This window comes from Undibacterium paludis, assembly GCF_022568815.1.
Taxonomy (GTDB): domain Bacteria; phylum Pseudomonadota; class Gammaproteobacteria; order Burkholderiales; family Burkholderiaceae_D; genus Undibacterium.
Genome location: NZ_JAKZHX010000002.1, coordinates 229,348 through 449,466, shown reverse-complemented (window position 1 = coordinate 449,466; position 220,119 = coordinate 229,348). Strand labels below are relative to the sequence as shown.

Genomic DNA, 220,119 nt, shown 5'->3' with positions numbered 1-220,119 from the left:
GGGTATGCCGGCGAAACAGACACAAACCAGTGCCATGGGTATGTCAGTCGCAGCAGCCAACCCGTATGCGACGGCAGTGAGCCCGGCGACACCGGTAACGATGACGAATAGCAAGACCTCAAACTTAACAGTGACGCCTATGCAGGCAACGTCAGGTAGTAGTGCGATTGTGGTACCGAAAGGGACGGCTACAGCTGCAAGTAGTGGGGCTGCTAGTACCAGTAACGCAAGCAACACCAGCAGTACGACAACAGCGGCAGACAGTGATCTGGCGATGGCGACTTTGCTCGATAGTTTGGGGAGTTCGTTGGGGAGTGCTTTGCAGGTGCAGATGGATAGGGCTTTGTTGCAGAAGTAAATATTTAACAAAAGAGATGTGGAGATTAGTTCTTGACTAATTTCCCTTCTATATAATTAAGTATGTGAAAGTAAAAGGCTTACATTTGGAACTAAAGAGTAGCTTGTGCTTATGTCATTCGTAAGCTTAAAAATTATTTTTAATGCAATGTTTAAGGATTGGAATATATGCCTAGAGTTATTAACGAGATAGATGGGGTTAGGCTATTTGCAGAAAGTCGCTTGCCATTTGGTGACGATTTGCCACTACTCTCTGATTCAATTGACTTATTAAAAACATTAAAAAATAAAAAAATTACAGATGTATTTAGATTTTTTGATGTTGAAGCGCATGAATATTTAAATTATCCCTTCGAAGTGCCTGCATCAGAGATATTTACATCAGTATCTGGGGTTTTGTTTTTTCTATTGGATACAAAAGAATGCATAGGGTTTTGCCAATCTACATTAAATTTATCAATACTCGTTTGGCAAGAAAAGTTGCCGATGGAATATGATGCTCTAGCGGGGAAATTCCGTTCTTCTCCAACCAAAGAGTTTAAAGGTTCGCTGATCAATTATAAAAATGAGAAATTTGGAGAAAATAAATGTGCAAATATTATCGGTAAAAAAATAGAACATTTAACTATTTATAAAGTTAATGAACCAGGAGGAAGAAGCGCACGAAACGAGCGCGGGTTGCTAATCGCACTGGAAGGCGATACTGAGTTTTTAATATCGATGCGCATGCAAGAAAATTGCTCATTCGCTTTTTTACGTGAAGAGAAAATTAAAGAGTCACTGAGAGACCAAATTTATGCAATCGAAGTTTGATAATCAGATGAGTTGAATTTTTATCTTTTTATTTTATTTGCACAGAAGAGTGAAATATAGACAATTGGATCATTCATCAAACTCAAATTGACACTTTTTCGCATCATCTGTAACATACAGTAACATCGCTTTGCAAGAAATAATTTTTCGACAATTAATTTCTCTGCGGCAATGCAACAAATTTTTGCTTGTTAGATTGCTGCTCAATTTTGGATTGCCACTTTCAGGTTCTTTCATATGCAAGAAGCAGTTTGCTGCTGGTAAGTTTGGGATTGGGTAATGGGATCTGATGTTGCGTTGCATTTGATGGAGCAACTGTTATGGGGGGCGCTGTTAATCTGTGCGCCTATTCTCATTTGTACCTTGCTTGTTGGCCTTATCGTCAGTGTTTTGCAGGTGGTGACGCAGATACAGGATATGTCGCTGACGTTTATCCCCAAGCTGGTGGCGACGATATTGGCGCTGACGGTGTTTGGTTCTTGGATGTTGCGCAAGCTTTTGATTTTTGCGCGTGAGCTCATCACAAATATCCCTAATTATTTTTAGTTACCCATGATTTTTACTGCTACTGTGAGCTGGGTAACTGCTGTTTTGTTGTGTTCAATGCGCCTGTCTGCCTTGTTGTTGATGACGCCTTTATGGCAGGCCTTGGGCTTGCCGGTGCGCATACGTGTTATTTTGATTGCGATGCTGGCGTTTTCGCTGGTGTCTGGCATGCAGCTGGTGCCGGCGCATGTGCCAACTGATTTGTTCGGCCTGGTGATGTCTGGCTTGGGCGAGGTGGTGCTGGGTGCCTTGATGGCGTTTGGTATTTTTGTTGCTTTTGCTGCATTCTCATTGGCGGGTAATTTGTTGGACCTGCAAATTGGTTTTAATATCGCGAATATTTTTGATCCGACTACGCGCAGTCATTCGCCTTTGATTGCTGCCTTGTTTGGCATGGTGGCGCTGGCGCTGTTTTTTACTATGGATGTACACCACACTTTGTTGCGTGGTCTGGCTTTTTCTTTTGAAAAAATCCCCCTTGGTCAAATGCTGGAATTGCCGCAGCCTATGTTGCTGGCGCGGCAGTTTGGTACGGTGTTCAGCTATGGTTTGATGCTGGCTGCACCGGCTTTTTTTTGTTTGTTTTTAGTTGAGATTTGTCTTGCTGTTGTGTCGCGCAATTTGCCGCAACTGAATATTTTTATGTTGAGTGTACCGATCAAGATTGTGGTTGGCCTGTCTGTGCTGGCGTATTTCAGCGGCCATTTTGCGTCTGTCGCTACCAAGGTGTTTGGTGCCATGTTTGGCTATTGGGAGGACATTCTGTAAATGTCTGAAGATACCGACAAAAGCCAGGAAGCCACGCCCCATAAGCTGCGCGAAGCGCAAAAGAAGGGGCAGGTTGCGAAGAGTACAGACGCCAATTTTGCTGCGATTTTAGCGGTGCTGGTCGGTATTTTTTTTGCTGCCGGGCCAGGTATGGCCAGGCAGGAGCTGGGCATAGCGCAGCAAATCATGCGCGATGCGGGGCGCAGTGATTGGTCTAGTGTTGGTACTTTGCAGTGGCTGACTCAGGCAGTCATGGATAGCATGGCAGTGATCGCACCTTTGTTGATTGCTATTTGCATTGTGGCCATATTGGTCAACGTGAGCCAGGTGGGTGGTATTTTCAGTTTTGACCCGGTAACACCTGACTTTACCAAGCTTAACCCGGCAACTGGTTTGCAACGTCTGTTTTCCAAGCGTTTGATTTATGATGCTTTGCGCAGTCTGCTGAAGTTGTTGATACTGGGTTGTGTGGCCTGGGGGGCGCTGACGCATCTGATGCCTGAACTGGTAAAGCTGGGTTATATCAATGCGCGCGGCCATGCGGCGATTGCGCTTGGTGCGATCGGGCCTTTGTTGTTTAAATTGTTTATGGCAATTCTGGTGATTGCCTTGATTGACTTGCTGTATACGCGCTGGGAATTTGCCAAGAAAATGCGCATGAGTCATAAAGACATCAGTGACGAGCATAAGCAAAGGGAAGGCGATCCACGTATACGTCAAAGGATTAAGCAATTGCGGGCAGAATTGTTGAAGCAATCGCAGTCGGTTGGTAAATTGCCAGAAGCGGATGTGTTGATCACTAATCCTACCCATATTGCAGTTGCTATTTCTTACCGCCATGGCGAGATGCCTGCACCGAAGTTGCTGGTCAAGGGCAAGGGCGAACTGGCGGCCAGAATGCGTGCTGCAGCGAGGCAGCACAATATTCCCGTGGTTGAAAACCCGCCTTTGGCGCGTGAGTTGTACAAGCGTTTGAACTCGGATCAGTTTGTACCTGAGGATATGTATCCCAAGGTGGCAAAGATTTTGATCTGGGTATATGCCATGCGTAAGAACCGTCAGCCTGGCAAAGCCGGCACGGTACGTGGGGCATTTGCATGAATGCATTGAGGCAGGTTTTACATAAGAACACGGACATCGCCATGGTGTTGTTGGTGGTGGGCGTGTTGTTTATGTTGTTTGCGCCTATACCACCAGAGATGCTGGATTTTTTGATACTGACAAATTTCAGTTTCGCATTGCTGATTTTGCTGTTGACGTTTTACATGGCAAAGCCGGTGGAGTTTTCTACTTTTCCATCGATGTTGCTGGTGGCAACCTTGTTCCGGCTGGCCCTGAATATTTCTGCCACGCGCCTTATTTTGCGCGATGCTGACGCTGGCAGGGTGATCGGCGCGATTGGTTCTTATGTGGTAGGCGGCAATTATGTGATTGGCCTGATCGTTTTTTTGATCCTGGTCGTCGTTCAATATGTCGTGGTAACGAATGGTGCGCAGCGGGTGTCGGAAGTGGCCGCGCGCTTTACACTGGATAGTATGCCAGGTCAGCAAATGAGTATCGATGCTGATTTGAACATGGGTTTCATCGACCAGGAAGAAGCCCAGCGCCGTCGCAAGAATATCAGTAAAGAGGCCGCCTTTTATGGTGCCATGGATGGTGCCAGCAAGTTTGTCAAGGGTGACGCCATTGCGGGTATCATCATCATGCTGATCAATTGTGTGGGTGGCCTGGTGATTGGTGTGATGCAAATGGGCATGCGCTGGGATCAGGCTTTAAAGAGTTATACCTTGCTGACGATTGGTGACGGTATAGTGACGCAAGTGCCTGCCTTGATTATTTCTGTAGGCACAGGTTTGATCGTGACGCGCTCTTCATCTGACACCAATCTGGGTGTGGAGGCGTTTCAGCAAATCACCTCATTCACCAAAACCTTGTGGCTGGTGGCGGCAGCATTGCTGGGGCTGATGTTTTTGCCGGGCATCCCGGCATGGCCGGTGTTGGTGCTGGTTTGTTTTTATCTGGCATTGATTGCTTTTCGCCGCGGTGACACCAATCAGGGTGAAGGCAGTGAGCTGCAGGGCGATGATGCCGAAGCGGCGCCTGGTACTGGTGCCAAGTCTTCAGACAAAGAGCAGGATGCCTATGGTTTATTGCCTATGGAGGCAGCCGAGGTATTGCTGGGCGTCGACTTGATCCCCATGCTGGAGAGTGAGCGCATTATTTTTACCGAGCGTATCGCAGCTTTTCGTAAGCAATATGCTTTGGAGTCTGGCCTGGTGGTGCCAAATATCCGCTTCCGTGAAGGTGCCAGGCTTGCGGCCAATGCCTATGAGATTGTGATTTTTGGTGTGACTATCGCCGGTGGCAGCCTGATGCTGGACAAATTGCTGGCAATTAAACCGGCAACTGAAACTATCAAATTGCAAGGTCTGGAAACCAAGGAGCCCAGCTATGGCTTGCCTGCGCTGTGGATAGATGACATGCAGAGGGATGAGGCAAGAGCTGGCAAGTACACTCTGGTAGAACCACCAACAGTCTTCATGACACATTTATGTGAGGTATTGCGACAGCAGTCTGCCACTTTGCTGACGCGCCAGGAAACTGAACGCTTGTTAAAACGCGTGCGTGAGTCGCAACCTGGCCTGGTGGAAGAGGTCGTGCCGACGGTGCTGGGTGTAGGTGAAATACAAAAAGTCTTGCAGAATTTATTGAAAGAAAAAGTTTCTATCCGCAATCTGGATGCCGTAATAGAAACCATTGTTGATACTGCCAAGATTAACAAAGATACTGCTTATCTGACTGAAATGGTCAGGCAGCGTCTGGGTGCATTGATTTGTCAGTCATTGACACAGGGCACGAATGTATTGCAAGTATTGACGCTGGATCCGACGATAGAACACAATCTGATGCAGAGCATACGGGCGGTGGAAAACGGTGCTGCCATGGTGGTGGAACCTAAATTTGCCGAGCAAGTGATCACTGGCGTTGCCAAGCATGCAGAAAAAATGATGAAGAGCAACCTGTTGCCCGTTTTGTTGTGCGCGCCTGAATTAAGACGACATATGCGGGTTTTGTCAGAGCGCATGGTGCCGCAATTGCGGGTATTGTCGCTGGCAGAAGTACCCAACACGCTGGAGTTGCGTGCGTTTGCGACCTTGTCTTTGTAAGTGTTTAGTAAATTTTAGTAAGTTGTTGAAGTCCGGTTGTTTGGGTTGTTGAGATTGATTAGATAGGCTGATTGAGCGCTATGGCAAATGCATTAATTACCGCTGTACAGAGCATGCAAAATGATCTGCAGTATATGGACATCGTGAGCCAGAATATGGTGAATGTGGCTACGCCTGGCTATAAGCGCGCGATACCGACATCCAAACCGCTGTCCAGGCTTTTTGACGAAGTCATGAAGGAGTCAGAACAAGTTGCTAATGTGAGCCAGACAGAAAAATCAAATGCACTGGGTAGCGTGCTTGACCTGTCAACTGGAGCGATCAAGCAAACCGGCAAGCCCTGGGACTTGGCAATCGCCAGCGATGGTTATTTTGAGCTGATGACGCCTGAAGGGCTGGCCTATAGCAGGGCCGGGAATTTTCATGTGGATGGCACTGGTCGCCTGGTGTCGGCACAGGGCTATGCGGTGCAGGGTTTGGGGGGCGACATACAGGTGCGTGGCAATGATGTCAGTATCGATCATGCCGGTCGTATCATGCAGGGTGAAACCCAGGTTGCCCAACTGAAAATCATGCAATTTGCAGATGCAAAGAATGTGGTAAAAACGGTGAATGGCTTATTGCAGGCAGCAAATGCAGACAATAAGGCGGTAGAAAGCAAATCGGAAATACAGGTGGGGTTTTTGGAAAGCTCGAATGTGACGCCCATGCGTGAAATGGTGGCGATGATGGAAACGACTCGTCATTTTGAATCAGCGCAAAAATTGTTTCAGGGCTATGATGAGATGTTGAATACGGCGATACAAAAATTGGGTGAGTTTTAAGCTTTTCTGTTGGTTACTCTCCTAATTGATTTGGAAAATAAATACTTATGAATAATTCCCTCTATATTGCTGCGACTGGCATGCAGGCTCAGCAGTTGAGCATCGATACCATTGCCAATAATCTGGCGAATGTGAATACCTCCGGCTTCAAGAAGGGCCGTGTGAATTTTCAAGAAATGATGCATGTCGATGGTAGCGCCTCGGCGCAGAATCCTTCGGCCACGCTCAATCCGGTTGGCCTGGGTATAGGTATCGAAAATGTGTCCAGAGATTTTGTAGCTGGCGCCCTGACACAAACCAATTCACCCATGGATATCGCCATCAATGGCAGTGGTTTTATCGAGGTGACGCTGGCAGATGGTAGTCGCGGTTATACACGCGGCGGCACTTTGCAAGTCAATCAGGATTCTTATCTGGCAACCAGTAGTGGGCAGATACTGAGGCCTGGCATTCATATGCCACAAAATGTGACGGCTATTACGATAGGCACTGACGGCAAAATCATGGTGCAGACAGGAGATCAGACTCAGGTATCCGAAGTGGGGCAAATTGAACTGGTGAACTTTTCAAATCCTGCAGGTCTGAAAATGGTCGCCAGCGGTATTTACCAGCCAAGTGCAAACTCGGGCGATGCCACTTATGGCAAACCGGGTGCGGCAGGCTTTGGTGCGATTGCGCAAAATACGCTGGAAGGGTCGAATGTCTCATTGGTAGACGAAATGGTGACCTTGATGATAGCTCAGCGTGCATATGAAATGAGCTCCAAGATAGTCCAGGCATCCGATGAGATGATGTCTTTGACAAATAATCTGCGCCGCTAACGCGATACTCATGATGCGCTGGTTTGCCTTTTTCTTCTTTGCTCTTGGATTGTCTGCCATGCCTGCGATGGCAGGTGTGGTGATGTCCTTGAAAACTGATGCGGTGGTGAACGCCGCAAGAGTCAAGCTGTCGGACCTCGTCGATATTGATGCAGAGAGCCATCAACAGGATGAACCTCTGATTAAGACCATGGCCGCAGTTGACATGGGTAATGCACCGCTGCCCGGCTATAGTTTGCGCTTTAGCCGTAAAGAGATTGAACGCATTATCAGGGCAAGCGGGCAGGTAAAAGCGATAGAGTGGCGCGGAGCAGAGGCAGTGAAAGTCGAGCGCCTGGCAAAAGTTTTTGACAGCACGCAACTTGCTATTGCTGCTGAAAGCTATCTGAAGCAAGTATTAGGCAACGGGCAAAACCAGGTAGTGGTAGAAACGGCGGAGCGTCTGCCAGAACTGTTGCTGGCAGATGGCAAGGTCGATATCAAGGCGCGCAATTTGAGCAGGGCCGAAGCAATGCATGCCAGGGTTACGGTGTGGCTGGATGTTACTGTCGCTGGCATGTTTAGCCGCTCGGTACGCGTGCCTATGAAAGTCAAGGTGATGGAGCAGACTTTGGTCGCCAAACGGGATTTGCTCAAGGGAGTTACACCAGCATGTGAAGATTTGCTGGTTTTGGAAATGGACATCGCGAGTCTCGATGGTGCTGCCTTGCCAGCAGACTGCTCCAAACTGAAGGGGAGCCTGAAAAGGAATATTCCTTCGGGTACTGCGTTGACGCAGAATTATCTACAGCTTTCAAATGCAATTAGTCATGGTGACACCGTCAATCTGTTGTTTAGTTCTGGTGCCTTGCTGCTTGAATCCAAGGCTCTTGCCTTGGCTAACGGTGAGGTGGGCCAGCGCATACAGGTACGCCCGGCTGCTGCGACAGAAACGATTGCTGCCATTGTGGTAGCGCCAGGTGTCGCGAAAGTGATCGGAAATTAAGAATGAAGAAGAATTTGTATCTTGCCTTGTTTTTGTTGTGCACGCTGTCGCAGACAGTGCTGGCCGACAATTTATACAATGAAAATAATTACAGATCTCTGGCATCTGACAAGCGGGCGCATTTGCCCGGCGATGTATTGACTGTCCTGATCTACGAAAATTCCAGTGCGTCCTCTAATGCCGATACCAATTTAAAAAGAAAAACGGATATTGGTGCGCAGGCGAGCGTCAATCAAAAAAGTAATAAGGCGGGCATTTCCATCAACAATGATTTTGATGGTGGCGGCAGCGTGCAGCGCAGCGGTAAATTATTGGCCCAGATGAGCGTCACCGTCACTAGTATTGAAGATAATGGCGACCTCGTGGTCAGGGGACAGCAACTCCTGGAAATTAATGCTGACCAGCAAAGAATTACTGTAGAAGGACGGGTAAGGCCGCTCGATATAGCAGATAACAATACAGTATTGTCTACCCGTTTGGCCGACGCCAAAATTAGTTATGCTGGCTATGGTGATCTGGCGAATCATCAACGTCCCGGATTTTGGTCCAAATTGTTTACCTGGGTAGGATTTTGATGTTTTTAATGAATTCAAAATTGCGCGCCTCAGTGTTTGCCACGATTCTCCTTGCGTTGAGTAGTAGTGTCATGGCTGTAGAAACTGTCAGGCTGAAAGACATTGGTAAATTTGCCGGTTGGCGTGAAAATGCCCTGGTGGGTTACGGTCTGGTTACTGGGCTGGCGAATACAGGTGATTCCCCTAACAACAAGGCAACCCGCCAATCCATTGCCAATGTATTGGCGCAATTTGATGTTGCGGTGCAGCCTGAGCTGGTCTTGAGCCGTAATGTTGCTGCAGTCATGGTCACTGCCAAATTACCACCCGTAGCGCGGCAGGGCGACAGCATAGATGTGACGGTGACATCCATAGGCGATGCCCGCAGCCTGGTGGGGGGGACTTTGCTGACAGCTCCAATGAAAGCGCCAAACGGCAAGGTCTATGCGCTCGCGCAGGGGGCTTTGTTTGTTGGTGGCTACAAATACGACATGAATGGCAATGTGGCACAAAAAAATCATCCCACTGTAGGTTCTATTCCTGCTGGGGCCATAGTTGAAGTGGGCGTACAGGCCAAGATCATGAGTAATGAAAACATCATGACTTTCACCCTGACTGATGCAGATTTCACGACCTCATCAAGAATTGCTGCCGCCATCAATACTGCCTTTGGTGAGCCATTGGCAAAAGCACTTGATGCCGAAGGTGTGGAAATTCGTGTACCGGCAGCAGACCGGGAATATCTGGTTGATTTTGTGACCCGCATAGAAAAACTCAGCATAGAACCTGATACCAGGGCGCGCGTAGTGGTCGATGAGAGAACCGGTACCATCGTCTCTGGCGGAGATGTGAAAATTGCGAAGGTAGTTGTATCTCATGGTGATCTTAAGTTATCCATCATCACGGACAATTCGGTTTCACAGCCTATACTGGTCAGAAACACTGCCGCAGAAGTGCGGACTGAAACAGTGTCCAATTCACGCATCAATGTTTCAGAAAAAAATGAGTCAGGTTTTGTGAGTGCTTCAAATAATACAGTCGCAGATCTGATACAGGCATTGACCCGTATCAAGACTAGCACCAGGGATATTATTTCTATCTTGCGTGCAGTCAAAGCCTCTGGCGCTTTAAGGGCTGACTTGATTATCCAGTAGGCTGATGAGTGCAAAAGATTTATACCGATTAACCGAATTTGGAAATGTCAGATGTTTGGAAAAGCTGAAGCAGTAACGATGGATATGCTGAGAACAGCGCTGGATGCTGCCAGCCTCCGGCACCAGGCTATCGCAAATAATATTGCCAACGTCAATACGGCTGGTTACCGTCCGGCCAGCGTTAATTTTGAACAGCAAATGGATGCAGTTCGCTCTACGCTGGCTCAGGGCAAAACTGTGCAGCCGGATATGCTGCGTGGAGTCCAACCCTTTATTGAAAGACTGGCACCGGTCACTGATGCTGACCGTACAGCTCTTCTGGACACCGAGGTCGGCAATATGGCGCAAAACACGGTGCAGTATGAGGCGCTCTTGAAGGCGATGGGCAAACATATGTCTATTCTCAGTTCAGCCATCGCAGAAGGGAAACGTTGATGGATTACCGTAACGCATTTGCGATCAGTGCAACGGGCATGAATGTAGAAAAGCTACGTCTTGATACCACGGCCAATAATATTGCGAACTTGCATAGCACCAGGGGTGCAGATGGAAAATTGTACCGTCCTTTGCATGTCAAAGTGGTAGAGGCCAATGATAATTTTGCCCTTGATTTTGAACGGTTGTCAGGTGCCAATCTGCGCGGTGTGCAGGTCGCCAAGGTAGAAGAGCTGGACGTTGCGCCGCGCAAGGTTTATGAGCCAGGCAACCCTGATGCTGACGATAAAGGCTATGTGTCCATGCCTGGTATTAATCATGTGACGGAAATGGTGAACATATCCACTGCCTTGCGTGCTTATGAAGCAAACGTGGTGGCTATGAATGCTGCAAAACGCATGGCCCTGAAAGCACTGGAATTAGGAGGATCATGATGACAGTCGAAGCAATCAATTTTTTGCCCGCGATTTCCATGCCCGAGTTAAATACCTCAGCTTCGTTATCATCGACAAACGCCCAGGCTATGACGACACCTCCGGCCGCGCAGTTTTTCAATTGGTTCTCTGATCAATTGTCACAGGTGAACGATCAATTGCTGGCCGCTGATAAGGGTGTGCAACAACTGGCTGCTGGGGATGCGAGCAATTTGCATCAGGTCATGATTAATCTGGAACAGGCAAAACTGTCCATGCAGCTTGTCATGCAGGTCAGGAATCATGTGCTTGATGCCTACCGTGAAATTTTACAGATGCAAGTTTAAGGCAATAGTACGTGAACGATTTTTATGAATTTTGGCGACGCATGGATCGTCGTGCCCGTTTCGGGCTGATTTTTGGTGTCTTGCTCATTGTGGTCGCCGTTGTGGCCTTTGGGTCTATGACTTTGCGCACAGACTATCAGGTGCTGTTTGCTGAGTTGGCACCACAAGATGCTTCGACCATGGTAGCTGAACTGGATCAGATGAAGGTCCCATATCGTCTGGTTGGCAGTGGCAACACGATTTTGGTACCGGCTGATCTGGTGTATAAAACTCGCCTGAAGCTGGCTGGTAAAGAATTACCTTTGCGTGGTGCGGTAGGGTTTGAGCTATTTAACAATAGCGAAGTCGGCATGACTGAGTTTGCGCAAAAAATCAATTATCAGCGTGCCTTGCAAGGTGAATTGACGCGCACTATTTCTGCATTGGATGAAGTGCAGTCAGTACGCGTTCATCTGGTGCTGGCTGAACAAGCCTTGTTCAAAAAAACGGGCACTCAGCCCAAGGCATCTATCACGATTGTGGTCAAGCCCGGGAAAAACCTTGACTCGGCACAGATACAAGGCATACAGCGCCTGGTCGGTGCTGCCGTGCCAGATATTAAACCCAATGATGTCACCATCTTGGACCAGCATGGCATTGCGCTGACCAAGAAGAGTTCGGAAGCTGGGCAGGAGATGATTTCCTCATCCAGCGGCCTGGATGAGAAACGCGCGATCGAAGCGTATTTGAACAAAAAAGTACTTGAAGTGCTGGACAAGACTTTTGGTGCCGGACAAGGCATTGCGAGCATTGATGTAACGCTCAATCATGAACAAAAGAAGACGACGACAGAAAGCCCCTTGGCCGCTGACTCCAAGTACGAAGGTCAGCCCACAGGTGTCATCGTCAAGGACAAGCAGACTGCCAATGAAACCAGTCGCGGCAACAAATCTGAGACAACGAATAATCCCGTTTCTGGAGATGTGACGCAAAGCAGCCGCGAGGTGGAGTACCAGGTTGGGCGCAAAGTGGAGCAAGTCATCTCGTCCGCTGGTGCTGTCAATCATGTCAATATCGCTGTCGTTGTGCGACATGTCATGCAACCAGCCCAACTGGAAAAACTGAAAGAATTATTGGCTGCTGCCGTGGGCATCGACAAGTCTCGCGGAGATGTGATCGCTGTATATACGGTTGAGCAGATTTCCAATACTGCTTCAGCCCCAGCCACTGGTGATGTAGTTCCTGCTGGCAGGGAATTACTGATCGAAGAGCGAATTGCAAATCCGTCGGGTAAAGCTGTTGAGGATGTGGCTGGCCACGGTTTTGTTTTTAAAAATGACTATGTAATTTTGATTTTGGCCGGACTGGCAGGATTTTTCCTGTTTGTCCTGGTTATTCGTTTGACTCGTCGCCCGGTTCAGGTAAAAAACTTGAGTGACGATGATAGAAGGCGACTTTTGGCACAGGTAAGAGACTGGCTGGAAAATGCCAGGACAAGCCCCTTGGAGCGCAATTGATGTCAGCTTACAGGCAATCTGCCTTGCTCTTGCATGGTCTGAATGAAGCGGATCAGCGCTGGATACTTGAGCAATTGAATGTCGATGATAGATCGCAATTGCGGGACCATCTTGCTGAGTTGCGTGAGTTGGGTATCCCGGCAGATAGAAATATACTGACCAGTTTGGGCATATCTGAAACGGGTGAGCGACTTGACGATTTGCAGGCGGCGTCTGCGAGCGAGATGCAAATGGTGCTGAGGGATGAACCGCTTTGGATGCTCAAGCAAGTTTTAGCCTTGGAAAGCTGGCCCTGGAAAGAACAATTTCTTGATACCTTGCATGAAACACAGGTAGCAAAGATACTGCAGATGCAATTACCAGAAACTGGTTTCCAGGTAAGACAAGCGATGAGAGTACATTTGCATGAAGAGCTAAAGAATGTCCGTCGCAATTCTCTGGATTTTTCGGGAAATGCCCACGAGAAAAAATCCTGGAAACAGCGCATGTTAGGAGTTATTGGACTGTGATGGTGATGCAGAAAAAGTATGGTGTCAGACAGATTCGGCTGCTTGAGGCCTCTGCACATCCGTGCTTACTGCAAAAGGCCAGGGTTTGATCATGCAGCACATACTCGACGCAGTCAGGGCGGCTGATTTTGTAAAGAAAATGGGACATGTGCGTCAGCTGACTGGTTTGAGTATTGAGTCAACTGGACCCGATGTGCTTGTTGGCGAGATTTGTGAAATCCGTACTCGTTACGGAGACCATAAAATAAAAGCGGAAGTAGTTGGTTTGCGTGATGGCCGGGTGATGCTGATGCCTTATAGTGAAATTCATGGCATAGGTGTTGGAAGTGAGGTTTTGGCAACCGGCCAATTACCCCGCATTGCAGTTGGTGAGCATCTGCTCGGTCGTGTCATTGATGCCTTTGGTGATCCTTTGGATGGAAAACCTTTGATGCAGGCATCAGAATACCGGCCATTGAAGGCGATGCCGCTGAATCCTCTGTCCAGACCACGTATCAAAGAGATACTGGAAACGGGAGTGCGCTGCATTGATGGCATGCTCACTATAGGCAAAGGACAACGCGTAGGCATATTTGCTGGTAGTGGTGTAGGGAAGAGTACTTTATTAGGCATGATTTCGCGCCATACCGTTGCTGATGTGAATGTGATTGCCTTGATTGGTGAACGTGGTCGTGAAGTACGCGAGTTCATAGAAAAGCATTTGGGCGCAGAAGGGATCAAGCGTTCTGTTGTGATCGTTGCGACTTCTGATCAGCCAGCCTTGGCCCGTGCCAGGGCAGCCTACGCAGCTACTGCGATTGCTGAGTATTTTCGGGACAATGGCAAGCAAGTCATGCTGACGATGGATTCTGTGACGCGTTTTGCCATGGCAAAGCGCGAGATTGGTTTGTCGGTAGGTGAGCCACCAACGGCTCGCGGTTATACGCCCTCTGTTTTTGCTGAAATTCCGGAGTTGTGTGAACGCTGCGGTACCGCTTCGTCTGGTGGTGCGATTACTGCCCTGTACACGGTGCTGGTCGAGGGGGACGACTTTAACGAGCCAGTTTCCGACATGTTGAGAGCAACTTTGGATGGACACATCATGTTGTCCCGTCGTCTCGCACAACAGGGTCATTATCCGGCTATTGATGTTTTGCATAGTGTAAGTCGCTTGTTGGGGGATTTAATCTCTTCTGAAGATCAGGCCTTGGTGCATGAAGCTCTGGAAAATATGGCCAGCTATGAGCGCAACCGACAGTTAATAGACATGGGTGCATATCGCGCTGGCAGCAGTGCCGAGATTGATCAGGCAATCCAACTATGGCCTCATTTGACCAGATTTTTGCGTCAGCGTGATGAAGATGTACTTGGGCGCGAGCAGGTTGTTGCGCAATTGCGCGATATCTTGAGCAATGCAGGGAAGCAAGAAACGCAAAGTGACGGAGTACTGCAATGACCAAGGACAGAAGGGGATTTCAATACGGGCTGGAGCCTGTCTTGAAGCTGAAGGAATGGGAAGTCAATGACCTCTATCAGGAGCTGGCAGGACATAATGCAACTGTAAAAGAACAACAAGCAAAAGTTGATAGTCTTGCCCAGGCCATAGCATCTGCCCGTACCGAGTTAATGAAGCAAAGGCAGAATAAGGCCCTTATTAATATTGATGCACAGCGCATGGCCCATATGTACATGTTGCAAATGCAGAACCAGCAACAACAAGAGAGTATACAGTTACAGGAAATGTTGCAGGTGCGCGATGATGCGCAGAGGCGATTGAACGAAGTCAGGAAATTTGTAGATAACCTGGAAAAAAACAAAGAGGCTGTGGCCCATGAATTTGATCAGGAAGCTGCAAAAAAGGAATATCAATTGTCTGACGACAATTGGTTGCAACGTATGCACTGGATAAAGATAACATGACAAAAATTAGTTCATTCATGCAATTGCATCCTGATGCCGCAACACGTGAAGCGCAGAATGGGAAGAGTGACATGAGCAGCCAGCATGAGAACTGGATGCGGCAAATGGAACTGTCCATGATGAAAGATGCAAACCTGCATGGCAGTTTTAACGCAACTGCAATCCAGACGCAAAAATCTGCTGTCAAATCCGCTATACCTTCTCAGGATAATTTACCGGAAAGCGCCACATCACGCGAAAAGCAAGCTACGGTAAAAAGAAGTGTTTATCCTGTTTCTCCTGCGGCAAAAAAAGTCGCCAGTGTCGAAAATCATGTCATCAGCACGGATAATATTGCTACAGTAGCACAAACAGTTTCAGACAGCGCAAATGCTCCAGAACTCTCGCAAACAAGGACAGCAGGTGAGCAACAAGCACAGCTTGAAAAACAAAGTGCAGGCATGGAAGCAATAGCGCCTGATGTGAAAGCGAATGCGAGTGCTGGATCGACGCTGCCTTTCACATCGGGTGTTATTTTTACTCAGAAAATCACAGGCGAAGTGTCAGTTAATAAAAATAGTTCCATGGAAATTTCCCAGTCGCTGACAGCTTCTCCGCGTGCAGCAGGCTTGTCCCGCAATACCTTGCCAGGCCAAACCCAGGATCAAAGCGAAGTTCATGCTGAGGGCCAGGAACCTGCTGACGAGGCGAAAGCTGCGGTAGGGGAGCGAGAGTTCGATAAGCAGATTTGGCAAAAACGCATGATGCATATCACTACCGAAGATCAGAACGTCAATGTCTGGATCAGGGACCAGGAAATCAATGCTGAGCAGACACCTCAACTGATCAGACAATTAACCAGGGAAATGACAGAGTCAGGCTTGCGTTTGAATGGCGCTACGATTAACGGCAAGCTTGTTTTTAAATATGAAAACACTGATGAAGATAGTGAAGTAAGGTTATTTCAAGGTGACGAAGCCGTACTGCTTTCAGATGATGCAAGTGCTCGCAATATTCCGCTCAGTTATGTAAAGAAAGGCCGCTAATATGGCACTCAACAGTGTAAGTCCAGTCAGTTCTGCGACCAGTGGTCAGGCTCATATTAATCAGCAGGATTTTTTAAAAATTCTGTTGACGCAACTGAATGCACAAGACCCATTGAAACCTATGGACAATACCGCATTCGTTGCTCAACTTGCGCAATTTTCCCAATTGGCACAGACGCAGGAACTGACCGCCAGCGTCAACCAGTTGTTGGCTGTGCAAACAGCGGTGCAATCAGTTGGTTTGCTTGGTCATGTTGTGAGTGTTGTTAATGGTGGTGGTACCGCAACTGGCACGGTGACTGATATCTCAGTCAGTGGAAATTCACCGGTATTGACCATTCATCCGACGACTGGCCAGGATATTTCTGGCGTCGCCCTCAAACAAGTTTTTGATATTCGCTAACGCGATCCAGGTAAGGAAATACTATGCTGACCTCAATAAAAATCGCGACGACTGGATTGACTGGTTTTTCCAAAGAGTTGCAGACTATCAGTAATAACGTTGCCAACCTGAACACCCCAGGCTTCAAAGGTTCGAATGCGAAATTCAGCAGTTTTTTTTCGCATGAAGGCGATAGCGCCAGTGGCGGTCATCAGGGCGCATCATCAGGAGCGGGCCTGGCCACATTGCCCAGCGTCGTTAATTTTGCTCAGGGGCAAATAAATCAGACGGGAAATGATCTGGACGTAGCTGTTGACGGTAACGGTTTTTTTGTCTTGCGCGATAGTAAAGGACAGACATTTTATACACGCGATGGATCGTTTAAATTTGACAGCAAAGGTTTTCTGGTGGATGCCGACGGTAATCACGTGCAGGCACTGTCAAATCAGGGTGTCTTGCAAGATATCAGCTTGGATGGTTTGAAAACCAATCCGGCGTCCGCATCCAAAGCCATACAATTATCCGGCCGTTTATCAACGGCTGACACTGACAAAGCGGTCGGCGGCGTAATCGTCATTGATGCAGTTGGTGGTTCACATACGCTGGCCGTTAATTTTAAAAATAATAATGCAGTAAGCCCTGGTAGTTGGTTGGTGACGATCAAGGATGGCAATGACACGGTAACTATAGGTGAAATCAAATTTGTGAGTGGTGCACTGGACTCCGCACATAATTCACTGTCATTTACCTACTCACCAGCCGGTGTCGCTGCGATGCCACTTACTTTGACGCTGGACGCGAATACAACCAGTGCTGCAACTGGTGCGTCAACGCTGGCCGTTTCCAATATTGATGGATACGCTCAGGGTGATATGTCCAAGACCAGTTTTGATGGAGAAGGTAAGCTGGTTGTCAGCTATACCAATGGACAAACATCCAAGAACCAGACACTGGCACTTGCCAATTTCAGTTCAACGGATCATCTGGTTGCCATCAGCGGAAATAAATTCAAGAGTACGCGCCAGCAAGACGTTACCCTCGGCGTCGCGAGTAGCAATCTGAGTACCATCGATGGCGGTGCGCTTGAAGGTTCCAATGTGGATTTGTCCAAAGAATTCAGCGCCATTATTATTACTCAACGCGGCTATCAGGCATCCTCTGAGCTGATCAGTACTGCCAATCAAATGCTTGACACCTTATTGCATATGAAAGGCTGAGTGAGATAGTGAACGTATCTCCGTATTTGTTGCTGAAAAATAGTATTGCCAAAGCGATTTCCAGGCAAGCTGGAGACTGCTATGCGAAATGGGCAGCATCCTGGAAAATTGATTTGGAGGGGGCTCAGGTTTGTGCTCCTGCGACGCCGGCCATGGCAGAATTTTTCTTATCTGATTTGTCTGATAGTAGCAATCAGCGACATTTGCAGAATGGTAGTACGGCGTGGTTCCACATACCTGACGCATTAAAAAAAGAACTGGAACAATCCATATTTGGATTAAGTAATGCCGATGCAACTACAGAAAAAGGGAGGCATTCTGCTCTTGCCGGCAAGGTACTTACAGAGTCTCTGGACGAATTGATTAATGCTGTTATTGGCAGTATTTGCCAGCTTGAAGTTTTACCAGAGACAGCAATTTTCCCTCCCCCGGCTCACTTGTTCAGGCCTGGTTCCGGCGCGCTTGTTTGTGAACTCAGTGTTGGTCATCATACCTTGCGTATCTTGTTACCCGCTGCGGCAGTCTCGCATTGGAGAAAACCGCTGCCAGCGAGCCCCAAACCTGGGTTGATGCCCTTGAAGGCGGCACTAAAAAATACCCCGGTTAGCCTGCATGTTGAAGTCAGTGATGCAGAGCTGACATTGGGGTATCTCGCTACACTGGCAATCGGCGATGTTTTGAAGTTGCCCAACAAGCTGGATCATACTTTAAGAGTGTTGACTGACGATAATGTTGCTGTATGCAATGCCCATCTGGGAAGTTGTTCAGGTGCACTCGCGATAGAGCTTGTAAAGTCCAATTAGATCTTGCTGGAATTTGAGTTTTAACAAATACCGCGTTCAGCAATGTAAGAGTAAACAGGAAATAAAATGAATTCATCCACACATGCCATCGAGCTATCTGAATTAAGCACACATGAGCCTGGTCAATCCTTATTGAATGGCAATCTGGGCGTGGTGCAGGGCGTGAAGGTCAAGCTCTCGATCAGAGTCGGCGAAACAGAAGTCAGTATTGGTGATCTGATGAATATGCGTGAAAATCATATTCTGAAATTGAATACTGCCGTGGATACGCCTGTTGATGTCCTACTGGAGGGCAATGTTGTTGCCCGAGGGATTTTAGTCGCCGTGGATGATAATTTCGGCGTGCAAATCTCTGAGTTGCCACAGGTGGAAAAAAACTGATGTTTCACAAGCAGCTACACCGCTGGTGTTTGAAGTTTTGCCTGACATCTTTGTTTTTTTTAAGTGCGGGTGAAATTTTTGCTCAGGCATCAGCTTCCATGCCTCATGCGCCCATCCCTTTCAAGCAAGACAGGCAAGGGAGTGAGTCCATGGCGTATCAAAGCATCGCAGCATTGCTGCTTGCCTCTTGCGCCGCCTATGGCATTGTGTTCGCGCTCAAGAGATACCGTGACAAACTTGGCGCTTCCGGCAAAAGCTCCCGCCGCCTCAGAACGGTGGAAGCAACGCGTCTGGGCAAAACAAGCATGCTTTACGTTGTTGAATATAATGGGCAAGAATTACTTATTGCTGAAAGTTCGCAAGGCGTGCAGTTGATGATGAGCAGCCCTTTGTTGTTGAAAGAAGAAAGTGCGACAAAAGATGCATAATTTCGGGCGCACAGGTTTTCTGAAAGTGCTTTTAATCCTGCTGGCTTTGTTCTCGGCATCGCAATGCCTGGCCGCTAATGGAGACGTGCTTTCCATGCCTGGTATAGGCGTGCAGATTACCAATGATGTCGCACAAACGACTCAGGTATCAGCAGCCCTCAAAGTGTTGTTGGGTTTGACTTTATTGAGCCTGGCACCTGCTTTGCTGGTATCTGTCACATCATTCATCCGTATCATTGTCGTGCTTTCCATGCTGCGGCACGCTATTGGGATGCCGGAAACACCTCCAAATACAGTGCTCATCAGTCTGGCCTTATTCCTGACTTTGTTTACGATGTCACCAGTGCTGACTCAGGTCAATCAAACTGCTTTTCAACCCTTTATGGACGGAAAGATGGCTGCCGGACCAGCATTTGAGAATGGATTAAAGCCAATTCGAGAATTCATGGTACGTCAAACCAGGGAACAGGATCTTCAACTGATGGTAGAAATTGCCAAGAGCCCGGAACCAAAAACCATCGATGATATTTCAACCGTTCAATTGATACCGGCATTCATGTTATCTGAATTGCGTTCGGCTTTTCAGATAGGGTTTGTCATCTTCCTTCCGTTTGTATTGATTGACTTGATCGTCTCAACCATTCTCATGTCACTGGGCATGATGATGGTGCCTCCCGTTTCTATCTCACTGCCTTTGAAGATACTTATGTTTGTATTGATTGACGGCTGGAATATCGTGACACGTGCCTTACTAGGTACTTTCCAATAGTTTGCAAGTAACGTGCCAAAAACAGACGCATTGCTACCGGATGACCTGGCCCTGCAATCAGCTGAATTGAGTTTGTGGAAAAACTTGCGGCTTGGGGATGAGTTGGCACGTCAACAATTAATTGAAAGCTATTTGCCATTCGCACGCATGCTGGCGGCCAAGCTGTTCGCAAAACGCATTGATAGCGACCTGGAGTTCGAAGAATACATGCAGTTTGCCAGTTTGGGGCTTATACAAGCGGTGGATCATTTCGATCATACAAGGCAAATACAGTTTTCCACTTTCGCGGCACACCGCATTAAAGGATCGGTATTAAACGGCCTGGAGCACATGAGCGAAAAGCGCGAGCAAATCTCAACTCGCAGGCAACTCAGGGAAGAACGTAATCTGTCTATAAAGGCTGTTCTGTCAGAACCCGAAGTCGATACCTTCCAGCAATTGGCAGAGATTGCCATCAGTTTTGCGTTTGGCTACATCCTGGAAAACCCCGTTACCTATCATCATGAAGATGCCATTTCAGAGGATAGTGTTTATGCAGGCCTGGAGTTAAAACAATTGCGTGAAAAAGTGAGATATCTGGTTAATCGCCTGCCACACAAAGAAAGGATCATCATAAAATCTCACTATCTGAACCACCTGCCTTTCAATACCATTGCAGATACTTTACAGTTGAGTAAAGGCAGGATTGCGCAATTACATAAAAATGCGCTGAGCTTGCTGCATCAGGCTCTTGGGTCATCAGAATCTTGCGATGCAATATTCTGATAATGCAGGCACCAATAGCCTTCAAAACAAAGGAAGACCAATGTCAGGGATAAATAGCGTAAGCCAAATAGTCGCTCTGATGCGCACGCAGATGGTAAAAAAAGTCCGTCCAGCAAGCAAGCCTACAGGTACGCTGAAAAGCCAGGGGCTAAAAAAGGAAAGCAAGCAAAAAGCACTTGAGGCGCCAGGCAAAATTGAAGAATTAATCTCCTTGAGAGGGGCGGCCGGGATTACGTTTTTTTTCGCCAAAACATACGTAAGATGATGATTTATAAGGAAAAATCGATCTTATAGTTTATAGGCTCCACTTCCCGGTCGAGATCCAGTGGATACTCTCCAAACCGGTTGATATGCTCACGCCTGTATGGCGCCGTCCCCCGAAGAATTTCCTCTGTGAGTACATATCCTTTTGTCTGAAGATTTTTTAGAATGCGTGACATTCCATGGACGTTATGCAAGATGACCATGTTGGCCACTAGCTGGTTGTATTTTACGACCTTGCGTTGCTCATGTTTGATATTTTCCGCAATGATCCCATCTCCACCAAAGAACAACCATTTCACAAAGTCGTTAAATTCCTCACTCTTGTTAGTTGCAGCATGGATCGTTTTCCTGAGTTCAGCATCGTTGATGTACTTCAATAGAAACTGGGTGCGAACTACCCTGCCCAACTCCCTGAATGCATAGTAAAGTCTGTTTTTACGGCTAGCGGTACCCAGGCGACGCAGAATTGTCGATGGTGCAATTTTACCTGTTTTGATGGAGATAACGACGCGCAGCATATCCTTCAAATGCCTAGCAATCAGATCCCAGTCAATCGATCCTCGAAACAAACTGTCAATGTGTTCGTAGTGATCCCCCTTATCTGCCCTATAGAATGTCAAGTCTTTGATATTGCGAATACGCGGCATAAGGTTAATGCCAAGCAAATGCGCTAACCCAAAAACCGGTGTACTTTGCGCCTGAGTATCTCCATGCAGAGTGTCTGGCTGTATATCGGATTGATTTTTAAGCAGACCATCTAGAATATAGACTGCTTCGTAGACGCCACATGGAATGAAATGACTGAACAACGCGATATATGTGTCGGACACATGGTAATAGCCAATACCTCCATACCCACCGTAGCGGATATGGTATTCCGACAGCAGATTCTGCTCGTACATATTCCACTTGGTGCCGTCAGCAGATGCGCTTTTCCCACTGCCCCAATATCTTGGTAAAGCAAAACGGTTGTAGGCGTTGATAACCTTGGTGATCGCTTTATCCAGGCGCTGTTCGGTGACATGCTTCAGATTCAACCAGGCGACCTGCTTCCGGCTTAGTCCTTTGACTGATCTTGCAGTTTGAGTCGGTCCCAGGTTACAGCCGTAGCAGAATAAGGTTGTGATGAATCGTTTACGGGGATCATCAACCTTCGATTCGAATCCAGATAGTGGGCCGAACAAGCGATGCAAATCCAGCCATTTCTCTGTTTCGGTTAACACATCCAAAATGCTGGCGTCGCTCATTTGTGTCCGGATGGCCTCGTCCACAATTGCTAGTTCAGCTGGTGGCTTTTGTCGCTCACCTCGGCGTATGACTAACCCTGTCTCATCAATATCAACATGCCCATTCTCAGGAAAACGTTCATCGACTTGTTTTGTCAGTGCCTGCATCTGCGTTCGCAATTGCGCTACAAACTCCTGGGGTTCTACCGGAAGGCCCACCATTTCGCTATAGGCGTGCACTTCTCGCTCATATTCCTCCCAGGAAACCAGGTGATTGCGGTAATCATCGTAGTCACCACTATGCTCGACAAACAAATCACCTGACTTCAATTCATCCATGACCGCAGAAAATACCGCCAGTTCGAAGTATTTCCGGTGGTAATGGGTAGGTGGTGCACTGAGCCTCTTACCGAACACCAGAGTTCGCCACTTCTCTGGCATCCAGTCCAATGCCAGCATATCGATCTGGCTCTCAGCGATAGACAGATGCTCTTTATGGCTGGATCGGCATTTTTGTGTCAGTGCAATCATTGCCAGCAAGCTCTCGTCTTGTGAGCTTGAGCGTAGCGTCAATGCTTCCAGGCATTTGAACAACAGGCTTCGTTTTCCGGTATAGATTGCCAGCATGAACGGAAAATAATTGTTTCCCGCATACGCCATATGCTCATCGCATTCTCTTATCCAGCTTGCCAGATCTCCGTCAAGCGAACTTTCGACGCGTGCAACACGCTGTTCGCTTGGCCCGTCTTCACTGAAAACGGTCAACACTTCTCGAAATTGACCTATCAAACGCTCAACCTGATCGGCATGCTGGAGGTGATATTGGCGTAGCCGCTCTTCTGCCACATTATGCAAGTTTCGAATGGTCTTGATAAAAATTTCAGCGACATCGTCCATCGCATTTTGTAGCTGGGTCTGAATCAAGAGCACTGCCAGGGTGTAGCGCTTCAAGGGTTTTAATGCGCGCATTTCTGCCATATCAAGGGCACGCGCTTCAAGAACAAGTTGCTCGCGCTTGGTGGCAGCTATATGTCCAGTGTCTGGCAGATCGCTCGCCAATTTGGTCATGCCATCAATATGCTGCAAGAAATCTGTAACTTCCCGGACATTGGGTTGTTTAGGCTCCCGTTTCAGACTGTCCCAGGCACTTCTGCCAGCAACCGATTTCAGCAGGCCATCAATCCTTGTCGTAATTGATTCGGACAATGTGCCCGCGACGGTTTTGTAAATGCGGTCATTGATTGTTACCCTGGCATTTCGTGCCAGTCTAAACAGATATGTAAATCCGGGCAATTCAAAGCGGCGCTGTATTAGTTCTTCAATAAGAACATTGATAATGTCAGGTAACTCCTGTTTGGTCTGCGCAGCCTGGAGAGCCTGTTCTGCCAGCCACTTTTCAGTGGCATCCGTCATTTCCTGAATACCAACGAATTCCCGCAAAATTGTCTGTTGGCGGTGCTTGGTACCAGATTTGTCATACTTGGCCAAGGCATCTTTGGATGGTTTTCGTACTTGTGCCCGGCTGCAGATGTGCTCAATGATCGCTGCGGGGACACTGCTTAACGCTACAAAATAACCTAACCTCTGCAGGAGTTTTAATTGCAGCAAAAGCAGAGTTTGTTGAGAAATTTGGCGGTATCTAGCAGCAACAAATTTGAGTTCGGTGGGTGTTGGCGTGTAAATGGCAATCAGCTCTTGTTCTGTGAACTCAAGCTTCAGACGGGGATAGGCGGTTTCATGTACGCTGCTCATCTGCTTAATTAACCAAATGACTTATGTTTATTTTAAAACAATGAAAAACATAGTTTTTTTGTCGGACATCCTTGCGGGATATCTTCAGCTTTTAAGAGCCCTTGCAAACCTTTACTCTGGGCACAATTTGTTCGGAAATCTGCGTTCACAAATCTCTCTCGAAATTGCCATTTTGAAATTTCGATGAGTTAATGCACGGACAATATCTGAACTTTGTCTGCCGGGCAAGAAAAAAATAAATCAGTCCTTGACTTTTTGTGCGACTTTAAAGTCAAAGAATTCATCGTTGCTGTTTTTTGAATGTTTGAATGAAATTCGTGTTTGCTACGTGAATTTCGCATGCTGATATGGGCATGAATTGATGTGCCAGATACGCAGACCTGGCAAGATGATGGTGCGTTGTAACTCAGATTTTAAGCTCTGATCCCTGAAGTACGGTTTTAACTGCATCCGCCATTTTTACCAAATTCGGATAATCTGCCTTACTTGCTGTTCGCATCAGGAAATCACGTAACTCCTCGGCGGAGGGCTTGTCGTCAAAGTTGAAGAAATCTTTCAAATCCACATCTAACTCGACACGAATTCTCTCCAGTGTTTCTAGAGATGGGTAATGCTGGCCGCGCTCCAGCCTGCTCAACGATTTTGTATCGATATCAATTCGGCCAGCCAGCTCTTCCTGCGATAGTTGTTTGCGCTTTCGCAGAATTTGAACGCGCTGACCGACCAAATGCCGAACATCCTCCATGTAAACCTCCAAAGTTGACTACCTTCAGTAAATCAACATTGAGGGCTTCTTAAAACTTCCTATTACGCTTATAATTTTGCAAAATCTACCTTTTACGTTTACTTTTTGATTTTTCTATCAAAAAAACGATTTGCCACTTCATAAAACCAAGTTAATTTGGACACATCATCATGGGATTAGCAAAAGGCCTCGGCTTAGCAGTACTTGCAACGCTTGCGGTTCCTGTCGCAGGTTTATCCGGCATTGGAGCCATTGGTGCGCTACTTGGCATGCTGCTTTCCCGCGACAACAGGACAACCGGTGTTTTCACTTTCTTCGTGGCGGCAGTAGTCATCTGTTTTTTGTCTATCCGACTACTAGCAGGAATGCACAAAAGAGCCAAGGATCTGGTGGAGAGTATCAACCGGCAGTCCAATCTGAATTTCAACGCTGGGAATCTGTTGGGCTATCCCAGCCCAGCATTCCTGACTTTTGACAAACAAAACCGGAAACTGGCTTTTTGTAATAGCAGCACCGGCGATTTCAAAATACATGAACTTTCGTACTTGCTGGCCTGGCGCTACGAATGGAAGATTAAGGAAAGTATGGAGCTATCAGGTCCAGGCCGACAAGTTGGTACGACGAATATGCAAATGCCTTCATTTGAACGTGTACAGCGTGTCGGTGACTTTGCCCTGATCTTGGAAGTTGCCGATGAGAGCAATCCAGTCATCAAATTTTACATGAGCGAGAGAGCGGCCAAAGAATGGTGCGCAAAACTGAATGCCGTCGTGAACGGTTAGCATGCCTGATGTGTGAGCATTGCACTCAATAGTAAATCAATATTCATTTATATCCTGTTGTCTTCAAGACTAGGATTCGACCTAAAGAAAATATGTATTCGGTTCAAGAATTACAGCATGGCGCAATTATGCTGCGCACACAATGCCTAGAAACAGTCACTCAGTTCGCTTCAAACAATCCAGGCATTCCTGCCCAGGCCGTTGCCATTGGCCTGGGTGAGCTGCTTATACAGTTCTCCGTCTCACAACTGGGACAGGAACATACGCATCATCTACTGTCGTCGCTGCAGGAAGCTGTGCTCCTGTTCGGTGATAAAATTATGGAGCAGCATTGAGCAGTCCAGCGGTAGCTGCCCAACAATCTGCACGAACAACGCAACTACACGATGAATAGCCAAACCAAGGTCAAAGGGATAATCGCCCTAGATGCAGATGGCGTGCTTCTTGACTATCATGCTTCCTATGCGATGGCATGGCAGAAGGCATTTGGAACCCTGCCAGCGATCAAAGATCCGTTGGCCTACTGGCCCATAGATCGATGGGATGTTCAGATATTGACTGGAAACGAACTGGAACGGTTTCGCCAGTGCTTTGATGAAGAATTCTGGTCCACCATACCAGCATTGCCAGGTGCACTGGAAGCTTGCCATCTGCTCAAGGATGCCGGTTATCACCTGGTGTGTGTAAGCGCACTGAAAGAGGTGTACCGGCTCTCCCGGCTAAAGAATATCCGTGACCATGGATTTCCAATTGCCGACGTGATCGCAACTGAACAAAACGATACCGGCGTTAGTCCAAAGTCCAAGGCTCTTAATTACTTGCAACCTGTTGCCTTTGTTGACGACTATTTGCCTTACTTCCGTGGTGTGCCAGCCGATATACACATGGCACTCATTACGAGAGAGCCAAATGGAACTCCAAATACTGGAGACGAACTGAGCAATGTGTCTTCGTCGCACTTGAACTTGCTGGAGTTTGCAAAATGGTGGATACATTGTGCGCCGGATATAAAATGACCTGCTTGTCTTTAACTGGAGGTCAAAATGCAAGTGGTACACATCAGTGAACCATTCGTACTTCAAGGTCTCCAAAGGGAAGCTTACACCTGCGAGTTCCAGAGCACACGGCGAGATTACGTGTCATTTAAGGAGGTTGTTTCATGAGCACGGCAGCCGATACCTTTGTCATCGGGGATTTCCCCCAGCTCCGACTGATCGCATGGAATCGTGATCCCCATGATGTAATCACCGGTGAGGAGGCATTTGGTCTCTACGAGCAAAATTGGCGTTTTGTTGATGAAAAAGCTCTTCTTCCACACGAGTGTGATTTGATTGATAGACTGACACGTGAATATGGTCGTGGCATCCTACATATTTGACAGCCCTCATCATCACGCATTATCGAGTTTTCGCCCTTTTCAGCGCAGATTTTCTCGCCTTGGATTGACTAGACATTCAATGACTTCAAGCTCTATACCCGTGTTACGTATCAGCGACATGGTATTGCGCGAGGTGCCGCAGCGGGGATTGTGACAAATGAGAATGATCATAGGTGTCTATCCGAAATGATTATTTTCTTACAAAGTCGGCCAAGATCAAAGATTTTTCATTGGAGCCTTTTCTATGTTCATCCAGTTTTATTAAAGCATTAACGATTTTTTTCAAAATCTCCTTGACTCTGTACCTGCTACAGGGTGTCTAATGCCAAAATAAACACATAATCAAAGGAAACATGATGAGTGAGCAAGAGTCGGGTTGTTGTGGATGCAACTCCAAATCTGCTGGTAACGATAAGACTCCTTCCGTTTCGGTAGTTGCGTCACCAAATGACAATGCCGAAAAGGTATTGAATTTACTTATTGAGCAGATGGATTGCCCTACCGAAGAGGCCTTACTTCGCCATGCCTTAGAAAAAATGCCTGGAGTAAATAGCCTTGACTTCAATCTCATAAATCGACGTCTCAGTATCAAGCACACCATCACAAACACCTCTGTACTTATTGACACCATAACTGCATTAGGCATGTCTCCAGTGCAAGAAAATGTCCAACCACCAAACAGCGTCTCAATGGTGGTGTATTCCATAGAAAATATGGATTGCCCCACAGAAGAAGGTTTGATACGCGACAAGCTTGGCCCTATGCCAGGAATAGCGCAGCTTGATTTTAATCTCATGCAACGCAAATTGACGGTCAGCCATACACTGGCAAACCACGATGTAATTCAAGCCGTGTTGACTTCCATCGGCATGAAGGCCGTGTTGTTAAGCGAAGATGGCAAAATCAGTCCGGATGCAACCGAAATTCCACCAGCAAACACGTCTCGCAAATGGCGGCTACTGGGCGCAGCTGTGACATCGGCAATCCTTGCTGAGGCTTTTGCCTACATTGGCGGCTCAGAAAAAGCCTGGCCAGTCATGGTTTTATCTGCGTTTGCGATACTGCTTAGTGGTACTGGTACCTATAAAAAGGGTTGGATAGCACTCAAAAATTTGAATCTGAACATCAATGCCCTGATGGCAATTGCTGTGACGGGTGCACTGATCATTGGGCAATGGCCTGAGGCTGCTATGGTCATGGTCTTGTTCAGTCTGTCAGAAGCCATAGAAGCGATGTCGCTTGACCGCGCACGTAATGCTATACGTGGCCTGATGGCGATGACGCCGGAAACTGCCAGTGTCTTACAGGCCGATGGTAGTTGGCTGGAAATTGCGGCCAAGGCTATTGCCGTAGGTGCGACCGTACGTGTCTCCCCTGGTGAACGCATTCCGCTTGATGGTGAACTCAGCAAGGGACAGTCGTCAGTGAATCAGGCCCCCATCACGGGAGAAAGTATGCCGGTTGCCAAGACTGTTGGTGACAGGATATTTGCTGGCACCATTAATGAAACCGGCTCTTTCGAATACCGCGTAACCGCTTTGCAAACTGATTCCACTCTGTCTCGCATCATCCATGCCGTCGAAGAAGCCCAAGGCAGCCGCGCACCAACACAACGTTTTGTCGACAGTTTCGCTAAAGTGTATACACCGATAGTCTTTGTGTTGGCACTGGGCGTCATGCTCATTCCCCCGCTGTTACTAGGCTCGCCATGGTTGGATTGGGTGTACAAGGCACTGGTGTTGCTGGTAATTGCGTGTCCTTGTGCGTTGGTCGTCTCTACGCCTGTGACTGTGGTGAGCGGGCTGGCTGCGGCAGCAAAGGCTGGCATCCTCATCAAAGGTGGCGTGTATCTGGAAGAAGGTCGAAAGCTGAAGTCACTGGCGCTGGATAAAACCGGCACCATTACCCAAGGCAAGCCAGTTGTCACTGATGTAAGGCCACTCGGCGATGACCAGGCAAAAGCATTGCAGCTGGCAGCCAGTCTGGCTGGCCGCTCTGATCACCCGGTATCAGGTGCAGTGACAGCGTATTGGAAAACTCAAGGAAATGAGAAACCAGCATTAGAGGTCAGCGACTTCGCCGCCATCGCGGGCCGAGGTGTAAAAGGCCAGATTGCTGGTAAATGGTATTACCTCGGCAATCACCGTCTGATAGAAGAACTCGGCATTTGCAGTGCGGACACTGAAGCCGCTTTGCAAGTGCTAGAAGCCGATGGCAAAACAGCCGTGATCATTGCTGACGAGCAGAGACCTCTTGCCGTAATTGGTGTGGCAGATACCGTGCGTGAGAGTAGCCGTGAGGCAATTGCGGAACTGCACGCTCTGGGAATCCGCACCGTAATGCTGACTGGTGACAATGAAATGACCGCAAAAGCCATTGCAAAAAGTGTAGGCATTGATGATGCACGTGGCAATTTGCTCCCAGAAGACAAACTGGCCGCCATTAACGATGAGCTGGCAAATCACGGCAACGTAGGCATGGTCGGCGACGGTATCAACGATGCGCCCGCATTAGCCAAGTCCAGCATAGGCTTTGCCATGGGTGCGGCCGGTACGGATACCGCCTTGGAAACTGCTGACGTTGCCTTAATGGATGATGACTTGCGCAAAATCCCGCAATTCATTCGTTTAAGCCAACGCACTGCCGCCATCCTGAAACAGAATATCGCGCTGGCACTGAGTATCAAGTTAGCCTTCCTGATCATGGCAGTCATGGGCGTAGCGACTTTGTGGATGGCGGTCTTTGCCGATATGGGGGCAAGCCTACTGGTGATTTTTAATGGCTTGCGCCTGGTTCGTAGAATGAAATAACGTATTAATCCAACACTTTGCATTCAATTTAAGAATTTCCGGCCTATAATTCGTCTCATGTTAAAGAAACTCATTTTCATGCTTGCTCTTGTTTTCACTGTCCAGGTTAGCTGGGCGGTGGCGAGTAGCTATTGCATGCATGAAACGGGAATTGAAGCACAACACTTTGGTCATCATGACCATCAACATAAAGCTGATACAGATACGCCACAATCAGCTAAAACCAAACTTGGAATGTGTGACAGCGATTGCGATTTTTGTCACCATTCCTATGCAAATATTGTTTCTGTCCAAATTTCAAACTTTGTACTCCCGATTGTAAATGGTGTGACAGATTCACCACCCAGCGTCTACCAATCACATATTCCTGAAGGCTTGATCAAGCCAAATTGGCGTCTCCAAGGTTAATCCTGGCGAGAGCATTTCCTTATTACTAGCGCAGCATTGGCTGCGGCGATCTTTCGCCAAATATCCCCATGTTTTCTTTGGAGAATTTGATGCGCCCCTTGATTTTGCCCCTTACTATAGCGGCATTATTGGCTGCGCCTGCCTTTTGCCGGGCCGGTGACACCACAAAAAATATAATTCCTGTTTCTTCTCCCACTACGGTTGCGGTTGAAACACCTTCCACTACGCCGCTTACGTTAGAGCTGGCATGGCAATTTGCCGAGAATGGAAATTCCGTTCTGCGCCAGGCGAAAGCACAACTTGCTGCCATTGAGGCTGATGCGGCTGATGCACGCTCACTGTTGTGGAATAATCCCAAATTGACTGGCGAGCGCGTCAGTCGAGAAGTACCGCAATCTGGCATGCCCACTGACAAGAGACGGGAATGGTCAACCGGTATAGAACAAACATTTGAGATCGCTGGTCAACAAAGCTATCGCCGCAAAGCTACGCAATTGCAATTACAAGCACTTGAGGCTTCTATTGAAGACACGCGACGCGCTGTCAGGTCAGAGGTCGAACGGCGGTTTGTCCAGGTACTTTCCCTTCAAGAACGGATTGTGACCGAGCGTCAATCACTCAAAATTATTGAGGATACGGCTACCTCAGTCAAAAAACGTGTCGCAGCAGGAGAAGATAGTCGGCTTGATGGCAATCTGGCTCAAGTCGAAGCCGTCAGGGCCAAAAACCAGATCGGTGTATTGGAAGAGCAACTGATTCAAGCCCGAGCCGACCTGGCAAGTACCCTGCAACTACCTAGCGGCTTGCTTCCAGTGGCTTCGGGAACATTGGGAACAGCCTCGCCAATCTATACATTGGAGGCATTGCTATCCAATTCCCTTAACCGTCCGTTACTGCGTTCACTCGATTACCGGGAGCAGTCAGCCAAAAACCGACTAGCGTTGGAGCGAGCCTCACGCTATCCAGATTTGACGGTTGGCTTGTCAACTGGGCGTGAGGGGCCAGCGAATGCCAGAGAGCGTTTAACTACACTGACGTTTTCTATCCCGCTACCTTTATTCCGTAACAATGCTAGTGGCATTGGACGAGCATCTACTGAACTAAGTCAGGTGCAAATTGAACGGGAATCTTCTGTACGTGACACAGGCAGCAACATTAATGCAATGTGGAAAAAACTACAAAGCCTGACAGCACGGGTCAATGCCTTGCAACAAAACATTCTTCCTGCATTAGAAGAAAATCAGCGCCTTTCAGTCAAATCCTTACAAGCAGGGGAAATTGGCTTATTTCAGTTGCTTGTGGTTACCCGCCAGGTACTGGATGGAAGACGTGATTTGATCGATGCGCAAACTGAATTGCGGCTCACCCGGATTGCCTTGCATGAGACTGCCGGCTGGAACGAACCCGCAGCCCCTCAGTAATAGTGTGTCAATGCACGTCACCTTACTTTGAAAACATTTATACGGAATCAAACTTATGACACTCATTCAATCGCGCGTCAGAAATGCGCTGATCCTGTCACTGATCGCTCTTGCTGGTTGTAGCAAGGAAGATCCGTCCAAGAAAGAGTCGATGTCCAGGGAAAGTGCATCCGCTTCAGTCCCAAATACTACGGCATCTGCTAAAGATGGAAAAGCAACTCTTGCACACGCCAAAGAAGCTGGAATTCAGGCAAGCAAGGAGGAAATTGCTGCTGCGGGAATTCAGGTGGTCACCTTGCAGGAACGAGAAGTCAACGAACAACTGAGTGTCACTGCGACAATCCAGGCAAATCAGGACAAGTTGGCGACAGTTGCGCCGCGCGTTGCTGGCAGGATAACCAAAGTCATGGTCAGCCTTGGCGAAAAGGTCAAGCAAGGTCAGACCTTGGCTTTGGTTGACAGCGTCGAAGTTGGAGAAGCTCAGTCTGCTTATGCTCAAGCCGTCAGTGAGCATGCTTTAGCTAAATCGGGGATGGAGCGAGCTGAGAAATTGTTTGCCGACCAGATCATTCCACAAAAAGACTACCTACGCGTGCGCGCCGATTTCGAAAAAGCAAAAGCTGTACTACGTGCCGCCAGTGAAAAACGTCAAATCCTGGGAATTCCGAGTAATCATGACAAAACTGGTACTTCTGTCTATGCCGTATCGGCACCGTTTACAGGAACGGTGATCGCAAAAAAAGCCGTTCTTGGTGAATTAGCTCAATCAGACAAAGAAATGTTCAGCGTTGCAGATTTGTCTACTGTCTGGATTGAGACCAACTTGTATGAAAAGGACGTTGGCAAAGTCAAAGTCGGGGCTGATGCGCAAATTACGACTGCAGCCTATCCTGGCGACACTTTCAAGGGCAAGATCACTTATATCAGTAGCACCATGGACAAAGAGTCACGTACCGTCAGGGCACGTGTCGAAGTTCCTAATACTGATGGCAGGTTGAAGCTGGAGATGTTTGCCAGCGCGGCTATTGCGACCGCCAGCACAAGCAAAGCATTGTTGTTACCTGAGCAGGCAGTACTTCTGATTCAGGGCCAACCCACTGTCTTCATACAGGATAGTGACGGATTTGAGCCACGCGCAGTGGAGCTTGGTGAAAAACTGCAAGGCCAGGTTGTCCTTAAATCAGGCATTACTCCAGGTGAAAAAGTAGTCGTCAGTGGTGCCTATGCACTCAAAGCGAAGATGTTGAAGTCGCAAATCAGTGCCGACTAAGGGAAATCACCATGTTAAATAAAATAGTGGATCTATCCCTCAGATACAAAGTGCTGGTCATCGTGCTTTTTGTATTGGTTATCCTGCTGGGTGCCAAAGCTTGGCGAGAATTACCAGTTGATGCCTTCCCCGACGTGACGCCAGTACAGGTGAATATTTATACTGAATCACCTGGGCTAGCTGCGGAGGACGTTGAAAAATTGCTCACCGCGCCGGTGGAAACCTCAATGGCTGGCTTGGCAGGTGTTGAAGCGATACGTTCAGTGTCCTTGTTCGGTCTGTCCTATGTCAGCGTTAACTTCAAGGATAACGTTGACATTTACTTTGCCCGACGTCTCGTTGGTGAAAAACTTCTCGAAGCCAAGGAACGCATTCCCCAGGGCTACGGCGAACCTGCCGTTGGCCCGAACAGCTCCGGCTTAGGGCAGGTTTTCTGGTACACGATTGAGTCTGCGGACAAGAAAATGTCGACCATGGACCTGCGTACCTTGCAGGACTGGAATGTCCGTCTCAAACTACGCACCGCACCTGGCGTAGACGATGTCACATCTTGGGGCGGTGATGAAAAACAATACCAGGTACTGATCAATCCCAACCAATTGATCAAATACGGCCTCAGCCTTAAAACGGTCATGGAAACCTTGACAGCGAACAATCGCCAGGTAGGTGGTCAATACTTGAACATTGGACAAGAACAATATCTGGTGCGGGGTTTGGGCCTGGTAGCTGATGCAAAGGATATAGGCAATGTCGTCCTTGCTACCCGTGACGGTACGCCGGTATACGTGCGGGATGTTGCTGAAGTCAAAGAAGCACCTTCGTTGCGCTTCGGCGCTGTCACCAAGGACGGCAAAGAAGTGGTACTAGGCATGGCGCTGCAGCGTATCGGCGAAAACGCCAAGGGGGTAGTAGAGGCGGTCAAACAAAAGATCCGGGTGGCCCAACAAGCGCTTCCAAAAGGTGTCACGATTAACCCTGTCTATGATCGTACCGACCTGGTCGATAAAGCGGTCAAGACCGCAGAAAGTGCGCTGGTAGAAGGTTCGGTATTGGTCGCCATTATTCTGTTCCTGTTCCTTGGCGAAATCCGCTCCGCAATCGTTGTAATCGTAGCATTGCCGCTCGCCATGCTGATCAGTTTCATGCTGATGCAGCAATGGGGTTTGTCGGCCAACCTCATGTCCTTGGCCGGGCTAGCGGTTGGTATAGGTATGATGGTCGATGGCGCGGTGGTGATGGTTGAGAACGGTTTCCGGCTACTGTCACACCAGGCTGGCAAGAAAGTCAACAAAACCCACGTTATCCTGGAAGCTGCACGAGAAGTGATGAATCCGGTCGCCTTTGCGATTCTGATTATTATCGTCGTATTCCTGCCATTGTTTTCCTTGACTGGTCTGGAAGGCAAAATGTTCAAGCCTATGGCGCTGACCATTACCTTTGCGATGGTAGGTTCCTTGTTGTTGACTATGACGCTGGTGCCAGTACTGTCTGCGTTAATCCTGAAACCCAAAGAAGAAAAAGACACTTTCATCGTACGCTGGGCGAAAAAGCTCTACCTTCCCTTATTGGACTGGGCCTTGGACAGCAAGAAGAAGGTCATAACGGGCGCTATCGTCTCCCTGATTGCGGCATTGGCATTGATTCCTTTCCTCGGTAAGGAATTCATGCCCACTTTGCAAGAAGGCGGCATTTTGTTCAGGGTGACGAGTATTCCATCGACCTCGCTCGAAGAATCAATCCGTATTTCCCAGCAATTGGAAAATACCTTGAAACAATTTCCACAATCGACATCTTCTATCGCGATGATAGGTCGTGCAGAAAAAGGTGAAACTGCAGACGTCAATTACATGGAATTATTGGTCAATTTGAAGCCGCAAAGTGAGTGGCCGAAAAAGATCGCAGTTCCCGATCTTGCAAAGGAAATGCAGGAAAAACTTGAGACCGTAGTGCCAACTGCTGTGATCGCTGCCTCCCAACCTATTCAGAGCCGCATTGAAGAGTTGATATCTGGAGTACGCGCCACCTTGGCATTGAAGCTTTACGGTGAAGACCTGAACACTTTGGATCGTCTGTCTGGACAAATTAAAGGTGTGTTGGGGAAAGTGGATGGCGTTGCCGATTTGTCGCTGGAGGCAAATAAAGGTAAGCCTCAACTGGTGATCAAGGTCAACCGCGACGCCGCAGCACGTTACGGTATCAATGCGGATGAAATCCTGGAAGTAGTCCAAACCGGTATTGGCGGCAAAGCAGTATCGACCTTAATCGACGGCACCAAGCGTTTCGATATACAGGCATGGTTGGCACCGGAGTTCCGCAACAATGTGCAATCTATCGGCAACATTCCGATTCGCACTCAAAACGGTGCACTGGTACCACTCAGCAATGTGGCAAGCATTGAGCTTGATGAGGGATATTCGTTCATCAGACGCGAGGAGTTGCAGCGCTATGCTGTTATCCAGATGGATGTAAAAGGCCGTGACATTGACGGATTCGTCAAAGAGGCAGAAGAGAAAATCCGCCAACAGGTGAAATTACCGGAAGGCTACGTCATTGAGTGGGGCGGTGCCTTTGAGAATCAGCAACGTGCGATGACCAAGTTGGCCATTATTGTTCCATTGACGATAGCACTCATCTTTATTCTGCTCTATACAGCCTTCAATTCGCTGACCTACGCGACGTTAATTATCGCCAACGTTCCGTTTGCCACTATAGGTGGTGTCGTCGGGCTTTTCATCACTGGACAGTACCTCTCCGTACCTTCTGCAATCGGCTTCATTGCGGTATTTGGAGTGGCAATGTTGAACGGGATCGTACTGGTGACGTTCCTCAATGAACAGCGAGAACGCGGGATGTCGGTGCGTGAAGCGGTAAGGCAAGGCGCAGCCCTGCGCTTGCGTCCCGTTTTGATGACTGCGTCTATCGCTATTTTTGGACTGGTTCCGATGTTGTTATCAAGTGGAGTTGGTGCGGAAACGCAAAGGCCACTTGCGACGGTGGTAGTCGGTGGCTTGTTTACGTCCACTGCGTTGACCTTGCTCTTACTCCCTCTGTTGTACGAATGGGTGGAAGAGCGCAAGGAACGTAAGGCAAAAGCAAAACTGACTGACTAATCAATGCGCCGGTCAAGGCGACCGGCGCATCTCTTTCCGAGGAGATTCTCATGAAACAAATCAAGGCATTCATCCATCCTCACCGCATCAACTTAGTGACGGAAGCACTGCGCAATTCAGGTTATTGCGATATCAGCAATGGGACGCGTTGCTACAACCTAACCGTTTCTACGGTACAGAGACTCTTCACAAGCGCTGACCCAGCCCTGCAACGTTATTCGCTCGACCTGGCAGAACCAGTGGTGGCAGAGTCAAAGTTGGAATTAATCTGTGAGGATGACCTGGCTGACCAGATCGTCGCATTAATAGCCGACGCAGGTAAGCCAGGTCCTGGCTGGGTATTTACGACCGACATTCAGTCGGCTGTAAAAGTCAGTTAAGTTTTAAATAACCATGGGCGAAGAGTAGTAATCAATATGACATGCATCAGAGAGGTCTAAACATGGGATTTTTAGAAAAACTGCTAGGTGGTGGACATGACAGCCACCGCAGTAACAAACATGGTCGTGGTCATGGCAGTTCACACGGAGGGCATCATGGCGAGCCGCAGTATCGCCAGGATCTGTCTCGCACATTGGACAGTGGCTGGGGAACATCTGGAGCAGCATCACCGACGGTAGCCGTAGCACTGGTGACCTGCACTAATTGCAACGCGCCCAACGACAAGACAGCACGCTTTTGCCAGCAATGTGGGCAATCGCTGCTGATAATGAAATGTGCTGGATGCAACTCCACGTTAAAGCCCGAAGCGAAATTTTGTGATCAATGTGGAGTTGCTCGTTAGCAATTTTTGAAGTGTGACCATTCACCGTGGCGTTGCCACGATAGCTTCCAATCAATCGGCAAAGGATATTTATGAGCGCAGGGCACTCTCACGCATTACCTGCGACACAGAATCAAAAGAATCTGTTGATCGCGTTAGCCTTAACGTCGACATTCCTGATAGCTGAAGTGATCGGCGGCATCGTCACGGGTAGTCTGGCTTTGCTGTCAGACGCAGCCCATATGCTGACCGACGCCAGTGCCTTGGCGATTTCCATTGCAGCGATCCATATCGCCAAGCGTCCGGCAGACACCAGGCGTACCTATGGCTACCATCGCTTCGAAATTCTTGCAGCGGCATTCAACGCGATCATGCTTTTCCTGGTTGCCCTATACATCCTCTACGAAGCCTATCAGCGCCTGAAATCACCGGCAGAAATTCAGTCAACCGGAATGTTGGTGGTTGCCATCGTTGGTTTGACGGTCAACCTGATCAGCATGAAACTGCTGGCATCCGGCAAAGACGCTAGCCTGAATGTTAAAGGTGCCTATCTGGAAGTATGGAGCGACATGTTGGGTTCAATTGGTGTGATAGCCGGAGCGATCATTATCCGTTTTACAGGTTGGACCTGGGTTGACTCCGTGATCGCGGTCGCCATTGGCTTATGGGTTTTGCCCAGAACCTGGGGGCTGCTGAAAGAGAGTTTAAATATCTTGCTGGAAGGTGTACCGGAAGGCGTGAATATAGACGAAGTAAAAGCGGCCATGATGACGGTACCGGGAGTCCTTGGTATGCATGACTTTCATCTATGGGCACTGACAAGCGGCAAGTCCAGTATGACCGCGCATATCGTGTATGACCCGGCTTACACACCCGAGCAGCAACTCTTGCCAGCCTTGAAAACTATATTGGCAAGCAAATTTTCTGTCTATCACACGACACTGCAATTTGAAACGGTCCCGTGTGCACATACAGATGATGGTTGCAATTACATTCCTATCGTTGATGAACATGATGGAGTCGGGCAGATTGAACCCAAAAATCTATCTACGTAAGCATGACACGATGTTGATTGTTGAAAGCGAAGCTGCCTGAGGCAGTCGCTATTTTTATTTAGGAACAAGTGGAGTTTCCTATGACTACAACTAACTTACCAGTGATTTCATCGTTGCCACTCCAATCTGCTGAAGCAGGTTTAGTGGCGGCATCCAAAAGTACACATCCCAATGGCGTTTCATTTGCCGCGTCCCTGGCTCGACTGCAAGAAAAAGTGGCAATGACTATCTCCAAGCCCGTCGCGATGGGCCGCAACATCGTCGACGAGAAAGTGCCCGCCAATTCATCACTCGTGGCAGTGCGCTCAGAGAATTCAGGTTCATCAGTCGAAGTGGAAGAAAATATTCTTCATGAGCGTGCGCTTGCATTGCGCGCCTTCCGTCAGCAATTGCTTGCCTCAAATATCGCCAATGCCGACACTCCTGGTTACAAGGCCGTTGACTTTGATATTCAAGAAGCCATACGCGCGGGCAAAACAATCGCTAACGTCCAGATTAAATATGTCGTTTCAGGCCAAAGCAATATCGATGGCAACACAGTTGAAACTGATCGTGAAATGGCGAAATTTACAGAAAATGCCTTGATGTATCAATATCAGGTAGACAGGGTCAGGTCACACTACAAAGATATGGAGGAGCTGCTCAAAAACACCCCTTATTGAGAATTCCTCGTCACAGTGCTTAGCTTATGGAAAAATCCACTTTCCATGACAGTTAAACTGAAATTTCTTCCTATGTAGGGGCAGTTTTTAAGAATGCAGATTTCTAGACCAATTCATACGGTGTGCCATGGATAGCGATTTTATTCTGAATCATCCTGAAGATATTTATACGGTTCTATTGGAAACATCCATTATGTGCCTGGTTATATTTGGAGTACTGCTGTATCTAGAAAAATCAGGGGAGAAAAACAAACCTCCCTTAAAGAAGAACGCAGGGCATCCCAGAAAGCGTAGCCGCAACAAACGTAGGTGATCAGGTTATCCAGCTTCCTGCCACCAGGATCGTTGCTTGCCCCGATTTTCCTGGTAAGGGAATCGGATGCCCCCCATTTGCAATCACGCCCTAACGAATCGATGAGGCGCCAATTAATCGATACAAGTCAACTTCAGTCTCGGTAGCTCGATCCATGCTGAATTTTTTGCCCCAGTTCATTATTACCTGATCGATTGGTCGTGGAAGCGAACAGGCAGATCACACCCAGAAAAATGGCAACATCAGCCAGGTTGAAAGACGGCCAATGCGCAGCTTGCCAATAAAAATCGAGGAAGTCGACCACTGCGCCGCGCACAATGCGATCCACTACATTTCCGAGTGCTCCTCCGAGAATCAGACTAAAACCCGCCGCCTCAAGGGGAGGTAATCGCTGGCGGAGTTTTTGCACCATCCAGATGGAAGCTCCGAGCGCCAGTAGTATGAAAACATAACGCTGCCAGCCTCCGGCATTCGCCAACAGGCTGAACGCAGCACCATCGTTCGTGATATGCACAAGATTGAAAAACGAAGTGACCCGAATTTGTTCGCCAAATGTAAAGGTATATGCCACGGCAGATTTAGTAGATTGATCTACTAACAGCACAACGCTTGCCAAGACATACCAAACATGACCCGGCATGGCCTTAATTATATTGCTAATTGCAGGGAACGCTGCCAAAAGCCGCTTTGTCATAGCTACCCCGCTAAATCCAATGACCCAACCAGCAAGAACATCAGCTGGAAAGTGCATGGCAAGAGCGATGCGTGACCAGCCAACCAGAATTACATATAGACCAAGCGCGAATCGACAGCGTATACCCACCAGTGGCCACAGTACACCCGCGACCAAAGCAGCGTAAGTTGAATGACCGCTTGGCAAACTGTAATGCCAATCGGTGGAGTCGCCTTGCAACAAATTTCCAAATACTGCTGCCGGTCGCGGAAAGTCGCAGAGCAATTTCAGAGTGGTAGCAATGGCTAATGAAAGTCCAAAGGCGAGCGCAAACTGAGAGATCTGGTGCCGGATCGTGAGGACATGGCTATTGTCTTGAACCTGTCTTGATGATATCCATAGGCCAAGTATCACCAGCGGAGCCCCCCAATAGTTTCCCAGTAAGTTGCTAAAAATCCAGGCCAAGGGCATTAAAATTGATGGCGTATTGTGATGGATGACCTCAAATAAAACACCGTTCAATCCTCCCCAATCATACAGAAAAAACTTTGTCATCATGGTTTTAGAAAACGCAAGCCTTTGACCACCATCACCATGTATGGTGGTTTAAGCACGGCTTTGACTCCCAAGGCGCTGATTGCATACGAAACTGACAATAATAATTGCAAGGATAATGACTTGCGCCAAAATGCTTTGGGTTGATGGATAGATGCCTAATAAATCAATACGGGGCATTGCAATCGGCGTGACATTAATTACACCTGCTTCTTGCAATGCAGTGATACCTTTACCTACCAAGACGAACGCCAAAATTGCCACCAGCGCCGAGCTGACCGCAAAAAATTGGCTGATTGGCAATCTGGCTGTCGTTTTGAGCAGGACAACCGCAATTGCTGCCAAAATTACAATGCCCACCAGCAATCCCGTCAATAAATAACCACCGTTACCGTCACCCCACAAAGCTGCGTAAAACAATACGGTTTCAAACACTTCACGGTAGACTGTGACAAACGAAAGCAGGAATAGCATCATCGCCGAGCGCTTGTTCAGTGCGGAAGACAATTTATCTTTGACATATTGCTGCCAGCGCCCAGCCAGACTCTTTTGGTGCATCCAGATGCCGACGCTGAGCAATACCACTGCCGCAAACAATGATGAATAACCGGCAGTCATTTCCCGACTGGCACCGCTAAACGTCACCAAGTAAGTCGCTGCCACCCAGGTCAGGCCACCAGCAGCCAAAGCGGCGATCCAACCCGCATGCACATACGGCAAGACATCCTTGCGTTCGGCGCGTTTCAGGAAGGCGATCATCGCGACCACCACCAAAAGCGCTTCGATCCCTTCACGCAACAGGATAGTTAAGGCGCTGATTAGCGTGCTGATAGGATCGCTATTACTTGACTGCAATACTATTTGCGTTTGATTAAGCTGCGCCTCCAGTTGTTGTTCGATGGTACGCGCTTCGTCACCGTTACCAGCAGTCACAGCTGCCCGGAAAGCGCCCATGTTTTTTTCGATGCTATTGAATAACACCTTATCCTTGGTCGCTAGCGCCGGTTCAACTGGCTCGAAACCGTCCAGATAAGCAGAAATGGCTAAACGGGATGCTTCAGGGATATCCCCCTTATCCAGTGCTACCAAACTTTCCTTCAAGCGGGATTTTGATAATGCCAGGCTGTCGAACTTGTCTTGCTCCAAAATCTGCGGATTGCTCTTCAGGTATGCCATTACTTGCCCAGCCTGCCCATCTGGCAAGGTCTTGGTCAGCATGGCCTCAGACGTCTGGCTTAATATACTTAGCGAAGGTACGGACGCATGCACTGAGGTATCTGCTACCCACAATTTCTTGCCAGCCTCACGATCAGCGTCGCTGTAAGGTAAGCTTGCAGCAAAAAAAGCTAAAGCCCAGCGCTCATCGTCGGACAACTGAGCAAAAGCAGGCATTGAGGTGCCCTTAACACCTTGGGTGATAATTTGATGCAAAGAAAACAAACTTCTTTCCTTGGCCCTATCGTGGCCAGTCAGGGCGATAGGCGGAGGATTCAAACTAGCAGCCAAGGGGCCGTCGCCGCGTCCCAGACTACCGTGGCAACTGGCACATTGCGCCTGAAACAACTTCGCACCCAGCTTTAAATCTGGTGCCTTACTCGGTGATACGGGTACAGGATAAGCAGCCAGCAAGGCACCTGCCAAGTCGCGTGCTTTGGTTGACACGGTTGCTGCCACAGATTTTTCTGCGATCAAACTGCGCAATTGGGCCGCTTGTTGCTGTAAGCCTTTTTGAGCGGCGTTGGCTGGCAACTCCCCCAACTGGCGCTCTGCTGACAGCGCAAATTCCTGCATTTCCGCATATTCCGAGTCGCTGGCAACCTTACCATCTTTAACTGCGGCACCATAATCGACGGCCAAGTAATCCAGCAATTGCCAAATTTGCTTCGCCTTGTCTTGCCCTGAAGTTGTTTGGGCAATCACGGGCGACGCTGTGTACAGGAAACCAATTAATAGAATCAGGAGTATGCGAAGGGATGACATAGGGTTTGGGATGCGACGGTGCATAGCATTTATGTAGGAAATGAGAATCATTATACTTTTCTTTTGCGATGGGAATGTCTTTAAAACTGATGCACATCCAAACCATGTACCGGACAACAAGGCAGTTAGAATTTTGCTGCAAAGAGTTTACATGCTAAAGTGACTTGAGGATCAAGCATTATTTAGAGATATAGCCATGCAGACAAGACAATATTCCATCGGCGAACTAGCTTCTCTTGCCTGTTGCAACGTCCCTACCATCCGGTATTACGAGCAAATTGGTCTTATACCAGTCGCAGAACGATCTATGAATGGCCGCAGGCACTATCAGGAAACCGACCTGAAGCGCTTGACCTTCATCAAACGGTGTCGTAATTTTGGTTTTCCGGTCGAGCAAATCAAAAGTCTTTTGGTTGTATTTGATGATGGTGATCGCTCCTGCAATGTAGTGGTCGATATGGCGCAAGCACATTTGGACAGTGTTCGAACCAAACTTGAAGAATTACAGCAGTTGGAAGCAAATCTTGCTGCCTTAGTTCACAAAGCACGGTCCAACTGTGATTACCACTCAGCTAGAGATTGTAAGCTCATTAAAGACCTGTCTCTAGTCCACTCCATGCATCATGGAGTGCCAAATGACTAGTGAGGAATTTGCGGACAGCAAGAGTAAGTATGTTTTTCAAGCCGTGAACCTGATTGAGCTTTGCAATTACTTTCATCTGTCATGACTGAAAACAAAGACATGGCGATCAAGAAATCGATGGAAGGAATGCAACAAAAATTGTCTTCCATGAGCATGTCCGGTAATACCGACCAGGATTTCGTCATGATAATGAAAGAACATCATCAAGGAGCGATTGAAATGGCCGAAGTCGAGCTCAAGCAAGGGAAAGATCCGCAGTTGCAAAAAATGGCGTCTAAAATCATCGTCGCCCAAAAGAAGGAAATGGCTGAATTCGATACCTGGCGCAAAAAACATGAGGCCAACATAAGTTCCAGTCAGTTTGGTAAATAACCGATTCAAACCCATGTACGTGCTCCCCATTTTGATGGGGAGTAGCATGTAGAAAAATTTGCGCTATAATTCTCCACATGAAAAAGCTGTTCCGACTCTTTTTGCTGTGCATCATGTTTGTGGCGATACCCTTCCAAGGCTTTGCTGCTGCGGCTATGGTAGGCTGCAACACGGAACATCACCATGCATTACCAGGTGAGCCGCATGATCATGACAATGCGCAAGCTAGACAACACGATCATCAGCACATTGATGCTGATAAAGTCTCTGACCATGTAGTGGCTAAAGTGTCGCCCACCGCCAAGTCTATGAAAGACAAGTGTAGCGCTTGCGCTTCATGCTGTGTCGGTGCGGCTCTGGTCACTGACTCTACCGTCCCTCCCGTTTCCGCTCTTTCATCAGAAAAAATCAGTCTGGTTTTTTCTTCTCATTTCGGCCATATCAGTGATGGCCTCGAACGACCTCCCCGCGCTTAACTTCCACCTGCAACGCCAGTAGCTATTTTGAAGCTATAAAGGCGCTGATCGTCTGTTCAATCAGCTTGGCCTTAGCTCTGCGTTGATATCCGCCATTGCGTTGCCGCGTTTATATCTGCACGGCTCGTCTTGGTCACATTTCCTATTATTCACTGAGGATTTCATGAATCCATCTATTTTTCCGTCAAGGCTACGGTTGGGTCTGCCTATGCTCGCCTTGTTTATCATGGTGCAGAACGTCCTTGCCCAGGAAGCAAGCCGTAGCCAACGACCAAATCCCGCAGACGCCCGTGCGATCGTGCCGCCGGTGGTCTACCTCTCCACTTTACAAAACTATCGTCCCTTTACCGATCAGGAGGTTGGCTCCTGGAAGGAGTTGAACGACACAACGGCGCGTATAGGCGGATGGCGAGCTTATGCCAAACAGGCCAGAGAGCCAGACACCACCGACACCAAGCCTGCCGCGAAAGAAAAAGAGACGCCCACAACGGACAAGGCCAAATCGATGGATCACAGCAGTCATACAAAATGAAGGAAACCACCGTGCGAACAACCTCAAATGGCAAGTTTTTCCACCGGCCGAGCAAGCTCGCCGCCCTGATCAGTCTCCCATTGATACTGGGCGGCTGCGCCAGTTTTAGTGCCGATGGAGGATTTTCAACGGTAGAGCAAGTAGCCAAAGAGCGTCTTGGCAAGGAAGTTACCTGGCAGCGTTCTGAGAAAGCGACTGATAGCGCAGCACAAAGGGTAAAAGAATTACTTGCATCCCCCTTGACTGTCGATGATGCCGTACAAATCGCCTTGCTCAATAATCGCGGATTACAGGCCTCGTTCTATGAACTGGGCATTTCCGAGTCTGATTTTGTGCAGGCCGGTCGTTTAGCCAATCCCGGGTTTTCATTCAGCCGTACACGGCAAGGTAGTGAAATTGAAATCGACCGCAGCCTGACTTTTAATATTGCCCACCTGTTGACCATGCCTTTAACCAGGCAGATGGAACAAAGTCGCTTCGAGCAAACCAAGCGTGAAGTGACTTTGCAAATGCTGTCTTTGGCTGCGGAAACGCGCAAAGCCTATTACATGGCCGTGGCTGCAGACCAGACCATGCTGTACATGCAACAGGTCAAAAAAGCTGCTGACGCAGGCGCAGAGTTGGCGGGACGGCTAGCACAGGCGGGTAACTACAACAAACTGCAACAGGCCCGTGAACAAGGTTTTTTTGCTGAAGCTACCCTCAATCTGGCACGTGCCGAGCAAGCTCAGACCCGTAGCAAAGAGAAGTTGACGCGTCTGATGGGATTATGGGGGCCTCAAACAGCCTTTACTTTGCCGCTTAGATTGCCTGATTTACCCAAGAAACCAGATGACATGGCGAATGTCGAGCAACTGGCGATGACGCAACGCCTGGACGTCCAGGTCGCTCGTCTGAGTACAGAGCAATTGGCTAAAAATCTGGGACTGAGCAAGGCCACTCGTTTCATCAATGTGCTTGAAGTAGGTGCAATTCGTAATACGTTCAATGATCAAGCTGTTCAGAAAGGCTACTCGGTAACACTGGAGTTGCCACTGTTTGACTGGAGCGGTGCCAGAGTAGCGAAAGCGGAAGCACTGTATATGCAATCAATTAATCGCACGGCGGAAATTGCCATCAATGCGCGCTCTGAAGTCAGGGAAGCCTACCTGGGTTATCGCTCCAGCTATGACATCGCCATGCATTATCAGAATGAAATTGTGCCTTTGAAGAAGCGTGTGTCTGAAGAAAACCAATTGCGTTACAACGGCATGCTGATCGGCGTGTTTGACCTACTGGCCGATGCACGCTCCCAAATCGCCAGTGTTAACAGCGCAATTGAGGCCAGTCGCGATTTCTGGATTGCGCAGGCTGATCTGGAAATGAGTTTATTGGGACGCCCAAGCATGAGCTCCGCACCGATGGCTGGTATGAGTGGCAGCGATACGCCAGTTGGTGGCCATTGATGACATTGCGAATTCGCAAAATAAAGGAAATAAAATGAGTTCAAGAAGAAGTTTTTTAAACGGCCTAGGAGCGATCACTGCTGCGGCTTCCGCTGCGTCAGTCAGCAAAGTCGCCATGGCGGCATTGCCGGAACCAGTTACCCAAACCTCACCGGATACGATGGCACCACTGACGCCAAATACGGGACGTCCGTATAACCCGGTGGTCACCCTCAATGGCTGGACCTTACCATGGCGGATGAACAATGGTGTGAAGGAATTTCATCTGGTGGCTGAACCTGTTGTGCGTGAAATGGCTCCCGGTATGAAGGCGCATTTGTGGGGCTATAACGGTCAATCACCTGGGCCTACCATCGAAGTGGTAGAAGGTGATCGTGTCCGTATCTTTGTGACCAACAAGCTGCCGGAACATACCAGCGTGCACTGGCATGGACAACGCTTGCCAAGCGGTATGGACGGAGTATCAGGCTTGACCCAAAAGTCGATACAGCCTGGTAAGACATTCATGTATGAGTTTGTCGCACGCAGGCCTGGCACCTTCATGTATCACCCGCATGCAGATGAAATGACACAAATGGCGATGGGCATGATGGGTTTTTGGGTAACGCATCCCAAGGCCAGGCATCCGCAGATTGCTGAGGTGGATCGAGATTTCGTATTCCTGCTCAATGCCTACGATATTGACCCTGGTGCTTTCACCCCCAAGACTTCGACCATGCTGGACTTCAATCTATGGAGCTGGAATAGCCGCGTCTTCCCTGGTATTGACCCGTTTGTCGTGCGCAAGAATGACAAGGTTCGTATCCGTATTGGTAATCTGACGATGACGAATCATCCTATCCATATTCACGGCCACGAATTCCAGGTCACAGGCACGGATGGCGGCCCGGTTCCTCATTCTGCGCGCTGGCCAGAAGTTACGACAGATATCGCGGTGGGCCAGATGCGTCAGATTGAGTTTCTGGCAGATGAAGAAGGTGACTGGGCCTTCCATTGCCACAAGTCGCACCACACCATGAATGCAATGGGCCACGACACGCCTAACCTGATTGGCGTTGATCACACCGGCGTTGCCAAGAAAATCACCAGCCTCATCCCTGAATACATGGCCATGGGTGAACGTGGCATGGCTGATATGGGAGAGATGGAAATGCCCCTTCCTGACAATACCTTGCCGATGATGACGGGTGAAGGCCCATTTGGTGGGGTTGAGATGGGCGGTATGTTTAGCGTCCTGAAAGTCAGGAAAGACCAGAAGCCAGGCGACTACAAGGATCACGGTTGGTACAAGCACCCTCCGGGTACAGTCGCTCAGGAATGGACTGGCAACATCGCAGAACCTGCTCGGGCAACAACCGTAGGCGGTAAATCCATGCCCTTGAAACAGAAAAATCAGCAACAAATAGAAGTACAAGTCCGCAAACCAGTTGGCAAGATGGAACATTAATTTTTAACACTGAAAGGATCACCCCATGAAAACTCGTCTTACTACCATCGCAGTCACTTTGACCCTCGCTTTCGCCGGTCAGGCCAGTTTCGCGCATGATGACCACGCACATGGTCATGATAGCGAAGCCATCGGCAAGCCAGGCACCGCCACGGTAACCACCCGTACGGTCAACGTCAATATGACTGACAACATGCGTTTTACACCGTCCAATATCGTCGCCAAGCAAGGTGAAACCATTCGTTTTGTGATTAAGAATTCTGGCGGCATTAAGCATGAATTTGTCTTGGGAACAGAAAAGGAACTGAAAGAACACTACGAAGTCATGAAGAAAAACCCGGAAATGGAACACAGCGATCCCAACATGATCACTCTGGCTGGGGGGCAGACTGGTGAAGTTGTCTGGCAATTCACCAAGGCAGGAAAGATTGATTTCGCATGCCTGCAACCTGGGCATTATGACGCTGGCATGAAGGGAAAAGTTGCCGTCGCAAAAGACAAGACTGTTGCCGCAGCTAGTGCCAGTGCCGCATCTGATGCTCACGGACACAAACACTAATGATGCAGACCGTGTACTCAATTGATTACATGGTAATTTGATTTATTCACTTAAAGATAGGAAACATCATGACCATTATTAAATCTCTGACCCTGGGGGTCCTTACTGCCGTCACATTTCATACGGCCCTGGCTTCCGATCACTCCATGTCTGCAAAAGCATCCGCTTCCATGAGTAGTGCCAGTAGCGACATGACGGATGGTGAAGTCAAAAAAATCGATAAGAGTACCAACAAGATTACGCTGAAACACGGCGAAATCAAAAATCTGGATATGCCCGGCATGACCATGGTGTTCAAGATCAAAGACCCTGCAGCACTTGAGACACTGAAGGCCGGCGACAAGGTGAAATTCAGAGCAGAAAAAGCGGATGGTGCGATCGTGGTAACAGAAATACAAGTCGCGAAGTAAACGTAGCGCGCTGCGTATGTCAGTCAGCACGTTAGGCTGGCTGACACACGCACGCAATTTAATAAGAAAAAGGAGAACACGACGATGATGAAATTACTGACATTTCTGGCATTGAGCATGCTGACAAGTCTTACTTATGCCAGTGAGCCTAAAGATGCGCTTGCGGCCTTCTATGCGGCCTTGGCAGCCGGTGATAAAGCGAAAGCCACCGAACTGCTTACACCTGATGTCACGATTTATGAGTCTGGTTATGTCGAACGTTCACGTGCAGATTATGCAGGACATCATCTGCCGGAAGATATGGCTTTTGCCACGACATCGACACGTACGGTAATGCAACAAAGCCAGCGAATTGACGGCAATCTGGCTGTGATTTGGGCAGAAACAGAGACCAAAGCCAAGGTCAAGGGTAAGGACGTACAAATCTTTGGGACAGAAACTGCCTTACTACAAAAAACCGGCGACGACTGGCACATCGTGCATGTGCATTGGTCTTCCCGAAAAGCGAAATGAAAATGATCAGATCCAAGTCTTAATAACGTCAGCACTCTGCAACTTTGGCCACTTAGAGTGGTAGCAGACCTGGCAAGTGGAGAAAGCGATATGAAAAGTATCTCAGAATCTTTAGTGCCTCTGGTCACCACCGATATCACGTCTGCTACACCAACACAAGTAAAACCAGTCCCTTCGAATCAGGTATCTTTTGCAGAAGCCTTGGCGCGCGTAAAAGATAAAGTGACACCAACCGGCACCGAAAAACGATCGACATATGGCACCAACCGATTTTTGGAAACAGGATCAATATCATCCTCTTTGTCCAACCTCATCCCCACCCATTTGCCTTTGCCTGGTATAAACAATAAAGCCTTGGAAGAAGGCTTAAATGAACGCGCCCTGGACTTACGGGTTTATCGCCAGATGTTATTGGCTTCAAATATCGCCAATGCTGACACGCCTGGATATAAGGCCATGGACATTGATATTGAAGCGGCATTGCGTGAAGGTAAAACTTCAAAAACAGTAACACCTCACTATGTAACGCCTAGCCAGGGCGCGATTGACGGCAATACGGTGGAAATGGATGTTGAGCGGGTCAAGTTTACACAGAATGCATTGATGTACGAATATCACGTCGATCGGGTGCGGGGTCACTACAAAGACATGGAGGAGTTACTCAAAAACACGCCTTACTAAGAATCGGGGGAGCATAAAACAATCTTCACACTTCTATTGTCGTTTTGATCGACTGTTTTGATACTGAGTCGGCAGGTGCTTGACCTAGATCAAACAGCCTGTAATCCGCATGAATGATGATTGACACCGTACCCGGGTACAGCGCCTATTCTAAGAGACATGACCATGCAGGACGTGATTGAAGACATGGTGCAAACGATGATGGACAGCATGTCCATCTCTACAGCTGTTGCTAAATAAGGAGGTGTGTCATGAAACACGAACACGAAAGTCATTCCGGACCGGGTAGTTTCTGGCGCTCCAGATACGCTCTGGGATATCTTGCCATTGGTGCAGTTGCTGCCTACTTTCTATTGACGGAACATTTGGCCCACGTGATCGGCGCATTACCATTTTTGTTGTTGCTGGCCTGTCCGCTGATGCACGTCTTCATGCATCACGGACATGGACATCATAACCATCATCAAGATCCAGAGTCGCCAAGTGACGAAGGCAAGGATGCCAGCGCGAATAAGGAGAATCGCCATGAGCCACGGTGAAAACGCCTATGGCCTATGGTCACTGGTGATCCTCAATTCGGCCATTTTCATCATGTTTGGGTTCAGCTTCTTTAAACCGCAGAAAGCGCGTGACTGGCGTAGCTTCAGCGCATTTTCTGCATTCATCATCGCCCTGTTCGTAGAGATGTATGGCTTCCCGCTCACCATTTACCTGATGTCAGGCTGGTTGCAGACGCGTTATCCCAATCTGGACATTTTGTCGCACAACGCAGGCCACTTATGGTCCACCTTGCTTGGAGAAAAAGGCGACCCGCATTTTGGAGTACTGCACATCGCCAGTTATCTATTCTTGGGGTTCGGCTTTTACCTGTTATCCAGTGCCTGGAATGTGCTTTACCATGCTCAAAGAAGGCACACGCTGGCCACAGCTGGACCTTATTCCAAAATACGTCATCCGCAATATGTCGCTTTTGTCTTAATTCTCCTGGGATTCTTATTGCAATGGCCTACCATATTGACTTTGCTCATGTTCCCTATATTGCTGGTCATGTATGGTCGCCTGGCTATGACAGAAGAGAAAGAGATGCAGGCGCAATTTGGTGATGAATTCGCCCGATACACAAAGCAGACTCCACGATTTTTTCCACACTTGTCTGCCAGGCCCGCTTGTCATTGAATCCCCCATCATCCGAGGAAACAACCATGAGTGATACTGTGACTGCACCAATTTCTGTGAAAGACACGGACTTAAAAGATCCTGTATGCGGCATGACCGTCACCGAACAGTCCGAACATAAAGAGCTACGTGACTCAAAAATGTATTATTTTTGCAGTAGCAAGTGCCATAGCAAATTTAATGCAGAGCCTGGCAAATATATTTTGCCTAAAACTACTTCAGTCACCGTGGAAGACCGGCCTCCCGGAACCATCTACACTTGTCCCATGCACCCTGAAATACGACAAGATCATCCGGGCAATTGTCCTAAGTGTGGCATGACCCTGGAGCCACTGATCCCGGAACTTGAAGCAGATGAGAATCCTGAATTAAAGGGTTTTCAGCACCGGTTCTGGTGGACTCTACCTCTGACGGTGGTTGTTTTTATTCTTGCCATGTTTGGAGAATCACTTCACTTGATGCAGATGTCTGCGCAGAGCTGGGTGGAAATGGCTATTGCATCACCCATCGTCTTGTGGGCAGGATGGCCTTTCTTCACTCGAGGTTGGCAATCTGTGTTGCACCGTAGCCCAAATATGTGGACGTTGATCAGCTTGGGAACCGGTGCGGCTTTCATCTATAGTGTGGTCGCGACACTCATCCCACAAGTATTTCCTGAGTCGTTTATCTCCATGGGACGTGTCGCCGTGTATTTTGAAGCGGCAGCAGTGATTATTTCGTTGACTTTACTGGGGCAAGTACTGGAATTGAAAGCCCGCTCGCAGACTTCGGCAGCGATCAAATCCTTGCTAGGTCTTTCTCCCAAGACTGCACGACGCATCAATGCGGATGGAAACGACGAAGACATACCTCTTGCTAATGTTCATGTCGGAGATTTATTGCGTATTCGCCCTGGCGAAAAAGTTCCGGTCGATGGTAGCGTGACAGAGGGAAGTAGCGCCGTTGACGAATCCATGCTTACTGGAGAACCTGTCCCTGTGACTAAACGGGTTGGCGATAAAGTCATTGGTGCCACCTTAAATACCAATGGTGCCTTGGTCATGCGTTCTGAACGGGTAGGCTCTGCCACCATGCTGGCACAAATTGTTCAGATGGTTGCTCAGGCACAGCGCTCAAAAGCGCCGATGCAGAGAATGGCAGATGTTGTTGCCGGATACTTCGTGATGACAGTGATTGCCATTGCCATCTTGACTTTCTTTGCCTGGGGACTGTGGGGGCCAGAGCCGCGCTGGGTTTTTGGACTAATCAATGCTGTTTCAGTATTGATCATTGCGTGCCCCTGCGCCTTGGGTCTGGCGACACCAATGTCCATTATGGTCGCAACTGGTCGTGGTGCCACGCAAGGTGTGTTATTCCGGGATGCGGCAGCGATAGAAAACTTACGCAAGATCGATACACTTATTGTTGACAAGACCGGTACCCTGACAGAGGGGCGTCCAGCATTTGATAAAGCGATTCCGTTTTCTGGGTACCAGGAGGAAGAAGTGTTGCGTTTGGCGGCTAGCCTTGATCAGGGTAGCGAGCATCCCTTGGCAGATGCCATAGTCCGGGCTGCACGTGAACGTGGATTAATACTGGATAAACCAGGAAATTTTGAATCCGGCTCCGGTATTGGTGTGCGTGGAACGATCAACAGTCGTGAGATCGCGTTGGGGAACACTACACTCATGGAACAATTGGGTGTGCAAGTGCAAGGCTTGATGACGCAGGCTGAAGATCTTCGTGCTGAGGGTGCAAGCGTCATGTATCTGGCTGTAGACAATCAATTGGCAGGACTGCTTGCGGTGTCAGACACGATCAAGAAGAGTACTCCTGAAGCACTGACAGCGCTTAAAGCATCAGGCGTACGCATCATGATGGCAACGGGTGACGGTCTGACCACGGCTAAAGCTGTTGGTAGCCATCTTGGCCTAGATGAAGTTTTTGGTGAGGTAAAACCACAAGACAAACTATTGCTGGTTGAACGTCTGCAAAAGGAAGGCCGCATCGTTGCCATGGCTGGAGACGGGATTAACGACGCGCCAGCACTGGCCAAGGCCAATGTCGGCATTGCCATGGGAACTGGTACTGATGTAGCGATGAACAGTGCCCAAGTTACCTTGGTCAAAGGTGATTTGCGCGGTATTTCTATTGCGCGTTTATTGTCGGATGCGACCGTTGGCAATATGAAGCAAAATTTATTATTTGCCTTCCTATATAACGGTTTGGGTATTCCTGTTGCAGCCGGTGTCTTGTACCCGATGACTGGCTGGTTACTCTCACCACTGATAGCTGCTATAGCGATGAGTTTGAGCTCGGCTTCTGTTATAGGCAACGCGCTGCGGCTGAGAACACGTGATGTAGATGCTTAACTATTTGAGAATGATCAAGGAAATATATAGCAAAGGCAACTATAATAAGGTTAGGAAATTGGTTTTGTTCACTCATTTCCTGATTCATTTTGTTTTTTTTATATTAATTGAATGCAATAATTACGTGAAATTATCCCGGCCACATCGCTTGTTCACTGCGTTGATCGCACTCTTCAGCATGCTGTTCATGCAGCTTGCCGTAGCGTCATACGTATGTCCAGGTCATGCGATGGGTAGTGCAACGCCCGGTTTATCAGGAGATAGCGGCGCTGCTGCAATGGCTGACTGTGCTGGCATGGACAAAGAGCAACCAGCATTGTGCCATGTGCATGCTGAAGAACCCTATGCGAAACAATCGTTAGATAAGCCGCAAGTGCCTGATGTCCAACCCTTCGTACTGACCGGGTTGACGCTAACGCTTCAACAGATAGATATTGATGCTTTTCTGCAAGATCAGCAAGCCTTTCCCTTGTACCTGACGCGAGCCACAGCACCACCTATTGCTATTCGCAACTGCTGTCTCCGCATTTAACCTCTTCCGATTCGCTTAATCTGTCACTTTTACGTCGCATTGACGGAAGTGCCGTTTCTTGCTATCTGGAGGCTCCATGTCTTTTTCAATCCATGCGCCCATATTTGTGCGCAGTAAAACAAAACTTGATTTCCTGCCCCTAGTCGCAGTTGTTGTAGCGACTGTCTTTGGGGTAACGCCACACTTTGCCCTCGCTAGAGAGTCCCCGCTGACTTTGAACTATGCCCAACAATTAGCAGTTGCCCGTTCTCGTCAATTGATCGCACAGGACATGGCAGTGACTGCTTCCCGCGAAATGGCAGTCGCTGCCGGTCAGTTGCCTGATCCAATAGTGAAAGCCGGAATCGATAACCTGCCAGTCAGCGGTCCTGACCGTGGCAGCCTGACCAGCGATTTCATGACCATGCGCCGCATCGGCGTCATGCAAGAGTTGACCAGAAATGATAAACGCCAATTACGGACGGAGCGCTATGACCGCCTGGCCGACAAGTCCCAGGCGGAGAAAATCAGTGCGATTGCCGCTATCCAGCGCGATACTGCTATCTCGTGGCTTGATCGGTATTACGCCGAGCGTATGGCTGCTGTAGTCGCAGAACAATCCAGCCAGGCCAAACTTGAAATTGAGGCAGCCGAGAGTAATTACCGAGCTGGTCGAGGTAGTCAGGCAGATATCTTCGTCGCCCGTAGCGCGTTAAGCATGGTGGATGATCGTTACAGTGAAATCCAGCGCAAAGTGCGTACTGCCAAGACGATGTTAAACCGTTGGACTGGGGGGGATTCAGAACTTCCATTGGCGGGTGAGCCCAGTATCGAGAATATCCGGCTGGATTTATCAGCACTGGACAAGTCGCTTGCCCACCACCCTCAAATTTCAGTATTAACCAGGCAAACGGAAATTGCTGAAACTGAGGCGAAGTTAGCTGAAGCCAACAAAAAGCCCGACTGGAGCATTGAAGTCGCTTTCCAACAGAGAGGGCCAGCTTATTCAAACATGGTATCGATTGGCATATCTGTACCTTTTCAGTGGGATCAAAAGAATCGCCAGGATCGTGAGTTGTCCTCCAAGCTGGCGATGCTCGAACAGGCCAAGGCTGAACGCGACGAAATATTGCGTGCCCATGTCGCCGAAACCAGGGCGATGATAGAGGAATGGCAAAGTAATCTGGAGCGCAGCGCTCGCTATATGCGCGAATTGATACCGCTCGCAAAAGAGCGCACTCAAGTCACTTTGGGAGCCTATCGCGGCGGCAAGTCCAGCCTGAGTGATGTGTTGGTGGCACGCCGTAACGAAACTGATGTACGACTGCAAGCCTTGCAGCTACAAGCAGATACAGCCCGTTTATGGGCACAACTCAATTTCCTGCTTCCCGTCGACGTGCAAGCAACTTATCCAACCCTATCTACCAACAAGGATCTGCCATGAACAATAAAAAAATCCTCATTGCTCTGGTTACTGCTGGCGTGCTTACTGGTAGTGGCTATGGTTTTTATCGCCTCGGTCTCAGCCAGGGAATACAAGTATCTGACAAGTCGCAAGCGAGTGTATCAACAACAAGTTCGGATGCGGATGCAAAAAAAGCGCTGTATTGGCATGACCCTATGGTTCCTGGTCAAAAATTTGATAAACCGGGTAAATCTCCTTTTATGGACATGCAATTGGTACCTGTTTATGCCGATGGCGGCGATGAAGGTTCGGTCAACGTTAGTCCTCGTGTACAACAAAACCTTGGTATACGCATTGCTGAAGTGACACGCAGTAACCTAACATCGGCTGTTGTGGCGGTCGGTAGTGTGGCTTATAACGAACGCGATGTCGCTCTGGTTCAGGCACGCAGCAATGGTTTTGTCGAAAAACTCCACGTACGCGCTCCTCTCGATACAGTCAAGAAAGGACAGGCACTGGCTGAGCTATATGTGCCAGATTGGGTTGCTGCTCAGGAAGAATACCTGACGGTGAAACGCATGCAGGTCAGCGGCATTGCTGGCTTAACGGACGGGGCAAAGCAACGCATGCGTCTGGTGGGGATGAGTGATGATCAAATACGTACAGTCGAGGCCAGTGGCAAGGTACATTCACGCATCACTATTACGGCTCCGGTCAGCGGAGTAGTCGCAGAGTTGTCTGTACGCGAAGGTATGACCGTCATGACAGGTGCCCCCTTATTTCGTATCAATGGTCTTGGCACCGTCTGGGTCAATGCCGACATCCCAGAAAATCTAGCCGCCCAGGTACGCACAGGCAATGCCGTTGAAGCGCGCACTCCGTCCTTGCCAGGCATTATTTTCAAAGGCAAGGTCAGTGCCATTCTTCCCCAGATCGACGTCGCTACCCGTACTCTGAAAGCACGTATCGAATTGGCGAATCCATCCGGTCAACTGGTACCAGGCATGTTTGCCAATTTGAGATTCAGTTCTGAGGCCCGCAAAGATATCTTGCAAGTACCCACCGAGGCTGTCATCCAGACTGGCACTCGCGCCGTGGTGATGGTCGCACAAGGCGATGGTAAATTCATGGCCGTTGATGTCGAAACCGGTACAGAGGCAAATGGACAAACTGAAATCATTAAAGGCCTGGAAGCCGGACAAAAAGTCGTGGTATCCGGGCAATTTCTGATCGACTCCGAGGCTAGCCTGAAAGGTACAGGGACGCGCATGGGGGATGCGCCAGCGGTCAATGCCGACAAAGCTACCGCAGCGACACACCACGGTAGTGGCAAAGTCGAAAACATAGATAAGAGCGAAATCACACTATCTCATGATCCTATACCGTCCCTGAAATGGGGAGCGATGACGATGGGCTTCAAGCTACCATCGAATGGTTTGCCTGCAAACGTCAGCGTTGGCGACAGGGTAATTTTTGACATACGCCAAACCAAGGACGGTATGTACCAGATTACCTCTATTTCACCAACGGCTGAAACACCTAAGACCAATCCATCGTCTAATGCGATGAACGACACGATGAATATGCCCTCGTCGTCTGCAGGAGAAAAAAAATGATGGCCAAACTAATACGCTGGTCAATTGCCAACCGCTTTTTGGTGCTGCTGGCTACGCTGATGATGACGGCCTGGGGTATCTGGTCTTTGTCGCGTACACCGCTTGATGCGATTCCTGATCTATCGGATGTACAAGTCATCATCCGTACAAGTTACCCCGGCCAGGCACCACAAATTGTCGAAAACCAGATCACCTATCCTTTGACGACGACCATGCTGTCCGTACCGGGTGCCAAGACGGTGCGCGGTTATTCATTCTTTGGGGATTCTTTCGTTTACGTATTGTTTGAAGATGGCACTGATATGTACTGGGCACGTTCCCGCGTACTGGAATATCTCAATCAGGTACAGTCTCGCTTGCCGCCACAGGCAAAAGCTTCACTCGGCCCGGATGCTACCGGTGTCGGCTGGGTGTACGAATATGCCCTGGTGGACCGCAGTGGCAAGATGGATTTATCGCAATTACGGGCATTCCAGGACTGGTTCCTGAAGTACGAACTGAAATCAGTGCCGAATGTGTCTGAGGTAGCCAGCATAGGCGGCATGGTACGCCAGTATCAGATACAGCTCGATCCGGACAAGATGCGCGCCTACAACATCCCGCATGGAAAAATCATTGAGGCTGTGCAGAAAGCCAATCAGGAAACCGGTGGCTCAGTACTGGAACTGGGCGAAGCTGAGTACATGGTGCGTGCATCTGGCTACCTGAAATCTTTGGATGATTTCCGTAAAATACCATTGATGACCACAGATGCCGGTGTATCAGTGCGTTTGGGCGACGTGGCCAGAATACAGATCGGGCCTGAAATGCGGCGCGGTATCGCTGACCTGAACGGTGAAGGGGAAGTCGCTGGCGGCGTAATTGTCATGCGATCCGGCAAGAACGCTTTGGAAACCATCGATGCAGTCAAGGTCAAACTGGCAAAGCTCAAAGCCAGTCTTCCCGCAGGTGTGGAGATCGTCACTACCTATGACCGATCCAATCTAATCAATCGTGCCGTCAAGAACCTGCAAGAAAAATTAATAGAAGAATTTATTGTTGTCGCCATTGTCTGCGCCATCTTCCTGTTCCATCTGCGCTCAGCGTTAGTCGCCATCGTTACTTTGCCAATTGGCATACTGATGGCCTTCATCGTCATGTATTACCAAGGCGTGAATGCCAATATCATGTCGCTGGGCGGGATTGCCATTGCAGTAGGTGCAATGGTTGATGCGGCAGTGGTCATGATAGAGAATGCCCACAAGCACATTGAGGCGTGGAACCATACGCATCCCGGTGAAAAACTTCAGGGAGAAACACATTGGCGGGTAATCGGCGATGCTGCTGCTGAGGTGGGGCCTGCCCTGTTTTTCTCATTACTCATCATTGTCTTGTCGTTTATTCCTGTCTTTACCCTGGAGGCTCAAGAAGGACGCTTGTTTTCTCCGCTGGCCTTTACCAAGACTTATGCCATGGCGGCTGCTGCTGGCCTAGCAGTGACCCTGATACCGGTATTAATGGGCTACCTGATACGGGGCAAGATACCGGATGAACAAAAGAATCCCCTGAATCGCTTCCTGATAGCGATATACCGGCCTTTACTCAACGTGGTGCTACGTTTCCCGAAAACCGCTTTGCTGGTCGCAGGGTTGATTGCTGTAGTAACTGTGTGGCCAATGGCACGACTTGGTGGTGAATTCATGCCGCCACTGGATGAAGGTGATTTGCTCTATATGCCGTCAGCGCTACCAGGCATCGGTGCAGGTAAAGTTTCAGAATTACTCCAGCAGACCGACAGGTTAATCAAGACTGTCCCCGAGGTGAAAAGTGTATTTGGTAAGGCAGGTCGTGCTGAAAGTGCGACTGATCCGGCCCCCCTGGAAATGTTCGAGACCACAATACAATTCAAACCACGTGACCAATGGCGGCCTGGGATGACGACCGACAAGCTGGTAGAGGAACTGGATCGCATCGTCAAAGTTCCTGGTCTATCTAATATCTGGGTGCCGCCTATCCGAAATCGCATCGATATGCTGGCAACCGGTATCAAGAGTCCTGTGGGCGTAAAAGTAGCGGGTACTAGCTTGAAAGAAATAGACCGGATTACCGGTGATATTGAGCGTGCGGTCAAAAAGGTGACAGGTGTATCTTCAGCTTTGGCAGAAAGACTCAATGGCGGACGCTATATCGACGTTGATATCAACAGGGATGTCGCGGCTCGTTACGGTCTCAATATCGCGGATGTACAAAGTATTGTGTCCGCTGCAATTGGTGGCGATAACATCGGTGAAACCATAGAGGGCTTACAACGCTTCCCCATCAACGTCCGCTATCCCCGCGAAGTACGTGATTCTGTTGAGAAACTGAGACAACTGCCGGTACTGACAGAGCGTGGCGCACAAATCCGCCTGGGTGATGTCGCTGAAATACGCGTCAATGATGGCCCCCCCATGCTCAAGAGTGAAAATGCGCGCCTGTCTGGATGGGTGTACGTCGATATCCGTGATCGTGATCTCAGTTCAACGGTACGAGAAATGCAGGAAGTCGTTACCAGGGAGGTCAAGTTGCCAGCCGGTTATTCGATTGCTTGGTCTGGTCAATTCGAGTATCTGGAGCGTGCGGCAGCCAAATTGAAAATCGTTGTACCGGCTACTTTGCTGATCATCTTCGTGCTGTTGTACATGACCTTCAAGCGTGTTGATGAAGCTGCATTAATCATGGCGACCCTTCCATTTGCATTGGCTGGTGGGATATGGTTGCTGTGGGCATTGAGCCACAATCTCTCTGTCGCAAGCGGTGTAGGTTTTATTGCATTAGCCGGAGTTTCCGCGGAATTCGGCGTCATCATGCTCTTGTACCTGAAGCATGCTTGGGAAGAGCGCGTCGTCCATGGAAAAAACAGCGAGCAAGATTTATTTGATGCCATTTGTGAAGGGGCTGTGTTACGGGTCCGGCCAAAGGCGATGACGGTCGCTGTCATCATTGCCGGCCTGATTCCCATCATGCTCGGGACGGGTACTGGTTCGGAAGTCATGAAACGTATTGCTGCGCCTATGGTGGGAGGCATGATCACTGCACCTTTGCTGTCGATGTTTGTTGTGCCAGCAGTGTATTTGTTGTTGCGTAGAAGGCAATTACGCAATAAACCCCAGGAAGTTCCAACATCCGAAAAGAATGCAAATGAACCAGTCTAATCAAAATCTGACCGGCTCCAGCCAATTTGTCGCCATCTTGCGATGGTTAATTTTGGCTGCGACATTGTTTCAAGGCAGCGCATTCGCGCAACCGATCCAGATTGCAATGAAGGCAGAGGTGACGCAGCCCCAGCGATTGGGAGCAGATTGCTTGCCATGTCCTGCTTGCTACGTTATCACGGCACCAGACAAAATGAAATTGATCGAACTGTCTGGTTCCAACTTGCTGTTCCTGATCAAAGAGGAAGAGCAACTTCAGATTACTAGACTCTGGAATTTGAGAATACAGGACTGGAAAGGCATTGCACTGAGATTGAGGTTTTGTTGTTGGCGGAATTAGAAATTTGAATGACCGATACACAGCAATAACATTCTCGTTTTAGGCATATAGAGGGACATTATCATGAAACATTTATTTAAAGCGCTGATCAGCGGCGCAATTATCGCGACCTCGCTATCAGCCGTCGCAGGCCCTGATTTCCAGATGCTTGAACTGGCGCGCAAAGCAAGGGCACTACGCTTAAGTCATCAGGCGTCTACTCTGGTGAATCAACCTGTTACCAGTAGCAATCCTACACAGACAGAGGCAGATGCGAAGGAAAAACAAATGATGAAAGACTGTGACGAAATGAAGAAAAAATCGAAAAACTGAGTGAAACTTGTCAGCGGCTTGTCACACATCGTGCAAGTCGCTGCTAATTTGGCTACTACTGCCTTTCTCCGACAATGTGAGGCTATCTGAATAAAAGATAGTCGTTCCTTCAACCTTATCCCTTCACTTCAAGGGATGTTGCTATCAGCAAGCCTATGTACAATTCGCTGGTGACAAGTTGCCGCGATTTTTTCCGTCTGGTTTATTTGGTTTGTTCGATTCAGATTCAGCGTGGAGGTAATCAAATTATTCACGCTGAGATAACATGCATTCCATTCAGAAGCTAAATTGTGCCAGCTTCTTCAGAATAAAATGATTTTCCCCCAACAGGCACATGGCATCACAATGTTGCCTCAGAATGTCAAATGGTAAATATCCCAAAGACAAATCAGCTGAGTCTCCACGAAAGGCTGGGCGGTTGATTTGCGCCATGACTTCCTGCTGACGCTTATTTGGTGCTACTAGATAGTAGTGGCAATCATCTGATGGGATTGAGTGAGCCAAATCCTTCATCCTCAGGATACCAGAATAAATTGAAGTACTTTTTTCCACTTCAAAAGCACACGCGATCTTGGAGGTTTTGGGGTCTATCCACAAAACGTCAATGAGGCTAATGGTATCCATCACCTCTGATGGGACCTCCAATGGAGGCAATTGCTCAATCGTGAGTTGAGAAAATGCCTCACCGTGACAAGAGCGATGACGGTCATTACGTGCCACAAATACCTGGTATTTCAAAGCCCGGCCTATTTTGATTAGCATATGCTGCACTTGCGTATGTTCGGATTCTTCCTTGTGTTCCTCTACAACCTGGCTATGGCGACGAGCCGCAGCTTTCTCCGCTTTTTCTTGTAGATCCTTCAGAACATTGTCAACATTATTTTCAATGATCAATCTGCCGCTACCAAGTTCGAACAGCAATCCGGCGAATGCACCCAAGTCCTTGGACAGCAAGCTCCGATGGGTAGCGTTGGCTTGCACTATTGTCTCACGCATCGACAAATAGCTTTGCCAGGAGCCTAATTTCTGCTTGGCGTCGAATAATGCATTAAAACCGTTCACGATAGCTGTATTGAACGGCGGCACCAGTGTCGGATGTAAAAAATAGACGATGGTCGCTACCGAAGGGCCTAAACCTTTAATGTTTGCATCTGCCAAGAGACTCATCTCATCCAAAACCTGATCTTCACGCGTTGCATTTAGGCAGGCGTTCAAGAAAGCGCCAAATTTTTGCTGATTCTGCGTATTTTCGTAAATATCCGGGATACGCAGCTTGGGTTTCCAGTAAAAAGGGTGGGCAGCTCCTTCAAATACCTGCTTTTGCTCGGTAATGGCGGCCAAGACGATTTCTAAGGGAGAGCCCTTAAAATCATTGCCAAAGCTACCGGCTGCAATGGCATCAACAGTATCTTTCACCCCCCGGCGTATTGCCCGGAACGCCTTCATCCTTTGTTCGCCGCCAATGAACCAGGTGTTGTAGACTGATTCGGGGTCTGTTTTATAGCGAGCGATCAGATTTGCAGTCACAAGAAAATTCCAAAAGGTGTGGCTTGCAGAGCGTGTAATTTGTCTGCCAAGCGTTGTTAAAGTCAAAAGCCACCTTACGGTGGCTTTTGACTCTTTTACCAAGATGGCATCACCGGCTTAGGTTCCTCGAAGGGAGCGGGAGTGGGATCACTTTGGGCTACAACTCTAGAATATCTTCTTGACCAGAAATGAGCAATTACTTTTTTAAAATGAACAAGCATTCCTGATGGCTAGGCCGCATTATTGGAAGAGCGAACTACTTTGAAGTGAAACTCAAGCTTTGCCGTAGTCGATTTTCAGCTTCTTCATCAAACCCAATCAAAGAATTCGTTTTGATCAGATTCTTCAAAAAAGGCCTAAAAAGATATGATTTATCGTCAATGGCTAACCAGGGGAACCAAGGTTTTCCTGATCGTCTTAGCCAGCCTTCAATCTCTGCATGTCGTTGATATCCCATAGTATCAACAATTTCAGGGATATCCTGCCAGGCTGGCGTGACGTCGATAATTCTGACCGCTATGTCTACAGAGAAAAAGGTCCTGAGTTCGGAAAGAGAGTATTTATCTCTCCAGGTGCTGGAGATCACGACTTGTACCGCTGGAAAATCCCGTAAGACATTTTCTAGGCGAGGCAAGCGAGAAAAAAGCTGCCCGTCGTCGTAGCAAGGCTCTGGGTGCAAAACCCCATCAAAGTCCAAAAACAAGATCATCGCTGATTGAGTTCGCTATAAAAATTTGATCCGGTAGATATTTTCAGAATTGTACGTCATTCAGAGCCCAATTTGTTTTCAATCTTTGGCGCTTCTAGAGGTGCTGTTGGCAGGCCAGATGCAATTCTGTATCGCGCAAATGGATCAACGGCATCAACATAGCGTATAGCGCTTTGCACACTTTTCCAGCCTACATACTCCATTAATGTTTTCAGATCCCAGCCATTTCCGGTTGCCCAGTTCGCGAATCCGCGTCTCAAGGAGTGAGCTGAGTAGTTATCAGAGTCAATGACACTGGCATCTTTAAATATTGTACGTAGCAAGGGAATTAAGCTATCCATATGAAGCCCCTGATCCCCAATTTGCCCCCAGCGGTTGACTGACCTAAATACTGGCCCGGATTCAAGTTCGGCCAATTGCTTCCAAGCTACATATGCAGCAACCGGGCAGAACTGATTCAGTGCAGGAGCTTTAAATGTCACGCCTCTATTCTGGCGATCACCTTTTGTATGTGGCAAGAAAAAACTCATGCCCTGACCAGGAGTGACTTCGATGTATTCCACCTGAAGACGGGTCAGCTCATCACCCCGGAATCCCCTCCAAAAGCCAAGCAGCAACAGGGCGCGATTCCGGGTATGTCTTAATTTTGCGGCGCGGTCGCCCGATGCATCTGCAGTGTTAATCGCCTGCTCTAGCCAGCGGTCAACGATGCCAAGCTGCTCAAGCTGAAATGGCTTGGCCTGTTTTTCCTGGGCTGGATGCTCTCGTTGGATGCCGCGCAGGACTTTCTTGACCAAGGGGGATTTTGTTGGATCAGGGAATCCCTGGTCTATGTGCCATCGCGCCAATGCTGCGAGGCGTTGACGCAATGTGTTGACAGCTAGCTTTTCGGCATGGTCTACCAGGTACTGGGCAATGTTTTCGGTTGTGGCAGGTAAGAAGCCACCCCATTCAATTTCGTAGTGCCTCACGGCCGATTGATAGGCAGCGCGGGTATTGTCTCGCGTGCCGGCATGGAGGTAGTGATCGATTTTGCTCATGCTGTTTATCCCGCAGATTTTGAGATCACAGGGTAAATTGGATCCGTATCAAATATTGTGTTGATTTTACCGTCTTTTTGGTTATAACACTGGATAAGACTTACTTATCCGGCATTTAAATATAAGAAATTATTTCTTGAATTTAAAGATTATTTAGTATGTAATTACATGGTACGTAATACATTATTATATTTGATGGAGTAAATGATGGCCAGAACCGGGTTGTATAAGTCGGAAGTCGAAAAAGCGCGCAATAGCCTGCTGGCACAGGGGCGCCATCCCTCTGTCGATGCTGTGAGAATAGCCCTGGGCAATACTGGCTCCAAGACCACTATTCACAAGTACCTGAAGGAACTCGAAGAAGAAAATGGCGGTAACGTTGACCGGAAAACTTCCATCAGCGAAGCATTGCAGGACCTGGTGGCACGACTGGCAGTGCAACTGGAAGTAGAGGCAAGCAATCGCATTGCCGAACTGGAGGCGCGGCATAGCGAGAAAGATCACCTGCATGAGTCAGAAATTGCAGCACTGATGGCAAAAAACGCTGCCATTCAAGAAAAACTTGACCTCACCATCGCCGCGATCAAGCAAGAAATCCAATCCCACGAGCAAACCAGGGAAGCAATGCAGAGTGAATCCATCGCCAGACATACTTTGGCGCAGCAAGTGACGGATCTGAAGGACCGCTTGGTGGAGAATGAAACACATAGGCAATCCTTGGAAGAAAAGCACAATCATGCGCGGGATGCCCTGGAGCACTACAGATCATCCGTCAAAGAGCAACGTGATCAGGATATCCGGCGCCATGAGCAACAAGTTCAGCAACTGCAGGCTGAACTGCGTCATTTGCAACAGAGCCTGGTGCTGAAGCAGAGTGAAGTGACACAACTCAACCAGGATGGAGCAAGGCTGGTTGCAGAGCTTTCCCAAGCGCAGAAGTCGTTATATGAAGAGAAAAATCAAAGTCGCAAGGCGCAGAATGACCTGGATGCCCAACGCTCGATCGCACAACGTGCCACCCAGTTGGAAGCCCAAATAACAGAGAAGACTGCACTGATCACTGACTTACAGAAACAGCATGCTGACTCCTTGGCTCAAAATAAGGCATTGGATACGCACGTAAGCAGTTTGCAATTGGAGTTGGCCACGGCCAGTGCCAAGCTTGATGCTCAGCAACGCATGATGGATGAATTTAAAACTTTCTTGAATGCGAAACCGCACTAAATTAATTACCCGTACGTTGGCCGCACGACCAAAGAGCTGCAGGCTGCATAATTTGCGCCACGACGCGCAGCAGAACAGTTAGCAAGCAACTTGCCAAGTACCACGCAACCGCGAGACTTGCCTCTTGTAATTGGTGTGATGACCAAGTGCAGTACGCGGCTCGATGATTGAAATGTAAAAGGCGTTCCAGGCTAATTCTACATTTGAGGGAAGAATAAGCAAATTTAATTTAACCAATTTCTATTTTAAATCAATGAGTTAAACATCTTTTGGCGAAAAAAACCGCAATCCCGGCCAACCCTCCTTGAGAGTCAAAAAAATTAAGCCTGATGATCCCAAAAAAGGGAAAAAAGCTTTCAGAATTTTTTTGGAATCTGTGCTGTTAAGTGAGCTGGGAGAAAACCTGATCAACGATCCGGCATTTTATCAAATGGTCAGTGATATCCAGGATACGATGGAAGCAGACCCACAAATTTTGGCAGTTATAGATAAGGCCGTTGCTGATTTGCTGGAGGGGAGCGCAGACCCAGAAATATTGTAGAAGTAAAATTGAGCTTGTAAATTTTAAAAAATGCTTATCTTCGCGAAGACAACAGAGTCAAACGCAAATTTTCTAATTGAGTCTCAAGTCTTGCATCAAGATCACCAACCGGGGTTTCAATAATACAGCCACCTAGTTCAATATCTGTGTCTGCCTTCCAGCTTACCTGCTCCATAGATTGATTTGGCGGAGAGACTTCGAAAACACCACCGCTCTCAAGAATTTTGAAGTCAGAAGGGTGAAGTCTCACAATGAGTTTTTCCTTGGCACTTACTCTTTGAGCCACTTGTCGCACCAATCCTTGCACTCCCTCCAAAGTAACAACAGTATTCCCAAGGATTTTACATATGGATTCAAATGCTATGGCTACTGCCAGATCTTCGATCCCTTTAATTCCAGTTTCAATAGCTATTGGCAATTTGTCTGTAATTGACTTGATACGATTAAATTCAGCAACAAATTCAGCTTTTGCAGCCTCCAGACCTGCCTGATGCCCTTCACGCATTCCACGTTGACGTCCAAGTTCTCGAGCTGCCTCAGCTTCATCTTTGATCTGTGCGAGTATGGAAAGGCGCGCCTGCTCAACAAGATCAGCTACGTTATTTGCTGAACTGGCATTTGGTGGGGATTCTGGCTCAGACGAGGGGGTGGGCACTTTGACTGCAGGCAGCATATCACTATTGGCGGTTGCTTTGACTTTGGACGCTCGCGTAGCCAATGTGCGCTTATGGCCAGACAGAGTTGCGGAACGAATTATTGATGCCATGGTGTTGCCTATTAAATTCTATATTCAAATAATACGCTTGCTGTGCATTTGGCGCAAATTTCAAAACTCATTCACGGCCAAGTTGCTGATTCAACGATGTGTTGAAAGTGCGAATTTTGCCAGCCTAATAAATAATATTCTAGCAATCCATTCTCCGGCGGGTGTCGAGTCAATGAGTCTTTATGCAATATCTGATTAAGTAAACGAACCAAACCACTGAAACAAGGATTTTCAACCCATTTGAACCATTCCAGATGAGCTTCCAAGAAAATCCGCCCAAGCATGTATTAAGGGGCGGTGTTGCTCTAATAAATCAGTTCTGTGATCTGTATTGAGTGGTTTTTTTCGCCTCATCTATACGCCTGTACACGTTTTCTGTGATCTGTTTATCATTATGACCAAGTAGTTTACTGGCATCTTACAAATTAGATATCTCGCCGGCCGCTTTGGAGCGGATGTCCCTAAACTGAAACTCTTCAATTCTTGTAGCAAGATTTGCATTGCCGCTGCTCCTGGGCTTCTCGGCCGCAGATGACCTGGCTCTTTCAAAACGTGTGCGCAAGGTCCATTTGTTCAATGGCTGATCTTGCTCTGTTGTCACAATATAAGATTTATTGATTCGGTGTGGCCTGGCAAGTATCTTGTCGATGGCAATACCCAGCTAAGAGCGCACACCGGCATTGTCCAGCATGATACGGAAAAATTTCTGGATCTTCCCCTGTTTCACGTGCAGAGCGCCGTCATGTATATCCTCCTCAATCATCTTCAGCACATCACCTGGCCGCTGGCCAGTCAAATCGAAACTAATACACCTGATCAGCCTTGAGAGGCTATTTATAGACACCGCAGGCAAACATGATGTCGTCGACGACTTCGTTGTACATTGATTTTGGTGTCAGGTTTTTTGTGATGGGGTGTGGCCATTTGTAATTAACCCAGCCGCCGTTTTTGCCTTTGCCTGCCAGCAGTTGTTCTTTCATGACCATGACGCCATCGACATCTTGCATGTCAATGATGTTTTTGCCGACAAGTTTTTTGTTGGCGCCATGTGCCAGTACTGAGCCATTCAAGTCATACGCGACGACATATAAATCCCTTTCATTGAATGGGCCTGCTGTGTCGTTGACGGCGGCCAGGGCTTTTTCCTTGCCATTGGTTTTGTAGTAGGCGATCGCTTTTTTTACCATGGCTTGCGCTTGCTCGGGCGTGCTGTTTTCAGTGGCTGCATGTGCCGGCAGGCTGATTGCCAGTATTGCGAAAAACACGAAGGAAAATAATTTTCTCATGATGTGCTCCTGTAGGCATTACTGTTCTGGAAGTACTTCAAATCACTCGTTAGTCAGTGGTTGAAGGTAGAGATGAGTATATCGCCTGTGAAAGAATCTTCCAGGTGTTCTCAGCAATTCATGCTTCATGTGCTGTTTTTTAGTCACTCACGGGTACTTTTCAGTTATCTGGCTGTTCAATTGCTGATGTTGCTTGCCTGAGAGGTTCATTTTTTTAGGTATCAAGACATAAGCTCAATTACTGATTTGTATCAGGTTCAATTACTCTGGTTTTTCGGTTGTCCAAATCAGTGATGAATGTCGTTGCGGCGTCTTGTATCGATTTTTGCGGATTGTTTCGACAGAATTTATCCAGATCCAGTTTGAAAGTATACGGCTTCGGTGGAACAAATATGTCGGACGTGCCAGAGTTGTTGTATTCGAAGATGTATCCGTATACTTGTTCCAAAGCAGCGTTCGCTTGCCTGTTGTTCGCTTTTAAATAGCTACGGCAAGAAAGGGCAGCTGCTACCGGTGATTTATAGGCTTGCTGCGCAAATGCCATAGAGCAGGGCAGGGCAAAAGCCATGAATGCAAGTTTGAGTTTCATCTTTCAGGCTTCGTTATTATAGAGGCGACAGGTGATTGTCAAAAATCGGGGGCTCCACTGCGCCTCTTTAAATCAAAATCAGCTTCACTGTGAAAGGGCTGTCGTTGAGCAACTGACAGGACTGGCATTGAGCAACGACAGATAATTGCTTTGTATATGCTGCGCTGCAATCTGGTCAAACCATTGGTCTATCAGTGGTTTGCTGGTGTCGACGGTATGGAGTGCTTTTGTCGTGTTCAGGGCTATGCTGCCAGTTGTTTGATTGGTCTGCGTGTAATACGAGTTGTAGTGTTTTTCCCTGAGTGCGATTGCAGCAGCGATGGCTGCGATGGCTTCTGCCAGGGTGACAGGCAGGTGGTTGACGGTGGTTTCTATGCTGCTGGCTTCTGGCGCTGGTGAATAGAGCAGGGCGGCAAAGAGCAGCGAATTGGACGCCATCGGCACCAGGTCAATTTCATTGTAGTAGCGCCATGAATTTGGGAAGCTGTTGTCGTAGGCATCGGCGAAGGCCTGGTTGCCAGCGGTGGGGGCGGCGAAAGTCAGCACAGGGAATGATGCGGGAGGGGTGATCTTATTTTGCTGGAGCTGGTACAGCAGCCACGGCGCATAAACACTGGCCAGGTTGCCGCCCAGGCTATGGCCGACTACACCGATGGAAATGTCGGTGCCAATGGCGTTTGCTGTCAGGTATTGATACATGGTTTGTCCGTTGATATCGACGAGCTGGATCAGGTCGTTCAAGCCATCGGAAGAGCCCTTTGAGATCATCGGCAAGGCTGCACTGTTTGGATAGTTCCAGGCAGTCTGGTCGTAGACATTGAGGTCTTGCTTGAACCAGTTATCGAAAGCCTGCCAGCTGAAGTTCAGGAGCGAGCCACGTATGGCGACTACATATTGTGAACCGCCATTGCAGGCGATAAAGGCGATGTTGCCGTTGATGTCGGTACTGGCTACCCAGACCGCACTCCAGCCATTATCCATGTCGGCCAGCGTGGTTGCCGGGTCGCTGCAGTACGCTACGGTGGCAAGTGTCATCGCCAACCCAGGGTTGGGATCGGATGCATTGCCTATCGTTGTACCCATGTGATTCTCCCGATTTTTGTGTTTGCCCGTGACCGGTCAGTCAGATTTGATTTTCAATTTGTCAATATAAGCGATGGTAAAGAAAAAGACAATATTGGGTCGGCATCTTTACACCGTACGTAGACGCATTGTATTGATTGGGGGAATATTTTTAAAATGATTAACAAGCATCCCGATGCCCAGTCAGTTGCGCCTGGTAACTGGTCAAACACCAAGCCTGGTTATACGGTACAGGTACTGGCAAATAAAAACATTACAAATAGTTGCCTGTGACATATTGTAAATGTAAGGCACCTGTGCGCTTTTTTATCTCGTTCTCATGCAACAATGCGCACAAATAGAAATGTCTGCAACAAATGCTTGTCGGCAAATTAGTGGCAAATTAGTAGTCAGTTCTCATGCTGCTGTTGGTCCTTTGCCAGCGCTATCCTGCATGCGCTACGGACATTGACTGAATCCGATTTGACGTTGAGGGTAAGTGCAATGGCATCAAAATTGATGACGCGTAAGACGGCAGTAATCGTGTTGATCCTGGCTGTGGCAGGGGCAGGTGTGGCCTGGTGGTATACGCATCGTGCGCCAGTGGACGGTGCCTCGGCCAGTGCCAGCACCGGTGGCGCCAGGCAGGGGGGCGGTCGTAATGGCGCCAATCCCAACCGGGTGCAGCCGGTGACGGTTGTGGCTGCGCAAAAGCGTGATATACGCCTTATCGTCAATGCCATTGGCAATATTGCTGCTGTCAACACGGCGATTGTGCGGACTAAGGCTGACGGAGAGTTGAAGGCCATTTACTTTAAAGAAGGCCAACCAGTGCAGGCGGGGCAGGTGCTGGCGCAGATAGACCCGCGGTCTTTCCAGATTGCCTTGTCGCAGGCGCAGGGTACTCTGGCACGTGACCAGGCACAACTGAAAAACGCAGAAATAGATTTGCAACGCTATCGCGACCTGGTTGAAAAACAGGCTGCGCCTAAACAGCAAATGGATACGCAAGAGGCCCTGGTGCAGCAATTGCACGGTACGGTCTTGTCAGATCAGGCGGCGGTGGATAATGCGAAACTGCAGCTCAGCTATACCCGTGTGGTGGCGCCAATTGCCGGGCTGGCTGGTCTGAAACAGGCTGATCTTGGTAATATTGTGCACAGTTCAGACACGAATGGTCTGGTGACAATTACCCAGACCCAACCGGCTGCGATAGTGTTTGCCGTCCCTGATGCACGTCTGGATAAATTGCGTCAGCAATTGAAAAATGCCGTACCACTGCGCGTTGAAGCCTGGGACAGGGAACAAAAAAGCATGCTGGCTGAAGGCAGTGTCGCCAACACCGATAACACTATTGATGTGACCACCGGCACCATACGTGTCAAGGCCTTGTTTGCCAATAAGGATAATGCTCTTTTCCCGAATCAGTTTGTCAATGTGCGCCTGCAGCTTGATACCATGAAAGACGCCCTGGCCGTGCCAACAGCGGCTGTCCAGCGTGGTGCCATGGGTAATTTTGTGTATGTGGTGGGTGAGGGTGGTGTGGTTGCTCTGAGACCGGTAACGACGCTGGCGACGGATGGCGACTGGGTAGGTGTAAAAGGAGAATTGAAACCCGGTGAGCAACTGGTCACCGATGGTGCAGACCGTTTGCGCGACGGTGGCAAGGTGGAAGTCATTGCCGCCAGTGCCAGGCCAGGTGCAGGTGATGAGCCGCGTAGTGGCCGGCGACATAAAGGTGGTGGTGCTTCCGGCTCTGCTTCTGCAGCGGGGGCGGCATCCGTGCCTGGATCTGCTTCTGCGTCCGCGTCGGTACCGGCTCAAGCGTCGGCTGCCGAAGCCAGAAAATAAAGGCAGGCCAAGGCGCTTAAATCATGAACACCCTGAATCCTTCGCGTTTATTTATCGAACGACCTGTGGCGACGTCGCTGATGATGTTGGCCATTTTGTTGGCCGGCTTGCTGGCCTATCGCCTGCTGCCGATTGCGGCCTTGCCTGAAGTCGATTATCCGACGATACAGGTCACTACCCTGTATCCCGGCGCCAGCCCGGATGTCATGACATCGTCAGTCACGGCGCCTTTGGAGCGGCAATTCGGGCAGATGCCGGGTCTGGCACAAATGTCATCCAGCAGTTCTGGCGGCGCTTCAGTGATCACGCTGCGGTTTGACCTGAGCCTGTCGCTTGATGTGGCTGAGCAGGAAGTGCAGGCCGCCATCAATGCAGGCAGCAATCTGTTGCCCAATGATTTACCCATGCCACCCGTGTATAGCAAGGTGAACCCGGCTGATGCGCCGGTGCTGACGATCGCCGTGTCGTCCTCAACTTTGCCGGTAATACGCCTGCACGATCTGGTTGAGAGCCGCCTTGCACAAAAAATATCGCAGGTACGTGGTGTGGGCCTGGTCAGTATCGCTGGCGGGCGACGCCCTGCGGTGCGCATACAGGCTAATCCGACTGCCTTGGCCAACCTGGGACTGTCGCTTGATGACGTACGTACCGCCATAGGCAGTGCCAATGTGAATCAGGCCAAGGGGAGTTTTGACGGGCCTTTGCGCGCCTCGACCATTGACGCTAATGACCAGATGAAAAGCGCAGCAGAATATGCCAATCTGATTTTTGCCTACAAAAATGGCAATCCAGTCAGGTTGCGTGATGTAGCCACGCTGGTCGACGATGCAGAAAACCTGCGTCTGGCAGCGTGGGCAGATACTGCACCGGCTGTGATCCTGAATGTGCAGCGCCAGCCTGGCGCCAATGTGATACAGACAGTTGACCGTGTGAAGGCTTTGCTGCCGACTTTGCAGGCAGCCATGCCAGGTTCAGTCGATGTGCGCGTGTTGAGCGACAGGACAACGACAATACGTGCGTCCATAGACGATGTGGAAATCGAACTTTTGCTGGCCATAGGCCTGGTGGTGTTCGTCATTTTCATTTTCCTGCGCAGCGTGCCGGCGACGATTATCCCCAGTGTGGCGGTACCCCTGTCTTTGATCGGTACTTTCGGCGTGATGTACATGGTCGGTTTTTCATTGAATAACCTGACCCTGATGGCGCTGGTGATATCGACCGGCTTTGTCGTCGACGATGCGATTGTCATGATCGAGAATATCGCCCGCTATGTCGAAGAAGGCGATACACCAATGGCAGCGGCGCTGAAAGGCTCTCAACAAATTGGTTTTACCATCATCTCGCTGACGGTGTCCTTGATTGCGGTGCTAATCCCTTTGTTGTTCATGGGCGATGTGGTGGGGCGGTTATTCCATGAATTTGCAATTACCTTGGCAGTCTCCATCCTGATTTCAGCCTTCGTGTCGCTGACGCTGACGCCAATGATGTGTGCCCGCCTTTTGCATCATGAGAGAGAAGAGGACTTTGGCGCCGTCAAGCGCGCTATTGGTCGTATGTTTGATAAAACCATAGAGGGATACGGTCGCATGCTGACCTGGGTGCTGGACAGGCAGGCTGCAACCATGCTGGTGTTTGTGCTGACACTGGCATTGACCGGTTTATTGTATGTTTTTGTTCCCAAAGGATTTTTTCCGGTGCAGGATACCGGGCAGATACAGGCAATCACCGAGGCTGCCCAGTCGACCTCGTTTGCCGCCATGGCCGTGCACCAGCAAGAGCTTGCAGCCGTTATACTGAAAGACCCTGCGGTAGAGAGCGTGTCTTCTTTCATCGGTGTTGATGGCGCCAATACGACCTTGAATTCTGGCCGCATGCTGATCGTGCTCAAGCCTCTGCATGTGCGCACTGCTTCGGCAGCGCAAATAGCGCGACGCCTGACCGAAGCGACCAGCAAGGTCACCGGTATCGCGATTTATTTACAGGCGGTGCAGGATCTGACCATAGAAGACCGTATTGCCAAGACACAGTACCAGTTCATGCTGAGTTCGCCCGACATCAAGGAGCTGTCAAAATGGACGGCAACACTGCTCGAGCGTTTGCGCAAGTTGCCGCAATTGGCTGATGTGGCAAGTGATCAGCAAGAACTTGGTCTGCAAGCCTATGTTGACATAGACAGGGACGCCGCCGGGCGCTTTGGCGTCAGCGTCGCTTCCATAGACAGTGCACTTTACAATGCCTTCGGCCAGCGCCTGATTTCAACGATATTCACGCAAAGCAATCAATATCGCGTGGTTCTGGAGGTTGCACCGCAATACAAACTGGGGCTGGACGCGCTTAACAGCCTGTATGTGCCGGGTAGCAATGGTGTCCAGGTGCCGCTATCTTCCGTCGCCAGAGTGACGGAACGCATTGCACCACTGGCGGTCAATCATGTTGCGCAGTTCCCGGCGGCCACTATTTCTTTCAATCTTGCACCTGGTGCTGCTTTGGGGGATGCGGTAGAAGCAATACGTAAAGAAGAAGCCGGTCTGCAAATGCCGGTCAGCGTGGAAACCAGTTTCCAGGGAGCTGCGCTGGCTTTTCAGGCTTCTTTGTCAAGCACGTTGCTGCTGATACTGGCAGCCATTGTCACGATGTATATCGTGCTGGGTGTCCTGTATGAGAGCTATATACATCCGCTGACCATCTTGTCCACCTTGCCGTCGGCAGGTCTGGGCGCCTTGCTGGCACTGCTGGCGTTCCGTCTGGACCTGGGCATTATTGCGATCATTGGTATTGTGCTGCTGATTGGTATTGTCAAAAAAAATGCCATCATGATGATCGATTTTGCCCTGTATGCGCAGCGGGAGGAGGGGCTGAGACCACGTGAGGCAATCCATAAAGCCTGTTTGTTGCGCTTCCGTCCTATCCTGATGACGACTATGGCGGCCCTGCTGGGGGCCTTGCCGCTGATGCTGGGTACCGGTGTCGGTAGCGAGTTGCGTCATCCGCTGGGTGTGGTGATGGTGGGTGGTTTGATCGTCAGCCAGTTGCTGACCTTGTTTACCACGCCGGTGATCTATCTCGGGTTTACCGCATTGGCAAGCGGGCTGGGTAACAAGCCTGCGGAAACGACGGTGTGAGTCAGGCATGAATCTCTCACGCCCCTTCATAGAACGCCCGGTTGGTACCGCACTGATTACCTTCGGTGTGGCACTGGCGGGCATCATTGCCTATTTCTTGTTGCCTATTGCCCCTTTGCCACAGGTTGAATTTCCGACGATTTCGGTGAATGCGTCCTTGCCAGGCGCCAGTCCGGATACCATGGCGGCCACGGTGGCGACACCGTTGGAGCGGGCGTTGGGCAGCATTGCCGGTGTCAATGAAATCACTTCGTCATCATCGCTGGGTAGCACCCGTGTCACCCTGCAATTTGACCTGAGCCGTGACATCGACGGTGCGGCCCGCGACGTACAGGCAGGCATCAACGCGGCACGCGCCTTGCTGCCGTCCGGCTTGCCCAGCAATCCGACTTACCGCAAAGTCAATCCGGCAGATGCGCCGGTGATGATTATTGCACTGACGTCTGACACACTGACACGCGGGCAGATGTACGATGCGGCATCTACTGTGCTGGCACAGCGTTTGTCGCAGGTCGATGGCATAGGCCAGGTCACGATAGGTGGTGGCGCCTTGCCTGCGGTACGTATAGAAATCGACCCGAACAAACTGGCCGCCAATGGCATTTCCCTGGAAAACGTGCGTGCTACGGTGGTTGCCAGCAACGCCAACCGCCCCAAAGGCTCGCTGGAAGACAATCAGCATTACTGGCAAATCAGTGCTAATGATCAATCTTACAAGGCAGATCAATATGCACCACTGGTACTCAGTTACGTCAACGGTGCAGCCCTGCTCCTGCGCGATGTGGCGCAAGTGGTTGACAGTGTGCAGGACGTGCGCAATTACGGCATGTCAAATGGCAAACCGGCCGTGCTGCTGATACTCAACAAGGCGCCGGGCGCGAACATCATCAAGACGGTTGATACCATACGTGGCCTGCTGCCGCAATTGCGCGCCTCGATTGCACCGGCAATCAATGTCGATGTCGTGATGGACCGCACACCCACTATACGGGCTTCGATCAAGGAAGTGCAGCGTACACTGGCGATCGCCTTTGGTCTGGTGATTGTGGTGGTGTTTGCTTTTTTACGTAATTTCCGCGCGGCGCTGTTACCTGCTGTAGCTGTGCCGGTTTCGCTGGCTGGCACTTTTGGCGTCATGTATCTGCTCGGTTACAGTATAGATAATTTGTCATTGATGGCGATGACGGTGGCAACCGGGTTTGTGGTGGATGATGCGATCGTGGTGCTGGAGAATATCTCACGACACATAGAGCGCGGCAAGGCACCGCTTGAAGCGGCATTGCTGGGGGCACGTGAGATCGGCTTTACTGTCGTGTCCATCAGCCTGTCCCTGATTGCGGCGTTTATCCCCATTCTGGCGATGGGGGGTATTGTTGGCCGCTTGTTCCGCGAGTTTGCAGTTGTCCTGTCGGTATCGATACTGGTATCCATGCTGGTGTCGTTGACGACTACGCCAATGATGGCGGCCACCTTGCTCAAGCCGGTTGAAAAGACCAGGCCCCCAGGACGCGTGATGCGTATTCTTGGCCGTTTGCAGCGGTGGCTGATGCGCGGTTACCGGCGCAGCCTGCGCTGGACATTGCGTCATCAACCCCTGACCCTGCTGGTATTGCTGGGTGTCATTGCATTGAATGTATCGCTGTACATCACCATTTCCAAGGGTTTTTTTCCGCAGCAGGATACAGGATTGATGATGGGGGGCGTGCAGGCAGATCAGGCTAGCTCTTTTACGGCCATGCAGGCGAAACTGATTGCATTCAGCGACATCGTGCGTGCCGATCCAGCGGTGGCAACCACGACAGGTTTCACAGGTGGCGGCCAGCGTAATAGTGCAAACATGTTTATCTCGCTCAAGCCACGGCCGGAAAGAACTGAAAGCGTCGATCAGGTGATGAATCGCCTGCGTGGCAAACTCGCACACTTGCCAGGCGCAAATCTGTTTTTGTCACCAGTACAGGATATCCGCGTTGGCGGTCGGCAAAGTAATGCGGCCTGGCAATATGCTCTGCAAGCCGATGACCTGGCTGATTTACGTACTTGGGAGCCACGCATACGCAAGGCCCTTACGCAAGTGCCCGAGTTGGTTGATGTCAATAGTGACCAGCAGGATAAGGGCATACAGACTTCGCTGGTGATAGACCGTGATGCGGTGGCGCGCCTGGGGCTGACCATCAGTGCCATTGACAGCACCTTGAACGATGCCTTCGGCCAACGCCAGATCGGTGTGATCTATAACCCGCTTAATCAGTACCGTGTCGTCATGGAACTGGCACCGGCCTACCTGCAAAGTCCGGAGATGCTGAAAAGTATCTACGTGACGACCTCCAAGGGAGTGCGCATCCCGCTGACCAGTGTCGCCAAGGTGGAAACTACCAGTACACCGCTGGCTGTCAATCACCAAAGCGGTTCACCGGCGAGCACCATCAGCTTCAATCTGGCACCGAATGTGGCTCTGTCCCAGGCGGTAGAGGCGATCAATACCACCATCAGCCAGCTTGGCGTGCCAATATCGGTGCATGGCAGCTTCCAGGGAACGGCGCAGGCCTTTCAATCTTCGCTCAGCAGTCAACCCTTGCTGATACTGGCGGCTATCGTCACGATATACCTGGTGCTAGGCATATTGTATGAAAGCCTGATACATCCGCTGACCATCTTGTCCACCTTGCCGTCGGCAGGCATAGGCGCCTTGCTGGCACTGATGCTTTTCAATACCGATTTCAGCATTATTGCCCTGATAGGTGTGGTGCTGTTGATTGGTATCGTCAAGAAAAACGCCATCATGATGATCGATTTTGCCATCTCTGCCCAGCATGCAGCTGCCAGTCGTGGCAATACTGTCAGTGCCGGTACGGCAATTTACCGCGCCAGCATGTTGCGCTTGCGCCCGATTCTGATGACAACACTGGCTGCCATTTTTGGCGCAATACCTCTGGCGCTTGGCACTGGTGACGGTGCCGAATTGCGGCAGCCTTTGGGAATCGCTATTGTTGGCGGTTTGCTATTAAGCCAGTTACTGACGCTGTATACCACACCGGTAGTATTTGTCTGCATGGACAGGCTGCGCCGCAAAAAAAGACCTGCCGGTAAAAAAGAGAGTGCAACAGCGCTGAATATCGCATGAAAACGATGATGAAAAAATACCCTGATCAAGAACTGCGCCGCCAACCGCTGACCACTTGCCTTGGCGAAGCATCACGCCTGTCCATTATTGCTTTGGCTTGCCTGTTACCTGCATGTGCAGTGAATAGTCCACAGGCACCGGGACCCATGGCCGTCAGCGCCGGGTTCAAGGAGGCTGGCCTGTGGAAGTCGGCGCGGGCCACGCAGCCAGGTGCCGTACCTGACGTGTCAGAATCCTGGTGGGAAATATTCCATGATCCGGTTTTAAATGGTTTGCAACAGAAACTGCTGACCGGGAATGAAAACCTGAAATCGGCAGCGACACAGGTCGCCAGCGCCAAGGCTGTGCTCAAGGCCAGCCAGACTGCGCTGTGGCCGACTTTATCTGCCACAGCAGGTGCCACGCGCAGCAGCAACCCGGGGGCAGGGCAGAACGCCCGGACCACCAGTAACAGTTACTCGGCAGGCTTGGAAACCTCATGGGAAATTGATTTGTGGGGCAGGCTGTCTAAAGCCAGCGAAGCTGCCAATGCCAGTTTGCAGGCAAGCCGTGACGACTTCGATGCAGTGCGCTTGTCTGCCCAGGCCACGCTGACGCAGACGTATTTCGCCATGCGCGCGGCCGAAGCGCAGCAAAGCATCTTGCAGCGTACTACTGCATCCAATCAGCGCAGCCTGGAGCTGACGCAGGCCAGATTCAATTCCGGTGTTGCCGGACAGAGCGATGTATTGCAGGCAAAAATACAATTGACGACTACCCAGGTTCAGTTGAAAGATGCAGAAGCACAAAGGGCGCAGCTCGAACATGCAATCGCCGTGCTATTGGGCATGGCACCGGCCGGGTTCAGCCTGGAAAAAACAGCCTCTTTGCCAGATGTGCCGCCTGTGCCAGAATTTGTGCCTTCGACCTTGCTCGAACGCAGGCCAGACATTGCTGCCGCAGAGCGCAAGGTTGCTGCTGCCTATGCCCAGATTGGTGTCAAGGATGCAGCTTTCTTCCCTGACTTCAGTCTGTCGGCCAATGCCGGTTATCGTAGTTCTTCATTGAGTAATTTGTTCGATTCTTCCACTCTGTTGTGGTCTTTGGGATCATCCATGGCCGCTTCCATTTTTGATGGTGGCGCGAAACGCCTGGCTAGTGACCAGGCGCGTGCATCGGCTGATGCAGCCGTTGCTGCTTACCGGCAAACTGTGCTGACCTCTTTGCAAGAGGTTGAAGATAATCTGGTCGTACTGGATCAGTTGCAGGGAGAGTCGCAATTGCAGGCAGAAGCAGTGCAAGCGGCTCAGCGCAATCTTGATATCACACAAGCGCAGTATAAGGCAGGTACCGTCAGTTACCTGAACGTCGTCATTTCACAGAATGCGGCCTTGTCCAGTGAATCAAATCTGCTGTCGATACGCAATCGCCAGCTTGCTGCGGTCAATGTGCTGTTGAAGAACATAGGCGGGCGCTGGCAAAAAACCTGAGTGAACGCCATCGTGTTGGTGTCGTTACTGTCATACTTTACTCAACACGATATGTTCGCAAATGAAATCGACAAAGACTCGCAATTTGGGCGACAGATGGCGACTTGACGGCCATAACACTGAAAATACGCCGCCTGCCTGTATGTATTCGTCCAGCACGGCCTGCAGCTGTCTAGATACAAGCTTTTCCCGTATGACAAAGTCCGGCAGATAGGCAAGTCCCAAACCCTGATTGGCGGCGAGGATCAGGGCCTCTATGTTATTGCAGACCAGGTCAGCAGGCAGGCCCGCTAAAACGCCCTCATCAGATGTGATGGCCCATTCCTGTAATTTGCCAGTGCTGGGGAATTTATAGTGCAGGCATTTGTGTTTTTGCAGATCGGCCGGGCTCAGCGGTATCCCATGTTGAGCAAAATAGTCGGGTGAACCCACAATATGAAAGCGGAAAGGCCCCAGAGTCCTGGCTGTCAGGCGTGAATCCCGCAGGTCGCCGCTCCGGATAGCAATATCCACGCCTTCATCAATGACATCAACCAACCTGTCACTGAAATCAAGGTCAAGTTTGACTTCAGGGTATAGCGTCGTAAAGGCAGGCAATACTGGCAGCAACATTCTATAGGCGATGACGGGCAGACTGACGCGCAACTTACCACGTGGCTTGGATGACATGCTGATGACCTCTGCCTGCGCGTCATCGATGTCGTCGAGTATGCGCTGGCACCGCTCGTAAAATAGCCTTCCCTCCGCAGTCAGGCTGATGCGACGGGTGCTGCGGTGTAGCAGGCGCACCCCCAGTTTTTCTTCCAGTCGCATCACACTTTTACCTATGGCGGAAGCGGATACACCGAGCACTCGTCCTGCTGCGACGTAGCTGCGTAATTCTGCTGCATGGGTAAATGCACTCAATTCAATAAGGCTGTCGGCATTTTTCATTGGAATTGCGGAATAAAATTCTTTTAAGTGAGGATTTTAAGCCTGTTTTTCATCAATTGCAGATTGAATATCATCAAAGCCTTAATGGCGGTCTTTGCTGCCAGAATTTTTGAAGGTAATCAATCTCATGAGTACAACATCTGCCGTTGCATCTGGTATCACCCGTCAGCACTCTGAAAAATTGTTAATTCTGGGGGCAGTTTGCCTGGCTGCACTCAGTATGCCAGTGAGTTTTACCGGACCGGCGGTCGCTCTGTCGGCCATACAAAGGGAGCTGGGTGGCTCACCATTTGCCCTGAGTTGGGTGACCAATGCCTTCATGCTCAGTTTTGGCAGTGCTCTGCTGGCGTCAGGCTCCATGGCTGACCAATATGGTCGCAAGCGGGTTTTTATGATGGGAATGGCCATTTTCTTGCTGACTTCCCTGGCCTTGGTGGGTGTGCAAAGCTTGCTGTGGTTTGATGTATTGCGCGCAGGTCAGGGCTTGGGGGCTGCAGCGGCATTTTCCAGTGGCCTGGCTGCGCAGGCGCAGGAGTTCGAAGACCAACAAAGAACCCGCGTATTCAGCTTCATCGGCACGACTTTTGGTGTGGGGCTGGCATTTGGTCCTTTGCTGTGCGGCGTACTTGTCAAGTTTGGGGGCTGGCGTGCGGTTTTTATGGCGATGAGCTTGATGGCAGCCCTGGCGCTGCTGGCCGCCTGGCTGTATATGCGTGACTCAAAAGACCCGCAGGCTGCAGCGCCGGATGTTGGCGGGACAGTGAGCTTTACTGCGGCCTTGAGTGCATTCACGTTTGCCTTGCTGCTGGCACCTGCCAGGGGTTGGCATGATCTTGCCGTTCTTGGTTTGCTGCTGACAGCTATATTATTGCTGGCAATGTTTGTGATGATAGAACGACGACAACCGAGACCCATGCTGGATTTGTCGCTGTTTCGTTATCCGCGCTTTGTCGGCGCACAATTTTTGGCTGCTGCACCGGCTTATTCTTTTGTGGTGTTATTGATTCTGCTGCCTGGCCGTTTTATCGGCATAGAAAATCTTGGTGAAATTGGCACTGGCTGGCTGATGCTTGCTCTGTCCAGTCCCATGCTGTGTGTTCCCATGTTGGCTGCATGGCTGACACGCTGGATTTCGGTGGGAGCGATTTGCGGTACGGGCTTGTTGATTGCGGCGCTGGGCCTGCTTTGCCTGAGCATGGTCGAACCAGGACAAGCACCTTCACAATTCATCGCTTCCTTGATGATCATAGGTCTGGGGACTGCGTTGCCCTGGGGCCTGATGGATGGACTGGCAGTCAGTGTGGTACCGAAGGAGCGTGCCGGCATGGCAGCAGGTATATTCAGTACCACCCGTGTGGCTGGTGAAGGTATTGCCCTGGCGTTGGTCAGCGCTATTCTGGCGGGTTTGATACAACAGGCTGTGCCTGTAAGTCAGGCAGTGAACCTGCCGGAGTTTGCACAAAGGCTGGCAGCTGGTGATCTCGCCAATGCGCAGACGATTTTGCCCGGCCTGACACGGACAGCCTTGCAGCTTGTCTATGGGAATGCATTCCAGATATTGCTACGCATATTGGCATCAATCACGTTGCTGACCGGACTGCTGACCTGGATCTTGTTGGGTAAAGAGGCTGAATCTGGTCAGATATCGGGGGATGTTCAGATATAAAAAAGCGAAGATTCGCATCTTGCGTGAACCTTCGCTTTTCTTGTGAGTGTCTGCATTGGCTTTATGCGGCAATTTTATGTTCGGCATAGTGATAGTCGATAGCCGCACTAGGTATGCCTACCGAGTTGTTATTCTCGGATGACATATTAATGTGACGTATGTATTCACCTGCTGCTTGCCTTTGTCTCAGGCTGTCAGCGAATTTCAGGGCGGCCATCATGTCGCCTGATTGAAATTCCCTGCAATGAGACATTTTGATTTGCTTGTGGATTTCTATCCAGAATACAGCAAACATATTGACCCCCTTCCTTAGGAATAAAAAATACTGCAGGCTGCGGGACCATTCCCGCAGCGTTGTCGGTACCGTTCCGGGTACCCGTTTGTTCAACATAATTGTGCTGCTCGTTGACGGTAGCCGATATCATCATATCGGTACCGATGTTTCCACTGTCTGCACATTTGCGATTTGCTGACGGCGACCGCGTGTGCGGGTTCTGTTTCTTAAAATTTCTTAAATACTGCTTCAGGTTGTTTCCATGGCTGCATCTGAACCACGACCGTTTGCACGGGTTTGACTTCTGCTCTGCACAAAATGCAGTGCCATGTTCCCATAACGTGTATGTCCGTTACGACCGCTGCTGCGGGTTTGACTGCATGGTCTTGATATATCAACACCAATGTTTCCGTGCTCATTGACTGAACACGACCGCTTGCACGGGTTTTACTGCTGAGTCTGCTCATACCAGCATGGCTGCATACAGGCCACAAAACAAAAAACCCGGAGCTTTTAAGGGCATCCGGGCTTTTCAGCTTTGGGGCAGAGGGAGCTTGTTTAGTTTGCTCCAGCTACCTGAAGGTCTGACCTTCGGATGCGACTGACAGGTTTTATATAATCTTTAAACTTACTTGCTACGGACTGCTTGTAATTTGTCTGCGTATTGGTATTCGCTGCTGTGCGATCAATTGCAGTATGTCCAATAATGCTGTTATTCGGTGCGGATGTTGTGGTACTTGTTGCCAGAGCTGGTACTGTGCGCTCGGCCAGCACGCCGACTGCTGACGCCTGGGAAGTCCACACTGATGCCAAGCCCTGTGCTGTTAAGCACATGCCTTTAATCAGTTGTAGGAGCCAGGTAGTTTTCACGAATAATCCTAAAAAAATGGGTTGCAAAAATTCATGAATTCATCTTGCCACAGCTTTATAAAAAAATCCAGCATGGCGTGAAGAAAATTAAATGCTTTATGTTGTTTTTTAGCGGCGTCCGCAAAAAAACCGTATATCCTGTATCATCGCAGCCGTCGAAGTGAGGTTCGATCATGCTCAACACAACTACAGTAACAACATCTTCTCCCATGTCCGGACATAAAATAAAAGCAGAACTCAGAATTCGTGAACTCATGGTGGAAAACAAAATTCGTTCAGTTTCTGCCTTGCATCGCCTGCTCATAGGCAGACGTGTGACCGTTTCACATTCGCAATTATTGCGTATTGTCGATAATAAGGCCGAACATTGGAAGGTCGAGTTTATCGAGGCATTTGCCGAACTCTTCAATTGCTCCGTACAGCAGTTATTTCGTTTTGAAACTGTACCGGACGCGGAAGTCGTTACAGACGCAGCAACTTAGCAGCTATTACTTTTGCTAGTAAATGCTAGTAAATAGATGTTATTTGATAAATGTCATGCTGGCTTCACACAGCCGTCACAAAACTAGGTTATGATGTCTCCTAGCTGCTGTACATACAACCGATATGTATGACGGCAGTGAGGTGTGCTTGGTTCGCATTCCAGCGGACAAGCCACCGTCCAGAACTCAGATGCGGGAGCGATTGGTCGCTTCCGCATTGTCATTTGCGCGTCAGGTTTTGTTGACGATACCGCTCACGATATGCGCCAGGACTTAAGCCCGTCCAGTCCTTGAATGCATGATTGAAGGCACTTTGCTCACGGTAACCCAGTAAAAAAGCGATGTCCGCCAGATTGAGATCAGCCTGGCGCAGATAATCCTGCGCCAGTTCTTTTCTGGTCTGGTCGAGAATCTGCTGGAAACTGATGCCAATATCGCTTAGCTTGCGTTGCAGGGTACGCTGGCTGAGCAGCAGGTCTTGTGCAATCAGCGGCAATCTTGCGCGATCCTGCGCCAGTGCGTTGCTGATGGCGGCCCTCACTTGAACGACGATGTTGCCATCGCTGTGGGCACGCTGTTTTTGCAGCAGCATCTGTTCTGCATGCTGCTGCAGTACCGGGTACATGCTGACATCTGCATTGGGTACTTGCCAGCTTAATAGCGCAGTAGGGAAACGGGCGCAATTTATTGGCGCATCAAAATGCACCTCTGGTCCAAAGATGCGATGGTATTCGCTGAGTTCGGCAGGTGCTGCATGCATGAAGTATACCGGCGCATGGGGCAGGGTGGCGCCGGCAAACCAGTTGCCAAACACGCGTATGCCGGCAAAGACGCTGTCCACCAGATGTCTGCTGGCCTGCGGGAAATGGTTGTGCCATTGATATTCAGCAATATCTCCCTCAACCCGTAATTCAGATCGACCCAGATCGTGCGCCAGACCTTCATAACGCATGGTTTGCTGAAAGGCTTGCGCAAAGTCCCGGCAACTCATCAAGATCATGCCATAGACGTTGTAGGCGCCCAGTTTGATTCTTTCTCCAACGTGCAGGCCAAATTGTGCGTCCTGGCACAGTTCTGCACCAGCGTCCAGCAGGCGCAGGTAGTCAGTCGCCGCAATTGTGTCCGGTACCGCCGTCAGCATGTTTTCCGCCATGCCGGCCTGATGGGCAAGCTCATCCAGGTTCAATTTACGCGCCCTGGCTAGATCAAGCAAGGGCTGCAGATAGGCTGCAGCAACCCGGGCATTGGAAAAGGAACTGTTCGTCAGGCTGGGCTTTGGCATATTAAAACAAGAATCCTGTCATGAAAGCGCAATACGTTTTCGAGCCGCTTGATTATGCTGACGACAATTCATCCGGCCTTGTTGCATGCGTGTCGGATTATAGCAAGCTCAATTTGACAGGCTCAATTCAAAATCAGGAACAGAAATGCGACGTTGGAATGGTTGGGGGGATGACAGTATCACATTTGCCTTGAATGAGGATGCATTGGGCTTTCTGCGAGAGCGCATAGGGCAGGGTAAGCCACAGGCTGATGCTGTATTCGAGCGGGTCTGTCAGTCTGTACCAGCCAGCCGTTTGCCTGCTCATGCTCTGATAGACACAACAACTGATGCACGTGTCAGGCATAGCCTGGGCCAGAGTCTGCCCGACTGGCTGAAAATGCGTTACGGAAAAATCACCACTTTCCCTGACGGCGTCGCCTTCCCAGAAAGCAGTGAGGATATTCGCAGTCTGTTGAGTTATGCCAGCGAGCATGGTGTCGCGCTTATCCCTTATGGTGGCGGTACCAGCGTGGTCGGGCATTTGCATGTGGAGGAAAATGCACAGCCCGTGCTGTCTGTCGATATGTCGCGCATGTGCGCGTTGCTTAATCTTGACCGCGAAGCACAACTGGCAACTTTTGGCGCCGGCGTTTTTGGTCCGGACCTGGAAGCACAATTACGTGCCCACGGTTATACGCTGGGGCATTTCCCGCAATCCTTTGAATACTCAACCCTGGGCGGCTGGGTGGTTACCCGCTCTTCAGGGCAGCAGTCTTTGCGCTATGGTCGCATAGAACAATTACTGGCGGGCGCCAGGGTAGAGACGCCAGTGGGACGGCTTGATATCCAGACTTTCCCGGCGTCGGCTGCCGGCCCTGACTTGCGTGAGATGCTGTTGGGGTCAGAAGGGCGTATGGGTATCGTCACTGAAGTGACAGTGCGTATCAGCCCGTTACCTGCTTGTGAAGAGTTTCATGCCGTGTTCTTCCCTGACTGGGAGCAGGCACAAGCAGCAGTCAGGGCAATTGTACAGGCCAGGCCAGGACTATCAATGTTGCGCCTGTCCAATGCAAACGAAACCTTGACCAGCCTGACACTGGCCGGCCACAAAAGCCTGATCAGGCTGCTGGAGACATATTTGCGCCTGCGAGGTTGTGGCAGCGAAAAATGCCTGTTACTGGTTGGTGGCAGTGGCGAGAAAAAACAGGTACGGCATGCCATCAAGTCTGCACTGAAGATCGCGTCCTCGCACAACGGGATTCATGCAGGCAAAACCATGGGCGAGAAATGGAAGCAGGGGCGCTTCAAAAACGTGTATCTGCGTAATACTGCCTGGCAGCATGGCTACGCTATCGATACGGTCGAAACAGCCTGTGACTGGCCAAAGGTCAAGAAAATGATGCAGGCAATGGAACAGGCGGGCAGGGCTGCACTGGCGGCCGACAAGGAACTGGTCCATGCATACACGCACTTGTCCCATCTGTATGCACAAGGCGCCAGTGTGTATTCCACTTTTGTTTATCGCCTCAGCGGTGACTATGAAACTGATCATGCCCGCTGGAAAATGCTCAAGACCCAGGTATCCAGGGCAATCGTTGCCAATGGTGGCACCATCAGCCACCAGCATGGTGTGGGAAGCGATCATGCTGCTTATCTGTTAGCAGAAAAAGGTGAATTGGGCATGGCAAGCCTGCATAATCTGTTCCGGCATTTTGACCCGCAGGGCATCATGAATCCTGGCAAGCTCTTGCCTGCGGAAGATGCAGCACGATGAATCCAATCCACGAAGTGCATAATGCCCGTATAGACATACCCCGCACTCTGGCCAATCAGGGTCAAGATTGGGACGTCATTGTCATCGGCGGTGGTATTACCGGTGCTGGTATTTTGCTGGAAGCGGCAAAGCGTGGCTGGAAAGCTTTGCTGGTAGAACAAAAAGACTTTGCCTGGGGGACATCCAGCCGTTCGTCCAAGTTGGTCCATGGCGGCTTGCGGTATATCAAACAAGGTAAATTTTTTCTGACACGCGACTCTGTCCGTGAACGCCAGCGCCTGATGCAGGCCGCTTCTGGTCTGGTAGAACCGCAAAGTTTTGCCTTTGCTGATTATGCGGGGCGCAAACCGGGGCGCTGGCTGTTTGCCCTGGGACTGGTCATTTATGACTGGATGGCAGGTTTGCGCGGCAAACATTATTTTTCTGTACAAGATTTCTTGATGCTGGCGCCGCATATAGCGCGCCAGGATTTAAGAGGCGGCTCTTGCTATCTTGATGCCAAAACTGATGATGCACGTCTGGTCTTGCGGGTATTGCAAGAAGCCCGCGCAGCGGGAGCAACGGCGATCAATTACCTGGCAGTCGACAGTCTGATCTACAAAGACGGGCGGGCAAGTGCTGTGCTGTTGCGCGATGCCGTGAGCCAGCAGCAATATCAGGTGCAAGCCAGGCTTATCATCAATGCGACAGGCGCCTGGGCTGACGCACTACGCCAGCAGCAGGGTGAAAAAAACAGGCTGCGGCCCTTGCGCGGCAGTCATTTACTGTTCCCCGCGTGGCGCTTGCCGGTGGCGCAGGCAGTCAGCCTGATGCATCCACGTGATGGCCGCCCGGTTTTTGTTTACCCCTGGGAGGGCGTCAGCCTGGTCGGGACCACGGACGTGGACCACCGTGCTGATATGCAGATAGAGGCAGCGATGACGTTAGATGAGCTTACTTATCTGATGGAAGCAATGGAATTCCAGTTTCCCGGATTGAAGCTGACAACCGATGACGTCATAGCGACCTATGCCGGTGTGCGGCCGGTGATCGATACCGGTAAATCTGATCCATCACAGGAAGGGCGAGATCACGCCATCTGGCTGGAAAAAGGCTTGCTGACCGTGACTGGTGGAAAGCTCACTACTTTCCGGCTGATAGCCCAGGATGCGCTCAAGCATGTGGAACATCTTTTCCCCAAGCCAGGAGCAGGTATTGCAACGGGTACTGTATTTGCAGCCACTGCTGAAATTCCCATATTGTCAGGCATGAAGTTAAACCAGGCACAAATAGCACGTCTGCAAGGGCATTTTGGTGCCAATGCAGCCAATGTTGTTGCGACAGCACAGGCTGGTGAACTTGATTATATCCCCGGGACAGCCAGCCTATGGGTGGAATTACGCTGGGCGGCAAGATATGAAAGCGTCGTCCATCTGGAAGACTTGATGTTACGCCGCACCAGGTTAGGCTTATTATTACGCAATGGCGGCCTGGCTTTCATGCAGCGTATACGCAGTATTTGCCAGCCTGAACTGCAATGGGATGACGAGCAATGGGAAAAAGAACAAGCTGCTTACCTGGATTTGTGGCACAGATGCCATGGCTTGCCCGCTTCACCTGCAATCGAGAGTGTGGCCGCATAAAAAAATTAAACTATCACGATAGTCACAATTATTACAATCACCACGACTGGCACACGCGAACTTCATGTACAAACAATACATACTGTCCATAGATAATGGCACACAAAGTGTCAGGGCCATACTGTTTGATTTGCAGGGAAATATTGCTGCCAAATCCCAGGTGCATCTGGAAGCCTATTTTTCAGAATATCCTGGCTGGGCAGAACATCATCCCGAAGACTACTGGCAAGCTGTCTGCACTGCCTGCCAACGACTATGGAATGAATCTGGCATTGCGCCATCAAGTGTACATGGCGTGGCCGTGACCACGCAGCGCGGCACCGTCATCAATCTTGACAAAGCAGGCCAGCCTTTGCGTCCGGCAATTACCTGGCTGGACCAGCGGCGCACTGACATTGTGCCGCCGGTGAATCCGCTATGGTTGACTGCCTTCAAACTGGCCGGGGTCGCCGGTACCATTAATTTTTTTCGTGGCGAGGCAGAAGCTAACTGGATCAAGGCACACCAGCCAGATATCTGGGACAAGACCGATAAATACCTGATGTTGTCCGGCTACCTCAATTACCGTCTGTGCGGTAAATTCATTGACTCCATAGGCTCGCAAGTGGGCTATCTGCCTTTTGATTACAAGAACCTGAAGTGGGCGGGTAAGCTGGACTGGAAATGGCAGGCACTGGCAGTAAAGGCAGAGACCTTGCCGGAGTTGGTGCCGCCGGGCACTGTCATGGGGCACATCAGCAGCGCTGCTGAAGCAGCTACCGGTATATTGGCAGGCACGCCCTTGCTGGCCGCCGCTGCAGACAAGGCCTGTGAGGTAATAGGGGCGGGCTGCCAGCAAGCCAACATAGGTTGCCTCAGCTATGGCACGACCGCAACCATCAATACCACCAGCCAGAAATATCTGGAGGTCACGCCTTTCATCCCGCCTTATCCGGCAGCAATCCCCGGATCCTATAGTACGGAAGTGCAGATATTCCGCGGCTACTGGATGGTGAACTGGTTCAAGGAACAATTTGGTCATCATGAAAAACTGCAAGCGGCAGAACAGGGAGTCTTGCCGGAAGCCTTGTTCGATGAACTGGTCAATGCGGTGCCACCAGGTTCCATGGGGCTGATGCTGCAGCCTTACTGGACCCCGGGCATCAAGGTGCCGGGTGCAGAAGCAAAAGGGGCTATCATCGGTTTTGGTGATGTGCATACCCGTGCCCACATGTACCGTGCGATACTTGAAGGTTTGGCTTACGCCCTGCGCGAAGGTAAAGAACGAATTGAAAAACGTAGTGGCACCCCCATCACGGAATTGCGCATTTCAGGTGGCGGTTCCCAAAGCGACGCTGCCATGCAATTGACTGCGGATATTTTTGGGTTGCCGACTTCACGTCCACATATTTATGAAACATCAGGCCTGGGTGCAGCAATCGATGCAGCCGTGGGTCTGGGTCTGCATGCCAGTTTTGATACAGCCATCAAGGAAATGACACGCATAGGAAAGACCTTCCAGCCCATAGACCATCACCACCAGATTTACAATGAGCTTTATCATCGCGTCTATCAAAAAATGTATGCGCGCTTGCAACCCCTGTACAAGGAAATACAGCAAATTACCGGCTATCCCAAAATGCACTGATGCATGGCATGGGTTTGTGCTGCTAAGATAGAGCTGATGAAGACTATCGTACTCTTGCCTGGCATGGATGGCACTGGCACCTTGTATGGCGATCTGCAAGATGCCCTGGCCGGCAAAGGCAAATTGATCGTCGCCCGCTATCCGCCGGATCAGGTTTTGGACTATGCTGCACTTGAGCAGGTGGCGCGCAGTTACCTGCCGGTTGATGAAGATTATGTCTTGCTGGGTGAATCTTTTTCCGGCCCGATTGCCATTTCCATTGCTGCCAGCAGACCGGAAAGACTCCAAGCCCTGGTATTGTGTGCGACGTTTGCCAGTAATCCTCATTCCATTCTATCAAGGCTAAGATATGTCGTGCCCTATCTGCCAGTCAAACTGGCGCACACGCGTATCGCCAGTTATTTCCTGTTGGGGCGATTTGCGACGCAAGAGCTGGATTCTGATCTGGCAAAAGCGCTCGCTGGCGTAAAGCCTCAGACACTGAAAGCGCGTTTGCAGGCAGTTCTGGCTTGTGACGTCAGGGACAAACTGCAGACCATCAAGGTCCCGACATGCTATCTGCGTGCCAGCGAAGATAAACTGGTGCCGCTGTCAGCTTACACCGATATGCAAAAGCAGATAACAAGCATGCAGTTGCTTGAATTTGAGGCGCCGCATTTTTTGTTGCAAACCAAGGTTGGTGACGTGGTAAACAGGCTATTAAATTTTCTAGAGTGAGCGATCAAATTTCATGATACATCAACACCAAGCTGAATATGCACGACGCTTGAATCGTGTTCTCGATTACATTGATCAGCATCTGGATAGCGCTTTGGAACTGGAGCATCTGGCTGACATTGCTCACTTTTCACGCTTTCATTTTCATCGCGTGTTTGCCGCATGGATGGGGGAGACCCTTGGGGACTATGCACGCAGACGCAGGCTGGAGAGTGCCGCATGGCGGCTATCCTGTGACCAGCAGGCTTCGATACTGGATATTGCGCTCGCATGCGGTTTTGCTTCGGGCGAAGCCTTTGCGCGCGCATTCAAAAGCAGATTCGATTGTACGCCGAGTGAGTGGCGCTCAGGTACTGATGCACGCAGACGGTCGCAGATCGTTGCCGCTTATGAGAACCGTTCGCTGCCAGACAGCAATCTGAATCAGGTACTGAGCAATCCTGATCAGGTCAGAAAGCCTGGGTCTTGCGAAGATGATGATCCCTATCAATCATTTAATGAGAAATACATGGAAGTCAATACCATCAACTTACCTGCTGTGCAAATTGCCTATCAACGCTATATAGGTCCATACGGCCCTGCTGTGACAGAATTCTGGAATAAAAATGTTCTGCCATGGTTGCAATCCCATGATTTGCTATCACAAACCTGTTATGGAATAGGCTATGACGACCCCAGTGTGACAGCTGCTGAGAAATGTCGTTATGATGCTTGCGTCACAGTGCCAGGGGATTTTTTTGCGGGTGCTCAGGTCAATCTCAAGACTTTGCCTGGTGGGCGTTATGCAGTAGCGGATTTCTCCGGGCCGGTCGGCCACGTCAATGATGCCTGGATGTGGCTGTTGCGTGAGTATCTGCCGACCAGTGGCTTGCAGTGTGATGACAGACCTTGCTTTGAGAAATTTATACCAGCCACAGCACTTGATACGCAGACGGGCTTGTTCTCTTGTCAGTTATGCGTGCCAGTAAAGGCCTTATGATACCGCACTCGTAAGCAGGCCTTTGCAATATCAGTCAAGCAGAACCGAACCATCGGGACCCCATTTGACCTTGGTTATACCTGGTTCGGTTTCTTCGAGGCGTTTTGTTTCCTGCTCTTGTGGGGTCATCACGCCACGTTGCACGCGCAGTTCATCCGCCAGTCGGCGGTCTTCCAGCAGTTGCTGGCGACGGGCATTGGCCTGTTGTATTATTTCGAATAATTCATCCTGATCCCAGGGCTTGGCAATATAGCGAAAAACTTCAGCATCATTGATGGCGCCAAGTATGGTCTTGAATTCTGCAGAAGCACTGAGCATCAGACGGACGGCATCTGGTTGCATTTCCTTGGCAATGGAAAGAAACTGTATGCCGTTCATTTCTGGCATATGGTAATCGGAAATAATAAAATCGAAAACGGTATCACTAAGACGTGCGACGGCGTCCTTGGGGGAATTGAATAACTCCATTTTCATGTCCAGGTCTTTTGCCACGCTCTTCAGACTTCTTTGCAGGGCTAGCAAGACATTTTGTTCGTCATCCAGCAATAAGATTCTGTGCATCATTTCCTCCTGTTACTGTACACACGTATTACCAATTTAGCACTTGCAGGATGCTCAAACAATGCCAATTTGCCGATGATATGCTGGTCGAGAACGTAATCTGCAGGTAATAAAAGCATGCCGTCTTTGGATATTACATCAGCAGAAAGTATCATGCCAGGTTCTAGATGCATGATAGAAATTTCTTTATCATCCACATCGTCTGGCAGATTATTGATGATTTGCCTGAAAGCAAGGACTACCTTTTCATCATAACGGTTGCCGGCGCCACGTATGATGATGGCTTGCGCATCTTCAACACTAACACGTTTGGCAACCAGGCTGCCATTCTGCAAGTTGTCGTAGTCACTGGCGAGGGCCAGTATGCGTGCACCGAAAGGGATGTTTTCACCCGTCAGACCATCGGGGAAACCGCGACCATCAAATCGTTCATGTTGGTGACGGATAATTTTGGCTGCTGTCTGTAAATCTTGTAAAGGCATTAACAATTGTTCTGCGCGCAAAGTGTGTTTGTGAAATTGACCTAACTCTTCGCCATTCATCTGACTGACTGGCGTTGCCAATAATTCATCGGAAAAGCCAATTTTTCCAATATCCAACATTAAAGCCGCAACAAAAATCTCCTGCGTCTCACGGCTATCGAGGTTGAGTTTTTTTGCCAATTTTCTGGACAGATCGGCAACCCTCCTGGAATGGCCAACCAGTTTATTGCCACGCATTTCTATGACATTAGAGAATACCTTGATTGATGTCAGGAAATTGCTTTTCAATTTATCGTTGGCAACTAAGAGCGACGCATGTGCTTTTTTGAGATCAGCGGTGCGCTCTTCAACTTTGGCTTCCAGATTAGCATTCAGTGACTTCAATTCTTCGTTTTGTCTGAAAGTCAGTTCTTCGAGCCGTTTCTTTTCGTTTTCCAGATACTTGCGTTCCAGGGCTTGTTTGACGACCAGCACAATGTCATTGTCATTCCAGGGCTTGGTAATATAGCGATAAATTTCGCCACGATTGATGGCATCTATCGTCGATTGTATGTCTGCATAACCTGTGAGCAGCAGACGTATGGTGTTTGGCCATCTGGCCTTGACATTGGTCAGGAATACGGCGCCATCCATGACAGGCATGCGCATATCGGATATGACGAGGTCAACGGTTTCTTTTTCCATGATATCCAGACCTTCCTGACCACTATTTGCGATCAGTATCTTGTAAGAATGTGGTCTGAATAACCTGCGAAGCGAGGAAAGAATGTTCGGCTCATCATCAACGAAGAGCAGCACGGGCATATTTTCAGATGCGGATTCCACACTCATTGGACAGCACCGTCGGTTGCGGGGGATTGATCTTCATGTTTGATGGGAAGGCAAAGAAGGAAACTGGTACCTTTGCCAACTTCGCTGTTGACCGTGATTTTCCCATGGTGCTTCTGGATGATACCGTAAGACAGGGATAGCCCCAGACCTGTCCCTTTTCCTATCGCCTTGGTCGTAAAGAATGGATCGAAAATACGGTTCAGGTTTTCTTTGGGAATGCCGCAGCCATTGTCGGATACTTCTATCAAAACGTGTTGCTCCTCACGTCTGGTACGAATAATGATACGTCCTCGCTCAGACGTAATCGCATGGGATGCATTGACAACCAGATTCATGATGACCTGGTTAATCTGCGAAGACAGACACTCAATATCGGGAATGTCCCCATATTCCTTGATCACATCAGCCTTGTATTTTATTTCGTTGTTGACGATATTCAGGGTCGAATCTATACCCTGGTGTATATTAGCCCATTGCCATTCCTGCTGAGAGTCGATCCTGGAAAAATCTTTCAGGTCCTGGACTATTTTGCGTACTCTTTCTATGCCTTCTCTTGATTGCTGCACAAGTTCCGGGATATCTTCTTTGAGATACGATAATTCCTTGGTTTCCTTGATTTTTACCAGTTCGTTTTTTACGCTGGCTGAGATTATGTGCTGCTCGGAATTTTCGTAGGCATTGATAATGGCAAACAGATCCTTGATGTAATTTTCAAGTGTGGCAAAATTAGAAAAAATGTAGCCTATTGGATTGTTGATTTCATGGGCGACGCCGGCTGCCAGTTGGCCTATTGATGCCAGCTTTTCCGATTGCAGCAACTGCTCTTGCGCCATCGATAATTTGGCATTGAGTTCAGTCAGTTCTGTATTGCGCCGCACCAGTTCGTTTTCTATGGCTTCTCTCTGTTGAATATCAGCTTCGAGTTTGCTATTCGTTTCGGCAAGTTGCAGGGTGCGTTTTTTGACCAGATTTTCCAGATTATCATGCGCCTGGCGCAGCGCGTGCTCGGCATCGCAACGCTCTGTTATATCTTCCAGTGTTTCTATGGCGCCGACAATTTTTCCATCTTTGCCATATAAAGGCGCTGCCGTGAAATGCAACCACAAACCGTGCTCATGCAGATCAGGGAAAAAATCTATGGCTTCATAGGCACCATGTATCAATGGTGAAGGAGAAAATTTATTTTTGTAAAACTTGTGAACCACAATGTCGTCATCACCCGATAGAACCAGATCCGCCAGCACGGGACGATGATCTCGATAGAAGGGTTTCCATTGATTCTTGGTCGATATCATGCTTGCAGCCGAATATCCAAGCACGAATTCACATGCCTTGTTCCAGTGCGTGATAGTGTGATCGGAATCAATTACAAAGGTAGGGACCGGACTGCTATCCAGAAATTGCGCCAGTTCAATCCCCATTCTATTGAGTGGTGGGGTGTCAACCTTTTGATGTGGGCGAGCTGCATGGCCGGTCAGATTCCAGGCTGTGGTATCTGAGGTCATCGACTTGGGCGTACCGCTATCCATTGACAAGGGAAGGTCTTTGTTCATTGCTGCCACCTGACTCCAGGTTGACTATATAAAATTATGTCTTATCTATGCCGGACATGGTGATGCTATTGCTTTGTAGTGAATCTGTCTTTGCAAATTCAACACCGGTGATCTATTAGCATGACGATTTTTCCTGAAGGTTTGGACTGTTCCCCCATGTTTTTCCATTGTGCATCGAATGGCTGTCCATAGACTTCTACAGGAAACCACAAACCTTCTGAAAATTCCCGCATACCGGAGCCGGCTTCGGGGATCAGGTGCTCAATCTGGCATCCCAATTCTATCCTGGAGGCCGGGATGACTTTTTCTGCCGAACTGTTCATGAAGACGACCATATCCTCGTCATCCACAGCAATGATGGGCATGGGGACATATTGTAAGACTTCACGGACTATGCTGAGACTCAGTTCATCGCGACTGATCTGTTTTTGTTTTTGTTTTAGCATTTCGGCCAATTGCTTGTTGGCACTGATGAGTTCCTGATTGGTCGTCTGTACTTGCAAGGTCAGGCGCCGGTTTTCATCTTCCATCTCTTTGTAATGGAAGGCCTCCCTGATGTTTGCCCGTATCAGTTCATCGTCCCAGGGTTTGGTAAGAAATTTATAAATAGCCCCTTCATTGATGGCGTCGGTAATGTATTGCAATTCAGTGTAGCCGGACAAGATGATGCGAACGGTCTCCGGGTAGGATTTTTTTGCATTGCGTAAAAATTCTACACCTGTCATCAAAGGCATCCTTTGATCAGAAATAATGACGTCGACCTGATTTCTTTCAAGAATTTCCAGCCCTTCCTGACCACTATTTGCTATCAGGATGCGATAGTCATCTTTGCGTAACAGACGTTTGAGCGCGTTTAAAATATTGGGTTCATCATCAACCAGCAATAAAGTGCGGTCAGGCTTGCCCATGCGCAGCAGATGTTTGTCCAGGACCGGCCGATCTTTGAGGAGGGCTTGCATCTGCTCGGCATTGATAGGTCTGGAAAAGAAATGACCTTGTATCTGGTCGCACATATTATCGCTGAGGAACTTGCATTGCGCCTCAGTTTCCACACCTTCCGCGATGACCTTGATACCCAGGCTATGGGCCATGGCAATTACTGCCTTGGTGATGGAGACGTCGTCAGGGTTATGTGGTATTTCCTTGATAAAGGATTTGTCTATTTTGACATAATCAAAAGGGAAGTGTTTAAGATAGCTGAGCGCAGAGTAGCCAGTGCCAAAGTCGTCCAGGGCCAGTAGATAGCCTTTTTGCTTGAAATCACTGAAAGCCTTGTCAATATTTTCACTACGATACATTAAAACATTTTCGGTAATTTCAAGCGAAATCTGGTCGGATATCAGATTTTGAGCCTGCAACATGTGTGACAGACGGCTAGTCAGTCCGGGATCTTGCAGTTGTACGGGGGAGATATTGATGGCGACCGAAGGCGGTTTGAGTCCAACTGCCAGCCAATTGACAATATCTGCGCAGACCTGTTGGATAACCCAGTCACCTAAACGTACGATCAGCTCGGAATTTTCTGCTACCGGAATAAATACAGTGGGGGGGATGAGCCCATGTGTGGGATGCTGCCAGCGCAATAAAGCCTCCATACCGACAATTTGGCCGGACTGTAAATCTGCTTTTGGTTGATAATGCAAATGCAAGGTATTGGCACCAATGGCTGCTTGCAATTCAGCTTCAATGTTGATGTGGTTTTGTGCTACCGTACTCATTTTAATTGTCCCGGTATATCTGCCATGATTCCCACGATGCTTTGTTAATGGACAGGGGATTGAAAGTTGTTTTACTTTGCTCAGTTATTCTTTGCTTCTTGTCGCAATGGCAGCCAAACGGTAAAACAAGTCCCTTTGCCAAGTACACTATGCACGTCAATACGACCACCATGGTTTTTGATGATGCCGTAGGACAAGGACAAACCAAGACCGGTACCGCTACCTACAGGTTTGGTCGTAAAAAAGGGCTCAAATATGCGGCTCAGGTTTTCTGCAGGGATGCCCGAACCAGTGTCGAGTACCTTGATCCAGGCCATGTCCTTTTCACAACCGGTCGTGATCTTGATGACGCCATTTTCCTTGATTGCATGAGACGCATTGACCAGCAGGTTCATGATGACCTGGTTAATCTGCGAAATAACACATTTGACCAGCGGTACCTGACCATACTCCTTGATCACGTTCGCCTTGTACTTGATTTCGTTCTTGACGATATTCAAGGTGCTGTCTATACCCTGGTGTATGTCAGCTTCTTGCCACTCTGTTTCACCCACATGAGAAAAATCCTTGAGTGACTGTACGATGTCTTTCACCCGTTTGAGGCCGTCCATGGATTCGCTGACCAGGGCTTGTATATCCTCCTTCAGAAAATCCAGATCAGCCTGCTCTTTGATCTGGTGCATTTTACTGACTATGTCATTGCTGCCCTGTTTTTGTATTGCATCTTCATAGCCACTGATGACGTCGAATAGATTTCCCACATATTTCTGCAAACTGCCGATGTTTGAATTGATAAAGCCTATGGGATTATTGATTTCGTGGGCGATACCGGCGGCAAGTTGACCAACCGACGCCATTTTTTCTGATTGCAGTAATTGTTCATGGGCTTCCTGCAGTTTCTTGATCAGTAGTTGTTGTTCTTCCCCCTTCTTGTATAAAGCTTCTTCCATTTCCTTGCGCTTGGTGATATCGGTCAGGGAGCCGATGACTTCTACCGGATTATTGTCCTGGTCCCGTATCAATCTCAGCATGTCGTGCATCCAGACATATTGCCCGGAACGACTCCTGAAACGGTATTCGTAGGTACGCTCACCCTCGGTGAATAGCTTGGCTATGCTTGAAAAAATCTCAGGGACGTCGTTTGGATGTATGTGGTCAAACCAGAAATTGGGGTCTGCCAGCATTTCTTCAGGATGGTAGCCAAGTACATTCAGAGCGTTGTTGCTGACAAAGGTCATCCTGAAATCACCAGTCGGTACGCTGCTGTATATGATGGCGGGAGTATTGTCGATCAGGTATTGCAGCCTTGTAGATGAAGACAAACTTGCCACAATGCCGGAACCAGAGGGCGAACCTGTGACTGGAGGGAGAATGCTGAATTCGTCAAGTGGGTTCACATGTTCACCAGTTCAAGATAGTCAAAAGTGATTATTTTGAATTTCTTTATGTCTATATATTAGAGCAATAAGTAATTGAATTGCTATTTTTTTTGAAAAATGAATCAAGCATTTGCAGTACTGTGGCAAGATTCACAAGAAATTCAAATAAAGCTATATCTTCTGATAAATTATTTCCTTGTGGCAATGATGTTGTTTAAGCATAGGTTGCGACGGGACAGATTACAAGCGAAAGCTGCGCATTTGCTTTTTTGCACAATTTCGGCGCAGCATTGCACTGAAATGCGGAATGTAGTTTGATCAACTCTCTCATTATCAATACTTACGACCTTCACCAATTTGTCACTTTTGCCACAATTTGAGGCAATCGAACCTCAGCAAATCATTCGTGCTCATCTTTTTTCAAGCTCTTGCGAAAACGAGTCATGTCCGCTCGGCGCGCAGACGCAGACAGTATATTGGGTGCAGGGCTTAAAGTTTGGGAGGTGCCTTAGCGCCGGGTTAAGCCCATAACAGCCACAGGTACATAAGATGTTTGAGTGATTGTCAATGTCTGATTGAGCGGCTCTTATCTGTCTGGTCACTAGCTGGTGGTATGCAGGGAGCAGCTGGCACGTTATCTGCTATCAAGCTTTCTGCAAGTCTAGAGTTTCATTCCCAGTCCTCACTACTACCAGGAGAAAACATGTCACGTCGCACTGTTTTGAAAGCAACTGCTCTTGCAGCAATGACTTTGGCCACCTCAGGCTGGATTTCCCAGGCGCTGGCTGCAGATACCATCAAGGTCGGTATTTTGCATTCTCTGTCTGGCACCATGGCGATTTCCGAGACATCGTTAAAAGATGTGGCCCTGATGACCATTGATGAAATCAACGCCAAGGGTGGGGTGATGGGTAAGAAACTGGAAGCGGTCATCGTTGACCCAGCGTCCAACTGGCCTCTGTTTGCAGAGAAGGCGCGTCAACTGGTCTCACAAGACAAGGTGTCGGTTGTGTTCGGTTGCTGGACTTCAGTCTCGCGCAAGTCTGTTCTGCCAGTATTCAAGGAATTGAACAGTCTGCTGTTTTATCCTGTTCAGTATGAAGGTGAAGAGCTGGAAAAAAATGTTTTCTACACAGGCGCAGCACCCAACCAGCAGGCAATTCCTGCGACTGAATACCTGATGTCAAAAGAAGGTGGGGGCGCCAAACGTTTTGTCCTGCTTGGTACTGACTATGTTTACCCGCGTACCACCAACAAGATCTTGCGCGCCTTCTTGCATAGCAAAGGTGTGAAAGATAGTGATATCGATGAGGTCTATACACCGTTTGGGCACTCTGACTATCAGACTATCGTCGCCAATATCAAGAAGTTTGCCGCCGGTGGCAAAACAGCCGTTATTTCCACAATCAATGGTGATTCCAATGTACCTTTTTATAAGGAGCTTGGTAATGCGGGTCTGAAAGCTACTGACGTTCCCGTCGTCGCTTTCTCTGTCGGTGAAGAAGAGTTGCGTGGAGTTGACAGTAAACCCCTGGTTGGCCATCTCGCAGCCTGGAATTACTTCCAGTCTGTTAAAAATCCCGTGAATACAGAGTTCATCAAGAAATGGAAAGAATACGCAGTCGCCAAAAAACTGCCAAATGCTACTACTGTCGTGACCAATGATCCTATGGAAGCGACCTATGTCGGTATTTATATGTGGAAACAGGCAGTGGAAAAAGCCAAGTCCACTGATACCGATAAAGTTATCGCAGCAATGGGGGGGCAGACATTCAAGGCGCCATCAGGTTTTGAATTGACCATGGATAAAACCAATCATCACTTGCACAAGCCCGTGATGATTGGTGAGATCAAGGCGGATGGTCAGTTCAGTGTAGTCTATAAAACCAAGGCGCCGATCCGGGCGCAGCCATGGAGCCCGTTCATTCCGGGTAATGAAGGTAAACAAAACCTGTGATCAGGCAACTGATTTTTGTTACTCCAGGCGGGTTTAAGTCTAAGATTTTCTGACTTGAACCTAGCTCGCGTAGTACCCGGTTTTTAATCACACTTTCACTGGTTGCTTATGAATTTTCTGAAATTCTGCATGGGTGCAGTCCTGCTTGTGCTCAGCTTGCACGCCCATGCGAGCCTGGACGGGAAATTGCTGGCTGCTTTGGCTGGCGATGACTCCGATGCACGTATTGCAGCGGTCAACGGTATTGCAGCGATAGGTAGTCAGGACGCAGCGGACTTGTTGAATGCCCTGAAAAACGAGCAACTGTTTGTGAAAGATGGCACTGTCTACTTGCAGGCAGATGAACTGAGCAAAAATCTGGCAACAGATAAAGTACAAAAAATGCCGGAAGACGCAGAACCCATCACGATCAATAATCGCCTGCGTGCCGCAATCGACAGCGCTCTGTCAGGCCTGAAGTTATTTTCTGTTGACAGAGCTACGCGGCTGACAGCGGCAATAGCGCTTGAGAAAGAAGCTACGCCAGAACAGCTGCCACTGTTCAATAAAGCTTATTTGAAAGAGAATGACAGCGAAATAAAATCCCGTCTGCAGATGTTGATTGCTACCGCAAATCTTCAGGCAACTGATCCTGTGGTGCGCAAGGCCGCTGTCAAGGCCTTGCTGGACAGCCCGAATCCCAACCTGAAGCCTGTGCTGCAAAAGATGCTGGCACAAAATCCGGATGGTACTTATGGTGAGCCGGATGCCAGTATACGAGTGGAAGCCGTGGCGACATTGAATGCTATTGATGGCCGCCAGGCGCGTATGGAGCTTGTCGGCAATTTATTCTATGGTGTTTCACTGGGCAGTGTTTTATTACTGGCAGCCCTCGGTCTGGCGATCACCTTTGGCTTGATGGGCATCATCAATATGGCTCATGGCGAATTACTGATGATTGGCGCCTACACCACCTATGCATGTCAATCATTGTTTCGCAAATTCATGCCGGGAATGCTCGATGCTTATCTGCTGCTGGCATTGCCAGCCGCGTTTCTGGTTGCTGCCGGGGTTGGTATTTTGCTGGAAAGAACGGTTATTCGCTGGCTGTATGGCAGACCGCTGGAAACCTTGTTATGCACCTGGGGTATCAGCCTGATATTGATGCAGACAGTGCGCTCTCTGTTCGGTGCGCAAAATGTAGAAGTCGCCAATCCATCCTGGATGTCGGGTGGTGTTACGGTCCTTGGTTCACTGGTGTTGTCTTACAACCGCATCATCATCATGTTATTTGCCCTGTTCGTGGTATTTGCCGTCTGGCTGATTCTGAACAAAACCAGGCTGGGACTGTTTGTGCGTGCAGTGACCCAAAATCGACGTATGGCGGATTGTGTTGGTGTTGCGACAGGCAAGATAGACATGCTGACTTTCGGGCTGGGCTCAGGCATAGCCGGTCTTGGGGGAGTGGCCTTGTCGCAACTTGGTAATGTCGGGCCGGACCTGGGGCAGAACTATATCGTTGATTCTTTCATGGTAGTCGTGTTGGGCGGTGTAGGGCAGTTGGCCGGTACGGTCATTGCGGCATTCGGCCTGGGTGAGGTGAATAAATTTCTAGAGCCTGTCGCCGGAGCAGTGATGGCCAAGATAGTGATTCTGGTATTCATCATCGTCTTCATACAGCGCAGACCGCAAGGCTTGTTTGCACTCAAGGGCAGGAGCGTGGAATGAGTATGGCAACAGTGATGAAGATGGATGCAATACGAGACTTGTTTTCAAAACCTGCCTGGGTCGGCATTCTGGTGTGTGCTGCCATTGCGGTTTTGCTGCCTGTATTGAACCTCAGTTTTCCATCGGGGCATGCTCTGCACGTATCGGGTTATACCATCGCTCTGGTCGGTAAATTTATGTGTTATGCGCTGGCGGCGCTGGCATTGGACCTGGTATGGGGATATACCGGCATTCTGTCTCTGGGGCATGGCGTATTTTTTGCCCTTGGTGCCTATGCACATGGCATGTATCTAATGCGGGCAATTGGCCGCGAAGGCGTCTATCAAAGTGATTTGCCAGACTTCATGGTATTCCTTGATTGGAAAACCTATCCCTGGTACTGGTCCATGACGGACAGCTTCTTGTATTGCATGGCATTGGTGGTGTTGGTGCCGGGAGTGCTGGCTTTTGTCTTTGGTTTCTTCGCCTTTCGCTCCCGCATCAAAGGGGTGTATTTTTCTATCATTACCCAGGCCATGACATTTGCCTTCATGTTGCTGTTTTTCCGAAATAACACGGGCTTTGGCGGCAATAATGGCTTCACCGATTTTAAACGCATACTTGGTTATGCCATCACAGCGCCAGCAACCAAGGCGGCTTTGTACCTGATCACTTTACTGTTCTTGCTGGCAAGCTTATTTTTTTGCCGCTGGGTAGTTACATCCAAACTTGGGCGAGTATTGCAAGCGGTGCGTGATTCTGAATCGCGCCTGATGTTTATTGGCTATGACCCTTTATGGTTCAAGCTTTTCGTCTGGACCTTGTCTGCGGTGTTGTGTGGTGTCGCGGGTGCCTTGTACGTACCGCAAGTTGGCATCATTAATCCATCAGAAATGTCGCCCGGGAATTCCATAGAAATGGTGATCTGGGCTGCGGTAGGTGGCCGTGGCACACTGCTTGGTCCCATCATCGGTGCATTTACTGTCAATGGTCTGAAAAGCTGGTTTACTGCAGCTTTCCCGGATTTATGGCTGTATGCGCTGGGTTCGTTATTCATACTGGTGACGCTGTTCATGCAACGGGGTGTGCTTGGTCTTGCTGGCAAGTTCAAGAAGCAGAGGGAGCAGGTATGAGCCCCATGATGAGCGGCGTCCTGCGCCCCGGTCAGCAATATGAGGGGGCAACCGGTGATCAGGGTGTATCGTATGGGCGCATCAAGCCTGAAGGTGTTGATACTACCCACGGTGCCATCTTGTACCTGGAAGACATAGTCGTTTCCTTCGATGGGTTTAAAGCCATCAATCATTTGAATCTCGACATCTCTGTCGGTGAGCTTCGTTGCATCATCGGCCCGAATGGGGCTGGCAAGACCACGATGATGGATGTCATCACCGGCAAGACCAGGCCCACCTCTGGCACGGTATTTTTTGGCCAGACAATGGACCTGACGCGCATGAACGAGGTGGACATTGCCCATGCCGGCATAGGCCGCAAGTTCCAGCGTCCGACCGTGTTTGAGCAGCACAGTGTTTTTGAAAACCTGGAACTGGCCATGAAAATGGACAAGCGCGTCAAGACTACCTTGTTTGCCCGCCTTGATAGCGAACAGAAGGACAAAATAGACAGCATCCTGCAATTGATACGCCTGAATGGGCAAGAGCAGAGGCAGGCGGGCTTGCTGTCACATGGACAAAAACAATGGCTGGAAATCGGTATGTTGCTGATGCAGGAACCGCAACTGATTTTACTGGATGAACCTGTAGCAGGCATGTCCGACGCAGAAACTGCTCGTACCGCAGAATTACTCAATGAATTGCGCGGCAAGCATTCCATCATGGTCGTTGAACATGATATGGGTTTTGTCGCCGAGATTGCACAGCAGGGCATCGTGACTGTATTACATGAGGGATCGGTGCTTGCGCAAGGAACCATGCAACAAGTGCAGGCTGACGAGCGGGTCATCGAAGTCTATCTGGGACGATAAGCATGCTCGAAGTCAAACAATTACATCAATACTATGGTTCCAGCCACACCCTGCGCGGTGTCTCACTGTCATTAAAAAAAGGGGAGTGCATGGCCCTGCTGGGCCGCAATGGTGTAGGCAAGACCAGTTTGTTGAAATGCCTGATGGGTATTTTGCCGGTGGCCGAGGGTTCCGTCTATTTTGAAGGGCGTGACATCAAGCGACTGGCACCACATGAACGTTCCAGAGCAGGTATTGCCTATGTGCCACAGGGGCGCGAAATATTTGCACGCCTGACCGTGGAAGAAAACCTGCTGATGGGCATGGCGAATCTGCCAGCGCGCAAAGCCGGAAAGATCAAACCAGAAGTGTATGAATTGTTTCCCGTGCTAAAAGAAATGCTGCACAGACGTGGTGGCGACTTGTCGGGTGGTCAGCAACAACAGCTTGCAATTGCCCGCGCCCTGCTGGCAGAACCCAGGCTCATTATTCTTGATGAACCGACTGAGGGCATACAGCCATCCATCATCAAGGACATCGGTCGTGTGATACGCTTGCTGCGTGAACGTGGCGATATCGGTATTCTGTTGTGTGAGCAGTACTTTGATTTTGCCCGTGAACTGGCCGACCATTTTGTTGTCTTGTCGCGTGGCGAAGTGGTAGCCTATGGCGGTCAGGACCTCATGGATGGCGATGACGTCAAGCGGCATCTCGCGGTATAGTGCTGTTTTGCCTAATCAATGTTGCTCATGGATGCCAGTCACCAGTCTATACCTATAGTCACATCATGCTCGCATTGGCAGGCAAGTCTGCAACTGGGGTTCAGCAAGGATGCCGATGTCACCCGTCTGACCGGGCGCAAACACAGTGGTCCTTTACGAGTACAAAAACCTTTGTATCCTGAAGGTGCTGAAATTTGTCATGCCATCATCATCCATCCTCCCGGCGGAGTAGTCGGCGGCGATCAGTTGGCAATAGATGTCAATCTGGATGCCGGCGCCCATGCCTTGATCACCACGCCCGGCGCTGCCAAATGGTATCGCAGCAATGCGCATACTTCAGTACAAAAAATTGAACTTGTTCTTGATGATGCAGCCAAGCTGGAGTGGTTGCCGCAAGAGACCATTTTTTTTGATGACGCCTGTGTTGATCTGCACCAGACCATGCACCTGTCGCGTGATGCGCGGCTGATCAGCGGCGATATTTATTGTTTTGGCCGTACCGCATCGGGTGAAACATATACTACCGGCAAGATAAGGCAGCATTGCAGTATCTATAGGGAAGGGCGCATGGTCTGGCATGAACAGGGCAGCCTGGAAGGAGGCAGTCACGCCATGCAAAGCCCGCTTGGTTTGCAGGGCAAGTCAGTGTGTGCGACCTTGCTGGCATCAGGTGGATTGCTTGGCAGCGAGCAATTGCAATCCTTGCGTGAACAGACCAGTGCCTTATTGGCGCAACAAGAACCGGATGCCGTTTGTGGTGTGACACAGATGAAGTCGGTGATCGTTGCGCGCTACCTCGGTAATTCCAGTGAAGTTGCCAGGCACTGGCAACATCTGGTGTGGCAACACTTGCGGCCTGTGGTGATAGGGTGTGAAGCAGTAATACCACGTATCTGGAATACCTGAATTCCTTCTGTTGCTATATTTTTTCCAGCAACCCAGGATACGTATTCGCCAATTCGCGCCATGCGTCAAAGCCACCGGCAAATGGCCTGACATCTTCAAATCCCAATTGTTTCAAGGTATGCGCTGCGTGTACTGCGCCAGCATCACCGGGGCAGGCGCAAATGGTGATGATCATTTCATGTTTGGGCCAGGCTTGAGCAGCAATCCCGACCTGCTTGGTTTCGCTGACGGTTGCTTTTGGAATGACACCGGTCTCTGCAATCAGGGCTGGACTGCGCAAGTCTATAATGCGCGGCATGGCGTTTCTTTGATAGCTGTCTTTCAATTCTGCAGGACTGAAATGCGGTATCGTCGCCAGTTTTTCAAAACGCTTTTTTTGCCAGAATTTCCATGCCAGCCAGACCAGGAGCAGGGCGACAAAGACTGCTACGATACGTATACCATGCTGTGACAATAAGGCCAGGCCAGACTCAATTTGCGCTTGCAGCGCAAAACCTGCCAGCAAGGCCAGCCCGGCCCACAGGCCGGCACCGATGGCTGATGCCAGCATGAATGACACGCGTGACATGCCCAGTGCACCTGCTACGGGTGGCGCCACGGTGGAAAAACCGGGAATGAATTTGCCAACGACCAGGGACCAGACTCCCCAGCGATGAAACCGGGCTTCGGTCTGGTTGACGCAAGAGCCAGGGTTAATGGACATTTTGCACAAAAATTTCAAGACCTTGTAGCCGAATTTTTTACCGGCCTGGTACCAGATCAGATCGGCTGTCAGGGACGCGATGATGGCTGACAGCAGCAGTATCAGTAATTGACTGGTATGCGTTGTCTGGCTGGCGTTGAACATCATGGTGGGAACAGCGGGTACTGGCAAGCCCAGTTGTTGCAGCAAGACGTTGACAAACACCATCAGGCTATTATGTTGATGAAAAAAATCTGCCAACCAGCCATGTTCCATACCGATCCCTAATTCGCTTCCTGATTGAGCCCAGATTGAAAGGGAGGGAGATGTTTTATATTTGGCAACATCCGTAAATCAACATCCGCAAGCCCTCACCTAGTGAAGTATGCATTGTAGGGCATTGCGGGTTTTCATATGTAGATGTCGGCATGCATACGACAAATTTATCAGTTTTTCTTTTGCGTTTTTATCGCGCTGATCCAGCGTTGAACATGTTGCTCCAGCATATCCAGTGGCAATGGGCCAGCATTGAGCAAATTGTCATGGAAGGCGCGCAGGTCAAATTGACTACCCAATGCTGATTCTGCCTTTTTGCGCAATTCCATGATTTTCAACTGCCCGATTTTATAGCCCAGTGCCTGCCCTGGCCAGGCGACGTAACGGTCCACTTCTGACTCAGGCCGTATGCTGACGTGTTTGTCGAAATAGTCGAGGGCTTGTTCACGTGTCCAATGCTTGTAATGAATGCCAGTATCAACCACCAGGCGTATGGCACGGAACAATTCACCGTTCAGACGGCCAAGATCACTGACCGGGTCCTGGAAGAAGCCAACTTCCTTGCCCAGTCTTTCTGAATACAGCGCCCAGCCTTCGACATAGGCAATGTATTCATCGTTCAAGGCGCGATGGAAAGGGTGAATGCCAGCCAGTTCCTGGGCAATGGAGATTTGCATATGGTGGCCCGGTATGCCTTCGTGGTAGGCTGTCGACTCGTTGCCAACCATGCTGCGGTTGGCGAAATTATAGGTGTTGACCCACACCTGACCAGGTCTACTGCCGTCTGCAGTACCTTGCTGGTAATTGGTGGAGGCATCTTTCTCCATGAATTCCGGGATGGCTGCTATTTTTAAACCCGCTTTAGGCAGGATGCCAAACAATTGGGGTAGTTTGGCTTGCATCTGTCTGGTGTAAAACTCATAGTTTTCTACGATCTGTTCGCGTGAAGCCGGTTTTTGCCTGGGGTCAGCTTTTACTGCGGCGCGAAACTCTGCTGTCGTCTGATAGCCAGCTTTTTTTGCCAGTGCTTCGGTTTGTGCTTCCAGTTCTGCCACCTCTTTGAGACCGATGTCGTGAATCTGCTCCGGGCTCAGGTTGGTCGTGGTCTGTGTGTGTACAGCAAAGCGATACATCTCATCGCCATGTGGCAATGCCCAGATGCCAGGTTCGCTCCTGCCTTTGGGCGCATACTCTGTAGCGACAAACTGACCAAGCTCCTGGTAAGCCGGGCGCAGTTTTTCTTCCACTGCTTTTAATATTGCGGCACGTAACTCTGTCTTCTGCTGTTCTGTAAAACTGGCCGGAAAGCGTTTTACAGGGCTGGCGAAAACATTCTCTTCACCTGTCATGGCAGCAATCTCCTGACATTGGACAGCCACTTTTTCAAGAATATATCGTGGCGGTATCAGACCCTGCTTCTGGCCCGTACGCGCCAGTTCTGTCGCCTGAGCAAACAATTGCGGGACCTGGTTCAGGCGTGCAATATAGTCATGGTAATGCTGCTCTGTTTCAAAAGGCGTGACCGTCAGCAGTTGCGCGAGTGAAGTCTGTACGCCACTCATCTGCTCCAGCGGCATCAGGTAGGTCCTTAATTGATAATTGCGCAGACGATCAGTCAGCGTACGTATCAATAGCTGTTGGTCAATTTTTGCAGATGCACTGAGTTTTGTTGCCGGAACTGACTTGATCTTGGCCAACAATGTTTTTGCTTCAATTGCTGCCTTTTCCTGCCTTTTTTCTGAAAGATCACGCAGTCTGGCATTGAGCCTGTATTCACCGTACAGTGTTGCCGCTTCGGGATTCACCTCCTGGAAATAGTCCCAATAGCTGTCAGACAATTGCTTTAACTGGATGTTCGCGGTTGAAGCCGGTTTGGCCTGGGCCGGTGCAGACCATGCACCAACGATAGTCATCACAAGTAAAGATGCTTGAAAAGCAGGGGCAAGTGTAAATTTAGGCATAGATGCAATTTGCAGGGCTGGTAGCAGGCAGTTAGTCAAGTTAGTCAATGAGTGATAAAGCCTGCTTTTGATTAAAGTTGAAAGATAAAGTTTCATTATTCTCTCAATTTTAAATCTCATACGCACATTGCTTCCTGGTCTTGCATGCCTCTGTCCAATAATTCGGCATATCTGGCTGGATCCACGTTCGAACCACAGACTATCAGTGCCACGCGCTTTCCAGCAAGACGTTCACGCAAGGGGCCGAACAGACCGGCGGTTGCAACGGCTGCTGCGGGCTCAGCGACCAGTTTAACGTCATGGTACAGGTCAGCCATGGCGATACAGATTTCTTCATCACTGACACGAACAATGTCATCGACAAAGCGTTGGCAAACACGAAAACTGTAATCCATTGCATAGGGAGCGCAAAGGCTGTCAGCCACGCTGTCTACACTTGGCAGTTTTTCCGGTCGACCGGATTGAAAACTGCGATACATGGCGTCCGCCCCGAAGGGTTCCACCCCATAAACGGCGCAGTGTGGCGCAATTTGCTTGACGGCAGACGCGATGCCGGCACACAGGCCACCACCACCGATTGGGACGATGACTGCATCGAGATGTTCCAGTTGCTGCATCAGTTCCAGTCCTACCGTGGCCGTGCCCAATGCCGTGAGCGGTCCATCATAAGGATGGATCATGGTACGCTGTTCTTCTTCAACAATACGTTGCCCCAGCGCGAAAGCGGCATGCATGTCCGCTTCCAGGATCACTTCTGCACCATCTTGTCTGCAAGCCTTGATTCGGGTGGGGCTGGCATGGCGGGGCAACACCACTTTACATGGCACCCCCGCCAGCCTGGCTGCATAAGCAACCGCCATCGCATGATTGCCAGCGCTGACGGCAACTACACCGCGCGCACGGGCGGTCCCATCAAGTGCAGAAATACAATTCAATGCGCCGCGCAATTTGAATGTGCCGGTTTTTTGAAACAATTCCAGTTTCAACCATACTTCGGTATCAGGTTCAAGCTTGTCCAACACAGCTCCGGTTTGCCAGTGCCAGACGGGGGTATGTAAAACTTGTTGAGATAATTTGGCCGCAGTTTTGCGTATATCAGACAATGACGGATAAGGAAAATTCGTATTCAGTAAGGCAGATGGCAAAGACGCAAGGACGTGCGCAGGCCTGTCTGTGGCGACATGGGACATAAAAACTCCGTAATGAAAATCAGCAAAAAGTCAGACGAACATGAGCGTGACTATGCTCAAGACATCAGAATAGGATGAGCTGAAGGGCCGCCAGGCACCGGCATACGCCGTAGCTTAACGACCCTGGATAATTCGAATAATGGAAATGTCGCAGGTGGGAGCAGCAGGCAGCGCAATCGCGTGCACGACAGCAGATGCGGCATGAATAGCGCATAAGTTCGTGTTCGACAAGGGAGGGATAATTGCGTGCATGGAAAAACTATAACCAATCCCGGGAGCATTGGCAAGCAAACTTTAAAAAAGAGTGGCAGGGCAGGTTGGGAATCCTGGCCCTTGCCACTCACAAGCCCTGCAAAAAACGGCCCGGCAGGCCAGAGGGGATCAGGGTTTCTTTTCTTCGCGTTTTTCGATAACGATTTTTTGTGCGAGATTGACATCTCTGACCGTGTAGCCTTCAGGGACAGTGAACAGGTTTGCGGCTGGCTCCGCACGTTTCAGGTTGTTCAGGCGGTAACTCCATTCACCAGTACGCGGATCGCTTTGTTTGATGAGAACGGTGAGCTGCAAGTCGGGGGAGTACCAGGTTTCAGAACTGACGGTAATCGGATTTTTGTTGCCAATCTCCCCGGCAGGGATTTGATAGGATCGCATTTTTCCCTCTGCGCGGACACCATCGAAATCTTTTGTACCCATATCTTTGGTGCTCGTTTTGCTACTCCAGCGGGTGTCCGTGAACGCTGTCGGAAGTGGTGAAGTTCTGATGATGTTGATCAGATTGTCGGTCGCGTTGATGAAGGCAGTATGAGGCCCTGGTACAAAAGTGGCAGATTTTGCATTGATGACCTTGATTTCTTCTCGTGCTTCTTTGCTGCCCTCAGTTTTGTCATCGCTTTTCTTTTTCAATGTCTTGATAATGATTTCATCATCATTTGTTTGCACATACACACGGCTTGCATTGCCTTCCTGTTTTTCTTTTGTAGTCGCGACTTTCCTGTCCAAAGTTTTTGGCAGACTCACTTTGGTGACCATTTTCCTATCGGGGATGATTACATAGCGTGAATTTTCCACCGGGTCAGTGATAAGGATTTGCGACACATTTCCCTTGTTGTCGCGTACTTCATAGCGAGTACGGCCGGCATTATCACGGTAGACCAGGCTGGACATCTTATTGCTGATCTGATTTCCATCTGCCAGGGTCTGGGTTTTTTCGGTAATGATCTCTGCGCTGTATGCAGCATTTTTTATTGGATTAAAACTTTGCATGTCTTGCATGCCAGAGAAAACTGCATGCATGGCATCGGCGGCATTTCTTGCTGCACTCATGGCATCTGAAACGGTCTTGTTGATAGTGCTTGTCTCTGGCAATTCAGCCAATGCCGCCAAGGCAGGCATGGGAGATATTGGAGGAAAAGGAGGCAAGGGGGTAAGCGGTGCTGCCTGATGGATTTCGAGATGCAGACGTGCCTGTCTTTCTTCCGGTGCAACCGGAGCTGGATTGTCAATGATGGCATTGGCTTGTGCCATAGTCCACGCATAGCTCAGAAAAAACAGTACTGGAAGTTTGATAGTCATGATGTGTCCTCCGTGTTCATGGTGAGAGATGATCAGGAAGATCAATCTCGACATTAAAGATTCTGTTTAAAACAGGTGTATCAGTTTTTGAGCAGGCGCATGGCTAAAGGTGATCCTTCTGCATCCACCAGCATTTGCGCCTGCACCATCTCGCCTGCAATTTCCGGACTGACGGGCATGCCCAGGCTGGCCAGCCAGGCAGCCGGTACTTCCGTCTCCATCATGTGAGGTGTACCTTCGTCCAGGCGTTCCAGGGGGACCAGGGCGATAAAAGGGGGCGGGTTGACCGCTGCCGTATGATGTATTTCTGCTGGTAATTTTGCCGGACTCATTGGCAAAATGACGTTAAACATGAACAACCCCAGGCTCCCGCCCAGGGTAAGCAAACCAGCCAGCCACGGCTGCCAGCGAGGCTTCCTGGCTTGGTCTGTCTTGTCTTGTTTGTCGTATTGCGCAGCAAAGGCGTGCATCAAGGCCCGCTCGGTTTCTGGCGGTGCATCAAGTTGCTGCAAGTCTGCACGTAGGAGGTGCAGGTGCTCATCAAGAGCGTTTTCCATTTCGTCGGCATATTGCCGTGACGAGTCATTGATATTCATACTTCTGTTCCAGTTTTGATTCTTATAGCCTCAGATTCGGGATTCCAGTCCAGTTTCTTGCAATAGTCCAGCATGGCAGCCCGCGCCCTGGACAGGCGTGACCTGACCGTGCCTATGTCTATACTACAAATCACTGCTATTTCTGCATAAGACAATTCCTGTAATTCGTACAAGATGACGACATCGCGATAGTGTGGACGGAGCATGGCGATTGCTTGTTGGACCTGTTTTGTCCGTTGTTGGCTAAAGACGGCTTCGGAGAGGTCACTTGCTTCGCATTGCAAAACTTCTTCCTCTTCTTCCTCGCCATTGGCTGGCAAGGGCAGGTGTCGGCTTTCTGCATATTCCTGTTTGAGTAAAAGATTTCTTGCTACACCAAACAGGAAGTTTTGCAGGCTTCCCAGGCTGGCGTTGTAGTTGAACGACTTGCTCAACAAACCCATGAATACATCTTGAACCACGTCGGCTGCCAAAGCAGTGCGTCCGCAACGCATCAGGGCATACCGGTAAATGGCGCCTTGATGACGTTTGTACAGAAGCTGAAAGGCGCTCACCTTGCCTTCTCGCATCTGCCGCATTAAATCGTTGTCGGTGTCCTTGGTATCCACATGTATTCGATTGTGTTTTTATGTATTACTGTTTGACGCCGGAAAAGTTCCAATTATTTCTACAGGGATGTTAAAGAAGATGTGTTGCACATGTTTGGTGCAAAAAGGCATTTCTTGGTGCAAACTGGTTCGTGATTGGGACCTCTTCGCTGGACCAAAACTTGCAGTGTTGCTTTTTATAATGTTTTTGTCGGTTTGCCTGACAGTGTTGCTGGAGGTACTTGTTATTTTGAAAATCAGGCGAAATAATGAAATCGATCGACAGAAAAGACAATTAAAAGAGTGAGCGTGGATATGGATCTGACACCGAGGGAAAAAGACAAATTGCTGATTTTTACAGCGGCCTTGCTGGCCGAACGTCGCAAGGCGCGGGGTTTAAAACTGAACTACCCCGAAGCCGTTGCCCTGATCACGGCTGCAATCATGGAAGGTGCGCGTGATGGTAAGTCAGTGGCAGAGCTGATGTCTGAAGGGACACAGATACTGAGTCGCGCTGACGTCATGGATGGTGTGCCGGAAATGATACCCGACATACAGGTTGAAGCGACTTTCCCTGACGGCAGCAAGCTTGTCACCGTCCATCACCCCATTCCTTAGGAGTCAATGATGATACCAGGTGAATTTCTGATAGAAGACGGGGATCTGGAATTGAACGTCGGCCGTGTGACCGTCAGCATCACGGTAGCAAACAGTGGTGACAGGCCGATACAGGTAGGTTCTCATTTTCATTTTTTTGAAACCAATCCTGCCTTGCAGTTTGACAGGCAACTGGCTTATGGCATGCGTTTGAATATCGCTGCAGGTACAGCCATACGCTTTGAGCCAGGACAGCAGCGCAGCGTAGAGCTGGTGGCGCTGGCGGGAGAAAGAAAAGTGTATGGCTTCAGTGGCAAAGTCATGGGGGCGCTATGAAGATTTCCCGTCATGCCTATGCCGAGATGTTTGGCCCGACCGTCGGTGATCGTATCCGTCTTGCTGACACGAGTCTTTTTATAGAGATAGAGAAAGATTTCGCCATTTACGGTGAAGAAGTCAAGTTTGGTGGTGGCAAGGTGATACGTGATGGCATGGGCCAGTCACAGAGGGCGCACGCAGATGTCATGGATACGGTCATCACCAATGCCGTGATTCTTGATCACTGGGGCATAGTCAAGGCGGATATCGGTTTGAAAAATGGCCTGATTGCCTGCATAGGCAAAGCTGGCAATCCCGACATACAGCCAGGAGTTGACATGGCCATAGGCGGTGCAACCGAAATCATTGCCGGAGAAGGGGTGATAGTGACTGCCGGAGGTATTGATTCACACATCCATTTCATTTGCCCGCAACAAATAGAAGAAGCACTCATGAGTGGTGTCACAACCATGCTTGGCGGTGGTACGGGCCCGGCAGTGGGCACTGCTGCAACGACTTGCACACCTGGTCCCTGGCATTTGCACTCCATGCTGATGGCGGCCGATGCTTTTCCCATGAACCTGGGTTTCCTGGGCAAGGGCAATGTCAGCCTGCCTTTGCCGCTGGAAGAGCAGATACGTGCCGGCGCCATCGGTTTGAAACTGCATGAAGACTGGGGGACGACGCCGCAGGCCATAGATAATTGCCTGAGCGTTGCCGAAAAAATGGATGTACAGGTCGCTATCCATAGCGATACGCTGAACGAAGGGGGCTTTCTTGAACACACCCTGGCGGCATTCAAGGACCGGACCATTCATACCTTCCATACCGAAGGTGCCGGTGGCGGCCATGCACCCGATATTATCGCCGCAGTAGGCGAGTCCAATGTCTTGCCGTCATCGACCAATCCCACCCGCCCATATACGGTAAATACGCTGGATGAGCATCTCGATATGCTGATGGTTTGCCATCATCTTGATCCGGCAATTGCGGAAGACATCGCCTTTGCCGAATCACGCATACGTCGTGAAACCATTGCCGCCGAAGATATCCTGCATGACATAGGCGCCATTTCCATGATGTCTTCTGACTCGCAAGCCATGGGCAGGGTAGGGGAAGTGATTATGCGCACCTGGCAGACGGCGGACAAGATGAAGCAGCAGCGCGGTCCTTTGCCCGAAGACAGTGCACGCAATGACAATTTGCGCGCCAAACGCTATATCGCCAAGTACACCATCAACCCGGCGCTCACGCACGGTATTGCACACGCCGTCGGATCACTGGAAGTTGGCAAGATTGCCGACATCGTCTTGTGGAAGCCGGCTTTTTTCGGTGTCAAACCATCGATGATACTGAAAGGGGGAATGATCGCCGCCGCCCAGATGGGCGACCCGAATGCTTCCATACCGACACCGCAGCCAGTGCACTATCGCATGATGTTTGGCGCTTTTGGCGGCGGCTTGAAAAAATCTTTCACCTTTGTGTCGCAGGCCGGGCTGGAAGCCGGTCTGGTCGAACAATTGAAATTGAACAAGACCCTGATTGCCGTCAAAAACACCAGGCAGTTACGTAAAAAGGACATGATACACAACAGCCTGACGCCCAGGATGGAAGTCGATCCTGAAACCTATGAAGTGCGAGCCAATGGCGAATTGCTGGTATGTGAGCCAGCCAAGGTCTTACCCATGGCGCAGCGTTATTTCTTATTCTGATCAAGCATGCTGACACTACATACAAAAATTGAAAAGGCAGAACACATCGCCGGTGAACTGGTCTTGCCGTATGAGCTGCGTGAAAAAAGTCGTTTGCGTGCCACCCTGGTCAATGGCGAAGACGTCGCCGTATTTACCGTGCGTGGTACGGTCATGCGGCATGGCGACCTGATGCTGGGCAATGATGGCCGTGTCATAAAAATCCTGGCAGCGACTGAACCCACCTACAAGGTCGAATGTGAGACGACATTCGATTTGCTACGTTGCGCCTTCCATCTTGGTAATCGCCATACGCAGGCGCAGGTTGGCGAAGGTTTTTTACGCATACGAAAAGATACTGTCCTGAAAGAGATGTTGCAGGGACTGGGGGCGAGTGTGACCGAAGAGCTGGCCAGCTTCGAGCCTGAATCTGGCGCTTACGGTGGCGGCCATCATCATGGCGGGGACGATATGCATCCACACAATCCGCTGGCGCCCATCCCTTTGCGGCAACGTATACATCGTCCTTCTGACAGCAAGGACTGATCATGCAGTCTGCTGCCTTGCTACATCTGCTGCAACTGGCGAGCCCCTCTCTGCCGATAGGGGCATACAGTTATTCGCAAGGGATGGAGGCTGCCATAGAGAAAGGCCTGGTGTGTAATGAAACCAGTGCACGCGAATGGATAGTCAACTGCCTGCATGAAGTGGTCGCATATTTTGAAGCGCCCATACTGTGGCGTCTGTTGCAGGCTTTTTCGGCCAGGGATGCCGATAGGGTGCGGTATTGGACAGAATTGTTTGTGGCCGCACGTGATACGGCAGAATTCCGCGCGGAGACGATACAGATGGGCTATTCGTTGGGTAAGCTGATAGGCGATTTGAAGATTGCTGATTCGGGCCTGCTGGCGATTTTACAGGCTCAGAATGATATTCCCTTGCCGACAGCTTTGGCATGTGCAGCAGTCAGTTTGGAAGTCCCGGCAGAATCAGTCCTGCTGGCAGCCCTGTTTGCCTGGGCGGAGAACCAGGTGCTGGTCGGTGTGAAATCCATTCCTTTAGGGCAGGTTGCAGGTCAGCGCCTGTTGCTGTCGCTTAGGTCTGAGCTGGAAAAAGCGGCAACAACCGCACAGGGGCTGGAGGACCACGAATTGTCAAACTGGGTGCCTGGATTATCGCTATTGTCAATGCAACACGAAGTGCAGTACAGCCGCCTGTACCGCTCCTGAAACCAAATTAATCTTAAAACCCGGATACATTCCATGAACACGCAATTATCGCATTCCACCGAACCCAATCCTTTGCGAGTAGGCATTGGCGGCCCTGTAGGCTCAGGCAAGACAGCACTGTGTGAAATGCTGTGCAAGCGCATGCGCGATCACTATGAGATGGCAGTCATTACCAACGACATCTACACCAAGGAAGATATGGAAATTCTGTTGCGGGCCGATGCCTTGCCTGCGGAGCGCCTGATGGGAGTTGAAACTGGCGGTTGCCCGCATACGGCAATACGCGAAGATGCCTCTATCAACCTGGAAGCAATCGCCCGCATGAGCGCCGACTTCCCTGACCTGGATTTGATACTGGTGGAGTCTGGCGGTGACAACCTGGCGGCAACCTTCAGTCCGGAATTATCGGACCTTACTATCTACGTCATCGATGTGGCTGGCGGTGAAAAAATCCCGAGAAAAGGTGGTCCCGGCATCACCCGTTCAGATTTACTCATCATTAATAAAACCGACCTGGCGCCACATGTAGGTGCCGATCTTGACATCATGGCCCGGGACGCCAAACGCATGCGTGGCGAGCGTCCCTTTGTGTTTACAAATTTGCGTACTGGCGATGGCCTGGAAGAGGTGGTTGCCTTCATACGCAAGCAGGGCTTGCTGGACGACTAGGGCGTGTTTCGTGGACTTGCAGATATCCATTTATATTCAAATTTCCAGAGGAAAATATGAAGAAAAAAATCAAGATCAGTTTTATGCAGGCATCTGTGCTGCTTTGTCTGGCGATGGCGGTTGGTCCGGCAGCTGCGCATATTAGCCCGATGCATAGTGTCAATGGCTTTCAGGCTGGTTTTTTGCATCCCTTGATGGGGCTTGATCATTTGCTGGCCATGCTGGCTGTTGGTATCTGGGCCGCGCAACATCAGCGTCCCGCGATCTGGTTGTTGCCCGTTGCATTCCCGGTCATGATGGTGGCTGGCGCTTTGCTTGGTGTCAGTGGTGTATTGATACCGGGTGTCGAGGCAGGTATTGCTGCTTCTGTGTTGATACTGGGCTTGCTGATTGCCACATCGGTAAAACTGGCCCTGCCATTTTCAGTCAGCCTGATAGCTGTCTTTGCAATGATGCATGGTTATGCACATGGCGTAGAGCTGCCGCTGGGGGCAGGGGCTGTTTCTTTTGGTCTGGGTTTTGTTTTGTCCACCATTTTGCTGCATGCAATTGGGTTTGGTTTGACGATGGTGACCAGTCGTTTGATGAATGGTCGATTTATTCGATATGCCGGCACATCAATTGCGATGATGGGTCTTTTCTTTGTTTCGGCAATGACCTGATTTTGCCGCCTTTCCAGAAAAATGCCGCAATCAATATTGCGGCATTTTTTCATGAGATCAAGAATTTCATCGGCGGCATATTGCAAGGAACAATATGCCGTGTGACGATCATCAGAACTTGTACGTTGCGCCGATATTGAAGAAGCGGCCAACAGCACCAGCCTGATGCAAGGCCGGGTTGTAATATGTACCTACAGAACTGCCATAAGTCTGGAAGTCCAGCGGAGGTTGCTTGTCAAGTACGTTCTGTACCGAGACATGGAACAACCAGTTTTTGCCATATTTGTAGCTGGCATACAAATCCAGGGTAGTGAAACTGTCGACCTTGCAATACTGCGCGGGTACAACGCCACGGAAGGCACCACTACCGCCGTGAATCGCGTCGTCACAGGTCAGCAATTGTTGATTGGTCGGATCAGTCACACCGAAACTGCTGATCCAGTTGACTGTTCCTGTTACTTTCACCGGACCATTTTCCCAGGAGCCGATCAACTGCGCGCGATCTTTGGGGTTGCCAGTATTGCCTGAGATACCGGATGGTCCATGCGTGCCTTCAAGACGCACTGGTTTTGCACCAGCCGTGCCTTGCTCATACTTGAACGTATGGGTAAAGGTCAGGTCAGTCGTGAACTTGCCGGATGATTTCAGATCCAGGGTCCAGCGAGCGTTGATGTCTACACCAGATACTTCACTATATTGCGCATTTTCATAAGGATACGGTGAGTACAGTGCATTACCGATAGGTGGTGTCTTGGTGCCTATGGTGCCGTCTGGCAGTACATATGGCTGTGGCACAGGCGTGCCACGCACGATATATGGTTCTGGGTCATAGCTTGGATCATTCAAGGCAGAGATGATCTGGTTATCGATACGTATTTTGTAGAAATCGGTAGTCAGACTGAAAGCCGGGCTAGGTTCGAATATCAGGCCCAGGGTATAAGACTTGGATTTTTCAGGTTGCAGATTCTTGCCTGGTAATTGAACACCGGTCAATGGTACAGCGCACTGTGCCGGGTAATTGCCTGGCACCGCAGTTGGATCATCCCCTGCATTGCCACACAGCTTGGGATCAACATAGGTGTTGGAGAAGAATGACTGTCCAGCCTTGCCCGATTCTGCCGGGTTTGGCGCCCTGAAACCCTGAGCATAGGTTCCACGTACCGTTAATTCATTGACAGGAGCGTATTTGAATCCAAGTTTTGGTGTTGTTGCACTGGCGCCGCCAGCGTTCTTGTCATAACGAACGGCCGCATCAAGTTCCAGGTTTTTCAATACAGGCGCAACCAGTTCCATATACAAGGCAGAGACGTTTTGGTTGCCGATTGCAAAGGAATTGTTAACCAATTGTGAACCGTCAAGTGCTGCGGCCGGAGCCGGGGCATTCAGTTCGCGATGCGTGAATTCGCCACCAAGGCCAATCGAGAGCTGACCACCGGCCAGAGGCATCAGTTCGCGGCTGCCGCGCAGGCTCACATATTCCAGAATGTCGGTAGCCTTTGTGCTCGCGACAGGTGCAATAAATGCGTCCTGAGCGGCGCTATTGCTTCCTGCAGCCAAACCGACTCGGTAAGGGTTTTTAGGGTCGTTCAGAGCAGCTTGCAGGTTGGCGAGGTGCAGGGCATTGTAAATCGTTTGCTTGACCGTATTCTTTGAGTAACCGGCCGACGCAGTCACATCCCAACTGCCGATGCTGCCGGTTACATCAGCTGCAAGGCGCACGGTATCTGCATCGATGGTGGTACGCTGTGGACCAAGATTGATAAAGTTATATTGCAACCATTGTGGCGCCCCCGTGGTATTGCCCGGGTAATTTGCAGGCACAGTAAAGAAGTAAGGACCATTTACAGAAGGCAGCTGGTTTGGGCCATAGGCAATTTGTGTCTGGCCGCCATTACCGTTGTTCATGTTGGTGCCAGCGTAATTGTTAACCTGGTTTGCTTTGGAGTTGAACAGGGAGCCTTTCAAATTCAATTGCCAGTCGCCAGCCAGTTTTTGCACATAAGAAGCGATCAAATTGATGTTCTCTGTTTCAGGTTGCAACTGTTGTGGTGCTTTATAAGTGCATTTTCCTGCCGCCATTGATGCCGCGTCACAACCTGGCAGGAAGCCACTGATCTCACCAGTGTTGGGGTCAATCAAATATCCGGTACTGCTGCGTGGCTGATAACCTGGGCGACGTACAAAACCGTCTGTCTGGTTGATGCCGCCTACGCTTGTCCAGTCGGTGTTGGTAAAGTCGGCTTTGCGGTCAGCAACCATGATCTTGTTTTGCTTGCGATATTCAGCAGACAGATAGGCATTGTGACCGTCCTTGTCCAGGTCACCCCAGCCATATATGCCCGAAGCATGCACTGTCGTACCGTCACGGCGTGAACTGGTGCCGGTTTCTACGGACATTTCTGTGCCAACAAATTTCTTTTTCAGGATAACGTTGACCACACCGGCAATTGCGTCTGAACCATAGACTGAGGATGCGCCGTCTTTCAGGATTTCAATTTTTTCTATGGCGTCAAATGGTATCTGGCTAATATCGACAAAGCTGCGTTGACCGTCATCAGACAGAGCGTAAGGGGCCATACGGTGGCCATCTATCAGTACCAGGGTCGCTCCCACAGTCAGACCACGAAGCGCGATACCGGAAGCTCCACCGGCAAAAGAGCCGGGATTGGCCTGGCTCAACGTACCCTGACCATTTGCCGTGATATTGCGCAACACACTGGAGACGTCGGTGTAACCGCTAGCCTTCATGTCCTGCAAGGTCAGAACCTGTACCGGGCTAGGTGTTTCTTTTTCAGTACGACGGATATTGGAACCGGTGATTTCGACGCGCTGTACCTTGTCAGCATTTTCAGTTTGCTGTGCCATCACGGGTGTTGCTATGACGCCCAGACCCGCGGCCAGGCTGCCTGAAAAAAGAATATGCAAAGAGCGCGATAAGACTGTTTTTTTCAACATTGAAAAGTTTCCCCAAAAATTAGCTATATTTATTGTGGCTTTATTAAACCAGTTGCTTGGTTTATTAAAGCAGCCAGATATGAAAACATTTTTAACATTGTTGCGTCAACAATAAGCAAACGTTTTTTTAATATTGCTGCCAGATGTGTATGATTTTTGATAATTGTGCTGGAATTTATTTGAATCTGTTGTCGATAATGAATCGAATTGATGTTGCAGATGACGGCTAAAAGATCTTTACTCAGCTTTTGAAGAGTGCTCGTCATACTGCTGAAGCAAAGGAACTTGCATTGCTTTATGGTAAATATTTAACTACTTTGCAATATTTGCACTATGCCGATTTCGTCTTGCAAAGTGCATACAAACATCAAGACTGCGGCAGGCCAGGGATTTACACTTCATTCTGTTCAAACCTGAAGAAGATTCAGAAAAGTGAGTGACAGAGCATGCAGCAACTGGTTGCCAACTTTTTTCTTGAGGGTGAGATGTTTTTTGTATTTTTAGAAAACTGACCGGTGATCACCGGAGAAAGCAAGGCTTACCATGTGGCAAGGTGTAATTCCCGCAGTAACGACAAAATTTAATCAGGACGACACGCTGGATTTCAACGAGATGGAGCGTTGCTTCCGTTACCTGATGAACGCAGGTTGCGATGGCCTGATCGCTTGTGGCTCACTGGGTGAAGGCCCGTTGTTGTCGCATGCAGAACGTATCGATGTTCTGAAGCTGACCAAAGAAGTGACTGCTGATAAGCCAGCCATACTGACGGTTGCCGAGGCAGCTACTCGTGACGCTTGTGCATTGGCTGAAAAAGCAGCAAAAGCCGGAGCCGATGGTTTGATGGTGGTGCCAAGCACGATTTACCATACGAATCATAAAGAAACAGTGGCTACCTTGCGCAGCATTGCTGCCGCAGGTGATCTGCCAATCATGATTTATTCCAATCGTCTCGCCTATCGCGTGGACGTTACGACAGACATGCTGGAAGAGCTTGCCGACGACAAGCGTTTTGTCGCCGTCAAGGAATCGTCCGACGATATACGTCGCACCACGGAAATCATCAATCGCCTGGGTAGCCGCTATGACCTGTTCACCGGCGTCGATAACCTGGCTTTTGAAGCGCTGACCGCAGGTGCAACCGGCTGGGTTGCCGGCCTGGTCGTTGCATTTCCGCATGAGACCGTGGCAATCTATCGCCTGATCAAGGCTGGCCGGTATGCTGAAGCGCTGGATATCTATCGCTGGTTCCGTCCTTTGCTGGATCTTGACGTGTCTACTTACCTGGTGCAGAACATCAAACTGGTTGAAGCCCTGGTGATTGATTCCAATGATCGTGTGCGTGCGCCACGCCTGCCTCTTGACGGCGCCTTGCGCACCAAGGTGGAGCAGGTTGTCAGCGCAGCACTTGCTGTGCGTCCTGTTTTGCCAACATTTGCGGCAGCCTGATTGCCCAAGTGATAATCATGATTAACCAGGTGAAGAGTGTGCGGCGCAGGGAATCAAAGCATGAAGACTAGGCTGGCTGTTGTCGGTGCCGGCATCGTTGGAACGGCTTGCGCCCTGAAATTGCAGGAAGAAGGGTATCAGGTTACGTTGATTGATGCCGCTTCTCCTGGTTGTGGTGTGACAGCAGCAGGAATGGGGCATCTGGTAGCACTTGACGAAACCGATCAGGAGCTTGACCTGTGCCTGCTTTCGCTGCGACTCTGGAATGGTTTTTTCAAGGAGTTCCCGGGCACAGGTGAAGTCAGCCAGTGCGGTACCTTGTGGGTGGCAGAAAACGAAGCGCAATTGCTGGAAGCGCAGCATCGTGCTGCCAGAATGAATACCCATCACTGGCAGGCAGAAGCACTGAGTGGTCAACAGGTGCAAAAACTGGAACCGGCATTACGGCCCGGCCTGGCAGGGGGTGTCAGAGTATTTGGTGACAGTGTAGTGTACCCCCCACAAATTGCGCATTTCATGGCGCAATTGCTGGTAAAGCGTGGCGGTAAGTTGCTCACTGGAAAACGAGTGACTGACATCACCACATCCAGCCTGATGTTCGAAGATGGCAGCAAACTCAATACTGATCTGATCATTGTCGCCGCCGGCCTGGATGTTGCCAGACTATTGCCGGGGGTAGCCGTATTCGGTCGCAAAGGGCACTTGGCGATTACTGATCGCTACCCAGGCCGCCTATCCCATCAGATCGTCAGCATGGACTATGGGCAGGCTGCAGTGACTGCCGACGCACTTGCGGTGGCAGCCAATGTGCAACCAAGGGCAAGCGGACAATGGCTGATAGGCTCGTGCCGTCAGGATCAGCAAACTGATACCAGTATAGATACAAACGCACTGGGAGCCGTCTTGCAGTCAGCGATGAAGTTGCTGCCTTGCCTGGCAGAGATGCAAATCATACGCGCCTGGGCAGGCATGCGTCCGGCATCACCTGATGGTCGTCCCATCATAGGACCACATCCCGAGATTCCCGGGGTCTGGCTGGCAGCCGGCCATGAGGGCCTCGGAGTAACAACCGCGATGGCGACGGCAAGCTTGCTGGCAGATCAGATTGCCGGACGTCCTTGCGCCATCGATCATCAGCACTATTTGCCTGAACGTTTATTCCCCTCGCTGAATCTCAAATATGCCTGAACACGATACGAGCATCGCCAAGATATGGATCAATGGTCACTCTTTCGAGGCCAGTGATGATATGACCGTTGCCGCAGCCTTGATGTGTCACGACAGCATGGGTACACGTCTTTCTGTGTCCGGCCAGACACGCTTTGCCGTTTGCGGCATGGGCGTATGCCAGGAATGCAGGGTACGCATCAATGGACAGCCATACAGACTGGCTTGCCAGGAATACTGCCGTTCCGGCATGGTTATTCAGACGGAAGCAGCCGGAGGCACGCCATGATCTCTGCCATGTTACCTTTTTCAACCGAGATCCTGATCATTGGTGCGGGACCAGCAGGGCTTGCAGCAGCCCTGGCGGCTGCATCGCGGGCTCAGAGTATTACGATTATTGATGAAAACCAGGCGTCGGGCGGCCAGATCTGGCGTGGCGGTCCCAAGCAGTGGCGTGATCAAAGGGCGCATTACATCTGGCGTCAACTGGCCAGTCATTACAATGTCAGAATCGTCTATGGTGTGCGCATTGTCGCTGCCAGCGACAGCCATGAATTTCTGCTGGAAACAACAGAAGGTGCGCAAAAGATCAAATGGGAAAAACTCATCATCTGCACCGGTGCCCGAGAACTGCTGTTACCTTTCCCAGGATGGACTTTGCCAGGTGTGACAGGTGCTGGTGGCCTGCAGGCCCTGATCAAGGGCGGCATGCCTGTGGAAGGCAAGCGGGTTGTCATTGCCGGCAGTGGACCTTTACTGCTGGCAGTTGCCGAAACAGTCAAGCGAGCTGGCGGCGAAGTGATCAGCATCGCCGAAAATAAAGGCAGCATGGTACTGGTGCGTTTTTTTATGGCCCTGATGAGATCGCACAGGGGCAAACTGATGCAAGCCCTGCAATTGTTCTGGACACTCAAAGGCATCCGTTATCGTCATGCGGCCACTGTCATCAAGGCGCATGGCGATCATCGCCTGCGCAGCATCAGTCTGCTGCACAAGGACAAGCAGGTCGAACTGGATTGTGACTTGCTGGCTTGTGGTTTTGGTTTGTTGCCCAATCTGGAAATTGCCAATCTGCTGGGCTGTAACGTCAAAGATGGTAAAGTGCTTATTGACGACAAGCAGGCTTGCAGCCGTCAGAATATATGGGCTGCCGGTGAGGCATGTGGTATAGGCGGGGTAGACAAGGCCTTGACTGAAGGGCATATTGCCGGCCTGTCTGCCAGTGGCCAAAGCGTTGAAGAAAATGACCTGTGGCACCGTGCTGAAGCCAGGCAGTTTGCCGGCCTGCTCAGCAGCAGTTTTGCACCGGATGAAGGTCTGCGTAGTTTATGCAAGCCCGACACCCTTGTGTGCCGGTGCGAAGATGTCAAGGCAAAACAACTGGCCGAGCATACGGACTGGCGTACAGCAAAACTCATGACCAGGGTTGGCATGGGGGCTTGCCAGGGACGTATTTGCGGTGCGGCTTGCCAGTTTTTATATGCCTGGGATGCTCCGGGCATGCGTCAACCGGTTTTTCCAACGAAAACATCAACCCTTGCTGCCATGTGTGCAGCGAGTTACGAGGAAGAGATCAGATGAAACAACTGTATATCAAAGGTAGCTGGTATGAAGGTGCGAATGTGACGACCACGCGCAGTCCTTCGGATTTGAGTGATGTCATTGACGAATATGCCAGCGCCGGTCAGGAGCAGGTTGAACTGGCAATTGCAGCCGCACGTGAAGCGGCAGAAGGCTGGCGCAATTCCGGCGTGCAGCAACGTGCTGATGCCCTGGACAAGATAGGTACGGAAATCAATGAACGTAAAGCTGAACTTGGCAATTTGCTGGCGCGTGAAGAGGGCAAGACCCTGCCTGAGGCAATAGGAGAGGTCGGACGTGCTGCCGCCATCTTCAAATTTTTTGCGCAGGAAGCTTTGCGTATACGCGGCGATAAACTGGCTTCGGTCCGTCCTGGAATTGATGTGGATGTCACGCGTGAACCGGTAGGCGTGGTCGGTATTATCGCTCCCTGGAACTTCCCCATCGCCATTCCGGCCTGGAAGGTGGCACCAGCCCTGGCTTATGGTAACACCGTCATACTCAAACCGGCTGAACTGGTGCCCGGGTGTTCCTGGGCCATGGCGGAAATCATCAGCCGTTCCGGTTTGCCAGCGGGTGTATTCAATCTCTTGTCTGGCCCTGGCCGCATCGTTGGTGAAGCCATGAGCAAGGACAGTCGTGTCGATGCCATCAGCTTTACAGGTTCTGTCGGTACCGGCGCCAGGGTGTTGGCTGCTTGTGCGGCGCGCAGGGCCAAGGTGCAATTGGAAATGGGCGGCAAGAACCCCCTGGTGATCACCGCTGATGCTGACCTTGATGTTGCCGTTAATGCGGCGATACAGGGGTCTTATTTTTCCACTGGCCAGCGCTGCACAGCCTCATCCAGGCTGATCGTGGACGAACAGATTTATTCTGCTTTTGTCTCGGCGATGACGGCAAAACTGAAGTCCCTCAAAGTCGGCCATGCCTTGCATGCAGATGTGGATATAGGGCCGGTCGTTGATCAGTCCCAATTGGACCAGGATTTGCGTTACATACAAATTGCCAGGGATGAAGGCGCCAGACTGGCATTTGGTGGCGAGCGCCTGTCTCGTGATACGGACGGTTATTTCCTCAATCCGGCATTGTTTGTCGATTGTGACCCTGCCATGCAACATACAAGGGAAGAAATCTTTGGCCCAGTGGCTTCGGTGATACCAGCGCGCAATTATGAGCATGCATTGCAACTGGCAAATGATACAGAATTTGGTTTGACTGCGGGTATCTGTACTACATCACTCAAGCATGCAACACACTTCAAGCGACATGCACGGGCTGGCATGGTGATGGTTAATCTTCCTACGGCAGGTGTTGATTACCATGTGCCGTTCGGTGGTACCAAAGCGTCGAGTTATGGCGCCCGCGAACAAGGTAGTGCTGCGGTTGAATTCTTTACCACGATGAAAACCAGTTATACCGGTATTTGATTGCCTGATGGCATCACCCCAAAAAGCAGGCGATTTCGCCTGCTTTTTGCTTTTTTATGGTTTGTACGGGCAGGTTTTCCCTGATTTTCTGCCAGATTGACTGCTTAACCCGTCATTTTTGCATTCTGTCGCATGTCCATGGCGTCCTGGCTGGCATCTTACTAAGATGCTTACATCGAATTGAGGTTAGCAGACTTCAATAAACTCAACCCAGACCCAAACCAGAGGTGCATCATGACAAGCAACAAACGTACAGCCATCCTTGTTCTTTCCCTGTTGATTTTATTGGTAATAGCCATGTCTGCATTCCATGGTGTGGACGTACAGATAGACGGTGAGGAGATCAGTGGTGTCGATGGCTTCTTTGGTTTCATGCTGGCATGCGGCATAGGGGCTCTGGCTGTTGTTTTTGCACTTGGCCTGACCGGGCTGGTATTGACCGGTGTTGCAATTTTGTTGTGTATCGTGTTCGCCATCGTACTTGGCTCGCTGGCCCTGGCCTTGCTACCCTTGTTGTTCCCGGTACTTTTGCTGGTCGGATTGATCGCTTTGTTCACGCGTCGCAAATCCGCATGAAGCAGAAAGGCCGGGTTCATATCGCCCGGCCTATGCCAGTTTGTGCATTTCAGGTTTTGGCGATAGGGGTGCGCAGGATGAATTGCACAGCCTGCTCGGCCAGATCATCAATGCTGATGCCAGAGCCGCGCCTGTACCATTGTGCCGTCCAGTTCAACGTGCCAAACATCAACAATTTGTCGAGTTTGCCTGGCATGGCCCAGTCACCGGATGCATGCAGGGCGATGATCGCTTGTTCCCATACCGCTTCATACCTGTCTTTTAACGCGATGATCCTGGTGCGCGAGACTTTGTCGAGTGAGCGCCATTCGTACAGCAGGACTGCAATGAAATCATGATCGGGTGCCAGCAAGGTGTGCAGATGGACTTTGACCAATTGCTGAAAAGCGACACGCGCCGACATTTCAGTCAGGGCGAGGGATTCAATTTGCTGTAGTGATTTTTGCATGCCCTGTTCCATCACCGCCACCAATATTTCCTGCTTGGTCTTGAAATGATAAAACCAGCTGCCCGACTGTATGCCAACAGCTGCCGCAATATCACGTACAGTCGTGTTGTGATATCCCTGTTTGCGAAAAAGCTGCGCTGACTTGCTGATCAGGTCCTGGCGTATGCTTTCAGACTCATCAAGGACGGGACGTCCGCGTTTTTTCACTGGCAATACACTATGCTGTATCTGCTCTTGTTCTGGAATAGGATGATCATCTGACATTGCAATTGGTAACATTCTTCTAATAGACAAAAAGCCTGTTTCTATTTCTGGTCTTGATGGTAACCTTAAATGCTTCCTGCATCAATCGTGTGAAACTGGGCGATGACAGGCTGACCAAATTAAAAAAATAATATGGAGACCATATGCAAATCAAACCAAGCTGGATGACACCAGAATTGGAAGGCTTCCGCGATTCTGTCCGTCGTTTTGTCGATGCAGAAGTTGCGCCGCATCAGGAACGCTGGAAGCATCAACAGCACGTTGACCGTGATGTCTGGCACAAAGGTGGCGAGATGGGTATCTTGCTAGCGGATATACCTGACGAATATGGTGGTTCAGGTGGCAGTTTTGCACATCAGTCCGTGGTTTTTGAGGAGTTGACATATGCCGGCGACATGGCTTTTGGCATACATGTACATGCCATTGTTGCTCACTACATACTGAACCAGGGGACGCAAGAGCAAAAACTGAACTACCTGCCCAAGCTGGCCAGTGGTGAAATGATTGCGGCTATTGCCATGTCGGAACCCGGGGCCGGTTCTGACCTGAAAGGCATACGCACGACAGCCAGGCGCGAGGGAGATGATTACGTTATCAACGGCTCGAAAATTTTCATCTCCAATGGCTACATGGCTGACCTGGTCGTGGTGGTGGCCAAGACCGACCCGGAAGCCGGTGCCAAAGGTGTGTCATTGATCCTGGTCGAGACCAGGGAACAGCCAGGCTATAGAGTAGGGCGCATACTGGAAAAAATCGGCCAGAAAGGACAGGATACCTGCGAGCTGTTTTTTGATGATGTGCGTGTGCCTGTCGCCAGCGTGCTTGGCGGTGTTGAAGGCAAAGGCTTCACACAATTGATGACAGAGCTGCCTTATGAAAGGACGATTCTTGGTGTGTCCGGTGTGGCAGCGATAGAGCGCGCCTTGCAGCTGACGATAGACTATACCCGTGAGCGCAAGGCTTTTGGGCAAGCGCTGATAGAGATGCAGAATACCCGCTTTGTCCTGGCAGAAATCAAGACTGAAGCTACCATAGCGCGCACCTTCATCGATCGCTGTATTGTCGACATGATGGAAGGGCGTATGAATACCGAGCTGGCATCAATGGCCAAGTATTGGATATCTGACCTGCAATGCAAGGTGATCGACCAATGCTTGCAGCTATTTGGTGGTTACGGCTACATGATGGAATACCCGATCGCGCAAATGTATGTCGATGCCCGGGTACAGCGCATTTATGGCGGCGCCAATGAAATCATGAAGGAAATCATTTCAAGAAATTTGTGATCAGGGAAACAGATGACTGGACCATTAAAAGGAATACGTGTCATAGAGATGGTGGGCCTGGGGCCATGTCCGTTTGCTGCCATGATGCTGGCTGACATGGGAGCAGAGGTAATACGCATAGATCGCAAAGCGGTGCCTGGTAATAAAACCCCCTTTCCCATGCTAGGTACAAAATTTGATGTGATGGCTAGAGGGCGACGCTCACTGGCACTGGACCTGAAGCATCCCGAGGCAAGGAAGGTCTTGCTTGACCTGGTCGGCAAAGCCGATATCTTGCTTGAGGGTTTCCGCCCGGGGGTGATGGAAAGACTGGGTTTGAGCCCTGACGTTTGCATGCAGGAAAATCCTGCTCTGGTATTTGGCAGAATTACCGGTTGGGGACAGGATGGCCCTCTGGCGCAGGCGGCAGGGCATGACATCAATTATGTTGCCCTCAGCGGCATGTTGCATGCCATGGGGCGTGCCGATAGTCCGCCAGCCCCTCCCTTGAATCTGGTCGGAGACTTTGGCGGTGGCGCAATGATGCTGGCCTTTGGGGTTGTCTGTGCCGCCCTGGAAGCACGTAGCTCTGGCAAGGGTCAGGTAGTGGATGCCGCGATGGTAGAGGGTTCTGCCCTGCTGGGGGCGATGATATACGGCTTTCGTGCTTTCGGTGCCTGGACAGAGCAGCGTTCAGCAAATATGCTTGATGGCGGTGCGCATTTTTATGACTGTTATGTCTGCGCAGATGGTAAATACATCTCGATAGGTGCGATAGAGCCGCAATTCTATGCCTTGTTATTGCAGCGTGCAGAAATTGCCGACCCGGCATTTGATGCGCAAATGGACAGTAGCAAATGGCCAGAACTGAAAGAAAAATTCACGACCCTGTTCAAGACCAGAACCCGGCAACAATGGTGTGAATTGATGGAGGGCACGGACATCTGTTTTGCTCCTGTTCTCGACATGCAGGAAGCACCTGCACATCCACACAATCAGGCGCGTAATAGCTTTACCCAGCTTGACGGCATAGTGCAACCTGTGCCTGCGCCACGCTTTAGCCGGACTCACCCAGAAATCAGCATGCCGCCAGCAGCGCCAGGTCAGCATAGCGAAGAGATTTTGAAAGACTGGGGATGTACTGCGGACAGAATTGTCAGTTTAAAAGAAATGCAGGTCATTTAATACCGGGTTGCTGGTCAGTCAGTGTTTTCATTGCCTGACCAGCAGATTGGCGGCGGCATCAAATTCAAACTCATGCATGAATTGTCTCAGTTGTGCCATGTCTGCATAACTCAGTTGACTGGCAATGGCCGATTGCTGCTCTTCAAACAGGGTCTGTGCTTCACCATCGTAGTCCAGTAACAGATTACGTAGTGAGTCCAGGATTGTTTTGGCCTCGGTGGCATTTAATAGGGATTCGGTTTTAATTGGCGAATTCTTTGGTAAATAATCGCCAATTTCATTGAGCACCGCATTTAGCGAAGCATCAAGCTGTTCCAGTAACTGAGGGAGCACGTTTGAGGGGGCATTCGGATAAGCAGCTTCTTTTGATAATGCATATTCGAGCTCACCTGCGATTCTTTGTAATTTTGTTGCGCCTATGCTGCCGGCCAGGCCTTTCAGAGTATGGCTTAATCTTTCAGCATTATGGAAGTCCTTGATGTTTGTCAATCGCCTGAGTTCAGACAGAGAATTGGCCTGACTCTGCTGAAAACGGTCGAGCGTGCTCAGGTAAAAGTCATGGCGCCCACCCATGTAATGCAGGCCCAATACCATATCGAGTTCATCTGACTGTGGTAATCCTGGCGCGGTTTCATCAGCGTCGCTGCTGCCAGGCTGTTCTGTATCCGTTGCCTCATTGGTGATAGCCAGCCAACGCGTCACGATGTTGAACAGAGCTTCTGGTTGCACTGGCTTGGTCAGGTAATCCTGCATGCCTTCGCGCATGCAGCGTTCACGTATATCACCGACGGCATGTGCGGTCAGGGCAATAATAGGGATAGTATCAAAACGCCTGTCTTGCCGTATCTGTGCTGCTGCTTCATGCCCATCCATGACAGGCATTTGTAAATCCATTAGTATCATGGCGTAATATCCTGTCTGTGCCGCCATGATCAGACGTAGTGCTTCTTCACCGTTCTCCGCTATGTCCACATCAATACCGAGCATGCTGAGCAGTTCCAGGGCAATCTGCTGGTTAATGGGATTGTCTTCGGCCAGCAAGACGCGTCGGCCAGCGTGACGTCGTGTTTGCATTCCGCTGTTTGCCATACTGTGCACAAACTGATTTTGCTGGTGATGCCCTACTGTACTGTGATCTATTGCCAATGCCAGTTCGAAAGAAAAGGTTGAACCTTTGGTCTTCATGCTGCTGACCTCGATAGTGCCGCCCATTAATTCAACCAGCCTGCGCGAAATTGATAAGCCCAGCCCGGTCCCGCCATATTTGCGTGTTGTGGAACCATCGGCCTGTGTAAATGGCTGGAACAGATGGCGCTGTTCCTCTTCGGACATTCCTATTCCTGTGTCGCGCACAGAAAAACGGAGGCGCGCGGTAGCGGTTGAATGTTCCAGACAATGAATGCTGACTTCAATTTCACCACCTGCAGGTGTAAATTTGACTGCATTATTGACCAGGTTGATCAATACTTGGCCCAGACGCAGGGGATCACCGTGCAGCTTCGGCGGAACGTCGGGCGCGACATGGAAGATATAGGCAATCTGTTTTTCCATGGCCTTCTGGCCGGTGATGGTTGAAACACTGTTGAGTACATCTGACAAAAGAAATGAAATGTGCTCAACATCTAGCATGCCTGCTTCTATTTTTGAAAAATCCAGGATGTCATTGATGATGCCCAGCAAGGATGCGCCAGCATGATGTATCTTGCTCAGGTAATCGTACTGCTTGGGTGTCAGTCGCGTCTGTAAAGCCAGATGGGCCAGGCCAATGACGGCATTCATGGGTGTGCGGATTTCATGGCTCATATTAGCCAGGAATTCGCTCTTGAGTCGGGTGGCGTCCTCAGCTTTTTTTCGTGCCTGTCTCTCTGTTATGCTGGCAGCTTCCAGTTGTTGCTGGGTCAGTCGCAATTCCCGATAGGCATTGGCATTATCAAGTGCAATCGCCCCATAAGCACACAGACTGCGAAAAATCATGCACTCACGTTCACCATAGGCGCGTTCTCGCGGCGTCTGTATGCTCATTACCCCCAATATACGGTCACCAATACTGAGCGGTGCAAACAACAGGCTCAGTGTTTCCAGGGTATTTTCCACCACCGGGAAGTCATTGTCCGGTTTGAGTTCCAGTTTTATTTCTCGCCGTTCACGCACGCATCTTGCACTTGATGCCCTGGGATCATGCAGGGCAACTTCATGATAGGGATGAGGCAGGTTTTCTTCTATGCCAAAAGCCTGTGTCAGGGTTTGTCCATCTTCAGACAACATGTAAATGATGAAGGTCGTGGCATCAAGCAGGTCCTTTAAATGAAAATGTATGGCTTCAAAAACAGCTTCGGGGTCCAGGTTGGAGGTGATTTGCTGACCAATTTTTCCCAGTCTTTCCAGAGTGGCGCTTGCTTCCTGCAGGCTGGTCGCTCGTCTTGCTTCTGATGCGGCGATCAGGCGATGCTGTTCTGCCTCTGCCCGTATCAATTCAGTTTCATGCCTGACCTGGGCCATGGCAGTGCGGTTGTTTGCCTGCCGTTTGCTCTCCTGTTGCTCAGCCAGTATGGCTTTGCGTGCGTAGTGCAGGGCGATGGCTGTATCGCCGACACCGGCCCAGGCATCACTTAAGGCCATCAGCAATTCTGTACTGGCTTGCCAGCCTTCTGTCATTTCGCCAGTCTGCAGGGATTCTTCCAGATAGTAAATAATGGCGTTCGGGGCGCTCATGTGCTCAGGCAAGGTGACAGTATGACGCGCATGTATCTCTGCCAGAGTCTGGTTTAACGTCACACCCAAAGCAGTAAACTGGTGCTGTTGTATCAGTGTTTTGGCTTCTGCTATGGCTGCCAGCGCGGCCTGCGCATCACCAGCGATCGACAAGGCTCGTGCATAGCGTATCAATGCCTGCGGCAGGTCGTCCATGGAGTGGGCTGCGCGGAACAGGGTGATTGCTTCATTGAAAGCGGATATGGATTTTGCTGTTTCTCCCTGTAAAAGCAGACATTCCGCCAGTTCTGCATAGACGATGGCCTTATTGATGCCACCGGGTGTTTTGGAAAAGCCATTGAGTGCTTCTTCCAGCATCTTTTGGCTGCGGTCAAGCTGACCAAGCTGGCGTAACAGGCTGCCAAGATGTGACATGGCATAGCCGACCAGGGCAGGCCATTCGGTGTCATGCGCCCGTTCGGCAGCCCAGTCAAAGACGCCGGCAGCGCCATCCAGGTCACCAACTGTTTGCATGGATTCGCCAGAATTGCCTGCTGAAATGATTGCCAGCCTGATCATACCGGCCTGACGTGCAAAATCACTGGCTTGCAGGTAATGCACAGATGCACGGGCAGGTTCGCGTCTGCCTTGTACAACCCCCATCGCCGCATATAGATGGGCAGCGACAGCCGGATGATCCATATGCTGTTGAGCATGTGAGTGGGCAAAAGCGGCATGCCTGACTGACGCAGCCATCGGTTCGTAAAAGGCCAGCTCATAAATAGCCCACGAGTCTGCAATGGCAAGGCGCAGACCATCATTGGCCCTGGCATACCATCCCGCTGCCGTTGCACAGGCACGTGCTTCGCGTTGTGCATCGCCATGTTCCAGGGCTAGCGCTGCATCGCTCAGGCTGGCGTCGCCCAGGCCGATAATATCGTTGATGTCGGTGAATATGGCCGTACCCTCAGCCAAAAAATGTTCTGCATTGACAAGATCGCAAAACAGGGCGGCTATTTCAGCCCTGATCAGGCAGAGTCGGGCATAGCATTGCCGCCGCAGGGTTTCTGGTGCATCAAGTTCGGTCAGGTGCGCCAGCGCAGCCATGGTCAATGTTGACGCCCGCCGGCTATCCCTTTGCCTGAGGTGCCAGGCCAATGCCAATTCAGTAAAGAACCTGTCCAGCCCCTGGGCAGACAATAGCCTGTCTTCAAGCTGGCTTACTTCGTCTTCTGTGGCAAATAAATTCATGATTGCAGACAAAATAGGATTGCTCAAATCATACCTGATGAACGGCAGATTCAACGACTATGTCGGGTCGCTTTGTTGCAATTGACGCATTCTGCTCGCCTGTTCCACGCGTACAGTAGCCGGAACTTTTTGTGTCATGACCCGTCTTAGCCCGGGGAGGCTGATATCCTACCGTTCACTGCAAACCTTGACACCTCATCGTGACAGTGAAAATTGCAAATAACATAAAAATCAAGGGAAAAATAAAATGCTTATTTCACGACTAGTGCCGCTGGCATGTGCCGTCATGCTCTGCTTTCCGGCAATGGCCGCCGAACCTGTTACAAAACCGGATGCCGAGAAAAAGAAATGGGATGTTAACCATCCCCCAGGTGAAAGCAAGATCGTTAATATTGACACGTCCAGCGGTACCTGGATGAGTGTGGATGTCAGCCCTGACGGCAAACAGATCGTATTCGACCTGCTCGGTGATTTGTATACCTTGCCTATTGAAGGCGGTGAAGCAAAGGCGCTGACGCATTCTCTTGCCTGGGAAATGCAGGCACGCTTTTCCCCTGATGGTAAACAGATTGCCTATATGTCAGATGCTGGTGGTGGCGACAATATCTGGGTCATGAATGCCGATGGCAGCAATCCCCACGCTGTCAGCAAGGAAGATTTTCGCCTGCTGAACAACCCGGTCTGGCATCCCAATGGTCAATACATTGCTGCCCGCAAGCACTATACCGGTACACGTTCCCTGGGCTCAGGTGAAATCTGGTTGTATCACCAGAGCGGTGGTACCGGTGTGCAATTGAATGAAAAACCAAACTGGCAAAAAGACCTTGGTGAACCGGCGTTTTCGCCAGATGGTCGCTATGTGTACTACTCTCAGGATACGACTCCAGGTACATCCTTTGAATACAATAAGGATAGCAATGGGCAGGTGTACCAGATTTTCCGGCGTGATTTACAGGATGGCAAAGTCAAGTCCATCGTCAGCGGGCCGGGTGGTGCAGTTCGCCCCGTACCATCGCCTGACGGCAAATATCTGGCATTTGTACGCAGAATCCGCAACCAGTCGACCCTGTTCCTGAAAAACCTGCAGACAGGTGAAGAAACGGTTGCCTGGCCAGAATTGGAACGGGACATGCAGGAAGCCTGGGCCATACAGGGTGTGTATCCGGCTTTCACCTGGATGCCGGGCAGCAAGGAAATCGTCGTCTGGGCCAAGGGTAAAATCTGGAGACTGGACCCTTTTGCACAAAAGGCTGTTGATGTTCCGTTTCACGTCAAAGATACGCGTGAAGTGCGGTCCGCCTTGCGTTTTCCACATGAAGTTGCGCCCGACCAGTTTGATGTGCACCAGTTGCGCTGGGTAAATGTGGCACCGCAGGGGGATAAAGTGGTGTATTCGGCCCTGGGCCATGTCTATGTCAAGGATATGCCAAACGGCACGCCACGTCGCTTGACAACGCAAAATACACATTTTGAATTCTTCCCCAGTTTTTCCCGTGACGGAAAGTTTGTGGTATTCAGCAGCTGGAATGATGAAAAACTCGGTGCAGTGAGAATGGTGGAGCTCAGCACTGGCAAGGAAACCATCGTCACCAGGGTCCCGGGCAAATATATGCAGGCAAGGTTTTCACCGGATGGCAGGCAGGTGGCTTACGTGAAAGCAAAGGGGGGATACCTCACCAGCCCCTGGTATAGCATGGATACCGGCGTGTTTTTGGCGAGCGTGGATGGCAGATCCGAACCCAGGTTGTTGACGGAAGAGGGGAGCGCACCACAATTCGGCAAAGATGGGCAGGCAGTCTATGTAACCCGCACGCAGTACACAGGCGAAGTCGACTGGACTACCTCTCTTGTGCGGTTGTCGCTGGACGGCAAGCCTGAGCAGGCAGTTGCCAAGAGTGAATTTGCCGGCGAGTTTGCGATTTCACCTGACGGTGAATGGTTGGCATTTGGTGAGCGCTACCATGCCTTTGTGACGCCTCTGCCTTTGGCAGGCAAGGCTGTCACCATCGGCCAGAAGATGGATGCACTGCCGGTGAAACAACTCGATGTCAATGCAGGGCAATACCTGCACTGGTCAGGCGACAGCAAACGCATATACTTCTCTTTGGGTGATGAACTGTTCAGTCGCGATTTGAAAGATGCTTTTGCTTTTGTGCCCGGTGCGCCGGCAGAATTGCCCAAGGTTGCAGAGCAGGGTGTGAAAATCGGTTTCCGTCAGGCCGCTGACAAACCTGCTGGATATACCGTGATTTCCGGCGCCAGGATCGTCACCATGAAATCTGACGAAGTCATCGAAGACGGTCGCATTGTGGTGAAGGACAATCGCATTGTGGCCGTAGGCAAGGCAAGCGATGTCGCCATACCCGCTGGCGCCACGCTGATTGACGCCAAAGGCAAGACTGTACTACCAGGACTGGTCGACGTACACTGGCACGGCGGAATGGGTGAGGGCGGTATCATCCCCCAGCAAAGCTGGGTCAATTATGCTTCCCTGGCATTTGGCGTGACGACCATTCATGATCCGTCAAATGATACCGGCGAAATATTTACCCAAAGTGAATTGCAGAAAGCCGGCCTGGTAGTCGGTCCGCGCATTTATTCAACCGGCACCATACTCTATGGTGCCAAGGGCAATTTCTCCGCGGTCATCAATAATCTTGATGATGCGCTGACCCACCTCAAGCGTTTGAAGGCAGCCGGCGCCATCTCTGTCAAGAGCTACAACCAGCCTCGTCGCGAACAACGCCAGCAAGTCCTGGAAGCGGCCCGCCAGACTGGCATGATGGTCGTACCTGAAGGTGGCTCTTTGTTCCAGACAAATATGAGCATGGTTGTCGATGGGCATACTGGTGTCGAACATGCCTTGCCTGTGGAGAAAGTCTATGACGACGTCAAACAATTGTGGTCACAGACCCAGGTAGGTTACACACCGACACTGGGTGTGGCTTACGGTGGGCTTGACGGCGAACATTACTGGTATGCCCACATGGATGTCTGGAAGCACCCCTTGTTGTCAAAATACGTGCCACGTTCTGTGCTGGAGCCACGCAGTGTACGCAGGGAGCTGGCGCCAGAAGAAGACTATAACGTCATCAAGGTTGCCAAGGCGGCTACCGAACTGCAACGTGCAGGTGTGCCAGTCAACCTGGGGGCACACGGTCAACGTGAAGGACTGGCCGCCCACTGGGAACTCTGGACCCTGGTCAAAGGCGGCATGACGCCGATGGAAGCCTTGCGCAGCGCCACCATCAACGGTGCACGCTACCTGGGGCTGGATAAAGACATCGGCTCACTGGAAGCGGGCAAGCTGGCTGATTTGATCATCGTTGATGGCGATGTCCTGAAAGATATACGGCAGTCAGATCGTGTCAGTCAGGTGATGTTGAATGGTCGGCTTTACGAATCTGCCAGCATGAATGAAATCGGCAAAGGAGTCAAAGCCCGGAAACCTTTCTTCTTCGAGGGGAAAAGCGGTAACGGCATGCCGGTGGAAGCAGAAACCCATTCTCACGGCCATTGATTGTCGTTTTGCCACTGAATGCCGCCATTGCCCATGCAGTGGCGGCATTTTTTATGTCTCGTGTTGTGGGGATACGGAATTTTGAGGTTGATTTAGGGTTTTATATACAGTTTGTTCTACACACCTAGCAGACCTGTATCTTAAATTTTTGCCCGCATGTGTCACAATAGAGGTTTGACGCATGGGTTTATTGCAATTTGTTTCCTGATTGAAATAATTTGCTGACCATGCTGCTTTGATTTTAAGTCCAACCCATCTGGAGTTCTATCATGTTTCAGCACGTCGAAGCCTATCCTGGCGATCCTATCTTGTCCCTGAACGAGGCTTTTGGTAAAGACCCGCGCACCAACAAGATCAATTTGTCCATTGGTATTTACTTTGATGATGCAGGCAAGATTCCCATGCTGCCTTCCGTACGTGCGGCTGAGCACAAGGTGGTTGCCGAAGCGGGTGCCCGTCCTTACCTGCCAATGGAAGGCGCAGCAAATTTCCGCACGGCTGTGCAGGAACTCCTGTTTGGCGCTGATAATGCTGCCGTCAAGGCAGGTCGTGTCGTGACCATACAATCGGTCGGCTCAAGTGGCGGCCTGAAAGTGGGTGGCGATTTCATCAAACGTTACTTCCCTCAGTCGACCATGCTGGTCAGCGATCCGACCTGGGACAATCACAGGGCAGTATTTGAGGGTTGCGGACTGACAGTCAAGACTTATCTCTACTATGATGCAGCGACTGGTGGTTTGCGTTTTGATGCCATGCTGGAAACCTTGAAATCCGCAGAAAAGAAAAGCATCGTCCTGCTGCATGCCTGCTGCCACAACCCGACTGGTGTCGATCTGACACAGACACAATGGCAGCAACTGGTGCCAGTACTGAAAGAGCGTGAGCTGATTGCCTTCCTGGACCTGGCTTATCAGGGTTATGGTGACGGTATTGTTGAGGATGCTTTTGCTGTACGTTTGCTGGCTGATGAAGGGCTGAGCTTCTTCGTTGCCAATTCCTTCTCCAAGAGCATGAGCCTGTACGGTGAACGTTGTGGCGCACTGAGCGTGGTTTGCCCTGATGCAGCACAGGCAGTCAATGTATTGGGCCAGATGAAGGCGACCATCCGTCGCAATTACTCCAACCCGCCCCTGCACGGTGGTCAATTGGTGGCACGTGTCCTGTCTGACCCGGAACTGCGCCCCATGTGGGAAGCAGAAGTGGTCGCCATGCGTGACCGTATTCAACTGATGCGTCGTAAACTGCATGAGGTACTCAGTGCCAAGTTGCCAGGTCGCGATTTCAGCTACTTCCTGACACAGCGCGGCATGTTCAGCTATACCGGACTGACAGCCGAGCAATGTGACCGTCTGAAAGAGGAGTTTGGTGTATATCTGGTACGTTCTGGCCGTATGTGCGTTGCCGGCCTCAATACCGGTAATGTCGAGGCAACTGCCAGCGCGATAGCGGCAGTCCTGGCTTAACAGTATCAAGTTGTCCCCCCCTCGCTTCTGTCATGGAAGCGAGGGGTTTGTTTTTTGATGGGCAGTTAATGAACCAGACTATACGCAAATTTTTTCTTCTGCTGCCGTTATGCTTATTGAGCGTGGCGGTCAGTGCTGAGACCGTATATCAGACTTACGTCAATAAGCGTTATGGCTATGTTATCGACTATCCTGATTATCTGCTACCTCAGGGCGAGGCGGCGAATGGTGATGGCCAGGTATTCCTGTCGGCAAATGATGACGCCGAATTACGCGTCTATGCGCGTGCCTGCATAGAGGGGTGGGATACTACTGCATCCACGTTTCTGGCAAGAGCAGAAAAGGAAAAAAACAAGGTGGGTGGGCAAGTCAGTTATCGCGCCAAGGGAAAATCGTTTGCCGTTATTTCCGGTACCGTGGGTAACAAGATCTTCTACGACAAGCTGCTGACCGACGGTAACTGGTGCAGCATATTTCACTGGACTTATGCCATAGCAGGTAAGGCCAGATATGATGATGCTACAAAACGCATTGCAGCATCGTTCAAACCATAAAAACGGATACGTAACATAGTGCCCGACACGGTTTTTGCCAGTGACAGGGCAGAAGCCGCCGCTTTAATCCAATCGGCAAGACAGATCACTGCATGTTGTTGACGTTTCGCTTTTGCTGGTTGCAAGATTCTGTTCGTCTTTAATTGTGGATGTGCCCGTGCCGTTGGTGGTCTTTTCTGCCACGAGCTGACCAATGATGTGGCCCAATTTCATGTCATCAATAATGCCAAAATGATGTAGTCGTACTTTTCCATCCCTGTCTATCAGCAGCAGGCTGGGTGTGCCGCGCAGACCAAGTTGCTGCATGCTCAAGGGAACGCCGCTGGCCTGCTGGGGCATGTCTATGCCGACAGGGAAGGTGACCCTATATTCGTGAAGAAAAGCCTGCAAGGCGGTTTTATTCATTGCCTGATGATGTTCAAAGACAGTATGCAGACCAATGACGACTACATCTTGCTTGGGGAACGTGCCTGCCGCGCGCAATGCCTGAGGTAATCCATGCGAGACACAGGCAGGGCAAAGCATTTGGAAGCAATACAAAAAAATGACTTTACCGCGCAAGGATTTCAGACTGACAGAGGTACTGCTATTGAGCCACTCCGAGGTGATGAGCTCGGGGGCAGGAGTATGGTTAGGGTACATGTTTTATCTCACTTTCATGCTACTTTTATCTCATGCATCAACAGGGGGGCAGACACCGCATCCCTGTTGATTCAGGCTGGTCGAAACTAACGGGCTGCAGTGCTTAAGCGGACTTTGGGAAAGTCCACAGGAACATCAAGTGCGACGTTGATATAGTTGGTGTAGAGGTTCAGTGCCACATGAGCCAGTATTTCCACAATGTGCTCATCGCCATATCCGGCCTGCCGCAGGCTATCGATATCATCCTTGCTGACCTGGGCACGCCGGGTGACAACCTTCAATACAAATTTGAGCGCCGCATCAGTTTTTAAATCTGCGGATGACCCATCTTTTGCAGCTGCCATCTCTTCAGCGCTGGCCCCGGCTTTTTGCCCCAAGACCGTGTGCGCTGCCAGGCAATATTCGCATTGGTTCTGGTTTGCTATTGCCACGGCAATCTGTTCTCCCAGTTTTGCCGGAATGCATCCTCCACCAAGGGCGCCAAATGCAGACCACATGCTTTTGAGCGCAGCAGTCGAATTGGCAACTGCACGGAACATGTTTGGTGTCGCGCCAAAGGCGGCATGAATTTCATTCAGGATGGTTTGACGATCATTGCTGGCTTCTTGAGGATTGATCAGTTGAACGTGAGACATATGTTTCCTTTCTTTTAAAATGGACTGCGGGTAGTTTATTGATTGAATTTGCCTGGCAGGCTAAGATTGCCTGAAGCGACTTTGTACACATTTGCTACGCAAAGTAGTGGGGCATGCATGCTGGCATTGACACGCAATACGGCTGTGACACCGTCAAAGCCGGCTGTTTTGATGGTGTCGATATCATCAAAGGGCACACGTACTTCCAGGGTGTTGCCTTTAAAGTGCGGGCTCCAGCCGGGGCTGTCGATCAGAATGGGCAAACCAGGCCAGGTTTTGGGCAGGCGTGGTTTGCTGCCTTCAGGAATATCGACCACCTTCAAAGCGTCTTTGCCACAAGCCTGGTCCGGTTGCAGGACTACCCAATGAGAGTGCCAGACGTCACCATCGTTATTGGGATCGCCGTCACCATTTTCATCAAACAAGGGTGTGTCATCAAAATCCGGATGCGAAGTGACTGCAAAGGCAAGAATGCCACTCTTGGCTTCAAAACCAACGACAGAGGGATCAAGTGTGGTCGGCCAAACGTAAGAAAAAACGGAGCTGCCAGCGAGTTTGCCTGACTTGGATGGCTTGGTTTTCCCTGCCTTGCCTGATACGGCGACGTGAAATATCGCTATATTCTCCTCCGTCGTGATCTTGGTATGGAAAATATCGAAATCGGCCATGATTTTCTTATTTGCCTGACTCTGGATGCCACCTGTATGCGTGTGGTCATGTGCGTGGACGGTTTGCGCCAGACAGGCGAGGGACAGACTAAAGGCCAGGTGCTGTATCTTGCGTTTCATGATCTTCCTTTTTTAAATGTTCGGCTTTGTTGACATTGACCTATTAGCAGATGCCAAAGCCAGGACATCTGCTAGAGCTTAATATAATTAGGAATCCTAATTAAAATAGTTAAAAAAAAAGTGCAAATTATCGCATTTCAATTTTTTTCCAGTTATTGCGTACTGCACTGCCAATAGCTTGCTGGTGTTCGGGACAATCAAGGCGTAACTGCTCTTTTCTCAAAGGTGCGTTGACCAGAGCGCAGTGATGCGGAGCAATGACATCTGCATGATGATTGGCGCGGAAATGCGCGCAAGTGACGCAGGCACGAATCTCCGGAAACTGGTCTGACTGCTGTAATTTACCGATCAGATTGAGCAGGCTGGTAAAGATGGTCTCTTGTGCTTCTGGCGACATCTGTGCAATTGCCGCGCTGGCAAAGCCGGTTGCCCCGGTAATCTTGCCTGCCGTTGCCAGACCCTGATCTGTCAGACGCAGCGCAATGGCGCGACCATCATCAACGGCCCTGGTCTTTTCAAGCAAACCTTTTTGTACCAGTGAACTGACCGAATCGCTGGCGCTGGCTGTGCTGACCCCAAGTTGTTCTGCTATCCATGACAAACGTACCCCTGCCTTGTGGGTGCGCAACATCTCAAGAATGTCGATCTGGGTGGGATTCAAGCCTTCAGCTGTAGCGAATTGCCACGTACCTGATCGCAACACCGCGGCTATCCTGGCAATCGCATCAAGTATACGTTCGCTGGTTGCCGGTGTTTCTGTCCACGGATCGGTATGAGGTTTTTTCATGCAATCATTATTAATCAGAAATCCAATAATGTAAAGGACTCCTAATTAAATATTTGTAGCAAATGCTGGAATTTGGATTTGACTCAAACCAGGCCGGTTGTGCTTGCAATTGTGAACTGATCGTCTGTCAAATTCAAATAATGCCTGCAAGCATCCTGCAGTCTTTTAACTGAGCCGCTTGAATAGGCGATCAACGGCGGCGCTGTCTTCATCTCGCTGGCCAACGCGTGCTTCATTAGCAGACCTTTTAAATGCAAGGCCACGGCGCGACCTGTATCGATCAATTGTATGGCCGGAAGGTTGCCTTTATGTTTTTCTGTAATTTCGGTGATGAAATCTGCGACAAAGGGGTAGTGTGTACATCCCAGTACCAGGGTGTCAACATTGGTCTCAAGCAGGGGAGGAATGTATTCATCCAGTAACTGGCGGATGTGTATTGCCGATGACGGGTCCAGTTTTTCTATCTGATCTACCAGCCCTACGCAGGCTTGGGGAATAAACTGAATACCGGTTTCTGCGCTTAGCTGTGTACTGAGTTGTAAGTATTTTTCACTTTGCAACGTTGAGCGGGTTGCCAGCACGCCGACTTTTCCCGTCTTGCTGATTTGTGTTGCCGGTTTTAATCCAGGTTCCATGCCAATAATGATCAGCTCCGGGTAACGTTCACGCAAATGCTTGATGGCAGAGGCAGTTGCGGTATTGCAGGCGACCACCAATGCCTTAATGCCCTGACTGAGCAGCAATTCGGTGACGGCTATACTGCGTTCCAGTATCAGTGATGCCGGTTTGTCACCATACGGCGTGTAGCCGGCATCGGCCACGTATAACAGCGATTCATGTGGCAGTATCTGGCGTATATGCTGTAGCACGGAGAGGCCGCCGATGCCTGAATCAAATACCCCTACAGGAGCTGAACGATCAGGTGTCATATGGATGTAGGAGTATCTGTTTATTCAATCAGGATGCGCTGACAGGGATGATGCCTATCTTCGCCTGCCATTCTTTGGGGCCGGTATTGTGAACAGACGTGCCGTTTGAATCGACGGCAACTGTCACAGGCATGTCAACCACGTCAAATTCATAGATTGCTTCCATGCCCAGGTCGGCAAAGCCGACGACCGTTGCGGACTTGATTGCCTTCGATACCAGGTAAGCCGCACCACCAACAGCCATCAGATAAGCTGACTGATGTTTCTTGATTGATTCAATCGCTACTGGACCACGCTCAGCCTTGCCTATCATGGAAATCAATCCGGTTTTTTCCAGCATCATGTCTGTGAACTTGTCCATGCGAGTGGCTGTGGTCGGGCCAGCAGGGCCAACGGCTTCGTCGCGTACCGGGTCAACCGGGCCAACATAATAGATAACGCGATTGGTGAAGTCGACAGGCAATTGTTCGCCTTTGGCCAGCATGTCCTGGATACGTTTGTGGGCTGCATCGCGACCTGTCAGCATTTTGCCATTGAGCAGCAAGGTCTGGCCTGGCGTCCAGGAGGCGACTTCTTCTTTGGTCAGGGTGTTGAGGTCGACGCGTTTTGATTTCTCAGTATCAGCAGTCCACTGTACATCTGGCCAGTCAGACAGTTTTGGTGGCTCAATATAGCTGGGGCCTGACCCATCAAGAACGAAATGAGCGTGGCGGGTTGCTGCACAATTGGGGATCATGGCAACTGGTTTGGAGGCGGCATGTGTAGGGTACATATTGATCTTGACGTCAAGCACGGTTGTCAACCCACCCAGGCCTTGTGCGCCGATGCCAAGTGCATTGATCTTGTCGCACAGTTCTATACGCAGTTCTTCAGTCTTGTTTTGCGGGCCGCGCTGCTTCAGTTCATACATGTCGATGTCCTCCATCAAGGACTCTTTTGCCATCAACATGGCTTTTTCTGCCGTACCGCCTATACCTATGCCCAACATGCCTGGCGGGCACCAGCCGGCACCCATGGTGGGCACGGTCTTCATGACCCAGTCAACCAGCGAATCGGATGGGTTAAGCATGACAAACTTGGTCTTGTTCTCGGAACCGCCGCCTTTGGCTGCAATCTTTACATCAACCGTATTGCCTGGCACCAGTTCCATATGCACCACGGCTGGTGTGTTGTCCTTGGTATTTTTACGCTCGAAATGCGGGTCGGCAACAATGGAGGCACGCAGTTTGTTGTCCGGATTGTTATAGCCACGGCGAACACCTTCATTGACGGCATCAATGATGGAGCCGCTAAAACCTTCAAAACGCACACCCATGCCTATGGTCAGGAAGACGTTGACAATGCCGGTGTCCTGGCAGATAGGGCGACGGCCTTCGGCACACATGCGTGAATTGGTCAGGATTTGTGCAATCGCATCTTTGGCAGCCGGGCTTTGCTCGGCCTCGTAGGCGCGTGCCAGATGGGCGATATAGTCGGCCGGGTGATAGAAGCTGATGTATTGCAGCGCGGCGGCTACGGATTCGATCAGATCGTCTTGCTTGATGACTGTCATGATTTGGCTCTGGGCTAAGTGAAAAAAACGGGGTATTGCTTGAAAATGCTTAAAATTTATCTGAAATACAAATTACAGAAATTAAGTGATCAGACCTGCATGCGCTGCATGGCAATATCGGAGGTTGTCATGCAAAGCTTAAAGTGTAGCTGTCAATGCTTACCGGCAGCTTGCGCGGTGTCAGTCATGATGCGGTCACAATGTGCAATAGCCAGGGCGGATAACAAAAACACCAGATGAATGCCAGTCTGGGCAAGTATCACGTCGCCTCCATAGTTGCCGGCATTGATAAAGGTTTTCAACAGATGAATCGACGAGATGCCGATAATCGCCATTGCCAGTTTGACTTTCAATACAGATGCGTTGACGTGGGACAGCCATTCTGGCTGGTCTGGATGCCCATCAAGGCCAAGACGGGACACAAAAGTCTCATAACCGCCAATAATGACCATGATCAACAGGTTGGATATCATGACAACGTCGATCAGGCCAAGCACGACCAGCATGATGGTGGTTTCTGTCAGCTTGCTGGGTCTGCTGCCGCTGGTGGAGACCGCATCCAGGATATGCTTCAGTGCTGATTCATTGCCCATGGCAGCGCCGATCAGATCTGTCAGTTCAACCCAGAAATGAAATACATAAACGCATTGCGCAAGTATCAAACCGAGATAAAGTGGTAGTTGCAACCAGCGGCTGAAAAAAATGAGATTGGCAAGTGGAGACAGTTTTGATGAAGATTCTGGTTTTGACATGGTCGCAATCTTGGGGCAAACAATAGCTGTGTTGAAACGCAAAGCGACATTTTACATGTGCAAGGCCAAATCGTGTACCCGCGCCTGTTTGCTTGGTGCATAGTGGAGATGTAATGGTATCTTTGTGGTATCATTTTCCATAATGGCAACCGTAAGGCTTAAGTAAGCCTCCAAGATTAAGGTTTGCTTGTAAAATTTTCTCGTGGTCTGATTTTTCCACCGGAAAATGTATGAAGATTGGTGCAAAAACAGCTATTTGTTCGGGCACAATCATTTTCGCTTTGTTTAAAACATGGCTTCAATGCCATTAAAGCCTTACCAAAGATTTCAATCAAACGATAACAAGTTGGAGATACACATGTCTGACCTCAATGCCGCGCAAGCCGAAACCAAAACCGAATCGCGTATTTTTAACCCGTCGGCAGCTTTTGCCGCCAACGCAGCCATCCCCAGCATGGAAGCTTATCAGGCCCTGTGCAAGGAGGCAGAACAGGATTACGAAGGCTTCTGGGCCAGGCTGGCGCGTGAAAACCTGCATTGGCATAAAGATTTCAGCAAGATACTGGATGAATCGTCTGCTCCCTTGTACAAATGGTTTGAAGACGGTTTGCTCAATGTGTCCTACAACTGTCTGGACGTCAATCTGCAAAACGGCAATGCTGATAAAGTCGCAGTGGTCTTTGAATCGGACGGGGGCGATGTCACCAAGGTGACCTATAAAGAGTTGCACGAAAAAGTTTGCAAATTCGCCAATGGCTTGAAATCTCTGGGCATTACCAAGGGGGATCGTGTTGTCATTTACATGCCCATGTCGGTAGAGGGTGTGGTCGCCATGCAGGCTTGCGCACGCATAGGCGCAACGCATTCGGTCGTATTTGGTGGTTTTTCTGCCAAGTCACTGCAAGAACGTATCGTTGACGTCGGTGCCGTTGCCGTTATCACTGCCGACGAGCAGGTGCGCGGTGGCAAACATCTGCCTCTCAAGGCCATCGTTGATGAGGCGCTGGGCCTTGGCGATTGCGAAAAGGTGAAAAATGTTGTCGTCTATAAACGCACGGGTGGCAATGTCAATGTCGCCGCTGGCCGTGATTTGTGGATGCATGAGCTGGTCGCGGCGCAGTCTGCCGTATGTGAGCCAGAGTGGGTCAGCGCCGAACACCCGCTGTTTATCCTCTATACGTCAGGTTCGACCGGCAAGCCCAAGGGCGTGCAGCATTCATCCGGCGGCTACTTGTTGTGGGCCATCCTGACCATGAAGTGGACGTTTGACATCAAACCCAGCGATGTGTTCTGGTGTACCGCTGACATAGGCTGGGTCACCGGTCATACTTATATCACTTACGGTCCGCTGGCAGTTGGTGCAACCGAGATTGTGTTTGAAGGCATACCGACTTTCCCGAATGCTGGTCGCTTCTGGAGCATGATAGAAAAACACAAGGCGACCATCTTTTACACAGCGCCGACAGCGATACGTTCCCTGATCAAGGCAGCTGATGGCGACGCCAATATTCACCCGAACAAATATGATCTTTCATCGCTGCGTTTGCTTGGCTCTGTTGGCGAGCCCATCAATCCTGAAGCCTGGATGTGGTACTACAATAACATCGGACGCACCAACTGCCCGATAGTTGACACCTTCTGGCAGACAGAAACCGGCGGTCACATGATGACGCCATTGCCTGGTGCAACGCCTTTGGTGCCTGGTTCATGCACCTTGCCTTTGCCAGGCATCATGTCGGCGATTGTGGATGAAACCGGCCACGATTTGCCTAACGGGCAGGGCGGTATCCTGGTCGTCAAACGGCCATGGCCCTCTATGATACGTACCATCTGGGGTGATCCTGAGCGTTTCAAGAAGAGTTATTTTCCTGAAGAGTTTGGTGGCAAGGTCTATCTGGCAGGGGATGGCGCGATACGCAATAAAGATACTGGCTACTTCACCATCACGGGCCGTATTGATGACGTGCTCAATGTGTCCGGCCATCGTATGGGTACCATGGAAATTGAATCGGCACTGGTCGCCAATCCATTGGTGGCTGAGGCAGCTGTGGTCGGCAAGCCCGATGAAACTACGGGTGAAGCCATCTGTGCCTTCGTTGTCCTGAAGCGTACACGTCCAACCGGTGATGAGGCCAAGCAGATCGCGACGGAATTGCGCAACTGGGTGGCAAAAGAAATTGGCCCTATTGCCAAACCTAAAGAAATCCGCTTTGGCGACAACCTGCCCAAAACACGTTCAGGCAAAATCATGCGCCGCCTGCTGCGTGTTCTGGCAAAAGGGGAAGAAATTACCCAGGATATTTCAACACTGGAAAATCCGGCAATCCTGGAACAACTAAAGCAGGCACAATAAAAGGAAGTAATCAACAGAGGTAAGTAGCCGATTGCCAAATTGGCTCGCATCAGCCGTTATCAATAAAAATGGCGCTGCAAAATGCAGCGCCATTTTCTATTGCACGGTTTTTCAGCGGTTGGTGCGTGACATGAATACCAGGCGTTCAAACAGGTGGACGTCCTGCTCATTTTTCAGTAAAGCTCCATGCAAGGGCGGCACGATAGCCTTATTGTCCTTACTGCGCATGGCTTCTGCCGGAATGTCTTCGGCCAGCAACAGCTTGAGCCAGTCTATGAACTCAGAGGTTGAAGGTTTTTTCTTCAGTCCGGCCACATCACGAATCTCATAAAAGGTCTGCAGTGCCTGGGCCAGCAAATCGGATTTCAGTTTTGGGAAATGGACATCAACGATTTTTTGCATCGTTTCTTTGTCTGGAAACTTAATGTAATGGAAGAAGCAGCGACGCAAAAAGGCGTCAGGTAATTCCTTTTCGTTGTTTGAAGTGATGATAACGAGCGGCCGATGTTTTGCGCGTACCATTTCGCGGGTTTCATAAACATAAAACTCCATGCGGTCGAGTTCGCGCAATAAGTCATTGGGGAATTCTATGTCGGCCTTGTCGATTTCATCAATGAGCAAGACCACCGGTTCGTCAGCTGTAAACGCCTGCCAGAGCACGCCCTTGACGATGTAGTTATGGATATCCTTGACCCGCTCGTCACCCAGTTGCGAATCACGAAGACGTGACACGGCATCATACTCATACAGCCCTTGCTGGGCCTTGGTCGTCGACTTGATATGCCATTGCATCAGCGGCATATTCAGTGCTGCGGCGACTTCTTCGGCCAGCATGGTTTTGCCGGTACCAGGTTCACCCTTGATCAGCAGAGGACGTTGCAGGCTCAGTGCTGCATTCACGGCGAGTTTCAGGTCATCAGTGGCGACATAGTTGTCAGCGCCTTCAAAACGTAGAGTGTTGGGAGTTTGCGTCATAGGTATTTACTGGCAATGGGTTGGTCTTTGCAGACTGTAGTGACTCAGTCGTATCAGTCGGTGAGTATAAGCCAGAAATACGGGGCATGTGAACGGCTGTTCTTTTTTTGTTAGAAGCCGGATGTAAAGTGAGTAAGTTTTATACAGGGCAAACACATCAATGCGGCTTTTTTGCCTTGAGACAGAGTGGATTTGCCAGGTTTTTTACGCAAATCCGGGCGTAATCAGCTAAAATGCTGAGTTATGTCAAAACACTGTATTTATTGATCTGCCAGCTAAATTAATAATCACTAATATGAAAAAATTGTTTGCACTCCTCGCCCTGGCGAGTCTCGCTCAAGCTGCTACTGCAGCAGATCCAGTTGGTAATGCCAAAGATGCCGCTGACAAGAAAATCGCCATGTGCATTGGTTGCCATGCTATCCCAGGCTACAAAGCGACTTTCCCTGAAGTGTACCAGGTGCCTATGATTGGTGGTCAGTCGGCCAAATACATTGAGAATGCCTTGAAAGCCTATCAAAAAGGTGATCGCAAGCACCCGTCCATGCGTGGTATTGCTGGTAGTCTGACTGAACAGGATATCGCTGACCTGGCTGCCTATTATTCTCAACAAAAATAAGAACAGGAGCAAAGTATGAAAAAATCCCTTTTGATCGCAAGCTTGTTATCTGGACTGTCTTTCGCAGCATATGCCGGTGGCGACATTGAAGCTGGTAAAGAAGCAACAAAAAAATTCAATTGCGCATCTTGCCATGGCGAAAACTATTCCAAGCCGATAGATCCAGCCTATCCAAAACTGGCTGGCCAGCATGCTGATTACCTTGCTCAGGCTTTGCGTGCTTATCAGCGTGGCGGTGATGCGGCAAATGGTCGCGCCAATCCAACCATGGCTGCGCAAGCCAAAGCCTTGTCAAACAAGGATATTCAAAATATCGCTGCCTACCTGCATAGTTTGCCAAGTGAGCTGGTATTGAAAAAATAAGCTTTTGTTTGAATATAAAAAAATAAAAAAGCCACGAATTGTCGTGGCTTTTTTTACACCTTTTGTTTGTGGTGTGAGCGTGGCATAAACAGCTCGCCAGCTTAGGGGGCAATCAGGGCGAAAAAAAACCGACCAATAGGTCGGTTTTTCTTAAGTAATTAAAAATTACTTGGAAGCAGATGCGGAAGCTGCTGCTGGAGCGGAAGCTGCTGCAGATGCTGCAGGAGCTGCGCCAGATGCTGCTGCTGCGTCAGATGCTGCTACTGGAGCTGGAGCGGCTGCTGGGGCTTCTGCTGGAGCAGATGCTGGTGCAGGAGCTGGAGCTGGAGCAGATGCGGAAGCTGCTGGAGCGGATGCTTCAGGAGCTTTTTTCTCGCCGCAAGCAGCCAGAGTCAATGCCAACAGGGAAACGAGCAAGAGTGATTTTTTCATGTTTGTACTTTCAATAAATAGATCAAAAAAGAAGATCAAAACGTTGCGATGAATAATTACCGGTAATTATCGCTCTATAGGTTAATTCGCGAGCTTCTCGCCAAAACGACATTCGGCCCCTACGAAAGTTTCCTAACCCGGAATTATAATGATTTTTCCAATATTGGAATAGGCATAGATGCATTTTTGCACTCAAATCAGTCATTATTTGCCTGAAAGAATGTATTTTTAGTAGTACTTTTCAGGTTTTAAGTGAAAATGGCCTCAGAATTGAAAGAAAAAAAATTTTCAAATTTTTCTTGAAATGTCGCAATGCAACACAAATTAACGTATCTCCAGCCAGCCATCCTCATACCAAAGGCAAAATGCCTCCATTGCATCGGCAGAAACAGCCGCCAGATCACTGCCGTCCAACTGCCTGTCATTGGCTAATTTGTTCAGGCAAATCTTGTCTTCTTTACCCACGGCAAACGACTCGCCATTGATGAAAATATGCTTGCCTTTGTACAGCATCTGAGATTTGCGTGATAATTTGATACCATTTTTTCTTGCGGTTTGCTCGAAACGCTTGGGTGTCAATGGTTTTTCAGGCCCATTGAAAAATACACTCGGCTTGGGTTCGGTCAGGTGTTCACCAAGGAAAATCAGTACATCGTCATCGGTGAACTGGATTTTGGCAATTTCTGCACCTACTTGTTCCAGCATGTCATTGCTGATTTCTGCTGGCCTGGAGCTGGCTGTAAGATCCGGATCAGCATAACGGCCTGGCAAATCGATGGAGTCAGACATAAAATGCAGGAAGGACTCCCCCAATTCCTGGAAGGACGGGGCGCGGAAGCCTATGGAGTAAGTCATGCACTCACCAATGGCAATGCCGTCATGCGCATATTTGGGTGGCAGGTAGAGCATGTCACCGGGTTCCAGAATGAATTCCTGCTCAGCCTTGAAGTTGCGCAATATCTTCAAGGGCATGCCTTCAATCAATGTCAGGTCTTTTTGAGCACCTATGCGCCATTTACGCTGGCCATGTGCCTGTAGCAAAAAAACATCATAGGAGTCGAAATGTGGGCCAACGCCGCCGCCGTCGGTGGCAAAACTGATCATCAGATCATCAAGTCGGCTATCAGGGATAAAGCGGAATTGTCTGAGCAGCGTATCTGCCTGATCGTCATGCAGATTGACGCCTTGTACCAGCAGGGTCCAGTCTTTTTTTTCTTTCAGAGGGAGCTTCTCTTGTGGTCCGGCCTTCATTTCCCAGTGCTGGTTGATAAAGCTGATCAAACGTGATTCCACATCGTCGCGAGCAGCCATGGCGAATAGTTCGGCTTTGGGTATCAAGGGCTGAAAGCCGGGGACGGCCTGACGTATCAGCAAGGGTTTTTTATGCCAGTACTCTTTGAGGAACTGGTCTACGGTAATGCCACCCAGAAGGGGCAGGGGGAGGGTATTTTTTTTCATGCCCGCATTATAGGCTGAGCATGAGGACTCGACTAGGCGGGTATAATCATTGCGCAAACAAATTTTTAAGGAATTGCTATGAAGATAGGCAAAAATTCAGTTGTTACGGCGCACTACACTTTGAAAGATGCGCAGGACAATCTGATAGAAGAAGGTCAGGAGCCTATGGTTTACCTGCATGGCGGGTATGACAATGTGTTTCCAAAAATTGAAGAAGCCCTGGAAGGCAAGGAAAAAGGCTATAGCACGATCATTCAACTGAATCCAGAAGATGCTTTCGGGGACTATGATGCCGAGCTGGTCAAGGTAGAACCACGCGAACGTTTCCCTTCACCACTGGAAGTCGGCATGCAGTTTGAGGGCATGCCTGAAGAGTCGGATGAGACTGAAGATGGCGATGCACATATTTTTACCGTGACAGATATCGCGGACGACAAGGTCGTGCTGGACGGGAATCATCCACTGGCTGGCATAGCCTTGCGCTTTAGCCTGACGGTCGAAGACGTGCGTGCCGCATCAGAAGAAGAAATTGCCCACGGCCATGTACATGGCGCCCATGGGCATCATCATGACGATGATGAAGATGACGACGGCATGGGTGATGAATATCGTAGTCATCCCTTGCATTAGGATGGCAATGACAAAAAGCCCGCATATTGCGGGCTTTTTGCTGACAACATCAAATGCGTGATGAAGTCAGGCCTTGTTGATTAATCCCTTGAGTTCATACAAGGCAGCCAGTGCTTCCCTGGGTGTCATGCTATCCGGGTCCATGCTGTCGAGTGTGTCCATGAGTTCGGTATTGACCGGCTCAGGTTCAGCGATTTCTGGCTCTGCCGCAACCGCTGCGGATGAAAACAGGTCAAACTGTGGTGTGGATTGCAGTGACTGCGCCTCCAGGTCTGCCAGATGCTTGCGGGCCGACTTGATCACAGCCTGTGGTATGCCGGCCAGTTGGGCAACCTGCAAGCCATAGCTTTGTGATGCCGGGCCAGCTTGTACTGCATGCAGGAAAACAATGTTTTCTTTATGTTCAACCGCCGACAAATGTACGTTTTCAGCTGAGGGATGTACATCCGGTAATTGCGTCAGCTCAAAATAATGGGTAGCAAACAGGGTGTAGCTCTTCGATACCTGTATCAAATGCTTGGCGATTGCCCAGGCTAATGCCAGTCCATCAAAGGTCGACGTACCGCGACCGACTTCATCCATCAAGACCAGGGAGTGTTCGGTCGCACCATTCAAGATGGCGGCTGATTCAGTCATCTCCACCATAAAGGTGGAGCGGCCGCCAGCCAGGTCATCGGCTGCACCTATGCGGGTAAAGATGCGATCTATCGGACCTATCGTCACTTCGCTGGCCGGCACATAGCTGCCAATGTAGGCAAGCAAAGTGATCAGGGCAACCTGACGCATGAAGGTCGATTTACCGCCCATATTGGGACCGGTGATCAGCAAGAGCTTGCGCTCGGCAGAAAAATCACAATCATTGGCAATGAAACGTTCAATCTGGTTTTCTACCACCGGGTGGCGGCCCTGTGCGATATGCAGGACGGGCTCACTGACCAATTGCGGTGCACACCAGTTATTTTTCGTTGCATGTTCTGCCAGGCTGACCAGGGTGTCAAGTTGAGCGATCGCATTCGCAACTCTTTGCAGCAGGGGCACTTGTGGCAACAGGTCTTGCAGCAATTTTTCGTACAGCATCTTCTCACGCACCAGGGCGCGTTCCTGTGCTGACAAAGCCTTGTCTTCAAAAGCCTTCAGTTCTGGCGTGATATAACGTTCGGCATTTTTTAAAGTCTGACGGCGACGATAATTATCCGGCACCTTATCGCTTTGTCCGTTGGTGACTTCAATATAGAAGCCATGAACACGGTTGTATTCAACGCGCAGATTGGCAATGCCGGTGCGCTCACGCTCGGAAGCTTCGAGTTCGATCAGAAATTGCCCGGCATTTTCAGACAGCGCACGTAGCTCATCAAGCTCTGCATCAAAGCCTGTGGCGATCACGCCACCGTCACGTACCATGGTTGCAGGCTGCAGCATCAGGCCACGCTCCAGCAAATCCAGGCATTCTGCCGGGGTATCCAGATCAGACAATATCCTGGTCAGCAGGCTGGTCTGATTATCGGCAATGCAAAGACTGACATAATTGCGCAAGCCTGGCAAATGCTGCATTCCATCGCGCAAACCGGACAGATCACGCGGACGCGCCGATTGCAGGGCGATGCGGGTGGTGATGCGCTCTATGTCTGGTATGGACTTCAGCGTCGTCGCCAGACCATCGGTGGAATCTGCCCGTATCAAGGCTCTGATGGCGTCATGACGTGCTTTGGCTACGCTCTGATCGCGTCGCGCATGATGCAGCCAGTGACGCAACAAGCGTGATCCCATGGCAGTACGGCAATGATCGAGCAGTGAAAACAGGGTGGGGGATTCCTGCCCGCGCAGTGTCTCGGTCAATTCCAGGTTGCGACGCGTAGCAGTGTCCAGGCCAATGAACTCGTGTTCGCTTTCGACATTCAGTGTATTGACGTGTTTCAGGCCGCGGCCCTGTGTGCTCTCGGCATAACGTAACAGAGCACCGGCGGCGCCAAGTGCTGCGTTCAGATTTTCTACACCAAAGCCTGTCAGTGAGGCTGTACCCAACTGATCCTGCAAAGCCTTTTGTCCCTGTTTGACATCGAAATGCCAGTCAGGCAGCTCAGAAAATTTACCAGGCAACTGACTATAGTGCTCATCGAGCAAGAGAGTGCCGGCGGACAGCAATACTTCTGCCGGGCTGATACGTTCCAGCTCTTGCTGCAAACGGATCGGCAGGGATTTTTCATCTGTTGACACTTCCATCAGCTTCAGTGCGCCACTAGCCAGTGACAACCAGGCCAGGCCTATGCTGACGGTTTTTCTCTGCTGCAGCATGCATAGAGCCAGCAAAGGACGTTCCGATTTTTCAGGTAAAAGGTCGGTGTCGGTCAGGGTGCCAGGTGTAATCACACGCATGACTTTGCGTTCTACCGGACCCTTGCTGGTGGCGGGGTCGCCAATTTGCTCACAAATCGCCGCAGATTCACCGATCTTGACCAGCTTGGCCAGGTAGGGCTCCAGTGAATGGAAAGGCACCCCAGCCATCTTGATGGGTTCACCGGCAGAACTGCCACGATGGGTAAGGGTGATACCCAGTAAACGCGAAACTTTTTCAGCATCGCCAAAAAATAGTTCGTAGAAGTCGCCCATACGATAGAACACCAGCGTATCGGGGTAATCCGCCTTGATACGAAGATATTGCTGCATCATCGGGGTGTGTTGCGTGTCTTTCGTGCTCATAAATCTCGAACTAATTATTTATCTGATTTTCTTGGGTGTGGCAGGACAAGGCAGGAAGTTCAGCTGTAACTGCCAGGAAGTATTGGTGCCTTAGTGCCAGAGATTCGCTCAATGGCATCTCAAATTCGTTGCGCACCTTATCATAGACGATTGCCGTGGTCTACGGTTAGGACAGGTATTTGTAGGGAAGGACAGGAATGGCTGGGACGGTTGAAAAAAATCCAGGCCAATATTGTTGAATAACTAATTATCTGCGTTGTTTTCTACAAGATGGACTGCAATGATTAGTGGATTCTGATTGATTATTCTAAATCTTCACTCCAAAACGCGGTGCGCTACCAATTTCGTCTAGTCCTACAAGCACGTAACCCTCCGTCCTATATGTTGATATCGCCTGCGGTCATATGATGTATTCATGGCGAAGATGCTCAGCTTGAACAAGCCATTTTTAATAAGTTTCTTTTTTTTGAATCAATGATGATCATGGGATGGGAACTTTTCTTGCTCCATATTATTTGTACAGGAGAATAAAAAATGAATACATTTCTTAAGAAATTGAATGCCTTTTTTCTGGCAGCCCTTGTTGTCAGCTTGTTTGGTTGTGCTTCGACCGCGACCAAAGAAAGTACGGGTGAGTATATTGACGATACCGTTATCACCACAAAGGTAAAGGCTGCAATTGTCAATGATGCGACCTTGAAAGCCACTGAAATCAATGTTGAAACATATAAAGGGGTGGTGCAGTTAAGCGGTTTTGTAGCTGACCCTGCATCTGTAGGCAGAGCTGCCACAGTAGCTAGTGGTGTCAAAGGCGTGAAGTCAGTCAAAAATGATATTCGCATGAAATAAGTCTGGGTAGAGGGCGAGGTGCTGGTATGTCGCCCTCTCTGCAATAGATTCAAGCTTGATCAAAGTAAAGAGCATGTCTGGCATTGATCACAAAAGGGCTTGGTGACGAAACCATAGTGAGTTTTACTTTAAGGGGATTTATATGAATACCTCCATGCATAGACAGATTGCCACACACAAACCTATGGCTTTGCCTTCAACGGCTTTGGGACATTACGACCATCCGGCTACCTGCCCTGATATGGCTGCTGCAGATAGCTTAAGTCAAAACGATATTTTGGCGGCATTACCACAGGAGGAAATTGACTTCCTATTGCCACACCTGGAGCTGGTTCATTTACCCTTCGATAAGGAGCTGTATGAGTATGGCGACAAACTGTCCCATGTTTATTTCCCGACGACGGCTATCGTTGCCTTGCTTTATCTGCTGGCAGATGGCGGCACGACTGAAATCAGTGTAGTTGGTCATGAAGGCATATTGGGTATATCAACCTTAATGGGGGAAAGTGCGCTCGGAACAGCCATGGTGCAAAGTGCCGGTAACGCATACAAACTGAAAGCTTCTGTCTTGAGAGAAGCGTGCGCCAAAGGAGGTCGCTTACAGCAATTGATGATGCGTTACACTCAGGTGCTGTTTACACAAATGGCGCAAAACTCAGTTTGTGGCAGGCATTATTCGATAGATCAGCAATTGTCACGTTGGCTGCTGGAGCGTCTTGATCGCTTGCACAGCAATGAATTAAAGGTCACACAAGAAATGATTTCCAATATGCTTGGAGTGCGCCGCGAAAGTGTCACAGAGGCAGCGGGCAGGTTGCAAAGCCAGGGATTGATTCAAAATAAACGTGGCAATATCACTCTGCTTGACCGCGAAGGTCTTGAGATGCATGCAGGCGAATGTTATCGCGTTGCAAAACAAGAACTGGATCAGATGCTGTCTTTCGCATGATTCGCAGGCAGCAGCCCGCGGCCAAATATGAACGTCAGAATCAGATCACGGCGTGTCTTGCGCCGGTGGCGATGTCGCCGGTTTATTTTGGGTAAATGGAATGAAAGCCTCAACGATGGTGCCACATTGATTGTCGCCTGGCCTGATAGTGAAATTGCCGCCCAGAAGCAGGATCCGCTCACGCATGCCCAGCAAACCATGCGCACGTGGCTTGGTGAGCGCATCTTTTGATATGCCTATGCCATCGTCAAGTATTTGAAGCCACAAACCGGAATTGACGCATTTCAGACTGACTTTGACCTGATTTGCCTTGGCATACTTAATGACATTGTTCAGTGATTCCTGGGTAATGCGAAATAAGGCGATAGACCAGGCAGGATCTATGTTATCAACGTCATCGGCGATGTCCGCGACATATTTCAGGCCGGCGATAGCAGTCGTCTCTTCACAATAATGCTGAACAGATGTCGCCAGACCGAGATTGTCGATCATACTGGGGCGCAAGCCTTCAACAATGCGACGTTTCATGTCGACAGTCTCAAGGACGGCTCGTTTTGCCCGCTGTAATTGACTGGCAAGACCAGGCTCCGTATGTTTTAATTTTTCTATGACGACAGATAAATCCATGCTGATCGCAGTCAGGCTGGAGCCCATCTCGTCGTGCAACTCACGCGCGAGTTTGGCTTTTTCTTCTTCAGCTACATTGAGTAAATGGCGTGACAGGTCTGATAATTGTTCTGTACGCTTGAGAACCGTGCTTTCCAGATTATCGTTTGCTATCTGCAGGGCATGCTCAATGCTGCTTTGCTTGTGGAAACTACGATATATCAGGCGGTAGAATAAAATCAATACCAGTACGGCGATGGCGTTGATGGCTGTGCCAATAAAAAGTGCATCCCTGTACTCGTTATAAAAACGTTGACGCCGGATGGCCAGCGCCTCGTCTTCTTCTTTTTCCATGATGACGTCAAGCAGACGAATCTCGTCCATGATTTCACGGTCTTCACCAATTTTGACAAAGGATAATGTTTCAGACAAGCCGGTTTGCTTGTAGAGCTCTATGCTGGTGTCGAAGACATTTGCTTTTTTATCAAAGAGGGCACGTAATTCTGCCAGATTCTTGACCTGCGCCGGATTATCACGAAGCCTTCGCCCCAGTTCCTTGAAGTCGTCCTGAAGTTTGACTTTTGCACTTTCCCAAGGGCGCAGATAAATTGAATTACCGGACATGAAATAACCGCGAATACTGCTTTCTGAATCCATGATCAGCAGATTGATGTTTTTTAATTTATCCTTGACGTCCCAGGTATGCTCCAGCCAATCATTATTGATTTTCAGCTTTTCCAGATTCTGATAAGCCGAATAGGCATTGCCGATCAAAATAATCAGGCAGGTGGTGAAGAGTATGGTGATATACAGCGGGATAGTAGAGATTTTCTTTTGCATGGGAACTTCCTTGATATTGTCTCCCTCAATGCGCGAAAGACAGATATGGCAAAAACGGTAATTAATTATACTTGGCTACGCCAGTCTTACCCGGATTTGAAAGTTTTCTAAGGGCTTTGGAGATGTTGGAATCAATGTTTGAAAATGCAAAATATTTTGTCACAATCCACAAAATAACTCTCCGGGCAATGCTACTTTGTATAGGTAGGTTTTATCCTACACTTTATTCCGTGAAAGCTTCTTGCCAATAAAAGCCGGTATCCTTAAAATGAAATCGAAGCTGCCCTGTCCATACCTTATTGACCAGCAGGATGGTCAATTCTCACGAACTTATCTGATCGAGTATCGACTCACAAGAGTTTGAACAGATGAACCTAAAGAAGAAATTGAAAGTATTTTTAATCGAGGATGCGCAAAGAATCCGGTCTGTGCTGATTGAAGTTTTGCAGCAAACCGAGAACGTCGAAGTCATTGGTTTTGCTGAAAGTGAAGCTGATGCCTTGAAACAATTGCGATCAATTGAATGGGACATCGTCATAGTCGACATAGGCTTGCGCGAGGGGAGTGGCTTGGCTGTACTGGCGGCTCTCAAGAATGATAATCGAAACTACGGGTCGCGTCTGGTATTTACCAGTGACCCCAGTACGGCTTTAAAGGCACGAACTATTGCATTGGGGGCAGAGGGCTTTTTTGATAAGTCTCGTGAAATGGACAGATTGGTTGATCATATCCAGGCAATGGTACATTGACCGGAAAGTGCCACTATCGTTGTCGGCACCGTCATTTGCGAAGTTCAATCGGTTTATTCAAGCAAATTGTTTTTCATCGCGTAATACGTTAAATCACTATTGGATTGCAAATTCATTTTCTCCATCACCCGTGTTCGGTAGGTGCTGATAGTTTTTACGCTGAGCGACAAGATCACCGCAATGTCTGATACTGATTCACCTTTGGCTAGCCGCAAAAACACTTGGAATTCACGGTCAGACAACTCGGTATGGATGGCGGCGTTTGCATCATGATCGAATCCGCGCGCCAGGATTTCGCCAACTTCGGCACTGACGTAACGGCGACCAGTTGATACCGCGCGTACCGCCTTGATCAGTTCTTCTGCATCACATTCTTTGCTCAGGTAGCCATTTGCCCCCATCTTCAGCACATTGAAGGCATATTGTTGTGCTGGGTAACCACTTAGTATCAGGATGGGCAGATCAGGCTGACCCTGTTTAATCGTGCGCAAGGTATCAATGCCACTTTGGTCCGGCATACTGATATCGAGCAGCATTACGTCGCAGACCTGATTGCGGGCAAGTTCAAGTGCCTCTCGGCCATTTGTCGCTTCAGCAACAACCTCTATGTCAACAATTTCAGAAAATATCTGTTTAAAGCCGGCTCTTACAATTTGATGATCATCACAAATTGCTATACGTATCATACTTCTTCCTTCTATGCACAAAATAGCCTGTTTTCTCGCCAGTGAGGGCGATATTGGTTCTTGGAACTGGCACGTGATTCTTGTGCCCGGAAAGTACAGTAATTTCAAGTTTCATCATAGCAGACGATTGCTGCACTTGCAGCAATCCGGAGATGTATTCATATATTGTGTAACGATAGTCCGGACAGTGTTACTGATGTATGTAGACTGGTTGCACAGCACTGTGCAGACATGATGTTGTTGATCCGGTCAGGTCAGTGCCTGTACAGAATTGCGGACAAACAAGCGTTCCCTGATGATGCCCTGGCAAATTCGCATGGGTATCTGTGCCTGTCTTGTAATCTGATGAGTTTCATCAGATTTTGACGGCCTGATTGCCTGGTTGATTTTTTGTTGCAGGTAGAAGGTTGCCGCCTTCACCTTCCCAGGTACTTAAATCAGATTGATGAAGTTTTTTATCTGCAATTTTTTGTGTTTTTCTTTGTTTGTCAAAAAATGCGAGCGCAGCCCAACCTGTAAGGCTGGCCGCCGCAAATATCAGGTGTTTGTTGGATATCATGTCTGCCCCGTTTTTTGAATGGAGTAGTGGACGATTTCACTGTCAGATTGCTCTATTATGCTGTATCGACACTGTCCCGGTTTGTCGTTTGCTACATTGCCGGATAATTTTTTGAGCATTACCTATTGCAAGCTGGCATTTTGCGTTGGCCAGCATCTGGTGGCCGGTGGCACTTAAATGTTTGCTGCCAATCAGCACGCCTACGCTGATGCGTAGACTGCCACGGAGATAAATTGCCCCACTTTTAACCAGACATGTATTCATTGCTATTGCTCCTTGAAGTCTGGGTATTTCTGATGAGGTACCATCATGAAAACCCGTGATGTCATGAGACTGAGTGCATGATTGATTCTTGGCAACACGCCAAGTCATACTAACATCCGATTTTGGTATGGCGTATAGGATGCGAACGCCTGCCTTTGTAGGACTGGAGGAAGTGACTGCGCTTTGTTGGTAGTGGGGAAGAGGAGGGGGTGAATGCCGGGTCGGACTCGTTCATAAAGTCAGCCTGAAGTGGCTGACTTTATCTGTTCAATTATTAATCAGCCATTGCCACGACTTCCGGATCTGCGCGGTGCTGACTGTTTGACTGCTACTCTTGCTCCTGCCGGGCGCGCGGGGCCTTGGGCAGTTTTGCCTGGAGTCCGCCCTGACGGCTTGCCCTGACCAGAACCCTGGGGGCGCGTACGTCCAGAAGGCTGCCCTCTGCCACCCCGGTGATCCTGGCTGCGCAACTGGATGGGCTGTGCTTTGGCATGTGGATCGGGGATGAAGCCCTCAATGATTTCTTGTGGTATCTGGCGTTTGATCAGTTTTTCTATGTCAGCCAGTAGTTTGAATTCATCAACGCAGACCAGGGATACTGCTTCACCTGTGGCGCCGGCTCGACCGGTGCGACCAATGCGATGCACATAGTCTTCCGGTACGTTTGGCAGATCGTAATTGACAACGTGCGGCAACTGATCAATATCTATGCCACGTGCTGCAATATCGGTGGCAACCAGTACCGTCAGGCTGGCATCCTTGAATTCAGCCAGTGCCTTGGTGCGGGCGGACTGACTCTTGTTGCCATGAATCGCCATGGCGGCGATGCCATCTTTTCCCAATTGCTCAACCAGTTTGTTGGCGCCATGTTTTGTGCGGGTAAATACCAGCACCTGCGACCATTGATTGGTCTTGATCAGGTGCGCCAGCATAGGGTGTTTTTTATCCCGGTCAACCGGGTGCACTTTTTGTGCGATGACTTCAACTGTTGAATTGCGGCGTGCAACTTCTATCATTGCCGGGTTATCGAGCAAGCGGTCAGCCAGTGCCTTGATATCGTCAGAGAAGGTTGCTGAGAACAGCAGGTTCTGGCGCTTTGCAGGCAGGATGGCCAGAACTTTCTTGATGTCGTGAATAAAACCCATGTCCAGCATGCGGTCAGCTTCATCAAGTACCAAGATTTCGATATTGCGTAAATCTATGGTGCCTTGTTGATGATGGTCGAGCAGGCGGCCAGGTGTGGCCACCAGGATGTCAACACCTTGCTTCAATAACTTGATTTGCGGGTTGATACCGACGCCACCAAAGATGACGCCAGAATTCAGGGGCAAGTATTTGCCATAGGTATTGACGCTTTCTTCAACCTGGGCTGCCAGTTCGCGTGTTGGTGTCAGCACCAGCGCTCGAATAGGGCGGCGGCTGGTTTTATCTTTTGGGGCATTGCTTGCAGTCGACAGGCGTTGCAGGATGGGCAAGGTGAAGCCGGCTGTTTTACCAGTGCCGGTCTGCGCACCAGCCAGCAAGTCGCCGCCCTTGATGACAGCGGGAATTGCTTGCTGCTGTATTGGCGTCGGGGATGTATAGCCTTGTTCGCTTACTGCGCGAACAATGTTCTCGGATAAGCCGAGTTCGTTGAATGATGCCATGTGGTTTTACTGTGTTTCTTTATGATAGGGTTGACTTGCATCAACCCGAAGAGAGGGGGGGGCGCGCCAGTTTCCCGGAGCGTAAGAAATTATTTTTTAGGTGCAAACGCCTGCATGATATTGACCATCTGGGAAAATACCTTTGGCGTTCCCGCCAGAACATCACCTTTGTGCAGGTAGTCAGAATCACCGGAGAAATTGCCGACGATGCCACCAGCTTCGGTAATCAGCAAAGAACCTGCTGCGATGTCCCAGGGAGCCAGACCTTTTTCAAAAAAACCATCCAGACGGCCAGTCGCCACGTAAGCCAGGTCCAGTGCTGCGGAACCGGGTCTCCTCAAGCCCTGGCATTTGCTTGTCATGGCTTTGAACATTGCCATGTATTCATCAAGACCGGACAGGTCACGTGAAGGAAAACCTGTGCCTATCAAAGCGTCTGCCAATTTATCGCAGCGGGTAACGCGTATGCGCTTATCGTTCAAGAATGCTCCGGCGCCTTTGCTGGCCGTAAACATTTCATTACGTGTTGGGTCATAAATGACGGATTGCGTGATCACACCACGCTGTTGCAAGGCGATGGAAACGCAGTATTGTGGAAAGCCGTGGATGAAATTGGTCGTACCATCAAGAGGATCAATGATCCAGACATTATCATTTTCGTCGTGCAAATTAGCGGATGCACCTGATTCTTCTGCCAAAACTGCGTGGTCAGGGTAGGCGGAAGTCAGCACTTCAATGATGGCGGCTTCGGCAGCGTGATCGACTTCAGTCACGAAATCATTGAATTGTTTTTCTGTGACTTTGACACGATCAAGGTCAAAAGATGCGCGATTGATAATAGTCGCGCCACGACGAGCGGCTTTTATGGCCGTGTTCAGCATTGGATGCATAAGGTTTCCGATAAAATGATGGCATGCACACGACATCTCATGAAAAAAGAGCCGTTGCGATGCTACACAAAAATGATAAAGAGCGTGCGCAACTGTCATCCGTCTGGCAATGAACCGCACAATCGAATAAAAATTAACGCTTGATACCTCTATTTTAAATGAACTTGCCAAAAACTGACACATCTCTTTTTCAGCGCCTTCGCATCATCCTGGTTGAAACCAGTCACCCGGGCAATGTGGGCGCGGCTGCCAGGGCGATAAAAACCATGGGTTTTCACGAACTGGTACTGGTTAATCCACGGTTTGACGATGTCCTCAGTAATCCGGAAGCGATTGCTTTTGCCAGCGGTGCGCAAGATATATTGAATAACACCCGTATCGTGGCAAGCATCGACGAGGCTTTGCATGGATGTGAATTTGTTGCTGCCGTGAGCGCACGTTTGCGTGAGTTTTCTCCACCAGTCTTGCCACCCCGTGCATTTGCTGAATCAATGGCAGGCAGTCAGCATGCCAGGATAGGCTTGATTTTTGGCAGCGAACGATTTGGTTTGCCGAACGACATTGTGATGAATTGCAATGCTTTGATCAATATCCCTGCGAATCCTCAATATTCCTCCCTGAATCTCGCGCAAGCGATCCAACTTTTGACCTATGAATGCCGGGTAGCCACGGATTCCGCCTTGTCAGGCATTCATCACATAGGTTTCGAAGGTAAGTTGGCATCATCCGATGAGATTGACGGAATGTACAGACATCTGGAGCAGGCCTTGATCGCCATACAGTTCCTGAACCCCGATAATCCAAAAAAACTGATGCCGCGCCTGAAACGCATGTTGGCGCGCGCGCAGTTGGAGGTGGAAGAGGTGAATATCATGCGTGGGATAGCCAAGCATATTCTTGACTTGACGACAAAAAAACAGTGATTTCATGCAATATCGGTATGGTTTGTATCAATTTGGCAAATTTTCAAAAACAATAAGGTTTATGCCCAGCGGCAAGCTTTTGAATAGTTCTCTTTCGAATTTAATCAGCGTATAGTTAAAGCAACATTTGCGCTGCCTGATGGGCACAGCTAATGTTGTTGCAAATGATAAATATGTTGAAATCATTTAACACTGTGACATTTGTTAAATGTTTTCATGTGGTATCGACTTTAAGGATTGTTACAAAGCCAGTAAGATTGCAGTTAATATACATTCAGGAATAACAATTAATTTTCTGAAATAACGCGCTTTTTTCTTTCTGAGGTCATCATTATTTTTGCTCCATTCCGTCGATCAGCGCTTTACATGATATGTCTGGGTGCTTTGGCATCTGGCTTGGCTGGTCATGCGCAGGCATTGGGATTCAGTAATTTAACGGTTCAATCTGGCTTGGGGCAGCAGCTTCGTGCGCAACTGGAGTTGACCGGGAATGATGTTGCCGAGATTGATCAGTCCTGCTTTAAGGCAAGAGTAGAAACTGCAGACGGCACTTTGCTGGCACAAGCCGTCGTCACACTGGTGCAAAAGGGTAGTGCGCGTTACCTGACTGTTGTGACGAGAAAAGATTTGCTGGAACCCGCAGTCAAGATCATGGTAGACATGGGGTGTGAAATTCAATTGCACCGTGAATTCCTGATCTTGCTCGACCCGCCTCTATTCGCACCGGCCCAGGTCGCGTCAACGGCTGGCAGCCAAAGATCTGTCCCAGCCAGGGAACCCAAAGAGATAACAGCAAAAGAGCCGGCTGCTGCCTTGCCTGTAACCAGCGTACGTGTAAAGAAAGAAAAACCTGCTGCCAGACTGAGTGAGGTTGTCAGTTCATCAAACGATCCTGTCATCTCAAAAAAAAAATCGTCAAAATCAAGTGAAAACAAGCGAGGATCAGAAAAACCACTGACGCCCGTACCAGTACGGGATACCTTGAAGCTGTCAGACGATATCCCTATCCTGTCGCAAGGCTTGCGTCTCAGTGACCAACTATCTACAAGTGGCTCCCAGTCCAACATTGAAGAATTGCGCGCTGCCCAGGCTCAGCTAGCCGCTATGCTCCGTGATGAAAAACCCATACAATTTTCTGGCGATAAGCTCAAGAGCGAGCAGCAGAAAATCCTGAGTTTGCAGCAAGAGGCATTACAACTCAAACGCCAGAGTCAATTGGACAAGGCTGCCCTGGAAGAAGCGAGAGAAAACAGTTTTTCACGTAACTGGATGCTGGGCTTATCTCTCTTTGTCCTGGCCGGACTGGTAGTTATTGCGATTCTTCTCCTGTATGTGAGGCGCATGCGTAAAAGATTGCAGGCAACCTGGTGGGAGCAGAAAGAACCTGCGCACGAGCCGGAATCGAAAAAAAATATAGAAGAAATTGTTGACAGCATCCAGGCTTCTTATGGTCCGACAACGACCAGCGCTCTGTATAAGATCATCGATGATGAGAAACCTGCAGCCGTAAGCCGGCCAGTGACTGCCATGTCAAAAAAAGCCTTACCCGATGATTTGGGCAAGCTTGATGGGCCGTCCATTTTTAACAAGGCTTACGTACCGACACTGGAGGACAGTAATAGTAGTACCTTTAATTTCTTTTCCTCGCGCGGCAACTCCGTCAAGGTGGAAGAAATATCTGATGTCACCCAGGAAGCCGAGTTCTGGATATCCGTCAATGACCCGCAGCGGGCAATAGAAATACTGGAGCCGCAGGCAGAGATTGATCATCCAGAATCGCCCGTGCCCTGGTTGTACTTACTGGATTTGTATCGTGTTACAGGGAATAAAGAAAAATACGACACCATGCGTGATAGGTTTGTTGTCTTCTTCAATGCCAATATTCCAGAATTTGAAGTGGATCCGGCGTCTTTACCCGGCCGGCAGCTGGAAGATTTCGAACATCTGATGAGCCGCATCTGTCGGTTGTGGACCAGTAATGAAATCCTGCCTTTCCTGGAAAGTTTGCTGGTTGACGACAGGGACGGTAAACGCATGGGTTTTGAATTGCCAGTTTATCGTGATATTTTATTGCTGATCTCAGTTGCCAATGAACTGGAACGCCTGAATGCCTTTGGCGGTGACAGGGCAGGTGGCTGGGCCAGGGTGCCAGATATCACGGATGACGTGCCAGAAATTAAAACAGAAGAGGATGCAGACTCTAATCTGATTGATTTTGAGGCCATAGATTTTCCCAAAAAAAATGACGCAAACTGAAACTGATTTCAATCAGTCCATAACATGATGGTCCACCGGGCGAATGATCGGTTTTGCTGTGTCAGCCAATACAGGACGGAGACATATGATTAAATTATGTGGTTTTGCGTTAAGCAATTATTACAACAAGGTTAAACTGGTTTTGCTGGAAAAAGCCGTGCCTTTTGAAGAGCAACTGGTATGGACAAATAAAACGCCTGAGCTGCTACAGCATTCACCGCTTGGTAAAATTCCGTATATCGAAACGGAACATGGCTCTCTATGTGAGTCGCAGGCCATTGTCGAATACCTGGAAGCACGTTTCCCTGAGCATCCCCTGATGCCAGCAGACCCCTATGCTGCAGCCAAATTGCGTGAGCTGATCACCTTTCTTGAGTTGCATCTGGAAATACCGGCACGCGAATTATATGCAGAGGCTTTCTTTGGTGGAAAAGTGTCAGACGAGGTCAAAGCCAGGGTGGAAAAACAATTGATTCGCAACATACCGGCCGTACTGTCACTGGCCAAATTTGATCCTTATGTTGGTGGTAAAGAATTTACGCTTGCTGATTGTGCGGCAGTCGTTCATTTTCCACTGGTATCGATGGCAACCAAGATTATTTATGGACGTGACTTTCTGGCGGAGTCACCAACCAGGGACTATGTAAAATTCATCTCTGAACGGACGACTATGCAGAAAGTCAATGCAGATCGCAAGGCCAATCAGGAGATGATGGCAAACAAGCCCAAATAAGCAGGCATTGATGTTGACGTCACCATTGAGCCGGTGACGTCGGTAGGCGACCGAACCAGCCGTTAATCAGACTGCCCGGCGCATTTTCTGCACGGTATAGGTTTTGGCTTCAACCGGTGGATCAACCAGCTTGACAATGGCGAATGTGCAATTGTCACCGCGGCCGTTTGCCCTGTCCCTGGCTTTGCGTATCAGAAACTCAGATGCCTGACGTGGACTATTGGCTGCCACGGCTGCAGACAGCTCATGATCTTCAAAGTAATGCCATAGACCGTCAGAGCATAGCAGAAAGCTGTCGTTCGCTTTCAAAGGGCTATGCTCGCCAAAGCTGACATAGGGAGCGGCAGAACTGGAGCCAAGGACATTGACGAGTATGTTGGATAGACGATGCGTTTTTGCTTCTTCAGCTGAAATCTTGCCTTCGTCGACCAGTTTTTCCACATAAGAGTGGTCTTTTGTTCTTTCGCTGAAATTGGGGCCGGTAAAGCGATACAGGCGGGAATCTCCTACATAAGCCCAGATGGCTTCCTGTTTTGGAGTGATGACCAGGGCGACATAGGTACTGTGAGGTTCTTTTTCTGATGAAACACCGGACAATTTAATGACAGTGTGCGCTTCAGCGACAATATTTTCTAAAAGATTGCGTACATCGTTTCCTGGGTAAAATTCATCAAAAAGTTGTTTTGCTGTGCGTACAACTTGTTCTGCGGCCAGGGCGCCGCCACTCTTGCCGCCCATGCCATCGGCCACAATGGCCATGACATAGCCTGGCGCATGGGGTGCGGCAAAAAGGGCTGCTCGGTCTTGTTGTTCCTGCCTGTCGCCGATATGTTGTCCGGTTCCAGCTTCGATCTTATATTGGCTCATACGTCTTGGTAGATTAAACTAGCGGGATAAACCCAAAAATGGTCTTTCCTTAATTAAACTTTATTTTACTGCAACCAGAAGACTATGAGCCATCCAGAACAAATACTACAACGCATTATTGAGCTAGAAGTTGAACATAGGGACCTGGATGTGGTAATCGAGACCTTGATCAAAGACCCCGCTCACGATGAACTACAGTTGCGACGCCTGAAAAAGCGTAAATTGCAATTGAAAGATCATATAACATTGTTAAGAATGCAGCTTACACCTGATGTGCCTGCCTGATTATCCACTTTTCCACGTCATCTTAGTTAGTTTCTGATTGCCTCATTTTGACTGATTCACTAGCCACACCGAATGCAACAGGCATTCACGATGCTGAAGTAGAACACATATTTGGTTTAACCGGGCCATTAAGTGCTACGGTAAATGGCTATCGTCCCCGTCAGGCACAGACGGAAATGGCCAAGGCGATTGCAGACGCCATTGCTGGCCAAAAAACCTTGCTTGCCGAAGCCGGTACCGGTACGGGTAAAACCTATGCCTACCTGACTCCCGCATTATTGTGGGGGGGCAAGGTAATTGTCTCTACAGGTACAAAAAACCTGCAGGATCAACTCTTTCTGCGTGATATTCCAACCATACGCAAGGTGCTCAAGGCACCGGTGTCGGTGGCCTTGCTCAAAGGCCGGGCAAATTATCTTTGTCATTACCACCTGGAAAGAACCATGCAGAATGGACGCCTCAGCTCACGTGAGGACGTCGGGTATCTGCGAGACATAAGTCGTTTCATTAAAACCACAAGTAGTGGTGACAAGGCAGAACTGACACGTGTGCCAGAAAATGCCTCGGTATGGAATCTGGTGACATCAACCAAGGACACCTGCATGGGGTCAGAGTGTCAGTATTATCAGGACTGCTTCGTCATGAAGGCGCGTAAAGAAGCGCAGCAAGCTGATGTGGTAGTCGTCAACCATCATTTGTTTTTTGCCGATGTCGCCCTGAAGGATACGGGTATCGCCGAATTACTGCCATCTGCCAATACTGTCATTTTTGATGAAGCACACCAATTACCCGAAACGGCTACCTTGTTTTTTGGTGAAACTGTCTCGACTTCACAGGTACTGGAACTTTGTCGCGATGTATTGGCCGAAGGTTTGTCCCATGCCCGTGATGGCGCAGAATGGGCAAAGCTGGTCGCTCCGGTGGAGCGTGCGGCGCGTGATCTGCGCCTGGCTTTTCCACAAGACGTGGTGCGTTACTCCATTGATCAGATTGCGCCTTCCAGCCCGTTTTTCGAGGCATTGGAAACCTTGAAGTCCAGCATGCAGGACATGATTGCAGTATTGGAGAAACAGGCTGAACGTGCAGAAACACTGGAACAATGTCGGGCACGGGCCATTTTACTGGATGAGCAATACCATAAATGGAATGCGGCCGACGATGGCAAGTCTGGTGATTACGTGCTGTGGGTGGAGGCATTTTCGACTTCCCTACAACTACATCGCACACCGTTGTCGATTGCGCCCATCTTCAATAAACAGCGCGAAGGCGTTCCACGTGCCTGGATCTTCACGTCTGCCACGATGGCGGTGAAAAATGATTTCACTCACTATGTGTCGCAAATGGGTTTGTGGAATGAACCGGCGCATACCTGGCCCAGCCCCTTCAATTATCAGGAACAAGGCTACCTTTATGTTCCCAATAGTATGCCCCAGCCCAATTCCTGGGAATACATGGATGCAGTGATCGACGCAGCCTTGCCCGTCATTGAGGCAGCAGGTGGCAAGACCTTCCTGTTATGTACGACCTTGAAGGCAGTTAAACACAGCGCTGAACGTCTGCGTGATGTATTTAAAAAACGCGGTCTCAATTTCCCCCTGTTTGTTCATGGTGATGCAGGTCGAACCGAGTTGCTAGATCGCTTTCGCGCTGCAGGTAACGGCGTACTGATCGGGAGCCAAAGTTTTTGGGAGGGTGTGGACGTCCGTGGTGATGCCTTGTCCCTGGTTGTGATCGACAAACTGCCGTTTGCTCCACCGGATGACCCGGTATTGTCTGCACGTATTGCAGCGATGGAAAAGAAGGGTATGAATGGTTTTGTACATCACCAATTGCCAGAAGCTATCATCAATCTCAAACAGGGGGCAGGTCGCCTGATTCGCGATGAAAGCGACAGGGGGGTGCTGATGATTTGTGATCCAAGACTGATATCCAAACCCTACGGGAAACGCATCTGGCAAAGTTTGCCGCCGTTCTCAAGAACACGTGAATTGGATGATGTGCTCGCTTTCTTCAAGAAATTGAAACCGGGATAGCGTTGGTTAAAAATCGGCATACGTCTATTTCATAGCAAAACAAATGGATAGGGCAAAGAAAAAGCAGCGCCAGAAATGACGCTGCTTTTTTCATGGTCTTGCTTTACACCACCTTGACAGTGGTGATGAGATCATTACCAGATGCTTACGCGTTCGCTAGGAGCCAGGTACATCTTGTCACCTTCCTTGAGTTTGTAGGCATCATAGAAGCCTGGAATATTACGCAAGGTACCATTGGCACGAATTTCACCAGGGGAATGCGGATCAGTTTTCAATTGGACGATCATTGAAGCTTCGCGCATTTTGCCACGCCATACCTGGGCAAAGCCCATGAAGAAGCGTTGGTCGCCAGTCAGGCCACCGATGACAGGGGCAGGTTTGCCACCCAGAGATAATTTGTAAGCCTTGTAAGCGATAGCCAGACCGGAGTTGTCGGCAATGTTTTCACCCAGGGTCAGTTCGCCATTGACGTTATAACCTGGGATGGGGCTGAAAGCGCCGTATTGCTTGACCAGGACAGCGGTCTTGGCGGCAAATTTTTCGTGATCTTCCTTGGTCCACCAGTCACGCAAATTGCCAAGACCGTCATACTGCGCACCTTGGTCATCGAAGCCATGGCTGATTTCATGACCGATCACCGCACCGATACCACCATAATTGACCGCATCATCAGCTTTGGCATTGAAGAAAGGCGGTTGCAAAATGGCTGCCGGGAAGACAATTTCATTCAACTCGGGGTTGTAGTAGGCATTGACTGTCTGTGGCGTCATGCCCCATTCATCGCGGTCCACCGGCTTGCCTAATTTGTTTAGCTCAAACTGAGCTGCATAGATGCGGGCGTTGCGCAAATTGCCTACTGCATCGCCTTTGGTGATGGTCAGACCGGAATAATCACGCCATTTGTTCGGGTAGCCGATCTTGGGCATGAACGTCGCCAGCTTGGCCTGGGCTTCTTTCTTTGTGGCCGGGCTCATCCAGTCGAGTGTATCGACACTTTGTTTGAAGGCCAGCAGCAAATTGCCTACCAGTTTTTCCATCTTTGCCTTGTTTTCAGGAGGGAAATACTTGGCAACGTACATCTTGCCCAGGCTTTCACCCAGGGCAGAATCAGCCAGACGCACACCACGCTTCCAGCGCGCTTCTTGTTCAGGGATGCCACGCAGTGTCGTGGAATTAAAGGCAAAACTTTCTTCGCTGAAATTCTTGGGCAATTGACCGGCTGCAGAGCGCAGTACATGCCATTTGAAATAGGTTTTCAGGTTATCGAGAGAAGTTTCTTGCAAAAGCTTGCTAAAGCCTGCCAGGTAACTTGGCTGGCTGATGATCAGGTAGTCTATCTTACCTTTGACACCAAGATCGCTGAGGTAGGCATTCCAGTCATAGCCTGGTGTCAAGGCATCAAGCTTGCTCAGTTCAATCTTGTTATAAGCTTTAACAGGGTCGCGCAACTCAACCTTGGTCCATTGCACTTTGGCGAGTTCAGTTTCAAAAGCCAGGATATCGGCAGCATGTTTTGCAGCTTCCTTATCACCAGCCATGCCCAGCATTTTTTCTATATGCGCCAGATACTTGGTGCGGAATTCTTTGAGTTTCGCATCATCATTATTCAGGTAATAATCGCGGTCAGGCAAACCCAGGCCGGACTGGCCGATATCGAGCACATATTTTGTCGAGTCTTTATTATCTTGATGAACCTGGAATTCATAAGGGGCGCCTATGCTGGCGCGGTTAAGCCAGGCAATCAGACCGGGGACCTGTTTTTTGTCTGTCAATGCGTCAACCTTGGCAAATTCAGTCTGTACAGGTTTCAGGCCCAGGGAGTCGATATGGGCGGTGTCCATGAAGCTGGCATACATGTCACCAATTTTTTGCGCATCTGTGCCAGGCTTGTTTTTAGCTTTGGCCAGACCTTCAATGATGGCATGCAGACGAGGAATGGTTGCTTCGCGCAAGTCCATGAAGGCGCCTGCTGATGGTTTGTCCGACGGGATTTCAGTATTTTTCAACCAACTGCCATTGACATGGCGGAAAAAATCATCCTGTGCACGTACGGCGACATCATTATGTTTTGCATCGATACCGGACAACAAGACTGACGATGCAGATACTGCTTTCGCTGGTTCGGTGGCTAAGGCAATATTGCTGCCGACTGTGCCGGCGATCATCAGCGCGATAGCGCTAAGTACATGGGCTTTCACTGGTGGGATCTCCTGATAGTGAAGTTCTTGTGGATGTTCTTGAAAATAAGACAGCTCAAAAAGTCAAACGGCTGACCAGAGCTGTCTCCAATGTCATTGGACTGCGTGAGTTTAACGAAGTTCGCCGGTTTTAGTAAAACTTTTAGATAATCTCTTCAACTCTATGGCAGGCGACCTGTCTGTCGGCAAAATCACGCAAAGATGGTGTTTCGCGACGGCATCTTTCGTTTGCATGCGGGCACCGATTGTTAAAAGCACATCCGGGCGGTGGTGCCAGTGGTGAAGGGAGTTCCCCTGGCAACATCATTTTTGACTGTCTTTGTGCGGGATCAATACGTGGTGTGGAGGCGAGCAGAGCCCTGGTATAAGGATGCAAAGGTTGCCTGAAAATAATTTCTTTACTGCCATGTTCCACGGTTTTCCCCAGGTACATGACCAGTACGTCATCGGCAATGTGTTCCACCACGGATAAATTATGCGAAATGAATAGATAGGCAACAGCGTTTTTTTGTTGCAAGTCCATTAGCAAATTCAAGACCTGAGCCTGAATGGAAACGTCCAGTGCCGACACCGGTTCATCGGCCACGATGACTTCCGGGTCCAGCATCAGAGCCCGGGCTATTGCTATTCTTTGTCTTTGCCCGCCAGAAAACATATGCGGGTAACGTGCATAGTGTTCAGGGCGCAAACCGACCTGTGTCATCATCGCCCTTGCTTTATCTTCGCGTTCAGACGGGCTCAATCTGGTATTGATGATCAAGGGTTCTTCCAGCATGGCGCCTACTTTTTTGCGTGGATTCAGGCTGGCATAAGGATTTTGAAATACCATCTGTACCAAAGGCCGGACTTGTTTGAGCGTGATTTTGTCAGCATGCGCAATGTTTTTGCCGCCCATCCACAATTCACCGCCGGTCGGTGTTTCTATCATGGTGATCTGGCGCGCCAGGGTTGACTTGCCGCAACCTGACTCACCAACGACAGCCAGTGTTCTTCCTGCTCGAAGCTGGAAAGACACGCCATCAAGAGCCTTTGCCTGCGTCTTGGGTTTGAAAAAACCTTGTGATACAGGGTAATGTTTGGCGAGATTTTTTGCTTCCAGCAAAACCGGTGTTTGATGTTGTGTATTCTGCATCATGCCGCCTGATGAATTTGAACTGCCTGCCAGTCGTTGCCGGGCTGGCCTTCTGCATTGAGTGGGTAGTGACAACGTACCTGTACATTAATTGGACCTTGCAATTGCGGCCTTTCTGCCTGGCACAGGTTGGTGGCATAGTTGCAACGAGGGGCCAGCAGGCAGCCGGTGGGTCTGTCGTATAAACCAGGCACCACGCCGGGGATGGTTTGCAGGCGCTCCTTGCCCACGTTGTGCTCGGGCAGGGCGGCCAGCAATGCCTGTGTGTAAGGGTGTTTCGGCGCATCAAAAATTTCTGGCACCTTACCTGTTTCCAGCACTTGACCTGCATACATGACCACCACTCTGTGAGCAGTTTGAGCAACCACCGCCAGATCGTGTGTGATCAGCATCAGTGCCATGTTGCGTTCATGCTGCAGCTGTAATAATAATTCCAGCATCTGTGCCTGCACCGTTACATCAAGTGCGGTGGTCGGTTCATCAGCAATCAGCAGGCGGGGATTGCAGGCAATGGCGATGGCTACCATTACCCGCTGACTCATGCCACCTGAAAGCTGGTGTGGATAGGCATCCATGCGTCTTTCCGGGTCTGGAATGTCGACTTGCCTGAGCAGCGCCAGAGCTTTGGCACGCAAATCCTTTTCCTTGCCACCCTGGTGCAGACGCAAGGTTTCCATTAGCTGAAAAGCGACTGTATAGCATGGGTTAAGGCTGGTCATCGGGTCCTGGAATATCATGGCAATATCTTTGCCCAGCAATTGCCGTCTTTCTTTTTCCTTCATCGTCAGCAGATTACGTCCATCGAAATCCATTTGCTCCGCCCGTACCCGGCCAGGGAAATCAATCAGACCCATCAAAGCGAGTGAAGTCACGCTCTTACCTGAACCTGATTCGCCGACGATGCCGACGACTTCGCCTTGCCCTATGGATAAATCCAGTCCATCCACGGCTTTGAAAGGCTGCGCTTCGGAGCCAAATTCGACACGCAGATTTTTGATGTCCAATAGTGGTTTCATAGTGATGTCATGGTCCTGTGATTATTCAGGCAGCACTGGACGCTTCCGTTAGTGCATCAGTTAGTAGTTCAGTCAGCGCTTCAGTTTGGGGTCAAGTGCATCGCGCAGGCCATCCCCCATCAAATTGAATGCGAGTACAGAAATCAATATTGCCAGGCCGGGGAAGGTTACTACCCACCATGCACTTTGTATAAATTCCATTGCGCTTGCCAGCATCGAGCCCCATTCCGGGGTTGGGGGCTGTGCTCCCAGGCCCAGAAAGCCAAGTGCTGCCGCATCAAGAATCGCCGTCGAGAATCCCAGAGTAGCCTGTACGATGATAGGGGCTGCACAATTTGGCAAGACGCAGTTGAACATCAGGCGCAGATTACCGGCACCGGCTATGCGTGATGCATTCACATAATCCTTGTGCAGCTCGCCACTGACGGCAGCCCTGGTCAGCCTGGCGTAAGAGGGCATGAGGACAATGGCAATGGCATACATGGCATTCATCAAGCCTGGTCCCAGGATGGCGACGACAGCAATCGCCAGCAACAGGCTGGGCAGGGCCTGCAAAATATCCATGAGACGGATGATGATGGTTTCCAGCATGCGTGCAAACCGTCCTGTCCAGCTGCGCGAAAAACCGGCAATCAGGCCCAGGGTTACACCTATGCCCATGGACAGGCTGACTGACACCAGTCCAATGATCAGAGACAGGCGGGAACCATGAATCAGCCGCGACAGGATGTCACGACCGACCGGATCAGTACCTAGCAGGAATTTGCTGCTGCCATTGGCTGTCCAGGCAGGGGGAGTCAAAGTGGCGTCGCGGTATTGCTCTATCGGTGAATGTGGTGCTATCCAGTCAGCAAACAGTGCGCACAAACAAAGTACGGCAACCAGCACCAGACCAATAACAGCACCACGGTTTTGCCTGAAATAATGCCAGAATTCAAGCAAGGGATGGGGTGGCAGCATGGTATTGCCAACTTGCAAGGGTGAAGTTTGGTTGCTCATGGTGGTGTCATCACAAATCTGGGTTCGAGGCTGGGAAATGATAGACAAATCGTCTTTGTCAATGACGTATTCGTGGATTGATGATGCCGTACAAGACATCAACGATCAGATTGACTGTAATGACTATAGTAGCAATAAGCAGAATGCCGCCTTGAACGGTAGGGTAATCACGTCTTTGTATGGCTTCGATCAGCCACTTCCCTATGCCGGGCCAGGAAAATATGGTTTCTGTCAGAATTGCCCCAGCCAGCAGAGTGCCAACCTGCATGCCGATGACGGTGATGACAGGTATCAGGGCATTGCGCAAGGCGTGTACCCAGACCACCCGCATCCATGACATGCCTTTGGCACGTGCGGTGCGGACATAGTCTTCTTTCAGCACTTCCAGCATGGCCGAGCGCGTCATGCGGGCAATAACCGCCAGTGGAATGGTACCCAGCGCGACGGCTGGCAGGATCAGGTGCATCACGGCTGACTTGAAAGCACCTTCTTCGCCGGACAGCAGGCTGTCGACCAGCATCAGACCGGTTACCGGCGGCAAGTCAAACAAAATATCAATGCGTCCTGATACCGGAGTCCAGCCCAATGTGACTGAAAACATCAGGATAAGCAGCAGAGCCCACCAGAAGATGGGCATGGAGTAACCAGTCAGCGATGCACCCATGACAGAGTAATCAAGAAAGGTATTGCGCTTCAGTGCCGCTACTATGCCGGCTGGCAAGCCGATGATGACCGCAAACACGATGGCGCACAGGGATAGTTCCAGGGTTGCCGGAAACAGGGTGAAAAATTCTTTACTGACCAATTCTTGTGTAATGATGGAGCGACCAAGGTCACCCTGGAGAACCTTGCCCAGATAAGACAGATATTGCTGATACAGGGGTTGGTTCAGGCCATACAGATGCATCAGGCTGGCATAGCGTTCGGCGTCCATGCCACGCTCACCAGTCATGGCTTCAACGACGTTACCGGGTATCAGGTGAATCAGGGAAAAAACCAATAAGGTGATGCCGATAAAGGTGGGGATGACTACCCCCAGGCGTCTCAGGATAAAACCCAGCATTAATGACCCTTTTAAAACTTTTCAAAAACGGCGATCCTGACGCGAAAGGCAAGATCAAGGTGCAAGTTGGCATGCAAGATAAAGATAGTGGCACCTTATTGCGTGCCTCTTTGCAAAGAAACGCAATCAGGTACCACGCATCCGGCACTTTATTTATCCAGATCTACTTTTTTGAAGTAATGATGCGCTGTGGAATCCATTTTGAAGCCGATCACGTTCTTGCGTACCGGTGTGTAACGCAAAGAATGTGCCAGTAACAGTAATGGTGCTTCTTCGCGCACGATTTCCTGTGCCTGCTCGTACAGCTTCGCCCTTTCCGCCTGTTTGGGAGTCAGTTTGGCTTTCTGAATCAGGCTTTCATAATCCTTGTTGCACCACCTTGGAATATTGCCACCGCCCTTGACAGCTTCGCATCCCAAAATTGGTTCAAAAAAATTATCCGGGTCACCATTGTCCCCGGACCAGCCAAACATCATCGAGTGTTGCTCACCTGTCTTGCTGCGTTTTTTATACTCTGTCCATTCATAAGTGGTCAGCTTGGTCTTGACACCGATCTTTGCCCAGTCTGCCTGTATCAGCTCGGCCATGCGTTTGCCATCTGGGTTGTAAGGACGCGAAACCGGCAAGTACCAGAGTTCAACATCAACACCGTTTGGATAACCTGCCTTGGCCATCAATTCCTTAGCCTTGGCCAGGTCATAAGGGTATTCTTTGACCTTGTCGTTATATGACCACATGGTTGGCGGGATGACATTTTTGGCAATCTGTCCGGTACCTGCATAGACAGATTTGAGTATGGCCGCACGATCTACTGCAAGATTAAGCGCCTGGCGCACCAGCTTGTTGTCGAAAGGTTTTTTCTCTACGTTAAAGCCGACATAGCCAATGTTCAAACCTTGCTGAGAAAGCAGCTTGATATTGGGGTCGCTTTTCATCAACTCGACATCTGCCGGTTTGGGCAGGGCCATGACATGGCATTCGCCAGCCTTCAATTTTGCATAGCGGACAGATGCATCTGGTGTAATGGCATACACAAGATTATCAATTTTGGGACGTCCATCCCAGTAGCCATCATGAGCCTTATAGCGGATGATGGCGTCTTTTTGGTAAGACACAAACTGGAATGCACCTGTGCCGATGATTTCTTTATCGATCAGGTCCGGTGTGCCGGCAGCTTTCATTTTTTCAGCATATTCAGCGGAATGTACTGACATGAAATCCATCGTCAGCGTTGCCAGAAAAGGGGCTTCCTGGCGTTTGAGTTTGAAGCGCACGGTCATGTCATCGACTTTTTCAAGTTTGTCGACAATTTTGGCTATACCCAAATCCTGAAAATAGGCGTAGGTCTGGCCGGGAGTATTCTTGTGAAATGGATGATTTTCATCTGCCATGCGGTAGTAGCTGAACAAGATGTCATCCGCATTCATGTCACGACTGGGTTTGAATCTGGCATTGCTGTGAAACTTGACACCTTTGCGCAGCTTGAAGGTATAGGTCAGGCCATCGGCAGAAATATCCCAGGACTCTGCCAGTGCCGGGGTGATGTTTGTCGTACCGGTTTCCATTTCCACCAGGCGGTTATACATGGGGACCGAACCTGCATCCGCCGTAGTACCCGTGGTAAAAAACTGCGGGTTAAAACCTTCGGGGCTGCCCTCAGAGCAAAATACCAAGGTCTTTGCCGCCATTGCAGCGCCGGCATGTGCGCCGAGGAATGCACCCAAAATTGCCAAAGAACCAGCCTTCAACATCCAGTTACCTTTTTTCATCCAGACTCTCCACAGTGAACAAGTACCAGTAAAAAACGACAAGCCGATTGTGCCACAGCCAATTTGCACAGACTTTTGTATTGTGCAGCAATTCGACAATATTTGTATTATTTTGTTACAAAGCCAAAGAAAATTTTGAAATTAAATTAGCCAATCAAGCCTTGTTGGAAGTGGGGCGGTTTTCTTTCAAAGAAGTTTTGTAGCGTGTTGCGAATATGATGCATGCTATCCATTTCCTTACAGTAATCACCATGGGACATAACTCTCAAATGAGAATTGTCAAGCATGCCTTCCAACAAAAATTCAATCATAGCCAGACATATGAGTTTAATTGTCAATACATCGCCTGACGCAATCAAAAAAATCATAAGAAGCGATGGCAGACAGCTTGAAGTCCTTGTCCAGATTCCGCCGGGCCAGGGACCATATCCGGCATTGATACTGGCCCCGGGCTTGAGATATGACCTGCTTCGTCCGGTCCTTGCTCAGTTGGCGAATTATCTGCTATCACAGGGATTTGCTGTCTACAGATTTAACTGGGCGTTTTATACTACCGATGCACTCCTTGGCGAACCATCACCTGACCTGTCCACAGAGCTTGATGATATCCGCATGGTACTGGACATGGTGAGAGTGGAGGAATGCGTCGACCAGAAAAGGATTTCTGTGGGTGGTAAATCGTTCGGTTCTATTGTTGCCTGGAGATTGTTTTCTGAAGAAACCGACTTGTACCGTTGCATCCTGCTGACACCCTTGTGCAAGGCATCTGCCGGTGCCAATCAGAACGAGATACCAAGCGAGGCGAAGGGGCACTATCCTGATCTGATAAAAGAACGACGACCAGTCCTGATGCTTGCCGGCGACCAGGACCCGTATTGCGACTTACCGACGCTGTATCGCCTTGCTTCTGTGGCTACCGGCAAGCTCAGTATTGTCACCCTTGAGGGTAACCACAGTTTTGAAATGCCTGCATCGGGTCAGATGGAGGGAATCGCGATGGTGAAATTTGAGCGTAATATCAATCTGCTGTCGCGTCATGTGGAGAATTTCCTGATGAGATAAATTTCATCAAGCATCAAGTACTTAACGGCACTTACACGGCACTTAAAAATCTATGTGCTCCACCAGTAATTGCACCTTGGTTACGCCATTATATTCATTGGCATCAAGGCGAAAGGCTACACGTACGTTTTCTGGCAAACTGGCCGTATGACCAAACCAGATGGCATCGTACCTGAGCTTGTTCTTTTCCAGCACCAGTTTCAAATGTCTTTCTTTTAAAATTCTTTGTGAAATCAGTTTGAAATCATCACAGAAAATCGGTGGCGGGAAACCTTGCCCCCACACCTGCGTATCAAGCAGGCGGATAAAGTCGGTCGTGAAATAAGCCTCTTCCAGCGCTCCATCGGTTTCAACGATACGCTCCAGTTGATGCGCCTGCAGCCAGCTCTTGCCGACAGCTTCAAATGCCAGCTGGAATGAGGTGAAATCTTCTGCACGCAAGGTCAGGCCCGCTGCCATCGCATGTCCACCGAATTTCTGTATCAGGTTTGGTGCATGCTTTGATACCAAATCCAGCGCGTCACGCAGATGGAAGCCAGGGATGGAGCGACCAGACCCTTTGATCAGGCCATCGCCACCGGGTGCAAAGGTGATGGTGGGGCGGTAAAATTTATCCTTGAGCCGGGAGGCCACGATGCCTATCACGCCCTGGTGCCAGCTCTCGTCAAATACGGTAATGGTATTGCTGTCCTGCGCCTGGAAATCATCAAGATGCAATAGAGCCACGTCCTGCATTTCGCGTTCTATGTCTTTGCGGTCTGCGTTGATACCGTTAAGGTCCTGGGCAATTTGCCAGGCGCGCCCCTCATCATCGGTAGTCAGGCATTCTATGCCCAGAGACATATCGGCCAGTCGACCAGCGGCATTCAGCCTGGGGCCAAGCGCAAAACCTAGGTCAAAGGGGCTGGCGTTGTGTGGCTCACGCCCGGCCACGCGGAACAGGGCAGCAATACCTGGACACATGCGGCCTGCACGCATACGTTTTAAGCCCTGCGCGACCAGGATGCGGTTGTTGGCATCGAGCTTGACCACGTCAGCGACGGTGCCTAGCGCGACCAGGTCTAGCAAGGTGTCAAGCTTGGGCTGCGATTGCTGATCGAATACGCCACGTTGCCGCAGTTCAGCCCGTAGAGCCAACAGGACATAAAACATGACGCCGACACCAGCCAGGTTTTTGCTGGGGAAGTTGCAGTGCGGCTGGTTGGGATTGACGATGACGGCAGCGTCAGGCAATTGATCGCCGGGCAGGTGGTGATCGGTAACAACAACGGCGATGCCTTGAGTATTGGCTGCGGCGACGCCATCGACACTGGCAATACCGTTGTCGACAGTGACAATGACATCGGGCGACTTCTCTCTTTGCGTCAACGCGACGATTTCGGGTGTCAGGCCATAACCGTACTCGAAACGGTTTGGCACGATGTAATCAACGACAGCTCCGAGCATGCGCAAGCCACGCAGGCCAACTGCGCAGGCGGTTGCTCCGTCACAGTCGTAGTCGGCAACGATCACCAGTTTTTTCCTGGCGGCGATGGCGTCTGCCAGAAATTGTGCTGCACTGTCTATATGTAACAAGCCTGCAGGTGGCAGCATGGCACTGAGTTCTGTACTCAGTTCTTTCTCTGCACTGGCGCCGCGCGACGCATACAGGCGCGCCAGCACAGGATGCAAGCCACTTTGGCGCAACATTTCGGATTCACGGAATGGACAAGGGCGTACGGTAATGCGGGTCATGAAATGGAAAATAAATGGTTTAATGAGGGGCGGAGCCAGAATTTTCGCAAGGACCAGGTACTGAGCTTGAAGCTGACCAGCCTGCAAGCGTCACTTGTCCATATGTCCAGGCTGCTGATCTGCTTGTTCCTCATACTGGCAAGCAAGGGAGCGAAGCATTTTTTTTCAAGCGCGTGCATTTGCTCCAGCCATAAGCCCCAATCATTATTGAGCCCGGCTTCAGACAGGTGATCAAGCAGTATGGTTTGTTGGCTAATTATGCAAGTGTCGTTGCCAAGAAAATTTGTCAGGTCATGTACGACAAGATATTTTCTTGCTGCTGAATTGGGTGCGTTCGCCCCTCTGGATATCCAGACCGAATTGATCGCCTTTTTACCTTGCATTTCACGTCTGGCATTGACGTCGCTGGTAAACCACAACATCTGGATTTCGTTTTGCAGCTTGCGCCAGACTCGCTCAAATTCGCCTTTGGGCATCCAGATGTCAATATTGTGGCCACAGGCGGCGTCAACAGTCGCGGTCTGCAGGCCTGACCATGCGTCAGCACGCAAGAACCAGGTGTGGGCGTCACCATACAATAAGGTCAGACCCATTTCTGCACAGCTTTCTGCGGCAACGGCAAACAGCGCGCGGGCATCGGTTTCGTCGATATGCAAGCGTCTTTGATCTGTCAGGACCAGATGATCCCTGGCGATATGTATGTGTACCGGCTGCAATAGGAACCAATAGCCTGACGATGGTGTCTGAGACGCAGACTGCATCAGATCCCAGCTGTTGGCCGGGCTGTTCGCTGATTTTTCGGGGGGGAACTGGCCAGCAAGCCAGTATTCATGACTCAATGCACGGGAAAATTCATCTATTTCCTGGACTGCGGGCTTACTCGAGCAGGCGAGCAGTTTTGCCAGTGCAGGTGTATGCAACTCTTTTAACAAGTCTTTTGCAAGGCTGGCAGGCGGGATGCCAAACGGGATAATCAATTCTAAATGGCTCATATTGCTGTATTGTAGGGCAAACGTATGGCAAACTGCTGGCTGCTTTCATATAACAAGTGTAAACGCAGTGAAAAATCTATCTTTTGAATGGCTGGTTGGCCTGCGCTATACCAGGGCTGGCCGTCGTAGTGGCCGGAATAGTTTTATTTCTTTTATATCGCTCATTTCCATGGCAGGTATCACCCTGGGGGTGGCCGCCCTGATTATCGTGATTTCTGTCATGAATGGCTTCCAGAAAGAAGTCAGGGACCGCATGTTGTCCGTACTGGCACACGTTGAAGTCTTTGACGCTACCGGCGCCTTGCCAGACTGGAAGAATACGGCGCTGGAAGTGCAAAGAAATCCTGCTGTCAAGGGAACGGCACCCTATGTCGATGGACAAGCCATGATCATTCGCGACGACGTGATGCGCGGCGTGATTTTGCGCGGAATCTTGCCCGACGAAGAAAGCAAGGTTTCGGAAGTGGCAAGCAAGATCAAATATGGCAACTGGGCTGACCTGAAACCAGGCGAGTTCAATATCGTCCTGGGTTCGGCACTGGCTGCCAGCCTGCATGTACGCATAGGAGAAAAAATTACCCTGGCAGCCCCGGAAGGGCAGATGACGCCAGCAGGTATGGTGCCGCGTCTGAAGGCGTTTACCGTTGTTGGTGTCTTTGAGGCCGGACATTATGAATTCGATTCAGGCATGGCCTTCATGCATATCGATGATGCACAAAAGTTTTTTCGTCTCAGTGCGCCATCCGGCTTGCGCCTGCGCATACAGGATATGTTGAAAGCGCCACAAATTGCACGTGAACTGGCACGTTCATTGTCCGGTGACTTGCTCATTCGTGACTGGTCCCAGCAAAATAAGAATTATTTTGCTGCAGTCAAGACAGAAAAAACCATGATGTTTATCATTTTAACAATGATTATCGCTGTCGCTGCATTTAACCTGGTATCGACACTGGTGATGACGGTGACGGATAAACAGGCTGATATAGCCATCCTGCGTACATTGGGCGCTTCACCGGCTTCTATCATGAAGATATTCGTCATACAGGGAGCGACGGTAGGACTGGCCGGTACTGCCATCGGGGTCATCATGGGAATCATCGTTTCATTGAACATCGATGTGATCGTGCCGTTTATAGAACATCTGCTTGGTGTGCAATTTTTACCAAAAGATATTTATGTGATCAGCGCATTGCCTTCGGACTTGCAAGCCGGTGATGTGTCAACTATAGGTCTGGTAGCCGTCACGCTGGCTTTACTGGCGACGATCTACCCAAGCTGGCGTGCTTCACGCGTAAAACCTGCGGAGGCACTGCGTTATGAGTAATCACAATACAATGAAACCGGAAAGTGTTATTTCCTGCAATCAGTTAGGCAAAACTTTTTCTGAAGGGGCTGATGCTGTCCGCGTACTCAATGACATCAATTTCAGTGTCAACAAGGGGGAGCGTATTGCCATTATCGGCGCATCAGGTTGTGGCAAGTCCACGCTCCTGCACTTGCTGGGTGGTCTGGATACGCCAAGCCAGGGGACGGTAAGCCTGCAAGGTCAGGATATGGCACGCTTAAGTGAGACTGCACGCGGTAATCTGCGCAACCAGGCTTTGGGTTTCGTTTACCAGTTCCACCATCTGCTGCCGGAATTCTCTGCAATCGATAATGTCGCCATGCCCTTGATGATACGTCGCATGGCGCGTAGTGAAGCACGCGCAGCAGCGCAGGCAATATTGGAAAAAGTTGGTCTGGGTCACAGGGTAAAGCATGTACCAGGCGAATTGTCAGGAGGCGAACGTCAGCGTGTGGCTTTAGCGCGCGCCCTGGTAACCGGGCCGGCCTGCGTGCTGGCAGATGAGCCTACCGGTAATCTTGATGGCAGTACAGCACAACAGGTGTTCGCCCTGATGCTGGAGTTGTCACGTACACTGGGAACTGCCTTTGTCATCGTTACCCATGATGCTGAACTGGCAGGCCGGTGTGATCGTGTGTATCGTTTATCAGATAGCGGCCTGCAACTGGAAATGACACCTGAAGAAGCTTTTAAAAAGAAAATAAAAGAAATTATATAAAATGAATGGCAAACCAGCCCGTAAAATGCATTGTCGCCATGCACCTGCCAAGTGTCTGCTTGCAGGTGTGGTCGCGCTGACAGGGCAGGTTGGTTGGGGTGCCGATACGACAGAACTGGTCTTGCAACTGGAAACCTCGCTGACCAGCGACAGTAATCCTTTTCGCTTTTATGATCAGGCAGCTACTGGCCAGGTCACTGATGAGCAAGCACCAAACAATCAATTCCGTCATCGTGACACTGTCACGGGTACCGATATACGTGCCGGCGCCATTGTCCCCGTCCTGTCTGAACGTACCCGGTTGATACTCACAGGTTCACTTGGCAATCGGCACTACAAGAATTATAAAGACCTGGACCACCATCTGGTGGCAGGTGATGCCAACCTGGAGTGGGCTGCTGGCAAGTTATTAAATGGCAATGTGACGGCTGGCAAGGAAGACCGTCTGTTTCAATATATTAACGGTAGCCTGACTGACAAGGACGTGTCACATCAAAAACGGGCTGCAGCAAACATCAATTTCAAATTGACTGACGAATGGTCTTTGAATGCCGGATTAGATCGTGCCAGCCTGTATTATGATCTGCCCGTGAATCAGTTGTATAACTTTGAAGAGCGCGGCAGACAATTGAGTGGTCGCTACTATGCGCCGACCGGGTCCAGTGTTGAAATAGGCACTCGCTTGTCAGAGACGAATTTCCCGGACCGGAACGCCCAGGATATCGCAGACCTTGATCAGGCCTACAAAGAATCCGAACTTTATCTTGATGCTGAGTGGCGATATAGCACGAAAACAGTGACCAGTGCCCACATTGGTGTGATACGCCGAAAATACGATGTACTCAACGAGCGCGACACCAATCTGTCAAACATCCTGTGGCGTGGCACTTATCATTACTCCCCCAAGTTGCGGCTGGATTTGCAGTTATGGGACAGGCCCTTTACGATAGTGGATCGTACGGTCGTCTACGTGCTCAGCAAGGCAGCCCGTTTTGATGCGCAATGGAAGTATTCAGATAAAACGCAGATGAATTTTTCCACACTGCTCCAGAATAGTGACAATGTATTGGTGCCACGCCTGGCTGCCTTGGTCGATAGTGCTTCACGCAAAGAAAAATTATTGCGCGTAGGTATGGGGGGCAGTTATGAGTTTGAACGTGGCTTTCGCTTCGTGCTGGACAGTTTCTATGAGAGATTACAGCGCGAATCAGATGGCGTGAATTTGAAGCAGGCTGTCGTTAAAATTGGCCTTGAATATACCTACGAGAATTTACCGGGGAGCACCTACCGCATGGGCTTGAAGCGTTACCAGCATTCTTTGAGTGCTTCAGATAGTTTGCGCTGATCATGAGCCTGGCACAAAGACTCAGCCGTTTTGCAGCGCGTCATATAGGATGTCGCTGGCTGCCATTAAACAAGGCCAGGGGGGTTGTCAGTTTCAGTTTCGACGATGTCCCTGCCAGTGCCTGCCATCAAGGGGCGATGCTGCTGGAGCGTTACCAGGCGCGCGGTACATTTTATGTCTGCGGTGGGTTGACTGACGGGATTGAGCAAAATCAGGTATGCCATAGCGCAGAAGATTTGCAAAGACTGCAGGAAAACGGACATGAAGTCGGTTGCCACACTTATTCTCATACAAACTGTGCAAATGCATCTAACGACATGCTGACGGCGGATTGGGAAAAAAACCAGGCTTTTTTCAAGCAGCATAATATTGCGGATTGCGGTTTTGCCTTTCCTTTCGGTGCTTACGACCTCGGTAGCAAACTGGCTGCGAACAAACGCTTTTCATACAATCGCATTACCGGTGGCGGTACTCAAATTGGCCGGGCTGATTTATCCGCCTTGCGTGCTCAGTCATTGTATTCAGGACGGACCAATATGGATGCCCTGGTTGCTCTGATTGCACATACTGCCAGCCAGGGGGGCTGGCTGATATTGTATTCGCATGAGGTCAGTGAGACGCCAGGTCCCTGGGGGACGACACCAGAGTTGCTGGAGACTGCTTTGCAACTGGCAACGCAGGAGGGCTGCCAGGTTTTGCCTGTGCACAGGGCGATAGATTTTTTTCTTGCTCCATTGTGAACACGAGTTCGCTTGCCCGGTTTTATTGTCGGAAGATGTGCCTGATGCACTTGGGTAAGCTACAATTCTTGCAGTTTTAATCTTGATCTTCAAATAAGCAGATACCATCCATGAGCCAACATAGCCAGTTTACCCTGCTGACACAGCGCCGCTTTGCCCCATTTTTCTGGACGCAATTTCTTGGTGCATTCAATGACAATGTATTTAAAACGGCTTTGCTGACTATTCTGACCTATGATGCCTTGTCATGGACTGACATGGATGTCGGCCTGCTCAATAACTTGATACCTGGCTTGTTTATTCTGCCGTTTGTGTTGTTTTCTGCCACGTCTGGCCAATTGGCTGACAAGTTTGAAAAAGGTGGCATGGCGCGCAAGGTCAAGTTGCTGGAAATTGTCATCATGCTGGTTGCTGCTGTCGGCTGGCAAATGCACCATCTGTGGTTGTTGATTGCAGCTGTTGCCGGCATGGGCATACATTCGACTTTGTTTGGTCCGGTCAAATATGCGTATTTGCCCCAGCATTTGAAAACAGATGAACTGGTGGGGGGCAATGGCCTGATAGAAATGGGAACTTTCGTCGGCATCCTGCTCGGTGAGATATTGGGCGCCATGCTGGTGGTGCACAAGCCCTGGGGCACAGAACTGGTGGCCGGTGGTGCGATTGTCGTTGCCATCATGGGTTACCTGGCATCATTACGTATCCCGGATTCACCGGCGCCTGCTCCCGATCTGAAAATCAACTGGAACCCCGCGACCGAAACGGTCAGGAACATCAGTTTCAGCAAACAGAATCGTCCGGTATTTTTATCTTTGCTGGGTAACTCCTGGTTCTGGTTTTATGGCGCCATCATCCTGGCGCAATTCCCTTTATACGCAAAAAATTACCTGCATGGGGATCACAATGTTTTTGTCCTTTTGTTGACGATTTTCTCTTTCGGTATCGGTGCCGGTTCCCTGTTATGTGAAAAGCTGTCTGGCCACAAGGTGGAGATCGGCCTGGTTCCATTTGGCGCCATAGGCTTGTCTGTGTTTGGTTTTGACCTGTATTTGTCAAGCATCAGCTATACCAATGTTGCTACTGTCGGCGCGATGGAATTTTTAAAGCAGACAGGCAGTGTGCATATCCTGTTTGATATCACAATGATAGGTATTTTTGGTGGCTTATATATCGTGCCTTTGTTTGCGTTAATACAAACGCGTTGCGATCCCAAGCATTTGTCGCGCACGATTGCTGGCATGAATATTCTGAATGCCTTATTCATGGTGGTGGCTTCCTTATCTGCCGTGGCAATGCTGGCAAAAGGTTTTACCATACCGCAGATTTTCATGGCGACAGCCATTCTGAATGCAATCGTGGCGATCTATATTTTCAGCCTGGTCCCGGAATTCCTGATGCGCTTTATCGCCTGGCTGCTGATACATACCATATACAAGGTCAAGAGTATCAATACCGAACGTTTGCCGGATGAAGGGGCAGGGGTGCTGGTCTGCAATCATGTCAGTTACATGGATGCAATCGTCATTATGGCCTCAAGCCCCAGGCCAGTCCGTTTCGTGATGGATCACAGGATTTTCAAAATACCATTTCTGTCCTGGGTCTTCAGGACGGCCAAGGCGATACCAATAGCACCTTCCAAAGAAGATCCGTGGTTGATGGAAAAAGCCTACGTCGATGTTGCCCAGGCCCTGCATGAAGGTGAACTGGTTTGTATTTTCCCGGAAGGGAAGTTGACTTCCACTGGTGAGCTCAATGAATTCAAGGGTGGCGTCATGAAAATACTGGAACGTAGCCCTGTGCCTGTTTATCCTCTTGCCTTGCGCGGCTTGTGGGGAAGTTTCTTCTCGCGTGACAAGCGCAATCCTTTTGAGCGTGCGTTCCGTCGCGGGCCATTTTCCAAATTGGAGTTGGTTGTTGGTGATGTGATGCAAGCAAAAGACGTGACACCCCAGGTACTGCAGGAAAAAGTAAGCCAATTGAGGGGCGACTGGAAATAAGCTTAATTGGTCTTTACGCAAAAACAATGAGAGTAAAATGAAAAAATACATAGCCGGATTTCTTGTGCTCTCATTGATGACAGCATGCGGAGGTGGCAGTGGGGGTGGGGGCAGTAATACTGCTGTTGTTATCCCGACTGCAATAGCCAATACCAAATCAACGACCTTTCTCTCTAAATCAACTGGGGTGCTATACCCCATCAATGTGTTTGTTCCGGCAGACTACGCGACGACCAGTGATGCTTTGCCAGTGTTGTTTACGCTTGATGGCGAATTGAGTGGCGGGCCATTTGATGACATGCGCAGGCGCCTGATGGAAGATGGTACTCGCGCCATCCTGATTGGAGTCGCCACAGCGGGTCACAGGGATTTTGATTATCTGCTCCCGGGCGCCCTGGATTTTTACAAGTTCCTGAGCAATGAACTGATTCCATCACTGGAAACCGAATACCGTATCAACCCCAGGCAGCGAACTCTGGTCGGACATTCTTTCGGTGCTGACTTTGTGCAAACTGCATTGACACTGGACAGGCCCGAGCGCCGGTTTTTTGCCAATTTTGTTGCTGTCGACGGGCCGGTCAGGAACCCGGATGAGAACGCAATTCTGGAAAATGCCATGTTCCAGGCCTCAGCAGGAAAAATGCCGGATACCACCTTTATTTTTGCCAGTGCAGGTGGCGCTGGTTTTGACAAGGATGTTGAGGCTGCGTATCAAAAAATGTTGGGACGAAATTACCAGGGCTTGAATCTGGTACGTTTGCCGACCTATAAAACAGATCACCCCAGCGTGTTTGTGCCAGCCATTACAGACGCCTTGCATTTGCTGTTTAAAAAGTAGCTGTGCCATGACTGCGGCGGACTGCCTGGAAATCGCTGGTACTTCATAAGCTGGATTGGTGCGCAGTCACCATAAAAAATGGCACCCAGGTTTTATCCAGAGTGCCATTTTACAGAGCGGAAAGTACTTACAGAATTTCGCTCGCGTGATCAGCCAGGCGTGAACGCTCGCCACGCGCCAGGGTGACATGACCGCTATGCGCCCAACCTTTGAACCTGTCGACTACATAGGTCAGACCGCTGGAGCCCTCTGTCAGATAAGGTGTATCAATCTGGGCGATATTGCCAAGACAGATGATCTTAGTGCCAGGGCCTGCGCGTGTGACCAGGGTTTTGACTTGTTTTGGCGTCAGGTTCTGTGCCTCATCGATAATCAGGAATTTATTGACGAAAGTGCGGCCACGCATGAAATTGAGGGACTTGATCTTGATCTTGGAGCGGATCAGATCCTGAGTCGCTGCGCGTCCCCAATCACCGGCATCATTATCAGATTTGTTGAGTACTTCCAGATTATCGTCAAACGCCCCCATCCACGGTGACATTTTTTCTTCTTCGGTACCGGGCAGGAAGCCGATATCCTCACCTACAGGTACTGTGACACGGGTGACGATGATCTCATTGTAGGTCTTGGTTTCCAGTACCTGTGCCAGGCCAGCTGCCAGAGCAAGCAAGGTTTTACCGGTACCAGCCTGGCCGAGCAGGGTGACGAAATCGCATTCCGGATCCATCAGCAGATTCAGGGCGAAATTCTGCTCACGATTGCGCGAGGTAATGCCCCAGACACTGTGCTTGATATGGCCATAGTCACGCAAGGTCTGCAACACGGCTGTTTTGCCATTGATTTGTCTGACCTGGCCGTAGAAAGAGGCTTCGCCATTTTTGGGCTCAAGGTAGACAAACTGATTCACCAATAAGGAAGGGATGGTGGGGCCGGTGATGCGATAGAAGGTCGTGCTGAGACCATTGCGATTTTCCTGCCAGGTTTCTATACCCTTGCCATGTTTGTTCCAGAAATCGTCAGGCAATTGCACAATGCCGGAATACAGAAGGTCGGAATCTTCGAGTACATGGTCATTGAAGTAATCTTCTGCAGGCAAGCCCAGGGCGCGCGCCTTGATGCGCATGTTGATGTCTTTGGACACCAGTACAACGGCACGACCTGGCATTTCCTTTTCAAGTGCGGTGACTACACCGAGAATCTGGTTGTCGGCCTTGCCTTTGGGCAGGCCAATAGGCAATTCCCCATTTTGCAGCTTGGTCTGAAAATACAGATGTCCTTTGGCGTCCTTGTTACCGAGTTTGGAAAGCGCTATGCCTTTTTCAATATCGTGATGATCGATGTCACCGACCAGCGCATCCAGTGAACGAGACACCTGGCGTGCATTGCGGGCGACTTCAGACATGCCTTTTTTATGATCATCCAGCTCTTCCAGCGTAATCATGGGCAGGTAGATGTCATGCTCTTCAAACCGGAACAGCGATGAAGGGTCATGCATAAGAACGTTCGTATCAAGTACAAACAATTTGGTTGTGCCTGACTTGTCGGCAGCGCGGCTGGTGCCGGACTTGACGCGACTGTCGTGCGGTTTGGTATTGCTTGGCGCTGCCACTGTGCCTGCTTTTGCACTGACGGGCGCGGTCTTTTCTGCCACTGGTTTGCTGGCGACAGGTTTGCCGAGAACTGGGGCAATCGTGCTTGCGGTTTTCTTTTTTGGTGCAACCTGTGGGGCAGCTGTCGTTTTGATTTTCTCTGGCGTTGCTGATTTTATTGTTTTGGCTGGTTTGCCTTTTTCTGCCTTCGGATAATCCTTGGGCGAAAGCAGCGCTGCTGGCTTGGTCGGCATTTTGGGCAATGGCATGAAAACCTCAATCAAAAAGTGAGAGCTGAAAAGTTAAAAGCCGCTATGGAGATACCAATATTGCTATTGGCTCTGCCACAAACGGCTTTTATCAAGAGTAATTCTGGAGAGTTCAATTAAGTTTGGGCGCTCACAAATTCGAGTACTTCATCAACGTGTCCTGCTACTTTGACTCCACGCCATTCTTTCACTAATTTACCGTTGCCGTCAATCACAAATGTGCTGCGTTCTATGCCGCGCACTTGTTTGCCATACATGTTTTTCATTTTCATGACATTGAACAGATTGCACAACGTCTCATCCGGGTCGGAAATCAGCTCAAAAGGCAAATCCAGTTTATTCTTGAATCCTTCATGGGAGCGCAAGCTATCACGGCTAATGCCAAATACTTTGGTATTAGCCTGTTGAAATTGCGGGTGCAAATCGCGAAAGGCAATGCTTTCTGTTGTGCAACCCGGCGTGTTGTCTTTTGGGTAAAAATAAATAATCAGATTCTTACCGGCATGGTCACTTAAGTGAAACGCTTTGTCGCCAGTCATGGCGGCGGAAAATTCTGGTACCTGACAATTCAGTGCGGAAGGGGTCTCAGCCACTTTCATCTCCTTGGTTAGGGGTGGAGAAATGTTGCTGACGGACTAGATCAGGGCGACCAACTCTCCGGAACGGCCTGGCAAGCTTGCCCATGACAACGGGCGTGTTGGCAAATCATCGTTCTTGATGGATTCATAGTAATCCGCCATGGAAATGCAACGATAACCTTGCTTGCGCCAGCCTGTCAGCAATTCCTCGAATATGGGGGCGAGTTTTTGTCCTTCAAGCTCTGCATGTAAGGTAAATACATGATCTTTTGGACTTGCTGTCAGCTTGAGTATGTTAGCGGCAATATTTGACTCGGTGATGACATTGTCAGCGATGTCGCGCCCCAGCAGCTCATCCAGTGTAGGTAACGTGGTCGGCATCTGTATGCAAGACATGACCGTCGAGCCGACTTGCAGACGATAGGGGCCCGAATCAGCATTCGCAAGGCTGCCATCGTCATTGAGCATTGCCCGGCCATCAGAGGCGTATCGCATGCCGAACTGGTCCAGTTGGGCAAACGCATGATCATTCATTTGCCAGCCAGCTGCACCATGAGTCTTTGGCGCAGCTCCAAATATTTGCTGAAAGCGTTCGTGGGCCTGTTGCATCTGCTTATGCGTCCAATCCTCTCCACGCTGACGTACATTGTCTTGCCAGACCACATGGTCCCAGGTATGTATGCCACATTCAAACCCGGCATTACGCACAGCCTGCATTTCAGCCGTGCAACTGCCGATGTCCGGTGCCGGCAAGAGCACACCATACATCAGGGTCTTGAAGCCATAATGTTCCAAGACGGAGGTACGCGACACCTTCTGGAAAAAACCAGGGCGAAATGCGCGCCGCAAGGCCCAGCCTGTGTGGTCCTTGCCCAGAGAAAACAGAAAGGTCGCACCAGCCTGGTATTTTTGAAGAATGCGCACCAGATTCGGTACGCCTTCCTGAGTGCCACGATAAGTGTCGACGTCGATCTTGAGAACGATAGTAGGCATGTAGTCCGGTATCAGTCCATCAGGGCGCGGGCTTCAGCTACCTGGCTGCGGTAAGCATCGAAAATATTACGCATGGTGTCTGGCATGGTCGTGACAGGTTTCCAGCCCAGTTCTTCGCAGGTGTTGGTGATTTTCGGCACGCGATTCTGCACGTCCTGATAACCCTTGCCGTAGTAGGCCGCAGAAGTAGTTTCAGTCAGTTCTACTTTCTTGGCTGTTTCGGCGTATTCCGGATATTCTGCTGCAAGAGTCAGCATCATGTTCGCCAGTTCACGGATAGAGAAATTATTATTGGGATTACCAATGTTATAAATTTTGCCACTGGCAACACCATTTTTGTTATCGATGATGCGCATCAGGGCATCGATACCGTCATCGATGTAAGTGAAAGCACGTTTTTGTGCACCGCCATCGACCAGGGAAATGTTTTCACCGCGAACGATATGGCCAAAGAACTGGGTCACGACGCGTGAGCTGCCTTCCTTTGGTGTATGAATGTTATCCAAACCGGCGCCGATCCAGTTGAATGGACGGAACAGGGTGAAGTTCAGGCCTTCCATGCCATAACCCCAGATCACACGATCCATCAATTGTTTGGCGCAAGAGTAAATCCAGCGCGGTTTATTGATGGGGCCGCAAATCAGTTCAGATTCTTCAGGGTCAAATTCTTCATCATGGCACATGCCATAGACTTCGGACGTGGACGGGAAGACCAGGTGCTTGCCATACTTGGCTGCTGAACGAACGATAGGCAGGTTGGCTTCAAAATCCAGTTCAAATACGCGCAGCGGCTGTTTAACGTAAGTCGATGGCGTGGCGATCGCAACCAGGGGCAGGATGACGTCGCATTTCTTGACATGGTATTCCACCCATTCTTTATTGATGGTGATGTCACCTTCAAAGAAATGCATGCGCGGGTGATTGAGCAAGTCGCCCAGACGCTCGGTTTGCATGTCCATGCCGTACACTTCCCAGTCTGTAGTTTCCAGTATGCGTTTGGACAAGTGGTGACCGATGAAACCGTTCACGCCGAGGATGAGGACTTTTTTCATAATATATTCTTTTAAAGTAAATGTTGATTGTCAGTTCAGCAAAGCTGTCAGCTCTTGCGCTGTAAGAGTTTTGCCATCCAATAACAATTCAATAATATGCAATGCGCGACAATCGCCACACACGCCAAGGACGTTATTATCTACTACATGTAAGCCTGTCGGCAAATTTGCCGCGTTCCCATGAAATAATCGTGCTTTTCCGATAATGAAACGATGTCCAGCCTGGTCAAAAAATGCACCAGGGTAGGGCGGTGCAACGGCGCGGTGCAGGTTGTACACCTGTTGCGCCGTCTGCTGCCAGTTTATGCGACCATCTTCCGGCTTTCGACCGCCAAAGTAACTGCCTTGTGTCAAATCATTGGGCAAGGTCTTCGCAGTACCGGCGATCAAGGCAGGCAGGGCATTCCATAAACACTGTTCGCCAGCAACTGTCAGTTTGCCAAAGACTTCATATGCCGTGTCATCAGGCAGGATTGGTACTGCCGCCTGTGCGATGATGGCGCCGGCATCGGGTTTAAGCGCCATCTCGTGCAAGGTGGCGCCGGTTTCTGTTTCGCCATGCAATACTGCCCAGTTGACCGGCACACGGCCACGGTATTTGGGCAGCAGGGAGCCGTGCAGGTTATAGGCACCTCGTTTCGCCAGGGCCAATATGTCCAGCGGCAGCATGTGACGATAATAGAAACTGAAGATGAAATCAGGCGCGAGGCTGGTAAGCCGCTGTTTCAAATCAACGGACTTTGGATCATCCGGAGTGATGCAGGGAATGTTCTGTTCCCGGCAGAGGTCAGCAACCGATTCAAACCAGATGGTTTCAGCCGGGTTGTCCGTATGGCTGACCACCAGCTTGATCTGTACGCCACGCGCCAGCAGGGTCTTGATGCAGCGCACACCTACACTGTGATAGGCAAAAACCACCGCCGTGGCGGGGACTTGTGTTGTACTCATCGCTGCTTTCTTAATTGACTTCAGGCAGGTCAGGGCCGGATTGTTCAAGGATAGTCTGCACTACATAACGCGGACGTCCACGCACTTGCTGGTAAATGCGACCCACATATTCACCCAGCAAACCTATGCCGAACAGAATCACGCCCATCAGGAAGAAAGCGATTGCAAACAGCGTGAACAGTCCCTCAGCCTCTGCACCAAGCACAAATCGACGTATCAACAGTAACAGCACCAAACCGCCAGACAGGACGGACAGCACCATGCCCAGCATGGAGAACCATTGCAAAGGCATGATGGAAAAACCGGTCATCAAGTCGAAATTCAGTCGTATCAGGCTATAGATAGAATACTTGGATTCACCGGCCGATCGCTCTTCGTGCTCGACAATGATTTCTGTCGGTTTGCGTGAAAAGGTGTAAGCCAGTGCCGGTACAAAGGTGTTAACTTCACTGCATTGATTAATGAGGTCAATGACATTGCGGCCATAGGCGCGCAGCATATTACCCTGGTCGGTAATCTTGATGCGTGTGATCTTTTCGCGGAAGCGGTTCATCGCCTTGGATGCATAAGTACGCCAGGCAGAGTCCTGGCGCTTGCGACGTATCGAACCGACATAGTCATAGCCTTCACGCATTTTGTCGACCAGGGCACCAATTTCTTCCGGCGGGTTTTGCAGGTCAGCGTCCAGGGTCACGACGATGTCGCCCCGGGTTGCCTCAAAACCGGCTAGTATCGCCATATGCTGGCCGTAGTTGCCATTGAAGAGAACAACACGCGTGACATCGGGGCGCAGACGATATTGATCCGCCAGCAGGGCCGGCGTGTTATCGCGGCTGCCGTCATTAATAAAGACAACTTCATAGCTGACACCACGCGCCGCCAGGGTGTCAAGCGCTGGGTACAGGCGTGCGAACAGCTTGGCCAGGCCAGCTTCTTCGTTGTAAACGGGGATGACAACAGAGAGTTCGGGTTTCATTGGTATGGTTCTGCCGATTTCAGAGAAGGCAGGATTTTACCGCAGAGACGACTCTTTCGACATCTTCTGTATTCATTGCTGGAAATAGTGGCAAAGTAACAATCTGTTTACCCACCCGCTCCGCAATCGGGAACATACCATCAGTAAAGCCGCGAGCACGATATAAACTGAATAAATGAATCGCCCTGTAGTGATAACCCAGGCCAATTTGCCGGTCCAGCATCTGTTGCATGAAGTGAGCACGGTTGATGGACTCCGGCAATACCAGGTGGAACATATGCCAATTGCTGTTTTCAAAATCAGCAACAGGCAATTCAGCGCCAGTTTGTTGCTCAAAGTCACTGCCAAAGCTGCTGAAATAGTGTTTTGCCAACGTGACACGCTTGGCATTGAATTCAGTCAGGTGTTTCATTTGTCCCAGACCTATGGCTGCGGCAATATCAGTCATATTGTATTTACCACCAAGTACATCGACGTCAATACCATCCAAGCCAGTGCGACTGACGCCTTGCAGGCGATATTTCTCGGCCAAGCGCGCCTCTTCTGCATTGTTCAACACCAGGCAACCGCCTTCGCCCGTCATGACGTTCTTGTTAACCTGGAAGCTGAATGATGCAAAGTCCCCAAAAGAACCTATGCGTTTTCCTTTCCAGCTTGAGCCGATTGCCTGTGCGGCATCTTCGATAATGCGTAACTTGTATTTGTCAGCCAGCGCATAGAGTTTATCCATATCGCAAGGCAGGCCACACATGTGGACCGGGATAATCGCCTTGGTGCGTGGTGTGATAACCGCTTCAACCTTGTCAAGATCAATATTGTGGGTCCTGGCGTCAATATCTGCAAAAACCGGCGTGGCACCTGTTTCTATGATGACATTGGCGGTCGCCACCCATGAGTTGGGAGTGGTGATGACCTCATCGCCAGCGCCTATGCCTGCAATACGCAAGGCAATTTCCATGGTGCAGGTACCTGAATTAAAGGTACGTACCGGGCGGCCGCCAAAATATTCTGACAATTGTGCTTCCAGCGCCTGCACCTTTGGGCCGCTGGTCAGCCAGCCTGAGCGCATGACATCGGCAACAGCAGCGATGGTTTCTTCATCTATCGATGGTTTGGTGAACGGCAGGAATGGCAAATTTGACTGGGATGCAGATGTATCACTCATGGTGAGCCTTTCAAGTTTGTATTTTGTTCAGACTGATTTTGATGGCAATGGCATGCTCAGCTTTTGACCAGCAATGCAACGCCGACGATGATGACTGCGATTGCCAGCATCCTTTGCATGGACATGACTTCGCCAAGAAAGTACCAGGCTCCTATCGCATTGACAATATATCCAATGGACAGCAGAGGGTAGGCGATACTGACGTCAACACGCGACAAGCCTATGATCCAGACGACGACTGAAATGACATAACAGGTCAGCCCGCCGATGATGGGGAGCTGGGTTGCCAGTTGCAAGCCGGTAGAAAACCAGTTTTCTGCCGTCAGGTGTATCGCACCGACGGCATTAGTGCCTTTTTTTAGCAATAATTGGGCGCAGGCATTGAGCATGATGCCCGAAAATATAAAAGCAAAAGTATTGAGATTCATATTATTTATTTCTTGTTGACCAGGTTGGCAACGATGACCCTTCTTGGGTCTTTCGCTATGACGCGCATGGGGAAATCAGTCTTTGACAATTCTTCATAGATGTCATTGCGCATGATGGCGACAGCCGGTTCAGACCTTGCCTGATGAGCACGCCATTGCACAATGAAGTCTTCGCGTTTTGGTATCCATAATTGCGGTTCATGTTCAAGACCGAATTGCATTTCATCGGGAAATTCTACCAAGGTAGTCGTGCGTTGCAGATAAAACGGCAAGGCCTGCTCGTAACGGCCGACGGCATATATGGGGGTGTTCGGCTGCACTAATTCTGCCCGTATTGCCGGGATGTATTCGCTGCCGGCTATGTATTTACCCCATGGGTCATGGCCAAGGAAGGCAATTTGCCCGACCAGGTAACCAGATGCAGCCAGACAAATAACAGCCCAGTCTTTACCTGTGCCACCTTTGCGCGCGAGCAACCAGGTCAGCAAGCCGCCGCCGATTGCCAGGATAATGACCCCTGCCAGCCACGGTGCATAATTGAATGCCAGGTTACGGTCTATGCTGTCAACGCCATCAAGTTTGTTGAGGTAAAACGCTACGCCAATGGCGCCTGCCAGGCCGACGATGACAAAAAGAATGCCCGCGATTTTTATCGACCGATTGTTAGTCTGTTCCAGATGACAGGCAATCAGCAGCGCCACGGCAGGGAAGATGGGCAGGATATAGCCAGGCAGTTTGGAGCCAGAGATGCTGAAAAAGACAAACAGGAAAACAGCCCAGATAAGTAGCAGCTTTTTGGGCTGGAAGCCCTCTGCCTTGTCGCGCAGGCCTGACCACAAACCTTGCAGCATGACGCCTATCCAGGGAGTGATGCCCACTATCATCAAGGGAATGAAGTAATGCCAGGGGCCGCCACGCTTGTGTACGTCGCTGGTAAACCTGTCCCAGTGCTCATGGATAAAAAAGAAGTGCGGATGCTCCGGGTTTTTGATGGCAATCAGGATGAACCAGGGGGCTGTGATGGCAAAAAACAGTAGCAACCCCTTGACCATGTGCAGGCGTTTCCACAAACCCAGGTCACGGTTTACTGCCGTATAAATGACCAGTACCGCACCAGGCAACACAAAACCGATCAAACCTTTGGACATGGTTGCCAGAGCCATGCCCGCCCAGCAAACCAGCATGGCATTGCGCTCGGTGGCGCTGTCGGCAGCGGCCATTTGTGCAACCAGCAGGCCACACAATGCCAGGGTCATCATGCCGGACAAACCCATGTCCAGGGAATTGACATGACCCATGCCCGCCCACCAGAAACTTGAGCCCAATACCAGAGCGGCAACAATGCCGACGCGCCGACTGAAGATTTTGTTGCCAGTATAAGCAACCGCAGCTACACCCAGCAAACCGTTCATGCCCGTCCATAAACGTGCCTGCCAGTCACCCAGACCAAATATGGCAAAGGTCAGGGCATTCATCCAGTTTTGCAAAGGCGGTTTTTCAAAATACTTGATGCCGTTCAGGCGCAAGGTAATCCAGTCGCCGCTGGCCAGCATTTCGCGGGCCATTTCTGCATAACGTCCTTCATCGGTGGGTACCAAAGTCCTGGCGCCCAGCATGTAAAACCAGACGACCAGAAAACCTATTGCCAGCGCCCATAGTGTGCGTGGTGATTCGTAAGGTGAGGTGTTCTTCATGCAGTTTCCATGATCAATGCCAGGGCAACCTTGCGTCCTTCGGCCATGAGGATGTTATATGTCCTGCAGGCAGCCTGATTGTCCATGCATTCAACGCCTATTCTTTTTGACGCCAATGCAGCGGTCAGCCTGGGGTGAATAAACCGCTGCCTGTTGCCTGTTCCTACAATGACGACATCAGGTTCTGTCGCTTCGATCTGGGTAAAATCCGCAGCATTCAGCTCTTCAAAACTTGTTGCCGACCATACCTGTGGCCTGGTTTCAGGCAGCACGATGAGGCTGTGCTGGTAGGTGATTGCGTTTATTTCCACACTGTCTTTTTCATAGCCGGTGATGGTCTGGTATTGCTGCGTCGGGGTAGAGTGCAACTTCATCTATGGTGCTCAGAGGTTAGAACTGGAATGAGAGGCGCATTGTAACGGTTTTTGCTGTGCTGTCATGCACATAGCTGGAAAGTCTGCTTTATCACCTGATTCAGGTCTGGTTTGACAGATCATTTTCTTGCCCATGCATCCCAGCCCAACTTTGCAATTTTGGCAATCGTCAATTCCCTTGCTGCGCTGGGTGCCTGGCTATCGGTGACAAAGACGGCAGCAGCCATGTGATGTCCATTGGGTAAAGTGACGATGCCGACATCGTTGGTGGCTGCAGTGATGCTGCCCCGGCTGCCAGATGTGCCTGTTTTGTGCGCAACAGGTGTTCCCGCTGGCAGCAAGCCTTTGATGCGGCCAGGACCGGTCTCGGTTTCCAGCATCCATTTCATCAGTAATGCATGGCTTTTGGCGCTCAAGCCCTTGCCTTGATGAAGTGCCTGCAGCAATGTGATCATGGCCTTGGGTGTGGCAGTATTGCGGTATTGCACTACCCACGACTTGCCCAGGTCTTTTTCAGTATCCATGACCTTGATATCGCGTATGCCCAGTCCTGCCAGGTACTGCATGACGGTGGCCGGCCCGCCCAGCAGGCGCAGCAATACATCGCTGGCTGTCCCATCACTTTCAGATACGGCAAAACGCATGATTTCTTTCAGAGACATCTTGAAATTGCCATCAGGGTGTTCGTCGCGAATCGGGCTGTGCTGCTCTGCGCTGACAAAGTCTTCTTTGGTGATCAGTACTTTTTGTTCAAGCTTGAGCTTGCCCTGATCAACCGCAGCCAGAGCCGCCATGGTGATGGGGAGTTTGTACACGCTTTGCATGGGGGCTGCCACGTCGGGAATAATCCACAGGCTTTGCCCTGTCTCCATGACCAGCAGGCTGGCGCCAACCCGGCCGCCACTATCAAGGGATATTGCTTCCAGTACATTTTGCGCACTGACGCCGACAACAGTGCCCAGGCCCGTACAGGCAAGCAGCAATGATATTAGGAATCTTTTCATGACAGTCATTATGTTGCAGGTTCTGGCTGTTGGACAGGCAAAAAATGCAATCGTTCGCAGTTTGTGAGGCAATCAATATATTCGTTTAAGTCAATTTCAGTATATTTGACTGAATTTTCGTCTTTAAATTTGAAAAATCGGACGAAAATTCGCTTTTCGCTAAGTTTCCATTGATAAAACACGGAGCTTTGTGCAGAATGGAACGTTCGGCAGTGCAGCATTTTCTGTATTGCAGCTTATTGTGTACACTCACTCGCGATTTTCTATAACTGGTAAGTGACTATTGCCAGCCATGGAGACGTTGAGGCAGGCAGACACAAATATTATCAAGGATTGCAGCAGTGCGGCCCATACAAAAATCACAAAAACTAGCAGACGTTTGTTATGACATCCGTGGCCCCGTCATGGAAAAAGCCAAACAGATGGAGGACGAAGGTCACAAGATCATTAAGTTGAATATTGGCAATCTTGCCGTTTTTAACTTTGATCCGCCAGATGAAATTGTGCAGGACATGATACGCAATATGCAGAATGCAGCCGGGTATACCGACTCCAAAGGCATGTTTGCACCGCGCAAGGCCATCATGCATTACACCCAGGAAAAACGTATCCATGGTGTGACGATAGAAGATATTTACATCGGCAATGGCGCCTCTGAACTGATCGTGATGGGCATGAACGCCTTGCTCAATAGTGGTGATGAAGTATTGGTGCCAGCGCCGGACTATCCTTTATGGACGGCCGCTGTCAGCCTGTCAGGCGGCAAGCCCGTGCATTATGTTTGCGATGAAAGCGCTGACTGGATGCCCGATATTGATGACATCAAGAGCAAGATTACGCCCAACACCAAGGCGATCGTCGTCATCAACCCCAATAATCCTACCGGTGCCCTGTATCCGGTAGAAGTCTTGCAGCAAATTGTTGAAGTCGCACGCCAGCATCAACTGATTGTGTTCGCAGACGAAATCTATGACAAGACTTTGTATGACGAGGAAGAGCATACGTCCATCGCCTCGCTGGCAGATGATGTGCTGTTCCTGACCTTGAACGGACTGTCAAAAAATTATCGTTCTTGCGGTTATCGTGCCGGCTGGATGGTAGTATCTGGTGAGAAACGCCATGCCAGGGATTATATCGAAGGCCTGAACATGCTGGCGTCCATGCGCTTGTGCGCCAATGCGCCAGGTCAGTTTGCGATCCAGACTGCACTGGGTGGTTATCAGAGCATTCATGACCTGGTTGGCCCAGGGGGGCGCCTGTTGAAGCAGCGCGACCTTGCGCACAAGCTGTTGACAGAAATACCTGGCGTCAGTTGCGTCAAACCCAAGGCTGCACTGTATATGTTTCCAAAACTGGACCCCTTGATGTACCCGATCAAGGATGACCAGGAATTTATTCACGATCTGCTGACCGAGCAGCGCGTGTTATTGGTACAGGGAACGGGATTTAACTGGATCAATCCCGACCATTTCCGTGTTGTGTTCTTACCTAACACGGATGATTTGACTGAAGCATTCGGACGTATTGCGCATTTCCTCGAAGGGTATCGAAAACGTCACGGCACCAATTAATTTAATTTTTTTGTTTAGAAACCATATGAAACCCATCAAAGTAGGCCTGTTAGGCATAGGCACCGTCGGCTCCGGCACATTCAATGTATTGAAACGCAATCAGTTAGAGATTACGCGTCGCGCAGGTCGCTCGATTGAGATTGCCATGGTGGCAGACCTGAATGTTGAACGGGCACGTGAACTGACCAATGGTGAATGCGAAGTGGTCAATGACGCCAATCTGGTTGTCAACAATCCCGATATCGACATTGTCATCGAACTGATAGGTGGTTATGGTATTGCCAAGGATCTGGTATTAAAAGCCATCGCAAATGGCAAACATGTGGTGACAGCAAACAAGGCTCTACTGGCGATACATGGCAATGAGATTTTTAAGGCAGCGCAGGAAAAATCAGTGATGGTGGCATTTGAAGCTGCCGTTGCTGGCGGCATTCCCATCATCAAGGCTTTGCGTGAAGGTTTGACTGCCAATCGTATCGAGTGGATAGCCGGTATCATCAATGGCACGACAAATTTCATCCTGTCAGAAATGCGTGACAAGGGTCTGGATTTTGCGACCGTGCTGAAACAGGCGCAGGCGTTGGGTTATGCAGAGGCTGACCCGACTTTCGATATTGAAGGTATAGACGCTGCGCACAAGGCTACCATCATGGCATCCATTGCCTATGGTATTCCCATGCAGTTCGATAAGGCCCATGTCGAAGGTATCACCAAGCTCGAAGCCAGTGATATACGTTATGCCGAAGAGCTTGGTTATCGCATCAAATTACTCGGCATTAGCAAGCGTACCGAAGACGGCATAGAATTGCGGGTGCATCCGACGCTAATCCCTGAAAAGCGCCTGATCGCCAATGTGGAAGGGGCGATGAATGCAGTACTGGTACATGGTGATGCCGTTGGTGCAACCTTGTATTATGGCAAAGGAGCCGGTTCCGAACCAACTGCATCGGCAGTGATTGCCGACCTGGTTGACATCACACGTTTGGCAACGGCTGATCCTGAGCATCGCGTACCGCACCTGGCCTTCCAGCCGCATTCTCTCAGTGATTTGCCAGTCTTGCCGATGGCTGAAATCGTCACCAGCTATTATCTGCGCATGCATGTTGCTGACAAGCCGGGCGTATTGGCTGACGTCACACGCATATTGGCCGATTCATCGATTTCCATTGATGCGATGTTGCAGAAAGAACCGGCTGAGGGTGAGACCAGGACAGATATCATCATTCTCACACACCAGACCAAAGAAAAAAATATCGTTGCGGCGATAGAGAAGATGGAAAAACTCGATACGGTGTATGGTGCTGTGACCAAGCTGCGTCTGGAAGAGTTGAGTTAATTCCCAATTACAAACCTGCTAAAGTCTATCAGCAGTAGCTGGTATGCCAGCGAAAAAAGCGCGATCACGAAGGAATGTTTGCGCTTTTTTCATCAAACTTAGGACAATATGTCTCGTTTGACGAACAAGCAGCTCCTGTCTTATGCCATGTTTGGCTTCCCGCTGGCGATGGTGGCCTTGCCTGTTTACGTTTATGTGCCGCAGTTTTATGCTGACCGTTTTGGCATACCCCTGTCCGGGATAGGGGCGGCCCTCCTGCTGACCAGGGTGATGGATGCTTTTATCGACCCCTATGTGGGCACCTTGATTGACAAACGTCCTGAGAAATACAGTTACGCTCCCTATATCATATTGGCCCTGCCGCTCATGATAGCTGGTTTCTTTGGATTGTTTCATCCACCCCACTTGTCGACGACCTTGGTATTTATCTGGCTCTTTTTTTCTTTGATCGTCGTTTATAGTGGCTATAGCCTGGCCAGTATCGCCTTCCAAAGTTGGGGCGCGGCATTGACCCAAGAACCAGGTCAGCGCGTCAGGTTGACTGCTTTTCGTGAGGCCTGTGGTTTAATCGGAGTCATTAGTACTGCGTTGATTATTCAATATGGCAATTTCGATATATTGTCGTTGGCGTTGAGTTTGATGCTGGTGGCAACAGCCTTCCTGCTGATACGTAAGACACGTCGCATCCCTGGAAGTATAGCGCTTTTACGCACTTCCTTATTATTAAGAGATTTGTTTGCCAATCCGCATTTCAAAGCATTGTTTATTGTCTTTGTTGTCAATGGTATTGCTGAGGCAATACCTGCAACATTATTCTTGTTCTTTACCAAAGATCGTTTGCAAATCGGGCACTGGGCCGGCATTTTGTTGCTGATATATTTTTTTGCAGCTGCTTTGTCCATGCCTTTGTGGGATCGTCTGGCGCAAAACCTTGGAGAAGTGAAAACATGGTTGTTGGCGATGCTGCTGTCCGTGTTGAGTTTCGTTGGCGTATTGGGGCTGGGTGCAGGCGATATGTTGGTGTTTTCTATTGTCTGTATCTGTTCCGGCATGAGTCTGGGCGCAGGCCTTGCCATGCCGCCAGCCTTGCTCTCGGCGGTAATACATGCTGCTGGCCATAGCGAAAAAAAAGAGGGCAGCTATTTTGGTGTTTGGAATTGGGCAACCAAAATGAATTTAGCCCTGGCTGCAGGATTGTCACTGCCCGCGCTGGAATTTCTTGGTTATGTTCCAGGGACAACGGATCAGCGTGGATTGCTTGCTTTGAGTCTGGCCTATGCAGGATTGCCATGTGTTTTGAAACTGCTGGCCGCAACCATATTATGGCGGACCAGACTGGAAGAGGTGGGGATGCTACACGCAGACTGCTTGCCTGCCAATGAAGGCTAACGCAAAAGTTTTTCGTGGAATTCAGCAGGGTAGTCTTTATGTACCTTGAGTACGGTCGACACGCGCGTGCCGTAGTTGGGTGAGACTATACATGGGGAAGACAAGAGTCTTTCCATTTCAAATGATACGCCGGTATCCGGCAGGCGGCAATCAGGTGCGGGCGTGGTATTGGCGAGGACTTCAAAGTAAGCGTCGACAGGTGCTCGCTGGCATATCATGCTGGCAAATTCTGCCTTGGTCCTGACTACTTTTGGCCAAGGGGTGTCGAGTGATGCATTCGAAATGCCGTAAATCCCTGGGGGCAAAGGTTTGCCGTTCCGTACATCATCCTGCTGGCGATTGGAAAACCAGATCAGGTCATCTTGGTCGCCTACCAATAAATTGAAACCATTGTAATCTGCTACCGTATCGCGGATGCTGGCAATATAGTCTTGTGCACTGAGATCGCTGTTGAGGTAGTTGGCGACCAGTTCGCCACGGGATGGTGCATCATCCCGTTTTTCTGATGGCGCCCGGATATTCGTGATTGCCGCAAATTTTGTTGTCAGGCTTTCTGCGCCATCTGCGGTCTTCATACCTAGCCAGGTACCACCCGATTGCAAATCACGGCCCGCAAATATGTTGGGATTGTCTTGCCACCAGTCGGCTGCTGTTGCCGGCCTGTCGTAAAATTCATCACGATTGCCAGCAAGGACAAATGGGGTGCATGGTATCAATTTCCAGGCAAAGACGATCAGGCACATAATTTTGCATCCATAAAATATTCTATATGTCGCTCACCGCTTTGCAGCTCGGCCAGGCGGGTCTGGGCATATGCCCTTGCTAAAGCCTGCTCAAATCCGGGCGCCAATTCACGATGAATTTCCATCCAGGTTTGCATGCCATCTTGAGCCTGGGGTCGCTTTTGCAGCCTGTGTTTAGACAAGCCATATTCAAGCATGAATGACAGCAATAACTGTTCCTGCTCAAGAATCGCTGATTCATGAGAGGAGCTCGCTTTAAAGTAAATATAGCAATCCATGTCTAAACTCTTTACCCCTGGCTGTCCTGAAGGTATTTTTTCGCGGTAAATCGATGATCCATTATTGCGTAATATCGGTAATCGCGTAGGGCAGGGGTAATAGTTCGATTGCCGCACCTGAGGCTGAGCCCAGACTGAGCTGACCACTCTCCTGGTCCGCCAGTTTCATTTCTATCAGGGCGATGCTGGTGGTTTCTGAATACTGTTCAGCATTGACTATCATGCCGCAAGGTTGTGTTGCATCATTGCTATTAAATACTTCCATTGCAGCAGACACGTCGACGGCCTGAATCAACACCACTGACATACGGCGTTTGAGCTTGCCTAGATACTGGCTGCGCGCCACGATTTCCTGGCCGGGGTAACAGCCTTTTTTGAAATTCACCCCGCCAATCAATTCGAAATTCACCATTTGCGGAACAAACTGCTCTTGAGTCGAGGCAAGTATGACAGGTATGCCAGCCTGAATCTCGGTCACGCGCCAGGCACTGGTATTGACTACCTGTAGCTGCGCCGACAGTTTGGACCAGGCTTGCTGCGCACTTTCAATTCCTGTTATCCATTGATAACGGGGGGCGCCATTGGCGTCAGCCAGGCGCAATAGCTTGCCGTGCTGGTTCTGGACGTTCGTGTCTGGCCTGGCTGGAAGTTCCGGGAACCATTCGACCAGGGCCGTGGCAGCAGCATGGCCGCCCAGGCCGAGGATGACATATTCTGCGTTGATATCGAATAACTTGGCTTTGGCCCGCAAGACATACATCTGTAAACGCTTTTGTATGCCTGGCTGCAAGGCTTTGGGTAGCTGCAAAATAATATCTTGCCCATCTTTCCAGTACAGCAGGCTGGCCAGCATGCGCCCTTTTGGCGTGCAATAGGCGGCACGACGGACTTCGCTGTCGCCTAAATGCTCAACATCATTGCTCAATTGATTGTGCAGGAAAGAGGTTGCATCGTCGCCAGTCAACCTGATCAGGCCAAGGTCGGTCAGTGGTGCCATGAATCCCGCTTGCAGCGCATTGGATTGCCAATGGGCGGCAAATCCCGTCGTATCCAGGTTTTCAATCACGGCGCCCTGGCTGGATAAATAGTCGTCCCATGTCATCTTGTTATACTCGCTCTCTTTTGCTTATTTGCTTATTCGCTTAATGCCTACGCTGGCTTTACAATACAGCCTGCACCTGTTCAGGCGAATTATAGTAGCGTCCGCAAAATCTCGTCAGAACTCACTCAATTTTAAATAAGCTGGCTACATGGGATTGATTAAAAAACTATTTGTATTACTCATTTTGCTGGGTTTAGGGGCGGGTAGTGGATTGTATTATTGGGTACAGCAACCAATTTTTGAAGATGGTCCCGCCAGGGAATTTACCATCAAGCCCGGCAGTAGCGTGCGTTCTTCAGCACGGCAGATCTATGAAGCAGGAGTGCCTGCACAGCCCTTATTGCTGGAGGCACTGGCGCGCCTTACCGGTAAAGCCAACAGGCTGAAAGCTGGCTCGTATGAGATAGAGGCAGGCAAGACGCCACTGGACTTGCTGACCAAACTGGTCAATGGCGACTTCTCCATGGCCAGCCTGGCAATCATAGAAGGTTGGACATTTCAGCAAATGCGCAAACTGGTTGATGCACATCCATCGCTTAAACATGAAACTTCAGGCTTGAGTGAGGCTGAGCTCATGCATAAGATTACTCCAGACTTTAGTCAGGCTGAAGGCCTGTTTTTTCCAGATACTTATCGTTTTGCTAAAGGCAGTACAGATTTGCAGTTCTATCAGCAGGCGCATGCGCAGCTATTGAAGAAGCTTGATGATGCATGGAAAAAGCGAAGTGCTGACCTGCCATATAAAAACCGCTACGAAGCCCTGATCATGGCCTCCATCATAGAAAAAGAGACCGGCCAGAAGTCTGAACGAAACATGATCGCTGCGGTTTTTGTCAACCGCTTGCGCCAGGGGATGCTGCTGCAGACTGACCCGACGGTGATTTACGGCATGGGCGAACGCTATCAGGGTAAAATCTATAAACGTGATTTGCTGACTGATACCCCCTATAACACATATACACGCAGTGGCTTGCCGCCAACGCCGATTGCCTTGCCCGGCCTGGAGTCTTTGGTCGCAGCTTTGGACCCGGCGCGCAGCGATGCCTTATACTTCGTGGCGCGCGGCAACGGTACGAGCCAATTTTCAGACAATCTGAATGATCATAATCGCGCCGTCAACAAATATCAGCGTAGTAATTAACGCGAAGTAATTAACAGAACAGAAGATGTCATCAGTATGAAGTTAACAGGAAAATTCATCAGCTTTGAAGGCATAGATGGCGCCGGCAAATCCACCCATATCGCCTATGTGGCAGAGCGTTTGCAAAGCAAATTGCAAAGCCATGGTGTCAAGGTGATATGCAGTCGTGAACCAGGCGGTACACCTCTTGGCGAAGCCTTGCGCGAGTTGCTGCTAAAGCAAAGCATGCATCTGGAAACGGAGGCCTTGCTGATGTTTGCTGTCCGTCGCGAACATCTGGCGCAGTTGATAGAGCCAGCTCTGGCGCGGGGTGACTGGGTCATTTCTGATAGATTTACTGACGCCAGCTTTGCTTATCAGGGCGGCGGCAGGAACCTGTCGCTTGACAAATTGAATGCACTGGAACAATGGGTGCACCCGGATTTGCAGCCGGATTTGACATTATTATTTGACGTACCACTGGAAGTGGCGCGTGCCCGGCTCGATGCAACCCGTGAGCTTGACAAGTTCGAGCAGGAGAAAGCTGATTTCTTTGCCGCCACACGCAATGAATATCTGCGCAGGGCAAAGGAATTTCCTAAGCGTTTTCGCATTATCGATTCGACACAAAGCATAGAGGCGATACGCCTGCAACTTGATGCCCTGATCGATGAATTGGTGACCAAGGCAGAATTTGCGCAATGACGAATCCACTTTACAGTTGGCAGCATGAGCCATGGCAGCAAATACAGGCGCTGGGGCACCGCCTGCCGCATGCTTTTCTCTTGTATGGGCCGCAAGGCATAGGCAAAACCGTTTTTGCAGAGCATCTGGCACAGTCACTGCTGTGTGAAAAGCCCGGGCAGGGTGGGCATGCATGTCAGCAGTGCGGGTCATGCGGCTGGTTCCACCAGTATAGCCATCCTGATTATCGTCGGGTAAGGCCAGAATTGCTGGATGAAGAGGATGCGCCTGCGGGTGATGGGGAAGCAGAAGCCGTTGCCAAAACCAGCAAGGCCAGTAAAGCACCGTCTAAAGAAATTGTCATCAATCAGATTCGTGCCTTGTCTGACTTCATGAATATTTCTACACATCGCAGCGGTCGGCGTGTCATCGTACTTTACCCGGCCGAAGCCTTGAACGTGCCGGCAGCAAACGCTTTGCTGAAGTCGCTTGAAGAACCCAATGCCGACACCGTGTTTATCTTGGTATCCAATAGCATAGACAGACTGCTGCCAACCATACTGTCGCGCTGTCACAAATTCGGCTTGGGACAGCCGGACACGGCAATTGCCCTGAACTGGCTGCAACAGCAAGGTATCAAGGATGCTGACATCTGGTTGGCACAACAGGGTGGAGCACCTCTGGCCGCCATGGACATGGCGATGTCAGAACTGCGCACTGATCTTGATGATTTTTTGCGTTATCTGAGCAAGCCAGGTACTGAACTCAGCCTGAAAACCGCCGATAAGATGCAGAAACTGGAAATGCCGGTCGTCGTCGGCTGGCTACAACGATGGTTATACGATATATTTTCCTATAAACAAAGTGGCAGAATCCGGTATCATCCTCGCTATGAAAAAGAGTTGAAGGCGTTGTCCGCACAGGCTGAGCAGTCCACTCTGCAGCAATTCATCCGGAATTGCAATGAAAGGCAGGCCATTGCCAGTCACCCTTTGTCCGCGAAATTATTTTTAGAAGATATGTTGCTTGAATATTCAGCACTATTCGGCACTCATTGATTAAAGACTTGCGAAAGCCAGAACATGTCAGATTTACCAGCAGATCCTAGTGCTCCGCTCAATATGCCTTCACCGAACCGTCCTTCGGTGCTGTCGCTGGCTATTAAAGAAAAAGCAGCCCTGTTTGCTGCCTATATGCCATTCTTGAAAAATGGCGGGATTTTTGTTCCTACCAACAAGACCTATCGTCTTGGTGAAGAAATCTATCTGATCCTGACTTTGCTTGACGACCCGAACAAGTATCCAATCGCAGGAAAAGTTGCCTGGATTACACCTCAAGGCGCTGGTAATAACAAATCGCAGGGCATAGGGGTGCATTTTCCCGATGATGAAAGTGGTACGCGCATACGCCTGCGCGTAGAGGAGTTGCTTGGCGCAGCTGTTCGTTCATCGCGGGCTACCCATACGATTTGAACAGGCAGGCAATAGAACAGTAATGACTACAGAATTTAATCACAGACTGGCAAACTTTGATGACTTGCCGCAGATTGTTGCAATTTACAATTCAACAATAGCTTCACGCGAAGTAACGGCAGATACCGAGCCTGTCACGGTAGAGTCGCGCCATGCCTGGTTCGATGAGCATCATCCGGAATCTCGGCCACTGTGGGTCTGCGAACAGAATGGACAGGTCATAGGCTGGCTATCGTTCTCTAATTTTTACGGCAGGCCCGCGTATTCCGGTACTGCCGAGTTGTCCATCTACCTGCATGAGGCTGCACGTGGCAAAGGCCTGGGGAAATATTTCCTCAATCACGCCATCGCCTATGCTCCCAAGATCAAAGTACATACCTTGCTTGGCTTTATTTTTGGCCATAATGTACCGAGTCTGAAACTGTTTGCCACGTTTGGTTTTGATACCTGGGCAAATATGCCCAGGGTTGCAACTCTTGATGGCATAGAGCGCGATTTGATCATACTGGGCAAGCGAGTCGCCTGAACGCCGATTCGTTTGCTGTCATTTTCCAAGAACTTGTTTGCGATCTGTAGCGAGCCTGCGTCAGTAGGGTGAAGAGTAGCGCAAAATGCGGAATGTACTTGAGTACATACGCATTTTGCGCAAGGCATGAGCCCCGATCACGCAGGCGCAGTAAGATCGCAAACTGGTTCTGACGACTTGCTACCGGAAAACAGCAAGTCGCTTATCTATTATTGAAAGTTTTCATTATGCTTAGCTATCGTCACGGCTTTCATGCCGGCAATCATGCAGACGTACTCAAACACTTTGTCCTGATACAGTTACTTGAATATATGGGGCAAAAAGATACGGCTTACACTTACGTCGACACCCATTCTGGCGCCGGTTTGTATTCCCTGGATAGCGGTTATGCCGTAAAAAATGCTGAATATGAAACTGGCATTGCTCCCTTGTGGGACAGGAAAGACATTCCGGCTGCCCTCGGCAGCTACATGGATTTGATCAAGGGACTCAATCCTAGCGGCAAGATGCGGTACTACCCGGGGTCACCCTATTGTGCGAACATCGTCATGCGTGAGCAGGACAGATTGCGCCTGTTCGAGTTGCATCCAAGTGAAATCAAGATATTGAGCGAAAACTTTCGCAAACTTGATGCGCATGCAGCAGAGCAGGGAAGACGTCCTACAGTCAGGGGCAAGCGCGTCATCATCTCGGACGGTGACGGTTTTGAAGGTTTGAAAGCCCTGTTGCCGCCGCCATCACGTCGCGGCCTGGTATTGATAGATCCACCGTATGAGGTCAAGGATGACTATCGCCGTGTCAAGGTCTGCCTGGAAGATGCCTTGAAGCGCTTCCCTACCGGCACATACGCCATCTGGTATCCGGTGTTGCAACGACCCGAATCACGACAGCTGCCTGATCGCTTAAAACGTTTGCAGGCTAATAGCTGGCTGAACGTCACTCTATCCGTCAGCGGACCGTCGCCTGACGGTTTTGGTCTGCACAGTAGCGGCATGTTCATACTCAATCCGCCCTGGACCCTGGTCAATACCTTGAAAGAGGTCATGCCCTACCTGGTAGCAGTGTTAGGCAAAGACCGTGGTGCAAATTTTGCCTTGGAAACCGGGGAAGCTGCTGCTGTCAAGAAGCGCTAGGCAGAGTCTGGACGCGGCATGCTGGAAAGGCACAAAAATCTCAAAAGCAGGCGCTGTTTTGAGACAAAGTAAATCTGATGGTTGTTGCGATGCGGGAGGCTGGTACTCCCGCATTTTTGTTTATGGGAGATGCAATTAAAACGGCGGCATCAGAACTTCCTTTGTGCATTGCAGAAAAAATACTGATTGACGGATTAGTACGGTCGTACAAAAATCGATAAAGAATAATATTCAGCAAATCTGTTATTTACCAAAGTTATTCGTAACGCTGTACAAATCAGGAGAACAAATGTCGTCTTATGCTATGAGTCCCTTGATGGGACAGATGATGAGCAAACCCATGCTGATCTCTGGTCTCATCGAACATGCTGACCGTTATTTTGGTAATAATGAGATAGTCTCGCGTCGCGTAGAAGGGGATATCCATCGCTATAACTATCGTGAATGTCATCAGCGCGCCAAAAAGCTGGCAAACGCTTTGGCTGGTTTGGGCGTCAAAATGGGTGATCGCATTGCCACCCTTGCCTGGAATGGTTACAGGCACCTTGAAGCTTATTATGCTGTGTCTGGGTCCGGTGCGGTGTTGCATACGATAAATCCGCGTTTGCACCCTGAGCAGATTGCCTACATAGCCAATCATGCCGAAGACCAGTACCTGCTGTTTGACATGACTTTTCTGCCCATCGTGCAGGCGATAGCTGCGCATTGTCCCGGCATCAAGGGCTATATCATGATGTGCGACAGGGATAAGCTGCCTGCCGAGCACAAGATTCCAAACCTGATGGCTTATGAAGATTTGATCGAAGCCAATTCAGCTGACTTCAACTGGCCGGTATTTGATGAAAACAGTGCATCGAGCCTGTGCTATACATCTGGTACGACAGGCAATCCCAAAGGAGCCCTGTATTCGCATCGCTCAACGATTTTGCATTCTTATGCTTCGTCCTTACCTGATGGTTTGAACGTTTCCGCGCGTGATTCTGTCTTGCCGGTGGTACCCATGTTCCACGTCAATGCCTGGGGGCTGCCATATTCAGCGCCTTTGAACGGAGCGAAACTGGTATTCCCTGGACCGCACCTTGATGGCAAATCACTATTTGAATTGTTTGAGCAAGAGAAGGTCACTTTCTCTGCCGGCGTACCGACTGTCTGGTTGGGCCTGCTGACTTATATGGCGCAAAACAATTTGAAGTTTTCCACCTTCAAACGCACGGTGATAGGTGGTTCAGCCTGCCCGCCGGCCATGATGAAAACCTTGCGTCATACCTACGGCGTAGAAGTCGTTCACGCCTGGGGCATGACAGAAATGTCACCACTGGGTACGGCAGCCACACTGATGACCAAGCATCTGGAACTTGACGATGCAGGTCAGCAAGCCATACTGGAGAAGCAGGGACATGTCTTGTACGGTGTAGACATGAAGATCGTCGACGATGCCGGTAAAGAAATTGGCTGGGATGGCAAAACCTATGGCAATTTGCTGGTGAAAGGACCGTGGATCATACAAAGTTACTTCAAGAATGAAGGTGGCGATGTACTGGAAGATGGCTGGTTCCCCACGGGTGACGTAGCAACCATAGATGCTGACGGCTATATGCAGATTACCGATCGCAGCAAGGATGTCATCAAGTCAGGTGGCGAGTGGATAGGTACTATCGACCTGGAGAATGTTGCTGTTTCGCATCCTGCGGTATTGCAGGCAGCCTGCATTGGCGTCTTCCATCCGAAATGGGATGAACGGCCTTTGCTGCTGGTTGTTAAAAAAGCCGGAGCAGAAGTCAGCAAGGAGGAATTATTGCAGTTCTTTGATGGCAAGGTCGCCAAGTGGTGGTTGCCGGATGATGTCGTTTTTATTGAAGGCCTGCCTTTGGGTGCCACAGGCAAGATTTTGAAAAATAAACTGAGGGAGCAATTCAAGGACTATAAATTACCAACCGCATAGAAAGCAGGACCGCCAGAGCCAGTAAATTGGTTCTGGTCAAAGATTAGCGATAAAACGAAAAAAATCTAAAATCAACACTACAAGAATACCGGAGAGAGACAAATGAAATTCCCTTTACGTACCAGCCTTGTTGCAGTCGCTTTTTCTTTTGCCGTACCAGCAGCCATGGCTGATACGATCAAGATCGCCTACATTGATCCGCTTTCTGGTGCGTTTGCGCCGGTTGGGCAGAATATTTTGAATTCCTATCAATATATTGCTGACAAAGCCAATGCCGAAAAATGGGCGGGCGAACACAAATTTGAAGTGGTCGGCTTTGATAACAAGGGTAGTCCGCAGGAATCCCTCAATGTCTTGAAAACGGTCATCGATAAAGGTTTTCGTTACATCACGCAAGGAAACGGCTCTGGCGTGGGGCTGGCATTGCTCGATGCGGTCAACAAACACAATGAACGCAATCCTGGAAAGGAAATTGTCTACCTGAACCATGCTGCCGTTGATCCTGATATGACCAATAGCAAGTGCAGCTTCTGGCATTTCCGTTTCGACTCCAACTCCGACATGAAGATGGAGGCATTGACCACTTTCATGGCGGCAGACAAGAACATCAAAAAAGTCTACATCATCGGTCAGAATTACTCTTTCGGTCACCAGGTAACACGTGCAGCAAAAGAATACCTGGCACGCAAGCGCCCCGACATACAAATCGTCGGGGACGACCTGCATCCTATCGGCCAGGTGAAAGATTTCTCGCCTTATGTTGCGAAAATCAAATCATCAGGTGCTGACACAGTGATTACCGGTAACTGGGGGGCTGATCTGGCCTTACTGATCAAGTCGGCAAAAGATGCGGACCTGAAGGCAAACTTCTATACCTATTATGCGTCAACCACCGGTGTGCCAACTGCAATGGGACCTGCCGGTATTGATCACGTCAAGTATGTAGGCTACTGGAATGCCAATAACGAGACCTTTGCCGGCAAAGATATTGTCGAAGGCTTCAAAGCCAAGTACAAGGATGACTACTATTCCATGGCAACCTATTCTGTGCTTGCCGCCATGTCCCAGGCTGTAAAGCAGTCTAAATCCATCGATCCAGTGAAGGTTGCATTTGCTCTTGAAGGACTGAACTTCAAGAGCCTCAATGGTGACGACAATATGCGCAAAGTTGATCACCAGATCCAGCAACCGCTGTATATCGCGACCTGGGTGAAGACCAATGGCAAGGACGTCAAGTTCGATCAGGAAAACACCGGCCTCGGTTGGAAAACTAATCAAAAGATTGACGCTTTCGTGGCTTCGCAACCATCTTCCTGCCAGATGAAGCGACCAGGTTAATCAAACAAACGGAGGGCCGCGCATGCTGGCTCTCTTTTTTTAACCAAAAATAGTACGATCGTTCAAGAATTTTCTGAAAAGGATCTAAGCTGTGGAATTCACACTGATCACTTTGCTGAACGGTGTCAGTTACGGTTTGCTGTTGTTCATGCTTTCATCCGGACTGACGCTGATTTTCAGCATGATGGGCGTACTCAATTTCGCTCATGCCAGCTTTTATATGCTGGGCGCGTATTTTGCCTATACCATTAGCATCAAGATAGGGTTTTGGCCGGCATTATTCCTTGCGCCGTTACTGGTCGGCTTGTTGGGAGCCATGGTGGAGCGTTATGGTTTGCGTTCGGTCCACAAGTACGGACATATTCCAGAATTGTTATTCACCTTTGGCCTGTCCTACGTGATTGTCGAACTGGTGCAATTGATCTGGGGCAGGTCTACCGTGCCTTACCCAATTCCGGCATCGCTGGATGGCCCTCTGTTCACGCTTTACACAACAACGTTCCCTATCTATCGTGGCTTCATGATGCTGGTGGCCCTGCTCATGCTGGCTTCCATCTACCTGCTGCTGACAAGAACCCGGATAGGTCTGGTGATACAGGCTGCATTGACACATCCCGATACGGTGGAAGCCCTTGGCCATAACGTGCCACGGGTATTCATGCTGGTATTTGGCGGTGGCTGTGCACTCGCAGGCCTGGCCGGTGTTGTAGGCGGTAATGCCTTTGTCACTGAGCCCGGCATGGCTGCAACCCTGGGCAGTATTATTTTTGTGGTTGTCGTCGTGGGCGGCATGGGGTCACTGGCCGGTGCGTTTATCGCCTCGTTGCTGATAGGTGTTGTGCAGACTTTTGCTGTCGCACTTGATTATTCATTCGTCTCATTGTTCGCCAAATTAGGCATGATGATCAGCGCAACTGCACCTGGTTACGCGATATTGAGCCTGACCATAGCCCAGGTGGCGCCTATCTTGCCGTATCTGTTACTGGTACTCATATTGATCTTCAGGCCCAGGGGCTTGCTCGGTACGCGCGAAGGATAACAGAATGAGTCAAACTTTAAATTTCAAACCTATCAATATAGCGCGCTGGTTCATCTGGAGCGGTTTTGCCATCGTGCTTGTCATCGCGCCCATGGTTTTCAATACCGGTGGTTCTTTGTCATTGCTGTCCCAAATGGGGACTTTGATGATATTCGGCCTTTCATACAATATGCTGCTGGGTCAGGGCGGCATGCTGTCATTTGGCCATGCTGTTTATTCAGGCCTTGGCGCCTTTTTTGCCATTCACGCGATGAATATGGTCGCCGGTGGCAGCATGAATTTCCCGATTACCCTGATCCCTTTGATCGGTGGTATTGCAGGCATGTTTTTTGGTGTGCTATTTGGTTATGTCACGACCAAGAAATCTGGGACCACTTTTTCCATGATCACATTGGGGATGGTGGAACTGGTATTCGCCTGTTCACTGATGTTCCCGAATTTTTTTGGTGGTGAAGGCGGCATATCGACCAATCGCGTAATAGGGCAATCCTTCATGGGCATCACTTACGGGCCACAAATTCAGGTCTATTACCTGATTGCGCTCTGGCTTTTTGTCAGTACCGTAGGCATGTACGCATTCACACAAACCCCTTTGGGCCGCATTGTCAATGCTGTTCGCGATAATCCTGAAAGGGTGGAATTTATCGGTTATGACACCCAGTGGGTGCGTTATATGACCTTGATATTGTCCGCTTTTTTTGCTGGTATCGCCGGCGGTCTGTCTGCCATCAATTTTGAAATCGTCACGGCAGAAAATGTCAGCGCCATCCGCTCCGGTGCGGTGTTGCTGTTCACTTTCATCGGAGGAGTCGGTTTCTTTTTTGGGCCCATGATAGGGGCAGTACTGGGCGTATTTCTGACAGTGATGCTGTCAGATCTGACCAAGGCGTGGCAGCTATACCTGGGCGTGTTTTTTATCCTGATTGTCATGTACGCGCCAGGCGGTGTTGCCAGCATCATCATGATGAATTTGCGCGTAGCCAAGTTTGGCTTGTTCAAGCGTGTATGGCCGGCAATGTGGAAACTGGTATTGGCGGCGGCATTTACAGCTGCAGGGGTGATATTGGCTGTGGAGATGTTATATCAGCGTACTCTGGAGGCCACGCAAAGCACCGTCATAGAAATGTTCAGTGTGGCCATTGATACGGCAAGTACTGGCTGGTGGGCACTGACCATTGCGATAATTACTATCGGAATATTTGCCTGTTCCAGGTTAAAGGGGGAATTTGCCCGGCAATGGGGTGAAGTCAATACTGAAATTGAAGAACAAATGCGGAGGGCGCAAGCATGACAGGCTTTTCGCTGGAATTAAAAGAAGTGCGCAAGTCTTTTGGCAGTGCAGAAATCATCAAGGGCGCCAACTTGCAAGTACCCAAGGGCGAGCGATTTGCCATCATAGGACCAAACGGGGCAGGGAAATCAACCCTGTTCAATCTGATTTCAGGACGGTTTCCCATTACCTCCGGCGATATTCTGCTCAACGGAGAAAGCATAACCGGACTGAAACCATATGAAATTAACCGTCGTGGACTGTCACGCAGCTTCCAGATCACCAATATTTTTCATCGTCTGTCTGTCTATGAAAACTTGCGCTGTGCAGTCTTGTGGTCGCTAGGATACAAGTATTCTTTCTGGCATCGCCTGAATGGCCTGAAAGACGCCCATGAAAGAGCCGAGGCAGTACTGGAGCAGATCGGACTCAAACGCAGACGTCATGTCACCGCAGGTTTGCTGACCTATGCCGAGCAAAGGGCGCTGGAAATTGGCATCACCATTGCTGGCGGTGCAGAGGTGATATTGCTTGATGAGCCTACTGCCGGCATGAGCCGGTCGGAATCAGACGCGGCGGTGGAACTGATACGCAAAGTCACCATAGGCAAATCCCTGTTAATGGTGGAACATGATATGAGCGTGGTCTTTGGTCTGGCCGATAAAATTGCTGTCGTTGTTTATGGTGAAGTGATTGCCTGCGATACGCCCACCAATATCCGTAATAATCAAAAGGTCAAGGATGCTTATCTGGGTGGACACGCACCGGTGGAGGTTGAATGAGTTTGCTCACAATTAAAAATCTCAATGCATACTACGGCAAAAGCCATGTCCTGCATGGTGTTGATATGCAAGTTCATGCTGGCGAAATTGTCAGCTTGCTGGGGCGCAATGGTGTTGGTCGTTCAACGACGGTCAAGGCAACAATGGGGCAAGTCAATGCGACTGGCTCCATCTTGTTCAAGGGCGAAGAAATCATAGGCCTGAAAGCATTTCAGATTGCTCATAAGGGGCTGGGTTATGTGCCTGAGAGCCGTGATATCTTCCCCACGCTGACGGTTGAGCAAAATCTGATACTCGGTGAAAAATCCGGTCGCAATAAAACAGGTAAACCGCGCTGGTGTATTGAAGATATGTATCAGATGTTTCCTCGGTTACGTGAAAGGCGCAATACCCAGGCCGGCGTCATGTCAGGTGGCGAACAGCAAATGCTGACCTTGTGTCGCACCTTGATGGGCGACCCTGACCTGATCATGATCGACGAGCCTACCGAAGGACTGGCGCCCAAGATCGTGGAACTGGTGGCTGAATACCTGAAAGAATTGAAAAACCGTGGGATATCCGTCTTGCTGGTTGAGCAGAAACTGGCCATTGCGCTGGAAATTTCCCAGCGTGTATATGTGATGGGCCACGGCAGTATCGTGTTTGAAGGGACACCGGCAGAGCTCAAAGCAAATGAGAATATCCGCAAGGAATGGCTGGAAGTCTGAACGGTCAGCTTCTTCATGGCCTATGTCACTGGCAAGGCTTGAATCCTTGTCAGTGACCGTTCTTCCAGAAATCCGGCTTTTCATCTTTTAATCAGGCGATGAAAGCTTGCCTTGTCGTTATTAATTAAGTCTCAAAATTTTTAATTTAAAATAATACGATCGTTCTATTTTAATGTATAGTAAGTACGGCTTCGCTTTTACATACGGCTTTACAGATACTACACTGGGAAATCCAGACAGCATTTCTACCATAGGAAGAGACATGAGCGCAGAATACCAAGTGAACGGCAATATCGCCGTGATTACCCTCAATAACCCACCCGTAAATGGCCTGGGACACGCTACCCGGTCTGCCATCGTCAATGGCATGAAGCAAGCCCTCAATGATGAGGCGGTCAAGGCTGTCGTGATCACCGGTGCAGGCAAAGCTTTTTCTGGCGGTGCAGATATCAAGGAATTCAATTCGCCCAAGGCATCTGCCGAGCCCAGTCTGCATACTGTCATCAATGTAGTTGAAGGGTCTGAAAAACCTGTGGTGGCAGCAATTCATACCGTCTGCATGGGGGGCGGTCTGGAGCTGGCGCTCGGCTGTCATTACCGCATTGCAGCCAAAGGTGCGCAGATTGCCTTGCCAGAAGTCAAGCTTGGTATCTTGCCAGGTGCCGGCGGCACACAACGTCTGCCACGTGTGCTGGGTCTGGAAATGGCTTTGAACATGATCGTTTCCGGCACACCGGTAGCGTCTGAGAAACTGGCTAAAACAGCGATTTTCAATGAAGTGGTGGAGGGTGATGTTCTGGAAGCTGCATTAGCTTTCGCTGCCAAAGTTGCTGATGTACGTCCTTTGCCACGTGTGCGCGATATCAAGATTGACTATCCGAATTACGAAGCCTACCTGCAATTCTCGCGCAATACCGTGCGCGCTATGGCCGGACCTTTCCCCGCTCCCCTGAAATGTGTCGAGGCTGTCGCCGCAGCCGTTACAAAGAAATTTGATGATGGCATCAAATTTGAACGTGACCTGTTCGTTGATTTGGTGCAGACCACGGAATCCAAGGCTCTACGCCACGCTTTCTTCGGTGAACGTGCAGCCAGCAAATTGCCGGATGTGCCTGAAGATACACCAGTACGCTCCATCAAATCCGTAGCCGTGATCGGGGCCGGTACCATGGGTGGTGGCATTGCGATGAATTTTGCAAATGCTGGCATACCGGTACAAATCCTGGAAATGAAGCAGGAGGCGCTGGACAAGGGTCTCGCAACGATACGCAAGAATTATGAAAACACCCTGAAAAAAGGCAAGTTGACACAAGAAAAATTCGACCAGCGTGTTGGTCTTATTACTGGCACATTGTCCTATGACGACATCGCTCAGGCTGACATCGTCATTGAAGCAGTGTTTGAGGACATGGGCGTCAAGGAGCAGGTCTTCAAGAAACTCGATGAAGTCATGAAACCGGGTGCAATTCTGGCGTCCAATACATCAACGCTGGATGTGGACAAGATCGCCGACTTCACCAAACGTCCTGAAGATGTCATCGGCACCCACTTCTTTAGTCCCGCCAATGTGATGAAGCTGCTTGAAATCGTGCGCGGCAAGAAAACTGCAAAAGATGTGCTGGCAACCGTTCTGGGTCTGTCGAAGAAGATCAAGAAAACCGGTGTCGTATCCGGTGTTTGCGATGGTTTTATCGGTAACCGCATGATAGAACAGTACAGCCGCCAGGCGGGTTTCCTGCTGGAGGAAGGCTGCACACCTGAACAGGTCGACAAGGCAGTAGAAAAACTCGGTTTTGCCATGGGGCCGTTTCGTATGGGTGACCTCGCTGGTAATGATATAGGCTGGTATATACGTAAGCGCCGTTATGTCGAGAAACCACAAATCACTTATTCCAAGACAGCTGATTTGCTGTGTGAAATGGGGCGTTTTGGTCAAAAAACTGGCGCCGGCTGGTATGACTATAAGCCGGGTGACCGTAAAGCTTACCCTTCCCAAGTTGTCAATGACATGATCATTAAACATTCCGCCGACCTGGGTGTAGAGCGTCGCAAGATCTCGGATCAGGAAATTGTAGAGCGGCTGGTGTTCGCCCTGGTGAACGAAGCTGCCTATATCCTGGAAGAAGGCATTGCAACACGTGCATCCGACATCGACATGGTTTACCTGACCGGCTATGGTTTTCCATTGCATACCGGCGGCCCGATGTTCTATGCTGATACGGTTGGTCTGACGAATGTCGTGATGTCCATGGAAAAATATGCCAAAGGTCGCCATGGCGACGCATGGAAACCGGCGCCACTGTTGGCAAAACTGGCGGCCGAAGGCAAGACTTTTAACTAAAATAAAGCAAGCGCAATCACTCTGGCGATTTACCGGCGCTCCAGCCGGTAAATCGCTTTTTTATTTGGTCCGTCGCGATTGCGAATGCATAGCCGACGACGAGACCATCAGTGTTGACATAATTGCTTTTTTATAATCTTAGTTGCTTGGCATGCAAATTGCACATTTTCAGGCGGCATGGCAGTTTCAACGAACATAGCTGGCCCTTGCGGCATCCCTTACTGAGAATTTCTCTATAAATCATAGGCTTGCCAGCAGAGAGCGGGGACTACAATGCTATAATATGAGGTTAATTACTATCTTTATCGCAAAAGGTTTTCTGTGCTTTCTACCGCAAATATCACCATGCAGTTTGGCCCCAAGCCACTGTTTGAAAATATCTCAGTCAAATTTGGCGAGGGTAATCGTTATGGCCTGATCGGGGCCAATGGCTGTGGCAAGTCCACTTTCATGAAGATTCTGGGTGGCGACCTGGAGCAGTCTTCCGGTACTGTCATG

200 protein-coding genes (1 of these 200 only partly in view) are annotated in these 220,119 nt (G+C 49.8%); 133 read left to right on the top strand and 67 right to left on the bottom strand.

What is annotated here, in order from left to right; translation table 11 throughout:
* From LZ463_RS06605 to LZ463_RS06475, 27 genes are all read left to right on the top strand, one after another.
* The coding region (locus tag LZ463_RS06605; protein WP_241454814.1) for a hypothetical protein at nt 1-358 on the top strand (358 nt) is incomplete at its 5' end.
* A gap of 167 nt (nt 359-525) precedes the next feature.
* The gene (locus LZ463_RS06600) at nt 526-1,170 is read left to right on the top strand and encodes a hypothetical protein (RefSeq protein WP_241454813.1); all 645 of its coding nucleotides are present in this window, start codon (nt 526-528) and stop codon (nt 1,168-1,170) included.
* A 279-nt stretch (nt 1,171-1,449) separates the two neighbouring features.
* On the top strand, nt 1,450-1,716 hold the full coding sequence (fliQ, locus tag LZ463_RS06595) for a flagellar biosynthesis protein FliQ (RefSeq protein WP_277623954.1): 267 nt from the start codon (nt 1,450-1,452) through the stop codon (nt 1,714-1,716).
* A 6-nt stretch (nt 1,717-1,722) separates the two neighbouring features.
* Complete coding sequence (locus LZ463_RS06590) at nt 1,723-2,484, top strand: flagellar biosynthetic protein FliR (RefSeq protein ID WP_241454812.1); 762 nt, start codon at nt 1,723-1,725, stop codon at nt 2,482-2,484.
* Nucleotides 2,485-3,585, top strand: a complete 1,101-nt coding sequence (locus LZ463_RS06585; RefSeq protein WP_241454811.1) for an EscU/YscU/HrcU family type III secretion system export apparatus switch protein — start codon at nt 2,485-2,487, stop codon at nt 3,583-3,585. It begins immediately after the preceding gene.
* Nucleotides 3,582-5,651 carry a flagellar biosynthesis protein FlhA gene (locus tag LZ463_RS06580; protein ID WP_241454810.1) on the top strand — a complete coding sequence of 690 codons (2,070 nt, stop codon included), beginning with the start codon at nt 3,582-3,584 and terminating at the stop codon, nt 5,649-5,651. Before LZ463_RS06585 ends, LZ463_RS06580 begins: the two co-directional genes overlap by 4 nt.
* An 80-nt stretch (nt 5,652-5,731) precedes the next feature.
* A complete protein-coding gene (locus tag LZ463_RS06575; RefSeq protein WP_277623953.1) occupies nt 5,732-6,475 on the top strand; it encodes a flagellar hook-basal body protein in 744 nt (247 codons plus the stop codon).
* A gap of 47 nt (nt 6,476-6,522) precedes the next feature.
* Nucleotides 6,523-7,296, top strand: coding sequence for a flagellar basal-body rod protein FlgG (flgG, locus tag LZ463_RS06570; protein ID WP_241454808.1), 774 nt, complete (start codon nt 6,523-6,525; stop codon nt 7,294-7,296).
* Nucleotides 7,297-7,306: 10 nt separating this feature from the next.
* On the top strand, nt 7,307-8,281 hold the full coding sequence (flgA, locus tag LZ463_RS06565) for a flagellar basal body P-ring formation chaperone FlgA (protein WP_241454807.1): 975 nt from the start codon (nt 7,307-7,309) through the stop codon (nt 8,279-8,281).
* 2 nt (nt 8,282-8,283) lie between these two features.
* Nucleotides 8,284-8,856, top strand: coding sequence for a flagellar basal body L-ring protein FlgH (locus tag LZ463_RS06560; protein WP_241454806.1), 573 nt, complete (start codon nt 8,284-8,286; stop codon nt 8,854-8,856).
* 8 nt (nt 8,857-8,864) lie between these two features.
* Nucleotides 8,865-9,989, top strand: a complete 1,125-nt coding sequence (locus LZ463_RS06555) for a flagellar basal body P-ring protein FlgI (protein WP_241454805.1) — start codon at nt 8,865-8,867, stop codon at nt 9,987-9,989.
* A 51-nt stretch (nt 9,990-10,040) separates the two neighbouring features.
* Nucleotides 10,041-10,424, top strand: a complete 384-nt coding sequence (flgB, locus tag LZ463_RS06550; RefSeq protein WP_241454804.1) for a flagellar basal body rod protein FlgB — start codon at nt 10,041-10,043, stop codon at nt 10,422-10,424.
* Nucleotides 10,424-10,858, top strand: a complete 435-nt coding sequence (gene flgC, locus LZ463_RS06545; protein ID WP_241454803.1) for a flagellar basal body rod protein FlgC — start codon at nt 10,424-10,426, stop codon at nt 10,856-10,858. The genes flgB and flgC overlap by 1 nt, the downstream gene beginning before the upstream one ends.
* A complete protein-coding gene (fliE, locus tag LZ463_RS06540) occupies nt 10,855-11,184 on the top strand; it encodes a flagellar hook-basal body complex protein FliE (protein WP_241454802.1) in 330 nt (109 codons plus the stop codon). Before flgC ends, fliE begins: the two co-directional genes overlap by 4 nt.
* 11 nt (nt 11,185-11,195) lie before the next feature.
* Nucleotides 11,196-12,680 carry a flagellar basal-body MS-ring/collar protein FliF gene (gene fliF / locus LZ463_RS06535; RefSeq protein ID WP_347176246.1) on the top strand — a complete coding sequence of 495 codons (1,485 nt, stop codon included), beginning with the start codon at nt 11,196-11,198 and terminating at the stop codon, nt 12,678-12,680.
* Between the two features lie 29 nt (nt 12,681-12,709).
* A complete protein-coding gene (locus LZ463_RS06530) occupies nt 12,710-13,189 on the top strand; it encodes a hypothetical protein (protein WP_241454800.1) in 480 nt (159 codons plus the stop codon).
* A 61-nt stretch (nt 13,190-13,250) separates the two neighbouring features.
* Entirely contained in the window at nt 13,251-14,624 is a 1,374-nt protein-coding gene (locus LZ463_RS06525; RefSeq protein WP_241454799.1) for a FliI/YscN family ATPase, read from the top strand.
* Nucleotides 14,621-15,088 (top strand): hypothetical protein, encoded by a 468-nt coding sequence (locus LZ463_RS06520; RefSeq protein ID WP_241454798.1) that lies wholly within the window; start codon nt 14,621-14,623, stop codon nt 15,086-15,088. The genes LZ463_RS06525 and LZ463_RS06520 overlap by 4 nt, the downstream gene beginning before the upstream one ends.
* A gap of 116 nt (nt 15,089-15,204) precedes the next feature.
* A complete protein-coding gene (locus tag LZ463_RS06515; RefSeq protein ID WP_241454797.1) occupies nt 15,205-16,113 on the top strand; it encodes a hypothetical protein in 909 nt (302 codons plus the stop codon).
* A 1-nt stretch (nt 16,114) separates the two neighbouring features.
* A complete protein-coding gene (locus LZ463_RS06510) occupies nt 16,115-16,516 on the top strand; it encodes a flagellar hook assembly protein FlgD (RefSeq protein ID WP_241454796.1) in 402 nt (133 codons plus the stop codon).
* 23 nt (nt 16,517-16,539) lie between these two features.
* A complete protein-coding gene (gene flgF, locus LZ463_RS06505; protein WP_241454795.1) occupies nt 16,540-17,712 on the top strand; it encodes a flagellar basal-body rod protein FlgF in 1,173 nt (390 codons plus the stop codon).
* A gap of 152 nt (nt 17,713-17,864) precedes the next feature.
* Nucleotides 17,865-18,515 (top strand): FliM/FliN family flagellar motor switch protein, encoded by a 651-nt coding sequence (locus tag LZ463_RS06500; protein WP_241454794.1) that lies wholly within the window; start codon nt 17,865-17,867, stop codon nt 18,513-18,515.
* Between the two features lie 66 nt (nt 18,516-18,581).
* Nucleotides 18,582-18,896: a FliM/FliN family flagellar motor switch protein gene (locus LZ463_RS06495; RefSeq protein WP_241454793.1), complete on the top strand. Its 315-nt coding sequence runs from the start codon at nt 18,582-18,584 to the stop codon at nt 18,894-18,896.
* Nucleotides 18,896-19,324 carry a flagellar biosynthetic protein FliO gene (locus tag LZ463_RS06490; protein ID WP_241454792.1) on the top strand — a complete coding sequence of 143 codons (429 nt, stop codon included), beginning with the start codon at nt 18,896-18,898 and terminating at the stop codon, nt 19,322-19,324. Before LZ463_RS06495 ends, LZ463_RS06490 begins: the two co-directional genes overlap by 1 nt.
* The gene (gene fliP / locus LZ463_RS06485; protein WP_241454791.1) at nt 19,305-20,093 is read left to right on the top strand and encodes a flagellar type III secretion system pore protein FliP; all 789 of its coding nucleotides are present in this window, start codon (nt 19,305-19,307) and stop codon (nt 20,091-20,093) included. Before LZ463_RS06490 ends, fliP begins: the two co-directional genes overlap by 20 nt.
* A gap of 102 nt (nt 20,094-20,195) precedes the next feature.
* Nucleotides 20,196-20,858, top strand: a complete 663-nt coding sequence (locus tag LZ463_RS06480; RefSeq protein WP_241454790.1) for a sigma-70 family RNA polymerase sigma factor — start codon at nt 20,196-20,198, stop codon at nt 20,856-20,858.
* Nucleotides 20,845-21,123 (top strand): hypothetical protein, encoded by a 279-nt coding sequence (locus LZ463_RS06475; protein ID WP_241454789.1) that lies wholly within the window; start codon nt 20,845-20,847, stop codon nt 21,121-21,123. Before LZ463_RS06480 ends, LZ463_RS06475 begins: the two co-directional genes overlap by 14 nt.
* A gap of 4 nt (nt 21,124-21,127) precedes the next feature.
* Here the strand turns inward: LZ463_RS06475 and LZ463_RS06470 are convergent, their stop codons facing one another.
* Together LZ463_RS06470 and LZ463_RS06465 are read right to left on the bottom strand one after the other, a co-directional pair.
* Nucleotides 21,128-24,100, bottom strand: a complete 2,973-nt coding sequence (locus LZ463_RS06470; RefSeq protein WP_241454788.1) for a Tn3 family transposase — start codon at nt 24,098-24,100, stop codon at nt 21,128-21,130.
* A gap of 406 nt (nt 24,101-24,506) precedes the next feature.
* Complete coding sequence (locus LZ463_RS06465) at nt 24,507-24,845, bottom strand: helix-turn-helix domain-containing protein (protein ID WP_241454787.1); 339 nt, start codon at nt 24,843-24,845, stop codon at nt 24,507-24,509.
* 170 nt (nt 24,846-25,015) lie between these two features.
* Between LZ463_RS06465 and LZ463_RS06460 the strand changes: the two genes are divergently transcribed.
* From LZ463_RS06460 to LZ463_RS06400, 13 genes are all read left to right on the top strand, one after another.
* On the top strand, nt 25,016-25,627 hold the full coding sequence (locus LZ463_RS06460; RefSeq protein ID WP_241454786.1) for a hypothetical protein: 612 nt from the start codon (nt 25,016-25,018) through the stop codon (nt 25,625-25,627).
* Between the two features lie 92 nt (nt 25,628-25,719).
* Nucleotides 25,720-25,962 carry a hypothetical protein gene (locus LZ463_RS06455; RefSeq protein WP_241454785.1) on the top strand — a complete coding sequence of 81 codons (243 nt, stop codon included), beginning with the start codon at nt 25,720-25,722 and terminating at the stop codon, nt 25,960-25,962.
* Between the two features lie 51 nt (nt 25,963-26,013).
* A complete protein-coding gene (locus LZ463_RS06450) occupies nt 26,014-26,643 on the top strand; it encodes an HAD family hydrolase (protein ID WP_241454784.1) in 630 nt (209 codons plus the stop codon).
* Between the two features lie 143 nt (nt 26,644-26,786).
* The gene (locus tag LZ463_RS06445) at nt 26,787-27,005 is read left to right on the top strand and encodes a hypothetical protein (RefSeq protein WP_241454783.1); all 219 of its coding nucleotides are present in this window, start codon (nt 26,787-26,789) and stop codon (nt 27,003-27,005) included.
* 356 nt (nt 27,006-27,361) lie between these two features.
* A complete protein-coding gene (locus tag LZ463_RS06435) occupies nt 27,362-29,815 on the top strand; it encodes a heavy metal translocating P-type ATPase (protein WP_241454837.1) in 2,454 nt (817 codons plus the stop codon).
* A gap of 57 nt (nt 29,816-29,872) precedes the next feature.
* On the top strand, nt 29,873-30,223 hold the full coding sequence (locus LZ463_RS06430; RefSeq protein WP_241454782.1) for a hypothetical protein: 351 nt from the start codon (nt 29,873-29,875) through the stop codon (nt 30,221-30,223).
* A 68-nt stretch (nt 30,224-30,291) separates the two neighbouring features.
* Nucleotides 30,292-31,644 carry a TolC family protein gene (locus tag LZ463_RS06425; protein ID WP_241454781.1) on the top strand — a complete coding sequence of 451 codons (1,353 nt, stop codon included), beginning with the start codon at nt 30,292-30,294 and terminating at the stop codon, nt 31,642-31,644.
* A 55-nt stretch (nt 31,645-31,699) separates the two neighbouring features.
* The gene (locus LZ463_RS06420; protein ID WP_241454780.1) at nt 31,700-32,914 is read left to right on the top strand and encodes an efflux RND transporter periplasmic adaptor subunit; all 1,215 of its coding nucleotides are present in this window, start codon (nt 31,700-31,702) and stop codon (nt 32,912-32,914) included.
* A gap of 11 nt (nt 32,915-32,925) precedes the next feature.
* On the top strand, nt 32,926-36,024 hold the full coding sequence (locus LZ463_RS06415; protein ID WP_241454779.1) for an efflux RND transporter permease subunit: 3,099 nt from the start codon (nt 32,926-32,928) through the stop codon (nt 36,022-36,024).
* Between the two features lie 50 nt (nt 36,025-36,074).
* Entirely contained in the window at nt 36,075-36,404 is a 330-nt protein-coding gene (locus LZ463_RS06410; protein ID WP_241454778.1) for a P-II family nitrogen regulator, read from the top strand.
* A 41-nt stretch (nt 36,405-36,445) separates the two neighbouring features.
* Complete coding sequence (locus LZ463_RS29265) at nt 36,446-36,808, top strand: zinc ribbon domain-containing protein (RefSeq protein WP_489686086.1); 363 nt, start codon at nt 36,446-36,448, stop codon at nt 36,806-36,808.
* A 71-nt stretch (nt 36,809-36,879) separates the two neighbouring features.
* Nucleotides 36,880-37,842 carry a cation diffusion facilitator family transporter gene (locus tag LZ463_RS06405; RefSeq protein ID WP_241454777.1) on the top strand — a complete coding sequence of 321 codons (963 nt, stop codon included), beginning with the start codon at nt 36,880-36,882 and terminating at the stop codon, nt 37,840-37,842.
* Nucleotides 37,843-37,922: 80 nt separating this feature from the next.
* Complete coding sequence (locus LZ463_RS06400) at nt 37,923-38,504, top strand: flagellar basal body rod protein FlgB (RefSeq protein WP_241454776.1); 582 nt, start codon at nt 37,923-37,925, stop codon at nt 38,502-38,504.
* A 446-nt stretch (nt 38,505-38,950) separates the two neighbouring features.
* Here the strand turns inward: LZ463_RS06400 and lspA are convergent, their stop codons facing one another.
* Together lspA and LZ463_RS06390 are read right to left on the bottom strand one after the other, a co-directional pair.
* Nucleotides 38,951-40,048, bottom strand: coding sequence for a signal peptidase II (lspA, locus tag LZ463_RS06395; RefSeq protein WP_241454775.1), 1,098 nt, complete (start codon nt 40,046-40,048; stop codon nt 38,951-38,953).
* Between the two features lie 48 nt (nt 40,049-40,096).
* Nucleotides 40,097-42,025: a cytochrome c/FTR1 family iron permease gene (locus LZ463_RS06390; RefSeq protein WP_241454836.1), complete on the bottom strand. Its 1,929-nt coding sequence runs from the start codon at nt 42,023-42,025 to the stop codon at nt 40,097-40,099.
* A 196-nt stretch (nt 42,026-42,221) separates the two neighbouring features.
* Here LZ463_RS06390 and LZ463_RS06385 point away from each other — a divergent pair, with 196 nt between their 5' ends.
* From LZ463_RS06385 to LZ463_RS06295, 19 genes are all read left to right on the top strand, one after another.
* Nucleotides 42,222-42,668, top strand: a complete 447-nt coding sequence (locus tag LZ463_RS06385) for a MerR family transcriptional regulator (protein ID WP_241454774.1) — start codon at nt 42,222-42,224, stop codon at nt 42,666-42,668.
* A 99-nt stretch (nt 42,669-42,767) separates the two neighbouring features.
* On the top strand, nt 42,768-43,040 hold the full coding sequence (locus LZ463_RS06380) for a DUF305 domain-containing protein (RefSeq protein ID WP_241454773.1): 273 nt from the start codon (nt 42,768-42,770) through the stop codon (nt 43,038-43,040).
* 77 nt (nt 43,041-43,117) lie between these two features.
* A complete protein-coding gene (locus LZ463_RS06375) occupies nt 43,118-43,516 on the top strand; it encodes a hypothetical protein (protein WP_241454772.1) in 399 nt (132 codons plus the stop codon).
* A 163-nt stretch (nt 43,517-43,679) separates the two neighbouring features.
* Nucleotides 43,680-44,048, top strand: coding sequence for a hypothetical protein (locus tag LZ463_RS06370; RefSeq protein WP_241454771.1), 369 nt, complete (start codon nt 43,680-43,682; stop codon nt 44,046-44,048).
* An 11-nt stretch (nt 44,049-44,059) separates the two neighbouring features.
* The gene (locus LZ463_RS06365) at nt 44,060-45,493 is read left to right on the top strand and encodes a TolC family protein (RefSeq protein WP_241454770.1); all 1,434 of its coding nucleotides are present in this window, start codon (nt 44,060-44,062) and stop codon (nt 45,491-45,493) included.
* A 34-nt stretch (nt 45,494-45,527) separates the two neighbouring features.
* Nucleotides 45,528-46,940 (top strand): multicopper oxidase family protein, encoded by a 1,413-nt coding sequence (locus LZ463_RS06360; protein ID WP_241454769.1) that lies wholly within the window; start codon nt 45,528-45,530, stop codon nt 46,938-46,940.
* Between the two features lie 25 nt (nt 46,941-46,965).
* Nucleotides 46,966-47,499 (top strand): cupredoxin domain-containing protein, encoded by a 534-nt coding sequence (locus LZ463_RS06355; protein ID WP_241454768.1) that lies wholly within the window; start codon nt 46,966-46,968, stop codon nt 47,497-47,499.
* Between the two features lie 68 nt (nt 47,500-47,567).
* Nucleotides 47,568-47,909, top strand: coding sequence for a copper-binding protein (locus tag LZ463_RS06350; protein WP_241454767.1), 342 nt, complete (start codon nt 47,568-47,570; stop codon nt 47,907-47,909).
* 84 nt (nt 47,910-47,993) lie between these two features.
* Nucleotides 47,994-48,422, top strand: coding sequence for a YybH family protein (locus LZ463_RS06345; RefSeq protein WP_241454766.1), 429 nt, complete (start codon nt 47,994-47,996; stop codon nt 48,420-48,422).
* A 90-nt stretch (nt 48,423-48,512) separates the two neighbouring features.
* Nucleotides 48,513-49,103 carry a flagellar basal body rod protein FlgB gene (locus LZ463_RS06340; protein ID WP_241454765.1) on the top strand — a complete coding sequence of 197 codons (591 nt, stop codon included), beginning with the start codon at nt 48,513-48,515 and terminating at the stop codon, nt 49,101-49,103.
* Nucleotides 49,104-49,354: 251 nt separating this feature from the next.
* A complete protein-coding gene (locus LZ463_RS06335) occupies nt 49,355-49,642 on the top strand; it encodes a DUF2933 domain-containing protein (protein ID WP_241454764.1) in 288 nt (95 codons plus the stop codon).
* Complete coding sequence (locus LZ463_RS06330; protein ID WP_241454763.1) at nt 49,629-50,279, top strand: methyltransferase family protein; 651 nt, start codon at nt 49,629-49,631, stop codon at nt 50,277-50,279. The genes LZ463_RS06335 and LZ463_RS06330 overlap by 14 nt, the downstream gene beginning before the upstream one ends.
* Before the next feature lie 26 nt (nt 50,280-50,305).
* Nucleotides 50,306-52,630 carry a heavy metal translocating P-type ATPase gene (locus tag LZ463_RS06325; protein WP_241454762.1) on the top strand — a complete coding sequence of 775 codons (2,325 nt, stop codon included), beginning with the start codon at nt 50,306-50,308 and terminating at the stop codon, nt 52,628-52,630.
* The gene (locus LZ463_RS06320; RefSeq protein WP_241454761.1) at nt 52,623-53,162 is read left to right on the top strand and encodes a hypothetical protein; all 540 of its coding nucleotides are present in this window, start codon (nt 52,623-52,625) and stop codon (nt 53,160-53,162) included. Before LZ463_RS06325 ends, LZ463_RS06320 begins: the two co-directional genes overlap by 8 nt.
* Nucleotides 53,163-53,238: 76 nt before the next feature.
* Entirely contained in the window at nt 53,239-54,585 is a 1,347-nt protein-coding gene (locus LZ463_RS06315) for a TolC family protein (protein WP_241454760.1), read from the top strand.
* On the top strand, nt 54,582-56,162 hold the full coding sequence (locus tag LZ463_RS06310; RefSeq protein WP_241454759.1) for an efflux RND transporter periplasmic adaptor subunit: 1,581 nt from the start codon (nt 54,582-54,584) through the stop codon (nt 56,160-56,162). Before LZ463_RS06315 ends, LZ463_RS06310 begins: the two co-directional genes overlap by 4 nt.
* Nucleotides 56,159-59,335, top strand: a complete 3,177-nt coding sequence (locus LZ463_RS06305) for an efflux RND transporter permease subunit (RefSeq protein ID WP_241454758.1) — start codon at nt 56,159-56,161, stop codon at nt 59,333-59,335. Before LZ463_RS06310 ends, LZ463_RS06305 begins: the two co-directional genes overlap by 4 nt.
* A complete protein-coding gene (locus LZ463_RS06300) occupies nt 59,322-59,675 on the top strand; it encodes a hypothetical protein (protein WP_241454757.1) in 354 nt (117 codons plus the stop codon). Before LZ463_RS06305 ends, LZ463_RS06300 begins: the two co-directional genes overlap by 14 nt.
* Nucleotides 59,676-59,738: 63 nt before the next feature.
* Nucleotides 59,739-59,987, top strand: a complete 249-nt coding sequence (locus LZ463_RS06295; RefSeq protein WP_241454756.1) for a hypothetical protein — start codon at nt 59,739-59,741, stop codon at nt 59,985-59,987.
* A gap of 276 nt (nt 59,988-60,263) precedes the next feature.
* On the opposite strand, the gene LZ463_RS06290 is transcribed toward LZ463_RS06295, so the two are convergent.
* The 3 genes from LZ463_RS06290 to LZ463_RS06280 all read right to left on the bottom strand — a co-directional run bounded on the left by LZ463_RS06290 (nt 60,264) and on the right by LZ463_RS06280 (nt 63,263).
* Nucleotides 60,264-61,514, bottom strand: a complete 1,251-nt coding sequence (locus tag LZ463_RS06290) for a hypothetical protein (protein ID WP_241454755.1) — start codon at nt 61,512-61,514, stop codon at nt 60,264-60,266.
* A 256-nt stretch (nt 61,515-61,770) separates the two neighbouring features.
* Complete coding sequence (locus LZ463_RS06285) at nt 61,771-62,223, bottom strand: HAD domain-containing protein (RefSeq protein WP_241454754.1); 453 nt, start codon at nt 62,221-62,223, stop codon at nt 61,771-61,773.
* A 56-nt stretch (nt 62,224-62,279) separates the two neighbouring features.
* A complete protein-coding gene (locus LZ463_RS06280) occupies nt 62,280-63,263 on the bottom strand; it encodes a site-specific integrase (RefSeq protein ID WP_241454753.1) in 984 nt (327 codons plus the stop codon).
* A 204-nt stretch (nt 63,264-63,467) separates the two neighbouring features.
* On the opposite strand from LZ463_RS06280, the gene LZ463_RS06275 reads away from it, so the two are divergent.
* Entirely contained in the window at nt 63,468-64,487 is a 1,020-nt protein-coding gene (locus LZ463_RS06275) for a DNA-binding protein (RefSeq protein ID WP_241454752.1), read from the top strand.
* 304 nt (nt 64,488-64,791) lie between these two features.
* Entirely contained in the window at nt 64,792-65,028 is a 237-nt protein-coding gene (locus tag LZ463_RS06270) for a hypothetical protein (protein ID WP_241454751.1), read from the top strand.
* Nucleotides 65,029-65,062: 34 nt separating this feature from the next.
* Here the strand turns inward: LZ463_RS06270 and LZ463_RS06265 are convergent, their stop codons facing one another.
* From LZ463_RS06265 to LZ463_RS06250, 4 genes are all read right to left on the bottom strand, one after another.
* The gene (locus LZ463_RS06265; RefSeq protein WP_241454750.1) at nt 65,063-65,794 is read right to left on the bottom strand and encodes a FliH/SctL family protein; all 732 of its coding nucleotides are present in this window, start codon (nt 65,792-65,794) and stop codon (nt 65,063-65,065) included.
* An 830-nt stretch (nt 65,795-66,624) separates the two neighbouring features.
* Nucleotides 66,625-67,080 carry a cache domain-containing protein gene (locus LZ463_RS06260; protein ID WP_241454749.1) on the bottom strand — a complete coding sequence of 152 codons (456 nt, stop codon included), beginning with the start codon at nt 67,078-67,080 and terminating at the stop codon, nt 66,625-66,627.
* A gap of 238 nt (nt 67,081-67,318) precedes the next feature.
* A complete protein-coding gene (locus LZ463_RS06255) occupies nt 67,319-67,669 on the bottom strand; it encodes a hypothetical protein (protein ID WP_241454748.1) in 351 nt (116 codons plus the stop codon).
* Nucleotides 67,670-67,753: 84 nt separating this feature from the next.
* Nucleotides 67,754-68,752 (bottom strand): lipase family protein, encoded by a 999-nt coding sequence (locus tag LZ463_RS06250; protein WP_241454747.1) that lies wholly within the window; start codon nt 68,750-68,752, stop codon nt 67,754-67,756.
* Nucleotides 68,753-69,235: 483 nt separating this feature from the next.
* Here LZ463_RS06250 and LZ463_RS06245 point away from each other — a divergent pair, with 483 nt between their 5' ends.
* Genes LZ463_RS06245 through LZ463_RS06230 form a run of 4 tightly spaced genes read left to right on the top strand, consistent with a single transcriptional unit; the run spans nt 69,236 to nt 78,294 of the window.
* Complete coding sequence (locus LZ463_RS06245; protein WP_241454746.1) at nt 69,236-70,582, top strand: MdtA/MuxA family multidrug efflux RND transporter periplasmic adaptor subunit; 1,347 nt, start codon at nt 69,236-69,238, stop codon at nt 70,580-70,582.
* Between the two features lie 32 nt (nt 70,583-70,614).
* Nucleotides 70,615-73,704, top strand: a complete 3,090-nt coding sequence (locus LZ463_RS06240) for an MdtB/MuxB family multidrug efflux RND transporter permease subunit (protein ID WP_277623966.1) — start codon at nt 70,615-70,617, stop codon at nt 73,702-73,704.
* 7 nt (nt 73,705-73,711) lie between these two features.
* Nucleotides 73,712-76,825, top strand: coding sequence for a multidrug efflux RND transporter permease subunit (locus LZ463_RS06235; protein WP_241454744.1), 3,114 nt, complete (start codon nt 73,712-73,714; stop codon nt 76,823-76,825).
* Nucleotides 76,822-78,294: an efflux transporter outer membrane subunit gene (locus LZ463_RS06230; protein WP_241454743.1), complete on the top strand. Its 1,473-nt coding sequence runs from the start codon at nt 76,822-76,824 to the stop codon at nt 78,292-78,294. Before LZ463_RS06235 ends, LZ463_RS06230 begins: the two co-directional genes overlap by 4 nt.
* A 30-nt stretch (nt 78,295-78,324) precedes the next feature.
* On the opposite strand, the gene LZ463_RS06225 is transcribed toward LZ463_RS06230, so the two are convergent.
* Nucleotides 78,325-79,227 carry a LysR family transcriptional regulator gene (locus LZ463_RS06225; protein ID WP_241454742.1) on the bottom strand — a complete coding sequence of 301 codons (903 nt, stop codon included), beginning with the start codon at nt 79,225-79,227 and terminating at the stop codon, nt 78,325-78,327.
* Nucleotides 79,228-79,354: 127 nt separating this feature from the next.
* On the opposite strand from LZ463_RS06225, the gene LZ463_RS06220 reads away from it, so the two are divergent.
* The gene (locus LZ463_RS06220) at nt 79,355-80,893 is read left to right on the top strand and encodes an MFS transporter (protein WP_241454741.1); all 1,539 of its coding nucleotides are present in this window, start codon (nt 79,355-79,357) and stop codon (nt 80,891-80,893) included.
* A 61-nt stretch (nt 80,894-80,954) separates the two neighbouring features.
* Here LZ463_RS06220 and LZ463_RS06215 read toward each other — a convergent pair whose 3' ends face one another.
* Nucleotides 80,955-81,188, bottom strand: a complete 234-nt coding sequence (locus LZ463_RS06215) for a hypothetical protein (RefSeq protein WP_241454740.1) — start codon at nt 81,186-81,188, stop codon at nt 80,955-80,957.
* Between the two features lie 537 nt (nt 81,189-81,725).
* On the bottom strand, nt 81,726-82,037 hold the full coding sequence (locus LZ463_RS06210) for a hypothetical protein (protein WP_241454739.1): 312 nt from the start codon (nt 82,035-82,037) through the stop codon (nt 81,726-81,728).
* A 173-nt stretch (nt 82,038-82,210) separates the two neighbouring features.
* Between LZ463_RS06210 and LZ463_RS06205 the strand changes: the two genes are divergently transcribed.
* Nucleotides 82,211-82,519, top strand: coding sequence for a helix-turn-helix domain-containing protein (locus LZ463_RS06205; protein ID WP_241454738.1), 309 nt, complete (start codon nt 82,211-82,213; stop codon nt 82,517-82,519).
* A 220-nt stretch (nt 82,520-82,739) separates the two neighbouring features.
* Here the strand turns inward: LZ463_RS06205 and LZ463_RS06200 are convergent, their stop codons facing one another.
* The gene (locus tag LZ463_RS06200) at nt 82,740-83,801 is read right to left on the bottom strand and encodes an AraC family transcriptional regulator (protein WP_241454737.1); all 1,062 of its coding nucleotides are present in this window, start codon (nt 83,799-83,801) and stop codon (nt 82,740-82,742) included.
* Between the two features lie 145 nt (nt 83,802-83,946).
* Here LZ463_RS06200 and LZ463_RS06195 point away from each other — a divergent pair, with 145 nt between their 5' ends.
* The 5 genes from LZ463_RS06195 (at nt 83,947) to LZ463_RS06175 (ending at nt 90,502) form a co-directional block, all read left to right on the top strand.
* Nucleotides 83,947-85,557 (top strand): FAD-binding oxidoreductase, encoded by a 1,611-nt coding sequence (locus LZ463_RS06195; protein WP_241454736.1) that lies wholly within the window; start codon nt 83,947-83,949, stop codon nt 85,555-85,557.
* Entirely contained in the window at nt 85,554-87,179 is a 1,626-nt protein-coding gene (locus LZ463_RS06190) for a glycerol-3-phosphate dehydrogenase/oxidase (RefSeq protein WP_241454735.1), read from the top strand. The genes LZ463_RS06195 and LZ463_RS06190 overlap by 4 nt, the downstream gene beginning before the upstream one ends.
* 64 nt (nt 87,180-87,243) lie before the next feature.
* Nucleotides 87,244-88,806, top strand: a complete 1,563-nt coding sequence (locus LZ463_RS06185) for an FGGY-family carbohydrate kinase (RefSeq protein WP_241454734.1) — start codon at nt 87,244-87,246, stop codon at nt 88,804-88,806.
* Nucleotides 88,807-88,842: 36 nt separating this feature from the next.
* Nucleotides 88,843-89,523: an alpha/beta fold hydrolase gene (locus LZ463_RS06180; protein WP_241454733.1), complete on the top strand. Its 681-nt coding sequence runs from the start codon at nt 88,843-88,845 to the stop codon at nt 89,521-89,523.
* A gap of 13 nt (nt 89,524-89,536) precedes the next feature.
* Entirely contained in the window at nt 89,537-90,502 is a 966-nt protein-coding gene (locus tag LZ463_RS06175) for an AraC family transcriptional regulator (RefSeq protein ID WP_241454732.1), read from the top strand.
* Nucleotides 90,503-90,532: 30 nt separating this feature from the next.
* Here the strand turns inward: LZ463_RS06175 and LZ463_RS06170 are convergent, their stop codons facing one another.
* From LZ463_RS06170 to LZ463_RS06145, 5 genes are all read right to left on the bottom strand, one after another.
* Nucleotides 90,533-91,066, bottom strand: a complete 534-nt coding sequence (locus LZ463_RS06170; RefSeq protein WP_241454731.1) for a response regulator — start codon at nt 91,064-91,066, stop codon at nt 90,533-90,535.
* Nucleotides 91,063-92,349 (bottom strand): response regulator c-di-GMP phosphodiesterase, NosR family, encoded by a 1,287-nt coding sequence (gene nosR, locus LZ463_RS06165; protein WP_241454835.1) that lies wholly within the window; start codon nt 92,347-92,349, stop codon nt 91,063-91,065. The genes LZ463_RS06170 and nosR overlap by 4 nt, the downstream gene beginning before the upstream one ends.
* A gap of 23 nt (nt 92,350-92,372) precedes the next feature.
* Nucleotides 92,373-93,929, bottom strand: a complete 1,557-nt coding sequence (locus LZ463_RS29025) for an ATP-binding protein (RefSeq protein WP_277623952.1) — start codon at nt 93,927-93,929, stop codon at nt 92,373-92,375.
* 98 nt (nt 93,930-94,027) lie between these two features.
* The gene (locus LZ463_RS06150) at nt 94,028-95,647 is read right to left on the bottom strand and encodes an EAL domain-containing protein (RefSeq protein WP_241454730.1); all 1,620 of its coding nucleotides are present in this window, start codon (nt 95,645-95,647) and stop codon (nt 94,028-94,030) included.
* 80 nt (nt 95,648-95,727) lie between these two features.
* Nucleotides 95,728-97,044 carry an ATP-binding protein gene (locus LZ463_RS06145; RefSeq protein WP_347176245.1) on the bottom strand — a complete coding sequence of 439 codons (1,317 nt, stop codon included), beginning with the start codon at nt 97,042-97,044 and terminating at the stop codon, nt 95,728-95,730.
* Nucleotides 97,045-97,729: 685 nt separating this feature from the next.
* On the opposite strand from LZ463_RS06145, the gene urtA reads away from it, so the two are divergent.
* The 6 genes from urtA (at nt 97,730) to LZ463_RS06115 (ending at nt 104,260) form a co-directional block, all read left to right on the top strand.
* A complete protein-coding gene (gene urtA, locus LZ463_RS06140) occupies nt 97,730-98,983 on the top strand; it encodes an urea ABC transporter substrate-binding protein (RefSeq protein ID WP_241454729.1) in 1,254 nt (417 codons plus the stop codon).
* A gap of 108 nt (nt 98,984-99,091) precedes the next feature.
* Nucleotides 99,092-100,690: an urea ABC transporter permease subunit UrtB gene (urtB, locus tag LZ463_RS06135; RefSeq protein ID WP_241454728.1), complete on the top strand. Its 1,599-nt coding sequence runs from the start codon at nt 99,092-99,094 to the stop codon at nt 100,688-100,690.
* Complete coding sequence (gene urtC, locus LZ463_RS06130; protein ID WP_489686085.1) at nt 100,687-101,802, top strand: urea ABC transporter permease subunit UrtC; 1,116 nt, start codon at nt 100,687-100,689, stop codon at nt 101,800-101,802. The genes urtB and urtC overlap by 4 nt, the downstream gene beginning before the upstream one ends.
* The gene (urtD, locus tag LZ463_RS06125) at nt 101,799-102,653 is read left to right on the top strand and encodes an urea ABC transporter ATP-binding protein UrtD (RefSeq protein ID WP_489686084.1); all 855 of its coding nucleotides are present in this window, start codon (nt 101,799-101,801) and stop codon (nt 102,651-102,653) included. Before urtC ends, urtD begins: the two co-directional genes overlap by 4 nt.
* Nucleotides 102,654-102,655: 2 nt before the next feature.
* Nucleotides 102,656-103,354 (top strand): urea ABC transporter ATP-binding subunit UrtE, encoded by a 699-nt coding sequence (gene urtE, locus LZ463_RS06120; RefSeq protein WP_241454727.1) that lies wholly within the window; start codon nt 102,656-102,658, stop codon nt 103,352-103,354.
* 27 nt (nt 103,355-103,381) lie between these two features.
* Complete coding sequence (locus LZ463_RS06115) at nt 103,382-104,260, top strand: urease accessory protein UreD (RefSeq protein ID WP_241454726.1); 879 nt, start codon at nt 103,382-103,384, stop codon at nt 104,258-104,260.
* A 13-nt stretch (nt 104,261-104,273) separates the two neighbouring features.
* Here the strand turns inward: LZ463_RS06115 and LZ463_RS06110 are convergent, their stop codons facing one another.
* From LZ463_RS06110 to LZ463_RS06085, 6 genes are all read right to left on the bottom strand, one after another.
* A complete protein-coding gene (locus tag LZ463_RS06110; RefSeq protein WP_241454725.1) occupies nt 104,274-105,218 on the bottom strand; it encodes a VTT domain-containing protein in 945 nt (314 codons plus the stop codon).
* 170 nt (nt 105,219-105,388) lie between these two features.
* On the bottom strand, nt 105,389-107,131 hold the full coding sequence (locus LZ463_RS06105; RefSeq protein ID WP_241454830.1) for a DUF885 domain-containing protein: 1,743 nt from the start codon (nt 107,129-107,131) through the stop codon (nt 105,389-105,391).
* Between the two features lie 164 nt (nt 107,132-107,295).
* Complete coding sequence (locus LZ463_RS06100) at nt 107,296-108,369, bottom strand: threonine ammonia-lyase (protein ID WP_489686083.1); 1,074 nt, start codon at nt 108,367-108,369, stop codon at nt 107,296-107,298.
* Nucleotides 108,370-108,750: 381 nt separating this feature from the next.
* Nucleotides 108,751-109,941: a hypothetical protein gene (locus LZ463_RS06095; RefSeq protein ID WP_241454724.1), complete on the bottom strand. Its 1,191-nt coding sequence runs from the start codon at nt 109,939-109,941 to the stop codon at nt 108,751-108,753.
* An 80-nt stretch (nt 109,942-110,021) separates the two neighbouring features.
* The gene (locus LZ463_RS06090; protein WP_241454723.1) at nt 110,022-110,537 is read right to left on the bottom strand and encodes a hypothetical protein; all 516 of its coding nucleotides are present in this window, start codon (nt 110,535-110,537) and stop codon (nt 110,022-110,024) included.
* Entirely contained in the window at nt 110,534-111,091 is a 558-nt protein-coding gene (locus LZ463_RS06085; RefSeq protein ID WP_241454722.1) for an RNA polymerase sigma factor, read from the bottom strand. Before LZ463_RS06085 ends, LZ463_RS06090 begins: the two co-directional genes overlap by 4 nt.
* Nucleotides 111,092-111,439: 348 nt before the next feature.
* Here LZ463_RS06085 and LZ463_RS06080 point away from each other — a divergent pair, with 348 nt between their 5' ends.
* Genes LZ463_RS06080 through LZ463_RS06050 form a run of 7 tightly spaced genes read left to right on the top strand, consistent with a single transcriptional unit; the run spans nt 111,440 to nt 116,290 of the window.
* Nucleotides 111,440-111,742 (top strand): urease subunit gamma, encoded by a 303-nt coding sequence (locus tag LZ463_RS06080; RefSeq protein WP_241454828.1) that lies wholly within the window; start codon nt 111,440-111,442, stop codon nt 111,740-111,742.
* A 9-nt stretch (nt 111,743-111,751) separates the two neighbouring features.
* Nucleotides 111,752-112,057 carry an urease subunit beta gene (locus tag LZ463_RS06075; RefSeq protein ID WP_241454827.1) on the top strand — a complete coding sequence of 102 codons (306 nt, stop codon included), beginning with the start codon at nt 111,752-111,754 and terminating at the stop codon, nt 112,055-112,057.
* A complete protein-coding gene (ureC, locus tag LZ463_RS06070; RefSeq protein WP_241454721.1) occupies nt 112,054-113,751 on the top strand; it encodes an urease subunit alpha in 1,698 nt (565 codons plus the stop codon). The genes LZ463_RS06075 and ureC overlap by 4 nt, the downstream gene beginning before the upstream one ends.
* 6 nt (nt 113,752-113,757) lie before the next feature.
* Complete coding sequence (gene ureE / locus LZ463_RS06065) at nt 113,758-114,276, top strand: urease accessory protein UreE (protein WP_241454720.1); 519 nt, start codon at nt 113,758-113,760, stop codon at nt 114,274-114,276.
* A gap of 2 nt (nt 114,277-114,278) precedes the next feature.
* Nucleotides 114,279-114,959 (top strand): urease accessory protein UreF, encoded by a 681-nt coding sequence (locus tag LZ463_RS06060; protein ID WP_241454719.1) that lies wholly within the window; start codon nt 114,279-114,281, stop codon nt 114,957-114,959.
* A 33-nt stretch (nt 114,960-114,992) separates the two neighbouring features.
* Nucleotides 114,993-115,628: an urease accessory protein UreG gene (gene ureG / locus LZ463_RS06055; RefSeq protein ID WP_241454718.1), complete on the top strand. Its 636-nt coding sequence runs from the start codon at nt 114,993-114,995 to the stop codon at nt 115,626-115,628.
* A gap of 56 nt (nt 115,629-115,684) precedes the next feature.
* Nucleotides 115,685-116,290 carry a HupE/UreJ family protein gene (locus LZ463_RS06050; RefSeq protein ID WP_241454717.1) on the top strand — a complete coding sequence of 202 codons (606 nt, stop codon included), beginning with the start codon at nt 115,685-115,687 and terminating at the stop codon, nt 116,288-116,290.
* A 111-nt stretch (nt 116,291-116,401) separates the two neighbouring features.
* Here the strand turns inward: LZ463_RS06050 and LZ463_RS06045 are convergent, their stop codons facing one another.
* A complete protein-coding gene (locus tag LZ463_RS06045) occupies nt 116,402-119,245 on the bottom strand; it encodes a TonB-dependent receptor (RefSeq protein WP_241454716.1) in 2,844 nt (947 codons plus the stop codon).
* A 543-nt stretch (nt 119,246-119,788) separates the two neighbouring features.
* Here LZ463_RS06045 and LZ463_RS06040 point away from each other — a divergent pair.
* The 6 genes from LZ463_RS06040 to LZ463_RS06015 all read left to right on the top strand — a co-directional run bounded on the left by LZ463_RS06040 (nt 119,789) and on the right by LZ463_RS06015 (nt 125,442).
* The gene (locus LZ463_RS06040) at nt 119,789-120,691 is read left to right on the top strand and encodes a dihydrodipicolinate synthase family protein (RefSeq protein WP_241454715.1); all 903 of its coding nucleotides are present in this window, start codon (nt 119,789-119,791) and stop codon (nt 120,689-120,691) included.
* A gap of 60 nt (nt 120,692-120,751) precedes the next feature.
* A complete protein-coding gene (locus LZ463_RS06035) occupies nt 120,752-121,879 on the top strand; it encodes an NAD(P)/FAD-dependent oxidoreductase (protein WP_241454714.1) in 1,128 nt (375 codons plus the stop codon).
* Complete coding sequence (locus tag LZ463_RS06030; protein WP_241454713.1) at nt 121,872-122,147, top strand: 2Fe-2S iron-sulfur cluster-binding protein; 276 nt, start codon at nt 121,872-121,874, stop codon at nt 122,145-122,147. Before LZ463_RS06035 ends, LZ463_RS06030 begins: the two co-directional genes overlap by 8 nt.
* 8 nt (nt 122,148-122,155) lie before the next feature.
* On the top strand, nt 122,156-123,439 hold the full coding sequence (locus tag LZ463_RS06025) for an NAD(P)/FAD-dependent oxidoreductase (protein WP_241454712.1): 1,284 nt from the start codon (nt 122,156-122,158) through the stop codon (nt 123,437-123,439).
* Entirely contained in the window at nt 123,436-124,866 is a 1,431-nt protein-coding gene (locus LZ463_RS06020; protein WP_241454711.1) for an aldehyde dehydrogenase family protein, read from the top strand. Before LZ463_RS06025 ends, LZ463_RS06020 begins: the two co-directional genes overlap by 4 nt.
* Before the next feature lie 234 nt (nt 124,867-125,100).
* Nucleotides 125,101-125,442 (top strand): hypothetical protein, encoded by a 342-nt coding sequence (locus LZ463_RS06015; RefSeq protein ID WP_241454710.1) that lies wholly within the window; start codon nt 125,101-125,103, stop codon nt 125,440-125,442.
* Between the two features lie 49 nt (nt 125,443-125,491).
* Here LZ463_RS06015 and LZ463_RS06010 read toward each other — a convergent pair whose 3' ends face one another.
* On the bottom strand, nt 125,492-126,154 hold the full coding sequence (locus LZ463_RS06010) for a TetR/AcrR family transcriptional regulator (protein ID WP_241454709.1): 663 nt from the start codon (nt 126,152-126,154) through the stop codon (nt 125,492-125,494).
* 143 nt (nt 126,155-126,297) lie between these two features.
* Between LZ463_RS06010 and LZ463_RS06005 the strand changes: the two genes are divergently transcribed.
* Nucleotides 126,298-127,440: an acyl-CoA dehydrogenase family protein gene (locus LZ463_RS06005; protein ID WP_241454708.1), complete on the top strand. Its 1,143-nt coding sequence runs from the start codon at nt 126,298-126,300 to the stop codon at nt 127,438-127,440.
* 12 nt (nt 127,441-127,452) lie between these two features.
* Nucleotides 127,453-128,604 (top strand): CaiB/BaiF CoA transferase family protein, encoded by a 1,152-nt coding sequence (locus tag LZ463_RS06000; protein WP_241454707.1) that lies wholly within the window; start codon nt 127,453-127,455, stop codon nt 128,602-128,604.
* 27 nt (nt 128,605-128,631) lie between these two features.
* Here the strand turns inward: LZ463_RS06000 and LZ463_RS05995 are convergent, their stop codons facing one another.
* Nucleotides 128,632-132,546 (bottom strand): ATP-binding protein, encoded by a 3,915-nt coding sequence (locus LZ463_RS05995; protein ID WP_241454706.1) that lies wholly within the window; start codon nt 132,544-132,546, stop codon nt 128,632-128,634.
* Nucleotides 132,547-132,793: 247 nt separating this feature from the next.
* Between LZ463_RS05995 and LZ463_RS05990 the strand changes: the two genes are divergently transcribed.
* The 3 genes from LZ463_RS05990 to LZ463_RS05980 all read left to right on the top strand — a co-directional run bounded on the left by LZ463_RS05990 (nt 132,794) and on the right by LZ463_RS05980 (nt 138,083).
* Nucleotides 132,794-136,066: an amidohydrolase family protein gene (locus LZ463_RS05990; protein WP_241454705.1), complete on the top strand. Its 3,273-nt coding sequence runs from the start codon at nt 132,794-132,796 to the stop codon at nt 136,064-136,066.
* Between the two features lie 269 nt (nt 136,067-136,335).
* Nucleotides 136,336-137,529, top strand: a complete 1,194-nt coding sequence (locus LZ463_RS05985; protein WP_241454704.1) for an amino acid aminotransferase — start codon at nt 136,336-136,338, stop codon at nt 137,527-137,529.
* Between the two features lie 68 nt (nt 137,530-137,597).
* Nucleotides 137,598-138,083, top strand: a complete 486-nt coding sequence (locus LZ463_RS05980; RefSeq protein ID WP_241454703.1) for a hypothetical protein — start codon at nt 137,598-137,600, stop codon at nt 138,081-138,083.
* A 63-nt stretch (nt 138,084-138,146) separates the two neighbouring features.
* On the opposite strand, the gene LZ463_RS05975 is transcribed toward LZ463_RS05980, so the two are convergent.
* From LZ463_RS05975 to LZ463_RS05945, 7 genes are all read right to left on the bottom strand, one after another.
* The gene (locus tag LZ463_RS05975) at nt 138,147-138,725 is read right to left on the bottom strand and encodes a TlpA disulfide reductase family protein (protein ID WP_241454702.1); all 579 of its coding nucleotides are present in this window, start codon (nt 138,723-138,725) and stop codon (nt 138,147-138,149) included.
* 86 nt (nt 138,726-138,811) lie between these two features.
* Nucleotides 138,812-139,360, bottom strand: coding sequence for a carboxymuconolactone decarboxylase family protein (locus LZ463_RS05970; protein ID WP_241454701.1), 549 nt, complete (start codon nt 139,358-139,360; stop codon nt 138,812-138,814).
* A 35-nt stretch (nt 139,361-139,395) separates the two neighbouring features.
* Nucleotides 139,396-140,148, bottom strand: coding sequence for a hypothetical protein (locus LZ463_RS05965; RefSeq protein WP_241454700.1), 753 nt, complete (start codon nt 140,146-140,148; stop codon nt 139,396-139,398).
* A gap of 127 nt (nt 140,149-140,275) precedes the next feature.
* On the bottom strand, nt 140,276-140,935 hold the full coding sequence (locus LZ463_RS05960) for a MarR family winged helix-turn-helix transcriptional regulator (RefSeq protein WP_241454699.1): 660 nt from the start codon (nt 140,933-140,935) through the stop codon (nt 140,276-140,278).
* A gap of 83 nt (nt 140,936-141,018) precedes the next feature.
* Nucleotides 141,019-141,864 (bottom strand): glutamate racemase, encoded by an 846-nt coding sequence (gene murI, locus LZ463_RS05955; RefSeq protein ID WP_277623951.1) that lies wholly within the window; start codon nt 141,862-141,864, stop codon nt 141,019-141,021.
* 28 nt (nt 141,865-141,892) lie between these two features.
* Nucleotides 141,893-143,416 (bottom strand): fumarate hydratase, encoded by a 1,524-nt coding sequence (locus LZ463_RS05950; RefSeq protein WP_241454697.1) that lies wholly within the window; start codon nt 143,414-143,416, stop codon nt 141,893-141,895.
* Between the two features lie 152 nt (nt 143,417-143,568).
* Complete coding sequence (locus tag LZ463_RS05945; protein ID WP_241454696.1) at nt 143,569-144,168, bottom strand: YqhA family protein; 600 nt, start codon at nt 144,166-144,168, stop codon at nt 143,569-143,571.
* 358 nt (nt 144,169-144,526) lie between these two features.
* Between LZ463_RS05945 and acs the strand changes: the two genes are divergently transcribed.
* The gene (acs, locus tag LZ463_RS05940; protein ID WP_241454695.1) at nt 144,527-146,521 is read left to right on the top strand and encodes an acetate--CoA ligase; all 1,995 of its coding nucleotides are present in this window, start codon (nt 144,527-144,529) and stop codon (nt 146,519-146,521) included.
* A 111-nt stretch (nt 146,522-146,632) separates the two neighbouring features.
* On the opposite strand, the gene LZ463_RS05935 is transcribed toward acs, so the two are convergent.
* Entirely contained in the window at nt 146,633-147,496 is an 864-nt protein-coding gene (locus LZ463_RS05935) for an AAA family ATPase (protein ID WP_241454694.1), read from the bottom strand.
* A 295-nt stretch (nt 147,497-147,791) separates the two neighbouring features.
* On the opposite strand from LZ463_RS05935, the gene LZ463_RS05930 reads away from it, so the two are divergent.
* The 3 genes from LZ463_RS05930 to LZ463_RS05920 all read left to right on the top strand — a co-directional run bounded on the left by LZ463_RS05930 (nt 147,792) and on the right by LZ463_RS05920 (nt 148,927).
* On the top strand, nt 147,792-148,115 hold the full coding sequence (locus LZ463_RS05930; protein WP_241454693.1) for a c-type cytochrome: 324 nt from the start codon (nt 147,792-147,794) through the stop codon (nt 148,113-148,115).
* A 15-nt stretch (nt 148,116-148,130) separates the two neighbouring features.
* Nucleotides 148,131-148,478 (top strand): c-type cytochrome, encoded by a 348-nt coding sequence (locus LZ463_RS05925; RefSeq protein WP_241454692.1) that lies wholly within the window; start codon nt 148,131-148,133, stop codon nt 148,476-148,478.
* 179 nt (nt 148,479-148,657) lie between these two features.
* Entirely contained in the window at nt 148,658-148,927 is a 270-nt protein-coding gene (locus tag LZ463_RS05920) for a hypothetical protein (protein WP_241454691.1), read from the top strand.
* Nucleotides 148,928-149,234: 307 nt separating this feature from the next.
* Here the strand turns inward: LZ463_RS05920 and LZ463_RS05915 are convergent, their stop codons facing one another.
* Entirely contained in the window at nt 149,235-150,368 is a 1,134-nt protein-coding gene (locus tag LZ463_RS05915) for a cupin domain-containing protein (RefSeq protein WP_241454690.1), read from the bottom strand.
* 78 nt (nt 150,369-150,446) lie between these two features.
* Here LZ463_RS05915 and LZ463_RS05910 point away from each other — a divergent pair, with 78 nt between their 5' ends.
* Nucleotides 150,447-150,998, top strand: a complete 552-nt coding sequence (locus tag LZ463_RS05910) for an FKBP-type peptidyl-prolyl cis-trans isomerase (RefSeq protein ID WP_241454689.1) — start codon at nt 150,447-150,449, stop codon at nt 150,996-150,998.
* Nucleotides 150,999-151,064: 66 nt separating this feature from the next.
* On the opposite strand, the gene mutS is transcribed toward LZ463_RS05910, so the two are convergent.
* Entirely contained in the window at nt 151,065-153,695 is a 2,631-nt protein-coding gene (gene mutS, locus LZ463_RS05905; protein ID WP_241454688.1) for a DNA mismatch repair protein MutS, read from the bottom strand.
* Between the two features lie 534 nt (nt 153,696-154,229).
* Between mutS and LZ463_RS05900 the strand changes: the two genes are divergently transcribed.
* Both LZ463_RS05900 and LZ463_RS05895 read left to right on the top strand, forming a co-directional pair.
* On the top strand, nt 154,230-154,544 hold the full coding sequence (locus LZ463_RS05900) for a BON domain-containing protein (RefSeq protein ID WP_241454687.1): 315 nt from the start codon (nt 154,230-154,232) through the stop codon (nt 154,542-154,544).
* Nucleotides 154,545-154,785: 241 nt separating this feature from the next.
* Entirely contained in the window at nt 154,786-155,493 is a 708-nt protein-coding gene (locus tag LZ463_RS05895) for a Crp/Fnr family transcriptional regulator (RefSeq protein WP_241454826.1), read from the top strand.
* 45 nt (nt 155,494-155,538) lie between these two features.
* On the opposite strand, the gene LZ463_RS05890 is transcribed toward LZ463_RS05895, so the two are convergent.
* Complete coding sequence (locus LZ463_RS05890) at nt 155,539-156,939, bottom strand: sensor histidine kinase (RefSeq protein WP_241454686.1); 1,401 nt, start codon at nt 156,937-156,939, stop codon at nt 155,539-155,541.
* Between the two features lie 368 nt (nt 156,940-157,307).
* On the opposite strand from LZ463_RS05890, the gene LZ463_RS05885 reads away from it, so the two are divergent.
* Entirely contained in the window at nt 157,308-157,688 is a 381-nt protein-coding gene (locus LZ463_RS05885) for a response regulator (RefSeq protein WP_241454685.1), read from the top strand.
* 53 nt (nt 157,689-157,741) lie between these two features.
* On the opposite strand, the gene LZ463_RS05880 is transcribed toward LZ463_RS05885, so the two are convergent.
* The 4 genes from LZ463_RS05880 to LZ463_RS05865 form a co-directional block, all read right to left on the bottom strand.
* Nucleotides 157,742-158,374, bottom strand: coding sequence for a response regulator (locus LZ463_RS05880; protein ID WP_241454825.1), 633 nt, complete (start codon nt 158,372-158,374; stop codon nt 157,742-157,744).
* Nucleotides 158,375-158,729: 355 nt separating this feature from the next.
* A complete protein-coding gene (locus LZ463_RS05875; RefSeq protein WP_241454684.1) occupies nt 158,730-158,933 on the bottom strand; it encodes a hypothetical protein in 204 nt (67 codons plus the stop codon).
* A 542-nt stretch (nt 158,934-159,475) separates the two neighbouring features.
* Complete coding sequence (locus LZ463_RS05870; RefSeq protein WP_241454683.1) at nt 159,476-160,843, bottom strand: DEAD/DEAH box helicase; 1,368 nt, start codon at nt 160,841-160,843, stop codon at nt 159,476-159,478.
* Between the two features lie 89 nt (nt 160,844-160,932).
* A complete protein-coding gene (locus tag LZ463_RS05865; protein ID WP_241454824.1) occupies nt 160,933-161,724 on the bottom strand; it encodes an inositol monophosphatase family protein in 792 nt (263 codons plus the stop codon).
* Between the two features lie 167 nt (nt 161,725-161,891).
* On the opposite strand from LZ463_RS05865, the gene LZ463_RS05860 reads away from it, so the two are divergent.
* The 3 genes from LZ463_RS05860 (at nt 161,892) to LZ463_RS05850 (ending at nt 165,645) form a co-directional block, all read left to right on the top strand.
* A complete protein-coding gene (locus LZ463_RS05860; RefSeq protein ID WP_241454682.1) occupies nt 161,892-162,656 on the top strand; it encodes an RNA methyltransferase in 765 nt (254 codons plus the stop codon).
* Nucleotides 162,657-163,022: 366 nt separating this feature from the next.
* Nucleotides 163,023-164,912 carry a type IV pilus assembly protein FimV gene (locus tag LZ463_RS05855; protein ID WP_241454681.1) on the top strand — a complete coding sequence of 630 codons (1,890 nt, stop codon included), beginning with the start codon at nt 163,023-163,025 and terminating at the stop codon, nt 164,910-164,912.
* Between the two features lie 85 nt (nt 164,913-164,997).
* Complete coding sequence (locus tag LZ463_RS05850) at nt 164,998-165,645, top strand: glutathione S-transferase (RefSeq protein WP_241454680.1); 648 nt, start codon at nt 164,998-165,000, stop codon at nt 165,643-165,645.
* Nucleotides 165,646-165,711: 66 nt separating this feature from the next.
* Here the strand turns inward: LZ463_RS05850 and LZ463_RS05845 are convergent, their stop codons facing one another.
* Complete coding sequence (locus LZ463_RS05845) at nt 165,712-166,512, bottom strand: PP2C family protein-serine/threonine phosphatase (protein ID WP_241454679.1); 801 nt, start codon at nt 166,510-166,512, stop codon at nt 165,712-165,714.
* Nucleotides 166,513-166,596: 84 nt separating this feature from the next.
* Between LZ463_RS05845 and LZ463_RS05840 the strand changes: the two genes are divergently transcribed.
* A complete protein-coding gene (locus LZ463_RS05840) occupies nt 166,597-166,797 on the top strand; it encodes a YdcH family protein (protein WP_241454678.1) in 201 nt (66 codons plus the stop codon).
* A 47-nt stretch (nt 166,798-166,844) separates the two neighbouring features.
* Nucleotides 166,845-168,830 (top strand): DNA repair helicase YoaA, encoded by a 1,986-nt coding sequence (gene yoaA, locus LZ463_RS05835; protein ID WP_241454677.1) that lies wholly within the window; start codon nt 166,845-166,847, stop codon nt 168,828-168,830.
* 134 nt (nt 168,831-168,964) lie between these two features.
* Here yoaA and LZ463_RS05830 read toward each other — a convergent pair whose 3' ends face one another.
* The 6 genes from LZ463_RS05830 to LZ463_RS05805 all read right to left on the bottom strand — a co-directional run bounded on the left by LZ463_RS05830 (nt 168,965) and on the right by LZ463_RS05805 (nt 177,007).
* The gene (locus LZ463_RS05830; protein ID WP_489686082.1) at nt 168,965-171,028 is read right to left on the bottom strand and encodes a M13 family metallopeptidase; all 2,064 of its coding nucleotides are present in this window, start codon (nt 171,026-171,028) and stop codon (nt 168,965-168,967) included.
* A gap of 142 nt (nt 171,029-171,170) precedes the next feature.
* Nucleotides 171,171-172,163, bottom strand: coding sequence for a peptide ABC transporter ATP-binding protein (locus tag LZ463_RS05825; protein WP_241454676.1), 993 nt, complete (start codon nt 172,161-172,163; stop codon nt 171,171-171,173).
* Nucleotides 172,160-173,176, bottom strand: a complete 1,017-nt coding sequence (gene dppD, locus LZ463_RS05820; protein ID WP_241454675.1) for a dipeptide ABC transporter ATP-binding protein — start codon at nt 173,174-173,176, stop codon at nt 172,160-172,162. The genes LZ463_RS05825 and dppD overlap by 4 nt, the downstream gene beginning before the upstream one ends.
* A gap of 72 nt (nt 173,177-173,248) precedes the next feature.
* Entirely contained in the window at nt 173,249-174,175 is a 927-nt protein-coding gene (locus LZ463_RS05815) for an ABC transporter permease subunit (RefSeq protein WP_241454674.1), read from the bottom strand.
* Nucleotides 174,176-174,233: 58 nt separating this feature from the next.
* Complete coding sequence (locus LZ463_RS05810) at nt 174,234-175,238, bottom strand: ABC transporter permease subunit (protein WP_241454673.1); 1,005 nt, start codon at nt 175,236-175,238, stop codon at nt 174,234-174,236.
* A 149-nt stretch (nt 175,239-175,387) separates the two neighbouring features.
* Entirely contained in the window at nt 175,388-177,007 is a 1,620-nt protein-coding gene (locus LZ463_RS05805) for an ABC transporter substrate-binding protein (protein ID WP_241454672.1), read from the bottom strand.
* A gap of 285 nt (nt 177,008-177,292) precedes the next feature.
* On the opposite strand from LZ463_RS05805, the gene LZ463_RS05800 reads away from it, so the two are divergent.
* The gene (locus LZ463_RS05800) at nt 177,293-178,069 is read left to right on the top strand and encodes an alpha/beta hydrolase family protein (RefSeq protein ID WP_241454671.1); all 777 of its coding nucleotides are present in this window, start codon (nt 177,293-177,295) and stop codon (nt 178,067-178,069) included.
* Nucleotides 178,070-178,111: 42 nt separating this feature from the next.
* Here LZ463_RS05800 and recJ read toward each other — a convergent pair whose 3' ends face one another.
* Together recJ and LZ463_RS05790 are read right to left on the bottom strand one after the other, a co-directional pair.
* Complete coding sequence (gene recJ, locus LZ463_RS05795) at nt 178,112-179,803, bottom strand: single-stranded-DNA-specific exonuclease RecJ (RefSeq protein ID WP_241454670.1); 1,692 nt, start codon at nt 179,801-179,803, stop codon at nt 178,112-178,114.
* Complete coding sequence (locus tag LZ463_RS05790) at nt 179,800-180,795, bottom strand: hypothetical protein (protein ID WP_241454669.1); 996 nt, start codon at nt 180,793-180,795, stop codon at nt 179,800-179,802. The genes recJ and LZ463_RS05790 overlap by 4 nt, the downstream gene beginning before the upstream one ends.
* Nucleotides 180,796-180,862: 67 nt before the next feature.
* Between LZ463_RS05790 and LZ463_RS05785 the strand changes: the two genes are divergently transcribed.
* From LZ463_RS05785 to LZ463_RS05760, 6 genes are all read left to right on the top strand, one after another.
* Complete coding sequence (locus tag LZ463_RS05785; protein WP_241454668.1) at nt 180,863-182,119, top strand: lipoprotein-releasing ABC transporter permease subunit; 1,257 nt, start codon at nt 180,863-180,865, stop codon at nt 182,117-182,119.
* On the top strand, nt 182,112-182,858 hold the full coding sequence (lolD, locus tag LZ463_RS05780) for a lipoprotein-releasing ABC transporter ATP-binding protein LolD (RefSeq protein ID WP_241454667.1): 747 nt from the start codon (nt 182,112-182,114) through the stop codon (nt 182,856-182,858). Before LZ463_RS05785 ends, lolD begins: the two co-directional genes overlap by 8 nt.
* Before the next feature lies 1 nt (nt 182,859).
* Nucleotides 182,860-184,203 carry a hypothetical protein gene (locus LZ463_RS05775; RefSeq protein ID WP_241454666.1) on the top strand — a complete coding sequence of 448 codons (1,344 nt, stop codon included), beginning with the start codon at nt 182,860-182,862 and terminating at the stop codon, nt 184,201-184,203.
* 2 nt (nt 184,204-184,205) lie between these two features.
* Nucleotides 184,206-184,943 carry a polysaccharide deacetylase family protein gene (locus LZ463_RS05770; RefSeq protein WP_241454665.1) on the top strand — a complete coding sequence of 246 codons (738 nt, stop codon included), beginning with the start codon at nt 184,206-184,208 and terminating at the stop codon, nt 184,941-184,943.
* Nucleotides 184,944-185,053: 110 nt separating this feature from the next.
* Nucleotides 185,054-186,940: an MFS transporter gene (locus LZ463_RS05765; protein ID WP_241454664.1), complete on the top strand. Its 1,887-nt coding sequence runs from the start codon at nt 185,054-185,056 to the stop codon at nt 186,938-186,940.
* Between the two features lie 37 nt (nt 186,941-186,977).
* Entirely contained in the window at nt 186,978-187,778 is an 801-nt protein-coding gene (locus LZ463_RS05760) for an alpha/beta hydrolase (RefSeq protein WP_241454663.1), read from the top strand.
* Nucleotides 187,779-187,905: 127 nt separating this feature from the next.
* Here LZ463_RS05760 and LZ463_RS05755 read toward each other — a convergent pair whose 3' ends face one another.
* The 11 genes from LZ463_RS05755 to bla all read right to left on the bottom strand — a co-directional run bounded on the left by LZ463_RS05755 (nt 187,906) and on the right by bla (nt 198,848).
* Nucleotides 187,906-189,636 carry a PhoH family protein gene (locus LZ463_RS05755; RefSeq protein ID WP_241454662.1) on the bottom strand — a complete coding sequence of 577 codons (1,731 nt, stop codon included), beginning with the start codon at nt 189,634-189,636 and terminating at the stop codon, nt 187,906-187,908.
* A 116-nt stretch (nt 189,637-189,752) separates the two neighbouring features.
* Entirely contained in the window at nt 189,753-190,235 is a 483-nt protein-coding gene (locus LZ463_RS05750) for a peroxiredoxin (RefSeq protein ID WP_241454661.1), read from the bottom strand.
* A 36-nt stretch (nt 190,236-190,271) separates the two neighbouring features.
* Complete coding sequence (locus tag LZ463_RS05745; protein ID WP_241454660.1) at nt 190,272-191,207, bottom strand: polysaccharide deacetylase family protein; 936 nt, start codon at nt 191,205-191,207, stop codon at nt 190,272-190,274.
* A gap of 11 nt (nt 191,208-191,218) precedes the next feature.
* The gene (locus LZ463_RS05740) at nt 191,219-192,259 is read right to left on the bottom strand and encodes a bifunctional UDP-4-keto-pentose/UDP-xylose synthase (protein WP_241454659.1); all 1,041 of its coding nucleotides are present in this window, start codon (nt 192,257-192,259) and stop codon (nt 191,219-191,221) included.
* A 30-nt stretch (nt 192,260-192,289) separates the two neighbouring features.
* Complete coding sequence (locus LZ463_RS05735) at nt 192,290-193,207, bottom strand: formyltransferase (protein WP_241454658.1); 918 nt, start codon at nt 193,205-193,207, stop codon at nt 192,290-192,292.
* Nucleotides 193,208-193,217: 10 nt separating this feature from the next.
* A complete protein-coding gene (locus tag LZ463_RS05730; RefSeq protein ID WP_241454657.1) occupies nt 193,218-194,183 on the bottom strand; it encodes a glycosyltransferase in 966 nt (321 codons plus the stop codon).
* A gap of 19 nt (nt 194,184-194,202) precedes the next feature.
* Complete coding sequence (locus LZ463_RS05725) at nt 194,203-195,348, bottom strand: DegT/DnrJ/EryC1/StrS family aminotransferase (protein ID WP_241454656.1); 1,146 nt, start codon at nt 195,346-195,348, stop codon at nt 194,203-194,205.
* A 56-nt stretch (nt 195,349-195,404) separates the two neighbouring features.
* Complete coding sequence (locus LZ463_RS05720) at nt 195,405-195,776, bottom strand: EamA family transporter (RefSeq protein WP_241454655.1); 372 nt, start codon at nt 195,774-195,776, stop codon at nt 195,405-195,407.
* Between the two features lie 5 nt (nt 195,777-195,781).
* Nucleotides 195,782-197,470, bottom strand: coding sequence for a glycosyltransferase family 39 protein (locus LZ463_RS05715; RefSeq protein ID WP_241454654.1), 1,689 nt, complete (start codon nt 197,468-197,470; stop codon nt 195,782-195,784).
* Entirely contained in the window at nt 197,467-197,844 is a 378-nt protein-coding gene (locus tag LZ463_RS05710) for an Mth938-like domain-containing protein (protein ID WP_241454653.1), read from the bottom strand. Before LZ463_RS05710 ends, LZ463_RS05715 begins: the two co-directional genes overlap by 4 nt.
* Nucleotides 197,845-197,963: 119 nt before the next feature.
* Nucleotides 197,964-198,848, bottom strand: coding sequence for a class A beta-lactamase (bla, locus tag LZ463_RS05705; RefSeq protein WP_241454652.1), 885 nt, complete (start codon nt 198,846-198,848; stop codon nt 197,964-197,966).
* A gap of 341 nt (nt 198,849-199,189) precedes the next feature.
* Between bla and LZ463_RS05700 the strand changes: the two genes are divergently transcribed.
* The 3 genes from LZ463_RS05700 to LZ463_RS05690 all read left to right on the top strand — a co-directional run bounded on the left by LZ463_RS05700 (nt 199,190) and on the right by LZ463_RS05690 (nt 203,144).
* The gene (locus LZ463_RS05700) at nt 199,190-200,419 is read left to right on the top strand and encodes a pyridoxal phosphate-dependent aminotransferase (RefSeq protein ID WP_241454651.1); all 1,230 of its coding nucleotides are present in this window, start codon (nt 199,190-199,192) and stop codon (nt 200,417-200,419) included.
* A 25-nt stretch (nt 200,420-200,444) separates the two neighbouring features.
* The gene (locus tag LZ463_RS05695) at nt 200,445-201,755 is read left to right on the top strand and encodes a homoserine dehydrogenase (RefSeq protein ID WP_241454649.1); all 1,311 of its coding nucleotides are present in this window, start codon (nt 200,445-200,447) and stop codon (nt 201,753-201,755) included.
* Nucleotides 201,756-201,863: 108 nt separating this feature from the next.
* Nucleotides 201,864-203,144: an MFS transporter gene (locus LZ463_RS05690; RefSeq protein WP_277623949.1), complete on the top strand. Its 1,281-nt coding sequence runs from the start codon at nt 201,864-201,866 to the stop codon at nt 203,142-203,144.
* Here the strand turns inward: LZ463_RS05690 and LZ463_RS05685 are convergent.
* The 3 genes from LZ463_RS05685 to ygfZ all read right to left on the bottom strand — a co-directional run bounded on the left by LZ463_RS05685 (nt 203,141) and on the right by ygfZ (nt 205,267).
* Nucleotides 203,141-203,887 carry an NRDE family protein gene (locus LZ463_RS05685; RefSeq protein WP_241454645.1) on the bottom strand — a complete coding sequence of 249 codons (747 nt, stop codon included), beginning with the start codon at nt 203,885-203,887 and terminating at the stop codon, nt 203,141-203,143. The genes LZ463_RS05690 and LZ463_RS05685 overlap by 4 nt on opposite strands.
* The gene (locus LZ463_RS05680; RefSeq protein ID WP_241454643.1) at nt 203,878-204,165 is read right to left on the bottom strand and encodes a DUF4936 family protein; all 288 of its coding nucleotides are present in this window, start codon (nt 204,163-204,165) and stop codon (nt 203,878-203,880) included. The genes LZ463_RS05685 and LZ463_RS05680 overlap by 10 nt, the downstream gene beginning before the upstream one ends.
* Nucleotides 204,166-204,226: 61 nt before the next feature.
* Nucleotides 204,227-205,267 (bottom strand): CAF17-like 4Fe-4S cluster assembly/insertion protein YgfZ, encoded by a 1,041-nt coding sequence (gene ygfZ / locus LZ463_RS05675; protein ID WP_241454641.1) that lies wholly within the window; start codon nt 205,265-205,267, stop codon nt 204,227-204,229.
* Nucleotides 205,268-205,415: 148 nt separating this feature from the next.
* Between ygfZ and mltG the strand changes: the two genes are divergently transcribed.
* From mltG to LZ463_RS05605, 14 genes are all read left to right on the top strand, one after another.
* Complete coding sequence (gene mltG / locus LZ463_RS05670) at nt 205,416-206,408, top strand: endolytic transglycosylase MltG (protein ID WP_241454640.1); 993 nt, start codon at nt 205,416-205,418, stop codon at nt 206,406-206,408.
* A gap of 36 nt (nt 206,409-206,444) precedes the next feature.
* Complete coding sequence (gene tmk / locus LZ463_RS05665; protein WP_241454639.1) at nt 206,445-207,092, top strand: dTMP kinase; 648 nt, start codon at nt 206,445-206,447, stop codon at nt 207,090-207,092.
* Nucleotides 207,089-208,129, top strand: a complete 1,041-nt coding sequence (holB, locus tag LZ463_RS05660) for a DNA polymerase III subunit delta' (protein WP_241454638.1) — start codon at nt 207,089-207,091, stop codon at nt 208,127-208,129. The genes tmk and holB overlap by 4 nt, the downstream gene beginning before the upstream one ends.
* Before the next feature lie 24 nt (nt 208,130-208,153).
* Entirely contained in the window at nt 208,154-208,543 is a 390-nt protein-coding gene (locus tag LZ463_RS05655) for a PilZ domain-containing protein (RefSeq protein ID WP_241454637.1), read from the top strand.
* A gap of 22 nt (nt 208,544-208,565) precedes the next feature.
* A complete protein-coding gene (locus tag LZ463_RS05650) occupies nt 208,566-209,069 on the top strand; it encodes a GNAT family N-acetyltransferase (protein ID WP_241454636.1) in 504 nt (167 codons plus the stop codon).
* A 227-nt stretch (nt 209,070-209,296) separates the two neighbouring features.
* Nucleotides 209,297-210,202: a 23S rRNA (adenine(2030)-N(6))-methyltransferase RlmJ gene (locus LZ463_RS05645; protein ID WP_241454635.1), complete on the top strand. Its 906-nt coding sequence runs from the start codon at nt 209,297-209,299 to the stop codon at nt 210,200-210,202.
* Between the two features lie 289 nt (nt 210,203-210,491).
* On the top strand, nt 210,492-212,144 hold the full coding sequence (locus LZ463_RS05640) for a 3-(methylthio)propionyl-CoA ligase (protein ID WP_277623948.1): 1,653 nt from the start codon (nt 210,492-210,494) through the stop codon (nt 212,142-212,144).
* 102 nt (nt 212,145-212,246) lie between these two features.
* Entirely contained in the window at nt 212,247-213,482 is a 1,236-nt protein-coding gene (locus LZ463_RS05635) for a branched-chain amino acid ABC transporter substrate-binding protein (protein ID WP_241454634.1), read from the top strand.
* 91 nt (nt 213,483-213,573) lie between these two features.
* Nucleotides 213,574-214,521 carry a branched-chain amino acid ABC transporter permease gene (locus tag LZ463_RS05630; RefSeq protein WP_241454632.1) on the top strand — a complete coding sequence of 316 codons (948 nt, stop codon included), beginning with the start codon at nt 213,574-213,576 and terminating at the stop codon, nt 214,519-214,521.
* Nucleotides 214,522-214,525: 4 nt separating this feature from the next.
* Nucleotides 214,526-215,812: a branched-chain amino acid ABC transporter permease gene (locus tag LZ463_RS05625; protein WP_241454631.1), complete on the top strand. Its 1,287-nt coding sequence runs from the start codon at nt 214,526-214,528 to the stop codon at nt 215,810-215,812.
* A complete protein-coding gene (locus LZ463_RS05620) occupies nt 215,809-216,573 on the top strand; it encodes an ABC transporter ATP-binding protein (protein ID WP_241454630.1) in 765 nt (254 codons plus the stop codon). The genes LZ463_RS05625 and LZ463_RS05620 overlap by 4 nt, the downstream gene beginning before the upstream one ends.
* Nucleotides 216,570-217,280 (top strand): ABC transporter ATP-binding protein, encoded by a 711-nt coding sequence (locus LZ463_RS05615; protein ID WP_241454629.1) that lies wholly within the window; start codon nt 216,570-216,572, stop codon nt 217,278-217,280. The genes LZ463_RS05620 and LZ463_RS05615 overlap by 4 nt, the downstream gene beginning before the upstream one ends.
* A gap of 262 nt (nt 217,281-217,542) precedes the next feature.
* On the top strand, nt 217,543-219,621 hold the full coding sequence (locus tag LZ463_RS05610; protein WP_241454628.1) for a 3-hydroxyacyl-CoA dehydrogenase NAD-binding domain-containing protein: 2,079 nt from the start codon (nt 217,543-217,545) through the stop codon (nt 219,619-219,621).
* Nucleotides 219,622-219,942: 321 nt separating this feature from the next.
* Nucleotides 219,943-220,119, top strand: partial view of an ABC-F family ATPase gene (locus LZ463_RS05605; RefSeq protein WP_241454627.1) — the beginning only. Its footprint extends 1,425 nt past the window's final position; only the first 177 of its 1,602 coding nucleotides appear in the window; its start codon is at nt 219,943-219,945; its stop codon lies off the right edge, out of view.

Excerpts from the sequence above, each read along its gene's own strand:
- bla (WP_241454652.1), bottom strand. The coding sequence starts at position 198,848 with ATGAAAAGATTCCTAATATCATTGCTGCTTGCCTGTACGGGCCTGGGC.
- LZ463_RS06335 (WP_241454764.1), top strand. The coding sequence starts at position 49,355 with ATGAAACACGAACACGAAAGTCATTCCGGACCGGGTAGTTTCTGGCGC.
- LZ463_RS05725 (WP_241454656.1), bottom strand. The coding sequence starts at position 195,348 with ATGAGTGATACATCTGCATCCCAGTCAAATTTGCCATTCCTGCCGTTC.
- LZ463_RS06555 (WP_241454805.1), top strand. The coding sequence starts at position 8,865 with ATGAATTCAAAATTGCGCGCCTCAGTGTTTGCCACGATTCTCCTTGCG.
- LZ463_RS06400 (WP_241454776.1), top strand. The coding sequence starts at position 37,923 with ATGACTACAACTAACTTACCAGTGATTTCATCGTTGCCACTCCAATCT.
- LZ463_RS05685 (WP_241454645.1), bottom strand. The coding sequence starts at position 203,887 with ATGTGCCTGATCGTCTTTGCCTGGAAATTGATACCATGCACCCCATTT.
- holB (WP_241454638.1), top strand. The coding sequence starts at position 207,089 with ATGACGAATCCACTTTACAGTTGGCAGCATGAGCCATGGCAGCAAATA.
- LZ463_RS29265 (WP_489686086.1), top strand. The coding sequence starts at position 36,446 with ATGCATCAGAGAGGTCTAAACATGGGATTTTTAGAAAAACTGCTAGGT.
- LZ463_RS06050 (WP_241454717.1), top strand. The coding sequence starts at position 115,685 with ATGAAGAAAAAAATCAAGATCAGTTTTATGCAGGCATCTGTGCTGCTT.
- LZ463_RS06420 (WP_241454780.1), top strand. The coding sequence starts at position 31,700 with ATGACACTCATTCAATCGCGCGTCAGAAATGCGCTGATCCTGTCACTG.
- LZ463_RS05750 (WP_241454661.1), bottom strand. The coding sequence starts at position 190,235 with ATGAAAGTGGCTGAGACCCCTTCCGCACTGAATTGTCAGGTACCAGAA.
- LZ463_RS06185 (WP_241454734.1), top strand. The coding sequence starts at position 87,244 with ATGTACAAACAATACATACTGTCCATAGATAATGGCACACAAAGTGTC.
- LZ463_RS05985 (WP_241454704.1), top strand. The coding sequence starts at position 136,336 with ATGTTTCAGCACGTCGAAGCCTATCCTGGCGATCCTATCTTGTCCCTG.
- LZ463_RS05825 (WP_241454676.1), bottom strand. The coding sequence starts at position 172,163 with ATGATGCAGAATACACAACATCAAACACCGGTTTTGCTGGAAGCAAAA.
- LZ463_RS06445 (WP_241454783.1), top strand. The coding sequence starts at position 26,787 with ATGAGCACGGCAGCCGATACCTTTGTCATCGGGGATTTCCCCCAGCTC.
- LZ463_RS06225 (WP_241454742.1), bottom strand. The coding sequence starts at position 79,227 with ATGAAAAATGCCGACAGCCTTATTGAATTGAGTGCATTTACCCATGCA.
- LZ463_RS05620 (WP_241454630.1), top strand. The coding sequence starts at position 215,809 with ATGACAGGCTTTTCGCTGGAATTAAAAGAAGTGCGCAAGTCTTTTGGC.
- LZ463_RS06515 (WP_241454797.1), top strand. The coding sequence starts at position 15,205 with ATGATGAAAGATGCAAACCTGCATGGCAGTTTTAACGCAACTGCAATC.
- LZ463_RS06040 (WP_241454715.1), top strand. The coding sequence starts at position 119,789 with ATGTGGCAAGGTGTAATTCCCGCAGTAACGACAAAATTTAATCAGGAC.
- LZ463_RS06425 (WP_241454781.1), top strand. The coding sequence starts at position 30,292 with ATGTTTTCTTTGGAGAATTTGATGCGCCCCTTGATTTTGCCCCTTACT.
- LZ463_RS06215 (WP_241454740.1), bottom strand. The coding sequence starts at position 81,188 with ATGTTTGCTGTATTCTGGATAGAAATCCACAAGCAAATCAAAATGTCT.
- LZ463_RS06315 (WP_241454760.1), top strand. The coding sequence starts at position 53,239 with ATGTCTTTTTCAATCCATGCGCCCATATTTGTGCGCAGTAAAACAAAA.
- LZ463_RS06460 (WP_241454786.1), top strand. The coding sequence starts at position 25,016 with ATGGGATTAGCAAAAGGCCTCGGCTTAGCAGTACTTGCAACGCTTGCG.
- urtB (WP_241454728.1), top strand. The coding sequence starts at position 99,092 with ATGAATTTTCTGAAATTCTGCATGGGTGCAGTCCTGCTTGTGCTCAGC.
- LZ463_RS05695 (WP_241454649.1), top strand. The coding sequence starts at position 200,445 with ATGAAACCCATCAAAGTAGGCCTGTTAGGCATAGGCACCGTCGGCTCC.
- LZ463_RS05680 (WP_241454643.1), bottom strand. The coding sequence starts at position 204,165 with ATGGATTGCTATATTTACTTTAAAGCGAGCTCCTCTCATGAATCAGCG.
- LZ463_RS06455 (WP_241454785.1), top strand. The coding sequence starts at position 25,720 with ATGTATTCGGTTCAAGAATTACAGCATGGCGCAATTATGCTGCGCACA.
- LZ463_RS05610 (WP_241454628.1), top strand. The coding sequence starts at position 217,543 with ATGAGCGCAGAATACCAAGTGAACGGCAATATCGCCGTGATTACCCTC.
- LZ463_RS06110 (WP_241454725.1), bottom strand. The coding sequence starts at position 105,218 with ATGGAACATGGCTGGTTGGCAGATTTTTTTCATCAACATAATAGCCTG.
- LZ463_RS05850 (WP_241454680.1), top strand. The coding sequence starts at position 164,998 with ATGATTAAATTATGTGGTTTTGCGTTAAGCAATTATTACAACAAGGTT.
- LZ463_RS06115 (WP_241454726.1), top strand. The coding sequence starts at position 103,382 with ATGGATGCCAGTCACCAGTCTATACCTATAGTCACATCATGCTCGCAT.
- LZ463_RS06170 (WP_241454731.1), bottom strand. The coding sequence starts at position 91,066 with ATGATGCACAGAATCTTATTGCTGGATGACGAACAAAATGTCTTGCTA.
- LZ463_RS05640 (WP_277623948.1), top strand. The coding sequence starts at position 210,492 with ATGTCGTCTTATGCTATGAGTCCCTTGATGGGACAGATGATGAGCAAA.
- LZ463_RS06300 (WP_241454757.1), top strand. The coding sequence starts at position 59,322 with ATGAACCAGTCTAATCAAAATCTGACCGGCTCCAGCCAATTTGTCGCC.
- flgA (WP_241454807.1), top strand. The coding sequence starts at position 7,307 with ATGATGCGCTGGTTTGCCTTTTTCTTCTTTGCTCTTGGATTGTCTGCC.
- LZ463_RS06590 (WP_241454812.1), top strand. The coding sequence starts at position 1,723 with ATGATTTTTACTGCTACTGTGAGCTGGGTAACTGCTGTTTTGTTGTGT.
- LZ463_RS06585 (WP_241454811.1), top strand. The coding sequence starts at position 2,485 with ATGTCTGAAGATACCGACAAAAGCCAGGAAGCCACGCCCCATAAGCTG.
- LZ463_RS05720 (WP_241454655.1), bottom strand. The coding sequence starts at position 195,776 with ATGAATCTCAATACTTTTGCTTTTATATTTTCGGGCATCATGCTCAAT.
- ureE (WP_241454720.1), top strand. The coding sequence starts at position 113,758 with ATGCTGACACTACATACAAAAATTGAAAAGGCAGAACACATCGCCGGT.
- flgB (WP_241454804.1), top strand. The coding sequence starts at position 10,041 with ATGTTTGGAAAAGCTGAAGCAGTAACGATGGATATGCTGAGAACAGCG.
- LZ463_RS05810 (WP_241454673.1), bottom strand. The coding sequence starts at position 175,238 with ATGCTGGGTTTTATCCTGAGACGCCTGGGGGTAGTCATCCCCACCTTT.
- LZ463_RS06500 (WP_241454794.1), top strand. The coding sequence starts at position 17,865 with ATGGCAGAATTTTTCTTATCTGATTTGTCTGATAGTAGCAATCAGCGA.
- LZ463_RS06015 (WP_241454710.1), top strand. The coding sequence starts at position 125,101 with ATGACAAGCAACAAACGTACAGCCATCCTTGTTCTTTCCCTGTTGATT.
- LZ463_RS06280 (WP_241454753.1), bottom strand. The coding sequence starts at position 63,263 with ATGAGCAAAATCGATCACTACCTCCATGCCGGCACGCGAGACAATACC.
- LZ463_RS06005 (WP_241454708.1), top strand. The coding sequence starts at position 126,298 with ATGCAAATCAAACCAAGCTGGATGACACCAGAATTGGAAGGCTTCCGC.
- LZ463_RS06060 (WP_241454719.1), top strand. The coding sequence starts at position 114,279 with ATGCAGTCTGCTGCCTTGCTACATCTGCTGCAACTGGCGAGCCCCTCT.
- LZ463_RS05760 (WP_241454663.1), top strand. The coding sequence starts at position 186,978 with ATGAAAAAATACATAGCCGGATTTCTTGTGCTCTCATTGATGACAGCA.
- LZ463_RS05975 (WP_241454702.1), bottom strand. The coding sequence starts at position 138,725 with ATGTACCCTAACCATACTCCTGCCCCCGAGCTCATCACCTCGGAGTGG.
- flgC (WP_241454803.1), top strand. The coding sequence starts at position 10,424 with ATGGATTACCGTAACGCATTTGCGATCAGTGCAACGGGCATGAATGTA.
- LZ463_RS06195 (WP_241454736.1), top strand. The coding sequence starts at position 83,947 with ATGCGACGTTGGAATGGTTGGGGGGATGACAGTATCACATTTGCCTTG.
- LZ463_RS06410 (WP_241454778.1), top strand. The coding sequence starts at position 36,075 with ATGAAACAAATCAAGGCATTCATCCATCCTCACCGCATCAACTTAGTG.
- LZ463_RS05840 (WP_241454678.1), top strand. The coding sequence starts at position 166,597 with ATGAGCCATCCAGAACAAATACTACAACGCATTATTGAGCTAGAAGTT.
- LZ463_RS06385 (WP_241454774.1), top strand. The coding sequence starts at position 42,222 with ATGCAGACAAGACAATATTCCATCGGCGAACTAGCTTCTCTTGCCTGT.
- LZ463_RS06190 (WP_241454735.1), top strand. The coding sequence starts at position 85,554 with ATGAATCCAATCCACGAAGTGCATAATGCCCGTATAGACATACCCCGC.
- tmk (WP_241454639.1), top strand. The coding sequence starts at position 206,445 with ATGAAGTTAACAGGAAAATTCATCAGCTTTGAAGGCATAGATGGCGCC.
- LZ463_RS29025 (WP_277623952.1), bottom strand. The coding sequence starts at position 93,929 with ATGAACAAAGACCTTCCCTTGTCAATGGATAGCGGTACGCCCAAGTCG.
- mltG (WP_241454640.1), top strand. The coding sequence starts at position 205,416 with ATGGGATTGATTAAAAAACTATTTGTATTACTCATTTTGCTGGGTTTA.
- mutS (WP_241454688.1), bottom strand. The coding sequence starts at position 153,695 with ATGAGCACGAAAGACACGCAACACACCCCGATGATGCAGCAATATCTT.
- LZ463_RS06495 (WP_241454793.1), top strand. The coding sequence starts at position 18,582 with ATGAATTCATCCACACATGCCATCGAGCTATCTGAATTAAGCACACAT.
- LZ463_RS06235 (WP_241454744.1), top strand. The coding sequence starts at position 73,712 with ATGAATCTCTCACGCCCCTTCATAGAACGCCCGGTTGGTACCGCACTG.
- LZ463_RS06415 (WP_241454779.1), top strand. The coding sequence starts at position 32,926 with ATGTTAAATAAAATAGTGGATCTATCCCTCAGATACAAAGTGCTGGTC.
- LZ463_RS05995 (WP_241454706.1), bottom strand. The coding sequence starts at position 132,546 with ATGAATTTATTTGCCACAGAAGACGAAGTAAGCCAGCTTGAAGACAGG.
- LZ463_RS06030 (WP_241454713.1), top strand. The coding sequence starts at position 121,872 with ATGCCTGAACACGATACGAGCATCGCCAAGATATGGATCAATGGTCAC.
- LZ463_RS06090 (WP_241454723.1), bottom strand. The coding sequence starts at position 110,537 with ATGAATATCAATGACTCGTCACGGCAATATGCCGACGAAATGGAAAAC.
- LZ463_RS06075 (WP_241454827.1), top strand. The coding sequence starts at position 111,752 with ATGATACCAGGTGAATTTCTGATAGAAGACGGGGATCTGGAATTGAAC.
- urtA (WP_241454729.1), top strand. The coding sequence starts at position 97,730 with ATGTCACGTCGCACTGTTTTGAAAGCAACTGCTCTTGCAGCAATGACT.
- LZ463_RS06320 (WP_241454761.1), top strand. The coding sequence starts at position 52,623 with ATGCTTAACTATTTGAGAATGATCAAGGAAATATATAGCAAAGGCAAC.
- LZ463_RS06020 (WP_241454711.1), top strand. The coding sequence starts at position 123,436 with ATGAAACAACTGTATATCAAAGGTAGCTGGTATGAAGGTGCGAATGTG.
- LZ463_RS06220 (WP_241454741.1), top strand. The coding sequence starts at position 79,355 with ATGAGTACAACATCTGCCGTTGCATCTGGTATCACCCGTCAGCACTCT.
- acs (WP_241454695.1), top strand. The coding sequence starts at position 144,527 with ATGTCTGACCTCAATGCCGCGCAAGCCGAAACCAAAACCGAATCGCGT.
- LZ463_RS05690 (WP_277623949.1), top strand. The coding sequence starts at position 201,864 with ATGTCTCGTTTGACGAACAAGCAGCTCCTGTCTTATGCCATGTTTGGC.
- LZ463_RS05865 (WP_241454824.1), bottom strand. The coding sequence starts at position 161,724 with ATGCTGAACACGGCCATAAAAGCCGCTCGTCGTGGCGCGACTATTATC.
- LZ463_RS05990 (WP_241454705.1), top strand. The coding sequence starts at position 132,794 with ATGCTTATTTCACGACTAGTGCCGCTGGCATGTGCCGTCATGCTCTGC.
- LZ463_RS05815 (WP_241454674.1), bottom strand. The coding sequence starts at position 174,175 with ATGAGCAACCAAACTTCACCCTTGCAAGTTGGCAATACCATGCTGCCA.
- LZ463_RS05945 (WP_241454696.1), bottom strand. The coding sequence starts at position 144,168 with ATGTCAAAACCAGAATCTTCATCAAAACTGTCTCCACTTGCCAATCTC.
- ureG (WP_241454718.1), top strand. The coding sequence starts at position 114,993 with ATGAACACGCAATTATCGCATTCCACCGAACCCAATCCTTTGCGAGTA.
- LZ463_RS05730 (WP_241454657.1), bottom strand. The coding sequence starts at position 194,183 with ATGAAACCCGAACTCTCTGTTGTCATCCCCGTTTACAACGAAGAAGCT.
- LZ463_RS06080 (WP_241454828.1), top strand. The coding sequence starts at position 111,440 with ATGGATCTGACACCGAGGGAAAAAGACAAATTGCTGATTTTTACAGCG.
- LZ463_RS05805 (WP_241454672.1), bottom strand. The coding sequence starts at position 177,007 with ATGAAAAAAGGTAACTGGATGTTGAAGGCTGGTTCTTTGGCAATTTTG.
- LZ463_RS05870 (WP_241454683.1), bottom strand. The coding sequence starts at position 160,843 with ATGGCATCATTCAACGAACTCGGCTTATCCGAGAACATTGTTCGCGCA.
- LZ463_RS06370 (WP_241454771.1), top strand. The coding sequence starts at position 43,680 with ATGAATCCATCTATTTTTCCGTCAAGGCTACGGTTGGGTCTGCCTATG.
- LZ463_RS06250 (WP_241454747.1), bottom strand. The coding sequence starts at position 68,752 with ATGGGTACAACGATAGGCAATGCATCCGATCCCAACCCTGGGTTGGCG.
- LZ463_RS05800 (WP_241454671.1), top strand. The coding sequence starts at position 177,293 with ATGCCTTCCAACAAAAATTCAATCATAGCCAGACATATGAGTTTAATT.
- LZ463_RS05980 (WP_241454703.1), top strand. The coding sequence starts at position 137,598 with ATGAACCAGACTATACGCAAATTTTTTCTTCTGCTGCCGTTATGCTTA.
- LZ463_RS05970 (WP_241454701.1), bottom strand. The coding sequence starts at position 139,360 with ATGTCTCACGTTCAACTGATCAATCCTCAAGAAGCCAGCAATGATCGT.
- LZ463_RS05855 (WP_241454681.1), top strand. The coding sequence starts at position 163,023 with ATGATATGTCTGGGTGCTTTGGCATCTGGCTTGGCTGGTCATGCGCAG.
- LZ463_RS05775 (WP_241454666.1), top strand. The coding sequence starts at position 182,860 with ATGAATGGCAAACCAGCCCGTAAAATGCATTGTCGCCATGCACCTGCC.
- LZ463_RS06330 (WP_241454763.1), top strand. The coding sequence starts at position 49,629 with ATGAGCCACGGTGAAAACGCCTATGGCCTATGGTCACTGGTGATCCTC.
- LZ463_RS06295 (WP_241454756.1), top strand. The coding sequence starts at position 59,739 with ATGAAACATTTATTTAAAGCGCTGATCAGCGGCGCAATTATCGCGACC.
- LZ463_RS05770 (WP_241454665.1), top strand. The coding sequence starts at position 184,206 with ATGAGCCTGGCACAAAGACTCAGCCGTTTTGCAGCGCGTCATATAGGA.
- LZ463_RS05755 (WP_241454662.1), bottom strand. The coding sequence starts at position 189,636 with ATGCCATTGCCCAAAATGCCGACCAAGCCAGCAGCGCTGCTTTCGCCC.
- LZ463_RS06580 (WP_241454810.1), top strand. The coding sequence starts at position 3,582 with ATGAATGCATTGAGGCAGGTTTTACATAAGAACACGGACATCGCCATG.
- LZ463_RS06230 (WP_241454743.1), top strand. The coding sequence starts at position 76,822 with ATGAAAACGATGATGAAAAAATACCCTGATCAAGAACTGCGCCGCCAA.
- LZ463_RS06265 (WP_241454750.1), bottom strand. The coding sequence starts at position 65,794 with ATGGCATCAATAATTCGTTCCGCAACTCTGTCTGGCCATAAGCGCACA.
- LZ463_RS05925 (WP_241454692.1), top strand. The coding sequence starts at position 148,131 with ATGAAAAAATCCCTTTTGATCGCAAGCTTGTTATCTGGACTGTCTTTC.
- LZ463_RS06200 (WP_241454737.1), bottom strand. The coding sequence starts at position 83,801 with ATGCCAAAGCCCAGCCTGACGAACAGTTCCTTTTCCAATGCCCGGGTT.
- LZ463_RS05895 (WP_241454826.1), top strand. The coding sequence starts at position 154,786 with ATGGCTGCTGCAGATAGCTTAAGTCAAAACGATATTTTGGCGGCATTA.
- LZ463_RS06390 (WP_241454836.1), bottom strand. The coding sequence starts at position 42,025 with ATGTCATCCCTTCGCATACTCCTGATTCTATTAATTGGTTTCCTGTAC.
- LZ463_RS05930 (WP_241454693.1), top strand. The coding sequence starts at position 147,792 with ATGAAAAAATTGTTTGCACTCCTCGCCCTGGCGAGTCTCGCTCAAGCT.
- LZ463_RS06450 (WP_241454784.1), top strand. The coding sequence starts at position 26,014 with ATGAATAGCCAAACCAAGGTCAAAGGGATAATCGCCCTAGATGCAGAT.
- LZ463_RS06025 (WP_241454712.1), top strand. The coding sequence starts at position 122,156 with ATGTTACCTTTTTCAACCGAGATCCTGATCATTGGTGCGGGACCAGCA.
- LZ463_RS05920 (WP_241454691.1), top strand. The coding sequence starts at position 148,658 with ATGCGGAAGCTGCTGCTGGAGCGGAAGCTGCTGCAGATGCTGCAGGAG.
- murI (WP_277623951.1), bottom strand. The coding sequence starts at position 141,864 with ATGACACCTGATCGTTCAGCTCCTGTAGGGGTATTTGATTCAGGCATC.
- LZ463_RS06325 (WP_241454762.1), top strand. The coding sequence starts at position 50,306 with ATGAGTGATACTGTGACTGCACCAATTTCTGTGAAAGACACGGACTTA.
- LZ463_RS06600 (WP_241454813.1), top strand. The coding sequence starts at position 526 with ATGCCTAGAGTTATTAACGAGATAGATGGGGTTAGGCTATTTGCAGAA.
- LZ463_RS06490 (WP_241454792.1), top strand. The coding sequence starts at position 18,896 with ATGTTTCACAAGCAGCTACACCGCTGGTGTTTGAAGTTTTGCCTGACA.
- LZ463_RS06205 (WP_241454738.1), top strand. The coding sequence starts at position 82,211 with ATGCTCAACACAACTACAGTAACAACATCTTCTCCCATGTCCGGACAT.
- LZ463_RS06375 (WP_241454772.1), top strand. The coding sequence starts at position 43,118 with ATGAAAAAGCTGTTCCGACTCTTTTTGCTGTGCATCATGTTTGTGGCG.
- LZ463_RS06100 (WP_489686083.1), bottom strand. The coding sequence starts at position 108,369 with ATGTCCCATGTCGCCACAGACAGGCCTGCGCACGTCCTTGCGTCTTTG.
- LZ463_RS05740 (WP_241454659.1), bottom strand. The coding sequence starts at position 192,259 with ATGAAAAAAGTCCTCATCCTCGGCGTGAACGGTTTCATCGGTCACCAC.
- ygfZ (WP_241454641.1), bottom strand. The coding sequence starts at position 205,267 with ATGACATGGGACGACTATTTATCCAGCCAGGGCGCCGTGATTGAAAAC.
- LZ463_RS06475 (WP_241454789.1), top strand. The coding sequence starts at position 20,845 with ATGCAATATTCTGATAATGCAGGCACCAATAGCCTTCAAAACAAAGGA.
- LZ463_RS06435 (WP_241454837.1), top strand. The coding sequence starts at position 27,362 with ATGAGTGAGCAAGAGTCGGGTTGTTGTGGATGCAACTCCAAATCTGCT.
- fliE (WP_241454802.1), top strand. The coding sequence starts at position 10,855 with ATGATGACAGTCGAAGCAATCAATTTTTTGCCCGCGATTTCCATGCCC.
- LZ463_RS06105 (WP_241454830.1), bottom strand. The coding sequence starts at position 107,131 with ATGACTATCGTTGGTGCATGGTCTGCACCGGCCCAGGCCAAACCGGCT.
- LZ463_RS05715 (WP_241454654.1), bottom strand. The coding sequence starts at position 197,470 with ATGAAGAACACCTCACCTTACGAATCACCACGCACACTATGGGCGCTG.
- LZ463_RS05875 (WP_241454684.1), bottom strand. The coding sequence starts at position 158,933 with ATGATATCCAACAAACACCTGATATTTGCGGCGGCCAGCCTTACAGGT.
- urtE (WP_241454727.1), top strand. The coding sequence starts at position 102,656 with ATGCTCGAAGTCAAACAATTACATCAATACTATGGTTCCAGCCACACC.
- nosR (WP_241454835.1), bottom strand. The coding sequence starts at position 92,349 with ATGCCCGTGCTGCTCTTCGTTGATGATGAGCCGAACATTCTTTCCTCG.
- LZ463_RS06000 (WP_241454707.1), top strand. The coding sequence starts at position 127,453 with ATGACTGGACCATTAAAAGGAATACGTGTCATAGAGATGGTGGGCCTG.
- LZ463_RS06175 (WP_241454732.1), top strand. The coding sequence starts at position 89,537 with ATGATACATCAACACCAAGCTGAATATGCACGACGCTTGAATCGTGTT.
- recJ (WP_241454670.1), bottom strand. The coding sequence starts at position 179,803 with ATGACCCGCATTACCGTACGCCCTTGTCCATTCCGTGAATCCGAAATG.
- LZ463_RS05910 (WP_241454689.1), top strand. The coding sequence starts at position 150,447 with ATGAAGATAGGCAAAAATTCAGTTGTTACGGCGCACTACACTTTGAAA.
- LZ463_RS06560 (WP_241454806.1), top strand. The coding sequence starts at position 8,284 with ATGAAGAAGAATTTGTATCTTGCCTTGTTTTTGTTGTGCACGCTGTCG.
- ureC (WP_241454721.1), top strand. The coding sequence starts at position 112,054 with ATGAAGATTTCCCGTCATGCCTATGCCGAGATGTTTGGCCCGACCGTC.
- LZ463_RS05880 (WP_241454825.1), bottom strand. The coding sequence starts at position 158,374 with ATGATACGTATAGCAATTTGTGATGATCATCAAATTGTAAGAGCCGGC.
- LZ463_RS06470 (WP_241454788.1), bottom strand. The coding sequence starts at position 24,100 with ATGAGCAGCGTACATGAAACCGCCTATCCCCGTCTGAAGCTTGAGTTC.
- LZ463_RS05655 (WP_241454637.1), top strand. The coding sequence starts at position 208,154 with ATGTCAGATTTACCAGCAGATCCTAGTGCTCCGCTCAATATGCCTTCA.
- LZ463_RS06520 (WP_241454798.1), top strand. The coding sequence starts at position 14,621 with ATGACCAAGGACAGAAGGGGATTTCAATACGGGCTGGAGCCTGTCTTG.
- flgF (WP_241454795.1), top strand. The coding sequence starts at position 16,540 with ATGCTGACCTCAATAAAAATCGCGACGACTGGATTGACTGGTTTTTCC.
- LZ463_RS05860 (WP_241454682.1), top strand. The coding sequence starts at position 161,892 with ATGAACTTGCCAAAAACTGACACATCTCTTTTTCAGCGCCTTCGCATC.
- LZ463_RS05845 (WP_241454679.1), bottom strand. The coding sequence starts at position 166,512 with ATGAGCCAATATAAGATCGAAGCTGGAACCGGACAACATATCGGCGAC.
- LZ463_RS06035 (WP_241454714.1), top strand. The coding sequence starts at position 120,752 with ATGAAGACTAGGCTGGCTGTTGTCGGTGCCGGCATCGTTGGAACGGCT.
- LZ463_RS05615 (WP_241454629.1), top strand. The coding sequence starts at position 216,570 with ATGAGTTTGCTCACAATTAAAAATCTCAATGCATACTACGGCAAAAGC.
- flgG (WP_241454808.1), top strand. The coding sequence starts at position 6,523 with ATGAATAATTCCCTCTATATTGCTGCGACTGGCATGCAGGCTCAGCAG.
- LZ463_RS06010 (WP_241454709.1), bottom strand. The coding sequence starts at position 126,154 with ATGTCAGATGATCATCCTATTCCAGAACAAGAGCAGATACAGCATAGT.
- LZ463_RS06150 (WP_241454730.1), bottom strand. The coding sequence starts at position 95,647 with ATGAGTACGGTAGCACAAAACCACATCAACATTGAAGCTGAATTGCAA.
- LZ463_RS06305 (WP_241454758.1), top strand. The coding sequence starts at position 56,159 with ATGATGGCCAAACTAATACGCTGGTCAATTGCCAACCGCTTTTTGGTG.
- LZ463_RS05745 (WP_241454660.1), bottom strand. The coding sequence starts at position 191,207 with ATGCCTACTATCGTTCTCAAGATCGACGTCGACACTTATCGTGGCACT.
- LZ463_RS06380 (WP_241454773.1), top strand. The coding sequence starts at position 42,768 with ATGGCGATCAAGAAATCGATGGAAGGAATGCAACAAAAATTGTCTTCC.
- LZ463_RS05950 (WP_241454697.1), bottom strand. The coding sequence starts at position 143,416 with ATGACAGTCATCAAGCAAGACGATCTGATCGAATCCGTAGCCGCCGCG.
- LZ463_RS06340 (WP_241454765.1), top strand. The coding sequence starts at position 48,513 with ATGAAAAGTATCTCAGAATCTTTAGTGCCTCTGGTCACCACCGATATC.
- urtC (WP_489686085.1), top strand. The coding sequence starts at position 100,687 with ATGAGTATGGCAACAGTGATGAAGATGGATGCAATACGAGACTTGTTT.
- LZ463_RS06285 (WP_241454754.1), bottom strand. The coding sequence starts at position 62,223 with ATGATCTTGTTTTTGGACTTTGATGGGGTTTTGCACCCAGAGCCTTGC.
- LZ463_RS05885 (WP_241454685.1), top strand. The coding sequence starts at position 157,308 with ATGAACCTAAAGAAGAAATTGAAAGTATTTTTAATCGAGGATGCGCAA.
- LZ463_RS06095 (WP_241454724.1), bottom strand. The coding sequence starts at position 109,941 with ATGACTATCAAACTTCCAGTACTGTTTTTTCTGAGCTATGCGTGGACT.
- LZ463_RS05790 (WP_241454669.1), bottom strand. The coding sequence starts at position 180,795 with ATGAGCCATTTAGAATTGATTATCCCGTTTGGCATCCCGCCTGCCAGC.
- lolD (WP_241454667.1), top strand. The coding sequence starts at position 182,112 with ATGAGTAATCACAATACAATGAAACCGGAAAGTGTTATTTCCTGCAAT.
- fliQ (WP_277623954.1), top strand. The coding sequence starts at position 1,450 with ATGGGATCTGATGTTGCGTTGCATTTGATGGAGCAACTGTTATGGGGG.
- LZ463_RS06180 (WP_241454733.1), top strand. The coding sequence starts at position 88,843 with ATGAAGACTATCGTACTCTTGCCTGGCATGGATGGCACTGGCACCTTG.
- LZ463_RS06255 (WP_241454748.1), bottom strand. The coding sequence starts at position 67,669 with ATGAAACTCAAACTTGCATTCATGGCTTTTGCCCTGCCCTGCTCTATG.
- LZ463_RS06510 (WP_241454796.1), top strand. The coding sequence starts at position 16,115 with ATGGCACTCAACAGTGTAAGTCCAGTCAGTTCTGCGACCAGTGGTCAG.
- LZ463_RS05625 (WP_241454631.1), top strand. The coding sequence starts at position 214,526 with ATGAGTCAAACTTTAAATTTCAAACCTATCAATATAGCGCGCTGGTTC.
- LZ463_RS06275 (WP_241454752.1), top strand. The coding sequence starts at position 63,468 with ATGATGGCCAGAACCGGGTTGTATAAGTCGGAAGTCGAAAAAGCGCGC.
- LZ463_RS05900 (WP_241454687.1), top strand. The coding sequence starts at position 154,230 with ATGAATACATTTCTTAAGAAATTGAATGCCTTTTTTCTGGCAGCCCTT.
- LZ463_RS06310 (WP_241454759.1), top strand. The coding sequence starts at position 54,582 with ATGAACAATAAAAAAATCCTCATTGCTCTGGTTACTGCTGGCGTGCTT.
- lspA (WP_241454775.1), bottom strand. The coding sequence starts at position 40,048 with ATGATGACAAAGTTTTTTCTGTATGATTGGGGAGGATTGAACGGTGTT.
- LZ463_RS05735 (WP_241454658.1), bottom strand. The coding sequence starts at position 193,207 with ATGAGTACAACACAAGTCCCCGCCACGGCGGTGGTTTTTGCCTATCAC.
- LZ463_RS06430 (WP_241454782.1), top strand. The coding sequence starts at position 29,873 with ATGTTAAAGAAACTCATTTTCATGCTTGCTCTTGTTTTCACTGTCCAG.
- LZ463_RS06360 (WP_241454769.1), top strand. The coding sequence starts at position 45,528 with ATGAGTTCAAGAAGAAGTTTTTTAAACGGCCTAGGAGCGATCACTGCT.
- LZ463_RS06260 (WP_241454749.1), bottom strand. The coding sequence starts at position 67,080 with ATGAGAAAATTATTTTCCTTCGTGTTTTTCGCAATACTGGCAATCAGC.
- LZ463_RS06350 (WP_241454767.1), top strand. The coding sequence starts at position 47,568 with ATGACCATTATTAAATCTCTGACCCTGGGGGTCCTTACTGCCGTCACA.
- urtD (WP_489686084.1), top strand. The coding sequence starts at position 101,799 with ATGAGCCCCATGATGAGCGGCGTCCTGCGCCCCGGTCAGCAATATGAG.
- LZ463_RS05960 (WP_241454699.1), bottom strand. The coding sequence starts at position 140,935 with ATGAAAAAACCTCATACCGATCCGTGGACAGAAACACCGGCAACCAGC.
- LZ463_RS05890 (WP_241454686.1), bottom strand. The coding sequence starts at position 156,939 with ATGCAAAAGAAAATCTCTACTATCCCGCTGTATATCACCATACTCTTC.
- LZ463_RS05765 (WP_241454664.1), top strand. The coding sequence starts at position 185,054 with ATGAGCCAACATAGCCAGTTTACCCTGCTGACACAGCGCCGCTTTGCC.
- LZ463_RS06575 (WP_277623953.1), top strand. The coding sequence starts at position 5,732 with ATGGCAAATGCATTAATTACCGCTGTACAGAGCATGCAAAATGATCTG.
- LZ463_RS05915 (WP_241454690.1), bottom strand. The coding sequence starts at position 150,368 with ATGAAAAAAAATACCCTCCCCCTGCCCCTTCTGGGTGGCATTACCGTA.
- LZ463_RS06345 (WP_241454766.1), top strand. The coding sequence starts at position 47,994 with ATGATGAAATTACTGACATTTCTGGCATTGAGCATGCTGACAAGTCTT.
- LZ463_RS05965 (WP_241454700.1), bottom strand. The coding sequence starts at position 140,148 with ATGAAACGCAAGATACAGCACCTGGCCTTTAGTCTGTCCCTCGCCTGT.
- LZ463_RS06245 (WP_241454746.1), top strand. The coding sequence starts at position 69,236 with ATGGCATCAAAATTGATGACGCGTAAGACGGCAGTAATCGTGTTGATC.
- LZ463_RS05935 (WP_241454694.1), bottom strand. The coding sequence starts at position 147,496 with ATGACGCAAACTCCCAACACTCTACGTTTTGAAGGCGCTGACAACTAT.
- LZ463_RS06405 (WP_241454777.1), top strand. The coding sequence starts at position 36,880 with ATGAGCGCAGGGCACTCTCACGCATTACCTGCGACACAGAATCAAAAG.
- LZ463_RS06045 (WP_241454716.1), bottom strand. The coding sequence starts at position 119,245 with ATGTTGAAAAAAACAGTCTTATCGCGCTCTTTGCATATTCTTTTTTCA.
- LZ463_RS05635 (WP_241454634.1), top strand. The coding sequence starts at position 212,247 with ATGAAATTCCCTTTACGTACCAGCCTTGTTGCAGTCGCTTTTTCTTTT.
- LZ463_RS05650 (WP_241454636.1), top strand. The coding sequence starts at position 208,566 with ATGACTACAGAATTTAATCACAGACTGGCAAACTTTGATGACTTGCCG.
- dppD (WP_241454675.1), bottom strand. The coding sequence starts at position 173,176 with ATGAAACCACTATTGGACATCAAAAATCTGCGTGTCGAATTTGGCTCC.
- LZ463_RS06465 (WP_241454787.1), bottom strand. The coding sequence starts at position 24,845 with ATGGAGGATGTTCGGCATTTGGTCGGTCAGCGCGTTCAAATTCTGCGA.
- LZ463_RS05645 (WP_241454635.1), top strand. The coding sequence starts at position 209,297 with ATGCTTAGCTATCGTCACGGCTTTCATGCCGGCAATCATGCAGACGTA.
- LZ463_RS06355 (WP_241454768.1), top strand. The coding sequence starts at position 46,966 with ATGAAAACTCGTCTTACTACCATCGCAGTCACTTTGACCCTCGCTTTC.
- LZ463_RS05710 (WP_241454653.1), bottom strand. The coding sequence starts at position 197,844 with ATGAAGTTGCACTCTACCCCGACGCAGCAATACCAGACCATCACCGGC.